General features: G+C 30.3%; 204 protein-coding genes, 7 pseudogenes, 1 riboswitch and 2 other annotated features (2 of these 214 only partly in view). Of the genes and pseudogenes, 15 read left to right on the forward strand and 196 right to left on the reverse strand.

Annotated elements, in window-relative coordinates:
• The 34 genes from HMPREF0391_RS07870 to murJ all read right to left on the reverse strand — a co-directional run.
• On the reverse strand, window positions 1–105 hold the 5' end (the start) of the coding sequence (locus tag HMPREF0391_RS07870) for a bifunctional 4-hydroxy-3-methylbut-2-enyl diphosphate reductase/30S ribosomal protein S1 (RefSeq protein WP_002836502.1). It extends 1,923 nt beyond the left edge of the window; the window shows 105 of its 2,028 coding nt (coding positions 1–105); the start codon lies at window positions 103–105; its stop codon lies off the left edge, out of view.
• On the reverse strand, window positions 105–674 hold the full coding sequence (locus HMPREF0391_RS07875; RefSeq protein ID WP_002836503.1) for a lysophospholipid acyltransferase family protein: 570 nt from the start codon (window positions 672–674) through the stop codon (window positions 105–107). The genes HMPREF0391_RS07870 and HMPREF0391_RS07875 overlap by 1 nt, the downstream gene beginning before the upstream one ends.
• Complete coding sequence (gene cmk, locus HMPREF0391_RS07880; RefSeq protein ID WP_002836504.1) at window positions 664–1,533, reverse strand: (d)CMP kinase; 870 nt, start codon at window positions 1,531–1,533, stop codon at window positions 664–666. The genes HMPREF0391_RS07875 and cmk overlap by 11 nt, the downstream gene beginning before the upstream one ends.
• Window positions 1,530–2,732 carry an NAD(P)/FAD-dependent oxidoreductase gene (locus HMPREF0391_RS07885; RefSeq protein ID WP_002836505.1) on the reverse strand — a complete coding sequence of 401 codons (1,203 nt, stop codon included), beginning with the start codon at window positions 2,730–2,732 and terminating at the stop codon, window positions 1,530–1,532. The genes cmk and HMPREF0391_RS07885 overlap by 4 nt, the downstream gene beginning before the upstream one ends.
• On the reverse strand, window positions 2,732–3,271 hold the full coding sequence (locus HMPREF0391_RS07890; RefSeq protein WP_002836506.1) for a tRNA (mnm(5)s(2)U34)-methyltransferase: 540 nt from the start codon (window positions 3,269–3,271) through the stop codon (window positions 2,732–2,734). Before HMPREF0391_RS07890 ends, HMPREF0391_RS07885 begins: the two co-directional genes overlap by 1 nt.
• Window positions 3,261–3,608: a hypothetical protein gene (locus tag HMPREF0391_RS07895; protein ID WP_002836507.1), complete on the reverse strand. Its 348-nt coding sequence runs from the start codon at window positions 3,606–3,608 to the stop codon at window positions 3,261–3,263. The genes HMPREF0391_RS07890 and HMPREF0391_RS07895 overlap by 11 nt, the downstream gene beginning before the upstream one ends.
• On the reverse strand, window positions 3,583–4,311 hold the full coding sequence (locus tag HMPREF0391_RS07900) for a pseudouridine synthase (protein WP_002836509.1): 729 nt from the start codon (window positions 4,309–4,311) through the stop codon (window positions 3,583–3,585). Before HMPREF0391_RS07900 ends, HMPREF0391_RS07895 begins: the two co-directional genes overlap by 26 nt.
• Complete coding sequence (gene scpB, locus HMPREF0391_RS07905) at window positions 4,298–4,846, reverse strand: SMC-Scp complex subunit ScpB (RefSeq protein WP_002836510.1); 549 nt, start codon at window positions 4,844–4,846, stop codon at window positions 4,298–4,300. The genes HMPREF0391_RS07900 and scpB overlap by 14 nt, the downstream gene beginning before the upstream one ends.
• A 2-nt stretch (window positions 4,847–4,848) precedes the next feature.
• Window positions 4,849–5,556: a segregation and condensation protein A gene (locus tag HMPREF0391_RS07910; RefSeq protein WP_002836512.1), complete on the reverse strand. Its 708-nt coding sequence runs from the start codon at window positions 5,554–5,556 to the stop codon at window positions 4,849–4,851.
• Window positions 5,553–6,161: a site-2 protease family protein gene (locus HMPREF0391_RS07915; RefSeq protein WP_002836514.1), complete on the reverse strand. Its 609-nt coding sequence runs from the start codon at window positions 6,159–6,161 to the stop codon at window positions 5,553–5,555. The genes HMPREF0391_RS07910 and HMPREF0391_RS07915 overlap by 4 nt, the downstream gene beginning before the upstream one ends.
• Entirely contained in the window at window positions 6,155–6,691 is a 537-nt protein-coding gene (locus HMPREF0391_RS07920) for an NUDIX hydrolase (RefSeq protein ID WP_002836516.1), read from the reverse strand. Before HMPREF0391_RS07920 ends, HMPREF0391_RS07915 begins: the two co-directional genes overlap by 7 nt.
• 2 nt (window positions 6,692–6,693) lie before the next feature.
• Window positions 6,694–8,391, reverse strand: a complete 1,698-nt coding sequence (recN, locus tag HMPREF0391_RS07925; RefSeq protein ID WP_002836518.1) for a DNA repair protein RecN — start codon at window positions 8,389–8,391, stop codon at window positions 6,694–6,696.
• Between the two features lie 4 nt (window positions 8,392–8,395).
• Complete coding sequence (locus HMPREF0391_RS07930; protein WP_002836519.1) at window positions 8,396–8,848, reverse strand: arginine repressor; 453 nt, start codon at window positions 8,846–8,848, stop codon at window positions 8,396–8,398.
• A 4-nt stretch (window positions 8,849–8,852) separates the two neighbouring features.
• On the reverse strand, window positions 8,853–9,611 hold the full coding sequence (locus HMPREF0391_RS07935) for a TlyA family RNA methyltransferase (protein WP_035109525.1): 759 nt from the start codon (window positions 9,609–9,611) through the stop codon (window positions 8,853–8,855).
• A 1-nt stretch (window position 9,612) separates the two neighbouring features.
• Window positions 9,613–10,422, reverse strand: coding sequence for a polyprenyl synthetase family protein (locus HMPREF0391_RS07940; RefSeq protein ID WP_035109528.1), 810 nt, complete (start codon window positions 10,420–10,422; stop codon window positions 9,613–9,615).
• Window positions 10,415–10,651 carry an exodeoxyribonuclease VII small subunit gene (gene xseB, locus HMPREF0391_RS07945; RefSeq protein WP_002836523.1) on the reverse strand — a complete coding sequence of 79 codons (237 nt, stop codon included), beginning with the start codon at window positions 10,649–10,651 and terminating at the stop codon, window positions 10,415–10,417. The genes HMPREF0391_RS07940 and xseB overlap by 8 nt, the downstream gene beginning before the upstream one ends.
• Window positions 10,644–11,978, reverse strand: a complete 1,335-nt coding sequence (xseA, locus tag HMPREF0391_RS07950; protein ID WP_002836524.1) for an exodeoxyribonuclease VII large subunit — start codon at window positions 11,976–11,978, stop codon at window positions 10,644–10,646. Before xseA ends, xseB begins: the two co-directional genes overlap by 8 nt.
• Window positions 11,965–12,378 carry a transcription antitermination factor NusB gene (nusB, locus tag HMPREF0391_RS07955; RefSeq protein WP_002836525.1) on the reverse strand — a complete coding sequence of 138 codons (414 nt, stop codon included), beginning with the start codon at window positions 12,376–12,378 and terminating at the stop codon, window positions 11,965–11,967. Before nusB ends, xseA begins: the two co-directional genes overlap by 14 nt.
• A 40-nt stretch (window positions 12,379–12,418) precedes the next feature.
• Entirely contained in the window at window positions 12,419–12,751 is a 333-nt protein-coding gene (locus HMPREF0391_RS07960) for an Asp23/Gls24 family envelope stress response protein (RefSeq protein ID WP_002836527.1), read from the reverse strand.
• Window positions 12,752–12,801: 50 nt separating this feature from the next.
• Entirely contained in the window at window positions 12,802–13,938 is a 1,137-nt protein-coding gene (gene ftsY, locus HMPREF0391_RS07965; RefSeq protein ID WP_002836528.1) for a signal recognition particle-docking protein FtsY, read from the reverse strand.
• Window positions 13,932–17,435, reverse strand: coding sequence for a chromosome segregation protein SMC (smc, locus tag HMPREF0391_RS07970; RefSeq protein WP_002836530.1), 3,504 nt, complete (start codon window positions 17,433–17,435; stop codon window positions 13,932–13,934). The genes ftsY and smc overlap by 7 nt, the downstream gene beginning before the upstream one ends.
• Window positions 17,436–17,437: 2 nt before the next feature.
• Window positions 17,438–18,502 (reverse strand): elongator complex protein 3, encoded by a 1,065-nt coding sequence (locus HMPREF0391_RS07975; RefSeq protein ID WP_002836532.1) that lies wholly within the window; start codon window positions 18,500–18,502, stop codon window positions 17,438–17,440.
• Window positions 18,495–19,211: a ribonuclease III gene (gene rnc, locus HMPREF0391_RS07980; protein ID WP_002836533.1), complete on the reverse strand. Its 717-nt coding sequence runs from the start codon at window positions 19,209–19,211 to the stop codon at window positions 18,495–18,497. Before rnc ends, HMPREF0391_RS07975 begins: the two co-directional genes overlap by 8 nt.
• A gap of 2 nt (window positions 19,212–19,213) precedes the next feature.
• Window positions 19,214–19,450: an acyl carrier protein gene (locus tag HMPREF0391_RS07985; protein ID WP_002836535.1), complete on the reverse strand. Its 237-nt coding sequence runs from the start codon at window positions 19,448–19,450 to the stop codon at window positions 19,214–19,216.
• Window positions 19,443–20,414 carry a phosphate acyltransferase PlsX gene (gene plsX, locus HMPREF0391_RS07990; RefSeq protein WP_002836536.1) on the reverse strand — a complete coding sequence of 324 codons (972 nt, stop codon included), beginning with the start codon at window positions 20,412–20,414 and terminating at the stop codon, window positions 19,443–19,445. Before plsX ends, HMPREF0391_RS07985 begins: the two co-directional genes overlap by 8 nt.
• Window positions 20,415–20,509: 95 nt before the next feature.
• Window positions 20,510–20,698 carry a 50S ribosomal protein L32 gene (gene rpmF, locus HMPREF0391_RS07995; RefSeq protein WP_002836538.1) on the reverse strand — a complete coding sequence of 63 codons (189 nt, stop codon included), beginning with the start codon at window positions 20,696–20,698 and terminating at the stop codon, window positions 20,510–20,512.
• 94 nt (window positions 20,699–20,792) lie between these two features.
• Window positions 20,793–21,974, reverse strand: a complete 1,182-nt coding sequence (locus HMPREF0391_RS08000; RefSeq protein ID WP_002836539.1) for an acetate/propionate family kinase — start codon at window positions 21,972–21,974, stop codon at window positions 20,793–20,795.
• A gap of 9 nt (window positions 21,975–21,983) precedes the next feature.
• A complete protein-coding gene (gene plsY, locus HMPREF0391_RS08005) occupies window positions 21,984–22,580 on the reverse strand; it encodes a glycerol-3-phosphate 1-O-acyltransferase PlsY (protein ID WP_002836540.1) in 597 nt (198 codons plus the stop codon).
• A complete protein-coding gene (der, locus tag HMPREF0391_RS08010) occupies window positions 22,580–23,896 on the reverse strand; it encodes a ribosome biogenesis GTPase Der (protein WP_002836541.1) in 1,317 nt (438 codons plus the stop codon). Before der ends, plsY begins: the two co-directional genes overlap by 1 nt.
• 111 nt (window positions 23,897–24,007) lie before the next feature.
• Window positions 24,008–25,246 carry a serine hydroxymethyltransferase gene (glyA, locus tag HMPREF0391_RS08015; RefSeq protein WP_002836542.1) on the reverse strand — a complete coding sequence of 413 codons (1,239 nt, stop codon included), beginning with the start codon at window positions 25,244–25,246 and terminating at the stop codon, window positions 24,008–24,010.
• A complete protein-coding gene (locus HMPREF0391_RS08020; RefSeq protein WP_002836543.1) occupies window positions 25,239–25,667 on the reverse strand; it encodes a SoxR reducing system RseC family protein in 429 nt (142 codons plus the stop codon). Before HMPREF0391_RS08020 ends, glyA begins: the two co-directional genes overlap by 8 nt.
• Window positions 25,668–25,671: 4 nt before the next feature.
• Complete coding sequence (locus tag HMPREF0391_RS08025; protein ID WP_002836544.1) at window positions 25,672–26,364, reverse strand: tRNA threonylcarbamoyladenosine dehydratase; 693 nt, start codon at window positions 26,362–26,364, stop codon at window positions 25,672–25,674.
• A gap of 1 nt (window position 26,365) precedes the next feature.
• Window positions 26,366–28,132, reverse strand: coding sequence for an aspartate--tRNA ligase (aspS, locus tag HMPREF0391_RS08030; RefSeq protein WP_002836545.1), 1,767 nt, complete (start codon window positions 28,130–28,132; stop codon window positions 26,366–26,368).
• A 37-nt stretch (window positions 28,133–28,169) separates the two neighbouring features.
• Window positions 28,170–28,349 (reverse strand) — a binding site (T-box leader).
• Window positions 28,350–28,389: 40 nt separating this feature from the next.
• Window positions 28,390–29,913 carry a murein biosynthesis integral membrane protein MurJ gene (murJ, locus tag HMPREF0391_RS08035; protein ID WP_002836546.1) on the reverse strand — a complete coding sequence of 508 codons (1,524 nt, stop codon included), beginning with the start codon at window positions 29,911–29,913 and terminating at the stop codon, window positions 28,390–28,392.
• Window positions 29,914–30,009: 96 nt separating this feature from the next.
• Here murJ and HMPREF0391_RS08040 point away from each other — a divergent pair, with 96 nt between their 5' ends.
• On the forward strand, window positions 30,010–31,368 hold the full coding sequence (locus HMPREF0391_RS08040) for a helix-turn-helix domain-containing protein (RefSeq protein ID WP_002836547.1): 1,359 nt from the start codon (window positions 30,010–30,012) through the stop codon (window positions 31,366–31,368).
• Here HMPREF0391_RS08040 and HMPREF0391_RS08045 read toward each other — a convergent pair.
• The 39 genes and pseudogenes from HMPREF0391_RS08045 to hflX all read right to left on the reverse strand — a co-directional run bounded on the left by HMPREF0391_RS08045 (window position 31,365) and on the right by hflX (window position 70,079).
• Window positions 31,365–32,480 carry a tetratricopeptide repeat protein gene (locus tag HMPREF0391_RS08045; RefSeq protein WP_002836548.1) on the reverse strand — a complete coding sequence of 372 codons (1,116 nt, stop codon included), beginning with the start codon at window positions 32,478–32,480 and terminating at the stop codon, window positions 31,365–31,367. The two genes, HMPREF0391_RS08040 and HMPREF0391_RS08045, sit on opposite strands and share 4 nt — an antisense overlap.
• Window positions 32,481–33,137, reverse strand: a complete 657-nt coding sequence (locus HMPREF0391_RS08050; protein ID WP_002836549.1) for a hypothetical protein — start codon at window positions 33,135–33,137, stop codon at window positions 32,481–32,483.
• 8 nt (window positions 33,138–33,145) lie between these two features.
• Complete coding sequence (gene argS / locus HMPREF0391_RS08055) at window positions 33,146–34,840, reverse strand: arginine--tRNA ligase (protein WP_002836550.1); 1,695 nt, start codon at window positions 34,838–34,840, stop codon at window positions 33,146–33,148.
• 10 nt (window positions 34,841–34,850) lie between these two features.
• Window positions 34,851–37,202 carry an endonuclease MutS2 gene (locus HMPREF0391_RS08060; RefSeq protein ID WP_002836551.1) on the reverse strand — a complete coding sequence of 784 codons (2,352 nt, stop codon included), beginning with the start codon at window positions 37,200–37,202 and terminating at the stop codon, window positions 34,851–34,853.
• Window positions 37,203–37,937 carry a U32 family peptidase gene (locus tag HMPREF0391_RS08065; RefSeq protein ID WP_002836553.1) on the reverse strand — a complete coding sequence of 245 codons (735 nt, stop codon included), beginning with the start codon at window positions 37,935–37,937 and terminating at the stop codon, window positions 37,203–37,205.
• A 66-nt stretch (window positions 37,938–38,003) separates the two neighbouring features.
• Window positions 38,004–38,153 (reverse strand): annotated as a pseudogene (locus HMPREF0391_RS09615) (DUF3656 domain-containing U32 family peptidase); the annotation flags it as partial.
• A gap of 45 nt (window positions 38,154–38,198) precedes the next feature.
• The gene (locus tag HMPREF0391_RS08070; RefSeq protein ID WP_002834841.1) at window positions 38,199–39,185 is read right to left on the reverse strand and encodes an IS30 family transposase; all 987 of its coding nucleotides are present in this window, start codon (window positions 39,183–39,185) and stop codon (window positions 38,199–38,201) included.
• 97 nt (window positions 39,186–39,282) lie between these two features.
• The gene (locus HMPREF0391_RS08075) at window positions 39,283–40,455 is read right to left on the reverse strand and encodes a peptidase U32 family protein (RefSeq protein WP_230454524.1); all 1,173 of its coding nucleotides are present in this window, start codon (window positions 40,453–40,455) and stop codon (window positions 39,283–39,285) included.
• Window positions 40,448–41,080, reverse strand: coding sequence for a cell division protein ZapA (locus HMPREF0391_RS08080; protein WP_035109534.1), 633 nt, complete (start codon window positions 41,078–41,080; stop codon window positions 40,448–40,450). Before HMPREF0391_RS08080 ends, HMPREF0391_RS08075 begins: the two co-directional genes overlap by 8 nt.
• A gap of 8 nt (window positions 41,081–41,088) precedes the next feature.
• Window positions 41,089–43,461 (reverse strand): phenylalanine--tRNA ligase subunit beta, encoded by a 2,373-nt coding sequence (gene pheT / locus HMPREF0391_RS08085; RefSeq protein ID WP_002836558.1) that lies wholly within the window; start codon window positions 43,459–43,461, stop codon window positions 41,089–41,091.
• An 8-nt stretch (window positions 43,462–43,469) separates the two neighbouring features.
• Window positions 43,470–44,492 carry a phenylalanine--tRNA ligase subunit alpha gene (gene pheS / locus HMPREF0391_RS08090; protein ID WP_002836559.1) on the reverse strand — a complete coding sequence of 341 codons (1,023 nt, stop codon included), beginning with the start codon at window positions 44,490–44,492 and terminating at the stop codon, window positions 43,470–43,472.
• Window positions 44,493–44,529: 37 nt separating this feature from the next.
• Window positions 44,530–44,717, reverse strand: a binding site (T-box leader).
• A 19-nt stretch (window positions 44,718–44,736) separates the two neighbouring features.
• The gene (locus tag HMPREF0391_RS08095; protein ID WP_002836560.1) at window positions 44,737–45,468 is read right to left on the reverse strand and encodes a TrmH family RNA methyltransferase; all 732 of its coding nucleotides are present in this window, start codon (window positions 45,466–45,468) and stop codon (window positions 44,737–44,739) included.
• Window positions 45,446–46,123 (reverse strand): potassium channel family protein, encoded by a 678-nt coding sequence (locus HMPREF0391_RS08100; protein WP_002836561.1) that lies wholly within the window; start codon window positions 46,121–46,123, stop codon window positions 45,446–45,448. Before HMPREF0391_RS08100 ends, HMPREF0391_RS08095 begins: the two co-directional genes overlap by 23 nt.
• A gap of 9 nt (window positions 46,124–46,132) precedes the next feature.
• Window positions 46,133–47,467 carry a TrkH family potassium uptake protein gene (locus tag HMPREF0391_RS08105; RefSeq protein ID WP_002836562.1) on the reverse strand — a complete coding sequence of 445 codons (1,335 nt, stop codon included), beginning with the start codon at window positions 47,465–47,467 and terminating at the stop codon, window positions 46,133–46,135.
• A gap of 108 nt (window positions 47,468–47,575) precedes the next feature.
• Window positions 47,576–48,586 carry an aspartate--ammonia ligase gene (asnA, locus tag HMPREF0391_RS08110; protein ID WP_002836563.1) on the reverse strand — a complete coding sequence of 337 codons (1,011 nt, stop codon included), beginning with the start codon at window positions 48,584–48,586 and terminating at the stop codon, window positions 47,576–47,578.
• Window positions 48,587–48,710: 124 nt separating this feature from the next.
• Window positions 48,711–49,031, reverse strand: coding sequence for a septation regulator SpoVG (spoVG, locus tag HMPREF0391_RS08115; protein ID WP_035109536.1), 321 nt, complete (start codon window positions 49,029–49,031; stop codon window positions 48,711–48,713).
• Window positions 49,032–49,158: 127 nt separating this feature from the next.
• Complete coding sequence (locus tag HMPREF0391_RS08120; protein ID WP_002836566.1) at window positions 49,159–50,157, reverse strand: glycosyltransferase; 999 nt, start codon at window positions 50,155–50,157, stop codon at window positions 49,159–49,161.
• A 6-nt stretch (window positions 50,158–50,163) separates the two neighbouring features.
• A complete protein-coding gene (locus HMPREF0391_RS08125; protein ID WP_002836568.1) occupies window positions 50,164–50,787 on the reverse strand; it encodes a TVP38/TMEM64 family protein in 624 nt (207 codons plus the stop codon).
• Window positions 50,768–51,922 (reverse strand): glycosyltransferase family 4 protein, encoded by a 1,155-nt coding sequence (locus tag HMPREF0391_RS08130; RefSeq protein WP_002836569.1) that lies wholly within the window; start codon window positions 51,920–51,922, stop codon window positions 50,768–50,770. The genes HMPREF0391_RS08125 and HMPREF0391_RS08130 overlap by 20 nt, the downstream gene beginning before the upstream one ends.
• 112 nt (window positions 51,923–52,034) lie before the next feature.
• Entirely contained in the window at window positions 52,035–52,580 is a 546-nt protein-coding gene (locus HMPREF0391_RS08135; protein WP_002836570.1) for a hemerythrin domain-containing protein, read from the reverse strand.
• A 99-nt stretch (window positions 52,581–52,679) separates the two neighbouring features.
• Window positions 52,680–53,327, reverse strand: a complete 648-nt coding sequence (locus tag HMPREF0391_RS08140) for a redox-sensing transcriptional repressor Rex (protein ID WP_002836571.1) — start codon at window positions 53,325–53,327, stop codon at window positions 52,680–52,682.
• A gap of 121 nt (window positions 53,328–53,448) precedes the next feature.
• Complete coding sequence (locus HMPREF0391_RS08145; protein ID WP_002836572.1) at window positions 53,449–54,915, reverse strand: carbon starvation protein A; 1,467 nt, start codon at window positions 54,913–54,915, stop codon at window positions 53,449–53,451.
• Window positions 54,916–55,107: 192 nt separating this feature from the next.
• On the reverse strand, window positions 55,108–55,926 hold the full coding sequence (gene folK / locus HMPREF0391_RS08150; RefSeq protein WP_002836573.1) for a 2-amino-4-hydroxy-6-hydroxymethyldihydropteridine diphosphokinase: 819 nt from the start codon (window positions 55,924–55,926) through the stop codon (window positions 55,108–55,110).
• On the reverse strand, window positions 55,926–56,741 hold the full coding sequence (gene folP, locus HMPREF0391_RS08155) for a dihydropteroate synthase (protein WP_035109543.1): 816 nt from the start codon (window positions 56,739–56,741) through the stop codon (window positions 55,926–55,928). The genes folK and folP overlap by 1 nt, the downstream gene beginning before the upstream one ends.
• An 11-nt stretch (window positions 56,742–56,752) precedes the next feature.
• Window positions 56,753–57,232, reverse strand: coding sequence for an HD domain-containing protein (locus tag HMPREF0391_RS08160; RefSeq protein ID WP_002836575.1), 480 nt, complete (start codon window positions 57,230–57,232; stop codon window positions 56,753–56,755).
• On the reverse strand, window positions 57,232–57,786 hold the full coding sequence (gene folE / locus HMPREF0391_RS08165) for a GTP cyclohydrolase I FolE (RefSeq protein WP_035109546.1): 555 nt from the start codon (window positions 57,784–57,786) through the stop codon (window positions 57,232–57,234). Before folE ends, HMPREF0391_RS08160 begins: the two co-directional genes overlap by 1 nt.
• Before the next feature lie 103 nt (window positions 57,787–57,889).
• A riboswitch (THF riboswitch) is annotated at window positions 57,890–57,978 on the reverse strand.
• Between the two features lie 29 nt (window positions 57,979–58,007).
• The gene (locus HMPREF0391_RS08170) at window positions 58,008–58,223 is read right to left on the reverse strand and encodes a hypothetical protein (RefSeq protein WP_002836577.1); all 216 of its coding nucleotides are present in this window, start codon (window positions 58,221–58,223) and stop codon (window positions 58,008–58,010) included.
• Complete coding sequence (locus tag HMPREF0391_RS08175; RefSeq protein ID WP_002836578.1) at window positions 58,216–59,334, reverse strand: YcjF family protein; 1,119 nt, start codon at window positions 59,332–59,334, stop codon at window positions 58,216–58,218. The genes HMPREF0391_RS08170 and HMPREF0391_RS08175 overlap by 8 nt, the downstream gene beginning before the upstream one ends.
• Before the next feature lie 105 nt (window positions 59,335–59,439).
• Window positions 59,440–61,059: a chaperonin GroEL gene (gene groL, locus HMPREF0391_RS08180; protein ID WP_002836579.1), complete on the reverse strand. Its 1,620-nt coding sequence runs from the start codon at window positions 61,057–61,059 to the stop codon at window positions 59,440–59,442.
• Window positions 61,060–61,072: 13 nt separating this feature from the next.
• Window positions 61,073–61,357, reverse strand: coding sequence for a co-chaperone GroES (locus HMPREF0391_RS08185; RefSeq protein ID WP_002836581.1), 285 nt, complete (start codon window positions 61,355–61,357; stop codon window positions 61,073–61,075).
• 178 nt (window positions 61,358–61,535) lie between these two features.
• Entirely contained in the window at window positions 61,536–62,420 is an 885-nt protein-coding gene (locus HMPREF0391_RS08190) for a DNA-3-methyladenine glycosylase family protein (protein WP_035109549.1), read from the reverse strand.
• A complete protein-coding gene (locus HMPREF0391_RS08195; RefSeq protein ID WP_035109551.1) occupies window positions 62,420–63,685 on the reverse strand; it encodes a Glu/Leu/Phe/Val family dehydrogenase in 1,266 nt (421 codons plus the stop codon). Before HMPREF0391_RS08195 ends, HMPREF0391_RS08190 begins: the two co-directional genes overlap by 1 nt.
• Before the next feature lie 4 nt (window positions 63,686–63,689).
• Window positions 63,690–65,087, reverse strand: a complete 1,398-nt coding sequence (locus HMPREF0391_RS08200; RefSeq protein ID WP_035109553.1) for a glycine--tRNA ligase — start codon at window positions 65,085–65,087, stop codon at window positions 63,690–63,692.
• 228 nt (window positions 65,088–65,315) lie between these two features.
• Window positions 65,316–65,909, reverse strand: a complete 594-nt coding sequence (locus HMPREF0391_RS08205; RefSeq protein WP_002836585.1) for an SOS response-associated peptidase — start codon at window positions 65,907–65,909, stop codon at window positions 65,316–65,318.
• A 30-nt stretch (window positions 65,910–65,939) separates the two neighbouring features.
• Window positions 65,940–66,686, reverse strand: a complete 747-nt coding sequence (lgt, locus tag HMPREF0391_RS08210; protein WP_002836586.1) for a prolipoprotein diacylglyceryl transferase — start codon at window positions 66,684–66,686, stop codon at window positions 65,940–65,942.
• 2 nt (window positions 66,687–66,688) lie between these two features.
• Entirely contained in the window at window positions 66,689–67,414 is a 726-nt protein-coding gene (locus HMPREF0391_RS08215; RefSeq protein WP_002836587.1) for a YebC/PmpR family DNA-binding transcriptional regulator, read from the reverse strand.
• Window positions 67,415–67,426: 12 nt separating this feature from the next.
• On the reverse strand, window positions 67,427–68,152 hold the full coding sequence (nadE, locus tag HMPREF0391_RS08220) for an NAD(+) synthase (RefSeq protein WP_002836588.1): 726 nt from the start codon (window positions 68,150–68,152) through the stop codon (window positions 67,427–67,429).
• Window positions 68,153–68,191: 39 nt separating this feature from the next.
• Window positions 68,192–68,836, reverse strand: coding sequence for a YigZ family protein (locus HMPREF0391_RS08225; RefSeq protein WP_035109564.1), 645 nt, complete (start codon window positions 68,834–68,836; stop codon window positions 68,192–68,194).
• Entirely contained in the window at window positions 68,823–70,079 is a 1,257-nt protein-coding gene (gene hflX / locus HMPREF0391_RS08230; protein ID WP_035109567.1) for a GTPase HflX, read from the reverse strand. The genes HMPREF0391_RS08225 and hflX overlap by 14 nt, the downstream gene beginning before the upstream one ends.
• A 127-nt stretch (window positions 70,080–70,206) precedes the next feature.
• Between hflX and HMPREF0391_RS08235 the strand changes: the two genes are divergently transcribed.
• Window positions 70,207–73,152, forward strand: coding sequence for a penicillin-binding protein 1A (locus HMPREF0391_RS08235; protein WP_002836591.1), 2,946 nt, complete (start codon window positions 70,207–70,209; stop codon window positions 73,150–73,152).
• Window positions 73,153–73,299: 147 nt separating this feature from the next.
• Here the strand turns inward: HMPREF0391_RS08235 and HMPREF0391_RS08240 are convergent, their stop codons facing one another.
• The 6 genes from HMPREF0391_RS08240 to HMPREF0391_RS09675 are packed head-to-tail and all read right to left on the reverse strand — an operon-like array spanning window position 73,300 to window position 79,413.
• Window positions 73,300–74,007, reverse strand: coding sequence for an HAD family hydrolase (locus tag HMPREF0391_RS08240; protein WP_002836593.1), 708 nt, complete (start codon window positions 74,005–74,007; stop codon window positions 73,300–73,302).
• Entirely contained in the window at window positions 73,997–75,427 is a 1,431-nt protein-coding gene (locus HMPREF0391_RS08245) for a CehA/McbA family metallohydrolase (protein ID WP_002836595.1), read from the reverse strand. Before HMPREF0391_RS08245 ends, HMPREF0391_RS08240 begins: the two co-directional genes overlap by 11 nt.
• Window positions 75,428–75,478: 51 nt before the next feature.
• Complete coding sequence (locus HMPREF0391_RS08250) at window positions 75,479–76,804, reverse strand: ABC transporter substrate-binding protein (RefSeq protein ID WP_002836596.1); 1,326 nt, start codon at window positions 76,802–76,804, stop codon at window positions 75,479–75,481.
• A 17-nt stretch (window positions 76,805–76,821) separates the two neighbouring features.
• On the reverse strand, window positions 76,822–77,649 hold the full coding sequence (locus HMPREF0391_RS08255) for a carbohydrate ABC transporter permease (RefSeq protein WP_002836598.1): 828 nt from the start codon (window positions 77,647–77,649) through the stop codon (window positions 76,822–76,824).
• A gap of 8 nt (window positions 77,650–77,657) precedes the next feature.
• The gene (locus HMPREF0391_RS08260) at window positions 77,658–78,587 is read right to left on the reverse strand and encodes a carbohydrate ABC transporter permease (protein WP_002836600.1); all 930 of its coding nucleotides are present in this window, start codon (window positions 78,585–78,587) and stop codon (window positions 77,658–77,660) included.
• Window position 78,588: 1 nt separating this feature from the next.
• Window positions 78,589–79,413: an ABC transporter ATP-binding protein gene (locus HMPREF0391_RS09675; protein ID WP_080545260.1), complete on the reverse strand. Its 825-nt coding sequence runs from the start codon at window positions 79,411–79,413 to the stop codon at window positions 78,589–78,591.
• 96 nt (window positions 79,414–79,509) lie between these two features.
• Between HMPREF0391_RS09675 and HMPREF0391_RS08270 the strand changes: the two genes are divergently transcribed.
• Window positions 79,510–80,496, forward strand: a complete 987-nt coding sequence (locus HMPREF0391_RS08270) for an IS30 family transposase (protein ID WP_002834841.1) — start codon at window positions 79,510–79,512, stop codon at window positions 80,494–80,496.
• Between the two features lies 1 nt (window position 80,497).
• Here HMPREF0391_RS08270 and HMPREF0391_RS08275 read toward each other — a convergent pair.
• Window positions 80,498–80,776: pseudogene (locus HMPREF0391_RS08275) on the reverse strand (ATP-binding cassette domain-containing protein); the annotation flags it as partial.
• A 209-nt stretch (window positions 80,777–80,985) separates the two neighbouring features.
• On the opposite strand from HMPREF0391_RS08275, the gene HMPREF0391_RS08280 reads away from it, so the two are divergent.
• Complete coding sequence (locus HMPREF0391_RS08280) at window positions 80,986–81,759, forward strand: DeoR/GlpR family DNA-binding transcription regulator (protein WP_002836607.1); 774 nt, start codon at window positions 80,986–80,988, stop codon at window positions 81,757–81,759.
• Between the two features lie 86 nt (window positions 81,760–81,845).
• On the opposite strand, the gene HMPREF0391_RS08285 is transcribed toward HMPREF0391_RS08280, so the two are convergent.
• The 7 genes from HMPREF0391_RS08285 to HMPREF0391_RS08315 form a co-directional block, all read right to left on the reverse strand.
• Window positions 81,846–83,120, reverse strand: coding sequence for a sensor histidine kinase (locus HMPREF0391_RS08285; RefSeq protein WP_002836608.1), 1,275 nt, complete (start codon window positions 83,118–83,120; stop codon window positions 81,846–81,848).
• Window positions 83,120–83,809, reverse strand: coding sequence for a response regulator transcription factor (locus HMPREF0391_RS08290; RefSeq protein ID WP_002836609.1), 690 nt, complete (start codon window positions 83,807–83,809; stop codon window positions 83,120–83,122). The genes HMPREF0391_RS08285 and HMPREF0391_RS08290 overlap by 1 nt, the downstream gene beginning before the upstream one ends.
• A gap of 62 nt (window positions 83,810–83,871) precedes the next feature.
• Entirely contained in the window at window positions 83,872–86,691 is a 2,820-nt protein-coding gene (uvrA, locus tag HMPREF0391_RS08295) for an excinuclease ABC subunit UvrA (protein WP_002836610.1), read from the reverse strand.
• Window positions 86,692–86,700: 9 nt separating this feature from the next.
• Window positions 86,701–88,671 (reverse strand): excinuclease ABC subunit UvrB, encoded by a 1,971-nt coding sequence (gene uvrB, locus HMPREF0391_RS08300; RefSeq protein WP_002836611.1) that lies wholly within the window; start codon window positions 88,669–88,671, stop codon window positions 86,701–86,703.
• A 155-nt stretch (window positions 88,672–88,826) separates the two neighbouring features.
• The gene (locus HMPREF0391_RS08305; RefSeq protein WP_035109571.1) at window positions 88,827–90,077 is read right to left on the reverse strand and encodes a dicarboxylate/amino acid:cation symporter; all 1,251 of its coding nucleotides are present in this window, start codon (window positions 90,075–90,077) and stop codon (window positions 88,827–88,829) included.
• Window positions 90,078–90,345: 268 nt separating this feature from the next.
• Window positions 90,346–91,194 (reverse strand): ATP-binding cassette domain-containing protein, encoded by an 849-nt coding sequence (locus HMPREF0391_RS08310; RefSeq protein WP_002836613.1) that lies wholly within the window; start codon window positions 91,192–91,194, stop codon window positions 90,346–90,348.
• Window positions 91,195–93,618 carry a hypothetical protein gene (locus tag HMPREF0391_RS08315; protein WP_002836614.1) on the reverse strand — a complete coding sequence of 808 codons (2,424 nt, stop codon included), beginning with the start codon at window positions 93,616–93,618 and terminating at the stop codon, window positions 91,195–91,197. It abuts the gene before it with no gap.
• 122 nt (window positions 93,619–93,740) lie between these two features.
• On the opposite strand from HMPREF0391_RS08315, the gene HMPREF0391_RS08320 reads away from it, so the two are divergent.
• On the forward strand, window positions 93,741–94,280 hold the full coding sequence (locus HMPREF0391_RS08320; RefSeq protein WP_002835581.1) for a helix-turn-helix domain-containing protein: 540 nt from the start codon (window positions 93,741–93,743) through the stop codon (window positions 94,278–94,280).
• A gap of 54 nt (window positions 94,281–94,334) precedes the next feature.
• Window positions 94,335–95,138: an IS3 family transposase gene (locus HMPREF0391_RS08325; protein WP_268890128.1), complete on the forward strand. Its 804-nt coding sequence runs from the start codon at window positions 94,335–94,337 to the stop codon at window positions 95,136–95,138.
• 72 nt (window positions 95,139–95,210) lie between these two features.
• Here HMPREF0391_RS08325 and HMPREF0391_RS08330 read toward each other — a convergent pair whose 3' ends face one another.
• The 25 genes and pseudogenes from HMPREF0391_RS08330 to HMPREF0391_RS08450 form a co-directional block, all read right to left on the reverse strand.
• A complete protein-coding gene (locus HMPREF0391_RS08330; protein WP_002836616.1) occupies window positions 95,211–96,770 on the reverse strand; it encodes a cell wall-binding repeat-containing protein in 1,560 nt (519 codons plus the stop codon).
• Window positions 96,771–96,789: 19 nt separating this feature from the next.
• Window positions 96,790–97,542 carry a peptidylprolyl isomerase gene (locus HMPREF0391_RS08335; protein ID WP_002836617.1) on the reverse strand — a complete coding sequence of 251 codons (753 nt, stop codon included), beginning with the start codon at window positions 97,540–97,542 and terminating at the stop codon, window positions 96,790–96,792.
• Window positions 97,523–98,380, reverse strand: a complete 858-nt coding sequence (locus HMPREF0391_RS08340) for a S1 RNA-binding domain-containing protein (RefSeq protein ID WP_002836618.1) — start codon at window positions 98,378–98,380, stop codon at window positions 97,523–97,525. Before HMPREF0391_RS08340 ends, HMPREF0391_RS08335 begins: the two co-directional genes overlap by 20 nt.
• A 12-nt stretch (window positions 98,381–98,392) precedes the next feature.
• The gene (locus HMPREF0391_RS08345; RefSeq protein ID WP_002836619.1) at window positions 98,393–99,283 is read right to left on the reverse strand and encodes a YitT family protein; all 891 of its coding nucleotides are present in this window, start codon (window positions 99,281–99,283) and stop codon (window positions 98,393–98,395) included.
• A 115-nt stretch (window positions 99,284–99,398) separates the two neighbouring features.
• Window positions 99,399–100,205 carry a metal ABC transporter permease gene (locus HMPREF0391_RS08350; protein ID WP_002836620.1) on the reverse strand — a complete coding sequence of 269 codons (807 nt, stop codon included), beginning with the start codon at window positions 100,203–100,205 and terminating at the stop codon, window positions 99,399–99,401.
• Window positions 100,198–100,839 carry a metal ABC transporter ATP-binding protein gene (locus HMPREF0391_RS08355; RefSeq protein ID WP_035109744.1) on the reverse strand — a complete coding sequence of 214 codons (642 nt, stop codon included), beginning with the start codon at window positions 100,837–100,839 and terminating at the stop codon, window positions 100,198–100,200. Before HMPREF0391_RS08355 ends, HMPREF0391_RS08350 begins: the two co-directional genes overlap by 8 nt.
• A 1-nt stretch (window position 100,840) precedes the next feature.
• The gene (locus HMPREF0391_RS08360; RefSeq protein ID WP_035109573.1) at window positions 100,841–101,899 is read right to left on the reverse strand and encodes a metal ABC transporter solute-binding protein, Zn/Mn family; all 1,059 of its coding nucleotides are present in this window, start codon (window positions 101,897–101,899) and stop codon (window positions 100,841–100,843) included.
• Window positions 101,900–102,056: 157 nt separating this feature from the next.
• A complete protein-coding gene (locus HMPREF0391_RS09445; RefSeq protein WP_050760757.1) occupies window positions 102,057–105,665 on the reverse strand; it encodes an Ig-like domain-containing protein in 3,609 nt (1,202 codons plus the stop codon).
• A gap of 371 nt (window positions 105,666–106,036) precedes the next feature.
• Complete coding sequence (locus HMPREF0391_RS08370; RefSeq protein WP_002836624.1) at window positions 106,037–106,603, reverse strand: hypothetical protein; 567 nt, start codon at window positions 106,601–106,603, stop codon at window positions 106,037–106,039.
• A gap of 11 nt (window positions 106,604–106,614) precedes the next feature.
• Entirely contained in the window at window positions 106,615–107,928 is a 1,314-nt protein-coding gene (locus HMPREF0391_RS08375) for a histidine kinase dimerization/phospho-acceptor domain-containing protein (RefSeq protein ID WP_002836625.1), read from the reverse strand.
• On the reverse strand, window positions 107,925–108,581 hold the full coding sequence (locus HMPREF0391_RS08380) for a response regulator transcription factor (protein WP_002836626.1): 657 nt from the start codon (window positions 108,579–108,581) through the stop codon (window positions 107,925–107,927). Before HMPREF0391_RS08380 ends, HMPREF0391_RS08375 begins: the two co-directional genes overlap by 4 nt.
• A 78-nt stretch (window positions 108,582–108,659) precedes the next feature.
• Window positions 108,660–110,036: an ABC transporter permease gene (locus HMPREF0391_RS08385; RefSeq protein ID WP_035109575.1), complete on the reverse strand. Its 1,377-nt coding sequence runs from the start codon at window positions 110,034–110,036 to the stop codon at window positions 108,660–108,662.
• A gap of 10 nt (window positions 110,037–110,046) precedes the next feature.
• Window positions 110,047–110,691 carry an ATP-binding cassette domain-containing protein gene (locus tag HMPREF0391_RS08390; RefSeq protein ID WP_002836630.1) on the reverse strand — a complete coding sequence of 215 codons (645 nt, stop codon included), beginning with the start codon at window positions 110,689–110,691 and terminating at the stop codon, window positions 110,047–110,049.
• Window positions 110,692–110,701: 10 nt separating this feature from the next.
• On the reverse strand, window positions 110,702–111,979 hold the full coding sequence (locus HMPREF0391_RS08395; protein ID WP_002836631.1) for an ABC transporter permease: 1,278 nt from the start codon (window positions 111,977–111,979) through the stop codon (window positions 110,702–110,704).
• Window positions 111,980–112,095: 116 nt separating this feature from the next.
• Window positions 112,096–112,554, reverse strand: a pseudogene (locus HMPREF0391_RS08400) (lysine--tRNA ligase); the annotation flags it as partial.
• 144 nt (window positions 112,555–112,698) lie between these two features.
• A complete protein-coding gene (locus HMPREF0391_RS08405) occupies window positions 112,699–113,934 on the reverse strand; it encodes a tyrosine-type recombinase/integrase (RefSeq protein WP_002836633.1) in 1,236 nt (411 codons plus the stop codon).
• Window positions 113,935–114,011: 77 nt separating this feature from the next.
• Entirely contained in the window at window positions 114,012–114,221 is a 210-nt protein-coding gene (locus tag HMPREF0391_RS08410) for an excisionase (protein WP_035109578.1), read from the reverse strand.
• Window positions 114,222–114,656: 435 nt separating this feature from the next.
• A complete protein-coding gene (locus HMPREF0391_RS08415) occupies window positions 114,657–115,067 on the reverse strand; it encodes a sigma-70 family RNA polymerase sigma factor (protein WP_002836635.1) in 411 nt (136 codons plus the stop codon).
• A gap of 319 nt (window positions 115,068–115,386) precedes the next feature.
• A complete protein-coding gene (locus HMPREF0391_RS08420) occupies window positions 115,387–116,736 on the reverse strand; it encodes an MATE family efflux transporter (RefSeq protein ID WP_002836636.1) in 1,350 nt (449 codons plus the stop codon).
• A 36-nt stretch (window positions 116,737–116,772) separates the two neighbouring features.
• A complete protein-coding gene (locus HMPREF0391_RS08425; protein WP_002836637.1) occupies window positions 116,773–118,506 on the reverse strand; it encodes an ABC transporter ATP-binding protein in 1,734 nt (577 codons plus the stop codon).
• On the reverse strand, window positions 118,503–120,245 hold the full coding sequence (locus tag HMPREF0391_RS08430) for an ABC transporter ATP-binding protein (protein WP_002836638.1): 1,743 nt from the start codon (window positions 120,243–120,245) through the stop codon (window positions 118,503–118,505). Before HMPREF0391_RS08430 ends, HMPREF0391_RS08425 begins: the two co-directional genes overlap by 4 nt.
• 35 nt (window positions 120,246–120,280) lie before the next feature.
• Entirely contained in the window at window positions 120,281–121,672 is a 1,392-nt protein-coding gene (locus HMPREF0391_RS08435) for an ATP-binding cassette domain-containing protein (RefSeq protein ID WP_002836639.1), read from the reverse strand.
• Complete coding sequence (locus tag HMPREF0391_RS08440) at window positions 121,665–122,366, reverse strand: energy-coupling factor transporter transmembrane component T (RefSeq protein WP_002836640.1); 702 nt, start codon at window positions 122,364–122,366, stop codon at window positions 121,665–121,667. Before HMPREF0391_RS08440 ends, HMPREF0391_RS08435 begins: the two co-directional genes overlap by 8 nt.
• Before the next feature lie 24 nt (window positions 122,367–122,390).
• On the reverse strand, window positions 122,391–122,972 hold the full coding sequence (locus HMPREF0391_RS08445) for an MptD family putative ECF transporter S component (protein ID WP_002836642.1): 582 nt from the start codon (window positions 122,970–122,972) through the stop codon (window positions 122,391–122,393).
• Between the two features lie 17 nt (window positions 122,973–122,989).
• Window positions 122,990–123,583 carry a TetR/AcrR family transcriptional regulator gene (locus HMPREF0391_RS08450; protein ID WP_009345225.1) on the reverse strand — a complete coding sequence of 198 codons (594 nt, stop codon included), beginning with the start codon at window positions 123,581–123,583 and terminating at the stop codon, window positions 122,990–122,992.
• 329 nt (window positions 123,584–123,912) lie between these two features.
• Between HMPREF0391_RS08450 and HMPREF0391_RS08455 the strand changes: the two genes are divergently transcribed.
• Entirely contained in the window at window positions 123,913–124,269 is a 357-nt protein-coding gene (locus tag HMPREF0391_RS08455; RefSeq protein WP_016502679.1) for a plasmid mobilization protein, read from the forward strand.
• 1 nt (window position 124,270) lies between these two features.
• On the forward strand, window positions 124,271–125,602 hold the full coding sequence (locus HMPREF0391_RS08460) for a relaxase/mobilization nuclease domain-containing protein (RefSeq protein ID WP_002836646.1): 1,332 nt from the start codon (window positions 124,271–124,273) through the stop codon (window positions 125,600–125,602).
• Window positions 125,603–125,622: 20 nt separating this feature from the next.
• Here HMPREF0391_RS08460 and HMPREF0391_RS08465 read toward each other — a convergent pair whose 3' ends face one another.
• The 47 genes and pseudogenes from HMPREF0391_RS08465 to HMPREF0391_RS08695 form a co-directional block, all read right to left on the reverse strand.
• Complete coding sequence (locus HMPREF0391_RS08465; protein WP_002836648.1) at window positions 125,623–126,120, reverse strand: TIR domain-containing protein; 498 nt, start codon at window positions 126,118–126,120, stop codon at window positions 125,623–125,625.
• Window positions 126,121–127,542, reverse strand: coding sequence for an SIR2 family protein (locus tag HMPREF0391_RS08470; protein ID WP_002836649.1), 1,422 nt, complete (start codon window positions 127,540–127,542; stop codon window positions 126,121–126,123).
• Between the two features lie 34 nt (window positions 127,543–127,576).
• On the reverse strand, window positions 127,577–127,831 hold the full coding sequence (locus tag HMPREF0391_RS09630) for an N-6 DNA methylase (protein WP_227932434.1): 255 nt from the start codon (window positions 127,829–127,831) through the stop codon (window positions 127,577–127,579).
• Between the two features lie 61 nt (window positions 127,832–127,892).
• The gene (locus HMPREF0391_RS08480) at window positions 127,893–128,108 is read right to left on the reverse strand and encodes a helix-turn-helix domain-containing protein (RefSeq protein WP_005399336.1); all 216 of its coding nucleotides are present in this window, start codon (window positions 128,106–128,108) and stop codon (window positions 127,893–127,895) included.
• A gap of 130 nt (window positions 128,109–128,238) precedes the next feature.
• Window positions 128,239–128,901: a hypothetical protein gene (locus HMPREF0391_RS08485; protein ID WP_002836653.1), complete on the reverse strand. Its 663-nt coding sequence runs from the start codon at window positions 128,899–128,901 to the stop codon at window positions 128,239–128,241.
• A gap of 15 nt (window positions 128,902–128,916) precedes the next feature.
• Window positions 128,917–136,587 (reverse strand): helicase-related protein, encoded by a 7,671-nt coding sequence (locus HMPREF0391_RS08490; RefSeq protein ID WP_002836655.1) that lies wholly within the window; start codon window positions 136,585–136,587, stop codon window positions 128,917–128,919.
• An 82-nt stretch (window positions 136,588–136,669) separates the two neighbouring features.
• A complete protein-coding gene (locus HMPREF0391_RS08495) occupies window positions 136,670–138,883 on the reverse strand; it encodes a hypothetical protein (RefSeq protein WP_002836656.1) in 2,214 nt (737 codons plus the stop codon).
• Window positions 138,884–138,918: 35 nt separating this feature from the next.
• Window positions 138,919–139,881 carry a DNA cytosine methyltransferase gene (locus tag HMPREF0391_RS08500; protein ID WP_002836657.1) on the reverse strand — a complete coding sequence of 321 codons (963 nt, stop codon included), beginning with the start codon at window positions 139,879–139,881 and terminating at the stop codon, window positions 138,919–138,921.
• Window positions 139,874–141,595 (reverse strand): DNA topoisomerase 3, encoded by a 1,722-nt coding sequence (locus HMPREF0391_RS08505; protein ID WP_035109583.1) that lies wholly within the window; start codon window positions 141,593–141,595, stop codon window positions 139,874–139,876. Before HMPREF0391_RS08505 ends, HMPREF0391_RS08500 begins: the two co-directional genes overlap by 8 nt.
• A 63-nt stretch (window positions 141,596–141,658) precedes the next feature.
• Window positions 141,659–142,525, reverse strand: a complete 867-nt coding sequence (locus tag HMPREF0391_RS08510; RefSeq protein WP_002836659.1) for a CD1107 family mobile element protein — start codon at window positions 142,523–142,525, stop codon at window positions 141,659–141,661.
• Window positions 142,526–142,539: 14 nt separating this feature from the next.
• Window positions 142,540–144,890 (reverse strand): annotated as a pseudogene (locus HMPREF0391_RS08515) (leucine-rich repeat protein).
• Window positions 144,877–145,116, reverse strand: a complete 240-nt coding sequence (locus HMPREF0391_RS08520) for a hypothetical protein (protein WP_001080402.1) — start codon at window positions 145,114–145,116, stop codon at window positions 144,877–144,879. The pseudogene HMPREF0391_RS08515 and the gene HMPREF0391_RS08520 overlap by 14 nt, the downstream one beginning before the upstream one ends.
• Window positions 145,117–145,130: 14 nt before the next feature.
• Window positions 145,131–146,252, reverse strand: a pseudogene (locus HMPREF0391_RS08525) (C40 family peptidase); the annotation flags it as partial.
• 291 nt (window positions 146,253–146,543) lie between these two features.
• A pseudogene (locus HMPREF0391_RS08530) lies at window positions 146,544–147,760 on the reverse strand (IS256 family transposase).
• 64 nt (window positions 147,761–147,824) lie between these two features.
• A pseudogene (locus tag HMPREF0391_RS08535) lies at window positions 147,825–149,291 on the reverse strand (hypothetical protein); the annotation flags it as partial.
• 7 nt (window positions 149,292–149,298) lie between these two features.
• Window positions 149,299–151,722, reverse strand: coding sequence for a VirB4-like conjugal transfer ATPase, CD1110 family (locus HMPREF0391_RS08540; RefSeq protein WP_002836672.1), 2,424 nt, complete (start codon window positions 151,720–151,722; stop codon window positions 149,299–149,301).
• Entirely contained in the window at window positions 151,613–152,023 is a 411-nt protein-coding gene (locus tag HMPREF0391_RS08545; RefSeq protein WP_002836673.1) for a PrgI family protein, read from the reverse strand. Before HMPREF0391_RS08545 ends, HMPREF0391_RS08540 begins: the two co-directional genes overlap by 110 nt.
• Window position 152,024: 1 nt before the next feature.
• Entirely contained in the window at window positions 152,025–152,315 is a 291-nt protein-coding gene (locus HMPREF0391_RS08550; RefSeq protein ID WP_002836674.1) for a hypothetical protein, read from the reverse strand.
• Window positions 152,316–152,324: 9 nt separating this feature from the next.
• Entirely contained in the window at window positions 152,325–153,188 is an 864-nt protein-coding gene (locus HMPREF0391_RS08555; RefSeq protein ID WP_002836675.1) for a VirB6/TrbL-like conjugal transfer protein, CD1112 family, read from the reverse strand.
• 10 nt (window positions 153,189–153,198) lie between these two features.
• A complete protein-coding gene (locus tag HMPREF0391_RS08560; RefSeq protein ID WP_000394204.1) occupies window positions 153,199–153,414 on the reverse strand; it encodes a Maff2 family mobile element protein in 216 nt (71 codons plus the stop codon).
• A 1-nt stretch (window position 153,415) separates the two neighbouring features.
• Window positions 153,416–153,727, reverse strand: coding sequence for a hypothetical protein (locus HMPREF0391_RS08565; RefSeq protein WP_002836679.1), 312 nt, complete (start codon window positions 153,725–153,727; stop codon window positions 153,416–153,418).
• 190 nt (window positions 153,728–153,917) lie between these two features.
• The gene (locus HMPREF0391_RS08570) at window positions 153,918–154,193 is read right to left on the reverse strand and encodes a hypothetical protein (protein WP_002836680.1); all 276 of its coding nucleotides are present in this window, start codon (window positions 154,191–154,193) and stop codon (window positions 153,918–153,920) included.
• Between the two features lie 18 nt (window positions 154,194–154,211).
• Window positions 154,212–156,008: a VirD4-like conjugal transfer protein, CD1115 family gene (locus tag HMPREF0391_RS08575; protein ID WP_002836681.1), complete on the reverse strand. Its 1,797-nt coding sequence runs from the start codon at window positions 156,006–156,008 to the stop codon at window positions 154,212–154,214.
• On the reverse strand, window positions 156,001–156,735 hold the full coding sequence (locus HMPREF0391_RS08580; protein ID WP_002836682.1) for a phage antirepressor Ant: 735 nt from the start codon (window positions 156,733–156,735) through the stop codon (window positions 156,001–156,003). Before HMPREF0391_RS08580 ends, HMPREF0391_RS08575 begins: the two co-directional genes overlap by 8 nt.
• Complete coding sequence (locus HMPREF0391_RS08585; protein ID WP_000606600.1) at window positions 156,732–157,217, reverse strand: PcfB family protein; 486 nt, start codon at window positions 157,215–157,217, stop codon at window positions 156,732–156,734. Before HMPREF0391_RS08585 ends, HMPREF0391_RS08580 begins: the two co-directional genes overlap by 4 nt.
• Complete coding sequence (locus HMPREF0391_RS08590; protein WP_002836685.1) at window positions 157,210–158,037, reverse strand: ATP-binding protein; 828 nt, start codon at window positions 158,035–158,037, stop codon at window positions 157,210–157,212. The genes HMPREF0391_RS08585 and HMPREF0391_RS08590 overlap by 8 nt, the downstream gene beginning before the upstream one ends.
• On the reverse strand, window positions 158,034–158,807 hold the full coding sequence (locus HMPREF0391_RS08595) for a replication initiator protein A (RefSeq protein WP_002836687.1): 774 nt from the start codon (window positions 158,805–158,807) through the stop codon (window positions 158,034–158,036). The genes HMPREF0391_RS08590 and HMPREF0391_RS08595 overlap by 4 nt, the downstream gene beginning before the upstream one ends.
• 83 nt (window positions 158,808–158,890) lie before the next feature.
• Window positions 158,891–159,172, reverse strand: a complete 282-nt coding sequence (locus tag HMPREF0391_RS08600; protein ID WP_001267200.1) for a CD1845 family protein — start codon at window positions 159,170–159,172, stop codon at window positions 158,891–158,893.
• Between the two features lie 63 nt (window positions 159,173–159,235).
• Window positions 159,236–161,146 (reverse strand): lysine--tRNA ligase, encoded by a 1,911-nt coding sequence (lysS, locus tag HMPREF0391_RS08605; protein WP_002836688.1) that lies wholly within the window; start codon window positions 161,144–161,146, stop codon window positions 159,236–159,238.
• 2 nt (window positions 161,147–161,148) lie between these two features.
• Window positions 161,149–161,628: a transcription elongation factor GreA gene (greA, locus tag HMPREF0391_RS08610; protein WP_002836689.1), complete on the reverse strand. Its 480-nt coding sequence runs from the start codon at window positions 161,626–161,628 to the stop codon at window positions 161,149–161,151.
• An 83-nt stretch (window positions 161,629–161,711) separates the two neighbouring features.
• Window positions 161,712–162,644 carry a tRNA dihydrouridine synthase DusB gene (gene dusB / locus HMPREF0391_RS08615; RefSeq protein WP_002836690.1) on the reverse strand — a complete coding sequence of 311 codons (933 nt, stop codon included), beginning with the start codon at window positions 162,642–162,644 and terminating at the stop codon, window positions 161,712–161,714.
• Entirely contained in the window at window positions 162,637–163,425 is a 789-nt protein-coding gene (locus HMPREF0391_RS08620) for a type III pantothenate kinase (RefSeq protein ID WP_002836691.1), read from the reverse strand. The genes dusB and HMPREF0391_RS08620 overlap by 8 nt, the downstream gene beginning before the upstream one ends.
• Before the next feature lie 5 nt (window positions 163,426–163,430).
• Window positions 163,431–165,029 (reverse strand): CTP synthase, encoded by a 1,599-nt coding sequence (locus HMPREF0391_RS08625; RefSeq protein WP_002836692.1) that lies wholly within the window; start codon window positions 165,027–165,029, stop codon window positions 163,431–163,433.
• A 14-nt stretch (window positions 165,030–165,043) separates the two neighbouring features.
• Window positions 165,044–167,098, reverse strand: coding sequence for a glutamine synthetase III (locus HMPREF0391_RS08630; protein ID WP_002836693.1), 2,055 nt, complete (start codon window positions 167,096–167,098; stop codon window positions 165,044–165,046).
• Between the two features lie 114 nt (window positions 167,099–167,212).
• Window positions 167,213–167,677, reverse strand: a complete 465-nt coding sequence (locus HMPREF0391_RS08635; RefSeq protein WP_002836694.1) for a DUF5673 domain-containing protein — start codon at window positions 167,675–167,677, stop codon at window positions 167,213–167,215.
• Window positions 167,677–169,590: an ATP-dependent zinc metalloprotease FtsH gene (ftsH, locus tag HMPREF0391_RS08640; RefSeq protein ID WP_002836695.1), complete on the reverse strand. Its 1,914-nt coding sequence runs from the start codon at window positions 169,588–169,590 to the stop codon at window positions 167,677–167,679. The genes HMPREF0391_RS08635 and ftsH overlap by 1 nt, the downstream gene beginning before the upstream one ends.
• On the reverse strand, window positions 169,590–170,150 hold the full coding sequence (gene hpt, locus HMPREF0391_RS08645; RefSeq protein WP_002836696.1) for a hypoxanthine phosphoribosyltransferase: 561 nt from the start codon (window positions 170,148–170,150) through the stop codon (window positions 169,590–169,592). The genes ftsH and hpt overlap by 1 nt, the downstream gene beginning before the upstream one ends.
• Window positions 170,140–171,495 (reverse strand): tRNA lysidine(34) synthetase TilS, encoded by a 1,356-nt coding sequence (tilS, locus tag HMPREF0391_RS08650; RefSeq protein WP_002836697.1) that lies wholly within the window; start codon window positions 171,493–171,495, stop codon window positions 170,140–170,142. Before tilS ends, hpt begins: the two co-directional genes overlap by 11 nt.
• A 37-nt stretch (window positions 171,496–171,532) precedes the next feature.
• Window positions 171,533–171,955 (reverse strand): S1 RNA-binding domain-containing protein, encoded by a 423-nt coding sequence (locus HMPREF0391_RS08655; RefSeq protein WP_002836699.1) that lies wholly within the window; start codon window positions 171,953–171,955, stop codon window positions 171,533–171,535.
• A 68-nt stretch (window positions 171,956–172,023) separates the two neighbouring features.
• Complete coding sequence (locus HMPREF0391_RS08660) at window positions 172,024–172,398, reverse strand: FtsB family cell division protein (RefSeq protein WP_002836701.1); 375 nt, start codon at window positions 172,396–172,398, stop codon at window positions 172,024–172,026.
• A gap of 1 nt (window position 172,399) precedes the next feature.
• Window positions 172,400–172,645, reverse strand: coding sequence for an RNA-binding S4 domain-containing protein (locus HMPREF0391_RS08665; RefSeq protein WP_002836702.1), 246 nt, complete (start codon window positions 172,643–172,645; stop codon window positions 172,400–172,402).
• The gene (locus HMPREF0391_RS08670; protein WP_002836704.1) at window positions 172,632–173,522 is read right to left on the reverse strand and encodes an HAD family hydrolase; all 891 of its coding nucleotides are present in this window, start codon (window positions 173,520–173,522) and stop codon (window positions 172,632–172,634) included. The genes HMPREF0391_RS08665 and HMPREF0391_RS08670 overlap by 14 nt, the downstream gene beginning before the upstream one ends.
• Before the next feature lie 34 nt (window positions 173,523–173,556).
• Window positions 173,557–175,314: a pyruvate kinase gene (gene pyk, locus HMPREF0391_RS08675; protein ID WP_002836705.1), complete on the reverse strand. Its 1,758-nt coding sequence runs from the start codon at window positions 175,312–175,314 to the stop codon at window positions 173,557–173,559.
• A 12-nt stretch (window positions 175,315–175,326) separates the two neighbouring features.
• A complete protein-coding gene (gene pfkA, locus HMPREF0391_RS08680) occupies window positions 175,327–176,286 on the reverse strand; it encodes a 6-phosphofructokinase (RefSeq protein ID WP_002836707.1) in 960 nt (319 codons plus the stop codon).
• A gap of 9 nt (window positions 176,287–176,295) precedes the next feature.
• Window positions 176,296–179,781, reverse strand: coding sequence for a DNA polymerase III subunit alpha (locus HMPREF0391_RS08685; RefSeq protein WP_002836709.1), 3,486 nt, complete (start codon window positions 179,779–179,781; stop codon window positions 176,296–176,298).
• A 64-nt stretch (window positions 179,782–179,845) separates the two neighbouring features.
• Window positions 179,846–180,763: a DNA-binding protein WhiA gene (gene whiA, locus HMPREF0391_RS08690; protein WP_002836711.1), complete on the reverse strand. Its 918-nt coding sequence runs from the start codon at window positions 180,761–180,763 to the stop codon at window positions 179,846–179,848.
• Window positions 180,764–180,767: 4 nt separating this feature from the next.
• Window positions 180,768–181,172, reverse strand: coding sequence for an NUDIX hydrolase (locus HMPREF0391_RS08695; protein ID WP_002836712.1), 405 nt, complete (start codon window positions 181,170–181,172; stop codon window positions 180,768–180,770).
• A 163-nt stretch (window positions 181,173–181,335) separates the two neighbouring features.
• Here HMPREF0391_RS08695 and HMPREF0391_RS08700 point away from each other — a divergent pair, with 163 nt between their 5' ends.
• From HMPREF0391_RS08700 to HMPREF0391_RS08715, 4 genes are all read left to right on the forward strand, one after another.
• Entirely contained in the window at window positions 181,336–182,418 is a 1,083-nt protein-coding gene (locus HMPREF0391_RS08700; protein ID WP_002836714.1) for a 5-bromo-4-chloroindolyl phosphate hydrolysis family protein, read from the forward strand.
• The gene (locus tag HMPREF0391_RS08705) at window positions 182,418–183,536 is read left to right on the forward strand and encodes a toxic anion resistance protein (RefSeq protein WP_002836715.1); all 1,119 of its coding nucleotides are present in this window, start codon (window positions 182,418–182,420) and stop codon (window positions 183,534–183,536) included. The genes HMPREF0391_RS08700 and HMPREF0391_RS08705 overlap by 1 nt, the downstream gene beginning before the upstream one ends.
• A 92-nt stretch (window positions 183,537–183,628) precedes the next feature.
• On the forward strand, window positions 183,629–184,909 hold the full coding sequence (locus tag HMPREF0391_RS08710) for a DUF1576 domain-containing protein (protein ID WP_002836717.1): 1,281 nt from the start codon (window positions 183,629–183,631) through the stop codon (window positions 184,907–184,909).
• Entirely contained in the window at window positions 184,902–185,246 is a 345-nt protein-coding gene (locus tag HMPREF0391_RS08715; protein WP_002836718.1) for a hypothetical protein, read from the forward strand. The genes HMPREF0391_RS08710 and HMPREF0391_RS08715 overlap by 8 nt, the downstream gene beginning before the upstream one ends.
• A 290-nt stretch (window positions 185,247–185,536) precedes the next feature.
• Here the strand turns inward: HMPREF0391_RS08715 and HMPREF0391_RS08720 are convergent, their stop codons facing one another.
• The 4 genes from HMPREF0391_RS08720 to HMPREF0391_RS08735 form a co-directional block, all read right to left on the reverse strand.
• Window positions 185,537–186,472, reverse strand: coding sequence for an ABC transporter permease (locus tag HMPREF0391_RS08720; RefSeq protein ID WP_002836720.1), 936 nt, complete (start codon window positions 186,470–186,472; stop codon window positions 185,537–185,539).
• Entirely contained in the window at window positions 186,472–187,572 is a 1,101-nt protein-coding gene (locus HMPREF0391_RS08725) for an ABC transporter permease (RefSeq protein ID WP_002836722.1), read from the reverse strand. Before HMPREF0391_RS08725 ends, HMPREF0391_RS08720 begins: the two co-directional genes overlap by 1 nt.
• Window positions 187,562–189,094, reverse strand: coding sequence for an ABC transporter ATP-binding protein (locus tag HMPREF0391_RS08730; protein ID WP_035109597.1), 1,533 nt, complete (start codon window positions 189,092–189,094; stop codon window positions 187,562–187,564). The genes HMPREF0391_RS08725 and HMPREF0391_RS08730 overlap by 11 nt, the downstream gene beginning before the upstream one ends.
• Window positions 189,095–189,159: 65 nt before the next feature.
• Complete coding sequence (locus HMPREF0391_RS08735) at window positions 189,160–190,236, reverse strand: BMP family lipoprotein (protein WP_035109598.1); 1,077 nt, start codon at window positions 190,234–190,236, stop codon at window positions 189,160–189,162.
• 239 nt (window positions 190,237–190,475) lie between these two features.
• Here HMPREF0391_RS08735 and HMPREF0391_RS08740 point away from each other — a divergent pair, with 239 nt between their 5' ends.
• Window positions 190,476–191,501 (forward strand): NAD(P)/FAD-dependent oxidoreductase, encoded by a 1,026-nt coding sequence (locus HMPREF0391_RS08740; RefSeq protein ID WP_035109600.1) that lies wholly within the window; start codon window positions 190,476–190,478, stop codon window positions 191,499–191,501.
• Between the two features lie 23 nt (window positions 191,502–191,524).
• Here the strand turns inward: HMPREF0391_RS08740 and HMPREF0391_RS08745 are convergent, their stop codons facing one another.
• The 12 genes from HMPREF0391_RS08745 to HMPREF0391_RS08800 form a co-directional block, all read right to left on the reverse strand.
• A complete protein-coding gene (locus HMPREF0391_RS08745; protein WP_002836726.1) occupies window positions 191,525–192,874 on the reverse strand; it encodes a uracil-xanthine permease family protein in 1,350 nt (449 codons plus the stop codon).
• A gap of 120 nt (window positions 192,875–192,994) precedes the next feature.
• Entirely contained in the window at window positions 192,995–193,927 is a 933-nt protein-coding gene (arcC, locus tag HMPREF0391_RS08750; RefSeq protein WP_002836727.1) for a carbamate kinase, read from the reverse strand.
• Window positions 193,928–194,055: 128 nt separating this feature from the next.
• Entirely contained in the window at window positions 194,056–194,394 is a 339-nt protein-coding gene (locus HMPREF0391_RS08755) for a winged helix-turn-helix domain-containing protein (RefSeq protein ID WP_002836728.1), read from the reverse strand.
• Window positions 194,378–195,262, reverse strand: coding sequence for a hypothetical protein (locus HMPREF0391_RS08760; protein WP_002836729.1), 885 nt, complete (start codon window positions 195,260–195,262; stop codon window positions 194,378–194,380). Before HMPREF0391_RS08760 ends, HMPREF0391_RS08755 begins: the two co-directional genes overlap by 17 nt.
• Before the next feature lie 53 nt (window positions 195,263–195,315).
• Complete coding sequence (gene ptsP / locus HMPREF0391_RS08765; protein WP_002836730.1) at window positions 195,316–197,010, reverse strand: phosphoenolpyruvate--protein phosphotransferase; 1,695 nt, start codon at window positions 197,008–197,010, stop codon at window positions 195,316–195,318.
• 59 nt (window positions 197,011–197,069) lie between these two features.
• A complete protein-coding gene (locus HMPREF0391_RS08770; RefSeq protein WP_002836732.1) occupies window positions 197,070–197,330 on the reverse strand; it encodes an HPr family phosphocarrier protein in 261 nt (86 codons plus the stop codon).
• 67 nt (window positions 197,331–197,397) lie between these two features.
• Window positions 197,398–198,405: a LacI family DNA-binding transcriptional regulator gene (locus tag HMPREF0391_RS08775; RefSeq protein WP_002836734.1), complete on the reverse strand. Its 1,008-nt coding sequence runs from the start codon at window positions 198,403–198,405 to the stop codon at window positions 197,398–197,400.
• A complete protein-coding gene (locus HMPREF0391_RS08780) occupies window positions 198,406–199,311 on the reverse strand; it encodes a diacylglycerol/lipid kinase family protein (protein WP_002836735.1) in 906 nt (301 codons plus the stop codon).
• A 158-nt stretch (window positions 199,312–199,469) separates the two neighbouring features.
• Entirely contained in the window at window positions 199,470–199,910 is a 441-nt protein-coding gene (locus tag HMPREF0391_RS08785) for a hypothetical protein (protein ID WP_002836737.1), read from the reverse strand.
• Window positions 199,911–199,917: 7 nt separating this feature from the next.
• Window positions 199,918–200,541 (reverse strand): YtxH domain-containing protein, encoded by a 624-nt coding sequence (locus HMPREF0391_RS08790; RefSeq protein WP_002836739.1) that lies wholly within the window; start codon window positions 200,539–200,541, stop codon window positions 199,918–199,920.
• 90 nt (window positions 200,542–200,631) lie between these two features.
• Window positions 200,632–201,876, reverse strand: coding sequence for a zinc ribbon domain-containing protein (locus tag HMPREF0391_RS08795; protein WP_035109603.1), 1,245 nt, complete (start codon window positions 201,874–201,876; stop codon window positions 200,632–200,634).
• 348 nt (window positions 201,877–202,224) lie between these two features.
• Window positions 202,225–203,046 (reverse strand): RluA family pseudouridine synthase, encoded by an 822-nt coding sequence (locus HMPREF0391_RS08800; protein WP_002836743.1) that lies wholly within the window; start codon window positions 203,044–203,046, stop codon window positions 202,225–202,227.
• A 64-nt stretch (window positions 203,047–203,110) separates the two neighbouring features.
• Here HMPREF0391_RS08800 and HMPREF0391_RS08805 point away from each other — a divergent pair, with 64 nt between their 5' ends.
• Window positions 203,111–203,932, forward strand: a complete 822-nt coding sequence (locus HMPREF0391_RS08805; protein ID WP_002836745.1) for an NAD(+)/NADH kinase — start codon at window positions 203,111–203,113, stop codon at window positions 203,930–203,932.
• 49 nt (window positions 203,933–203,981) lie between these two features.
• Here HMPREF0391_RS08805 and HMPREF0391_RS08810 read toward each other — a convergent pair whose 3' ends face one another.
• The 16 genes from HMPREF0391_RS08810 to HMPREF0391_RS08885 all read right to left on the reverse strand — a co-directional run bounded on the left by HMPREF0391_RS08810 (window position 203,982) and on the right by HMPREF0391_RS08885 (window position 224,546).
• Window positions 203,982–205,400 (reverse strand): peptidoglycan D,D-transpeptidase FtsI family protein, encoded by a 1,419-nt coding sequence (locus tag HMPREF0391_RS08810; RefSeq protein ID WP_002836747.1) that lies wholly within the window; start codon window positions 205,398–205,400, stop codon window positions 203,982–203,984.
• A complete protein-coding gene (locus tag HMPREF0391_RS08815; RefSeq protein ID WP_002836748.1) occupies window positions 205,390–206,724 on the reverse strand; it encodes an FtsW/RodA/SpoVE family cell cycle protein in 1,335 nt (444 codons plus the stop codon). Before HMPREF0391_RS08815 ends, HMPREF0391_RS08810 begins: the two co-directional genes overlap by 11 nt.
• On the reverse strand, window positions 206,714–207,220 hold the full coding sequence (locus tag HMPREF0391_RS08820) for an FHA domain-containing protein (protein ID WP_002837647.1): 507 nt from the start codon (window positions 207,218–207,220) through the stop codon (window positions 206,714–206,716). Before HMPREF0391_RS08820 ends, HMPREF0391_RS08815 begins: the two co-directional genes overlap by 11 nt.
• 88 nt (window positions 207,221–207,308) lie before the next feature.
• Window positions 207,309–207,881: a xanthine phosphoribosyltransferase gene (locus HMPREF0391_RS08825; protein ID WP_002836751.1), complete on the reverse strand. Its 573-nt coding sequence runs from the start codon at window positions 207,879–207,881 to the stop codon at window positions 207,309–207,311.
• A gap of 119 nt (window positions 207,882–208,000) precedes the next feature.
• Window positions 208,001–209,698 (reverse strand): phospho-sugar mutase, encoded by a 1,698-nt coding sequence (locus HMPREF0391_RS08830; RefSeq protein WP_002836752.1) that lies wholly within the window; start codon window positions 209,696–209,698, stop codon window positions 208,001–208,003.
• Window positions 209,699–209,707: 9 nt separating this feature from the next.
• Complete coding sequence (locus HMPREF0391_RS08835; RefSeq protein WP_002836753.1) at window positions 209,708–210,325, reverse strand: hypothetical protein; 618 nt, start codon at window positions 210,323–210,325, stop codon at window positions 209,708–209,710.
• Entirely contained in the window at window positions 210,325–212,133 is a 1,809-nt protein-coding gene (gene pulA, locus HMPREF0391_RS08840; RefSeq protein ID WP_002836755.1) for a type I pullulanase, read from the reverse strand. Before pulA ends, HMPREF0391_RS08835 begins: the two co-directional genes overlap by 1 nt.
• Window positions 212,134–212,142: 9 nt before the next feature.
• Entirely contained in the window at window positions 212,143–214,236 is a 2,094-nt protein-coding gene (locus tag HMPREF0391_RS08845; protein ID WP_002836756.1) for a glycogen/starch/alpha-glucan phosphorylase, read from the reverse strand.
• Window positions 214,233–215,657: a glycogen synthase GlgA gene (gene glgA, locus HMPREF0391_RS08850; protein ID WP_002836757.1), complete on the reverse strand. Its 1,425-nt coding sequence runs from the start codon at window positions 215,655–215,657 to the stop codon at window positions 214,233–214,235. The genes HMPREF0391_RS08845 and glgA overlap by 4 nt, the downstream gene beginning before the upstream one ends.
• A gap of 10 nt (window positions 215,658–215,667) precedes the next feature.
• Window positions 215,668–216,780: a glucose-1-phosphate adenylyltransferase subunit GlgD gene (gene glgD / locus HMPREF0391_RS08855; protein WP_002836758.1), complete on the reverse strand. Its 1,113-nt coding sequence runs from the start codon at window positions 216,778–216,780 to the stop codon at window positions 215,668–215,670.
• Between the two features lie 9 nt (window positions 216,781–216,789).
• Window positions 216,790–217,929 carry a glucose-1-phosphate adenylyltransferase gene (locus HMPREF0391_RS08860; protein ID WP_002836760.1) on the reverse strand — a complete coding sequence of 380 codons (1,140 nt, stop codon included), beginning with the start codon at window positions 217,927–217,929 and terminating at the stop codon, window positions 216,790–216,792.
• 8 nt (window positions 217,930–217,937) lie between these two features.
• The gene (glgB, locus tag HMPREF0391_RS08865; RefSeq protein ID WP_002836761.1) at window positions 217,938–219,842 is read right to left on the reverse strand and encodes a 1,4-alpha-glucan branching protein GlgB; all 1,905 of its coding nucleotides are present in this window, start codon (window positions 219,840–219,842) and stop codon (window positions 217,938–217,940) included.
• 38 nt (window positions 219,843–219,880) lie between these two features.
• Window positions 219,881–221,500, reverse strand: a complete 1,620-nt coding sequence (locus HMPREF0391_RS08870; RefSeq protein ID WP_002836762.1) for an MBL fold metallo-hydrolase RNA specificity domain-containing protein — start codon at window positions 221,498–221,500, stop codon at window positions 219,881–219,883.
• A gap of 81 nt (window positions 221,501–221,581) precedes the next feature.
• Complete coding sequence (locus tag HMPREF0391_RS08875) at window positions 221,582–221,908, reverse strand: YerC/YecD family TrpR-related protein (RefSeq protein ID WP_035109607.1); 327 nt, start codon at window positions 221,906–221,908, stop codon at window positions 221,582–221,584.
• 301 nt (window positions 221,909–222,209) lie between these two features.
• Window positions 222,210–224,069 (reverse strand): translational GTPase TypA, encoded by a 1,860-nt coding sequence (gene typA, locus HMPREF0391_RS08880; RefSeq protein ID WP_002836764.1) that lies wholly within the window; start codon window positions 224,067–224,069, stop codon window positions 222,210–222,212.
• Between the two features lie 90 nt (window positions 224,070–224,159).
• Window positions 224,160–224,546, reverse strand: coding sequence for an ATP-binding protein (locus tag HMPREF0391_RS08885; protein WP_225559831.1), 387 nt, complete (start codon window positions 224,544–224,546; stop codon window positions 224,160–224,162).
• 171 nt (window positions 224,547–224,717) lie between these two features.
• Here HMPREF0391_RS08885 and rd point away from each other — a divergent pair, with 171 nt between their 5' ends.
• On the forward strand, window positions 224,718–224,879 hold the full coding sequence (rd, locus tag HMPREF0391_RS08890; RefSeq protein WP_002836766.1) for a rubredoxin: 162 nt from the start codon (window positions 224,718–224,720) through the stop codon (window positions 224,877–224,879).
• Window positions 224,880–224,988: 109 nt separating this feature from the next.
• Here the strand turns inward: rd and yihA are convergent, their stop codons facing one another.
• The 5 genes from yihA to kdpB all read right to left on the reverse strand — a co-directional run.
• On the reverse strand, window positions 224,989–225,594 hold the full coding sequence (yihA, locus tag HMPREF0391_RS08895) for a ribosome biogenesis GTP-binding protein YihA/YsxC (protein ID WP_035109612.1): 606 nt from the start codon (window positions 225,592–225,594) through the stop codon (window positions 224,989–224,991).
• An 86-nt stretch (window positions 225,595–225,680) separates the two neighbouring features.
• Window positions 225,681–227,609: a DUF4118 domain-containing protein gene (locus HMPREF0391_RS08900; RefSeq protein ID WP_002836768.1), complete on the reverse strand. Its 1,929-nt coding sequence runs from the start codon at window positions 227,607–227,609 to the stop codon at window positions 225,681–225,683.
• Between the two features lies 1 nt (window position 227,610).
• Window positions 227,611–228,330, reverse strand: a complete 720-nt coding sequence (locus tag HMPREF0391_RS08905) for a response regulator transcription factor (RefSeq protein WP_002836769.1) — start codon at window positions 228,328–228,330, stop codon at window positions 227,611–227,613.
• Window positions 228,331–228,440: 110 nt separating this feature from the next.
• The gene (kdpC, locus tag HMPREF0391_RS08910) at window positions 228,441–229,043 is read right to left on the reverse strand and encodes a potassium-transporting ATPase subunit KdpC (protein ID WP_002836770.1); all 603 of its coding nucleotides are present in this window, start codon (window positions 229,041–229,043) and stop codon (window positions 228,441–228,443) included.
• 12 nt (window positions 229,044–229,055) lie between these two features.
• Window positions 229,056–230,686 carry the 3' portion of a potassium-transporting ATPase subunit KdpB gene (gene kdpB, locus HMPREF0391_RS08915; protein ID WP_035109614.1) on the reverse strand. 427 nt of this gene lie beyond the right edge of the window, so 1,631 of the gene's 2,058 nt are visible here — the last part of the coding sequence; its start codon lies off the right edge, out of view; its stop codon occupies window positions 229,056–229,058.

Genomic DNA, 230,686 nt, shown 5'->3' on the forward strand with positions numbered 1-230,686 from the left:
CTGACCCAAAGTATACTTTAACTCTGATGGGTCATTTTCAATTATTTCTATTGCTCTTTTAACTCCATAACAAAACCCTGCATTTTGTTGTACTATTATATTCATCAGTTCACCTTGTAAATATTTTCGTAAATAGCTTTAGTTATTTCTTTGTTTCTCATATCTTTTGAAATATCATCAAAGCTTGATATAGCTATTTTGTCTCTTACAAATACTTCTACTTTTGATCTGAACTTATAATCAGAATTTATGAATACAGGGATAACATCTGCTCCTGCTCTTGACGCAATCATAGCAACTCCTGTTTTCATATTTTCTTCACTTACTGTTTTTACTCTTGTTCCTTCAGGAAATATTCCCAAAACTTCGTTGTCTTTTACAAGCTTGATAGCATCTTTTATCGTTTTTATATTCACGTTATCTCTATCAACAGGAAAAGCTCCAAATTTTTCCAGTAAAAAGCCTAAAAATTTATTTTCAAATAATTCTTTTTTTGCCATAAATCGTATCGGTCTATCAAAAATTATCGCTAATAAAATTGGATCCCATAAATTAATGTGATTGGCACAAATAATTAAAGGAGTTTCAGGTAGATTCGTATTTCCATGAACAACTAATCTGTATCTTATTTTAAATATTATTTTCAATAAAAATCTTGCAAACCTATAAAACATTTCTACCTCTAATTATCTCTATTATTTTTTCAACAACTTCATCAATATTCATATCATCAGAATTGATGAGAATAGCATCTTCTGCTTGTCTCAACGGAGCATATTTTCTGTTCTTATCCTGTTCATCTCTTAATTTGATGTCTTTTAGAATCGTTTCATAAGATGAATCGTCTTTTTGTTCGTCAAATCTTCTTTTTGCTCTTACTTCTGGTGATGCATCCAAATAAAACTTGTAATCAGCGTTCTTTAGTATGTTAGTACCAGCATCTCTTCCGTCAAGAATAATCGCTTTGTCACTCGCAATCTGTCTTTGAATTTCAACTAATTTTTCCCTTACAGAATAATATGTTGAAACCTTTGATGCAGCCATTGATACATCATTAGTTCTTATTTTATCATTCAAGAATTCTCCGTTTACTTTAATTTTGGATAATTCAAATGTTATATCTAAGCTGTTCAATACTTGCATAACTTCTTGTTCGTCTTCCAAATTGACATTTTCTTTCAAACAAAAATAAGCAAGAGAACGATACATTGATCCCGTATCCAAATACTCAATGTTTAATATATCTGAGATCAATTTACATACTGTTGATTTACCAGATCCACTAGGTCCATCTACTGTAACAGAATATACGTCATTATTAATCAATTCAATATACACATTGTCATCGTCATTTTTTCTGAGCATTCTAGATGAAATTAAAATATTTTTATTCGTTTTAATTAATCTATCGTTGAAATTTTCCTTCATAACTTTAGGCGTAGATATCAATAATATATCAAAATTCTTGTCTTTGATATAGTCATTAATATCATCGTAAAATTTTGATTCATTTTCGTATTTGATTTTTTTCATATATTTATCCCCGCTAAATAACCTGTTGAAAAAGCAAATTGTAAGTTAAATCCTCCAGTAAAACCATCAACATCAATAATTTCTCCACAAAAATACAAATCTTTTACAAGTTTAGATTCCATTGTGCTTGGATCAATCTCATTTACATCGACCCCTCCCACACTAATAATTGCATAATCAAGCTTTTCATTTGATACATAAGTAAAATCAAAACTTTTCAAAGTTCTTCTTAAATTATCACGTTCAGATTTTGTTATTTCATTTACCTTTTTATTTGGATTTATATTTGCAGATTTTAAAATTGGGAGTATCAATTTTTTTATCGTTATTTTACTTATGGCATTTTCAATAGTTTTATTTTGATTTTCGCTGAAATCTCTTAAAATCCTATCATCAAGTTTTTGATCTGTCAATCCTGGCTTCAAGTCTATTGATATTTTAATATCTCCATTTTTGTTGCATAAAATACTTGATAAAGTAAGTACCAAAGGACCTGATATTCCTTTTCTTGTAAAAATCATTTCACCTATTTCGTTGAATATCAATTTCTTATTCAAATAACATTTTAATCCGACGTTTTTAAGACTAACACCTTCTAATTCTTCTACATTTTCTTTTAAAATAATTGCACTTAAACCAGGCTTCATTTCATGAATAGTGTGACCTAGCTTAGTTATTTGATTGTAAAGTGATCCATCTGAGCCTGTATTTGGATATGATTTACCACCACAAGCTATGATTACTTTATCGAATGCATATTCATTACTTCTTGTAGTCAGATAAAATTTGGTCGATTTATAGATTTTGTTCACCTTTTCATTTAAGTGTAAGTTTACATTATTATCTTTCAAAATTTTTTCAAATACTTTTATCACATCTGATGATTTATCACTTTGTGGGAAAACTCTATTTCCACGTTCTACTTTTGTTTTAAGACCATTTGAATTAAAAAAATTTATGACTTGTTCGTTAGTAAAGTCATAAAATGGGCTATAACAAAAATATTTATTTGTATTAATATTTTCAATCAAATCTTGTATTTCACAAGAATTGGTAATGTTACATCTTCCTTTTCCGGTAATAAACAACTTCTTACCTATTTTTTCATTATGATCAAAAATATGAATTTCATATTCGTCCTTAATGAAGCTTGCAGCCATTAATCCTGCTGCACCTGCTCCTATTATCGCTACATTCATTATTTAATCCTTTCAATTAAGCAAACAAAAGGGGGATTGTTTATTTGATTTATAAAATCGTATCTAATAACGTTGAATTCTTTTTGGTTTAATTTTTTTAGGAATTCAATTATGTTTATGCTCTCTTCAAATCCTGGCTTATGTCCAGGATAAAAAGTAATTACAATTTGACCTTCTATGTTAAGTACTTTCAAAAGTTTATCTAAAGCTTTAATTACAGTGTCATAATCAGTTGTAATATTTTTATCTCCACCTGGAAGGTATCCTAAATTAAACACTGCAAAATCAATTTTTTCATTAGTATATTTTTCAAAATTTAAATGAGAATCATTAATAACTTTTAAATTATCAATTTTTCTAGCATTATCGATACAACTTTTTTGAACATCAAATCCATAAACTTCTATATTTTCGTTTATAGAAAGCATTTTATATGAATCATTCCCGTTTCCAAATGTCATATCTAAACAAATTTTTGAAGTCGACACTTTTTCTTTCATCAATGATTCGACTAATGTTTTCGTGTTATTATAAATCATTGCAACTTCCTTTAAAAAGTAAATTAAAATCTATCTTACCCTGATTTGAAAAAAATGATTTTACTAACCCATTATTATCATCAAACTCTTCAATACCAAAATCTCTCAAATTCATTCCTATACTTTTTAGGAAAAACAACTTACTAGAATCATCCTCTTCTAATTTAAAATCTGATATATTTGCTATTGTACCTTCTGTCCTAATCAGAGAATATCCTTTTGGTTTTAAGTCGTCAATATATAAAAAGCAAAAATTCCCCACGATTCCTTCCATATTTAGGTTAAATTTTTTTAAAATTTTTTCGTCTTTGTTATTTGCAAGTCTTACTTCTATCATATTTACCTCTTATTAAATCCAAATCTTCATTTTTTAACAGTACGTATTCTCCACTTTTTAAATTATCTTCCATTTTGTAATAACCAATTTGAACTCTTTTTAAATCCAAAACCGGATGATTTATATAATCAAACATTTTTCTGATTTGTCTGTTTCTGCCTTCATAAATAGTTACCATATACTTTGTATTATCTTTTACATTTGCAATAAATTCTATACTTGATTTTTTTAATTTATAGCCGTCTAAGACTATTCCATTTTTTAATTCCTGTATTTTATCTTTAGTTGGTCTCCCTTTGACTAAAACCTCATAAACTTTTTTATGCTCAAATTTAGGATGAGTTAGCTCATAGGTTAACTCACCATCATTCGTTAAAATTAATAATCCATGAGAATCCTTATCCAAACGACCAACTGGATAAACCCTAGTCTTAAATTTAATTAAATCCACAACTTTTTTATCAGCGAATTTATCTTTAACTGTAGAGGTATATCCGATAGGTTTGTTTATAGCAATATATATTTTTTCTTCTTTTTTGCTAATTTTCTTGCCTTCTACTTCAACAATATCACTATCATTTACTTGATATGATAAATCTAGAAGTATTGTCCCATTGACACAAACTTTTGAGTTTTTGATTAGTTCATCGGCCTTTCTTCTAGAACAATATCCACTTTGCGCGATGAACTTATTTATTCTCATTTTCTTTTTCCTTAATAAGTTTTTCTATTTCGTTTAATTTGGGAAGATCTTCCAAAGAATTAATATTGAAATAATACAAAAACTCATCCGTAGTACCATATAATATAGGTTTCCCTATTTTATCAAGTCTTCCGACTTCTTTTATTAGATTTTTTTTGGTTAAAGTGTCAATTGATGAACTAGATTTTACTCCTCTTATTTCATCTATTTCAATTCTGGTTATAGGTTGTTTGTAAGCTATAATCGATAAAACTTCCATTGTGGTATTAGTTAATCTTGTGTTTTTATTTTTCACAAAAATTTCTTTTAAAAATTCGTAGTATTCTTTTTTCGTTTGAATTTGGTAGCTATCGTTGATGCATCTGATTTCCAGAGAAGTGTTTCTATATTCGTATTCTTTAATTAAATCATCGAGCATATTTCTAGTTTCTTTTTTGCCAAGGTTTATGGCTTCAGATATTGAAGAAATATCTAATGGTTCACCCCATAAGAAAAGTAAAGATTCAATTTTATTTCGAATAATTTTATCTTCCATAATTACCTCATTAATATTTCCATATTATCCTCATTTTTTACAACTTTTAATATGTTTGATTTTAATAATTCTAGTAAAGCTAGAAAAACAGATATAACTTCATTTCTATTGCTCTTTTTTGATAAAAAAGATGAAAAACTATATGTTCTATTTTTTTCTACCTTCCACAATATATCTTCAATACAATCTTCAATCTTATATTCTTCTGCTTCAATAATTTCTGTTTCTTCAATTACAATTCTATTATCTTCTCTATTTAATATTTCTAACAAAGTTTCAGATAATAAATTAACATCTGGAACAATCAAATTTTCTTTTTCGGATTGGTAAGCCGACAAATCCTCTTGAATTTTCCTAAAATGCTTCGAAGAGATGTTCTCTAATTCAATCAATTGTTTAGAAATTTCTTTAAATTTTTTATATTCTATTAATCGTTGTTTAATCAAATCTTCATCTATTTGATCATCTTCATCAAAATCATTTTTTGGCAATAATTTTTTTGATTTTATATATAACAAAGTAGAAGCTAAGTAAATGAAATCAGTCAAATCTTTAGTAGAGTGATTTTTCAAATTCTCAACTTCTTCAATGAATTTATTTGTAATTTTCGCTAAATCAACATTTTCTATATCAATTTTTTCTTTTTCAACCAAGTTTAATAAAAGATCCATTGGACCGTTGAATTCTTCAGTTTCAATAATTAAACTCATAGTGTAATTGCTAACCTTAAAAATTTATCTATTATAAATGATGTTATAGGTGTTAAAACTTTACCTAATACACCTGAAAATATTAATATAAGCAATATAAAATAAGTGTATTTTTCATATTTTGCCATAAAATCTAAAAATTTTCCTGGAAAAAATGCAGTTACAACCTTGGAACCATCTAAAGGTGGAACAGGAATTAAGTTAAATACAGCGAAATATACGTTATACACAATAAATAGACTCAAAATTTCTGAAACTACAGGATTTACATGAGAAAATTTAACATATAAAAACGAAAATATTAGTCCTAAAATTAAATTTACTGTAACTCCAGCAATTGAAACCAAGAACATTCCTAAATGTCTTTTTCTAAAATTGTATGAATTAATTGGAACCGGCTTTGCCCAACCAAACTTAAATAAAATCAAACTAATTGCACCTAATGGATCAATATGATCAATAGGATTGAAGCTTAATCTTCCCATATTCTTTGCCGTATTATCGCCCATCCAATATGCAACATAACCGTGAGCGAGTTCATGAAGAACAATTGTTGGTAGCAATACAAATATAATTATAATGTAATGATTTATCGTTTCTAACATTTATTCACATTCCTTAAAAAATATAGAATTCCCATAATTGTTTTACCATCTATAATAGCTCCGTCTTCTATCATTTGGATTAATTTTTCCTGTTCTATAAGTTCTATATTTAAAAATTCATCGTCATCAGCTTCTAGTTCGTCTTTGAATAATTCTTCAGCCAAAAAGAAACTTACTTTTTCATCACTAAAACCTGGAGAAGAATAAGCGTCGAACAGATAAGTTAAATTCTTGCAATTATAACCTATTTCTTCTCTCATTTCTCTTATCGCCGCGTCTTTTGGTGTTTCATTGTGTTCAATTAACCCTGCTGGTAATTCCATTAATTGTTGGTCTATAGCTTTTCTATATTGACTAACAAAAAATAATTTATTATCTTTTACCGCGATTATACACACAGCATTTGCGTGTTCTACAATTTCTCTTTTAGAGTATTTCCTATTAGGAAGTTCAACAGTATCTAATCTAAGGTTTAAAATTCTTCCCTCATATATCATTTCACTCTTTATAGTTTTTTCTTCATAATCCATAATTATCTCCTATCATTTTTTAATTCATTTGCTTGATTGATCATTAATTTTGCTTGTTCAATTGTAGTTTCTGTTATGTTTATTCCACCGATCAATCTCGAAATTTCATTTACCTTTTCTTCAGGAGTTAATACTTTTAAAATTGATTTTGTTTCGTTATTACAATCAATCTTTTCAATTAAAATGTGATTATCGCTCAATGAAGCTATTTGAGGTAAATGACTTATTGAAATCACTTGCTTATCTTTTGATAAATCAATAAGTTTTTCACCTACTACCAATGCCGTCCTACCGCTGATTCCAGTATCAATTTCGTCAAAAATAAGAGTATTGATATCTTCAAAATCTGATATAACTGACTTAAATCCGAGCATAATTCGTGAAATTTCTCCACCAGATGCAATAGATGCCATTGGTTTTAATTCTTGCCCTAAATTTGTTTTAATTAGAAAATCCAATGAATCATAACCTTTTTCATTGAAATCAGAAATTTTTTCAAATTCGACCTGAAAATCAGCGTGTTTCATATTCAAATCTTTTAGATTTTGAACAATCAATTTTTCTAATTTAGAAACAATTTCTTTTCTAATTTTATGAAGTCTATCTGATAATTCAAGCCCTTTCTTCTTTTCTAAATCAATTAATTCCTTGAATTTTCTTTTATTTTCTGTAATTTCATTCAGTTCTTTAAGTCTACGTTCCAAATTTTGTCTAAATGAAATTATATCATCAATAGATTTACCGTATTTTCTCTTTAAATTTGTAATTATTGCTATCTTATTTTCTAAATCATTTAATTTGAACTCATCTTGATAGATGCTTGATGAATATGAACTAATCCTTAAGAACAAGTCGTCCATCTCGTAATAAATCTTATCCAAATCTTGCTTAAAAGAATTCACTTCATTATCAAACTCACAGATTGAGTCCATTTTGCTTAAAACAATATTAAACATAGTGTTGATATCTTGTTCATTGTAGTTTTCATCTGAATACATGTTTAATATTTCACCGATATTATTTTTAATCAAATTAACATTAGATAGTTTATTATACTCATTTTCAAGTTCTTCTTCATCTAAGTTCTCAAGATCTATTTGTGATATTTCTTCAATTTGATAATTTATTATATCGAGTTGTCTATCCTTTTCTTCATTCGAAATATTAAAACTCTTATACGCTTTTTTGTATTCTGCAATATGATTAAGAATTTCTCTTAACTCAGTTTTGATTTTAAAAGTTTCTTCCTTATCAAATGAATCAATTAAATCTAAATAAAAATCCTTATTCAATAGTGATTGAGTTCCATTTTGTCCATGAATGTCAACAAATTTACTCATTAATTCATTTAGTGTGCTAAGCGTGATTGATCTATTGTTTAATTTATTTATGCTTTTTAAATTAGTATCTACAATTCTTGAAATTATTATTACTCCATCTTCAACATCGTATCCCATGTCTTCTAAAAATTTAATTTTAGAATTATCAGTTATTGTAAATGTCGCTTCAACAATAGTTTTTTTTGAAGAATCTCTAATAAAACTTTTGTTAAATCTTTGTCCTAGAAGAAGTTCAAAAGCTTCTATCAAAATTGATTTTCCTGAACCAGTTTCACCAGTTATGATATTAAGTCCATCTGTAAAATCGACATTGATTTTATCAATTATCGCAAAATTTTCTATATAAAGAGAATTTAACATTTTATTACCTGATGATTGATTTGATTTCTGAAACTAATTTTTCCAATCCAGACTTATCTTCAACAGTTATATAAATAGTGTCGTTACCTGTTAGAATTCCTGCTATATTATCTAATTTAGCGTTTGTAATTGCCATACCACATACTGTTGCAGTGTGAGATATTGTTTTGATAATTACCATATCTTCATTATGCTTGATAGTCAACACTGCAGATCTGAAAATCTTATCTAATCTTTCGTTTAATGAATCATGTACAGTGTCAATTATTGCATAATGATATTCGCCTTCTCTAGTTTGGACTTTTGATATTCTTAATTCTTTTATATCTCTAGAAATAGTAGCTTGTGTAGCTCTAACTCCATGAGCTTCTAAATAATCAGAAAGTTCTTCCTGAGTTCTTATTTCATTTTCTTCTATTAAGTCTAGAATTAATCTTTGTCTTGTATATTTTTTCATATTTCTACCTCAATTTATTAAATGCTGTCTCCACAACATCTTTGAATTTTATATTTTTATTATCTAAAGTTGTAATATGGATTAAATACTCTATATTTCCACTCTTACCTTTTATTGGACTATGTGTCATCTCAGAAATATACAATCCTTCATCATTTAGATAATTATTAATATCATTTATTATAGATAAATGTTCCTTTTTATTATTAATTATATGATTTTTTGATTTTAATTCAAACTGTGGCTTTATCAAAAATATCATTTCGCCATTATTTTTTAGCATTTTAGCGGCATTTGGAATAATCATTTTCAATGATATAAAAGATACATCGCATACTATCAAATCAAATTTCGGATACTCATCTACATTAATATTTCGAAAATTTGTATTTTCGAATAATTTAACCCTGCTATCATGTCTAAGTTCGTCAACCATTTGATTATCGCCAACATCAATAGCATAAACTTCCTTTGCATTGTTTTTTAATAAAACCTGAGTAAATCCACCAGTAGATGAGCCTATATCTAAGCACAAATCATGCTTACCTATATTAAATACCTCAAAAGCTTTTAAAAGCTTCAGAGCTCCCCTTCCAACATATTCAGTGTGTTCTTTTACTTCAACTTCATCAGAATTTATCTCAAGTGATGGTTTCTTTACTAAGTTGCCCTTATAATAAACCAATTCATTCTCAATCAGAGATTTTGCTTTTGTTCTAGAAGATGCGAAGTTGTTTTCACACAAATATAAGTCGATTCTCATATCAATATTTCCTGCCCAACAATTTATTTGTAAGTTCAATTAAAGGTTGTGAATTGTCTATATCTTTAATGCATTCTATAGCTCTTTGAGAATACTTATTTGCATCATCAATGCCTTTTTCTTTTCCCAAAATAGTGACATATGTGTTTTTGTTAATTTTTAAATCATTCTCATAATCCATAATGTCATCAATTATTTGAAACGCCATTCCTAGATTAAAAGCATAATCTTCTAGTTTTAATAATGTATTATCGCCAACCCTACTTAAAATTCCAGCAGATACAGTAGATGCTTTAAGTAAATTACATGTTTTTTTATCATAAATTTCAATAATATTTTTTTCAGAAATCTCACTGTCAATATCCAAAAGTTGACCTTTTATCATGCCAAAACAACCTGATTTCTTTACGATATAATTTGCACACTTTGCGTCAAATTCATTTTTAATTGACTCAGATAGTACTTCAAAAGAATAATTTAAAAGTGCATCCCCTACTAAAACCGCTATATCTTCTCCATATTTTTTATGCACTGTTAACTTTCCTCTTCTATATTCGTCATTATCCATACATTCTAAATCATCATGCACCAATGAATAATTGTGAATCAATTCTATAGCAAGAGCGTAATTTAAAGATTCAGTTATTGATTCATTAAACATTTGATAAGTTAACAAAAACAAAAGTGGCCTTAATCTTTTTGCACTATCGTCAACAATTGTGTATCGCATAGCTTCGCCAATTTTATCATCTGAAAATTTTAATTCTTTTAATGAAGTATTTATTAAATTTATAATTTCCTGGCTATTCATTATCATCACTTAAAAGCATGTTTATTTGAAAATCTTCTTCTTTGTTATCTTTGATCAAAGTCATTTTGCCTTCTTGTTCTTTCAAAATAGAACTTAATCTCTTGTGAAGCTTCATACCTTCTTCGTATAATTTTATATTTTCTTCAAGACTTAGCTCTCTGTCTTCCAACTTTTCAACGATGTCACTTAGTCTTTTTAATCCTTCGTCATATTCTCTATATTCATTCATTGAATTTCTCCTTGTTTTGAACGGTTGTATCAAGTTTACCATCTTTCATAATTAAGATAATATTTTCATTTTCCATAACATCATCAACAGAAGAAATACTCTTATTATTCTTTAATACTTTTGCATATCCCTTCTCTAAAATTGTGCTTGGATTCAAATGCAATAGGTTATTTTTATATGAATCTAAAATCAATTCTTTGTAATTAATATTTGAGATCAAATTCTTAATCATTGTTATTCGAATTTTATTTAGTTTTTCTATTTCTAAAGATAATAACTTATCTGGTTTCAATAAACTTAATTTGTGATAAATATTTAATTCTTCATTGTATTTATCTTGTAAATTCTTCCTATAAGCTTTTTTTAAGTTATCCTTCAAAAATTGAAGATTATCCATATGTTCTTTAATAATATTTTTTGGACCTAAAAATTCCAATTGCTTAGCATAATACTCTAATTCTTGATTTTCATCTTCAAATCTTCTTATCAAAATTCTATTAATTTTAGCGTAACTTTCTTGTAAAAAGTACTTTAGTTCATCAAAATCAGCAGTGGCAAGCTCAGCGGCAGCTGTTGGAGTAGACGCTCTTAAATCTGCTACAAAATCAGAAAGCATGAAGTCATTTTCATGACCAACTGCACTAATTATAGGAGTTTTTGCATTGTAAATAGTTTTTAAAAGATTTTCATCATTATATGAATTTAGATCCTCAAAACTTCCGCCGCCTCTTCCTACTATAATAGTATCAAGATTTTGCTCATCCATATATTTAATACCTTTGATAATAGATTCTGCAGATTGTTCACCTTGAACAACACAATGATATATTAAAATATCACAAATAGGATATCTTCTCTTGATTGTTCTGCATATATCGTTCACGGCAGCTCCCGTAGAAGAAGTAATTACCCCTATAGATTTAGGATATTTGGTTATAGATTTTTTTGTTGATTCTGAAAAATAACCCTCTTGTTCAAGCTTTTCTTTTAACTCTAAATACTTTTGAAAAAGATCTCCAGTCCCTGATTTTTTACATTCTTTTACAAGAAGTTGATAAGTGCTTGATCCTTGATATGTTGTTATGCTTCCTCTTAGTTGAACTTTGTCTCCATCTTTTAAGTTAATAGTTTTTGCCAGAGACATTGTTTTGAAAATCATGCAAGAAATCAAAGCTTTTTCATCTTTTAATCTAAAATACACATGTCCTGAAATATTTTTATTAAAATTTGAAATCTCACCTTCAACCCACACGTTTGATAGAATTGGATCCTTCTTCAAAGTGTTTTGAATATAATCAGAGATCTCTTTAACGCTATAAACTTGCATTTTCTTTTCTCTTTAATACAGAGCCTAATATGCCGTTGATAAAACTGTATGATTTTTCTGTAGAATATTCTTTCGCTAATTCAACGGCTTCATTAATAGCAACACTATCTGGAGTGCTTTCCACGTATAGAATTTCGCAAACACCAACTTGTAAAATCGATAAATCTAGTTTGTTAATTCTGTCCAAGTTCCATTGTTTTGTGTTATTTTCTATGATATTTACTATGTCATCAATATGTTCAATAAAATTTAATACTATTTCTTTGAAAAATTCGATATCATTTTTATTAATATTCTGATATTTGCAAAATTCTTCAATTCTTTGTTTATCATAATCTCCGTTCATATTCATTTCATAGATTAATTGCATTGCGCTTTTTCTAGATTGTCTTCTTGACATATTTCCTCCAAGAAAATAACCCTCTGATAAGAGGGTTACTTTAAATACTTATTTTCTCACAAACAACATCTACATTTATGACAACTAACCCAGTCATCATGCCGATATTTTCTTTTATTTTCTTTTGCACCTTATAGCATACATCCTTGATGTTATAATCAGAATCTACTTCAATATGGGCTCTTACATTTACAGCGTTGTCAAGAATTTCAATGATTACTGATTTTTGAGCTCCTTTTTGTATATTTACTTTTTCTGATTGTGGTGTCATAATAGCTTTTACACCTTCAACTTCCATGCAAGCTTCTGCTGCAATAAGGGAAATTATGTCATTAGAGATCTTTACAGATCCATTATTAAATTTATTATCCATGTTATTCCTCCACACACAAATTTTATCAAAAAATGAAAAAAAATTCAATTTTAATTTATTATTGCTTCTATAAATTTTTCTGGTTCAAATTTAACCAAATCATTAACTTGTTCGCCAATTCCTATGAATTTTACTGGAATTCCCAATTCCATTTCTAGTGGAAATATCATTCCACCTTTAGCCGTACCATCTAGTTTTGTAATTATAGCTCCCGTCAAGTCAGTTGCATTCATAAATTCTTTTGCTTGAATAATTGCGTTTTGTCCAGTAGTACCATCTACAATGAGTAAAATTTCTTTTTTAGCTTCTGGATATTCTTTTTCAATAACTCTTTTAATTTTATTCAACTCATTCATTAAATTCTTTTTATTATGAAGCCTTCCTGCTGTATCACAAATTAATATGTCTGCGTTCCTACTTTTCATAGCACTAACTCCATCAAAAACAACACTTGCTGGATCAGATCCTTCCTTATGACTTATAATATCAACTTTAGCTCTGTTTGCCCATTCAGTTAGCTGCTCTATAGCTGCCGCTCTAAAAGTATCGGCTGCAACCATCAAAACTTTTTTGCCATCTTTTTTGAATTTCATGGCTAATTTACCAATTGTAGTAGTTTTTCCAACACCGTTTACACCAACTACTAAAATAATAGTTTTATCATCTACATTTAAATTATTGTCAATTTTATCGTTAATTATATTTTCTTTTAAAATATCAGCCAAAACATTTTTAATTTTACTTGGATCTTGAATGTTATTAAGCTTTACTTTATCTCTCAATTGACCCACAATTTTTAATGTGGTTTCAACTCCTATGTCTGCGGAAATCAAAGTTTCTTCAATTTCTTCGAACAATTCTTCATCTACAGTTCTATAATTAGCTAAAACTTGATCAATCTTATTAGAAATATTGTCACGAGTTTTAAGTAATGAATTCTTTAATTTTTCAAAAAACCCTTCTTTATTTTCTTCTTTATCTTCGTTAATTTCTTCAGATTCTACTGGATATTTTTTGCTATCAGTTACAGAATCTACATTCTTGTCTTCAACGACTTCTTCGCTTTTTTCTATATTTTCATTGGAATGACTAGTTTCTAATTCTTCTTGTTGTAAATCTTCTTCTGTGTTTTTTGTTTCTTCGTCGTCTTTTTTAGACTTAAACTTATCAAAAAACTTATTTAGCATATCTCTCTCCTATCTACATCTAATTTAATCATTTTAGATATTCCATCTTTTTCCATACTTATTCCATATAATATGTTAGCTATTTCCATTGTACTTTTTCTATGTGTAATAATAATGAATTGAGTTTTTTCTTTAAATTTAATTAAATATTCCTTGTATCTCTTAATATTTATTTCATCTAAAGCAGCATCTATTTCGTCTAATATACAAAAAGAAGAAGGTCTTGTCTCAAAAATCGCAAAAAGCAACGCTACCGCTGTCAATGATCTTTCACCACCGGACAATAAGTTTAGACTCTGAAGTTTCTTCCCAGGTGGTTGAGCAGTTATTTCAATTCCAGAACTTAGAACATCATCTTCTGTCAATTTAAGACTTGCGTATCCGCCATTAAAAAGTTGTTTAAAAATTGCAACAAATTTTGTGTTTATTTCTTCAAATTTTTTGGTGAATACTTCTTTCATTTCTCTATTAAGCTTATTAATAGCGCTCATAATATCTTCCCTGGATTCAATCAAATCATTTTTATTTTTAGTCATAAAATCAAATTCTTTTTTAACTGATTCATATTCTTGAATGCTATCTACAGAGAAAGAACCAATATTTCTTAAATCATTGGTAATTTTATTGATTTCTTTTTGACTAATTTTAATATCAGGATTAGATTCTATTGTATCTATATTAATATCATAAAGCTCATTGATATCTATTTTGATATTATTTAACTTCTCTGTTGTATTTAAAGCCTTATCAATTAATGAGTTATTGCTAATTTCTGTTTTTTGAACACTAGCATTTGAATCATAAATTGATTGCTCAATCTTAGATAACTCTGATTTAAATTCATTCATATTGGACTTCATATCTAAAATTTCATTATTTAGCCCAGAAATAATATCATCATAATCAATAGTTTTAGATGTTATATCATTTTTATGGTTTTTGTACTTAGCAATATTTTTATGAATCTCATCAATTTTAACTGAATTAACTTTAAAGTTATCTTCCAAATATTCTTTCCTAATTTTTGCGTCATTTAACTGATTATTAAATATATTTAAATCCCTTTGTACAGAAGAGTATTCGGATTTTAAACTAATCATATTCATTTTGTCCAAATTATATTGTTCTTGTAATTTGTCAATTTCAACACTTAATTCTTTTAAAACACTTTCTAATTCGACAATTTGATTTTTTAAATCAGTTTCTTGTAAATCATTGGCTTCACTTAGTGTCGTACTTGAATTCAACTTATTATCAAAATCACTAATATTAGATTTCAAATATTTAATCTCAAACTGCTTGTCCTTGATGTTGCTATTACAAGAATCCCTTTCAGTTCTTAATCTAATAAGCTTATCTTCTATAATTCCTAAATCGGATTTATTTTTATTAATAGTATCGAAGTTTTCTTCGTATATTTTTTTCAAACTGTTATATTCATTAACACAGTTTTTATATATACTTTCAACAGAATTTAAGCTGTTTTTCGTCGATAGTATTGAGTAATTAGAAGGTTTTTTATATCCACCTACCATTGAACCCCAACTATTAATGATATCCCCATCTAACGTAACTATCCTAAAGCTTTTATATTTCTTACTTACTAAAATCGCATCGTCCATGTTTTGAGTGACAAGGGTTTTCTGTGCAAAATAATCTACAATATCCCTAAATTTTTCATCAGATTTTATAAATTCATTTAAATGACCAAGTACTAATTCATCCTTTACATAATCAAAATTTCGTGGTTTTATTTTATTTAATGGCAAAAAAGTAAGTCTTCCAATCTTGTTTGACTTTAAAAAACTAATTAATTCCTTACCATCATTTTCATTTCTAATAATAATATTTTGAAATGCTGATGACATTATTGCATCTACAGATTTCTCATACTGTTTCTCTACACTGATTAAATCTCCAAGTGTCCCTATTACTTTGTCTTGTAAACTAGGATTTAACTTCTTAAAAAAGTTTTGAACTGTAAAGTTGTATCCTTCGTGATTATCTATTGTATTTTTCAAAAACATATATTTGTTTTTGTTAGTTATCGATTCTTCCTTTAAGTTAGATAATTTGTCTCTTAGATCAAGTAAAGATTTTTCTTTATCATTTATAATTCTAGAAAATTCTGCTTTTTCTTTATTTAAATTATCCAAACTTTTGTCATAATCCTTTATCATTACTTCGAAATTTCGTAATTCTTCTACTAATTGATTTAATTTGAATTCAGATTCTTCTTTTTGCTTTTTTACCTCTGATATTTCCTTCAATCTTTCTTGTTCAATCGCATCACGTGAAGATTTTTCTATAATATGTTGTGTATAAATTGACTGTAATTTATTTAATTCTTCAGACTTTTTATCGCCTAATTGTTTTTTTATATTAAGCTCATCTTCAGAATCATCAATATTCAATTTTTCTAAATTTGAATTTATTTCTTCAAGCTTTTTCTCTGAATTTTTTATTGTATTCTGTAAATGATCAATTTTTGATATTAGATTTTTAATTTCTGATGAATAATTCTCGTTCTCTTTTATTAGTCTCTCTAATTCTGTGTTGCTATTTTTAAGTCTTTCATCATTCAATTGAATATCTGATTCATTTTTTATTTTTTGACTCTTAATATCAGCTAATTTAGAGATTTTTAATTCGGTATCTATATCTATTTTATTAATGTTTTTTAATAAATCATTTCTTTTATTTTCGAAATCTACAAGTTTTGATTTAACGTCAATCAAGCTTTTATCATTATTTTCTTTTTTCTCAATTACATCTCTTAGTGTAATAGAAAGTTTTTCGATATCCAATAAAGCTTTTTGGATTTCCATTTCCTTTAGTTTTTCTTCCAGAACAATTCCTTGTTTAGCCTTTTTACTTTCTTTTTCTAAATATTTTAATCTATCAACTTGAGAAATCAATATATCTTCAATTCTTAGTAAATTCTCATTAGTTTGTTCAAGCTTTTTAACACTTTGCTCTTTAATGTACTTTTGTTTGGAAATTCCAGATGCTTCTTCGAATAATTCCCTTCTATCTTCGCTTTTTGATGACAGAATTTCGTCGATTTTACCTTGACCTATTACAGAATAACCTTCTTTTCCAATTCCTGTATTTAAAAATAATTCCTTTACATCTTTTAGGCGAACTTGATTTTTATTGATGTAATATTCACTTTCACCAGTACGGAAAACTCTTCTCGTTACTGTAATTTCTTGATAATCAATGTCTTTCCATAGGTCATTTTCAAAAGTTATGCAAACTTGTGCAAAGTTAACAGGTTTTTCTTTCTGAGTTCCAGCAAAAATAACATCTTGCATTTTATTTCCACGGAGATTTTTGGCTGACTGTTCACCTAAAACCCATAAAATAGCATCTGAGATATTTGACTTCCCGCTACCATTTGGCCCAACAATTGCTGTTATGGGATTATCAAAATTCAATTTTATTTTATCTTTAAAAGACTTAAAACCTTGTATTTCAACTGATTTTAATCCCACAACTACACCTCTTTTTCGATGTTTTTAAAAATATTTTCTAAATTAATATCAATTTTATTGATATCATCTAACACTACGAAGTTTTTATCTGAATTAGAATATTTTATGGTTTTTAATCGATACTTTTCTTTAAAGTATTTTTTGTTTTCCCCATTATAGCCGACAAAATTATTCAAAATATTTGATTTGGCATGTATTTCAAGTGTTTCAAGATTTTCATTTTTCAAGATATAATCTATAACTTTTCTGTACAAATTATCTTCTACAAGTTGTCTGTAATTTGGATGAATTGCACCCGCAACTACATCTTCGCCTTGTTTTATATTTTCTGTATTTAGGAGACCTAATCTAATAACTGGTATATTAGCATTTATAAATTTCAAATATATTTTGGTACAATTTTCGACCGAATCTTGCAGATTTTCCGGACTATATTTATTTAATTTGGTATAAGTCTCTAGCATAGTATTTTTTATAACCAAAGTTGGATATATCCTGACAAAATCAGGTTGTAACTTGATTAATTCATCTGCAGTATATAAGTCCATCTCTGGCGTTGATTTGTATAAGCCTGTCATCATTTGAAGCCCTAAACTAAATCCCATAGATTTTATTAACTCAGAAGATGTTCTAACGCACTGACTATCGTGACATCTTAAATTTGCATCTAATACACTATCTACCATTGATTGAACACCTAATTCTATAGTTTCTACGTTAAATTCCTTAAGAATATTTAAAATGTGTTCATCAATATAATCAGGTCTTGTAGAAAGTCTAATAGATCTAACTTTATCGTCTTCAATGAATTCATTTGCTATTTTTAAATAGTCTATCATAGCAGTTTCTTCAATTCCTGTAAATGATCCACCATAAAAAGCTATCTGAATATCTTCTTGACTTTTATTAGGAAAATTTGCAAGTTGATTTCTAATTTCATTTCTTATTTCATCTTTTTTAACGACTTCAATATAATTTGTGATTTTGCGTTGATTACAGAAAATACAATCATTTGGACAACCTAAATGAGGAATAAACAATGATACAATGTAATTTTTCTTACTCATTTATTACCCTTAATTTAATCAAGGCGTTTCTAGCAGCATCTTGTTCTGCGTGTTTTTTTGAAGAACCAAATCCAGATCCTATAACTAAGTTACCTTCGTAAACATCTACATAGAATTTCTTGTCGTGATCTGGACCTTCTTCTTTAACAATCTTGTACTTCAATTTATCTCTTGAATTTTTTTGATTATTTTCCTGTAACATAGTCTTATAGTCAATAAAACTAGACTTTGTTTCTATTTCAGCTATGAATAGACTTTTAAACTTATTTTCTACAATTTTAAAAGCCGATTCATAACCAGAATCCAAATATATTGCACCAAAAACTGCTTCGAAAGTGTCAGCAAGTACACTAGGTTTTTCACTGCCACCTGAAATAAATTCACCATGACCCATCATTAAATATTTACCTAATTCTAAATACTTGGCCATATTTGAGAAAGATTTTTCACATACCATTTGACTTCTAATCTTTGTCATAGCACCTTCTTTTAACGAAGATTTACTATTATACAAGAAATCACTAACAATTAGATCCAAGACTGAATCTCCTAAAAATTCTAATCTTTCGTTTGAAATATCTTTATATGATTTATTTTCATTTCCGTATGAGCTATGAAAAAAAGCCAGGTTTAACAGATTAATATCTGTAAACCTGTAATCTAATTTTTCTTCTAGTTCATGTAGTTTTTCAATTCTAGCTTTGTCCACAACTATTTCCCTTGTGCCCTTTCAATTTCATCAACTACATCTTCTACATTTTTTAACTCTGATAACTTTTCGTCATCAAGTTCAATATCAAATTCTTCTTCTACATCCATTACAATTTCCAATAGTCGTACTGAATCTGCTTTAAGATCTTCTACAAATCTTGTTTTTTCATCTATATCGTCTCTATTAAATTCATTTTTCAAGCCTTCAACAACTTTTTCATAAATTTCTTTATTCATTCGCTAACTCCTTTTTTAATTTATCAGTAACATCTTCTTCAACGAATTTTATAAGTGTTAAAATCCCAGACATAATAGCGTCCCTATTAGATGACCCATGAGCTTTAAACACTGGCTTCTTCGTGCCTAAAAATGGTGCAGATCCAACACTGTTATAATCAATACCTGTACTCATTGATTTAATCATAGGAATAATAGATTGTTGAGATTTTTCATCAAGCTTAGATAATTTTGACTTAGCTAAAGTTTTAATAAACTCAACAGAACCTTCTATTGTTTTTAGAAGAATATTTCCTGAAAAACCATCAGTTACCACAACATCAAAATCACCTTTCAAAACATCTCTTGCTTCAACATTACCTTTAAAATACGGATATTTTGATAAATTTTTGTATGTTTCTAATCTTAATGAATCTCCCTTATGTTCTTCAACTCCAATATTTAATAGACCTACTTTGCAATCCTCTTTTCCTAAAATATTTTTAGAATAAACATATCCCATTTTCGCAAATTGTTCTAATAACTCAGAAGTGACATCAACATTAGCTCCAACATCTAATACTACCACATCACCCTTTAAGCTAGGTACTGTAACCATTAAACAAGGTCTAGATACATTATCAAGCCTTTTTGTTATAAGTGTAGCTCCTGTCAATAAAGCGCCAGTAGAGCCTGTCGATAAGAACCCATCGTAATCTTCGTTTAATAAATCAAAACATTTTCTCATACTAGAATCTTTTTTCGATCTTATAGCTTTCGTAGGTGATTCATTATTTTCAATGGTTTCTGTAGCATTTACAAAATCTATTTTGTCTTCAAATCTTTTATTTACAATATTTCTATTTTCTTCTTCATTTCCTACTATCGTCAAGTTAAAATCTTTTCTTTCAAGAGCCATTATAGCTCCTTCTATTAATTCTGATGCTCCTTTATCGGAACCCAAAGTATCTAATAAAATTTTCATACTTCACCTCTAGTATATTCTATCACAATATTGTATGTTATAACATCAAACAAATAAAAAAGCCGCTTAATATTAATTAAACGGCTCTCTTTTCATTAGTTTTGTTCTGAATTATCTACAACTTGTTTTCCATCGTAATACCCACATTCTTTACATACTCTGTGAGGTAATTTTGGAGATCCACAATTAGGACATGTAGTTATAGTAACTCTTGGTAATTTATACGAAGAAGCTCTTCTTTTATCTCTTCTAGTTTTAGAAGTTTTTCTCTTTGGTACTGCCATGCTACACCTCCTTAAGGACTTCAGTCCTTAAAATTTATACAAACAACGTAGTTAATTATAATATAATAATGTTAAGTTGTCAATAAAAATATTATTATTTTGCTAAGTCTAAAGTGTCTCTAGCAATCATTAATTCTTCATTAGTTGGAACAACATAAACTTTAACTTTTGAATCATCAGCTGAGATTAAAGCTTCTTCACGAGTGTTGTTCTTTTCAAGGTCTAATTTAACGCCTAGTTCTTCAAAAGTATCCAAGATATCTTTTCTCATTGAAGAAGAATTTTCTCCAATACCACCAGCGAAGCAAATTGCATCAACATGACCTAATTCAGCCATATATCCACCGATATATCTCTTAACTCTTTCAATAAACATATCAAGTGCTAATTGAGCTCTGTCATTTCCTTTTTTAGCTTCTTCTTCAAGATCTCTAAAGTCAGAGCTAATTCCAGAAACTCCTAATACACCTGATTTTTTATTTAAGATTTGGTTCATTTCATCAGCTGAATATCCTTTTTCATTCATTAAGAATGTCATTACAGTTGGATCCAAATCTCCACTTCTAGTTCCCATTAAAAGTCCTTCCAATGGTGTAAGTCCCATTGATGTATCATAGCATTTTCCGTCTTTAACAGCTGCTATAGATGAACCATTACCTAAGTGAACTGTAATAATATTGATGTCTTCTTTGTCTAATAATTGTTGAGTTCTTAAAGTAATATATCTATGGCTTGTTCCGTGGAAGCCAAATTTTCTTAATCTGTAATCTTCATAGTATTCGTAAGGAATAGCATACATAAATGTTTTAGCTGGCATTGTTTGGTGGAAAGCAGTATCGAATACAGCGATATTTTTCTTTCCTGGAGCTAATTTTTCACATGCTTCAATTCCCATTAAGTTAGCTGGGTTGTGAAGCGGACCAAATTTGATAAATTCTCTGATCTTGTCTTTTACTTTATCGTCAATAATGCAAGATTCTGTTAATTTATCTCCACCGTGTAGCACTCTGTGACCAATAGCAGATACTTCGTCTAAACTCTTGATAACACCATATTTTTCATCTAATAAAGCATCGAAAACATGGTTAATAGCTTCAGTGTGATCTTTCATTGGTTCTTCGACTACTAATTTTTCTCCATTAACTTTATGAGTTAACTTAGAACCTTCAATTCCAATTCTTTCTACTAATCCTTTACATAATACACTTTCATCAGTCATATCAAATAATTGATATTTTAATGAAGAACTACCACAATTGATTACTAATACTTTCATTTTTTCCTCCTAATTTTTACCTAATTTACTTTCTTTTCCATGAATCAATCTATTTATATTGGATCTATGCTTGAATAATGATATTATTCCTAGCAAAATATAAATTAAACCAATGTAAAAGTCTTTTCTAATGTAAATTAATCCATAAATAACAGCTGAAACACATCCTATTATGCTTCCCAATGAAACATATTTAGTTATAAGTACAACTATTAAAAACAATATTAATAAAAACAAAACTTGTAAAGGTTGGGCAAACAATAAAACACCGAAAGATGTCGCAATGCCCTTGCCACCTTTAAAATTATAAATAACTGGTAATATATGTCCTATTACACATAAAAGCCCACATATTAGTATACCTAAACTACCGAAAAATTTAAAGCCCAAATATGCACACAAAAATCCTTTTAAGAAATCAATCAAAAAAGTTGCCAAACCAAGCTTCACTCCATAAACTCTTAAAGCATTGGTTGCGCCTGCATTTTTGCTACCATAATTTCTTATATCCTGTTTATAAATCAGCTTAGAAAGCACAATAGAACCACTTATATTACCTATGAAATAACATACTATTCCAAGGACTATTAAATATAAATAATTCACTATTTTCCCCTAGTCTTAAATTCAAATTGCAAAGGAACACCTTCAAAGCTAAAGTTTTCTCTTAGCTGATTTTCGATATATCTTTGATATGAAAAATGCATCAAATCATTTCTATTTATGAACACCAAAAATTTCGGTGGTCTGGCTTCTATCTGAGTAATATAAAAGATTTTTAAACGAACACCTTTATCTGATGGTGGTGGATTTAATAAAACAGCTTTTGATATTACATCATTCAAAACACCTGTGCTAATTCTCATAGAATAATTATTATCTACTTTTTCGATTTCAGTAAACAACGTATCTATTCTTTTGTTTTCTTTTACACTTATGAACACAATAGGAACATACATAACAAATCCCAATTTAGTACGTATATCTTTTTTGAAATCATTCATAGTGTTAGTTTGTTTTTCAACAAGATCCCATTTATTCACAAGAATTATCATAGCTTTACCTTGATCATGAGCATATCCTAAGATTTTCGTATCCTGTTCGCTAACACCTTCAGTGGCATCTATCATTAGAACGCAAATATCAGACCTATCAATTGCTGATAAAGTTCTAACAACAGAATATCTCTCAACTTCTGTGTCAATCTTTCTTCTTTTTCTTAGACCTGCTGTATCTATGAATATATACTCATTTCCCTTGTAATTAATCTTGGAATCTATGGCATCTCTTGTCGTTCCTGCAATATCTGTAACTATCATTCTTTCTTCGTTTAATAAGTTATTAATCAAAGAACTTTTACCAACATTTGGCTTTCCTATTAGACATACTTTGGTAATATCATCATCAGATTCTGTATTTGAATTATCATCAAATTTTGAAACAACAGCCTCTAATAAATCTCCAAGCCCCATAGAATTTGAAGCACTTATTGGAAATATTTCATAAAATCCTAGATTATAAAAATCATATACATTGTCCTGTTGTTTGATGTGATCGATTTTATTTACAACTAAAATTACGCTTTTTTTAGTTCTTCTAAGCATATCGGCAACTTCCATATCAATTGGAGTGATGCCTTGTTTACCGTCAACCATAAACAAAATAACATCTGCAGTTTCAATAGCAAGTTCTGTTTGTTTTTTAATATTTTTAGTAATGATTTCATTACTTTTTGGTTCCAAACCACCCGTATCTACAACTGTAAAATATTTATTTTGCCACTCAGCTTCCATATACAATCTGTCTCTTGTAACACCTGGATCATCTTGAGTGATGGCGATTCTTTTCTTAATTAATTTATTGAATAATGTAGATTTTCCTACATTAGCTCTTCCTACAATAGCAACAACTGGTTTTGCCATGTTATCACCTCATTTCTCTATAAATGATACCATAAAATGCGTCAAATATACAATATTTCATCAAAAAAATAAAGCTAATACTAAACTATAGTCTAGTATTAGCTTAAAAATTTATCTATTGATTGGGAATTGTTTCATCAATTCTACAACATCTTTTTTGATTTCTTCAGCAGGTCTACGTTTCTTTAATGCGTCTAACATAAATTCTGCTACTTTTGCAGCTTCTGCTTCTTTTAATCCTCTAGTTGTAATAGCTGGTGTACCAATTCTGATACCACTAGTTACAAATGGTGTTTCAGGATCATTTGGAATAGTGTTCTTATTAGTTGTAATATTTACTTCGCTCAATAATGCTTCAGCTTCTTTACCAGTCATATCAAAGCTTCTGCAGTCGATTAATAGTAAGTGGTTATCTGTACCACCAGAAACTAATCTTACATCGTTATCTAAGAATACTTTTTCCATTGCTTTTGCATTCTTCAAAATTTGATGAGTGTATTCTTTAAATTCTGGTTGTAAATCTTCTTTGAAGCAAACTGCTTTTGCTGCGATAATGTGTTCTAATGGGCCACCTTGGAATCCTGGGAACACTGATTTATCTAGTAATTTTTTATGTTCTTCCTTACAAAGGATTGCCCCACCTCTTGGTCCTCTTAATGTTTTGTGTGTAGTTGTAGTTACAAAATCTGCATAAGGAACTGGACTTGGATGATCTCCAGTAGCTACTAACCCAGCAATGTGAGCCATATCTACCATTAAATAAGCGCCAACTTCATCTGCAATTTCTCTAAATTTTTTGAAATCTATAACTCTTGGATATGCAGAAGCACCAGCAACGATTAATTTTGGTTTGTGTTTTAAAGCTAATTCACGAACGTTTTCATAATCGATAGTTTCAGTTTCAGGATCTACACCGTAATCTACGAAATTATAGAATTTACCAGACATATTTACTGGTGATCCGTGAGTTAAGTGTCCACCTTCTGTTAATCTCATACCTAATACTGTATCTCCAGGTTTTAAAACTGCAACATAAACAGCAATATTAGCATTTGCTCCACAGTGAGGTTGAACGTTAGCATGATCTGCATTAAATAATTCTTTTAATCTATCTATAGCTAATTGTTCGATTTTATCAACATGTTCACAACCGCCGTAATATCTTTTACCAGGATATCCTTCAGCATACTTGTTAGTTAATTCAGTACCCATAGTTTCAAGTACTGCTTTTGAAACAAAGTTTTCAGAAGCTATCAATTCGATATGTTCTTCTTGTCTTTTGATTTCATCATTTAGATGTCCAAATACCTCTGGGTCAAAATTCTCTAAATTTTGTCTACAATTATTCATACAAACCTCCAATTATTTTCGTGATATGAACTAAGTCCTTATCAACAAATTTTTTATCTATAAATTTTACAATTATATAGCCAATTGATAATCCTACTAGCCCTATACCAAAAGATGCTAATTCGAAATTTCCTATTTTATTTTCCAAAATAGAATAGGAAGATATAAGAGCAATTAGGAAAAATGTTAAAGGCACTAAATACAACAATGCAGTATATTTAAGCATAGAAGAATCATCACCTGAAATTTGGACTCTATCTCCTACCTTTGCACTTATATAGTTTGCACATTCTATAACTTGTGTTTGATGTTCACAACCTGAACATTTGCTACAACCTTCACCACCACAAGCTCCTTTTCTAGTAATTAGAACAGATGCTTTAGTAGATTCAGTTTTTATAACCATTCCTTCTTTTGCCAAAAAATTACCTCAATTCTTTAATAACATACGATGCAATCATAAGCCCGACACATGAAGGTACAAAGCTTATACTTGCCGGAGCATTTCTTCCATTTGAAGATAGAACTTCTCCTGACCTTTGTTCATCAGACCAAATGCATGTAAGTTTGTCAACGTTTCTTCTTTTTAACTCTTTTCTCATTACTTTAGCCATTGGACAAGTGTGGGTCTTTTTAATATCCGTAATTCTAAAAAGAAAAGGATTTAGTTTCGATCCCGCACCCATAGAACTTATCAACTTAATATCGTTTTTATAACAATACTCAGCCAAATCTAGCTTCGCTGATATTAAATCAATAGCGTCTATAACATAATTATAATCTTTAAGATTAAATAAATCAACAGTAGAATTATCAAACTTTTCCCTAAATTTAATAACTTTGCAATTCGGATTAATTCTGTGAATTCTTTTTTCAAATTCATCTACCTTATAATTTCCAACAGTATCTTCCAAAGCTATAATTTGGCGATTGATGTTTGTTATATCGATAGTATCATAATCTACTATTGCTAATGTTCCTACTCCACATCTAGCCAAAGCTTCTATTACAAAACCTCCAACTCCACCGCAGCCAATAACAGCTACTTTGGAGTTGATGATATTTTCTAGGTCATTTTCACCTATTAGAAGTTTTGTTCTTTCAAATCTTTTATCCATACTAATCTAATTTGATGTGAATTTCTTTAAGTTGTTTCTCGTCAACATTTGATGGAGCACCAGTTAATAAATCTGTAGCAGATTGTGTTTTAGGGAATGCTATAACATCTTTGATATTATCAGTTCCAACTAATAACATCATAAGTCGATCCATACCATACGCTAATCCACCATGTGGAGGTGTTCCATAGTTAAAAGCTTCTACAAAGAAACCAAATTTGTTTTCAATCATTTCTTCAGTTAATTCTAATGCTTCGAACATTTTCTTTTGTAAATCAGAATTGTTAATTCTTATAGAACCTCCACCGATTTCGTCTCCATTACATACAATATCGTAAGCTTTAGCTCTTACTTTTTCCTTGTCAGTTAACAAATATTGAATGTCTTCTTCTTTTGGCATTGTAAATGGGTGATGCATTGCTACAAATCTGTTTTCTTCTTCGTCGAATTCAAATAATGGGAAATCAACTATCCAAACAAATTCGAATGTATCATTGTCAACCAAATTCATATCTCTTGCAATTTTGTTTCTTAATGCACTTAATCCATTAAATACAACATCATTTTTGTCTGCTAGTATAAATATTAAAGCATTTTCGTCTTCTTTTGTAGATTCAATTATCGAATTCATTTCTTCATCAGATAAGAATTTTTTAATTGAAGATTGAATTTCTCCATCGTGAACTCTTATCCAACTTAAACCTTTAGCACCGTATTCTTTTACAAATTTTTCTAATTTGTCGATTTTTTTACGTGAGTATTCACTTTCATAATTCCCAATATTGATACATCTAACGCTTTTGTTTTTATCATTACAACTTGAGAATACTTTGAATTCTGAATCTTTTACTAATTCAGTGATATTTTTCAATTCAAATCCAAATCTCAAATCTGGCTTATCGCATCCATATCTTTCCATAGCTTCTGCGTAAGTCATTCTCTTAATAGGAGTTGGAATATCAATTCCTCTAATTTCTTTGAAAAGTTTTTTAATCAAGCCTTCATTCAATGTCATTACATCTTCTTGATCAACAAAACTCATTTCCATATCCACTTGAGTGAACTCCGGTTGTCTATTTGCTCTCAAATCTTCATCTCTGAAACATTTAACGATTTGGTAGTATCTGTCCATTCCACTAATCATAAGAAGTTGCTTCATTAACTGTGGTGATTGTGGCAGTGCGTAGAAACTGTGTTCATTTACTCTACTTGCAACCAAATAATCTCTAGCTCCTTCTGGAGTTGGCTTTCCTAAAAACGGAGTTTCAATTTCATAAAATCCATTTTCATCTAAATAATCACGAATTAATTTATTAGTTTTGGCTCTTAATTTTAAATTATTTTGTAATTTAGGTTTTCTTAAATCCAAATATCTGTACTTTAACCTAACAGCTTCTTGAGCATTATCATCATCTTTAATGTAAATTGGAGGAACATTCGCTGTATCCAAAACAATTAGTTCATTAGCTATAACTTCAATTTCTCCAGTAGGAATGTTGTTGTTTTTTGATTCTCTTTCTCTAACATCACCTTTTACACATAAAACATACTCGCTTTTAACATCTTTTGCTTTATCGAAAATTTCTTTATTATTGTCTTTTATAGCTATTTGAGTTATTCCTGTATTATCTCTCAAATCTATAAAGATAAGCGATCCTAAATTTCTTTCTTTTTGAACCCATCCCATAAGAATGACTTCTTTGTTTACATCACTTAATCTCAACTCCCCACACATGTGAGTACGTCTAAGATTTCCCATACTATTCATAAAAAACCTCCTAAAATATAAAAAACCCGTCCTTATGATAAGGGACGAGTTAAATCGCGGTACCACCCTAATTAGGTAAACCTCACTTTAATTTATAACGCTATTAAGCGGAAAATTCGACTCAAAAATGTCTGCAATTACTATGAATAATAAGTCACACCAACCCTTATCTCTCTGAAAATCAATCATAATGCGCTCTTTTTATCTTTGTCTTTATAACAAAATTATATTCAAAAAACTTTCAATTGTCAAACCATCTATTTTTTTCTTCTGTTCTTATAAAAAGCGATAATTTCGTTTAGTTCTTCGACCTTAAAAATTAAAATACAACTCAAATAACTAATTCCTGCAACAATTATAGACATCATTAATGATAATGTATTTGAAAATCTAATATTTGTCGTTTTAAATGTAATATAAGCTAAAGCTCCCATTATCAACGATGAAATCAACATCTTAAAAATATTTACAAATGATGATTTTGTAGAGCTAAAATCTCCAATTTTTTTGTGTAATCTCATTATTATCATTATTGCTCCAATTAGATTTGCAAAACTTGTTGCTACTGCTAATCCTACTAAGCCAAAAATTCTTGATAAAATAATATTTCCTATTATATTTATAGCAACCATAATAACAGAATTAATCGTAGGAGTTTTTGTATCATTCATGGCATAAAATGATTTCGACAAAATATCTCTGATAGCAGTCCCTATGATTCCCAAAGCGTAGAAGAACATACAAACTGATGTCATATCAACATCATTCATTGTGAAAGCTCCCCTAAAGAATAGCATCTTAGTAATAGGATAAGATAATACCAAAAGTCCTATTGTCGCTGGGATTACTAAAATACAAATCATAGACATTGATTTCATTATGCTATCTTTCATTTTATTCAAATCATTAGCGATAAAATTTCTAGACAATTCAGGATACACAATTACAGAAATATTTGCTATAACAATACCAGTTACAAATTCAATAAGCCTTGATGCATAATTTAGAATTGGAATACCATTAGCTGAAACTGTAGATGCTATCGACTTATCTACCATAACATTGATTTGATTTACCGATACTCCTAAAATTATCGGAATTGATAAAAGAACAATCATCTTTACATTTTTATCTGAAAAATCTAAAATCTTATGATATTTAAAATTCTTTCTTTTCGTTATAAATATGTAAGGCAAATATTGGAGTGCATTTCCCAATAGCAAACCAATTCCAACTATCATATTATTATCGTATTTATTGGAAATGACAAGAGCAAGTATAATGAAGAAATTCATTATAAAACCTTGTAAATTTTGAACTACAAAATGATTATTCGCATTCAAATATCCCTTGAATACACATGACATTATGGACGGTATCATTGACAATAAAGTCAATCGCATGAATTTTATAGTTAATTCTTTTGTATATCCAGTAAATCCTGGAGCAAAAATTTTAATTACAGATGGTGTAAAAATCTCCAGTATTACTATTAATGCTAATATTATAATAACAACTATATTGTTGATATTTGATGTAAAAATATCGCCTTCTTCCTTTCCCTTTTCGTGTACTATTTTATTGTATATAGGAATAAAAGAAGTTGAAATTCCTGCTGAAAACAAGCTTACTATTGTAATCGGCAGTATTTGTGAAACCAAAAATGCGTTGGCAACCGGCCCATTTGTAGGAAAAAAATATGCCAGTGTAGTTTCTCTTACTAATCCTAAGACTTTTGATAGTAGTGTAATTATCATCAATATAATGGCAGTCTTTTTCATAAGTATCTCCTGTTTATATTTAAAAAATTTGTTGGTTGTGATATTATTTATACTATAGATAATAACACAGGTCTAACGATAATTAAAGGTGATAAGATGAATATAAAGTTATTGGTAAAAAAAATGGATGAGTTGGTTGACTCTTCGGACATAAATATAATAAACGATATCGACAATATATCGTTAAATTGTATTTCCGATCAGAAAAACACACTATCCATAATGGAATATGACAAAAATATTATTTGTCCTAAAAATTCTAATATTCTTTTTTTTAAAGCAGAAGATGAAATCATAGAAAACGAAAATGCAAATATTATTTATTCAAAAGAAGATGATATTTTCAAAGTTTACGAAATTGTGAATGGATTTTTGCGAGAGCATTCCGAGTTCTATAATAGAATTTACAATACAATTTCAAACCGTGAGGCCGTTAATAATTTGCTTTTAATCATAAAAGATTATTTTGATGTAAATGTATGCCTGTTGAACTCAAACAAAAAGTTGTTGCTAAATACATTTGATTTTTCAACTATAAAAAAGATTTATCCGTTGGAAATAAAAAAGAAAAGCTTGAGCAAATTGTACGGATATCTCGCTTTTGAAACTATTGAAGATGAATATGAATTTGAATTCAGAAAAATTTCCAAAATAATTTCAACATATATTTATAACAATGTAAACGGGCTGATAAATTCGAAAGAAGACATATACAGCACCATTAAGAATTTGATTTCTGGAAATATTACAGAAAAAGACGAAGAAAATATCGCAAATATAGGTTGGAAAACAGATGACAATTACGATATTAATGTAATTAAAATCGAAGGTGGTTTATTCAAATACCAAGACATGTTCTCACATGGTAATAGATTTGTTTTGGATTATCCAATGTATATGTATTCTGTATTGCAAGAAGGATACCTTGTGTTATTGACTAATAATAAAATTAAAGATGTTTCGTCAGTAAAGACAAACCTAAACTTTTTTACTGAAAAATACGACTTAAAAAGCATTAAATTATCACTAAAAAACAACCTGTTCAATTTGAAAAAAGCTTATGATTTATCCAGAAGAATTTTAGAAAACAATATAGAATTAACTGAAAACATAAACGATAATTGCTGTAAAATCATCTATGATTTGGTATGCTTGGATTCTGAAATAGAAATATTAGTTCCGGAATTTATCTACAAACTAAAATATGACGATATAAATAACGGGACAGACCTTCTTAGAACATTATACTTTTACCTTGTAGAAGAACGTTCATTAATTAAAGCATCTCAAAGACTGAATGTTCACAGAAACTCCATTGTTTATAGAATAAATAAAATTAATGAATTGGTGGATATTAATTTGGATTGTTACAAAGCAAGAAAAAACATAATAAGCGCTTTGGAAATAATTGACAGATTAGACAACACTCTAAAAATAACAGAAGAAGACATTTAATTGTCTTCTTCTATTTTTTGCAATAATTGCATTGCCATATTAAAAATATCTTCGTGAACATCATCATAAGAAACCAAAGTTGATAATGTATCCTGTGCTTTTGCAACTCTATTTGAGTTTAGTTCAATAACAGCTTTATTGTACAATAAAATTTCATTGTCTTTATGAATTTTGAGTCCACGATTTAAAACTTGAATTGATTTTTCAAAATCATAATCGTTGAAGTAAGCCACAGACATATCATTATACAAATCAACATGATCAAATCCCATATTCTCTGCTTTTTCAAAATATTCTATAGCTTTATTCAAATCATTCAAATTCAAGTAACATTTACCCATTAAATAAACAATTCTAGAAGTCTTTTCAAGTTCTTGGAAAATTTCAAGAGCTTTTTGTGGTTTTGAATTAATTAAATTAGTCGCAAAGTCCAAATCTCTAAGAGGCTTTATATCCTCCATTAAACGTTCAACTTCATTGATGACAATTAATACTCTTTTTTCATCGTAATCGTTAGGACAAGTTGCCATCTTGTGTGTATTTTTTAAGTAATCATAAGCTTTTATATAATTATGATTTAGTAATTCTAAGTTTGCAAGTTCTACATAATTTAAGAAGAAATCAGGAAAATTCGCAACATTTTCATTTAAAACTCTGAAAGCTTCTTCAATAAAAATACTAGAATTAAACTCATCTTCTAACGCCATTAATCTTAAACAGTACGCATAATAATACGCATTATCTGCAATATCCGATTTTAATATATCATTTGTTCTAAAATAAATAACAGCTTGTTTTGGATCTGAAATTTTTTCAACTCCCATAGATATTATCGATTTTTCAATATCAGGGAAAATATTGTACATAATATCTGTGTAGTTTACACAATATTTGAATGTTCTATCGTAAGCTATGTTATAAATCATGCCTTTAATTATTAATTCCAAATCAAAATTTTTGACGAAATCATTGTTCTTGACTCCATCTAGTAAATCTTTTTCTAAAACAGGTAGTGGAATATCTTTGTCAATGTAATCATTTGATTCTAATAAATTCACATAAACCAATTGATTCATAAATTTACTGAAATATTTGTCAATCTTATTAATCATTTATTTCTCCCCCGTTTCTAAAATTCTGTATAAATTAGCCCTATATAACATGAATAACGAAATAAACATCAAAAGTAATCCAAATTTCAAAATCGACACGACTTCATTCGACATTATAAAGTCTTCAAATGTGTAATTCTTCATTATCAAATTATACAAAATTGCAAAAATCATAACATTAGGTATGTTCCATGTTAAGAAATTTTTGAAATTAAATTTTAATGATGTCCAAATTGACTTATAAAATTCTTCGTCAATCATATAAAGTGTCTCAACTAATGGATTAAAAATTAATAACAGAGCAATTACTGCTCCTTCGTATTTTTTTAATAAAAAATACAACAATAATAAAATCCCTCCATTAAATGCAACCTTTAACATTAATTTAGGAATAGTAATCGGTTCAATTTGATAGTTGTCTCGTGTATGAACCGAAATACTAAGCATATTTAAAAGAATACTCAATAGAAATGTAACCAAAACTGCTATTACCACATTCGATATTTCTTTAGATACAGATAATCTAAACAAAATATTATTCGACATATTTAACGATAATTTCATTACAATCATTGATGCAAAAATCAGTGGAAAATATTTAATTGTATGTGCGGTTCTTGTAAAAGAATTTTTGATTATTTCTATAAATGAGTCCATTATTCTCCCTACATTCTAACTGGTGCTTCAATGCCTAACAAGCTCAAAGATAATTTCAAGCATTTGTTAACAGAATAAGTTAAATACAATCTTTGATATTTTAGTTCATCTTCTACAGTGTTGATTGGACAATTTGCATAAAATTTATTGAATAGTTTTGCTAATTCTACTGTATAACGTGTTAAGAAAGAAGGTTCGTATTTTTCAGTAGCATTTAATAAAACTTCTTCAAATTTTGATAAGTGTTTTACAATGTCGATTTCTGTATCGTCAACTAATAAATCAAATTTGCTATTTTCTTTTAATTCAAATTCTCCCTTGTCTAATATAGAACAGCTTCTTGCAAATGTATATTGTGTATATGGTCCAGTTTCTCCATCAAAATTCAAAACTTGATCCCAATCAAACGTATAATCTTTTATTCTATTATTGAATAAATCTTGGAATATTACAGCTCCAACACCAACTTGTTTTGCCACTTCTTCTTTATTTTCAAGATTAGGATTTCTTTCTTCTATGATTGATTTTGTTTTATCAATAGCTCTATTTAAAACATCTTCTAGGAAAATAACTTTACCTTCTCTTGTTTTCATAGATCCATCTTTCATGCTAACCATACCAAAAGAAACATGTTCGCAATCATTCCACCAATCAAATCCCATTTTTTTCAAAACGGCTCTTAATTGTTCAAAATGAAGTTTTTGTTGACTAGCAACAACGTATACATTTTTATAAAAATCGTAAGTTTTTTTACGATACATTGCAGTAGCAATATCTCTTGTTAAGTATGTTGAAGACCCATTTGATTTTTTTATTAAAACAGGTGGCAAGTTTTCATCATCCAAATTGATTATCATTGCACCATCGGATTCTTCTAGCAAATTTTTCTTATCAATTGCTTCTAATGCATCTCCAATAAATTGTGAGTGGAATGATTCACCATTAAAATTGTCAAACTCAACTCCTAGTAAATCATAGACTCTTTGGAATTCTTTTAAAGAAATTTCTCTAAACCATGACCATAATTTTACAGCTGTAGGATCTTTTTTCTCTAATTTATCGAACCAATCACGTGCCTCATCCATATAAGATTCATCTTCTTTTGCAATTTTATTGTATTTTACGTAAAGATTTAAAAGTTCTTTTATTGGATCAGCATTAATTTTATCTTCGTCTCCCCATTTTAAATAAGCTGAAATCATCATACCAAATTGAGTTCCATAATCACCAATGTAATTAACACCTGTTGTATTAAACCCTTGATATTTCATTATATTTCTTATGGCATTTCCTATTACAGTGGAGCGTAAATGTCCAATATGAAATGGCTTTGCTATATTTGTAGAAGAAAAGTCGAACACAACATTTTTTCCAACGCCAATATGACCACTTCCAAAATCATCTTTAACAGCTTCTGTTAGAACACTTTCTACTAATTTCGAATTATCTACAAAAAAGTTTACGTAAGGACCTACATTTGTAATTTTTTTGATATTTTCATTGCTAAATTCTTTTTTAGCTAATTCTTCTGCGATTAAATTAGGTGCTTTTCTAAAAGTTTTTGCTAATTTAAACACTGGAAACGCATAATCTCCCATATCACTGTTTGGTGGAATTTCGATTAAATCTGATATTTCTTTTTCAGTTAGACCAGTGTCAAATCCTAGTATAATTTGTTTTACTTCTTCTTTAAAATTTATCATTTTAATCCCCTTATTTTAAATAAATGAAAGTAGCTCCAAGACCGCCTTCATTATAACCTGCATCTTCAATCTTTTTGATTCTTTTATCACTTCTTAGGTATTCTCTGATACCTTTTCTGAGCATACCAGTTCCTTTTCCGTGAATTATATTCACTTTTTTCAAACCAACAATTACACAGTCATCAATGTATTTGTCAAGTTCGTATATTGCTTCTTCGATATTCTTACCACGCAAATCAATTTCGCTTTTTATATCAGAATTAGCTTTATTTTTTATGATACTTTTAATGCTCTTTGATGATTGAATTACTTCTTGTTCTTTAATTTTCTTCAAGTTCTTAACATTGGCATTTATCTTTAAGATACCCACTTGAACCAATAAATCACCTTTTTTATCAGGTTCAGAAACAATAGTACCTTGTTGGTCAATTCCTAAGATTTCTACCTCATCTCCTAATTGTAGATTTTGTTTCTTAGATGTTTCGTTCAAAAGTTTTTTGCTAGGGCTCTTTTTAATTCTTTTGTTAAATTTACTTTCAACATCATTAGCTACAGTTCTAGCATCAGATTCTTTCTCTAAGAATTTTAATTTATTAATAAGCTCACGCGATTCTTCCTTAGCTTGCATATAAATTTCATTAGCGTTTTCTTTTGCTTCATTAATAATTCTTTCTTTTTCGAGTTTTGTCTTTTCAAGTTCTTTTTCGTATCTGTCACGAAGCTTTAATAAATCTTCTTTAAGCTCTAATTGTCTTCTTTTATCTTCGTCAATTTGTTTCTTTTCAGATTCAATGTCAGATAAAACATCTTCAAAATCTTTGTCTTCTTGAGATAAGATTTCCTTTGCATTATTAATTATATCATCATCAAGACCAAGTCTTCTAGAAATTTCAAAAGCATTTGATTTACCAGGAATTCCAATTCTCAATTTATAAGTTGGTGATAAAGTATTTACATCAAATTCTACTGAACCATTTTTTACGTATTTTTCTGTCAATGCAAATATTTTAAGTTGAGAATAGTGAGTTGTAGCAATTGTTCTTATAGATTTGTCTAAGAAAATTCTCAAAATTGCAATTGCTAGTGCCGCTCCTTCTGTTGGATCTGTTCCTGCACCAAGTTCGTCGAATAACACAAGAGAATTAAATGTAATGTTATTTACAATGTGTACAATGTTTTTCATATGAGCTGAAAAAGTAGACAAAGATTGTTCTATACTTTGTTCATCACCAATATCTGTGAAGATATTGTCGAAAATTGCCACTTCCGAATTTTCATCTACAGGAATTAAAATTCCAGATTGTGCCATTAAAGTTATCAGACCTACTGTTTTAAGTGTTACAGTTTTACCACCTGTGTTAGGACCGGTAATTACCAATGTATTATAATCATCACCAAGATAAATACTTATTGGAACAACTTTTTTCTTGTCCAATAAAGGATGTCTTGCATTTTTGAAATTAAAATATCCATTAGTGTTTAGCTTCGGATTTGTCGCATCAATTTCTATCGCATACTTTGCTTTAGCAAATATAAAATCTAATCTTGATAAAACATCCTGATCCACAAAAATCGAATCTTTGGCATCATAAACTCTATCAGAAATCTCTTTCAAAATTCTAATGATTTCTTCTCTTTCTTCTGCTTCAAGCATTCTCAATTCGTTGTTTAATTCCACAACCTCCATCGGTTCGATGTAGACTGTTTGCCCAGAAGATGAATGGTCGTGTACGATTCCTTTAAAAGATGATTTATGTGAAACTTTTACAGGAATTACGTATCTATCATCTCTCATAGTTACGATATTTTCTTGTAATGCTTGATCATTAGAAGATAAAATACTATTTATTTTATCTCTAATATTTTCTGTTTTTTGCCTTTTAGTTTGTCTAATTCTTGCCAGATTTCTACTGGCATTATCGCTAATCTCATCTTCTGAAATTATTGCATTATTAATAGTTGCAACTAAATCAGGTTCTTCCACCAAAGAATCCATCATTGCCATTATCATAGGGTAATTTTCGTGATTTTCGTCAGATTCTCCAGCGTATCGTTTTATATCATGAACGCTACTTAAGATTTGGCCGATTTTCAACAAAACTTCTGGAACTATGTATCCACCTTTTGATACATGCATTATACTTGCTTTAACATTTATAATCTCATATATCGGAGGATTAGAGAATTTGTAAATCATACTCATTGCTTCATATGTTTCATCTAAACTTTGTCTGATTTCATCCTCTTCAATCATAGGTTCCAATTTATTGGCAATACTTTTCCCCAATTTAGATTTGCAAAGTTTTTCAATTTTATTTTTTATTTCGTCGTATTCAAGTGTGTTTAATGTCTTTTTGTCCATTTATAAAATTCCTTTTTTAAAATGAAATTCATTAGATTTTCCAGTTGCATTTTTGTTTTTTCTAATCGAATATAAGTTAAAATCTATATCATTCTCATCTATCTTAATTCTATCACAAGAATAAATCAAAGAGTAATCATACATCCTTATAACCCTATATTTAGAAAAATCTCCTTCAATATAACAATCATTAAACTTACAAAATTCACAATTTTTCCCATTGCACTTTATTATGCTTGAAAAAGGACAATAAATAGTAACCATATTAATCAAGTTATCTTCAACAACCAATTCATAATTGTAATTTGAATTTTCTACAATTTCTTTAATTTCAGATTTGTTTAATTCAACAGATAAAGTTATTACATTTACTCCCAAATCATTCAAAACTTTTGCTGAGAAAGTATTAAATACATTCATCTGATAGTCACTTACAACAAAATCAGCATTCATATCTCTTGCTATAATGATATCCCCAATGTTATTGATTAAAAGTTTGGATACATTATTTTCTCTGCACCTTTTTATAAACTTATCCGTTTTTTCTTGATTCAAAAATCTTGGAACTCTGACAATATATTGTGATGAGATTTTATCGCTGTAACCATCCACTTCATCTACAAAAACTGTTTTATAACTTGATTTATTAATTCTATTTTTTTCTATCAGATTATCTAAATTTTTCAAATCAACATTTTTTTGTTTTCTATGATTAAAATCAGCTTTTTCTTTCAAATAAAATTCTATGAAATCTCTTCTTATCTGATTTATCTGACTTTTCGATAAAAATAATCCATCATCTAGTATAATCTCCAGCTCAGAAATATTTACTGGATAGTTTCCTGTTTTTAGTACTTGATTACGTATAAATTCGTCATCTATTGGTTTATTTTTTGCCTGATCGCAAATAATATTAGTGTTATATATTAGATCATTTACAAATATTTGAATAGGTTCAGATTTTTTACAGACTAATTGTCAAATCAAATGCAACACCTATGGTAAGAAACCAAAAAGTTCTTCTTTAGGTGTTTTATATTGTATACATTTTCTAGGTCTATTATTCATTAAACTTAAGTTATAATTTAAATCATTAATATTTACTTCCGATAAATCCATACCCTTAGGATAAAACTCCCTTAAAAGTCCATTACTATTTTCATTTGTACCCTTTTGCCATGCACAGTAGGGGTCACAAAAATAAGTTTTACATCCTAACTCTTTTTCTATTTTCTCAAATTCTGAAAATTCTTTACCTCTATCAAAAGTTATTGTTTTCACTAATTCTTTGGGAAAATCTTTTAGTGCATTGATTATTGCAGGTGTTACATTTTCTGATTTTCTATTTTCAACTAGAATTGCTATATAGTATCTAGATTTTCTTTCTGCTAAAGTTACGAAACAGTATCCACTTTTTCTTTTATGATCGAACCTGCCTGATTCTACTGTATCTGCTTCCCAGTGACCTAGCTCTTGCCTTTTGTATATTTCTTTAGGTCTTTTCTTAATAGTTCTGCCTTTATCGTTAAATTTTCCTCTTTTTTCTGCTGGTCTTTTAAATCTTCCTTTTCTTCTCAAATTTTCCATACTGGTTTTTGGCAGTTTTTTTGCGTGTATAAGCCTATATATAGTTGATGTAGATGGTATATGATTAATAGAATTTGTATTTCTATTTGATATTTGTTCAGGTGACCAATGTTCATTAATTTTTATAGTTAAATACTCAATAACATCTTTAGAAAACTTGGTTTTCCTATGACAATCTTTCCTTCTATGACGATATTTGTCATTTGCCTTTATTGGGAAGTATTTAGTGTAACTTCCTCTACTGGATTTTATTTTAGAAGAATTTCTTTTAATTTCTCGAGATATTGTACCAGGTGACCTTTTAAGTGCTTGTGCAATTTTTCTTATACTCATTCCTAAATTTAAAAATTGATAGATACAAGATCTCTCTTCTATGGTAAGATGGTTATAGCTCATAGTTAATCGCTCCTTTTAATATGTTTTGTTTGGTCACTTACATATTAACACAGCTGATTAGCTATGAGTTATTTTATGTTGCACTTGTTATGATAAATTATCTACAAATAAACTTGACTTGTAAATCAAATTCTACATTTTTTTCTTCAGCTGACTCTTCAACTATTTTAATGTGACTAACTCTTTTTACATCGGAATTTTCAAGAGCATCACATATGTTTTTAAATGAAGCTATACTATTTTTCGTATAATTTTCAGTTAATGTCAAAGGAAAAGTATTTTTTCCGTTAGAAAGTATTAGAATATCTTTCTTGAATACATCTTCTGTAAATTTAATTTTTCCTTTTCCTAATACTTTTCCTATTGTGTTACCTTTAATTTGATTTTTCCTACCAAGTTCAACGTAATTGCATCCATTTGTATTGTTGATTAAACCTTTTGTAAATCCACGATTTTTAACTTCGTCTAAATAATAATCGTATTTACCTTTGTCTAATTTTTCTCTGTAAGATTTTACAATAGAGTACACGTATTCCTTGGATTTCATTCTTCCTTCGATTTTCAAACTATCACAGTATTTTGCGATTTCTTCGACATTATCAATAGTACACAAATCTTTTGGACTGAGATAAGACAGCTTTGAATTAATAGTTTCATTATCTAAAATAATCTTATAATCTTTCCTACAAGGTTGAGCACATCTTCCTCTATTTGCACTTCTATCACCATTTAATGAACTCATCAAGCATTGCCCCGATTGGCACACACATAATGATCCATGAATGAAAACTTCTATTTCAATGTCACAGTTTTTCCTAATATTTTTTAATTCTTCTAAATCAGTTTCCCTAGCCAATACTATTCTTTTGAAACCAAGTTCTTTGGCAATTAATGCCCCATTCAAATTGTTAATGTTCATTTGAGTAGATTCATGTAAGTTCAAATCTGGAAATAACTTGTTTACAAGATATGCCAGACCAATATCTTGCACAATTAGTGCATCAATATCGATGTTGTATAATCTGTTTACATAATCAATTGCCTTGTGAATTTCTGATTGTTTTATAAGAGTGTTTAATGTTACATAAACTTTTACGTTTCTTAAATGGCAGTATTTTACAACTTCCTTAACATCTTCTACAGTAAAATTCTCAGCATAAGCTCTTGCGGAAAATTCTTTTGTTCCAAGATAAATCGCATCAGTTCCTGCACGGACACTAGCTTTTACCATGTCCCAATTTCCACAAGGAGCTAATATTTCACTAATCAATGATTTCATCCCTTTGATAATCCATTAAAATATTTTCTAGCTTATTTTTTTCAAACGCTAATTTGTTATATTCGTCTTTTAAATCTTTGTATTTTTGAGATATATCATCATTTTCTGTTTCGTAAAATTCAATTTGCTTTTTCAAATCATCTGTAGTTTTCTTTTCTTGTTTGAGTTTTGTATTTAAATCTGATGCTTTTTGTTCATATTGCACTTTAATTTCATTAGCGTATTTTTCAGCTTTTTCCCTTATATCTTCTTTTTCCTTTTCAGAATTTTCTTTAATTTCATTGTATTGTTTAGTCATTTGTTTTAAGTTTGTTTCTTTAATAACTAAATTTTGATACAATTTTTCGCAATCAGATTTTAATTTAGAATAGTCCATAATAATTGGATCATTCTCTTTTTTGTATTCATTTAATTCAGTTGTTAAATTATCGTGAGTTTCTGCCAAATTCATAAGAGCTAAGATAGTTGCATTCAAAGTCGTTAATTTTGAATTTCTGTTTTTACAATCTGCAATATCTTTGTTTATTTTCTCAACTATCTTATCTGTTTCTTCTTTAGATTTTTCAGTAACAATATTGTAAGTTGAACCTTGAATTACAACTTGTAATTTGTTCATATACATTCCTACTTTCTCAATGTTGCGTTGAATTTTTGTTCTAATGAATTTAATATTTCTTCTTGTATTTTTTCAATAGTTTTGTCTTTTAATGTTTCATCTTTTGATTGATATATAATTCTGTAAGCTAAGCTCTTCTTATCATTATCAACATGTTCACCTTTATATTCATCGAACAAGTAAACATCTTTAATGATACCATTAGAATGGTTTAGAATTTCTTTTTCAATTTCAATACTTTCTAATTCTCTATCTACAACAAGAGCTATATCTCTTTCAATTGAAGGGTATTTGCTAATTGGTGAGTAAATCTTTTTGAAATCCATGTGTTTAATTAATTCTGTAAAATGAATTTCTCCAACATAAACTCTATTATCAAAGTCATAGTTGTCTCTTACTTCATAACTGATTTCACCAAATGTTGCAATCAATTCACCATGTACCAATATATCAGCACATCTACCGCTGTGGTAAGTTTTATTATCTTTGTTTTTTATGATTTCATAATTTTCAATTCCCAATTCGTTAAATAATGCCAAAATCATAGATCTAACATCGTAGAAATCATAATCTCCATACATTCCCAAAGCTAATTTTTTAGTTTCTATTCTTTCGTTTCCGACCAAGTGGAAAGTATTGCCCAATTCATATACGCAAATATCTTTGATTTTATTTTTATAATTCTTAGATAGTATATCCAAAATATTTGGTATAATTGTGGATCTCATCACAGAGAAATCTTCTCCTAGTGGATTGATTAGTTTAATCAATTTATCATCATCCATTTCAACCATCGCTTTAGAATAAGATTTTGGGCTTATGAACGAATAAGACAACACTTCAAAAGTATTCATAGAATACAAAGCTTTTTTAGTATTATCTATAGCAATTCTTTCTTCACTCTTAACCCCTCTCTTTAGTTTTCCGATAAGAGGTTTCGCGCCAATTTTCTCAAATGTGTAAATTCTTCCAACTTCTTCAATTAAATCTTGATAAATCGAAACGTCTTGTCTGTGGAATGGAACTTTAACTTTGATTTTTTCATCGTCTTCTGACACAATTTTAAATTCCAATAATTGTAATATATTTTTAATTTCATCGTTCGAAATATCAGATCCTAATAAATCATTGCATTTTTTGAATGATAGTTCTACATCTTCTAATTTTTCTTCACATGTAATCACATCTATAGAGTTGTTAATCACAGTGGCATTTGTAATATCTTCAATTAATTTACAAACTCTCAATGATGCTAAATCACATAATTGTTGGCTTACACCCTTTTCAAATCTTGTAGAAGCATCAGTTCTTAATGCTAATCTTCGTGATGAAAGTCTAATTGTATCGCTATCAAAACTTGCAGCTTCAATAAGCACATTAGTAGTATTTGATGTTATTTCCGAATCAAAACCACCCATAATTCCAGCAATACCTAATGTGTTTTCACCGTCACAAATTATTATATCATCTGATAATTCACGTTCAACATCGTCTAATGTTGTGAATTTTTGTGAACCAGATTCTTTTACGATAATTTTCTTATCTGCGATTTTATCCAAATCATAGGCGTGAATTGGTTGACCAGTTTCCAACATTACAAAATTTGTAATATCAACTATATTGTTAATAGGTCTAATTCCAGATTGAATAAGTCTATTTTTTAACCATTGTGGACTATCTGCTATTTTTACATTTTTTACAACTCTAGCCACATAACGAGTACACTTGTCAGTTTGAATATCAACAGAATTTACATAATCATTGATATCTTCTTCAAATTTTTTGATTTCTATAGAAGGATATTTGATTTTCTTTCCGAAAGAGGCAGCATATTCTCTTGCCATTCCTAATACGGACAAACAATCTGGTCTGTTCGGAGTGATTTCAAACTCAATTATAGGCTCATTGATTTCAAGTGCATTAGTAACAGTTTCACCCATTTTGTTTTCAGATAAAACAGCAATTCCATCTTTTGAATTTTTGTCTACAACTGAAGTTTCAAATCCCATTTCTTCAAAACTTGTTAACATTCCAGGGCTCATGATTCCTTTAAGATCAGCTTTTTTTAAAACAATGTCTCCAGGAAGAGTTGCCCCTACTTGTGCATAACAAACAAACATATCCTCTTTGATATTTTTTGCACCTGTAACTACTTCGATATCTGAATTTCCAGTATCTAACGTAACTATAGATAATCTATCGGCATTTGGATGCTTATCAATTTTTTTTATTTTAGCTACAATTAATTTGTCGTTTAAATATTTACTTTTATCTATAAGCGATTCAACGTGACTTCCTGTTTCAGAAAGTCTGTCTGTAATAGTTTTTATTGATTCGTCTACATCGACGTAATCTTTTAGCCAATTAATAGGTAATAACATATTTCCTCCTAGAATTGTTCCAAAAATCTCTTATCGTTATCGTACAACAATCTTATATTGTCGATTTTGTGTTTTACCATTGTAATCCTGTCAACTCCCATACCAAATGCAAATCCAGTATAAACTTCAGGATCTATTCCACAATTTCTTAAAACATTTGGATGAACCATTCCACATCCTAAAAGCTCCATGCTCCAACCTGTATCATTGCAACTTGGGCATCCTTCGCCTTTACAATCGAAGCAAGTAACATCTACTTCCATTGAAGGTTCTGTAAATGGAAAATAATGTGGTCTGAATCTAGTTTCTATTTCTTCACCAAATAAGTTTTTGATGAAAATATTGATTGTATCCATTAAGTTAGCCATAGTAACGCCTTTATCTACAACCAATCCTTCAATTTGATGGAACATTGGTGAATGTGTATCATCTACATCATCAAATCTAAAAGTTCTTCCCGCTGAAACCATTCTAATAGGTGGCTTTTGAGCCTTCATAGTTCTGATTTGTACGCTTGATGTGTGTGGTCTAAGTACAGTTTTATCATCCAAATAAAAAGTATCAGATAAAGATCTTGAAGGGTGATATTTTGGTGAATTCAATAAATCGAATGTATTTTCAACTGTATCAATCTCAGGACCATCCACAATATCAAATCCCATTGTTTGGAATAAATTTTCCAATTGGATTATAGTTTCATTAAGTGGATGTCTGTGAGAAATTTCTCTGACACCTCTATTTGCAGTTACATCTATTTCTTCTTCTTTTAATTTTATCTTTTTTTGCTCTTGTTTTAATTGTTCAAATTTATTGGACAACAATTCTTCTATTTCAGATCTAACTTCATTTGCTAATTGTCCCATAATCGGTCTTTCTTCTTTAGAAAGTTTACCCATATTTCTTAGAACAAGTGTCAAATCACCTTTTTTGCCAAGAACTTTTACTCTAATATCTTCTAAAGATTTTAAATCACTGGCATTGTCGATTAAACCGACAGTTTCTTCTTTAATTTTTAAAATTTCTTCTTTCATTATTTTCTCCTTAAACAATAAAAAAATCCCTCATCCCGTATGGGACGAAAGATTGTATTTCCGCGGTACCACCCAATTTATGATAACATCACTCGTAAGTTTAACGCACTCTATACGGCTATATCAGCAACTTCAAAGCGAACCAACAAAATTCGATAAATATGTCACACCAACCCATATCTCTCTGTGTATCTAGTTTTGTATTTTCTTCTTCAACATTTTTAATTATTGTATAATATAACTACTAATTTGTCAATTTTGATAGGTAAAACATACTCAAACTTGCAGCTATTGAAGCATTTAATGATTCTGTAACATTATCCATAGGAATTATCAAAAATTCATCAGCGTATTTTTTAATTTCATCACTAATTCCATTTGCTTCATTTCCAATTATTAGAACATGTTTTTCTTTGTCTTTAATTTCTAGAATACTTTTAGAATTCTTCTCCAATGATGTCTCGTAAATTTTAAATCCATTTGATTTATAATTTTCTAGCACATGTATGCTTTCATATGAAATATTTATTCTAAATAAGCTGCCCATAGCACTTCTAATAGTTTTCAGATTATAAATATCGCAACTATTGTCAGATAAAATAATATTATTATAACCGAACGCTTCAGCACTTCTGATTATTGTTCCCAAATTTCCTGGATCGTTAATGCATTCCAAAAAAAGTATTTTATCTGTATAATTATCTTTTTTTTCAATAAAATCTACTACACAAATTATACCTTCAGGATTATTCATTTCGCTGAGACTGTTGAAAGTTTTTGAATCAAAACAAACACAACCATCAATCAAATCTTCCCCTTCTCTGAGTATGATTTGCTTGATATTTAAATTTGATTTAATCGCTTCTTCATAAAGTTTATAGCCTTCTATTACAAACTCGTTATACTTGTATCTATATTTCTTCTTATAAAGTGATTTTACGTGCTTGTATATTTTATTTGAAGTAGAGGTTATCATCTTTATCACCTGTTTCAGTAATTTTCTCCAAATCTTTATTTGATCCAATTACTATCAAGTAATCTTCAAACTTTACTGTATATTCCGGTGAAGGGTTAATATTCATTTCTCCATTATTCTTAACAGCAACAACATTAATACCGTATTTACTTCTAATTCCGATATCTATGAAGTTCTTTCCTATCCATTCTTTTTTTGGAGTAATCTCTGCAATTGAATAATCATCTGTAAATTCAATATAATCGAAAATTTGATCACTTATCAAACTCTTAGCAAGTCTTACTGCTGAATCATTTTCTGGAATGATTGCCCTATCTGCCCCTACTTTGAGCAAAATATTGCCGTGAAGAGTATCCTTAGCCTTTGTGATTACCTTCTTAACACCTAATTTTTTACAAACTACAGTAGATAGAATCGATGCTTCAAAATTCGAAGATATTGCAACTATTGCCACATCGAAATTCCCAACACCAACTGAACTCAATGAATTTTCTGTCAAATGTTCAATATACACTGCGTGAGTAACAATACGACTCATTTCATCTACAGTATCTTCATTATTATCTATTAATAATACTTCGTGGCCTGTATTGGATAATTCAATAGCACATGCTCTACCAAATCTACCACAGCCAACTACTACAAATTGTTTCATAATTAAAACCTAACCTATTATAATATTTTCATGAGCTTCTTTGTAAGCTTTCTTGTTCTTTGTATTAGACAACGCAAATAGAATAGTTAATGATCCCACTCTACCTATATACATCGTGGAAATTATCAAAATCTTAGAGATAATATTTAAAGTTGGTGTTAAACTTCTTGTTAAACCAACTGTACCAAATGCGCTTACTACTTCGTAAACTACATCTAAATATTTTGCTTTATCTATAACTAAAATTGCAAATGTAACAAAAATTACCCAAACCATAGATAAAGTAATTATAGCTAAAGCTTTTTTTACTTGTGAGAATCTAATTCTACGGTTGAATACTTCTACATCTTCTTGACCTTTAATTTCGCTCAATGCAACAATAATTAACAGTGCAAATGTTGTCGTTTTAATACCTCCTGCAGTTCCTGCTGGAGATCCACCAATAAACATATTCAATATAGACAACACACTTGAACTGTCCAATAATTTTGATTGATCAATTGATGCAAAACCAGCTGTCCTTAAAGTCACAGCTTGAAAAACCGAATTAGATATCTTGTCTGCCAAGCTTAAATTGCCAATTGTTTCTGGATTCAAAAATTCCATTGCTAAAATTAAAACTGATGTTATAGATAACATCAACACAGTTGTTGTAAGTACAATTTTTGAATGTAATGAATATTTCTTAAAATCAAAACCATTGTGCAACACATCAAGTATTACATTAAAACCAATACCACCTATTACTATTAAAAGTCCAATTACTAACAAAATAAAAAAGTTAGTATTTATATCAATTAAAGAATTTGGTCCCAGAATATCAAATCCTGCATTACAAAAAGCTGAAATTGAATGGAAGAAACTATAAAAAATTCCTTTGAAACCATACATTGGTATAAATTTCGTCATCAGTAAAAAAGCACCAATTGTTTCGATAGAAAAAGTAGATATCAGTATATATCTAATTAGTTTTACCATTCCTTGCATATCAATACTATTTGTTTGTTCTTTAATAATTAATCTATCTTTTAAAGTAATTCTTCTTCCCATGACAAGTGCAATTAAAGTTGCAAATGTCATAAAACCTAGTCCGCCCATTTGGATTAAAATGATAATAATTAATTTCCCCAAAACGCTCCAAGCGCTATATGTTGCAACTGTAACAAGACCTGTTACACATACGGCAGATGTTGCTGTAAACAAACAATCAATGTATGGAACCTTTGTTGCATTTTGACTTATAGGTAATGACAATAATAATGATCCTACTATAATCAAAAAAAGGAAACTTAGAATCAACACCAATGGCGGATTGTCTTCTAAATATTTTTTTAAATGTTTCATAAACAAATCATACTACAAAAGAATTTAAAAGTAAAACAAATTATTGAACATTTTACAAAAAAAGAGTTACTTATTTATTCAAATAAATAACTCTTTTGTAAAATACGATTATAATAATTTAATTCCCAATTTATCACATTCTTCTAACATATTTTTAGGCCAAATTGATGATTGAACTTCTCCGATATGAGCTTTTTGTAAGAAGAACATACAAATTCTAGATTGACCAATACCTCCACCTATAGATTGAGGAAGTAAATCATTAAGTAGCATTTGATGATATTCCAAGTTTTTTCTATCATTATTTTGTTTTTTGTCTAATTGATATATCAATCTATCTTTATCTACTCTAATTCCCATAGAGCTTAATTCAAGGCAATTGTCTAAAACAGGATTATAAACTAAAATATCTCCATTTAAACTCCAGTCATCATAATCTGGAGATCTGTCGGAATGAGATTTTCCAGATTTTAATGCATCACCAATTCCAATCAAAAACACTGATCCATATTTTTTTGTAATCAAATTTTCTCTTTCATCTGGAGTATTATTTGGATACATCTCTTCTAATTCTTCAGTAGTTACAAAAGTAATCTCATCTCTAAGTATTTTTTCATAGTCGTCATAAGAATTAACCAACATTGTTTGAGTGTCCAAGAAACATTGATAGATGTTTCTTACCGTATCCTTTAAAAATTCAACATTTCTGTCTTCTTTTGAAATTACTTTTTCCCAATCCCATTGATCTACATATAATGAATGCGTGTTGTCGCAAATTTCTGATGGTCTGATGGCATTCATATCTGTATAAATTCCTTCACCAACTGGAATCTCATAATTTTTCAATGCAATTCTCTTCCATTTTGCAAGTGATTGGACGATTTCCAACCTACTCATCGAACCATCTTCCAAGAATTCAAAACCTACAGGTTTTTCGATACCATTTAAGTTATCGTTAATTCCAGTATTAGCTCTAACAAATAATGGTGCCGAAACTCTAGTCAAATTTAAAGTTTCTGACAACCTATATTGAAAAAAATCTTTGATAATTTTAATTGCTTTTTGTGTTTCTAATAAATCCAAAGAGGACTTGTATCCTTTCGGTACTTGTAATTCCATAAAATTCTCCTTTATTCAAAATTAACCATATTCTATTATTATATCAAACATACGAAATATGTAAAATATTTTTTAATCTGCTTTTACCGCACTAAAAAAAGCACCTTGATAGATGCTTTTTGTACTATTCATTTTCTGCAGTTTCTATATTTTCTTCAGTCACTGGCTCAGTTTCATCAGAAGATTGCTTTTCAAATTCTTCGTTGTATTTATTGATAACTGCTACTTCAATTTTTTCTCTGGCTGGAGAACTAATTGGATGAGCTATGTCACGATATTTATCATTACCGATTTTTCTACTAGGCATAGCCAAGAATAAACCATCTTCACCTTCAATAACTTTGATGTCATGAATTACTATTTCATCATCAAAAGTAACAGAAGCGATAGCTTTTAATCTGTTATCAATATTTAATATTTTAACTCTAACATCTGTAATTTGCATAACCTCACCACCTTGTGTTTTATATATATAATTATACATCTAAAAAAGTCTTTTGTAAATAAATGTAAATATTAAACAAAACATTTATTAATAATATATTTTTGTGAGATTAAGGTATCATTAAACATTAAGCATTATCTAGTTTTAAATATATATTTTTCAGTTTTTCTCCAATTCTCTGAACACTTCGTTCTTTAACATATCTATACGCTTCTTCAACAGTAGAATTTTTGCCATTTATTATATTAACAATTTTATTTTTAAACTCATCATTGGTTTTCGCTTTGATAACTTCTTTACCATCAGTAAACATATCTTCGTAAATTTTAATGTCTCTTACCAAAACTTTTATTTTAGATGCAAAAGCCTCTAATAGTACAATTCCTTCTGTTTCTTCTCTGGTCATAAATAGAAACAAATCACTTCCATGATAACAATCTACCAGTTCCTTTTGATCAACATATCCTGCCATAATTACATTATCTGGTTTGTTTTTTATAGCTTTTTTAATATGAGAAGTCAATAGTTTTGGATTAGTGTGTCCAAACCAGATAAATTTGTATTGAGGGAGCTTTGTAGCAACTTCTATAAAATCATCTAGTCCTTTTCTCTTCATCAAATGTCCAACAGAAATTATAACTTTATCATCATCTTTCAAATTATATTTTTCTCTGAATCTTTTTCTGCTATTTTCATCGCCTTTAAATTTGTCAAGATCTATTCCATTTGATAAGCTGTATATTTTCTTATTAATCCCATATCCTTCGAGTATGTTTTTCGAATATTGTGACGGAGTTATAATAATATCTCCAATGTTGTAGCAACTAATAATCCATTTTTTAAAAAGTCCGCTCAATAAATTTGCTCCACGAAAAGAATTTCTAAAATCTTCCATAGTAGAATGTCCATAATAAATAACTTTCTTCCCTTGCTTCTTTGCTTTTCGACCGAAACTTTTTGATTTTGGCATTATTGTGTTTATATGAACAATATCATAATCGTCATTTTCGTCTGTTGTGTAGTCAATATTATTTAGTTTCAAAGCTTTTTCTTGGTGTTCAATTGCTTGACCAACACCGCTTTGCTTTACTAAATCATAATCACCTTTGTATATCAAAATTTTCATCTATTATTAAATCCTTAATATCAGTTTCTTAAATAATACTTCTAGTCCCAATGAATAAAGCGCTATGGACATAGGCTTTCCTAATATAATTATCCAGAAATACTTTTTGAATTTCATTTTTGTTGTTCCCGCAATGTAGCATAACATATCATCTGGCGCAATCGGAAAAAATATCAAAGCCGCAAATACATTGTCAAACCTATTCTTTTTGGTAAGAATTTTGATGTATTTGTTATATGCTTTTTCTCCAAAAATCGCAACTATCAACGGAGTACCGTATTTTCTGCCAATAAAAAACACAATTATTGAACCTATACAAATACTTACATAGTTGTAGACAAATCCCATCCAAGATCCAAATAAAATTACTCCACCCAGGCAAGTAATTCCACCGGGGATTATCGGGATAATTACTTGCATTATCTGAAATAAAATGAATATCAGAGCAGCTGATTTGCCAAACTGATTCATGAAATCTTGAAACTTATCGATATCTTTAAGTATTCCAGTTTTCCATGCATAAATCATAACGCAAATACTTACTAATATTCCAATTGCATTTAGCACATGGATAATAATTTGAAATTTTCTGTTGTCAGCTTCAAGTATTTTATTTAACAGATTTTGCATGATCTTCAATTACCTTTTTATATATCTGTTCAATTTTATTTGCAAATGAATCTTCTGTATAGTTTGCATCTACTAATTGTTTGCAATTTTTACCCATTTCATCTCTAAGTTTTTCATTGTCCAAAATTTGATTTATATATTCGATAAATTCTTCTTCAGTATCGTAACCATAACCTGTTTTACCATCAATCAAAACACCATCTAAGCAGTCATCATGTCGGCAAATAATTGGTGTTGAACATGCCATTGATTCAATAAATGTCAGTCCTTGAGTTTCAGATGTCGAAGCTGATACGAATACATCTGATTGTGAGTAGAAGTTTCCTACTTTTGAAGAATCAATCATTCCTGTAAATATCAATCTATCTCTTATTTTTGAATTTGAGCAAATGTCTTTTAATTCTGAAAGAAATGGTCCTGCACCTGCAATAATAAACACAATATCATCTCTATCAATGTTTTCAAGATACTGAAGAATTTCGGTGATATTTTTTTCTTTACCAATTCTTCCAAGAAATAATACTATATGCTTATCTTCAGGAATTTTATAGCCACTTCGTATATCAAAATCGTCACATTCAGATAACTTTTTAACATTAATTCCAGTTGGTGCTACATATATATCTTCATGTATATTGTATTCTGTTAGCAAATTATATATTTTATTAGTTGGAACTACTACACCGTCAGTCATTTTTATAATTTGTTTCGTAAATTGTTTTGCAAGTTCCTTGCCAATTTTTTTATTTAAAGAAAAATAATGCGTGTAATCTTCATAAACAGTGTGGTACGTATGCAACAGAGGAATATCCAGATCCTTCGCAATTTTTTTTGCTTGGATAAACATAGTGAATTCTGTTTGTGAATGAACTATATCTGGATTCCAATCCATTATATCTTCGTAAAATCTATTATAAAATAACTTATTCATTCTGGCGTCCGGATAGAATTTTCCAGCTCCTAAAGAACCCATATAATAAATGTCGTCTTCTTGTTTTGAATTAAAACTATCTGAAAAAGTTAAAATCCTAACATCGTGTCCCAATCTATCTAAAGCTTTTTTTAAAGATTCAATAGATGTTACAACTCCATTTATTGTCGGTCTGTATGTATCTGTAGTTATTAATATTTTCATAAAACACCTTCCACCTAAAATTATAACATAAATGAAAGGTGTGTATTTGTTACAATATTATTACATTATATGCAAATAAAAAAAGGAATTAATTACTAATTCCTCTCTTACATTACATATTAAATAATTTTTCAATTTTCTCCATCAAAATATTGTGAACTTCTTTATTTTCTTCTAAAAATTTTATAGTTTCATCTTCAACTTCTTTTAATCTCTCATCCGATAAATTTTTTTTTCCATATGGATACACCACTGTATTTTCTTTTTCAATGTGTTTCTGTAAATGTCTTCTGTATCCCATTAGATTTCCGATTACTTCAACAAAATTTTCATCTGATCTGTCTTTTTCATATTCTTTTATACTTTGACCCAAATCAAAAATAATTCCTCTTGCTATTTCGTGTTCAACTAACATACCATTTAAAACCATAACTTCACCAATTCTACCCAAATCTTCTTGCATCTTCTTAAACAAAATCTCTTCTTCTTTTCTGTGGTGAAATTTATCTGCGTATTCTTTCAAAATATAGATCAATAATTCTACAAATTCAACATTTATATTTTTGTTATTGATAAATTCAATGGACTTTTCTTTCATTAAATCTATTATTTTACTTATATTTTCGTGTTCTTTTTCTAAAACTAAGATACTATCCATATTATCACTCCTTTTATACAACAATTATAATATAAAAACGCAAAAAAAATTGTAACATTCGTTACAATAAAAAACGGCGTTATAAAACGCCGAATATAATTAATTTTTAGTTCCTGGATAATCTGCCAAATTATTCATGTAATATGTTAATGTGTACAAACTTTCATCAAGATGTACATTTTCTAATACAACATTCTTTGGTAATTTCAGATCCAATGAAGCAAAATTCCAAATACCTTTTATGCCACCATCAACTAGCTTATCACAAACATCTTGAGCTACATCTGTAGGTAGGGCAATAACAGCTATTTCTGGTTTCTTTTCTTTTAGATACTCTTCAATTTTATCGATATCTTTGATTTCATAATCTGAAATTTTGGTACCTACTTTTTTACCATGGTCAAATACATCAACAATATTAAAACCTGAAGATTTAAATCCTTTATAATTCATTATGGCTTTTCCAATATTTCCACAACCTAAAATGATTGCCTTATAAGATTTGTTTATTCCCATAATTTTTTCAATTTCTGATTTCAATTCTTCGACATTGTATCCGTATCCTTGTTGACCAAAACCACCGAAATGATTTAAATCTTGTCTAATTTGAGAAGCAGTTAAACCTGTAATGCTGCTCAATTCTTGACTTGATACTCTTATTATTCCCTTTTGCTCGATCATTCCTAAATATCTGTAGTATTTTGGAAGTCTCTTAACAACAGCTAATGATACTCTTGCCCTTGCCATATTATCACTCCATTCATTGTTATTAATATAATTATATCAAAAAAATATTTTAATTTCAATAATTCTGCAATTAATTTGAATAGCAAAAAATCAAGCAGACTTAGCTGCTTGATTTTTTTAATTATCCTATTAATTCAGATTTAGTTTGCCCAATTTTACCTTTTTTAATAACAAATACTGTAAATAAAACTACGAATATGAAACCTACAATATAACTTGCTAGGTATCCATCCATTCCTAATCTTTTGTCAAGTGAAAATCCCAAATCAGCATGTGCAATATAGCTTGAAACTATAAATGCATAAAACATCCCTGGTATCATTGTTATAAAGTAATTTTTCTTATTGATATATAAATATACTGTAATCAACATTAAAGCAAATACAGCAACCAATTGATTAGTAAAACCGAAGTATCTCCATAATAAGTTAAATCCATTTCCATTTGTCTTGGCAAAATAAAGAATCGCGATAGCAAAAACATAAATTAGTAAGCTTAACAAAATTCTATTTTTAACAGATTTTTGACTTATATTGAATTGTTCACCTATCATTAAACGAAGCGATCTAAATGCAGTATCTCCACTTGTAATTGGTAATACAATTACTCCAATAATAGCGAACAAGCCACCAATTTTGCCCATAAAAGTTTTAGAAATTATACCAACCATCAAAGTAGCATTAGTATCCAATGCTGTACCTCTATTGAAAAGTACCATAGCACCAGATGCCCAACACATAGCAATAAGTCCTTCTGCAATCATCATATTGTAGAATGTTGATCTTCCTTCATGCTCATTTTTTACAGTTCTAGAAATAAGTGTAATTTGTGATCCATGAAATCCTGAAAGAATTCCACAAGCAACCGTGATGAAAAATACAGGAATAAAGCTTTGGCCCAAAGGATGCTTACTTAATAAAACTCCTTCAGTAATATTGTGTAAATTAGCTCCACCATCTAAGAAAACTCCACCTAATACACCAATAGCACTGACTATTAAAATAGCACCGAAAATAGGATAAACTCTTCCTATTATCTTATCAATCGGAAAAAGTGTAGCTAATAGATAATAAATCAAAATAATTCCATATACAATCCAAATTATTCCGCCGTTGACATCCATATGCAAAATGTCATTAACAATTAAATCTCCCGGCGTATAAATAAATACTACACCAACTAAAAGCATTAATATCCAAATAATAATATTATAAACTTTATTAGTAGTTTTTCCCATATACTTTCTTATCATTTTTGGAACTTGAGCCCCTTCATTTCTCATAGACATCATTCCTATGAAATAATCATGAGTTGCCCCAGCTAAAACACATCCAATTGGAATAGTTAGAAATGCTATAGGTCCAAATAAAATACCTTGAATAGGTCCTAAAATTGGGCCAGTTCCTGCGATATTTAGAAGTTCAATGAGTTGATTCTTCCATTTTTTCATTTCGACAAAGTCTACACCATCAGCCAGTGATGTTGCAGGTGTTATTCTATCGTCTGGTTGGAATACTTTTTCGCAGTATTTTCCGTAAAAATATCCACCTACGAATAAAATTAATATACCGATTATAAATAAAATCATATTTCCCCCTAATTAAAAATTTACTATGATATTATAATAATATAAAGTCTATTAAATTTCAAAGAAAAATTTTAATTGAAACTTACTCATCACATTTTTATCTTATTTTTTAAGTGATAATTTCAAGTTTTCATTTATTGTATTTTTAAATAAAAAACAACGACTTAAAAATCGTTGTTTTTAAAAAATTTTCTATTTGTTTTCTAATTCATTTAGCAATTGTTCGAGTGTTTTATTTAAGACAGGATGCACAAAAAATTGTGCAAAATCATTTAATGGTTGCAATACGAACTTTCTATCTTGAACATAAGGATGAGGAACTTTCAAATCATCAGTATATATTATTTCGTTATCACAAAATAAGATGTCAATATCTATAGTTCTAGGTCCCCATTTTTCGTGTCTTTCTCTACCAAGATCTAACTCAATTTGTTGAGTTATTTTCAGCAAATCTTCAGGCTCTTCGTATGATTCTATTTCAACGGCACAATTGAGAAAATCTTCCTGATCAGTTTTCCCCCAAGCTTTTGTAGTGTACATTTCAGACACGTTTTTTAATTCAATACTATTTGTGTTTTTCAATCTATCAATAGCAGAATTAACATATTCTTGTTTATCTCCAATGTTGGATCCTATTCCCAAAAAATATCTTCTTTTTTTTCTGTTAATTGTTACTTTAACGGTATCAAGTGGCAGATTAATTGGAGCCCATGGTTTTTTAATTTCTACAGTAAGCTCTTGTACAATTTTGTATTTTTTTAATATGAACTCAACTAATTTATAAGCTACTGTTTCTATTAAATCTATTGATTCTGAACGAAAATAATCGTAAATTTCTTTACTTAAAACTCCATAGTGAATTGAATCTTCCAAATTATTGGAGGTTGCGCCTTTTTTCATATTGTATCCCATCTTCAAAGTAACCAAAAATTTTTGTCCCAATTCTTTTTCAGATTGAAATACTCCATGGTTAGCGTATATTTCTAAATCTTTTACTAAAAGGTAGTCCATTATTTTCCTTCTCTTTTTATAGCCAAAGCCATTCTCATAGCGTCATAACTTTCTTTTACATTGTGAACTCTGAAAATTGAACATCCATTCATTACACCAATAGCAGTTGTTATTGCTGTTCCAAAGTCTCTTTCAGTAGCTACATCTATTCCCATAGCTTTTCCGATAAATCTCTTTCTACTTGTTCCCAATAATACAGGATATCCCAAATCGACAAATTCTTTTATTCTGTTTACTACAGTTAAATCTTTTTCGTAATCTAGCGCAAATCCAACTCCCGGATCCAAAATAATTAATTCTTCTTTTATTCCAGCTTTTTTTGCTAATTCAACTGATTCTAATGTTTCTCTGTTTAAATCCTTCATTAAGTCATTATAATGATTGTTGTCTTTATTATGCATTAATATTACTGGTATATCTAATTTCTTAGCAGTTTGTGCCATCTCTGGATCTGATTTTAATCCCCAAACATCGTTTAAAATATCTGCTCCTTCTTTAACAACTTCTCTCAAAGTATTAGCTTTGTATGTGTCTAAAGAAATTGGAATATCAAAGTTTTCTCTTATTTTTCTAATAATTGGAATAACTCTTTCAAGTTCTTGCTCAGATGACAAAGGAGTAAAGCCTGGTCTTGTGGATTCAGCCCCAATATCAATGATACTAGCTCCTTCGTTTATCATATCTTCAACGTGTTTAACTGCTCTGTCAACATCATTCCATTTCCCACCATCTGAAAAAGAATCTGGTGTGACATTCAAAATTCCCATTATATATGCATCGTTTTTAAAATCAAATTCTTTGTTTCTAATTAACATTTTGTATCCTTTCAATAAATAATTGTTTTATTTTTCTTTTCTTCTGGCCAATTACAAATACTTCTAGCGGGACATCTAAAGCACATCCTCGACAGCTTATCTGCTTTGTAAAAAATCTCTATAAATCTATCGTCATTTTCTTCATTAGTTCTATGATATTTAATAGCACTAATTATTCGTTGCTTGGACTCATCATCAAAATCCAAATCCTTCAAAATTTCTTGAGCAATTTCTTGTGATAATATACTGTGATTAATCCCAGTATCCACTTCGTCAGCTCTTCCCAAATCATGTAAAAGCGCTGTAACATATATTAAATCCTTATCAATATTCAGATTCTCTTCTAAATTAATAATATAGCAAATTCTAGCTACATCCATTAGATGAGAGAAATCGTGTTTACAAAAAACACGAGTTTTCTCATCATCTTCAATTTTATTTATTTTTTCATTAAATAAATTGTGATTAAGGACAATGTCAGTATTTTTCATTATAATCCCATTAATCTGTAAGCTTCGTTTTTCAAATCCAAATCTTCTTCAAAAGCTCCTCTTGCTACAGAAGTCATTGTTGAAGTACCTGGTTTTTTAACGCCTCTCATATTCATACACATGTGTTCAGCTTCAATAGTTACTAAACATCCTTTGCAATTTAAATATTCCATTAATGCATCAGCTATTTCAATGTTTAAACGTTCTTGTAATTGTGGTTTTTTTGAATACACATCAACAGTTCTAGCTAATTTTGATAAACCAGCAACTCTTTTATCAGGAATATAAGCAATATTAACCTTTCCCCAAAATGGTAGTAAGTGATGTTCGCACATTGAATAAAAAGGAATGTCCTTTTCTATTACCATATTGTCATCAACTATCTCAAAAGATTTCGACAAATGCACTTTCGCATCTTGATTTAATCCACTGAAAATTTCTTCGTACATTCTAGCTACTCTTTGAGGTGTTTCCAATAATCCTTCTCTGTTTGGATCTTCACCAATAGCTTCTATTATCATTGACACTGCTTGTTCAATTTTTTCTTTATCCATTAAAATCCCTCTCATTTATAAAAAATATAAGAGCACCCGAGAGTGCTCCACAAAAAAAGCATTATCCTCTGTTTCAAAGATAATGCTCCCACTAATTCATATTATCAGCGGAAGCGGCATTGATATCGCAATAATTTCGTTAATGGGCAACTCCCTATCCCATTACACTAAACGCATCAACCCTACTCTGTAATTATTATTATACCACACTTATGTGTTTTTTAATCTTGATATTTTAATCCATCAAAGTGAAAATAATCAATCATATCGTCATCTTCATAAATTATTATATCAGATGGCTCCCTATTTCTTTCTGCTACATTAAAACAATCTTCTAACTTTGCGTATTCTACAGCTCTACAAGTATTTTGAACTGCAAAATCAAAATTCCCATCTTTGTATTTTTCAATAAAATCTTTTTTTGTTAAATCATTCATCGTCTTTCTTCTTCCTATTCTTCAAATATTCTGTATAAGTTTTTTGCATTAATTTTTCAATTTCAGAAAAATCCATATTAATTCCCAACTTTTCTCTTTTAGCAATATAACTCAAAACTTCTATATAACTCATCGCTAACGCCGTGGTCATTATAGACGCAGTCGCTGCAGATATTAATCCACCAGCTAAGCTACCTACTCCCGGAATAAACTTCAACGCATTCGTTACTATGAATCTTCCCGCAAAAGTAGCTCCTCCAGTTCCACCTATAGCAGCTATGATTGAGGCAACTCTTTGCTTATCCATTGATATTCCAAAAATAGAATTAATGTGAGCTATCATTCCAATTTGCATAGGCACTAATAAAGACGCGTCTGAGAAAGGTATAGGAACAAATCCAATTCCAAAAGCTGTTTTTATATATCTTTTTGCCCAACGTCTTGCCGTTTTTGCTTTTAAATCAATATCGACATGTTGGGCATTAATAAAAGAATTTTTAATTTCCTCATCTAAAAGTTCAAAACTTTTAGTCATCAGTTCTTTCAATCCTTTTTCTTCAATAACCATATCGTTAATTCGGTATGGTTTTGCGAGTATTTCGATAACATCTGCCACATCCAAATTCAAATTCTGAATATAGTCTTTTAATTGTTCAGAATTTTCTCCTAGTGATTGCGTTAATACTATGATTACTGGTGCATATTGTTTTAAAGAATTAATAAGAGCTATTTCAGAATCTTCTATCCTAGATCCATTTGAATTAATACAATAATATATCAAATGAATTTTATCTTTTTCCCCTTGATGTTTTAAATCCTTTAATAAAGTTGTTATTTCTGTTAGGACTTCTCTTTGATTTTGTGAGTTTAGTTCGAGTCCTTGAGTATCGTATAAATTAATAGGAATATTTTCCTTAGTAATTTTTTGCAAATATTTAGTGACAGGCTTTCCTACACCTGTCTCTACCAAATTATCTCTAAACATTCCATTAATTAAAGTCGATTTGCCAACTCCAGTTTTTCCAACCAATAAAATATTGATTGGACTCATTTTTTGTATTTCTTCACTTGTTTTGCCAAGCACTTCATTTATTAAATCGTAATTATTCATTATCTCACCAACTTAATGTATATATACCCGATATTCATTTTCAACTAACATTTTTACTTCATTGCATAAAAAAAGATGAGGAATATATCCTCACCTTTAATTTGTCTACATATATGCGCCAGGACCTGGTTGAGGCATAGCTGGTTCGTCTTCTTTTATAGAAACTACTGCTGCTTCTGTTGTCAATAATAAACTTGCAACAGACGCTGCATTTTGTAATGCAGATAATGTTACTTTTGTTGGATCTACAATACCAGCTTTTAACATATCTACATATTCACCTTTGTATGCATCAAATCCAATTCCTTTGTCTTTGTTTTTAACATTTTCAACTATAACTGATCCGTCGATTCCAGCATTAATTGCGATTTGTTTTACAGGTTCTTCTAAAGCTTTTAGAATTATCTTAACTCCTGTTTTTTCATCGCCTTCAACTTCATCGACAAGTTTTTCAACTTCTTCAAGAACATCCAATAGAACTGTTCCACCACCAGCTACAATTCCTTCTTCAACTGCTGCTCTTGTTGCTGCAAGCGCATCTTCTATTCTCAATTTTCTTTCTTTTAATTCTGTTTCTGTAGCTGCTCCAACTTCAATTACAGCAACTCCACCAGATAATTTTGCTAATCTTTCTTGAAGTTTTTCTCTATCATATTCAGAATCAGTTTCAGGAATCCTGTTTTGGATTTGGTTAATTCTTTCTTCAATCTTAGATTGTTCACCATTTCCATCAACAATAGTTGTCTTGTCTTTTGATACATTAACTTTTCTTGCTCGTCCTAGCATATCAAAAGATGCATCTTTCAATTCGATTCCCAAATCTTCTGTGATTAATTGAGCTCCAGTTAAAATACATATATCTTCAAGCATTTCTTTTCTTCTGTCCCCAAATCCTGGTGCCTTTACAGCTACACAGTTGAATGTTCCTCTGATTTTATTTAAAACTAAAGTTGCTAATGCTTCACCTTCAACATCTTCTGCAATTATAAATAATGGCTTACCTTGTTGAACAACTTGTTCTAATAATGGCAATATATCTTGAATATTTGTAATTTTTCTGTCAGTAACTAAAATGAATGGATCTTCCATTGCTGCTACCATTTTGTCTGAATCAGAAACCATATAAGGAGATACATATCCTCTGTCGAATTCCATACCTTCTACTACATTTAAAGTAGTTCCCATAGATTTTGATTCTTCAACAGTAATTACACCATTATTTCCAACTTTTTCCATTGCTTCTGCAATTAGTTTACCAATAGTTTCATCAGCTGCTGATACGCTACCAACATTTGCTATTTCTTCTTTTGTTGTAACACTGTGACTTCTAGATTTAATAGCTTCCACAGATTTTTCAACAGCTTTTCTGATACCCTTTTGTAAAACAATTGGATTAGCACCAGCTGCTAAGTTTTTCAAACCTTCTCTAATAATCGCTTGTGCTAAAAGTGTTGCAGTAGTTGTACCATCACCTGCTACATCATTTGTTTTAGTAGCAACTTCTTTTACTAATTGTGCACCCATGTTTTCGTATTCATCTTCAAGTTCAATTTCTCTTGCAATTGAAACACCGTCATTTGTAATCAATGGTGCACCATATTCTTTATCCAAAACTACATTACGACCTTTTGGTCCCAATGTAACTTTAACTGTATCTGATAATTTATTAATACCTTCTACCATGCTTTTACGAGCATCATCTGAAAATTTGATTTGTTTTGCCATAAAATTTATCCTCCTATTCTACAACTGCTAGAATATCTTCATATTTAACTAAGATATATTCTGTGTCTTCTAGTTTTATTTCTGTTCCAGCGTATTTTGAGTATATAACTTTATCTCCAACTTTAATGTTGCCTTTCATTTTTTCATCTTCTTCTACTTCAGATCCAATAGCTAAAACTTCTGCATAAACAGGAGCTTCTTTAGCTGAAGATGGGAGAACTATTCCAGAGAATGTTTTTTCTTCTTCTTTTTCTTGTTTTTTTAATACTAATCTATCACCAATAGGTTTTAAATTCATGATATCCTCCTTCAGAATCTTTTGTTAGCACTCTAACCTGTTGAGTGTTAATCCTCTTATATAATAAACCACGTTTTTGTTTAAATCAAACGTATTTATTAGTATTTAAAAGCAAATAACTCAGTTTATTTTGATATTTCTTTTTTTATTTCTATTTTCTATGATGAAATTCTCAAAGTTATTTTCCGATAGTGTTTTCTCTTCCATAGTAGAATAAATATTGCTGTGCATATCCAGCATAATCTCCAAACAAATCGTCAGCGTACTTTGCAATCAAATTTTTATTTGTTTCTTCTTTTATAAACAAATACTCCATAACTCTTTTTATCCACACATCAACCGGAAATGTATTGTGTCTATTGTATGAGAAAAGCATTATACAATCGGCAACTTTAGGTCCTACTCCCGGAAGTTTGATTAATTCTTTTCTTAATTCTTCATTTGATAAATTATCTATTTCAAATATATCAAACTCATTATCTGCAACCATTTTTGCCACATCTACAATTCTTTTATCCCTAAATCCAACGCGACACACTTCTCTCATTTCTTCCACTGGTACTTTTTCTAAATCTTCAGGCTTAGGAAAAGAATACAATTTTCTACCGTTAAATTCGCCCAATAATTTACCGTAATTTTCGCAAATTAAATTTACCGATTTCATAATTCTAGGTATTTGATTGTTTGCTGATATAATAAACGAAATTATTGTAGAGAATTTATCTTGGTTCAATATTCTGATTCCATCACCATATTCTAACGCGTTTTTCAAAGTTTCATTGAAAGATAATTCTTCTTTAATTTTTGAATAATCTGTTTTCAAATCAAAATAATTTTCCCATTTTTTATAGTAATCATCTTCTGTGCAGTTCTTAATATAAACGTAATCTCCAACCAAACTTACATTACAGTACATGTCGCCATCAACAGTTGTGTATGACATATCATCTTCTTTGTACCATCTAAACGCCTGCCCACATTCAAAAATGTGGGTAGGGTTAAAAGATGATTGTTTAATTTTAGTAAGTTTTAATTCATCATTAAATTCTATTTGTGTTTGCATTAATACCATCCGCGTATTTTCATTGTTTCGCTAATTTTTTTGATTGAATGTACATAAGCAGCTTGTCTCAAAGTTATATTAAGCTTTTCGGATAATTCCCAAATTTCATTAAATGATTTATTAATCAAATAATATTCTTTTTCTCTAACTTCTTCCTCAGACCAATAATATCCTGCTTTATTTTGTACCCATTCAAAATAAGATACAGTGACTCCTCCAGAGTTTGCCAAAATATCTGGAACAATAACTACATTTTTTTCATTTAAAATTTCATCTGCATCCTTTGTTATAGGTCCATTTGCACCTTCTACAATGATTTTCGCTTTAATTGAATTAACATTTTCAGTTGTAATTGCATTTTCCAAAGCAGCAGGAATCAAAACATCAACATCAGCTGCGAAAAAATCCTCATTTGAAATTACTTCACATCCTTCAATACTAGCGAAGTCTTTTTCTTTCGTTTGAGAGATTTCATAGCATTCTTCAAAATTGAATCCGTCTTCCTTGTGAATTGCAAATACTCCTCTTTGTTTATTGTATTCCATGATGTAATTGACTTTCATACCATGTTCAAGCACATATTTTAAAGTATAAATACCAACATTGCCTAATCCTTGTAAGGCAACAGTTGTTTCTTCTAATTTTTTATTTAAATTTAGAACTGCTTTTTTTGCGCTTAAAGCTACTGAAAATCCTGTAGCTTCTGTTCTTCCCAAGGAACCTCCAAATTCAATCGGTTTACCAGTGAAAGTTCCGATTTGATTAGTACCAGTTAATTTGTTGTACTCATCAGCCATCCAACTCATAATTTTCCCATTTGTATTAACATCTGGAGCTGGAATATCAAAATCTTCTCCTAAATATTTGTACATTCCATCAACAAATCCTCTAGATAATCTTTCCAATTCACCTTCAGAAAGCTTTGATGGATCTACAATTATTCCACCTTTTCCTCCACCATAAGGTAGGTTTGTTACTTGGCATTTAAAAGTCATCCATATAGATAAAGCTTTAACTTCATCCAAGTTAACATCTTCTCTAAATCTCAATCCACCTTTTGTAGGACCCATTGCATTATTATGTTGTGATCTGTAACCCTTAAACACTTTCATTGAACCATCATCCATTTTCACTGGAATATTTATTTCAATTACTCTGTAAGGATCTTTCAATAATTCATAAACGCTATCGTCTAAATTTAAAATATCACAAGCTTTTTTTATTTGATATCTTGCATTTTCTAACGGATTCAATGTTTCTGTCATATAATTAAAACTCCATTTCTTTATTAACAAATTCTATAATTTCTTCAACTGTCATTCTCTTTTGTTCCATAGTGTCTCTATCTCTGATAGTAACTGTATTATCTTCTAAAGTATCAAAATCTATCGTTACACAATATGGAGTTCCTGCTTCGTCTTCTCTTCTGTATCTCTTACCAATTGAACCAGCATCATCAAAATGAGTCATAAAATTCTTAGCTAATTCGTTATAAATTTCCATTGCTTTATCATTTAATTTTTTAGTTAAAGGAAGAACTGCAACTTTATATGCCGCTAATGCAGGATGAATCTTTAAAACAGTTCTTGTAGAATTGTCTTCTAATTGTTCTTCTTCATAAGCATCGCACAAGAACGATAAAAACATTCTGTCTACACCTACTGATGGTTCTATGCAATATGGAATGTATTTTTCGTTTGTAGATGGGTCCATATATTCTAGCTTTTCTCCAGAACCTTCACTGTGTTTTGACAAATCATAATCAGTTCTATCGGCAATTCCCCATAATTCTCCCCATCCAAATGGGAATAGATATTCAAAGTCTGTTGTAGCTTTTGAGTAGAATGATAGTTCTTCTTGTTCGTGGTCTCTAAGTCTTAAGTTTTCTTCTTTCATTCCCAAATTTAATAAGAATTCTCTACAGAAATTTCTCCAATATTCGAACCATTCCAAATCAGTGCCAGGTTCACAGAAGAATTCTAATTCCATTTGTTCAAATTCTCTTGTTCTAAAAATAAAGTTACCTGGAGTGATTTCGTTTCTGAAAGATTTACCTATTTGACCAATTCCAAAAGGAATTTTCTTTCTTGAAGTTCTTTGAACATTTTTGAAATTCACAAAAATACCTTGTGCAGTTTCAGGTCTCAAATAAATTTCTGATTTGTTATCTTCAGTAACCCCTTGGAAAGTTTTGAACATCAAGTTGAATTTTCTGATATCTGTAAAATTGTGTTTACCACATTCAGGACATTTTATGTCTTCTTTTTCTATAATATCTAACAATTCTTGTTCTGATTTTCCATCTAATCCAGTTATTTCTTCATTTTTTTCATTCATGAAATAATCTTCAATTAATTTATCAGCTCTAAATCTAGATTTACATTCTTTACAGTCGATTAATGGGTCTGAGAATCCACCAACATGACCAGAAACCACCCAAGTTTGAGGATTCATAAGTATAGCAGCATCCAAGCCAACATTGTAAGGACTTTGTTGGATGAATTTTTTCCACCAAGCTCTTTTGATATTATTCTTGATTTCAACACCTAAAGAACCATAGTCCCAAGTATTTGATAATCCTCCATAAATTTCACTACCAGGAAATATTATTCCCCTTGATTTACATAAGCTCACTATTTTTTCCATAGTTTTTTCTTCGTTTTTCATAAAACCCTCCATTTTTTTGAATAATAAAAAATCCCCGAAGTAAAACTTCAGGGACGAAATGTATTTTCCGCGGTTCCACCCTAATTATGATAAAACATCACTCTTAGAATTATTAGCTCCAGACTGCCGTTATAACTTGTTAATTTTCACCATACATTAACTCTCTGTAATTGTTATATTATTTATCCTTCTTCGCTTTTCAATATTCATATAAATTATATCATAAATTTACAAAAATGTTAATTGACTATCCGATAAATTTTCCATATCTAAGTCAATAAAATTTGTCAACAAAAACTCGTGAATTTCTTTGGAATTTTCTCCGTACAAATATGTTTGTTCAAAAGATTGCGGCAATATAATTGGCATTCTAGTATGAATATCAGATATTGATCCTTTAGCCTCTGTAGTGAGCATACTCACATGTCTTATACTGGTTTCTTGACTTTTATATTCTCTGAAAATACCTGCGATAGAAAATATTTTTTGATTCGTAAAAGTTAATCTGTACTTATCTTTGTTTTTCTGATTCCACTCAAAAAATGCAGTAGCAGGAATCAAACATCTTCTGTATTCGAAATCTTCCTTGAAAAACTTTGAAGTATAAATCTTTTCGATTCTAGAATTTATTATAGATTTTTTCATAAAATCAACGTCAATTCCCCACCTCATATAATCAAAATCATCACATAAAGTTAAAATTTGTTGCCCAGGGAATACTTCTGTTTTTGGATTAAATTTTGTGATTTGTTTTTTATTGTATCTTTTTAATAAATCAAGTTTACTTATATTCAGTTCAAATCTAGAACACAAATATATCACCTCTTTTATATTTGTAAAAAGCCAGATGATTTACTTTTCATCTGACTTAACAATTTGCTTTTTATATTTAATTTGTAAAATTATTCCTGCAATTACAATTGCAATACTTACTAATTGACTCACTCTTAATGCTCCAATGTACAAGCTATCAGTTCTGAGTCCTTCTACAAAAAATCTCAATATTCCGTATAAAATCATGTATAAACTTGTTATTTGTCCATCAAATTTCTTCTTGTTTTTAAATATATACACCAATATTAAGAATATAATAAAATCTCCAAGAGATTCGTACAAGAATGTAGGATGAACTTTTACACCATCTATTGTAATTGCCCAAGGAAGATTAGTTGGAGTACCATAAGCTTCCTTATTTATAAAATTACCCCATCTACCAATTGCTTGTCCCAGTGCAATCGCCGGCATAAAAATATCCAGCATTTTCAAAAATTTAAGATTTTTCTTCTTACAAATAACATAACAAGTAATAACTGCGGCAATTATTCCTCCATAAATCGCCAATCCACCGCCGCGAATATCGATGATTTCTCCTAAATTTTTGGAATAATAATCCCATTCAAATATTACATAATAAGCCCTTGCTCCTACAATTGCAATAGGAAGTGCCCAGACTAAAATGTCCAATATGGTATTTTCTGAAATATTTTCTACTTTAGCTAACTTTACAGCTACTACATAGCCTAAAATCACCCCTAAAGTAATCAATATTCCATACCACATTATATCTATTCCAAAAATAGAAAAAGCTACCCTGTCCATTTTTATTCGTTATCCCAGTTATGACTTACTTGTTGAACGTCATCACTATCTTCTAGATTATCGATTAATTTTTCCATTTTATCAACATTAGCTTCGTCGTTGATTTTAACGTAATTTGATGGTTCATAAACCAAATCAGATTTTACGAATTTGTATCCTTTATCCAACAAAGTATCTCTCACTTGTGCAAAATCTTCCATAGCTGTGTTAATTACAAAAATTCCATCATCAGCTTCAAAATCTTCCGCGCCAGCATCTAAACTGTCCATCATTACTTCTTCCTCGTCCAAAGAATCTGCATCGATTAATAACAGACCTTTTCTTTGGAACATAAATGATACAGAACCATTTTGTCCAAGATTTCCGCCGAATTTATCAAAATAATGTCTAACATCTGAAGCAGTTCTATTTCTGTTATCTGTCAAGCATTCAACTATAACAGCCACTCCTTCTGGACCGTATCCTTCATATACAATGTTTTCGTAATTTGCAGAATCTCCGTCTCCACTCGCCTTTTTAATTGCTCTATCGATGTTATCGTTAGGCATATTTTCTGCACGAGCTTTTTCTATAACAGATTTTAAACTAGGATTGTATTCAGGATCAGCTCCACCTTCTCTAACGGCAACAGTTATCGCTCTTGCCATTTTTGTGAATACTTTACCTCTTCTAGCATCTTCACTACCTTTTTTGTTTTTTATTTTGCTCCATTTATTATGTCCTGACATAAAATCACATCCTTAATATTTATTTCTATCGAACTCAAATGATTTCGCAAATTTTCTTTTGTGTTCGCTTTGTCTTATCTTTTTATCAATCAAATCTTTGGATTTAGTTTCAGAATTATTCATCAAATAATTATCTAGTTCTTCGTAAGTGAATCCAAACTCATCTTCATCTGTTTGACCTTCCCACAAACCAGCGCTAGGTTTTTTATTTATAATTATATCTGGAACTCTCAAAACTTTCGCCATTTCGAAAATATCTGTCTTGTACAAATTCAAAAGTGGCATTAAATCAGCTCCACTGTCGCCGTATTTTGTAAAATATCCAGTCATAAATTCAGAACGATTTGATCCAGATAGCACCATATATCCGTTGTTTTGTGCGTAATAGTACAAAGTTATCATTCTAAGTCTTGGCTTAATATTTGATGCAGCCATTTCTACAGAAGTTTTCTCAAAAGTTTGTATCAATGCATCAAAACCACCATTCAGATCGACTTTTTTACAATTCAAATCAATCGCTTCTGCTAATATTCTAGCATCTTCTTCGTCTTTGGGATTGCTTTTTATTGGCATAATCAAACCTAAGGCGTTATCCCCAAAAGCTTTTTTGCACAGACAAGCTAACACAGCACTGTCGATTCCACCGCTAATTCCAAAAACAGCACCTTTTAGATTAGCTGATTCGACTTCTTCTTTTATCCATTTTATTATATCTTCACATAATTTTGCGTAATCCATTTTAATCCACCTTCAAATTTTATCACAATTTACATCATTTTAAAATATTAACTTACCATTTAGTGATGATTGGTAAGTAAATTCAATCATCGTAAACTTTATATTATCGTTGGTCAAATCAATTAATTTGCCTTCTACTTCCTGATATTTGTCTTCATCTAATAAAATATCGAAAACAACTTTGTCTGAGTATTGTTTATCAGCTACGTAAATATCATTATTCATCAGAAAGTTTTCAATACTACCAACATTGGTGTAGTCAAATTCTATCTGAAAATTTCTAAATATTTTCTTGTCTACGATAACCGACTCATTCAAACACTCACTTGAAGCTTTTGTGTATGCTCTGATGAGTCCACCTGCTCCTAGTTTAATTCCGCCGTAGTATCTTGTAACAACTACACAAACATTAGTCAAATCTTCTTTTTTAATTACTTCAAGGATTGGAATACCTGCTGTTTGGGAAGGCTCACCATCATCGTCAAATCTCTGAATTAATTTGTCCTCTCCAATGATATATGCAGAACAATTGTGAGTTGCGTCACTGTATTTTGTTTTTATACTATCCACAAAATCCAAAGCTTCTTCTTCTGATTCCACAAACTTACAATTTCCGATAAATTCTGATTTGTTTATTACAAAAGAAAAAGGTACGCTTTTGTGAATACTTCTATAATTTTTCATATATAAATTCCTCATATTTTTCTATCTCTGATTCAGAAATCTCAACCTTAAGACGTACATCTTCATTATTATATGATACATCTTCACATTTAAAAATTTGTAAAATTGTGTTCAGAACGTCCTGATGATCGTAGTCAAATCTCATTTTAACACATTTGTAATTGCCATATAATTCTTCTTGAATTTTGTACAATAACATTTCGATGTCTTCATCGTTAAAAGCTGATATCTTAACTTTATTTTCCAAATTATACGGGAAAATCACGTTAGGATTTTTATCAGATTTATTAAATACCGTAACCATTGGTTTGTCCAATACTTTTAATTCTTTTAATATATCCATCGTTGTAGTGATTTGATTGTCCAAATCAGAACTTGAAGAATCTAATATAAATAAAATCAAGTCAGAATGTTTCAAATCCAACAACGTTGACTTAAATGCTTCGATTAAATCTGTTGGAATATCTTTAATAAATCCAACGGTATCTATTACAAGGCATTGTTTTTTATTTGGTAATGTACATTTTCTCAAAGTAGTGTCCAGTGTTTTAAATAGTAAATCCTCTGTTTCAAACTCTTCCGTGTACTTATCTTTGTAGAAATTCACCAATTTGTTGGACAAAGTAGACTTACCAGCATTTGTGTATCCAACCATACTCACCATTTTTATATCTGATTTTAGTCTTTGTTTTCTCATGTTTTCTTGACTTTTATCAATACTTTTTAATTCTCGTTTTACATTGTCAATTTTCTTTTGGATAGTTCTTCTATCTACTTCAAGTTTTGTTTCCCCAGGACCCCTAGTTCCAATCCCACCACCAGTTCTGGATAAGTGATCTCTGAATCCAATTAATCTTGGAAGTCTGTATTTGTATTCTGCAAGTTCAACTTGTAGCACACTTTGTTTTGTTTTAGCTCTACTTGCAAATATATCTAAAATTAAATTTGTTTTGTCTACTATTTTAAGTCCAGTTATATCTTCCAAGTTTTTTATATTTGAACCAGATAGTTCTACATTAAATATCAAAGTTGTTACGTCCATTTTTTCTGCAGCATCTTTAATCTCCAGACATTTCCCTTTTCCTATGTAATATTTTGAATCAATAAAGTTTTTTCTAACTTCTGAAATTGCGCAGACTTCACCGCCAGAAGATTCAATCAAACTTTCCATTTCTTTTATATCTTCATCGTTTATTTTTTTGTTTTTAAATTCAAAATAAACTAAAATTGTTTTTTCTTTCATTGTTGCTCCTTTATTTATATTATATAATAATCTTCCTTTAAGTAAAATGTACTTCGTATTTCTAGGAATATATGTTGAATCTACACTTTGTGGTATAATAGTGTATATACATTTTATGGAGGAATTTATGAATAAAGATAAAAATATAATATTGAAATCCATAAAAATTTTAATATTATGTTTGATTTGTATATTTGCATTTGTAGGTGGATTAATCGGAGTAGCTGGAGTTCGAGCTATGCAATTAGCTCCAAAGGTTAATCCCGAAGAAATAAATAATATGATGAATCAAACATCAGAAATTTTGGATCAGGATGGAAATTTAATCGAGAAAATCAAAACCACTGAATATAGAGAGGTTGTTAAATTAGATAAGATACCAAAATACATGATGGATGCTTTCACATCTGTGGAAGATGAAAGATTTTACAAACACAATGGTGTGGATCCTATCGGTATCACATCAGCTATTTTTGATAATTTAAAATCTGGTTCTATGAAACGTGGAGCAAGTACTCTAGCTCAACAATTAGCTCGTAATTTGTACTTAACGAATGAAAGGTCATTTGATAGAAAATTCAAAGAAGCTTATTTGGCAATGGAATTGACAAACTACTTAGGCAGAGAAAAATTATTGGAAACATATATGAATACTGTTTTCTTGGGACAAAATGCTTACGGAGTTCAAGCTGCCGCCGAAATTTACTTCAAAAAAAACATAGATGAATTAACTTTATCAGAATGCGCTACCCTTGCAGGAATCGTGAAGAGTCCTACTAACTTAGCATTATACAAGGCGATTGAACCAGGTCAAGTAAAAGATCAGTCAAAAATCGTCGGAGAAGTTACTTTAAGCGGTGAAACATACAAAGCTGTCTACAATCAACAAACTATCGACAGAAGAGATTACGTTCTTAAAAAAATGCTAGATAACAATAAAATCACAAAAGAAGAATACGACAAAGCTCTTCAAGAAAACATCGCAGCTAATATAAAACCGGGAATTAAAAACGTAGATAACCTGTCCAACTACTATTCAGATATTATCTATGAACAAGTTATTGCAAAACTTATCGAAAAAGGTTACTCACAACAAGAAGCTAAAAGCAAACTAATCAATGGTGGACTAAAGATATATTCATGTGTTGATATGAATATGCAAAGTAATTTGGAAAAATTATACGATAAAAAAGTCGATGATATTATCGCAGATGGTTCATCAGCAAATTTATTAAAATGGTCAAGCGATGACGGCAGAAACATTACAAACGCTTTAAATGAAGTTATTTATTTTAGAAAGAAAAATATAATCAATGACAACGATGAGTTCTTTATTTCACCAGATCAATACACTAAAAACCCAGATGGTTCTGTCACTTTTAATTATTCAAAATCAATTAAAGTAAAACAATATGGAAAATATTTGGATTTGAAAGATTATTACTCAGTAAACGATAGTAATAATTTGGTAACTCATAAAATATCTTCAATCAATATTGGTGGCAAAAATTTGAATACAGATGGTGAAGGTAACATCACAATCTCAAGCCAATATATAAAAGAAAATCCAAATTTAATCAAATACGACAACAATGACAATTTGATTTTTGCTAAGGATTTCTACACTATAAATGAGGATGGAATCAAACAACCACAATCATCAAGTGTGGTTGTCGATAAAACAACTGGACAAATCAAAGCTTTGGTCGGTGGAAGATATTCAGATAATAAAGATACTACTAACAGAGCATCTGATATTCCTAGACAAGTTGGTTCTAGTATGAAACCTTTAGGTGTATATACTCCAGCATTAGACAATGGATATTCCCCTGCATCAGGCTTAGATGATTTACCTCACTACAACGAAAAGCACGAATTATGGCCTCAAAACTGGTATGAAGGTTATGAAGGGCTGGTTTCTCTTAGATATGCTGTAGAAAATTCAATTAACGTTACTGCAGTAAAAGTTTTAGAAGATATTGGAATTGAAAAATCAAAAAGTTATTTAGAAAAATTTGGATTAATTAATGCAAAAAATCCTAAAGCTGATAACTATATTAGTGCTGCTGAAAATACTTCTGAAAATGATGAAAACACATCAGCAATGGCACTTGGTTCATTAACTAAAGGATTTACTCCTGTTGAAATGGCGGGAGCATATAATGCTATTAATAACAGTGGACAATACAGAGAGCCTATTTCATTTACAAAAGTTACTGATAGTTTGGGTAAAGTGATCATAGAAAATCCACAAAAGCAAAACGAAGTTGTAAGTCCTCAAATTGCATACATTATGAGAGACATACTAAGAACATCTACTGACTACAACTATTCCAAATATGCAAGGTTAGACGGTTTTGATATTGGTGGAAAAACAGGTACTACAAACGACTACCAAGATGTTTGGTTTGTTGGAATGAGTCCATATTATACTATTAGTACATGGCTAGGTTTTGACAATCAACAATTAAAAATGACTCAAATTAGCCAGAAAAAAGTTGTACAAATTTGGAGTGCAGTAAATAGATATACTTTAGAAGATAAAATTCCAATTAAATTTGAAGAACCAGATGGAATAGTAAGAGTTAAAGTTGATACTTTAGCAAATAAACTTCCAAGCAAATACAGTTGGAGAGATCCTCGAGGAATTGTAAAAGAAGAAGTCTACAAAGCAGGCACAGAACCAACTGAAGTTTCCGATTTGTATGAATCTAGGAGAATTGACGTTGTAGATGGAAAATTAGCAACGGACAAAACTCCTCCATGGGAATTAGGATGGGGAGTTTTCATAAAAAGAGACCCTCCTTACAAGCCATCAGAACATAACAATATAATTCCAAAAGACTGGAAATATAGTATGCCTGGTTATTCTGACAGAACAATCTTCAATATTTTTAAACCTAAGTACAAAGATGACGAAGACAAGGATGACAAGAACAAAGACGATAAAGAGGACAAAGACGATAAAGATAACGACAAGAAAGACGACGAAAAAGAAAACAATAGAAATAACAGAAATGGCAACAATAGAAAGCGAAACAATAACAATTCATCGGACAATAATGATAACTAACACTCGATTATAAAACTTTATAATCTTTATTCAAAAAACCACCTGATTAGAAAATATTTCCAATCAGGTGGTTTATCTTTTAAAACAAATAGATTTAATCAAAAAATAAGGTAATACTTTTACTTCATTATATTTGGTAACAATTTATTATCGAAGCTTATTATGATTATCTATTACAGATAATATATCGCATGGTGATTTTACAACTACGTCAGCAGAATTCAACAGCATTTTTTCTGTTCCGACACCAGATAAAACACCTATTGAAAGTCCAGCGTGTTTTCCTAATTGCATATCTATGTCAGAGTCACCTACAACTGCAACTTCATTTATATCTAGAGAAAATTTTTTGCAAAAAGCTTGTAACGCTTGTGGATTCGGCTTATTCAAATATCTATCTCCACTCCCTAAGAATTCAATATATTTTTCTAATTTAAGAATTTGAAAGCAAAACCTAGCTTGACGGTAATTATCTGCAGTAATTACACCGATTTTTATGCCATCATTTTTTAATTCATTGAATAATCCATCTAAATCACAGGTCTCCTTAATCATGTTAGAATGACTTTTTAAATATTCAGAAAAAAATTCTTCCATATTTTCATAAATTTCATCATCAGAATTTAAAATATACATACTAATTACTTCAAATAATTCATCCATCGTCCCTGATGCTAGAATACTATTTTCTCTAATTGTCGAATCACTTTTTATTCCGATTTTTTCTCTTATATCTTTTTTTACTTCTTCAGATAATGAATATTCATTGAATAGTTCTTCAACTGCGCATCGCCATATATCTGAAAACTCAATCAACGTACCATCTTTATCAAATATTATCCCTCTAATTTTCATATTTTTTTACCATTAAGTCTTTCCAGTATTTCATACTTTGAGTTTTTTTATCTCGATTAAAGAATATCGGATTAGTAAACCCATACAAATTATCATCTTCGTCAGTTATATCAAGTCTAATCCAATGATATTTTAAATCTATTTCTTGATTCAATTTTGATACTAATCCTTTTTCTTTCAAAATTGTCTTTCCATCGACAATCCAATTATGGTATAGATCGAGATCATGAAATGTTTCGTTAGTTAGTTTGCTTTCTAAGAACACTTTTCCCTCAAAAGAGTTATTTTCTCTATTCAAGCCGTGTGAATTAAGGTCAATAAAATCTTTTCTCGATACTACGACATCTCCTTGTACAAGAGCTTGTTTTAAATCATTCCAAGAATTACTTTTTGAATATAAATATGTTTTTGGATCTCCTAATATAGAAGGATATTTAGAATTTGCATATTTTTCATTTGGTCTTAAATGTGAGTCACTACCTCCTATTCCCACAACCTTGTATCCATCATTCAGTAGACAATTCCATTTGTCTATTGCATCATTAGTTGCATTTATGGATGTTTTATATGTTGGATCATTAATTATTTCCAAGATTTTAACATATTCAAGTGGCAAATCACCTAGCAAAAAATCCCAAGGAGGCATGAATGGATGATTTATTGATACTATAGAGTATTTCTCAGCCTCCTTAATTATCTCTATAAGTGAAGGTTTATTCTCTATCTCAAATATAGAATGTTCTTCAAACGGATTTTTTTCTGAAAACAATAAGTTTATATGACCATAACTTGATGTAATCTCAACACCTGGATATATACATACATCATCAGAATTGGGCCATTTATAATGAAAAATATTATGATCTGTTGGAATAAAAAAATCAAGATTCTGTTTTTTCGCTATATCATTATTCTCTTCTCTTGTCATTTTACCGTCTGAAAATATAGTATGTGTATGAAAATCACCTGCATACCATTTCATTTCATCATATATGGTATTTTCAGATATTTTTGGTCGTTCAATTAAACTTATTTCTTTTAATTTATGATTAAATTCATCCTCTTCTTTTACTAGTATACTTGCTGTATTAGACTCAACCTCTCCATAAATTGCATATTCTATTGTCCATTCACCTTGAAAAGTTTCACTTGATTTTAGTGTTTTGCAACAAGGAGAAGTGTAATCGCTTATTGTAGATATGCATCTTGTTCCATCTTTTGAATTAGTAACAATCTGTCCATACAAATTCTTGTCCGGTCCAAATAAATACATAAATAATAAATTTTTATTGTTTTTCCAACTTATCGATATTGTGATTACATTACATTTTATATTAAAAGTAATTTTATCATATTTTTTTTTGAGATTTGTTTCTAAGAAATTATTCCTATCATTATTAAACAGTAATCTATCTTTCATTAGTTATCTCCAAAAATTATCATATTTCATTCAAATTTCTATTCGAACAATCTATTTATTAATCTTATCTAATGCTTCTTGAGCTACTTTTTGAGCTTCATCCAATGCTTGTTTTGTTGGAATATTTTGTAACTCAATTTTATCTGCTGCAATACTCAAAGCATCAGTAATCTTTCCTTTTGTTGGGTCAACAAATACTGGTGTAGCTTTAAGCGCTTGTTGATATGGTACAACTGCATAAGGATTTTCTTTTGTAAAAGCTTTGTAATCCTCATCCTCCATAGCGCTTTTTCTAACTGGAATGTATCCTGTTTTCATTGACCATTTCGCTGAAATTTTTGGACTAGTAAAGTATGATATCCATTCAAATGCAGCTTGTTGTTGTTCTTTAGAAGCTGCTTGTGGTACAACTAAATAATGTCCACCAGCTTGTGGTTTTCCTGGCTTTCCATTCAATCCTGGTTGAGGACATGATCCGATAATTTTAAAATCCAAATCACCTTTGTCCCCTGAAGATCCTGTATAACTCATAGCTTGTCCGTTCATCACATTATCAATTGTTCTGTACCAGTATTCCCATCCTTGTCCTCCGGATTCAATCTTTGCAGTTTTGTTTTCAAAAATTTGTTTTCTAATAAAATCCCATGATTCAATCCATTCAGGTGAATTTATTGTAACTTTTTTTCCATCTTCACTAAGGATTGATCCTCCATTGCTCAAAGCTATATCGATAAGATTATCAGCACCCCACATTGGAAGATGTCCCCATTTTGTAACACCTTTTTTTTGTATTTCTTTAGATGCATCATATACTTTTTCCCAAGAAGAATAAGCTTCTTCTGGCTTAATGCCCGCTTTATTCAATAAATCTTTCCTATAATACATTACTTGTGTTGTTCCATATGCAGGTATCGCATAAATTTTACCATTAATCTTTGCCGGTTTCATTAGTACATCAAGATAATCAGATTCTGGTGTCTTATCATTCATAAATGTGGATAAATCTACAGCTATTTGTGATTCAGCCATTTCAGAAATCTTACTTCCTATAAAAACTGCTGGTGGTTGTTTAGCAGCTATTGCAGCTTGAACTTTTTGATACGTTTCGTTGTAATCGGCTTGTTGTACCCCTACAACCTTTACTTTATCTTGTGATGCATTAAAATCTGCAATAATTGATTCCATTGTCTGACCTGCAACAGACCCTAATCCATACCAAAATTGAATTTCAACCTTTTCCTTTTTGCTGCTATCTTCTGATGCAACATTAGAACCACTGCTATTTTCATTTTGTGCTTTTTTAGCAGATTCTGAACAACTTGTAAGCATTAATATACCACAAAGTATCATTAATGAAATTTTTCTTAATTTTCTCATTTTTCCCTCCTAATTTTTTATCCTTTTATTCCGCTATCGCTTATTCCTTCAATAAACCACTTCTTTAAAATTAAAAATAAAATTAATAGTGGTAATACTGATATAGTGTTTGCAGCCATCAACATCGGTAAATTCTGTGTGAAATTCCCTTTTGAATTAAAGAAAATATTTAATCCCACACTTATGAGATAATTTTTCTTACTGTTTGTTATTAGAGATGGCCACATATAGTTATTATACATAATAACAAACTGTATCAATGCTGTTGTTAATATTGTAGATTTAGAAAGTGGAACCATAACTTTCCATAATATTTGCCAATTATTTGCTCCATCCATCTCAGCTGCTTCTATCATTTCTTTAGGTACAGAAGAAAAAGTTTGGTAAACCATATATATCGTAAACACACTTACCACATTAGAAATAATAATTCCTGGTATTGTATCAATTAAATTCATCTTTGCAAGGATAACATAACTCGGAACATACGTCGCTGCTGCTGGAAGCATATATGTCAAGAGAATAGATCCAAACAAAATCTTTTTACCTTTGAAATCAAACTTCGATAAACCATATCCCATCAAAATTCCAAGCAATAGTTGTAAAACAACTATTGCAAATGCTGTTATAATACTATTAATTATATAAAGATCGAATGGTGCTTTTTCTAATGCACCTATGAAATTTCTAAAATCTAATACTTCAGGAAACAGGTTTAATGGTTGTTGAATAATTTTATTTGCTGTTTTAAAAGAATTTGTAGCCATCCATAATAGCGGAAAAAAAGCTAATATACTTACAAACGCTAATAATAATAAATTGATTATTTTTTTTATTTTATTCATTTTAGCTCCTATTTTACTAGTTTCTTTTGCATATAGAACATGATACTAGCTAGTATTCCTGTGATAATTACCATTATTATTGCAATAGTTGTAGCTTTGCCCATATTAAATTGTTCAAATGCCATCTGATAAAATAAGTATAATAATGTTCTAGTTGATCCAGCTGGACCTCCTCTAGTTAGTACAGAAATCTGATCATAAGCCTGAATTGAATTTATCAGACTTATGATTCCTAGAAACAATGTCGTTTTTATTGTTAGTGGAAAATAAATATATTTAATTTTTTGGAATGAGTTTGCTCCTTCCAAATTACAAACTTCAAATAAATCTTTTGGTATTTTACTTATTGCATCTGAATAATACAGCATCGCCCATCCAGCTGTTTTCCAAACAGTAACTATCATAACAGCTATAAGAGCATATTTAGAATCCATTAGCCAATTTGGACCATTAATTCCCAAAAATTTTAAACAATAATTAATTAATCCAACACTAGGCCTGAACATCCAACTCCATACAATACTCATTGCAACCATTGGAGTAATCCATGGCGAAAATAAAAATCCTTGAAAAATATCTTTTCCTTTTTTTACTTTCTCGATTATTAGGGCCATTAGAAAACCAATTATTAAAGTCGGGCATACTGTTCCAAAACCAAATAAAATTGTATTCTTTAAAGCTTGCCAAAATTCTGAACTTTTAAGTATCTCTGAATAATTTTTTAAACCAATTATATTAAATTTTGGACTAATATAATCCCAATCGGTAAAACTTATCATAAAAGAAATAATCATTGGAATGAACCAAAAAACCAATAATGGTAATAATGGAATAAGTATATATATTATGAAGTTAGGAACATTCAAACTATTTCTTTTAATATCTTTTATTTTTCTATTATTATCTTGATGCTTTGTTACACTTTTTACATTGTCCATATTAATCCTCCAAAAATAATCTCATTTCTGTTTTTGGATCAAAAAACAATAATTTATTTGCATCAAATACAATGTTTAATTCGTCCTTATCTTTTATATATCTATTAGCATCTGTATTTATAGTAATTTTATTTCCATATAACTCAGCGTGAATATTATAATCAGCACCAAGCAATTCTATTAACTTCACCGGAACTTTAATTCCTGAATCATTATTAGAAATTTTGATGTTCTCGGGTCTAATTCCTAATACAACATCTTTAGCAGAATCTTGGTTAACATCGCATATATAATTACTTGATTCATCATAGAATTTCGCGTCTTCAATTTTCCCTTTTATAAAATTCATCGGTGGAGACCCTAAGAATCCCCCGACGAACATATTATTAGGATTAGAGTAAAGTTCTTCCGGCGTCCCGACTTGTTGAATAATCCCATCTTTTAAGCAAACAATTCGACTTGCCATGGTCATTGCTTCTGTTTGATCATGTGTTACATAAATAACTGTAGAACCTAAATTTTGTTGTAATTCTACTAATTCTTTTCTCATGTGAATTCTTAACTTTGCATCCAAATTTGACAAAGGTTCATCCATTAAAAATATTTCAGATTCTTTTACTATTGCTCTCCCTAATGCAACTCTTTGACGTTGACCACCAGATAACTCAATAGGTTTTCTTTTAAGATAAGGTGTCAAACTTAACATTTCCGCTGTTTTTCGAATGCTCTTATCTCTTGTATTTTTGTCAACACCTCTGATTTTTAAACCAAATCCGATATTGTCATAAACATTTAAATGAGGATATAATGCATAGTTTTGGATAATTTATCATAACAAGTGCAACATAAAATAACTCATAGCTAATCAGCTGTGTTAATATGTAAGTGACCAAACAAAACATATTAAAAGGAGCGATTAACTATGAGCTATAACCATCTTACCATAGAAGAGAGATCTTGTATCTATCAATTTTTAAATTTAGGAATGAGTATAAGAAAAATTGCACAAGCACTTAAAAGGTCACCTGGTACAATATCTCGAGAAATTAAAAGAAATTCTTCTAAAATAAAATCCAGTAGAGGAAGTTACACTAAATACTTCCCAATAAAGGCAAATGACAAATATCGTCATAGAAGGAAAGATTGTCATAGGAAAACCAAGTTTTCTAAAGATGTTATTGAGTATTTAACTATAAAAATTAATGAACATTGGTCACCTGAACAAATATCAAATAGAAATACAAATTCTATTAATCATATACCATCTACATCAACTATATATAGGCTTATACACGCAAAAAAACTGCCAAAAACCAGTATGGAAAATTTGAGAAGAAAAGGAAGATTTAAAAGACCAGCAGAAAAAAGAGGAAAATTTAACGATAAAGGCAGAACTATTAAGAAAAGACCTAAAGAAATATACAAAAGGCAAGAGCTAGGTCACTGGGAAGCAGATACAGTAGAATCAGGCAGGTTCGATCATAAAAGAAAAAGTGGATACTGTTTCGTAACTTTAGCAGAAAGAAAATCTAGATACTATATAGCAATTCTAGTTGAAAATAGAAAATCAGAAAATGTAACACCTGCAATAATCAATGCACTAAAAGATTTTCCCAAAGAATTAGTGAAAACAATAACTTTTGATAGAGGTAAAGAATTTTCAGAATTTGAGAAAATAGAAAAAGAGTTAGGATGTAAAACTTATTTTTGTGACCCCTACTGTGCATGGCAAAAGGGTACAAATGAAAATAGTAATGGACTTTTAAGGGAGTTTTATCCTAAGGGTATGGATTTATCGGAAGTAAATATTAATGATTTAAATTATAACTTAAGTTTAATGAATAATAGACCTAGAAAATGTATACAATATAAAACACCTAAAGAAGAACTTTTTGGTTTCTTACCATAGGTGTTGCATTTGATTTGACAATTAGTCTTTGAAATACCATTGCAGTTCCTCTATCCTTAGGAGCAACATCGTTCATTTTTTTTCCATTAATAAATAAATCACCTTCAGATATATCTTCCAATCCAGCAATCATTCTGAGTGTTGTAGATTTTCCACAACCACTAGGCCCTACAAAAACTATGAACTCTTTATCTTCTATCTCTAAATTAAAGTCGGTAACCGCAGATTTTTTGCTATTTTCATATCTTTTGTAAATATTTCTTAGAGAAATTTTGCTCATTTAACCTCCTTATTATGTGTTTTTCACAATTTTATATTTGTTTTTGTTGTTTTATTTTTGCTTATCTTTGTTTCCTAATCTTATAATAATCTTTAGGTGTTAAAAAATATTAATGTATTCGTAAAATATACGTAAATAAGCTAAAATAAAAACATAAAAATTATTTTTAATATGCTATAATAAAAATGAGGTGAAAATTTTAAAATACTATGCTAAAAAATGATAGATTAAATAAAATATTACAAGATTTAAATAAACATGGTAGCATCACAGTCCAAAATTTATCGAAAAATTTTAATGTTACTCCTGAAACTATACGCCGTGATCTAGAAACATTAGAAAATGAAAATAAATTAAAAAGAGTCTATGGAGGTGCTATTTTAATTGACGAAAACATTCCAGAATTTGATTTGATTACAAGAAAAACAATCAACATTGAAAAAAAAATAAATTTAGCTACTATAACTACTGACTTTGTTAAAGAAGGTTCTATGATAGCTCTAGACGACAGTACGACAAATGTAGAAATATCTAAATCATTAATAAAACAATTTAACAATATCTCATGTATAACGAACTCTCTGTCAATAGCACAAATATTAGCTACTAATCCTTCTATCAAAATATTACTTGCTTCTGGAAGACTTAATAATAAAGATTTATTTACATACGGATTATCAGCAATAAATTTTATCAAAATGTACCATCCTGATATATTTTTTATGAGTGCAAGTGGTATAAATTTGAAACACGGAATTATGGATTATGGATTTGATCAATATGATATAAAAACTACAATGAAGCAGGTCTCCTCAAAAACATTTTGTGTAGCTGATAGTACAAAATTTGGAAATACAGCAACTATTAGAGTTTGTAATTTTAATGAAGTTGATGGAATTATTACCGACCAGAATTTAGATTCTCAAATTAAGGAGAATTTCTCGGAATTAGGAATAAATCTTTTTTATCCGGAAAATAATTAATATTAATTGAAGTTATATAAAAATAATCCCCGCTATAATAAATAAATTAAAGCGGGGTGGCAATGTGGATCATGTAATTTTGTATTCTATTTTACTTTCTTTTTTCTAGTTACTTTAAAATTAATCTCATAAATAAATCTATCGTCATCAATTGATATTTTACTTGTTCCTCCAAGCAATTCTATCAAATTCTTCGCAATGTACAAACCAAGTCCACTACCTTCAGAATGGCGTGACCTTTCCCCTCTTACAAATTGCCCCATCAATTCTTCTGCGCTCACTTCAATCTTATTCTTGGATACATTAGAAAATTTCAGAATAATATTGTCATCGACTACATCACATTCACCGTATACTTTTGTGTTAGGTTTTGAATACTTCACAATGTTACTAAAAATATTTTCGATTACACGAGATAACTTTGCACCATCTGTCATCATCAATACTGTTTTTCTTTTATCACTATATTCAAAATCCAGTCCCAACTTATTGAAATCAGAATCAAATTGACCGTAAACTTGCAATACTAATTCATTCAGCTCTACAACTTCCATTTCAATATCAATATTTCCTGTTCCAGTTTTAGAAGCATAAATCAAATCTATTACCATAGTTTTCAATCTTTTAGCGTTATATTCTAGAATTTCAATATATCTTTTCTTTTCGGCTTCATCTGTTTCATGATTCAGCAAATCCACGTAATTTATAATAGAAGTTAAAGGTGTTTTGATATCATGTGAAATATTTGTAATCAATTCAGTTTTCATTTTTTCTGAATTGATTTTATCTTGCATTGTACTAATAACCGAATCATGTAAATGGTTAATCAAATACACAGAGTCTTTGTAAATTTCGTCGTCAATAAACACATCAATGTCTTTTCCAGAATACATAGCCTCAACTTTTTTGTTAAGCAGTATTTTGCCAAGATTATTGATTAAAATTGATATGTAAATTTTCGCTAAAATTGCACCGATGAATATAATCCCAAACAAATTCCTATTTGTAACCATAATCGTTGCCATAGTATACATTAAAAAAATCAAAGTTAATAATGACTCAACATAAATATTGTAGTATTTTCCTTTGAAATTACTAATGAATTGATATATTAAAAATGCATTCTTTTTCTTTTTGTAAATAGTCCTTACTACCTTGACCATTGAATAGAAAAAAGCAAGCATCGCATATATCAACGTTATGGCAACTGAAAAATTATATACATTAATTATATTTTCAATAAAAAATGATACAGTGAATACAAGAATAAAACCAAAACTAAAATACAGTAGTAAATCTACCAATTGTTTTTCAACATAACCATCGATAGATCTAAAACTTTTCTTTATCCAGTTTATCATTAAATATCCTCTATCTTATATCCCATTCCATACACAGATTTAATCAAATCAGGTCTTCTAGGATTGATTTCAACTTTTTCTCTGAGTCTTGATATGTGGACTGAAACTATTTTTTTTACATCATAAGGAGGAGCTTCCCACACATTTTCATAAATTTCTTCTGATGTGAATACTATTCCCTTGTTTTTCAATAAAAGTAAAATTATTCCGTACTCATAAGGAGTTAACTTTATTTCTTCACCATCAATCAATACTTCTTTTTTGTCGTCGTTGATTGTCAATCTTCCTGCTGAGAACACATTACCATTTAAAGAATTGTCTTTGCTAAGTTCTAATCTTCTCAAACAAGATTTGATTCTAGCCAATAATTCTACAGCATCGAAAGGTTTCGTAATATAATCGTCAGCACCCAAATTCAATCCCATAACCTTATCATTCAGTTCGCTTTTTGCAGACAAAATTATGATTGGCGCGTTAGATACTTCTCTTATTTTTTGAGTTAGTTCTAATCCGTCCATTCCTTCCATCATTATATCTACCAAAAATAAATCTATTTTATTCTTTTCCATTAATTCTAATGCATCGTAACCATTATAAGCCTTCAACACATTGTAATTATCTGTTTTCAAATATATTTCTATGGCTTTTACTATGTCTTTTTCGTCGTCGACAACCATAATATTGTACATAAAAAATCACCTTCTTAACTTTTATTATACACTAAAAATCAGAAGGTGATTATTACAAAAATTTAACGATTCAATTTTGGAACCAAATATTGCCCAGTATATGAATTTTTCTTACTAATTAATTTTTCAGGAGTTCCTTGGAAGATAACTTGTCCTCCACCATTTCCTCCTTCAGGTCCCAAATCGATAATATAATCCGCGACCTTAATAACATCAAGATTGTGTTCAATAACAATAACGGTATTCCCTTGATCCACAAGTCTTTGCAAGACTTCAATTAATTTATCAATATCTGCTGAATGAAGACCCGTAGTTGGTTCATCCAAAATATATACAGTTTTTCCTGTACTTTTTTTAGATAATTCACTGGCAAGTTTTACTCTTTGCGCTTCTCCACCGGATAATTCAGTTGAAGATTGTCCTAATTTAATATATCCCAAACCTACATCTTGTAAAGTTTGCAATTTATTTTTAATTGGCGGAAAATTTCTAAAAAATTCTAACGCTTCATCAATTGTCATATCCAAAACATCGGCGATGTTTTTGCCTTTGTATTTTACTTGCAAAGTTTCTCTGTTATATCTTTTTCCTTTACAAACGTCACATGGAACATAAACGTCTGGTAAAAAGTGCATTTCTACCTTTATAGTTCCATCGCCCTTACAAGCTTCACACCTTCCACCCTTTACGTTAAATGAAAATCTTCCTTTTTGATATCCTCTCATGTTTGCTTCAGGAGTCGATGCAAACAAATCTCTTATCAAATCAAATACTTTTGTATAAGTCGCTGGATTACTTCGTGGCGTTCTACCAATCGGAGATTGATCTATTTGTACAACTTTATCCAAATTTTCAATTCCAGTGGCTGATTTGAATTTACCATTCTTCATCTTCGCATTATTCAAATCTCTGGCTAATTTCTTGTAGACAATTTCGTTGACCAATGAAGATTTGCCAGATCCTGAAACTCCTGTAACACAGTTGAAGCATGAAAGTGCAAATTTCGCATTTATATTCTTTAGGTTATTTTCTTTGCAACCTTTAAATTCTAAATATCCATTTGGTTTTCGTCTTTGTTCCGGAACAGGAATTGCCAATTCGCCAGACAAATACTTCCCTGTAATGGATCTTTTTTCTTTTATAATATCATCAATAGTTCCACAAGCTACGATTTCGCCTCCATGAACACCAGCCCCCGGTCCGATGTCAACAAGATAATCGCATTCTTTCATCGTATCTTCATCGTGTTCAACCACTACCAAAGTATTTCCAATATCCGTTAAGTTTCTAAGCGCTTTAATCAATTTATCATTGTCTCTTTGGTGAAGGCCAATTGAAGGCTCATCTAATACATAGACAACGCCGACCAATGCAGATCCAATTTGTGTTGCCAATCTAATTCTCTGAGATTCTCCACCAGATAAAGTAGAAGCAGATCTATCCAAAGTCAAATAATCAAGCCCAACATCATTCAAAAATTGAAGTCTACTTATAATTTCCTTCAATATTTCGTCTCCAATAAATTTCTTGGACTCTTCCAATTCCAAATCTTTGAACCATTGAAGAGAATCTTTTACAGGCATTTGGCAAATTTCGTAAATATTTTTTTCATTTATGCGAACTGACAAATACTCATCTTTTAATCTAGCTCCATGACAATAATCGCATTCAACGTCAGTCATATACTCACCAATTTTTTGATGCATAGAATCTGTCGTACTTCTATTGTATCTTTCTTCTAAGTTTTTCAAAACTCCTTCAAATTTACCGTTGAATTTTTTTCGTCCAGAAAAATGGCTATCAAAAATAAATGAGAGATTTTTCTTAGATCCATTTAAAATTTCATTTATCATTTTCTTTGGAGCTTCTTTTATTGGTTTGTCCAATGGAAAATCATAAGAATCAGCAATTGCCTTTATTATTTCAAAATAATATCCACCTGGTTTCGAAGATTGATAAGGATCTATTGCACCTTGTAAAATAGATAATTCTTTATTAGGAATGACCAAATCTTCATCAACCTTTTTATGAAAACCAAGTCCATTACAATGCGGACACATCCCAAATGGATTATTGAAAGAAAAATCTCTTGGCTCTAATTCTTGGTAAGAAATATGTCCATCTGGACAACTCATTGATGTACTGTAGGAAATTACATCTTTGCCAATAACATCAACTTTTACATTATTTTCAGATAATCTCAGAGCAGTTTCTATAGAATCTGTTAGCCTTGAATCAATTCCTTCTTTAATTATAATTCTGTCGACAATTACATCAATATCGTGTTTTTTGTTTTTATCAAGTTCTATTTCCTCAGCTAATTCAACTTGCTCACCATCTACAATTGCTCTTATGAAACCATCTTTTCTCAAATTTTGAAGAAGTTTTTTAAATTCACCCTTTTTGCCTTTTACTACAGGACTTAAAATTTGAATTCTGGAACGTTCCTCTAATTCTTTCACACTATCTACAATTTGGTCGACAGTTTGGCTAACAATTTCTTTCCCGCAAACAGGACAATAAGCAGTTCCAACTCTTGCGAAAAGTAGTCTAAAATAATCGTATATTTCTGTAACAGTTCCCACTGTTGAACGTGGGTTGTTGTTAGTTGTTTTTTGGTCTATAGATATCGAAGGCGACAATCCTTCAATGTATTCTACATCTGGTTTATCCATTTGCCCTAAAAATTGGCGTGCGTAAGAACTCAAAGATTCTACATATCTTCGTTGCCCTTCCGCATATATAGTGTCAAATGCCAAAGAAGATTTACCTGACCCACTCAATCCAGTAAACACGACCATTTTATTCCTAGGAATGGTAAGGTCCACATTTTTTAGATTATTCTCCTTAGCACCTTTTATAACAATTTTATCTTTGCTCATTTTGCTCCTTTAGTAAGTGTTTTTCAAATTCCTGATTTGATCTCTAAGTGTAGCAGCTCTCTCGAAATCCAATTCTTCTGCAGCTTTTAACATTTCTGTGTTCAAATTTTCAATAATAACTTCTATTTCGTCCTTTGAAAATTCCGTAACTTTATTAACATCATAACTTTCATTTTCTTCTGCCACGAAAGTATTTTGGATTCTTTTTCTAACAGATTTATTAATAGTAGTTGGAATAATGTTGTGTTCTTCGTTGTATTCTTTTTGTATTTCTCTACGCCTATTAGTTTCTGTGATAGCCACATCCATCGACCTAGTAATCGTATCACCGTACATAATAACGTGACCATTTGAGTTTCTAGCAGCTCTACCAATAGTTTGTATAAGAGAAGTCTCTGAACGTAGGAAACCTTCCTTATCAGCATCCAAAATCGCAATCAAAGAAACTTCTGGTAAATCCAATCCCTCTCTCAAAAGGTTGATACCAACAAGTACATCGTATTTTCCTTCTCTCAAATCTCTGATTATTTCCATTCTTTCAATCGTATCAATATCTGAATGCAAATATGTTACTTTTATATCCAAATCTTCAAGATATCGTGTCAAATCTTCACTCATTTTTTTAGTAAGAGTTGTGATCAGAACACGTTCACCTTTTTCAATAGTTTTATTGATTTCACTAACCAAATCGTCGATTTGTCCCTTTGTAGGACGAACTTCAATTTTTGGATCTAATAATCCTGTAGGTCTGATAATTTGTTCAACTACTTCATTAGTTTTTGCTTTTTCATATTTTCCTGGAGTTGCTGACACATAAATTACTTGATTCATCATCGATTCAAATTCATTAAATCTCAAAGGACGATTGTCCAATGCAGAAGGCAATCTGAAACCATAATCAACCAAGCTAGTTTTTCTGGACCTATCTCCCTCATACATTCCTCCGATTTGTGGAACAGTAACGTGTGATTCGTCAATCATTGTCACGAAATCTTTTGGGAAATAATCGATAAGAGTGTAAGGTCTGCTTCCAGGCTTTCTCTGGGACATATGTCTTGAATAGTTTTCTATTCCAGTACAAAATCCCATTTCTTTTAACATTTCTATATCGTATCTCGTTCTTTGCTCTAATCTTTGAGCTTCCAACAATTTATTGTGATCTTTAAAGTATTTTGATCTATCTTCTAATTCTTCTTCAATAGTTACGATAGCTTTTTCGACTTTTTTCTGAGTCGTTGCATAGTGACTTGCAGGATAAATGGCAACGTGATTTCTTTCTCCGACGATTTCTCCAGTCAAAGCATCAATTTCAGTAATTCTATCTATTTCGTCGCCAAAAAATTCTATCCTTACGCTTTTTTCTCCACTAGATGCTGGGAAAATATCCAAGCTATCTCCTCTTACTCTGAAAGTTCCTCTGGTGAAATTAATGTCATTTCTAACGTATTGAATGTCGATTAATTTTTTCATAACTTCAGTTCTATCTTTTTCCATTCCTGGACGCAAAGATATAACCAAATTTTCATAATCAATAGGATCACCCAAGCCGTAAATACAAGATACAGAAGAAACTATAATTACATCTCTTCTTTCGAATAAACTCATCGTAGCACTGTGGCGAAGCTTGTCTAATTCCTCATTGATACTTGAATCTTTTTCTATATAAGTGTCCGATTGAACAACGTATGCTTCTGGTTGATAATAATCGTAATACGAAACAAAAAATTCAACCGCATTTTCTGGGAAAAATTCCCTAAACTCACTAGCTAACTGATATGCCAAAGTTTTGTTGTGAGCTATAACCAAAGTCGGTCTTTGAACTTTTTGAATAATATTAGCCATAGTAAAAGTTTTACCTGAACCAGTAACTCCTTTTAAAATTTGATGATTTTTTCCATTTTCCAAACCATTTGCAAGTTTATCAATCGCTTGTGGTTGATCACCTGTTGGCTTGAATTTTGAATGTAATTTAAATTCCATAACTCACCCCTTGAACATATGTTTTACTTTAACATTATATATCATCTGTCTGTTTAATTCAATAAACAATAATTCGCATTGATTTTTAAAAAATTTCAAAAAATAAAAATCTTTCAATTAAAAAACTAGGCTCACAGAGCCTAGCCAAAATTTTTTTATAAATCTTCTTCATTTATTACTTTTTCATTGAAACCGTCTTTGTATTCATCGTTCTTTACAATATGTCTGTTGAATATTTTATCGATAGCTACAGAGATTGCAGTATCCCCAGAAATATTCGCAGCAGTTCCAAATGAATCTTGTGTCAAATAAAGTGTAATCAATAATGATGCAAGTTCACCTTCTGATGGAATTCCAACTACTGGCAAAAATGGCAAAGCACTCATAACTGCTCCACCCGGAGCTCCTGGTGCGGCAACCATAGCTATTCCAAGAATTGCCATATATCTTAACATTAGTAAGTAAGAATGATTCATTCCATACATTGTTAATATTGTAAAAGTACAAGCAGTAATTGTAATCATTGAACCTGGCATATGAACCGTAGCTCCCAGTGGAATTACAAAATCTCTGATACTTTTACTTACAGAGTTTTGTTTAGCACATTCCAAGTTGACTGGAATTGTTGCAACAGATGATTGCGTTCCTATAGCTGTCAAATATCCTTTGATTTGATTTTTGATAAGTTTTACAGGATTTTTCTTTGTGTAAATACCACTTATTACAAATAATACTGATACATATATTAAATGAAGTGCAATTACACATAAGAATATCTTCCAGAAAATTGAAAGCACTGCAAATACAGATCCTGTGAATGCCATTTTTGAAAAATTACCAAAAATAAAGAAAGGTAATAACGGTACAATTGCAGTCGATAATACTTTTGTTATTATGTCATTAAATTCTCCAACTAATCCATAACAAAATTCACCTTTGCCTTGTTTCCTTAACCATGAAATTGCAATTCCCATCATAAATGCAAAAATAATCGATGAAGTTACATCAAAAAATGGTTTGATTGGAACCTCAAAAAATGGATCCATTACTATTTTGGTTGAAGCTTGAATCTTAGAAACTTGATCTGGACTTATAAATGCTGGGAAAATATTTGAACTCATAACGTATGATAATGATCCACCAATTAATGTAGATGCATAAGCAATTACAACCGTTACTAATAATAATTTTCCAGCTCCCTCTCCAAGATCAGCAATTCCTTTTGTTACAAAAGCGATAATCATAAGTGGAATAACAAAGTTTAGAAATGCTCCGAACATTGATGAGAATGTTACAGCAGTTTTTACGAACCATTGAGGCATATACAAACCAGCTAAAGTACCTAATCCGATCGCGATTAATAATTTTGGTATTAATCCTAGTTTTTTCTTTTCAGTTTTACTCATTTTCTCCATCACTCCTTATTTTATATTTCTATGTAAAATGCATATTGCATTTTTAAGCCCAAATAATTTTACAATACTATTTGAAAAAGTGCAAGTATTTGATTAGATTTTTAACAAAATTATTTAAAGTTTTTTATATTCTTGGCGATATTTTATTTTGATGGAGTAAATCTAATTGTAAATGTCATAATAATTTATCTTGAAATTGTAAATAGCAAGTATTCTCAATAATAAAAATGAGACTCTCACTTAATGAGTCCCACATATATTAAATTTCGAACAATTCCATGTATCTTTCTTGAGAAGATTTTGTTTTCTTGTCTATACTAAAAATTTCCACATCCAATTGAGATAAAATCTTCAAAATTGATTTAATATTTTCATCTTTTAGAATAATCAAATTATTTTCGTATTCATATCCGTTATTCATCAAAGTTTTTCTGACAAATTCATCATTTGAAGTTGAAAGATTTAAATATTTCACAGATTCTAGTTTTTCTTCTAAGATTTTCTTATCCTTCAAAAACAAAATATCACGACTTATATCATCCAAATCATTCAACCCATGACTTGATATAATAATTCCTACATCGTGTTTAGCAATGTCTTTCAAGAAATTCTTCGTTTTAATAACACTGGTTGGATCCAAACCATTTAGCGGTTCATCTAACAAAACATAATCATTTCCTGGCAAGAATGACATTCCAAGCATCAACTTTTTCTTCATTCCCAGCGAATACTCTCCGACTCTTTTATTTACAAATCCTTCTATTTCAAATTTTTTGCAAATATTATTCACATCATCTGAATTTTTATTATATGCATTCTTGATTAATTCCAAGTAGTCTATCCCTTTCATATTGCCATCAAGGATAGTTTCATCTCTGAAAAAAGTGAGTTTATTGAAGATTTTTTCATCACTGTATTGTTCATCATCAATCAAAATCTTCCCACCGTCTAATTTTATAGAATTAGATATGCTGTTCATCAAAGTCGTTTTACCAGATCCATTTGGTCCAACTAATGCTTTTATTTTTCCTTTTTCGAGGTCAAAATTAACCTTATCTAATATAGTTTTGTCGCCGTATTTCTTTTCTAAATCAATAACTTGTAACATTTATTTCCTCTTTTCTTGAAATTTCTTCTTGCCAATAAAATACAATACTATAGTCCACAAAATAACTGAAATCACTCCAAACGTGAAATTCAAATAGCCATTTTGTTGATGAAATGACACAAATCCATTCGCCACAGCCGAACTATCAATATAAGATAATGGCAAAAAAGCAGGAACAATTTTCACGATATACGGTAATCCTATTGATAGAATCACAATCAACGCAATAATCAAATTGGACATTTTATTGTCTATGAATAGTTTTGTAATGTTTATCATCATTAATATACAAGCACACACTAGTATAGACAATATCACACTCTTGATGATAAATTCCCTGTATCTCATAATTTCTGCGCTGAACATTATATTCGATATCCTCATTGTTGGAAGTGATGAATTACCAATTCCACCAATTATTGTTCCAATTGCAAATATAATTGCCAAAACAATCAAGAATCCTATTATCGTGCTGAAAATACTTGATAATACATTTCGTCTAAAAATAGAATTTTTGTTAATTGGTGTTAGTTTTTGTATTTCTATAATTTTCTTGTTTCTAGATAACAAACTTCCAAATAAACAGGCAGATAATAATGTCACAATCACATTGAATTTTGTGTAGAATAAATCGTACAGCAAATTAATCCCAGATATTCCCTCACTACTTCCATTAAACAAATAAGAAAATATTCTGTCTTTTATTTTCAAATACTTAACTCCATCTTCTGGATTGTAATCCACATTATATATTCCATCGTATAATCTACTAGAAGGAGTCGCCTTCATATTCTTTAATATTTCAAGCTTATCGTACATATATCGTTTTGTGTACATACTCAATGAATCGCTCTTATCCATATATCCACTACTTTGATCAAACCACAAATCTACAGATGTGAATTTGTCTTGATAAAATTTGTAAAATTTATCAGAATCTTTTTCTCTATTGATGTACACTCTGTATTCTTTGATTCCGCCTTCAAATTCTTTTTCGAAATTTTCAAGATTTTGATTAATTTCCGACTCTGTCAAATAAGGATCATTTAAAATCTTCGCCTTATATGATTCTCCAAAAGCTAAGTAATTCTTGTAAACTTGCTCTTCTTCCTCGCGTAATTTATTGTATTTTTCAGTTTTAAAACCTGTAAATAACGAAAACAATCCAACTGAAACCACAATAAACACAACCATTTGCTTGGAAATGATATTAGTTAACACTAATCCCTTTACACTAGTTGTATCAACTTTTCTGTAGGATACTTTTTCTTTTTTCGCTCTATCTTTGACACTGAAACAGCAAACTAAAAGAATTATATCTATCAATAATAAGCACACTATTTGCATCCAAGAAAAATATTTGGTTATGAATAGTGGATTGAATCTGTGATTAAACAATAACAAATCACCAACAAAACCACCTACAACGAATATTGAGAACATAAGCTCCATAATTTTTGATGTGAAAATTTTCTTAACTAATGATAATATCCCAAATACAAAAGTCGAAGATAAAATCAAAGTTATAATTCCTCTCAACAAGATTTCATAAGGTTTCAAATACTCCAACTTCACAAATCCTAAGTTCTGTTTTTCAGTTAAGAATTTGTATCGTTCAAGTACTGATATATGGAAATAATCAAATTTACCAAATCCATCCAAAAATACTGTGCTAATTAACAATAGGAATAATAAAACTGAGACAATATACACAACGTAAATTAATAGACTCATAAGAAATCTATTCTTCGTAATTGAAATATTCTTGAATGGTAACTTCTTCAACACTTCGTCATTTTCCAAGGATATCATTAGAAATATTGCTAAAAAAGCTGCCGGAACTACTCCGAATATAATAGACGATTGCTTAGAAATAATTGCCGCAAAATTCAATTGTTTATATTCATTGATAATTCCATTTGTTTTTGTTGAATTATCAGCATTCCTGTGTTTAATAAAATTAATGTAATCCTCATCTACTTTTATTTTTTTGTATTCAGTGTGAGAATCCAATTCATCTAAAAGTTCTAAAACGTTTTTTTCGTGAGTGTAGATTGATTTAGCATCGTATTTTCTGCTATATTCACCAAATGATGATTTATTCGTATTTGTCGACATAAAATTATCTATCTCGTACAAATTATCGGATAATTTTCCATAATATTTTAATTCTGTATCATATATTTTTTCATTTTCTTCGACGCTTAACTTTGGATTTAATTTTTTGCCACTTCGTTTGTTTTTCAAAAAATACGCAATCAAACTATCCGTGCTGGATTCCATTTCTTTTATTCTATCCAACTCAAAATATGTTGACTTTTGCATTTGTAAAAATATAGTCGCAAAGCACATTATTAACGACAATAATATCACGAAAAAATATGTTTTATTTCTGATTAGTTTTTTATGTAAATATTTTAGCATTGTTTCCTCCTGCGATAACTTTATATATTACAAATATTATACCCAAATTTCAAAAAAAAAAGAAAATCGATGATTTTTGAGCTGAACCCCAAAATCCGGAATACGGATGGAGGGGTTTTTGTATGCCAAAATACACAAAAGAATTTAAAATTAAACTAGTGAAGGAATACTTATCAGGTAATTCGGGTGGTCGAGAAATGGTAGCTAAAAAATATGATATTCCAGATGGAACTTTGAGAAATTGGATAAATAAATATAATTCAGGAGGCTTTGATAACTTATCTAAAAAGTTAAAAAACAATAATTACACTAGTGAATTTAAGCTATCTGTAATACAATATAGGCAAATCAATAATACTTCGCTTAGAGAGACTGCAGAGCATTTCAATCTTGTAAATGTATCTATGGTATACAGATGGGAAAAAGCTTATCAAGAACGTGGTCTATCTGGGCTTGAAGATAACAGAGGAAGGCCTAGAAAAAATATGACTAAATCAAATAAAAAGTCTAAACTAAACACTCCAATAAACGAAAGTGAAAGGGAAGAATTAATAAGACTAAGAGAAGAAAATAGACTTCTCAAAATGAAGATAATATACGAAAAAAAGCTACAAGCCTTGCTACTGGAAGAGGAAGCAGAAGCAAGGAAAAGACAAAGATAATCCTCAAACTACAAAAAGAATATCCAAAAAGCAAGGTAACGTGAATGGATCGAAATCGCTAAGTTACCTAAATCATCCTACTATGAATGGAAGATAAAATTAGAAAATCCAACAGACAAAGACAAAGAAGTTAAAAATGAAATTAAAACCATAGTAGATGAATCAAAAGGTAGATATGGCTACAGAAGAGTAACTATGGTATTAAAAAATAAAGGCTTTAATATCAACCATAAAAGAGTATTAAGAATAATGAGAGAAGAATCCTTGCTATGTACTAAATTCAAAACTAGATCAAGAAAATATTCATCATACAAAGGACAAATAGGAAAAGTAGCAGATAATGTAGTAAGAAGACAATTTAGCGCTACTAAACCAAATCAATTATGGTTAACAGATGTAACAGAATTTAGATTGAGAGGCAAAGAAGAAAAACTCTATCTATCACCAATACTAGACCTATACAACAGCGAAATAATTAGCTATACATTAAGCAATCATCCAACAACTAAATTAACCAATACAATGTTAGAAAAAGCAATAAATAAAACAAAAGATATAAGTAAACTAATAATACACTCAGACCAAGGATTTCATTATCAACATAGTACTTGGACAAATAAGTTAGAAAAATTGAAAATTACACAAAGCATGTCAAGAAAAGGAAATTGTCTAGACAATTCTCCAATGGAGAACTTCTTTGGAATATTGAAACAAGAAATGTATTATGGTGTGGAATTTAAAAGTTATGATGAATTAGTTAATGAGATCGAAAGATATATTAAATGGTACAATGAGGATAGAATTAAAACAAAATTAAACGGAATGTCCCCTGTCATGTACAGATTACATTCCGCTTAAAATATTATTAAATTATTCCGTGTTTACGGGTTCAGGTCATTTTACATCGACTTTCATTTCTTAACTCTAATATTAAATTCCAAATATTTGAACTGCGTAATATCTGTCATAAGTTTGATCAGAATCTTCGTAATATGCTTTTGTAACAAATACTTTTACTTTAACTCTTGTAAAAACTTCTCTTAACATGTTTTCGTTGTGTCCTGGAGAATTCTTCCAGGCTTCCATTGCACCACTTGCAGTGTATGGTCCATTGTAGATGTTTTCTCCATTGATGTTAGAAATATCTGTTACTAGCCCACCTCTTGGTCTAACGTGTTCAAATAAATGAACAATTTCCGTTGCCCTTGTCTTTGCAACTGGTGTTAATGAATTATCTTGTTTCAACTCTTTTAGACCATTTTCTTTTCGATATTGATTCAAAAGTGTTAATATTTCATCTGCCATTTCGTCATCATAATGACCACGTACCATTACAATCGTATCGTCACTGATTTGAACTGGAAATTCTTGTTCATTTTCTAATCCTGGTAATGGTTTTGTACGTTTTATTTTCTTTCCTGGATATTTTGGATCAGTTGTAACAGTTTCGTCTGATTTGTTATCCAAAATCAAATCTTTTACTTTTTCTGATACTGTATTCTTTCCACCGACAATGTACATTTCTTCAAAAGAATTGCTACCAATATATGATTTAACATCACTTGTTATAGAAGATTTTGAAACCAAAAGTATTGGCGCTTTTAGCTTTTGTGAAAGTGGTGCCGCTACCAATGCGTCTACAAACACTTCACCACTAGCAAATATTGCTTTAGTTGGTGCAGTAAAACTTGCGTTTGCGACTCTGACAGATGTCATATATCTGTTAGATCCAAAGATTCTTTGTGGTTTTACATTAGTAATAGCTTTGATTTCTTGAACAACTTTATCAGATACTGTATTTTTTCCACCGACTACAAAAATTTTACCTATATTTCCTTTATAGAAAGATTGCAAATAATCTTTTGTGTCGCTAGAAATTTTGTTTTTTGATACCAATAATATTGGTGCATCGTGTTTTTGTGCCAAAGATGTGGCGTTAATAGCATCTGCAAATACTTCACCACTAGCTACAACCAAGTTTTGTTTTTCAGCATTTTTACTAGCGAACTTTTCAGAAACTATTTTGGCATTAACTGCATATCTGTCATATCCCGCATATCTCACAACTTTGATTTTCAAATCATTTTCTATATGATTTTGAACAGCCTTACTTACAGATTTTTCTCCACCTATAATTATTACTTCATCCAAATCCTTTGATTTTAAAAGTTTTTCAGTGGAAGCGTCTAATTTATCTGAATAAGTGTATAATATCGGGATTTGTCCTTGACTCATAACAGTAGAACTGATATTATCAGGAAATTTTATCGCGGATACAAGCACGACTTTTTTAGAGTTTTGATAATAATCTTCCATTACTTTATTTGCAACGGCAAATCTATCGCGTCCTTCAATCCTATTCATAGTTGATTGTACTTTTGTAGGACTTGCATTATCATCTTGTTCCTTTGCAAATACAGCAGTGCCTGTACTCAACACCATACTAAATGCTAAACATAAAGCTACTATCTTCTTCTTAAGATTATTCATTTAACTTCTCCATTTGTTATTAATAAAATTTTTCGATTTTGTATTCTTTTTGTAATTTGTCTGTAGCATCAATATATGCTTGTTGTTGTTTCAATTGTAATAGTGTTTGTTTCACTTCATTCTTTGCTTCTTCAAAAGATTTTACTTTTCCTTCAGTTTTATCTTTGATATTGATAATGTGATAACCGAATTGTGTTTTAACAGGTCCTACGATATCTCCAATTTCATTTTCAATCAAAGCATTTTCAAATTCTTTAACCATTTGACCTTGTTGGAATGTTCCCAAATCTCCACCTTGTTCTTTTGATGGACAAGTAGAGTATTCTTTAGCTAATTCTGCAAAATCACCATCGTTATCGATTTTTTCTTTGATTTCATTAGCCAAATCTTCAGATTCAACTAAAATATGAGAAGCTGTGAATGTTGGTTGAACCTTGAAATTATCCTTGTGGTTTTCATAATATTCCTTCAAATCTTCATCAGATACTCTAACAGAATTGATTATGTTAGCCATTGCAAAATCCTTCAACAATTCTTCTGATTGTTTTTTGACTTCTTTTACATATATTTCATCTTTATCCAAGCCAGATTTCTTAGCATCAAAGAACAAAAGCTTTCTGTTGATTAATTCATCAGTTAATCTTTTTCTTCCTTCTTCGTTATTGAATTGTGCTCCTCTATAACCTAAAGCTTTAATAAAATTATCAACTTCTGATTGTTTAATTTCTTCACCATTTACTACTGCTAATATTTTATCTTTGTTGTCTTCCATTATTACCTCTCCCTTTACTAGTTAATTTTATTCCGTCTTTATAAAATTGTATCATATTTTCTTTTAATAGTCTTCCAACAGCTCTTTTGAAACTGGATTTTGACATATTAAATACCGATTTAATTCTGTTGGCGTCTGTTTTATCGTTAAAATTAATGAATCCATCAGAGTTTTTAAGTTCTTCCAAAATAACATCAGCATCTGATGAGATATGCTTATATGCAGGTTCAAAAAATGACAAATCCAATTTGCCATCAGACTTAACATCTGTAACTCTACACTTGACCTCTTCTCCAAGGTCCACAACGCCCGTTAATTCGCTTGAAGGAATAAGCCCTTCATATTTATTATCTACAGCTACAAAAGCTCCTAAACCGTCCACTATGTTGTATATAACGCCTTCCACCCAGTCGTTCTTCACATAGCCACTGTCGTTTTTCAATAAATTTTTAATTCTCATAGTAAGTGCCAATCTATTCGACTTATCAATATACAAATACACCAAATATTTTTGGCCTTTTACTAATTTTGAAGTTTGCTCCTTAAACGGCAACAAAATATCCTTGTCTAAGCCACAATCCAAGAAGGCGCCAATTCTCGTAATATCTTTTACTTCAAGTCTTGCAATTTTACCCAATTCAATCTTAGGTTGCTTCTTAGTTGCCATAAGTTTTTTATTATCGTTGTAAATGAATACATCGACAATATCGCCAACTTTTTCTCCAGAAAGTTCGTCTACATTCATTCTAGCAAAATTATTTTCGTTGTCTTTTTTCAACAAAACTTCCGTATTTATCTTATCAATTTTTAAATTCTCTCTTTGTCCTAATTTATACATTTCTTCTCCATTCTAACTCATTCCACCAGGAAGTATTTCAAGTTCTGGATTATCCACTGGATCATAAGTAAATCCTTCACCAACCACTTCACTGACATACGAAATACATACGAATGCCTTAGGATCAATAGATTTTACGTAGTTTTTAATCTTTATATACTCTCCTCTTGAAACAATCGTATTGATAACAAATTTTTCATTATCAGAAAAACCACCAACTGCTTTATAAATTGTGGATCCTCTTGAAATTTGATCTATAATATAAGCATTAATTTCTTTGTACTTATCGCTTGTTATCATCATATTTACTCTTGTATTTAGACCAGCGATAGCCTTGTCAATGACAATTGAGTTGATGCAAATACCAAGCATAGCATACATACCGCTTTTTGTTCCGAAAGTGTACATACCAAGCAACACAACAAAAAAGTCTGCTACAAGCATACATTTACCCACATCAATTGAAAAATATTTTCTGATTATCATCGCGATAATATCCGTACCACCAGTTGATGCTCCTTGGTTGATAACCAAAGCCATACCAGCAGCTGAAATAATAATTCCAAAAATCAAATTAATCAAAATATCATCTGTCAAAGGTTTGAAATTTGGTAGCAAAATTTCAAGTAACGTCGTTGAACTTGCAAAAATAAAAGAACAATATATCGACAAAACTCCAAAGCTTTTTCCCAAAATAATAAACGCTATAATATACAAAATCGTATCCATAATCATAACGAAAATACCCGTTGGAATTTGTGGAACAAAAGCGTTCAAACTCATCGCAATACCAGAAATTCCACCAATAGTTAAATTAAAAGGCATTATAAAAAAGAAAAAACCAAAAGTAAGTATTAATGTTCCCAATGTTAATATTATTATTTTTTTAATCATTTTGTTCATGCTATCGCCTCCTATCCTTTTATTATACTTGTAAAAATTGCAAATTACAACGTTTTATACACCAAAAAACACCACAAAATAAATTAATTCGAAATTCATAATGCAGTGTTTATAGTTAATTATTTTTTCTAAATTTATTTACTATCATCAAAATTATAAGAACTAGAAGCCCTGTCAACACGATTGATCCACCTGGTTTTAATTGAAAATAATAAGACATATTAATTCCGATAATTGTGAACAAAACTCCAAATAGCGACGAATTAATCACAGTTCTTTTAAAAGAATGTGATACCATTATTGCGCAAGACACAGGAATAACCATCAAGCTTGAAACCATAAGTGCACCGACAGTTCTAGACGCAATAGCAACAGTGATAGCTATTAAAAAAGTAAATATTTTATTGATAAGTCCTACGTTAATATTAGACAATCTAGCTCCATCTTCATCGAAAATAATATACACTAATTTTTTGTACAACATCACATAAGTCACAATAACAATAAAACTCACAATAATTACTGTGTACAATTCAATATCCGGAATAGCTACGATAGAACCAAACATAAATGATTGAAAATTCGCAGCACCAGGCACAAAATCGGATAAGATTGCTGCAAGGCCAATACCGCTACTCATGACAATAGCAGTCGACAAATCAGAACTTTTGGCGAAATTTTTTCTGATGATTTCTATACCAAAAGCTTCAATCACGCATACGAAAATCGCCGCTAGAACAGGATTTATTCCGAAAATAAGTCCCAATGCAACTCCGGCCAATGAACTGTGACTTAAAGCATCTCCTACCATGGAGTTTTTCTTGTTAACGACAAAAGTTCCTATCAAAGGAACGATAATTGACACTAATATCCCCACAATAAAAGCTCTTCTCATAAAATCATATGAAAACATCTCAAACATGTTTCACCTCAACAAATTCATTATCCAATCTAAAAATCCTGTTAAAATAATCTTTAGTAAAATCCAACTCATGAGTAACCACCAAAATCGTTATGTTATGATGATTATTCAAATGCTTCAACAAATCAAACAAATTTTCCTTACTTCGTTGATCTAGTCCTGCAGTAGGTTCATCAAAAATCAAAATTTGCGGATCGTTAGCCAATGCCTTTGCAATCATGACCCTTTCTTGCTCACCACCGCTCATCTTATTGTAGTCGTAATATTTCTTATCCTTCATTTCTACAATAGCCAACGCATTTTCGATTTTTTCATTAGCTTTCATATTCTCATCATCACTTACATTCATAGCCACGATTTCCCATGCAGTTATCGGAAAAGAAATACTCTTTTCGTGGTTGTTTTGAGGAACATATCCAAAACTAAAATTTTCCCTTCCTCCAGCAAATTTAATCTCACCACTATCTGCTTTTAAGAAACCTAAAATAAGCTTCAATAACGTAGATTTACCGGAGCCATTAGCTCCGGTTATCCCTACGAAATCTCCCTTTTCGATATTAAAATTTATATCCCTTAATAGCTTTTCGTTTCTATACGAAAAATTCAAATTTTCTACACTAATTATACTATTCATATTATTTTGCTTGTGAGATTGCATCCAAGTTTTTTTCTAACAATGAAAAATAATTATCCTTTCCATCTTCGATATCTTGAGTCTTAGCTTCTATCGTGGATAAACCAGCAGTTTTTGCGTTGATTTCCTTAGCCAAAGAATTTGCAATCTTATCGCTTTCTCCCATTTCATAAAATACTGTATTTATCTTATGTGATTTTGCGAAATTAGTCAATTCTTTCATCTTATTTAAATCAGGTTCTGAATCTGAATTGATACCTTCGATAGGAACTTGATTGATTTCGTAATCTCTTGCCAAATATCCAAATGCTTCATGTGGCACGATAAAATATTTGTCCTTTTGTGGAGCTAATACTTCAGTGTATTTTTTGTCTAAGTCTTCAAACTTTTTATCTAATTCTTTGTAATTTTTTTCATAGAAATCTTTGTTTTCCGAGTCAAATTTTACGATAGCTTCATACACATTCTTCATTTGAATTCTAGCTTGTTTAGGGCTCATCCAAACATGTGGGTCAAATTCACCGTGGTGATGATGTTCATGGTCATGATCGTGTTCTTTTTCTTCGTGATCATGATCGTGACCTTTTTCTTCGTGATCATGATCGTGATCGTGTTCTTCATGGTCGTGATCGTGGTCATGTTCTTCTTCAGCTTTTATCTTGTCAATATTTGTAGATGAATCAATAATTTCCGTGTTTTTCAAACTAGATTTAACATCTTCCAACCAACCTTCCAATCCAAGACCGTTAACAATTAACATCTTCGAATCAGATAAATTTTTAATATCTTGTGCTGTTGGTTCCCAATCATGAACTGTAGCGCCTTTTGGCATAACATTTACCACATCAATTTTATCCTTAGCGATTTCTTTCGCCATATATTCAATCGGATAGAAACTAACATATAATTTCTTTGAATCGGACTTTTCAGTTGATTTGTCATCACTTTTTTCTTTTTGTTCTTGCACCTTTTGATTGTTAACATCATTGTTTTGTCTAGTACATCCAGATGCCACACCAATCATAAGAGCTAACAATAATATCCTATAAATTTTTTTCATAAATCCTCCACATAATAATTTATTAATGCAAATTATTTGCATTATCATTTTAGAACTAATTTTAATTTTTGTCAAGAATATTATAAAATTTGAAAATTTAATAAAAAAAGAAGCAACTCATATGAATTGCTTCCAAAAATTTAACTATATTTATTTATTAGTCTTCTTTTTTTCTTCCAAGAGATAATCCTAGACCGCTAACTATTGATAATGCACCAGCTGCAAGTTTCAATAATTCGTAATCAGCACCTGCTTTTGGTAATTTCTTACTTTGTCTTACTGGTTTGCTTGGTTGGTCTGATTTACTTGGTTGGTCTGATTTACTTGGTTGTTCTGGTTTACTTGGTTGTTCTGGTTTACTTGGTTGTTCTGGTTTGCTTGGTTGTTCAGGAGTAGCTGGTTGTTCTGGAGTAGCTGGTTGTTCTGGAGTACCTGGTTGTTCTGGTTGATCAGGAACAACTGGAGTTGTTGGTTCTTCTGGTTCAACTGGTGTTGGTGGTGTTGATGGTTCAACTGGTGTTGATGGTTCAGATGGTTCAACTGGTGTTGGTGGTGTACTTGGTGTTTCTGTCTTTTCGTAAACATAAGTTATTTCTTGTGTCTTACCTGGTACGAAATTACCTGTTGTTTCTTTTCCATCCTTATCATAACTTGGATTTTCTTTTGGATCTTGAGTCTTCACAAATTTGAAACCGTCTTTTTCCTTCTTACCAGTTGTATAAGTCTTATCTTTTGTTCCACTATTAACTTTACCATCCACTACTTCACGTTTGATTACTTTTCCATCTTTATCTTTTGTGATGTAGATGTGGTGTTCTTGGAACTTACCAGTTTCTTCTGTTGGTGTTGGTGGTGTACTTGGTGTTTCTGTCTTTTCGTAAACATAAGTTATTTCTTGTGTCTTACCTGGTACGAAATTACCTGTTGTTTCTTTTCCATCCTTATCATAACTTGGATTTTCTTTTGGATCTTGAGTCTTCACAAATTTGAAACCGTCTTTTTCCTTCTTACCAGTTGTATAAGTCTTATCTTTTGTACCGCTATCAACTTTGCCATTTACTACTTCACGTTTGATTACTTTTCCATCTTTATCTTTTGTGATGTAGATGTGGTGTTCTTGGAACTTACCAGTTTCTTCTGTTGGTGTTGGTGGTGTACTTGGTGTTTCTGTCTTTTCGTAAACATAAGTTATTTCTTGTGTCTTGCCTGGTACAAAATTACCTGTTGTTTCTTTTCCATCCTTATCATAACTTGGATTTTCTTTTGGATCTTGAGTCTTCACAAATTTGAAACCGTCTTTTTCCTTTTTACCAGTTGTATAAGTCTTATCTTTTGTACCACTATCAACTTTACCATCCACTACTTCACGTTTGATTACTTTTCCATCTTTATCTTTTGTGATGTAGATGTGGTGTTCTTGGAATTTACCAGTATTTTCAGTTGGAGTTGGTTGTTTTTCTTCTTTTTGATAAATATAAGTTACTTCTTGTTTTGTATCAGCAATGTAGGCTGCTTCTTTTAGACTTCCGTCTTCGTTGAATTGTCCACCGTTTTTAGATTCTACTTTTACTAGTTTGTAACCGTCTTTATCAATTTTAGAAGTCTTGTAGTTTTCTTTTTCAGTTCCTTCTTTTACTTCTTTATCATCTCTTGAATCTTCTACAATTGTTCCGTCTAGTTTCTTTGTTTGGTAAATGTGATGTTCTTGGAAGGAGCCTTTCTTTTCTACTGGTCTTTTTTGGTAAACATATTTAACGTGTAGAGTTTTTCCTGCTACAAAATTTGCAGATGTTTCTTTTCCTTCTGTACTAAAGCTAGCTCCATCTGGAGATGTAACTTTTACAAGTGTATATCCCTCTCTTGGTATTTGTTTGGTTGTATAATATTTTGAAGGAACATCTTGTTGCTTGCTTCCGTATACATAATCATCTGTTGTTATAGTTCCATCAGAATTTATAGTTTGATAAATATGGATATCTTCGAAACGTCCAAACTCTTTATTACCTTCACCATATGCTTTTGAACTTGTTGTATAGATTATATTATCCCAGAAGAAATAATCTTCTTTTGATGTAACTCTTTTGCCAGCTCCATCATATGGAGTGTTATCAAAGATTACACGAGTCGCTGCATCTTTAGTAGCATCACTCTTAAACTTACCTTTATATTTAATAACAATTGTTGCATTTTTATCAACTGGTCCTCTTTTGGCCTTACTTAGCATAACATCTTGGTTGTTGTTAATATCTACAATAATTGTGCCATCAACAATTTGTTTAGTATAAACCGTTTTGTTTGTGTCAGGTTCAATCTCTGGTAGTTTGATAAGATTTTCTTTTGTTTCTTCGTTCCATGCAAAACTCATTGGTAGCTTAGATAAGTCTTTTACTACGTATACTTCAACACTATCTAAAACATCTTGGTCAAAAACAACTCCGTCATTTACAACCCCATTTTCACCAGGAAGGTTTTTTATTTGGACAAGTGTGCCCTTTTGTTCTTTATTAAATGGGTTCATGTAAATAATATGGTCATATGTTTCATCTCCTAGACTGACATGAGTTATATCAGAGTAACCATTAGATACAAATTTTTTATTCTTTTGTCCAACATCTGACATATTATAATCTACAGTATAGGTTTTTTCTTGTGTTTTATTGCCTACAGATACGGAAACTTTTTGATCGCTTACTGGTTCTGTTACCTTCTCTTTGTCTATGAATAATGGAAATTCTGATACTATTTTAACATTACCATAGTTTTTAACAAGGTCTGTTAGGGTATATCTCATCAAGCTGTTTTCTTTATCGTAATATGCCTTTCCAACAACTTCTGAACCAATCTTGGCATCTAATGCTTCAGGATTAAAATCAGATACGATACCATTTGGATTTACATTTGGTGATAATTTGATGTCAATTGTGTCACCAGCGACTGCTGTGTCAGGAACGCGGAAATCTACGTGAGCCATAGCTTGGGTATCATATAGTTGATCATTGAAGGTCTTTCCTTTAATATCAGGATCTTCAGCTATTGGCTTGATCATAGTTGCATCTTCATTGTCCAAACCTTTAATAGAAATATTGACATCTGTTACTTCGTTACTGATATCTTTAGGTTCTCTCTTTTCATCAGCAGATGCTGCCACCGCTTCTCGTTTAGTTTCTTCTGAAATTCCAAGTGCATTTGTTTCTTCTGCTGCAGGTGTATTTTCTGCTGCAGGTTTTTTTTCTGCTAATTTCTTATTTAGGAAATCTTCTGCATCAAAGTTAGCATCAGCTAATTTTTGGTTAGCTATTTCTTTTTCGATTCCTGCTATTTCGGCATCAGTAAAACCAGCTTCTTTTAGAGCTTGTTTTTGTGCTTCTGTTAGTGTGAAAGCTTCTTTACCTTCTACAACAGCTTCTTTCTTTTCTTCTGAAGCTTCTTCTTTTTGTGAAGTTGCTTCAGTTTCATCTGTTGCAGTGTTTTCTTTTGTAGTAGCTTCTTCAGTTGCTTTTGCTTTAGTGTTTTTTGCTGCGGTAGTAACTACTTCTTTAGCTTGTTCTTTTTTAGCTTGTTCTTTGTCTTCTTTGTTTTCTTTAATTACATTTTCTGTTGTTACAGCATCAGATTGTGCTGTTGCCGTTGCATCAACATTGCTAGTATTTGTAGTATTAGCGATTGAATTATCTGCTGATACTTGGTTTGCTAACATCATTGGGCTGGCTAATACCCCGAAAGCCAACAAAATCTTAGCTATGTTGTTCTTGTTCTTTTTGTCCATTAAATCCTCCTTGAATGGTACGTTATCCATCAACATATTTTGATTAAATGATTGTCATAAATAAATATTTTTCTCTTTTTTTAATACCGTACAGCTTTAAATTATTATTTATTATTAATCATTCTTATCATTTCTTTAATTATATACCCTACTGCGAAAAAAAATAAACATATTTTTTTAAATATCGTGCCAAATGTTTAGATTTTGAAATATATTTTATTAGTATGATATATTTGGTTTAATAATTAACTTTTATCATTATATAATTAATTTTTTAGCTTTATGAATTATCATTCTTTTATTTGTATTAAATTATTTACATACAAATTAAAAATGCCCACTTGAAAAACAAGTGAGCAATGTATAAATATTTAATTCAAATCTTCATTTATCTCGTCTATTATTTCTTGTGGTGTTTTGTCTTCAAAAAATGATGGATCCATGTGTGTCAGGAAGTGCCATTCGTCTTTTTCGTTTTTTCTGTAGACTATTGCTTCTCCATCTTCTGATCCAAAGTAAGCCCTGTCTACGTCATATCCTTTTTCTTGCAAGTACTTTTTTACTTCGTTGTAGGATTTTTCTCTTGCTTCAATATATGTTTTAACATCTTTGTTAGCTATTACAAAAGCGTCTACTCTCGTAGAACTATCTACTATTCCATTTCCTTTTTCTGAAAGATTCGGAATTTCTTTCCAAAATATTTCCGCTTTTCCTTGTTCTGTAAACATGAATTTGGTCATTGGAATTATATTTCCATTGTATTCCAGTTCAACGTAGTCACCTAATTTTTCAGGAATGATATATTCATATACAAATCCATCTTCTTCGGTAATTTCGTAGCAGTTTGTTTTCTTGATGAATTCTCTTCCTTCTTCAATTGTGTTAAATAGCGCTAATTCTGTTGCTTGTCCATTTTGATTCAATTCTAAAATATACATTTTGTTCTCCTTTATAACTTGATTTTGAATGTTACTTTTTCTTCTTGTGTTTCAATAATTGCATCAATTTTGTAATTGTTAAGCAAGTTTCCAACAATATACAATCCAAGTCCATTGCTGTTCTCTTTGTTCAAATCACAATTCACATCAAATACTTTTGTGGTATCTAATTCACTTGCCTTTTTGCAAGTGTTAATCACTTCAAACCATTCACCATCTGATTTTATGGTTATTAGACCATATTCATCTGTGTATTTTACGGCATTTCCAATTACATTGGAAAGTATGATTTTAAGAGCTGATTTGCCAATAAAAATCTTCTCATTTTTAATCTGATTGTCGATTGTGATATGTTTTTGAGTTGCAATTACTTCCTGCTTATTAATTATATCATTTAATATCGGTAAAATCGTTACATTTTCTTCGTCATTTTTTAAATTTTCAATGGAAGACAATGTAAGTATTTGTGAAATGCTATGTGACAATCCATCAATTATTTTGAGTGATTCGTCGATATACAAATCTCTGTTTTTGTATTTTCCGATATTATATTTCATATTTTCTAAAATTATTTTGAGACTAGCTACAGGGGTTTTGAGTTCGTGTGATGCTCCTCTGAAAAAGTCGTATTTTAGTTTTTCAAGTTTGATAATTTCTTCGTTTTTTGATTCCAAATCGTCAATTGAATGTAACAATGTCGTGTACAAATCATTGATTTGTACTTTTAATTGTCCAATCTCATTAGTAGAGTCCACTTCAAGTCTTGCTTTTTTATCCATAGTCATCATTTTGTCGGTAACTTGTTTTATTTCGTGTATATTATTGTTGATTAACTTAGCGTAAATCAACGAAATGATTGCTGAGAAAAACATAGATATTAAAAGCGAAAATGGGAGAAATCTTAGGCTTAGATTTTTGGCATCTTTTTTCATATCAGCCGTTGATACGAATTGAAGCGATATTTTTTCTCCATTTCTTATAGTAATTTCTCGTTCTTCAATTATAAGTGAATTGTTATCGCTTTTTTTGTCAAAATCAATGATTTCTTTGATTTGTAATCCGTTGTCATTGTTTTTATTTTTAACATAAGCTTTAATGTCGTTATTACTTGAATAGAAATCCAGCGACTGAGTAACATATCCCAGTTCTTTATTTGTTAGTGTCTTGGATATTTCATTTGCTTTTTTATTTATTTCTTGTTTTCTATCTTCCAAATATGTTTTGGGAAATATTAAAAACACCATAAAATGTATGAACAACACAGTGAGCGCTAATGCTGTGAATATTTGCAGGAACATTTTCGGAAATATTTTTAAATTTTTCATTTTCTCTCCAATTTATAGCCGACGTTTCTTATGGTTACTATGCAATCTAATTCTAGCTTTTTACGTAATTCTTTTATGTAAACATCAATTACTCTATCAAATGGTATTTCGTCAGTTTCTTTCCACACACTATCGATTATTTGCATCCTAGTAAGTGCTTGACCTTCATTTTCTATCATATATTTGAGTATTTCTAGTTCTTTGGCATTTACATCAACTTTTTTGCCGTTTATTTTCGCAGTGTAGCTAGTAAAGTTAACTTCGGTATTTTTGTAATTAAATGTTTCATTGTTTCCATAATATTTTTTTATTAATGATTCTATTCTAACTTTGAAAACAGGAAGCGAAAACGGCTTTTCAATGTAGCCATCTGCTAGACTTGTGAAAGCGTTGATTTTGTATTCTTCATCGCTAAACGCAGTCAACATAATCGCTGGAATATCACTCGTTTCTCTGATTTTTTTGAGAACTTCAAGTCCATTTATGTATGGAAGTTGAATATCTAGTATTGCTAAGTTGATTTCGTTGTTTTCAAATATGGATATGGCTTGTTTTCCATCTTCTGCTTGATAAGTTTTATATCCAAACTCAGACAAAAATTCACAAATTCCTTCGCGTATCATTTTGTCATCTTCTACTACAAGTAAGTTCATAATTTATTCCTCTCTTTTATTTTATTATACAATATTTGTTTTAATTACAAAATTATCGGAGCATGTGCCCCGATAATTCTATTTTGTATCTATTAATAAATCTTTTGGATTCTTTCTAAGAATATTCGTTGATGAAATAATCAATGAAACAAGCAACACAATTGTCATAAATATTACTACATATACCAAGGCCTTTGATGAGATGTTAATGTCTAAACTTGTCAATGTCTTATTGAATCCATCTACTTCTGCTCCACTTCCAAGTCCAGTTGAAGCTGATTGCTTGGCGATTTTGTCTGCGATATTCCCTGTTACTTTTTGTAGTATGTTGTTGCCGATTTTATCTCCAGCAAATCTAGCCAAGAAGAATGAACCAATGTAAGCCGGAATAGCAACTAATAATAATTCTGTGACAAATTGTCCGAATATTTTCGCTTTCGACATGCCTATCGACAACAATACTGCAATCTCTTTCTTCCTTGCGTTCATCCATAAGAACAATAATAAAGCTACTACCAATCCTGCAAATGCAAGTGATCCTACAAATAATTTATCGGCTATTGCATATATTCCACTGATTGATTCTTGTAATGCTGGATAATTTGATGAGCTTTTTATTAAATTATATTCTTGCCAATTAATATCAAGTTTGCCTAGGTTTTTCATTACATCTTCAAGTTTTTTGTTCCCTTTAACAAAGAATGTAGCATCTTGATAAACTGCTGTATCTTCAGTGTTGCCGTATACTTTAGCTGCTGTATTTAAATCGGTAATTAATGTGTTTTCATACAATTCTTGTGCGGCGCTCACACCACCGTTATTGTGTCCATCAAATAAACCTTTAATCGTAACTTCTACTGTTTCATTGGCTTGTTTTTCATTATCTGCGTCAAACAAATTGGATTTTAATTTTAATTTGTCGCCTATTTTCAAATTGTTTTTGGCTGCCAAATCTTTGTGCATCAGAATCTTATTCTTATCATCATTTTTCAAATGTTCACCTTGGACCAGTTTGTATGCTCCAGATACAAATTTTGTTTCCTTAGACGATTCATTAACGCCAGTCAACATTACAGTGCTTTTGAAATTTTTCGCACGTTCTGGTGATTGATTAGCCAATGTTTCTTGTGTTTCAATTATATTCAATCCATCCAAATCAGCCACGCTGTTTATTCTTTTTACATAACTTTCAATATCAGGTGACTCTGTAATTTTTTTGATGTCTTGTCCTTTGACATTTCCACCACCTCTTGGTGTTCCTGAATTGACTTGTCTGTTGATTTCCATTGAAAAACTATTGGTAATATTGCCAAATGTTTTTTCAGATGCTTTGTCAGTGGCATCTTTTATTGATAAACTTATCAAACTTAAAGCTGACATCAACATTATTACCACTAGGATTATTATCGATTTGAGGCTTTTTCGTGTTACATAAGCAAATGCGTTTTTTATCATAATTTCCTCCCTAAATATTGTCAACTACTTCTTGTAGTTTTCTATCTTTCAATTCAAGAACAATATCTGCTGCTTTTGCCACTTCTTTACTATGAGTAACAACTATTACGCATTTGTTTCTTTCCATTGCTAGTTTTTTCAATATATCGATAATTTCACCAGCGGTTACATCATCCAAGTTTCCTGTAGGCTCATCTGCCAATATTATCGGAGCTTCTGAAACCAAAGCCCTTGCAATTGCAACTCTTTGTTGTTGTCCACCAGATAGTTTCATAACATTTCTTCTTGTTTGACTTTTATCCAATCCCAGTTCCAATAATATATCTTCTGATGCATTTTTGTTTACTAATCTTATATTTTCAAGTGGTGTCAAATAATCTATTAAGTTATAGTTTTGAAAAACTAATGATATGTTGTTTTTTCTGTGATAACTGTGTCCTTTTTCTTCGATGTTATTATTCTTGAATAAGATTTGACCTGAATCAGGTGAATCTAATCCTGCTAACAACGATAAAAGTGTTGATTTACCAGTTCCTGACTTTCCAATTATTGCGTAGAATTTTCCTTGTTCAAATCCTCTGTTAACTAATGATAAAACTTCCTCATTTGAACTTGAATAACTGTATGATACGTTTTTGATTTCTAAAATATTCATTTTATATCTCCTAACTTATTTGTGATAATATTTGTTTTGGTTTTTTGATTAATATTATTCCGGATGCTATAATCACAGAAACTGCGATTATTAATAAAAGCAATCCGTAGCTTTTGATAAATACTTCTATTTTATCGGATAGTTTTGTAATTAATAAGCTTTTTGCAAATGATGCATTTTCTGATTTGGTTATTCCTGATACTATTTGTTTCATGATAAAACCCCCACTAATGTAGGATAACAGTGCTGCAGGAAAGGATACGAATACAAGCTCCATGATGAATTGCCCTATGATTTTAACTTTACTAACACCTATTGATAAAAGTATTCCTATTTCGTAAATTCTTTCTCTTAACCATAAGATTAAAATCAATGATAAAACTACAAGTCCCGCTATCATGATGGAATAAGTCATCATTTGTATGATGTGCTTTACGCTGTTTATCGAATCAATTGCTTCTTTAAATGCATTGTCATCTTTTTCGATAATGTATTTCGAAGAATTGCCAATTTGGTTTTTGATTTGATTTATTACGTTATCCATTGAATCTGAATTCTGTGTGTAAACAGATATTTTATTAGCGATTTTTTCATTGTCTTTAATATCCAATGAATTTTGAGCTGAGTTATAATTTACAAACATTGAGTTTTCGCTAAAATCAGAAGATAGACCTGTGTATTTTTCTTGTTTTTTTCCTGAAAAAATTCCAACTATCTCATATTGTGTTTCTTTATTTGTGTCTCCATTTCCATTCATATTCATGAACTTTAGACCTATCTTGTCGTGAAGTTTCAGCTTGTTTTTCTTCGCAAATTCTTCATGAACAAGAATCTTATTATCATCTTTTTTATCTAAATTCTTACCTTGTTTTATAGTAAAAACTTTGCTTGTAAATAATTGATTGCGTTTTTGATCTGTCATAGCATTTATTGATACTAAGTTTTTCATATTCGGTGACAAATCTTCGCGCATAACTTTCTGATCACTTTCAACTACATTAGTATTTGTTAAGTTGGCTAATCCTTCATAATGATATGAAACCTCTTTTATATCTTTGATTTGTTTTAATTTGTCAAATTTTTTTATATCAAAATATCCGTTTTTATTTTTTTTCGTTATAGAAATAGAAGAATTTGATGTTTCATATAGTGATTTCTCCAATGTTTTCTGTGATTTCGTTATACTCAAACAAGCATATAAACACGATAAAACAAGTGTTAGAATTATCAGTATTATCAAAGACCTATTTCTTTTTCTTGTTATATAAGCAATCGCATTTTTTATCATAAATATCTCCTTATCTTTGTTACATGTATATGTTACAAAAGTTTTATGAAATGTATATGAAATTCATAGCAATAAAAAAAGACGACAGAATTCAATTCTATCGCCTGATAATTTAATTAATAAATTTTTGATCCTGCTGGAATATTTGAATCTAACATTATAAGATTCAATACTTCTTCTCCTTCATATTCGCAGATTGCAGATAAAAGCATTCCACAAGATTCCTCTCCCATCATTTTTCTTGGTGGTAAGTTTGTTATTGCAAGTAATGTTTTACCTACTAAGTCTTCTGCACTGTAGTAGTTTTTGATTCCTGATAATATGATTCTGTCTTTTCCTGATCCTTCATTCAAAGTGAATTTTAATAATTTCTTGGATTTTGGAACTTCTTCACAAGATTTTACTTTCACAACTCTAAAATCAGATTCTGAGAATTTATCAAAATCTACAAAATCCTCAAATAATGGTTCAACTTTTACTTTTGACAAGTCTAATTTCTTCGCTTTTGTATTGTCTTCACCATCTTTTGAACTGTCAGAAGAATTATTTCCAACTGGTTTCATTGTTGGGAAAATCCCCTCTACTTTAGATAATTGTCTAAATCTCTATAAAAGTCTATTTTATGGTACTTTTCCATTTACGACAATTTGCTAACTCTCTATAAGTGCCTATAGATTTCTAGCAAATTGTCGTAAATTTGTCGTAAGCTGTCGTAAATTCTAAAATATAAATTTCATCGCTTTTTCAAATTCTCCCATCTGTTCTATCTTAAAATCTTCTGTTGCATCTACATATATATCCATTGTTGTACTAATATCAGAATGACCTAGAATAGACTGCATTGCTTTTGTATTTATATTTTGTTCATTAAGCCTTGTAGTAAAGGTGTGTCTGAAAATGTGATTGCTTAAATGTGGAACTAATAGAATATCATTAGAGCTCGATTTATTTTTATCCATTATACTTAAATTGCAATCTCTAACAATTCTTCTTAAAGCTTTATTAAGTGTTCCATTATTGTGAACCTTTCCGAACCTATTTAAAAATACAAAGTCTTTAAATCCATCGATTGAATCACAACATTCGATTCCAAAAGTCTTTTGTAACTCTCTTTCCATAAGAAAAGCATCTTTTACTTTTTGAACCATAGGAATACTTCGCTTACCTGATACTGTCTTCGGTGTATTAATAGCATATCTATTGTTTAATCCTTTACCTTTACTATAATATACCAAAGTCCTATTTACATTTATAAGACCATTATCAAAATCTAGATCGTCCCATTGCAATCCTGTAACTTCTCCAACTCTCATTCCTGTCCAAAGCATAACAATGAATATTGGATACCATTTTTTATATTCATCACTATTAGATAAATATTCTTCAAATAGCACTTGTTCTTCTATTGTCATGGCTTTTTTCTTCAGAGATTCATTTCGATAAGCTACTTTCAATTCCTTCAAAGCATTGTCAGATGGATTAAATCTTATATATTCGTCATCCACTGCTAATTCTAAAACCTGATGTAAGACAGTATGAACACAATCTATGGTAGAAACCATCAATCCCTGATCTTCCTTTAATCTGTTATAAAAACTTCTAACATCAGATCTTTTAATATCAGATAGTTTAATGCGACCAAAAGTCGGTTCGACAAATTGTTGATACATATAGATGTAATTTTTAAAGGTATTATCTTTTAAACCTCTTTTTACCTTTGTCCATAGCTTAAAAGTATCATTTACAGATAAGCTACTTCCTTCGTTGTTGATTCCATCTATAGTATTGCGTAAAATATCTAATTCCTTTTCTCTTAATTCTTTTAGAGTTTTCGCATAGATAGATTTTCTACGACCTATTTTGTCTTGCCACTTAAATTCATAAGTGCCATTTGATCTTTGATATTCACCGTCTTTTAAAACAACCCCTTTACTATCTTTGCGTCTTTTTACCATAAAAATTCTCCTTTTTTGATAAAAGACACGCTATAATTATTATACCGCATTAAGCGTGTTTTATATATAGTTTTAGATTAAATAGAGAACTGTCTATTTAAATATTCTTCCATTAACTTTTTCTTAATAAGACGCTTACTACCATTAAATAATACAAAATCGCAATCATTTTCATCCGTTAATTGTCTAACTTTATCTTGACCAATATTAAAATATTCAGATGCTTCTTTTAATGTTAGAAATGCTTTTTCACAAACACGAACTACTTTTATATTTTCATTAATCATAAATCCTCCAAATAATATATTTAAAATATTTATTTTAATATTTTTAAAGTTTTTTGACATTGACAAGTGCATTGGATTAGCAACATAGGAATCTCACCTCCGCCTCTGTTCAGGATGAGCCGGCTTCAACCTTAGAAGTATCATTATCCTCATTTTCTTCATAGCGAATAGGGTATCCCTCCCTATGTTCAAACTCTTACTTATCGCTCCCTTTCTTCTTCCCTTGCTTTTTGCTTAGCAGTACTTGTTTTACCGAATTATTCAGCAGAAAGATCTTGGCGGATAGGTTATTACGCTCCAAAAATGATTAATGTCTTGTCTTGGTCTATTCAATTGTTAAGGTTCAAATATTATTTAGATTGCTTTTAAAATAGAAAGAGGACAAAACTCCCCTCACTTTATAAAGGAAAATTTGCCCTCTTTGGTAACCAGAAACTATATTTCTTCTATAAATTTCTTTAGTTTTTCTAAAATCTTATCTCGCCTTTTTATTAAAGCAGTATGTGATATATTTTGAGTCTTTGATACTGCACGAAGTGTTTCATCATTGAAATATAATCTTTCAATTATTTCTCGTTCATCCTTATTTAACTTTGACATTGCATTTCTTAGTGCTTCAATCATCATTTGTGTAGCTACAACTTTTTCAACATCAACATTTTTATCTTCTAGATTATCTTCAAAATTCCCATCGTGATTTAGAGACGAAAAAAATAGCAAGTGGTTTTTCTTGTCCACCTGCTCCAAATACTTTTCGTGTTCTTTTTCTCGCCAGTAGACTTTATAAATATCTTCACTGACTTTTACCTTTTGCCCTCTGACATAAAGGTAATACTCTTTTGCCATAAAGTTTCCTCCATTTCTTTTTTGTCTATTTGTTTTTCAGACAAAAAAGGAGGACTCCTGCATCTTGGCATAAGAAGTCCTCTGAAATGAAAGAAATCCGTTCTTTCTTTTACTATATTTAATTGTTTAGACGAGAAAATGTAAAGACAGACAACTACAAGAATTATAGAAAAAAGGAGTATTTTTATTCCATTTCAATTCTACAAGGTAACTTATACACTTGTTCATCTCCCTTTCCCTCCGTTCATTATAGATAAATAGCATCCATACCTACAGCCTCTTTTGATTATTTTCGCTTTTATATCAAATGTCCTTGTATTTATGCTTTGTCTTTTCCCATTTTCCTAAGTCCATTAAGCATTAAAAACAGTCCCAACATAATCATACTAAAATCTACGATAGGTTCTGTCCACCAAACTGCTGACGCTCCAAATGCCTTTGGAAATAGTAATATTGCAGGAATAAATAAAACTAACTGTCTAAGCATTACAATCATGCCTGCTTTTTTTCCATCTCCTATGGATTGGAAAAATGTAAGTGTCATAATCATAATTCCATATAAGATGAATGTTGAATAAAACATCTTAAAGTTTACAACACCAACTTCAATAATCTCCCTTCTCACACTGAATAATGATAGTAATTTTTCTGAACAAAACATTGATGGTATCCATGAAGCAGCTGCAAGAATTGTTGCACCATACATAAAAATCTTCATCGTATCTTTTACTCTTCCGTATTGTTTTGCTCCGAAATTAGCTCCAATAACAGGTTGTAAGCCTTGACTCATACCCCACAGTGGAATAAAGGAAAACATATATAATCGCATTGTAGCAGACATCAAAATTCCCCAATCATCTCCTCCATACGCAAAGGCTTGCTTAAACAAAAATGTTTGCTGTACTGCAAATAAAATTTGCATCATCATTGCTGAACTTCCTATACTGAACATTTCGCTATAAATTGCCTTGTATTTTTGAATTTTATGGATCCCTACAAAAGCACTTTTCTTTGAAAAATAGTGGAATGTCAATATTGCTTGTACAATTTGAGATATTACAGTTGCAATAGCTGCACCTTCAATCGCATATTCACCCATCAACTTCATAAAAATAGGATCTAAAATAATGTTTAATATAGCTCCCGCGCCCATAATCATCATTGATTGCTTTAATGCACCTTCGCCACGCATTGTCATATTTCCCGCTTGAGCAAAATTCACAAATATAGAGCCAAAGAAAACTATTCTTAAATATCTCACACCAAGTTCTTTAATATTTCCTTTAGCTCCTACCAAATCTAAAAAATGAGGTGCAAAAACCAAACCCAATATCGTGATAATTACAGAAAAAAATATTACCCAGTAACAAAAATTCCCGAATATTTTATCTGTCGTTTCTTTATCGCCCTTTCCGATTGCTCTTGATAGTATTGAGGCACTTCCAACGCCAATCAATGCCGATATTCCTCCATTTATAATCGTTAAGGACATAGACACACTAATGGCTGACATAGCATAATCACCAATGAGCCATCCTGCAAACACACCATCCATAAATGGATACAATCCTATGACAATCATCCCGATTATTCCGGGAATTGCCAACTTAAATAACAGTTCTTTAGGACTTTTGGTTAATAGTTGTGTTTTCATATCTTGTTTTCCCATATGACTTCCTCCAGTTGTTTTCAATATTTTTATAACTTATGACAACTGCCACTTTGCTGCCACTTGTCTTGCTTCAACAAATTTTTTGTAGATACCATCAACTTGAATAAGTTCTTCATGTGTACCTTGTTGCGTTATCTTTCCATTAGCCAAGACAAGAATTTGATTTGCATTTTTTATGGTTTTTAGTCTGTGTGCAATCATTATTACAGTTTTATCTCTTGTAAGTTCTTCCATAGCAATCTGTAGTTTATCCTCATTTTCAGGGTCTACATTTGCAGTAGCTTCGTCAAAAATAATAATCGGGGCATTTTTTATCATAGCCCTTGCTATAGATATTCTTTGTCTTTCTCCACCAGATAAACTTGCACCTCCCTCTCCTATAACTGTTTCATATTGTTCAGGAAGTTTCATAATAAATTCATGACAACACGCTTTCTTTGCAGCTTCTATAACTTCCTCATGAGTAGCATCTGGCTTGGCAAACTTTATATTGTTTTCAATAGTGTCTTGAAATAAATAAACATTTTGAAAAACCATACTAATTTGTCTCATTAATGACTCCAATGAATATTCTTTAATATTATGTTTACCTATGCTGATTTCTCCTTTCTCTACATCCCAAAATCTCGCTATCAAATTACAAAATGTAGTTTTTCCAGCTCCTGAAGCTCCAACTATAGCTGTCATTTGTTTTTGTGGTATCTTGACCGAAATATCATCAAGGATTTTTTTGCCTGAATATGAAAACTCTACATTATCAAAAGAAATATCGAAAGTAGTAGGCTTTATGTCTTTTCCATCAATATCCATCTGTGGAAATTCCTCTAACTTCTTTGTTTGTTCAATAGATCCACTAACAACTCTGAGAGAGGTTGTTGCACTTCCTGCCAATTTTATTTGAGAAAAAGCAAGAAAAGAAATTATAATCGTCATAACTGTATTTAAGAATGAAAGTTCTCCATTAATATAAAAGAAAATACCTGCACCTATTATCAAAATGCTAAACAAATCCAAAAGAATATTTTGCAAAATCGTATAAGGTGTAAACAGTTTTTCACAATCAAGATTTATTTTTCTACTATTTTCAATAGCATCTCTGACTTTTTCATCTCCTTTCCCTGTTAAATTGAAGGATTTTATAACAGCCATTCCACCTATTTGTTCTAAAATAGTGTCAACTAATTTTGCCGATGCCACTTGTCTTTTAGGAAGAACATTTCTTGACTTGTTTTCCATTTTTGAAAGAATTAATAAGTACAACAAGCATCCAATTGTAACAATAAGACCGATCCTCCATTCAAAAGCCAAAATCATTATTGTAAAAATTATTGTGTTAATAAAACCAGATAAGGTATTTACCATAACCATTGCCGCAGTATTTTCTACATCTTCCAAAACAGTTGTAGAAATTCCAACGATTTCACCAATATTATTTTCATTAAAGAATCCCATAGGTATTTTTTTGAGCATTTCACCTATTGCAACTCTTTTATTTGCCACCATAAAATAACTTGCATGGCATTGCTGTAACTGTGAATAATAATTTGCAACACTTCTGCCAACTATGCTTATAACAAGAAGTATCAAAGCAATCCATGCAGGTGTCATACTCATATCTTTTTCAACAATAGCTTTAACAATAATGTATATTGCACTGATTTGGAGCATGTGAAAAATTGCAAACAAGAAACTTACCCATATAGAATGGTATACATTTTTCTTCTCATCACCTGAGAAGTCTAAAATTTTCTTTAAGGCACTTATCATTTTATTTCACCATCCTTTACTCCAATATGGGCATTCCACATCTTTTGGTATAACTCAGAATCTTCCATAAGTTCTTCATGCTTACCATGTGAAACAAGCTCTCCATTCTCAATTAAGAATATTTGTTCTGCATCTGTTATAGTTGATAACCTATGAGCAATAATAATCACCGTTTTATCTTTTATAAGCTTTGATAAAGCTTGCTTTATAATCACTTCATTTTCAGGATCTATATATGAAGTAGCTTCATCAAGTATTACAATAGGTGCATTTTTGAGCATTGCTCTTGCAATTGATATTCTTTGTCTTTCTCCACCAGAAACATGGCTCCCACTACTTCCGACAACCGTATCGTAACCATGTTCCATTTTCATAATAAAATCATGACAACCCGATTTCTTAGCAATGTCTTCTACTTCTTTATCACTGGCACTTGGATTGCCCATTCTTATATTCTCCCTAATACTTTCGTTGAACAAAAAATTATCCTGAGAAACAAAGGCGGTCAAACTATATAATTGCTTTAATGGAATTTCCTTAAGATTGTGTCCACCAATATTTATATTTCCTTCCATGCTATCCCAATATCCAGCTATTAATTTTGCTAAAGTTGACTTGCCACTTCCACTTGGTCCAACAAAAGCCACTGTTGTACCTTCTTTTATGTTTAGGGATATTCCATGAAGAATTTCTTTTTCTTCTTCATATCCAAACTTTACATTTTGTAAATCAATATTATATTGCTGGATAGTCACTTCTCTATCAGAATGCTTTTGTTCTTTTCCTTCTAAAATTAAGTTAATAGAATTTGCAATAGTCCCTATCTTAGCAAGACCATCAACAAAATTGATTGTTTCAAGTAAAGGTCCTGCAATACCTAAAGATAGAATAATTACAGATATAAATACTTCTGCACTTAAACTGCCGCTAATGTAGAAATACCAACCAAATGGAAGCACTGTGATCATTGTAGTAGGAGATATGTTTTTAGATAAAGATACAGGTAACTGACAGCTCTTCATCCATTCATAAAAGTATCTTGCATTTGCAATGACTTTATCTTTGTACTTTGCGTACGATCTCTTGTCTTGATTAAATGTTTTTATCACTTCTATTCCATTAACATACTCAATAATTGCAGAATTCATTTCTCGATTTACCTTTACAGATCCTTCATATTGAACAGCATAATTTTTCATTACGAGTCCCATAAAAAGCATCCCCACAGGAATGGATACTAATGATAAAAGAGCCATTCTCCAATCAAGAAATAATAAGTAAATAAATATACTCAAAGAACCTAAGAGATTCGATGTCATTTCAGGCAACAGGTGAGCGAGCGGTTTCTCCATACTTTCAACCTGATCCACTATAATCTGCTTAAAGTTTCCGCTTGGAACAGAGATTATTTCTCCTAACTGCATCTTCGGAAGTTTATCAATCATTCTCAAGCGAATATCTTTCAATACACTAAAAGTCGCTTTATGAGATACAGATAACGCCGTAGAGTATAAAACAGATTTTAAAATATAAGATAACAGACCTATTCCCATCCATAAAAAATAGACCTTGAAATCTGCAATTCCATTTAATAAATAGACTAAAATACGGCTTGCAGCAATGTATGGAACAATTCCGGCAATAACACCGATACTTGCTATAAATACAGATGTTTTTAACTTTGAATGTTCCTTATATGCAAGCTCCCACAATATTACAGCAGGACTTTTTTCTTTCATAATTTAACACCTCCATAATTGTATCCATTTGCATTTTATTTTAGAAATTCATATATTGTACCATCACAGTGTTTTATAAATTCAAAATCGTGTGTAATAATTATAATGAGTTTTCCTTCTCTCTCCATATCGTGTAGGAAATTAATTAATGTATTCATCTGTGGTTTACATAATCCACTTGTAGGCTCATCTAAGATAATAATAGGTTTATTACTAAGCCTTGCTATAGCAATCAACAATCTTTGCTTCTCTCCTCCCGATAAACTTTGAGGATGTTTTTCAAGCTTTGATAATAATCCCATCTTTTCCAACATTTTTTCATTTAGGCTTTTATCTTCACTTACTGTTGATACTTCCGATAATACACTTTCTGTAAAAAGCTGGGAGCTAGGATCTTGCATTACCATAAAAATTTCTTTATTTTGTTTTGTAACTTTTTTTTGATTAACAAATACATCTCCGTGACCTTTTGTAATACCGGTCAATAATTTAATGAAAGTACTTTTCCCTATTCCATTTTTTCCAATGATAAAATTTACTCCCTTATTAAAGGAAATACTAAAGTCAAAAATTTTATTCTTTTCATATTTTTTCTTAAAATTATGACATGATAAATCTCCATTGCTAAAATTATTTTTATCATCCAATAAATTCACTTTATAATATTTATTAATTTCTAAATCACTTTTCTCTATTTTATTAAATGTTCTAAGTTCATATCCTTCTGCAATAGCTTTCAAATTATAATCATTTAAATCTTCTTTTTCGTATAAATTTAAAGACCCATTATCAATAATACATAGCTTATCCATTATATTTTTTAAATAAAATAATCTATGTTCCACAACAATTATTATCTTATTTAATTCTTTTAATTTCACTAAGGCTTCTTTTAACCTTTCTATAGATTCATTATCTAATGATGAAGATGGTTCATCTAATAAAATAATATCATTTTCAGAAATTGCACAAGCTGCAAGTGCTATCATTTGCTTTTCTCCACCAGATAAATCAAATATATTTTTGTCTAATAAGTATTCTATATTTAAGAGTTTTGAGTATTTCTTTATTCTATTGATTATCTCTGACTTGTCAGTATTTCTATTTTCTAGCTGAAAGGCTAACTCCTCAGTGGAATTCATACAGTAAAATTGAGATTTTGGATTTTGAAATACATTTGAAATAATACATGATCTTTCAAATATATTTTTACTAAGTAAATCTAGGCTGTTATATTTTATTTCTCCATTAATATTAGCATCAAGGTATTCAGGTATTACTCCATTAATTGCTTTTAATAGTGTGCTTTTTCCACATCCAGAATGTCCTGTAATAACTGTAATTTCACCAGCTTTACATTCAAAATTTAGATTTTTTAAGATATTTTCATCATCAAAAGATAAATCAAGCTTTCTTATTTTAAGCATATTTTCTACCTCTTATATAAAAAAATAAAACTAAAATAGAAACAAAAAAAATTAAATAGTCAGCAAATGTTAACTTTGCTTCTCTAATATTTGATCTATTTTGATTGACAGCAAGACCCTTAGTTAATGAAGCTACTGTCAATTCATCAGCAGAATTTGATAGGGTCATCAATAGTGGGATTATCCTATATTCAATTAATAAAATAGGATTCTTTAAAAATTTCCTAAAACTTATACCCCTCAAATAAATAGCTTGTTTTATTTGTCTATACTCAATTCTTGTTGCATAAAAATATCTAACCATAACCGCAACAGGAATGGCTATCTGATCAGGACACTTCACCTTTTTTAATGAACAAATTGCTTCTCCTACACTAGTCGTTAAAATTATATAATTTCCCATAACCATAGGTGCAAAAACTCTTTTTATTATAATTATAACTATGTGTATAAGTGATAATATTATAGAATCATTTAATTCCCTAATATTAATTTCTATAATATTCAATATTATAAAAAGTATGATTGATTTAATCCCGGATTTTATATGTCCAGATAAAAATAATAAAAAAGTAGGGAGCATACATATTAATACATAATATATAGGATTTAGGCTTTGAATATTTCCAATTGTCATAATAAAAGAAATAACCATCATTAAAAATAATTTTGCTCTAAAATCTATCCTTATCATATCTAATAACCCGCTCCCTAATTCTTACTTACCAATTTTTGAAAAATGTTTTTTCAAAAACACAATTCCTAAGCTACAACCTACAAAAGCACCAATAAATCCTAAAATAGCCATAACTATTAAAATCCAATCAGGCATAACTTTCATCATTGTGTCAATAAATTCTTGCTTATAACCTTGATTTAAAAGCCCTTGTGCATACTCATTTCTTGAGATGATAATCGGAACATAGTTTCCTAAAGTGCAAAGACTTGAAAAAGAAAATGCTAATCTAGATTTTCCTTTACTGTCATAAGAGCCTGATTTTAATATTATTTCTCCAATAAATCCTGCAATTGCTCCTGTTAAAAGTGCCCATGGACCATGACCCATGATGACATAAGCTAAAGATATTAGCATTGTTTGAATAAAAAGCATTCCTGGCTTCTTAATTTTTGTTGAAAAAAGCATGTTACTAGGTCCAACTAAAATTCCCTGTACTAAGGGAACAATTGGCATCAAAACAGGAACCATAGCTGTAAATGAGCCTATTAGCATAAAAATAAACCCAAGTACTGCAAACAAACCAACATTAATTAAATCTCTAACTTCTAATTTTTTATTCATTTCTGAAACCTCCTTAGTTATCTATTTTTTTCTAAATCTAAAATATAATTTAAAATTGTATCTTTTAGATATTTCCTATTCTCATCATATGAATCTCTTGCATTAAGAACTTGCGAGCTTAATATCATTCCATTTATATAATTTACTAAAAAACCATCTTCAAAAATCTTTGAATCAATTCCTAATTTATTAGATATTGAATCTAATTGATTTACTGTTTCTGTTTTCAAATCTTGAAACATCTTTTCTAAATCTTCATTATATTTTTTTGATTGTAATAAAAGAGAATAAACCTTAGTAATATCTGTATCTGGTAGACACTTATCCACTAAAATTTCACTCATCTGTTCATATTTATCTTGACCTATGTGAGCTTCTAAATAATTATCAATTAAATTATTTCTATACTGATTTCCATCAAGCATTAAATCTTTAAGCATTTCAGCTGTGCTTTTATAATGATGATAGACACCACCTGTGCTCATGCCAACTTCTTTAATCACATCTTCCATTGTTGTATTCTGAAATCCTTTATTCAAAAAACATCTCATTGCTGCATCTCGAATTTCTTTTTTTCTAATTTGACCAACTTTTGTTTCCTTATCTTTCAATAAAATACCTCCAATCATTCAATTATTTTCCGAGGATTCCCTCGGTTTTTATTATATCTTAATTGAAAAATATTTTCAATATCAATCAAATTATAAATTTTGCTCTACTCTACCGTATACTTCTTAATTAATTTATTTAAATGCGGTATAATTAATAAAACTGAATAAACGCTTAACGCTTATAACTTTAATAGCAAGCACAGTAAGTGAGTACCCACTTACGAAAAATTGATGAAGCAGAACCTTTATGGACTGCTTCTTTTTTTATCAATTTTACCTTGTTAGGGAGAACCCTAAGACCCCAATATTTTATGATAAGGAGATATACTATGGATAATAGAAAAAGAAATAATCAACTAAAAATATATTTAACAGATGAAGAAAAAGAAATCTTTGAAAAGAAAATGAAACTTGCAAACTGCAAAACTATGTCCCACTTTCTTAGGAAATGTGTGTTAGAAAAAGAGATTTATGTTGTAGATTTAGAACCATTTAGAAACCTACAATGGCTACTTTCAAATGCAACAAATAATATAAACCAGATTGCAAAAGCTACTAATACAACTGGTGTTATTTACAAAAATGAAATTGAATCAATGAATAAACAGATAGAAAAATTATCAAAAGAAATATGGCAGATCCATTCCCTACTTCTTAATAAATCAAAAGAAAGTTCTGGTGATTAGTATGGCAATTACGAAAATACATCCTATAAAATCAACTCTAAATTTGGCAATAGACTATATAACTAAGAGTGAAAAAACTGATGAAAAAATCTTGGTATCTTCATTCAAATGTCATCCATCTACTGCACACATTCAATTTATGAAAACACGAGAAGACAATGATACTAAAGGTACAGTTTTGGCTAGACATTTAATTCAATCTTTTCTACCAGGAGAGGTTGATCCTATAAAAGCTAATGAAATTGGAATGGAATTATGTAAGAAAATTTTAAAAGAAGATTATGAATTTGTTCTTGCAACTCATATAGATAGATGGCATATCCATAACCATATTATTTTTAATAATGTTAATTATAAGACTGGTAAATGCTACCAATCTAACAAAAAAACTTACCATAAAATCAGGTATCAAAGTGATGAATTGTGTAAAGAAAATAAGCTTTCAGTCATTGATAAATATTATGAAGCTTACAAAAGAAAATATAAAACTTCTGGTAAATCCTGGTATGAATATGACCAAAACAAGAAAGGAAATTCTTGGAAGTCTAAACTGCAATTTGATATAGATAGAATGATTAATAAGTCTAACTCGTGGAAAGAGTTTTTAGAAAATATGAAATCTCTTGATTATGAAATTAAGTTTGGTAAACATATTGCTTTTCGTCATAAAGATAAGCAAAGATTTACAAGAGCAAAGACTATCGGAGAAGATTATACTGAAGATAAAATTAAAGAAAGAATAGATTTAGCTATTATGAACAAAGCTAATCCTATTAAAAAACGTGTAGGAAATGTTATTGATATATCTACTAATGAAAAAGTACAATCCTCTAAAGGTTACGAAGTCTGGGCAAGAAAACATAATATCAAAACAATGGCTGATTCAATAATTAAACTTAGAGAACAAGGAATTAATTCAATTACACAACTTGATGATCTAATAAAAAAATCTGCCGATGATAGACAAGACTTGTTAGATAAAATAAAGAAAGTTGAAAGTGAAATGAAAAGTTTATCCCAAGATATGGAAGATATTAATACTATAAATAAGTATCGTGAAATCTATAAATACCATAAGAAAAATCCTGAAGATAAGCAATTTGCAGACGAGTATTATAGCGAACTTTCCATTTATAAAATAGCCGCAAAAGAAATCTTAGAAAATTATAATAAGCTACCAAAGACAAAAGAAATACTATCCAAACTCGATAAATTGCAAGAAAAAAAGAACACCCTTATGCAAGAGTATTCTTTGAATAAAGAACAATTTTCTGACCTTGTTCAGTATAGGAAAAACTATGAAAATTATTATGGGAAGGAGGTGGAGAGGTAGCTTCTCTCCATCATCATTTATTACAAAGTTGATGGTTTATGTTCTATTCCATACTCAATTAAATCTTCAATATTATCTTTAATATCGCTATAAACATTTTTGCTTGATAAGTATACAGAATCAAAACATTTAACATACTTTGACAGTTTTTCACCTTCTAATGTTAAATAATCAAAAGGATTGTTGCCCTTATCATCTTGCTCTCCCAATGCATTCTCCAACTTGTGGATATAAATTCCAACAATACCTTTGTTTAACTCGTATGCTTTTTTTATTTCATAATTTATCCATTTTCTATTTGCTGTTTTTTCTCCAATCAAAACAACTAAACATGAACGCTTGTTTAGCTGTTCATCAATCCATTCTTTAATTTTACTTTCAGTTTTTTCTTTTACTTCCTCCCAGTCATTATCTGAAAAGGTAGAGCTACTGTCTACTTTCCCCATGTTGCGAACCTGTCCTGCCCTCCAATTATCATTGTCGTAATGAAAGCTAAAAAACACCTGTCTTTTTGCCATTTAAAACTCCTCCTTATTTAATATTTTAACTGCTTGTACTATGTTTTTAATAGACATATCTATATCGCCATTGCTTTGTTTATTTGCCTGTTCAATTGCACTTATTATATGTTTGTCTAAAATTTCTTGAGTTGTTTGTTTAAATATTTCTTTGGCTGCCCCGCCAGTATATTCAATAGGCAAACATACTAATCCATGTTTTTTACATAACTCAAATTCATCCATCACTCCATGTGCAATATCTTCTGTTTTTTTGTTTCCAAAAATGAATATAGCGATGCCACAATTTTCAATCATCTGCTCTCTATTTTCTTTATATAGCTTATCTAAATCAATACCTAATGAACTATTTTGAGGAAAAGGCATAAGCGTTAAAAAATCATTTATTTTGGACTTATGAGTCAAACAATAATCTGCAACTCCATTTAATACAAAATCACCGACACCTTTACCATATCCATTCACAATATGATAACCATTTTTTGATAGTTCAAAAGATAGTTTATGAATAAAATTTTCTCCAGTTTCCTGAGAATAAGTCGAATAGGAGTACGCACTACCCGATATAAATATTGTTTTCCTTCTAAATCTATCAACAAGAGTACTTAATATTTCAGTGATTTCATCATATTTATCTACTAAATATGTAAAAATACCATATCTATTTAGATCTTCAATTTGTAGCTCCTGTCTTGCTTTTTTGTATTCATAATCCTCATCGGTATCTTGGATCCTTTTCATAATACAGTAATGTTTTCTTGTATTCTTTTCATCGAGCAATACCCTCAATCTTCCAATTACATAGTTAAAGTTTGGATCTTCAAAACTAAATCCTAAAAATAGAAATGTCTTGGTAAGCAAATCTCCCTCTAAAACTTCTCTGAATAACTTTCTTTTGTTATATCCAAATTCTTCATAATCACTTCTTGTAAGTACTGCATCTTCAGGAGTTTCTACATCTCCGTGTAGTTTATAAACGATTGCATCAAAATCATGATTTGTGCCTCTTAATTGCTCATCTGTTGTTTTTACATAAGGCTTTTTCATATTATCTTCTAAAGCTTTTTCAATTAACTTATCATAATTAGTCGTCCAAAAAGTGGAAATCGGTAACTGTGATAATAGTTTATGATTATCAGTAGGTTTTAGTAATTGAGAAAATTGCACTTTGATCAAGTCATCTATTGATGTTCTCTTCTTTGAATTAGCATAATACTGAGCTAAGCTAACCAAATCATTTTCTTTTTCAACATTTAACCCAATTTCTTTTGCAGGCTCTCTTAGAAGTTCTTTCCAACTACAAAATCCAGCAGGAATTGATAGTCCCGCTCCAATGAATGCTCCCAATTCATCACTTTTAATGGCTTTTTCAATTTCTCTAATCAAATCTTTTTTAGATACTTCACCTTTAATAATAAACACCTCCCCTTATTTTCTCGGTCCTAAAAACTTATCTTCATTCATTTGAATTTTCCTTTATCCAATATAAATTAGCTTCCAGCAAATTTACAATATCTTCATCTGTTTCATAACATGTTAAATTTATCTTTTTTATAAGTTTACTATCAATAATTCTCTGAATTAGTGCCGCAGAAAGGATTCCAGAGCCAGCTCCTGGATCAAGAATAGATATTTCATCTCTTTTAATATTTAACTCAATTAAAGATGCCATAAATTTTGCTGTTTCTTTACTCGTAAAAAACTGTCCTATTCTTTTTCAAGTTTCTTTAGATGCGATCTTAATATATTCATTTGTCTTATCTAAAACATAATCAATCATTTTCATCTTTAACTAACTCCATAATTTCGCAAAGATTACAATTTAATCCTTCACATATTCTTAACAATACGTCAGTTGTAATATTCTCCCCATTTTTCATTTTATAAAATGTACTTCTACTAATATTTGTTTTTTCCATTAATTCTGTGTTATTTAAATCTAGGTCAATCATTTTTTTAAATAGCTTTTTATAGCTGATTTTTAACATGACTATCTCTCCATTCATGAATTCTGTATCAATTATATTATAGCATAAATCTTCACTTTTTTCATAATATTATTCACTTTTCTAAAACACAAATACAAAAAAATAAAGGCAGTCCGAAGACTGCCGATATTTATCTCTCTGTATCTTTGCTATGGTCTTTCTTAGTTGACTTAGTTTTGTCATCTGTCTTAAAGCTTTTTATTTGCCCTAATATGGACTTTTTATCTTTATCTTTATCTTGACTCTTTACTTGTTCTTTTGATTTTAAGAGCTTAGAGGACAAAATACGGACATTCTTATGTTCCTTTCCGTTGTTATCAATACTTGTTTTTACTTGTCCAAATATTTTAACAAAATCTCCTTGTTTTAGGTTCTCTAAATCTTTTGTCTTATCTCCATAGGCTGAACAATTGGTATAAATTTTATTCCCACCGTCATCTTTTGAAACAATTGAAAAGTTACTTACCTTGAACTTTTCTCCACTAGCATTTTCTCTTTCAAGATTTTCTACTTGACCTGCTATATTACCCACGAGATTTATAAGATCATCTTTTTCTTCAAGTTCATTGGTATTTCCAACAATCTTCCCTTGTTCTTTCATATCATCAATCATATAGTCAAAGTCATCATTTAATAGACCTGTTGTGTCTTTGATCATAAATAAAACATAGACTTCTTCAAGTGCCTTTTCATCAGTAACGCCTTTTTCTATGCTCACAAGTGCTTTTATAAAATCCTTGTAATTATCATTCATCATTTCTTCTAAGTTTTCTCTAATATCTTTGTATTCCATAATTTCCTCCTTGTACTAAATAAGGAGAGCCTTTCGCCCTCCTCTATCTTTCTTGTGCTTTTTCGTTTTTTTCTTGATTTTTATCTTTTCTTCTTCCGATTTGAATTTTGATATTTGTCCCAATATAGATGGTTTCTCTTCCCTTGCCTGAAGATTATCCTCTACATCATAGGTTGATTCAAAGTAATCACTATCTTTAAAATCATTGTCATACCTATCTGGTATTCCATCATTATCAAGATCTTTTGCTAGTGGATCATAGAAGTTTCCATCATCATCTATTTCTAAACCTAGGGCTTGTTTTAAATCTTCTTCATCTACTGATACCAGATCGTCAAAACTTGACATCTTTATGGCTTCAGTCATATCTTTAATAGCTTGTGAATTAGATATATCTTCTTCTACAAAAGATTCTGTTCTAATAGCTACATTATCTACATACTGAGTCCATGTTTTTTCTTCTAAATTTACCTCATATTGAATCGTGTGCTTACCATCAGGTGTTTCTGTATAGGCAAGTCCTATATGGCTTAAATCAGGGTATAATTTGTCAAAGTCTTCATAGCTATTAGATTCTGAGAACTCGTAGTTAGAATAATCAACTATCGCCCTCTTTAAATCTTCTAATAATGGTGATTGGTTTTCTAATTCTTCTACTTCTCCCATATCTAAAAGTTTATTAATTTCAGCTAATCTTAGTGTCTTATCCCTTAACTCATCTGCTTTTTCAAATGGTTTGGTCAATTCTACTTTGGCATTTTCTAAAGATTCTTTATAGTTTTCAAGGTTTTGATTTAATCTTCCAAGCCTTGCAGGCATTTTTTCAATAGCATTATCAAGTCTTGTTATATTGCCATCAGTAGAGTTTGAAAACTCTCCAAAGTATTCTGCTTTTCCTAGGAGTTTAAAAGTATGAGTATTAGTCATAAAGTTATATGAAACTTGTAAGTCTAAATTTCTATATTTACCAATAACCTTGCTATCATTTATCTTTACCTTTTTTATTTCTTCTAATAGCTTCTCTCCAGCTTCTTTCTTATCTAAAATTTTATTTGCACCAAGACTGATTGAAGTGAATTTACTATCTCCTTCTCCTAATTTCTCAACACTTGCAATATCTTCTTTAACTGCTTGTATTTCCATTTCAGTTTTTAAAATACTTTGAGGATAAAATTTATTTACCTTATCTTCAAGCTTATATTTATTAGATTTATAGTTTGCTTCCAGCATTTTTAGCTTTGTAACTTCGTTATCTAAATCCATTTTTTCTTTAATTAGAGGATTGCCAGTGGCTAAAGCCTTAATTTCTGAATAAGATAGACTTGCTTCATCAACATCTTCTGCAACTCTTACTGGAGTTTTTGAAGTCATAATTTGAGAAATGAATTTTTGCTTATTCTCTATCGTCTGCCACAAATAAGAATCAAAGGTATTTTCTGTTACATATCTAAAGATATTGACTTTATCATTTTCATTACCTTGACGAACAATTCTACCACTTCTTTGCTCTAGGTCAGACGGTCTCCATGGGACGTCTAAATCGTGTAAGGCTATTAGTTTATTTTGTACATTTGTACCTGCTCCCATTTTTTGAGTAGAACCTAATAAGACTCTTACTTCTCCTCTTCTTACCTTAGAGAACAATTCATCTTTTTGTTTGTCTGTATCTGCTTCGTGGATAAAGGCTATTTCTTCTTTAGGTATTCCCATATTCACTAGCTTATTTCTAATATCATCATAGATATTAAATTCTCCATCTCCTTTTGGTGTAGACATATCTGAAAATACTAATTGGGTCGATGAATTTTCTTTTGTCTTATCCCAGATTGAAAAGATATTTTTTACACATACATTTACCTTCGAATTAGGATCATCTGGAAGTAGTGGGTTTATTAATCTTTGGTCAAGGGCAAGTTTTTTACCATCATTTGTAATCTTTAGCATGTTATCTTCTGTAGGCTCGACTTGGTTATTTCTAACCGCATCAGCTCTTTCTGAAATAGCTTCTAATATTTCTTTTTGTTCCTCAGTAGGTTTTGTTTTAATAACTTCGAAGTTTGCTTCTGGTACTGGCAAATTTAACATATCTGAAGTCTTTATATCTGCTACTTCTTTAAACATGCTCATCAACTCTGGCAAGTTATAAAACTTTGAAAATCTTGTCTTTTGCCTATAACCAGTGCCTTCTGGAGATAATTCAAAGGTGTTTTCTGTTTCTCCAAAAGTAGAAGCCCAAGCGTCAAAATGTTCTAATCCTCTTGCCTTTAAATCGTCATACTGAAGGTATCTTTGCATGGTATAAAGCTCTGTCATTGAATTTGATATTGGTGTACCAGTAGCAAAAACAACTCCCTTGCCATCTGTCATTTCATCCATATACCTACATTTCATATACATATCCGAAGACTTAAAGGCTTCACTCTGACCGATACCCGCAACATTTCTCATCTTGGTATGCAAAAATAAGTTTTTGTAATTATGAGCTTCGTCTATAAATAACTTATCTACTCCTAGTTCTTCAAAGGTTATTACATCATCTTTTTTAAAGTCATCATTTAGTTTTTCAAGTCTTACCAAGAGTTTCTTCTTTGTCTTTTCCAGTTGTTTTACTGTGAAATTTTCTCCTCTATTTCTTTTGTTCTCATCAATAAAGGAAACTATATCATCTATTTGATCTTGTATATGCCTTACCTGGTATTCCTTAGACATTGGTATTTTTTCAAATTGAGAGTGTCCTATAATAACTGCATCATATTCTCCCGTTGCAATCCTGCCAATAAATCTTTTTCTATTTTTAGGTTGGAAGTCTTTTTTATCGGCCACCATAATATTTGCTGACGGATATAATTGCATAAACTCCCTACCAATTTGAGTAGTTAGATGGTTAGGAACTACAAATAATGATTTACTTGCAAGTCCTAACTTTTTAGATTCCATAGCAGAAGCTACCATTTCAAAAGTTTTTCCTGCTCCTACTACATGGGCAAGTAGTGTATTTCCACCATAAAGAGTCCTAGCTATTGCATTTTTTTGATGTTCTCGAAGTCTAATTTCAGTATTCATTCCATCAAAAGTTAAGTTAGAACCATCAAATTCTCTATTTCTAATTGAATTGAATTTTTCATTATAAATCTTCTCTAGCCTATATCTTCTATCAGGATCTTCAAATATCCAATTCTTAAATTCTTCTTTTATCAGTTCTTGCTTTTGACTTGCTAGCATAGTTTCTTTTTTGTTTAATACAGAAGTCTTAGACCCATCATCATTTATTATTTGGTCAAATACTTTTGTATCTTTTAGATTAAGAGCATTTTCAATCAGCTTATAGGCATTTACTCTACTTGTACCATAAGTCATGTTAGCAAGGTCATTAGTCGAGTCAACACTTTTACCCTCAATATTCCATTCACTTGAGTGTGGCGAGAACCTAACATTTATATTCCACCTATCATAACCTGGTGTTTTTAAAAGGTTAAAAGTAAAGTCTTCTATATCTTTTTGAGGTATCCAGGTTGCTCCTAACCTTACATTTATATCAGAAGCAGTAAGTTCTTCAGGCATAACTTCTTGTAATTTTTCTCTTTGATATTTGAGTTTGCCTAACTCGTTTAATAGTGTATCTTTCTTTTCAGAAGGTGCTAAATCTATTACATTTTCAATTTCTCCGATATATGAATTGAGGTAGCCAATCTTTTCTCTGATATTACCACTTAAATATTCATCAGCCGATACATATGAAAAATGAAATGGATCGTCATTGTCAAAGTTCTCAAAGGGCATTCTGTTATTTATTAGGTCTGTATCCTTAATATCTAAAAATATCTCGCCCTCAAGCTCACCAATTAAGGTGTTCCTATCTTTACTTGTGATAGATTCCATATATTCAAAATCTACATATCCTTTTTGTGAAACTGATAAGACTAAAGCTTCAAGGGAAGTGTCTACATGATCTACTACCTTTGCCTTTGTTATTGTTCTTTTTGAGAATATATCACTCTTAGCTTTGAAATTATCCTCATCATCAAGTATTTCTATTGATGAAACCAAAGGAAAGTTTGAGTCTTCCTTTAAGGCTCTAGTATTTGATAAGGAGTTAATAAAGCCATGTTTCTTTGAAAAGTTATCATAGACTTCATTTAACTTTGCTTGTGACTCTTTTATTTCATCGTCTGAAAAATAGTCCTTTTGTTTTTCTATTACATCTTTTAAAGCATTCATTACATCAAGATAATCTTTTATCTTTTCTTTATTTTTATCTGATATATTCTGCTTGATTAAGACTGAGTTTTCTCTTAGGTAGACCTCTTCATCAATAATAGTGTAAGAAAAATTCTTAACATCATCTGTTGCTGGAAGACTTAATTCTTCATCTTCCAATAGTTCGACCTCTTCATATTTTGAATTTGAAGATATTTCCTTACTTGCAATATCCATTAAGTCTTTTAACTTTTCATCTTCTTTTTCATCACAAGTAATAGTATTGCCAAATCTGCCAGATACTTCTTTCATATTCCCTAATACCATCTGAGGATTATCTACAAAGTATTTATTATAAGTCAAACCCTTTTTATCAGTTGCTAGATGAATCCAATCATCATCTCTTTCTATAACTGAATCTCTCTTTTTCAAGAAAATAATATCTGAAGTAACTTCTGTACCAGCAAGTCCTTTAAATATTGTATTAGGAAGCCTCATAGCTCCTAAAAACTCACATCTTGCATTAATATATTTTCTAACAGATTCATCTTTTTTATCCATAGTTCCAGATGAAGTTATGAAGGCAATAATTCCTCCATTCCTAACCTTATCTATTGACTTTGCAAAAAAATAATCGTGAATCAGAAAGTTATTTCTGTTATATTCACGATCGTTAACTTTAAAATCTCCAAAGGGAACATTTCCTATTACCAAGTCAAAGAAATTATTTGAGAAGTTTGTTTCTTCAAAACCTTTAATTTGAATATTAGCTTCAGGATAAAGTTCTCTTGCTATTCTTCCGCTTAGACTATCTTTTTCTACTCCATAGACTTTAGAGCTTTGTATTTCACTTGGCATACTTCCAATAAAATTACCGACTCCTGCAGATGGTTCAAGGATATTCCCAGTCTTAAAACCCATATCTGTTATGGTCTTATATATTCCATCCATTACCTCTCTAGGTGTATAAAATGATGTTAGAGTAGACTCTTTAGCATTCAAATACTCATCATTTGTTAGATTTTCTTTTAAAATATTTCTTGCTTCAAGCCATTGTCCTCCCTTTTCTTCATCAAAGACATCGGCAAGACCACCCCATCCTAGATAATCAGCAAGATAGGCTTGTTCATACTCTCTTGGACTCCTATTTTCATTTTCAAGTCTTTTGAGCATCTTAATAGCTTTTATATTTTTATCTAGCTTTTCTGATGGTGTTAGGTATTCTGAGTAGATATGATTTTTCAAGTCATAATTTCTAGCAAAACTTAGCCTTTCCTTATTAGGTTCATAGCCTAGATTTTTTAAATCCTCTTTACCCCTCAATAAGTTTTCGGCTGCTTCTCTTGGAACATTGTATCTATCCATCATTTGGTCAATTTCAAGATTGTGGTTATCTATAAAGCTTTCTTGCTCTACTTGTCTTTCAATTTGTTTTTCATGCTCAGATAATTTGTATATCTCATAATTTCCACTATCTAAAAGGTCATCAATCTTTCTACTTTCTTCAAATGTTTCACCTTTATATAAAGGGAATTCTTCCCCATTAACTTCTACCTTAGTTCCAGCTTCAATTAAGTTAATTCCATCAAAGGTATTCTTATCTTCTAAAATAAATTCTTTTCCAACCTTTACTGCTAATTTTTCTGATGTTTGAGTTAGATTTTCAAAGATTTCTTCAAGGTATGAATCGTTTCTATATGGAATTACTTCCGAACCCCTAATCATACCTCCCATATACTCCATATTATCTCTAATGGTTACAGTTTTAAGTCCTCCACTTAGTTCATCAAAATCTGTAATGGTAAAGTCCTTATCTTTATATCTAACCTGATCACCTTTCTTAAACTTAGGCTCTATCTTTTCCTTAACTTCTTCTTGTGAAGCTTTTTCCTCACTTAGTGCAACTTGCTCTTCTAAATATGAAAATTCACGCTCATTAACTTCTTCACCATCTCCAAGGTCAATTCTATAATGTTCGACAATTTCGCCGTCTACATAGTGATCAAAATAGAATTTGAAATATCCGATATAATCATCAGTCATTTCTCCAAATTCATTTTCTCCATGAGTTTGATTATGGTCTTTAATATCAATATCCTTTTGTCTTAGGATATTGATTAAGTCTTTAGTTACTATCTGCCCACTATAATCGGGAACTAATTCGTGATTTTCATTAAATTCTACAATCCAGTAATCTTTTCTATTTTCAGTGTTTTTGCCATCAAAAAAAGAAGCTTCATCAGCTTCCTTTTCTGGACTTATTTCATTTTCTAAGCTTCCACGTATTCCTTGATTGCCATTTTCTTCACTGTTGCCATCAAGTTGTTCATCTGTCCTTGGTATTCCTCTGGATTCCCTCTCATCATTTTCTCTGTCAATCCTTGTGCTTTCATCATCTTGACTTTCTCTCTCTTGATAAAGTCCACTGCCTGATTCTGAATTTCCTTCAGGTGGTTCAAAAGTGTTTTCTCCTCGTACATTTTCTGAAGTTTCTTCCAGTTCTCCATGTCTTCGCTCCCTACCAGGTAAGACAGTCTTAGAACTGCGTATGTTGGATTCGGAAATCTCTCCATAAATTCCAGATCCTTCTCCATCATGTCCAAGGTTTTCTCTTCGATCTTCATTGCTATTTCTTCTGTCGCTTCCATCTGTGAAAACTCGTCCATCTCTACTTCTTGACCTATCATCTCGTCTATATAAATCATCTTGACCTCCTCTATCTTCATTTATATTTTCTATATCTCTATTATAGTCGCCACCGGCCCTTTCTGTCAGCAGCCTAGCTCGATCCATTTCCTTAGATTTTTCTATTGTGCTATCTATAATATCTTCGCTAACTCTTGATATTACAAGACCTATCTGTTCTAAAGAAATTGTATTAATCCTAGAAAAATTATTTTTTAAATTTTCCATATCCATAGGATAGGCTGTATTAAACCTATTAGCTATCGCATAGGATATTGAGTCTCTCATAAACTTTTCAAAACTCAGTCTATCCTCTACATCTATTCTCAAATCAGCAATAGCCAAATTAATATATTCATCTCCATAAATTCGACTTAAAGAAAATATATTTTCGTTTAGTGAATCACTAGCTTCAAATGAAGAATCTCTTATTATTTCTTTTAAAGCCTCGTTATGGTTTTCGTGGTCAAACTGCCATAAGCTAACCTCATTAATATTCCTATCCATTGATGTGGTTTGACTAATATCGAAAATATATGAAATTCTTTGATTTACATCACTTCCAACTAAAATTGGAATACCCTTTTGACCTCTCATAACAACTCGACCAAAATATTTCTTCCACATATCAAATGTCGCACAAGCTCTAGCTTCAGGTTCTTTGTTGTATATACTTAGTTGGCTAGAAAAATCATATTTCTGATTGTTACCTATAACTTTTAAGAGTTTTAAATATTCTTTTTCATCTTGTAAAACTTCATACTTTATTGCTTCTTGTATGTTCTTAAAATCATTTACTTGCATTTCCTACCTCCTTTTTTGAGTAATAAAAAAGACGATAGATTTTAAATAATCTACCGTCTATAATGTAATATAATTAAATGACCTATATTAATTCTTTAAGTTTTCCATATAAGTTCAATAATTCGTTAATATCCATATCCATTATAGGCTCATACATAAAAGAGTTTATATGAATATTTTCTGGAGTCATTATATTAACTTCATTAACTATATTAATTTGTTCTTCATTCGCAATCTGCTTATATGCATCAAATAATACCCTGGTCATATTATTAGTTTTATCTACATGATTCAGAAATTCCGCTTTATCTCCTGTTTTCAAATTATTTTTCACTTTCCAATTTAGCATACCATTATAATTATTAATTTTATCTAACATTATTTCCTCAGCTTTAAGTCTACAAGCCATTGATAATAAAACTTTATGCTCGAGCAAATTTAAGTTACTAGTTAAGTTTTCAGTAGTTTCATAAAGCTTTTCTATAACCAGATCATCCTCTTTAAACTCACTTGGTATATCAAATCTCCCTATATATTCTTTATATACTTTCCCTAAAGTTTTAAAATTAATAGTTCCTGAATTTTCTTTTTTGTGTAGTAAATTAGTTAATAGCTCATAATCGCTATCATAATAATTTGAATCATTAACAGATTTATCAAAACTATATTCAATTAGATTCCTAACAAATGGTATAAGTGCAAATAAGGAATATTTATCTGGTTTAGTTTTCCATGTTATAAAAGGTTGTTTTTGATATTTCTCTTCTATCAAATTTAAATCTTGTTTGTTTTCAACGATAAATCTAGATGTACGAGGTACATTTAGTCTAGAAGAAATTGTTCTATAAAAATCAAAATTATGAGATAAAATTATCATTCTAAAATTATCAATTGTTGCCATTTCATACAAATATTCTACAATAGCATACTTATTTTTATAATCAAAAGAATCTGCTATATCGTCTACTATAAATAGGACTTCATTGCTTTCTTTTTTTATTTTTTCTATGTCAAATATTATATTTAACAAATATAAAGATCTTTTCTCTCCTTGACTTAACACGTCTAATTTTTCTAAATTTGATCTATCTAAACTTGCTTGATTTTCACCCTTTTCAAATATAAACTCCACACGTGGTAGGTTTTCTCCTATTATCGCTCCCTTTAAATTTGATATTTTCATCTTATATGGAACAGTGAACCTATCTTCAAATATTTCTAAAGAACGATTCCACAATGTATTGTCTATATTGAGATTTTTAATATTCTCCTCTAATTCTTTATATATCTCTAATAAATCATCAAAAGATTTCTTTTCTTTCTTTATATATGAAGTCCATAATTCTTTTTTTAAATTATCTAAATTTTCTATTTTCAAAAACTCTATTAGTTCAGGATTGTTTTCTATTGTATCTCTTAATAATATGCCTTTTGTATCACTTAGTAACTTTTCTATCTGTTGAAATTCTGGAATATCTTTAATTTTCCCCTCTATTTCATATATTTTCTCTTGTAGTTCATCATTATTACCAATTACTATGCTATTATTTAAATTAAGTTTATTATCTCTTACAAAAAAATTATCTGAATCTAAATTTTTTGCAACATTCTTCAATTTTGGAAATGTGAATTGACCTTTTTCAAAAAAAGTATAACTACTGTATATAGTTTCAGCAGCTTCACAAAACTCTTTTATTTTATTTTGAAAACTACTGTCTTTTATTTTTTTAATTACACTATCATCAAAAATTGTAGAGTATTTAACATTAGGTAAATACGTTTTATTTTCAGCTTCACATAATTCTTTCAAGCTTAATAAAAAACTTTTTTCACTTAAATTCATGTCAGAAACTACTGTAGGCTCTAATTCATAAATTTTTCTTCCTTGTTGTGTTTTTTCAATTTTTAATCCTGAATATTGCACTAACTTTTTTAAAAAATTATTTTTTTGCTTTAATAAAGTTGTGATAGATTTTTTTGTTTTTTCGTCTACTAATAAATCTGCTACACTACTAGATTCATAATAATTCTCAAAGCTTTTTATTACAAACACTTGCTCTTTTCTTATATCTTGTCCATCTATGCTCACATTAACTTCTGCTTTTATATCGAATATTTCATCACGTATTTCGTCAGCTTTACCATCTTGAATTTTCTTAAAAGTTTTTGCAAAAGAAGTTTTCATCAATCCATTTTTTGCATATACTGTAATCACATTTGTATTTGTAAAATCAAATTCATGGTTAAACTCATCTATTCCATAACAATTCTTTAATTTACATTCTAGAATATCCATATCATATCCTCCTGTCTTTTATTTTATTATATCATTCACAATAATAAGTTTGCACTAACATGCATTATTGAACTAATAATGCACATTAAAACATCAACCACAATAGAATTGCCGGCCTGCTTATATAGTTTGCTTGAAGTGCAATTTTTTCTTCTTGAATGCACTTCCTCTAATTTGTCTATATCACTATCATCAAAACCCATGAGTCTTAGGCATTCTCTTTCTGTTAAATACCTATACCTACCATTTCCAATATCTATTATTCCAGAATTAGGTACTCTCATTTGTTTTGTAGAAATAGTATAAGAAAAATCTTTAATCACTTTGAGTCGCCCTCTAAAACTGTTATCTATGCTTTTATTTAAAAATTTCAGCATATAGGGTTGGGTCATTGTATAAAGTTCACTTACATCCTTTTCTAAAAATTCACTTAGTGGTCTAGTTTCTTTCCTCTCCAATTTATTAAAAGAAAAGTTATTTGCTCCTAGACATGAAACAACAAATATCCTCTCCCTTTTTTGAGGTATCCCAAAGTCCATTGCATTTAAAATTTCATACTTACTTTCATATCCAAGGTCTTCTAACTCCTTTAGATAAATAAACAAGGAGTCCCTCATATTTCTATCAAGGACTCCTTTTACATTTTCCCAAATTATCCATTTAGGTTTATCTTTCATTTCTTTGATTATTCTAATTGTTTCAAATAGTAAGCTTGATCTAGTTCCTGAATTCTTTACTCCTCCTTGCTTTTTCCCTATTCTTGAAAAGTCTTGGCAAGGACTTCCATGCATAATTAAGTCTATCTTCTCATTAGGAGCTTTATATCCTACTACTGATTTTGGCTTATAAGCCTCTCCATAAAGTGCGTTGTATGATTTAACACAAGCCTTATCTATTTCTACATAATCAACTACTTCATAAGATATCTTTAAATTAATAAAAGCCTTTCTAATAGCACCTATGCCACCGAAAAGCTCCAATATTTTTACCTTATTCATTTAGATTATTCTTGTACCTATCTACAAGCTCCCTTATACTATCTTCTATTTCTCTTAAAAAGTCTTCTTTATCTACTTCACCAGAGCTAATCTTTGCAAGTTTCATTTCCCATTCAGATGTTGTTTTAGCTGACTTAAACTTATCCTCTACAATTGATACAAGTCTATTGCCTTTTTCTGTTACAAGTAGATTTTTCTTATCTCTTCTTATAAGGTCCTTATGGATAAGATTTTCAATAATTCCTGCTCTTGTAGCTGGTGTTCCTAAGCCTTTTCTCTCCACTTCTATATCTTTATCCAGTGATTCAATCCCTGCATTCTCCATAGCCTTTAAAAGTGTATCTTCATTATAATGACTTGGAGCTTTTGTAAATTTCTCCGATATATTTTTAGAAGTTAGCTTAATTTTATCTCCAGTCTTTACATCTGGTAATTCATTTTCTTGCTTTTCTTTTCCATAAGCCTTTAGATACTTGGTATAACCTTCATCGATTATAGTCTTTCCACTTGCATTGAAGTTAAATTTATCATATTCATATCTGATTTTTCTACTAGATTCCTTTAAGTTATCCGAACATGAAGCAAGTAGTTTATCCTTAATTAGATTATAGACTTTGCTTTCTTTATCAGATAAATCTTTAACTTTTCCAATACCTGATATAGTAGGAATAATCGCATAGTGGTCTGTAACCTTAGATGAATTAAAAATAGACTTAAAGTTTGATTCGTTGATTTTAAAACCTTCTTCAAGTCCTTCTAATAATTCTTTCATAGTAGTAACCATATCATCGGTTAAATACCTGCTATCTGTTCTTGGGTATGTGATTAGCTTTTTTTCATACAGACCTTGTGCCATATTTAAAGTGTCATTTGCTGAATATCCAAAATATTTATTTGCTTCTCTCTGTAAGGTAGTGAGATCATAAGGCTTATCTGGTTTTGTGCTTATTTCTTTATCCTCTACCTCTGTAATAACTATTTCATCTTCTATCAAGTTTAAAAGTTGCTCTGCCACTTCGATTTTATCAATCCTATCTGATACAAGTTTCAATCCTTTATAAGATAGGTCAACTGTATAATATTTTTGCTTCTTAAATAGATTTATTTCACTATCCCTTTTAGCTATTAAATATAGAGTTGGTGTTTGTACTCTACCAACTGAATATGTTTCCTTGTAAATGCAAGAATAAAGCCTACTTAAATTCATTCCTACCAGCCAATCAGAGGTAGCTCTTGCACTTGCCGATCCATATAAGTCTTCAAATTTTTCTCCGTCTTTAAGATTTCTAAAACCATCTTCAATAGCTTTGTTTTCCATTGAAGATATCCAAAGTCTTTGAATTTTCTTCTTACATTTAGCTTGATTATATACAAGCCTAAAAATAAGTTCTCCCTCTCTTCCAGCATCACAAGCATTTATAACTGTGTCGATATTCTTATCGTTTAAAAGTTTCTTTAAAACTCCATATTGTTTTTTAGTGCTTTTAGATACTTCATAAATATATTCTTCTGGAATTATAGGAAGATTTTCTATTGTCCATTTCTTCCATTTTTCGTCGTGTCTTTCTGGACTTGCCATTTGAATTAAATGACCGACACACCAAGAAACAATGTATCCATTCCCCTCATAATATCCGTTTTTTCTTGTTCTTGCTCCAATTACTTTTGCAATTGTAACTGCTACGCTTGGCTTTTCTGCTATTACTAATTTCATTAATACCTCCATAAATAAAAAAAGAGCGAAAGATTTCTCTCTCGCTCAAACTTTTAAAAATTATTATAATAGTTCATCTTCATCGTCTTCATCTAAAGATTCTTCATTACTTTCTTCATTGTCAGATTCATCTTCTGACTCACTAATATAATCCTTATCATCTTCTTCAAAGTCTTCCAACATTTTATCTTCCTTAGCTTTGACTACCTTAAAATAGTATCCTGCTCCTATAACTCCTCCAATTACAAGTGCAATAATTAGAAATGAACCTATTCCACTTTTCTTTTCTTCTTTTACTGGAACAGTCTTAGGTTCTTCTTTTTTTACTTCTTCTTTCTTAGGCTCTTCAACCTTTATAGTATTTTTGTCTTCTGATTCAATCATATTAAGTAGGTCTTTCTCTCCTACTTCTGTCAATAGCCTTACATTATCTTGATTTGATGAGTGATCCACTATTAGGTGCATAGTTTTTCCACTTTTAGTTTGAAATGTTAAAAATTGTCTCACATCTACTGGATTTTCTTTATCTTTTTCTGTATCTCCACTTGGTGTTATATCTTTTCCATTCCTATCTACATTTTCAATTACTGAACCTCTTGCCTTATTTTCTTGTGTCGCAAGATTATTTACTGCCTTTGTATTACCACCTTTTACAAGTGGGGTTTTCTTTGGAGGATTATTTGAAGGCTTATTTGCTTCACTTGTATTTCCTGGTATTCTTGGAACATCTTGATAAGGAATTTCTTCTTTTGACGGTGTAAAAACATCATCTTTCAACATTTTTTCAAATTCTTCTTTTTGTGGTTCATAGATTGATTCGTTTTGACTTTCTATTTGCCCTTCATTTGTCATTGCAAATGTAGTTGCTGGTACTGTAAATGTAAAAAGGAGTAACGCTATGGCTACTCCTCGTTTAATACTCTTATTCATTTTTCTATCCTTTCTTATTTTACATTTTTAAATACATAGACTGCTTTTCTAGCATTGTCCCATTCTATTGTTTGGTTTTTACCATCTTTAATATCTCCATTACTTGCTCCAAAAGCTTTAGCAATGTTTGAAATTGAAGCATGGATTCTTCCATTTATAATAACTGGCTTAACATCTGAATTGTAGACTTTACCATCTGAATCTTTCATAACACCAGTATCAATATTTAGTCTTAATGTCTTTTTAGCTAGGATATTATTCTCTTTATTGGAGAAAATAGCTTCACGAGTAGAGTTGTCATACTCAACATTAAAACCTAGAGTATAAGCGATATATCTTACTGGAATCATAGTTCTTCCTTGATCCACATAAGTTTTTACATCCATATAGACTGTTGTCTTACCATCTTTGTTGATAATGTTATAAAAGTTTTTGTCAACTTGGAAAACTGCAAATTCTTTTTCATCTTTAACTTGTTTTTTGTATTGTTGTTCCTCTTGCTTTTTCATCTTGTTAAGATCAAATTGATTTAGGATGTTCTTGTCATCAGCTTTCAAAAGTTCATCCCACTTCTTATCTTGAGATTTCTTATCTTCTTTCTTTTCTTTGTTTTCTTTTTGGAGTTTTAGAAGTTCATCTAATTTTTTAGATAGGTCTTGGTTTAGATTTTTATCTTTTTCATCTTTAGCTTGTTTCTCAAGTTCTTCTTTTGCTTTTTTATTTGCTTCCTCGATTAACTTCTTTGCTTCTTCGATTTTCTTATCTAATTCTTCTTTTAGCTTTTTAATTTCTTCTTCAGAAGCTTTTTGTTTTTCTTCTAGTACTTTAATCTTATCTTCTAATTCTTTTTTTGTATTTTCAGAAGATACTTTTAAACTATCAATAGCCTTTTGAAGCTCTTCAATTTTCTTACAGCATTCTGACTTAGAATTTTCTGTCTCTTTCTTTTTAGACTCTAAGTCTCTTATCTTAGCATCTTTTTCATCAAGAGCTTTTTCTAAGTCCTTAATTCTATTATCTTTATCTTCAATTTCTTTAGTCTTCTTTGCAAGTTCCCCTTCTAAAGACTCAAGCTTTTCTTGCATTTCTTTGATTTTATTTTCGTTTTTATCTGTCTTTTCTTTCTCAGCTTCTAACTCCCATTTTGTAGATGAATAATCTTCTTTTAGTTTTGCATTTTCATTTGTAATCTTTTTAATTCATCTTTAAGCTGAGTAATTTCTGCTATTAGTTCATCATTGTTAGAATTTTTAAGTTCCTCAATTTCTTTATTCAATTGAGCAATCTTATTATCTTTATCTCTAATTTCTTCTTCTAGCTTAGCTTTTTCTTGTTTTAGTTTCTCTCCATTATCTTTGCAAGATTCTAACTTTTCCTTTAATTCATCTATCTTTGTTTGGTCTTCTTGTTTCTTATCATTTAAGTCTTTGATCTGATTTTCCAAGTCCTTAATATTTTTAGTTAAATCATCAATCTTATTGTCCTTTTCATCAATATCTTGCCCTGTTAAATCTGTTTGAGTATCAATGGAATATTTATTTGGATTGTATATAGTCATCTTTCCTTGATACAAATCATTGTTATAATCAAATTCAAGTTCTACACTATCTACGTTCTTATCAAAGACAAACTCTCCATTTTCAAACCTTAATCCATTAGGAATAGATTTGAATCCTTGATTTCCGTTGAAACCAAAATGATTTTCGTAAAATGGATTTTGTTTTGGTCTATACTCAACTTCTTGATTATGGAATACTCCCTTACTGTTAATGTTTGGATTGCCTAAAACTTTTACAGTGTGTAGTTTATTTCTTGAAAAAGCATACTGTTCAATTGTCTTCACAGACTTCGGTATAGTTATTTCTTGAAGGTTATTTCTTTCAAAAGCATTATGTTCAATATTTACCAAAGTATTAGGTAAAGTTACTTCTCTAAGTCCACAATTGAAAAATGCTAAACCACCAAGATAAGTTAGACTATTTGATAGTTTTACTTCATCTATACTTGCTTCGTAAAAGGCAGCATAACCTAAATGCTTAACAGAATCAGGAATAATTACTTTATCCCAATGTTTGCCACGCCCAAATTCTCTTTTATATCTAAGTTCATCGTTTGAATGACTTAAAGAATAATTTCCATTTATAGACTTCGTTCCTTCAGGAAATACTAGAATATTTGTCTTTTCTTTCTTTTCTAAGCCCTTATCACTAAAAGCGATTATATTTCCCTCAGAGGAATACATAAAATCATCTTCCGTCCAAGTAACATCAGACTTTGCAAATGCACTTGTATGCACAGTTGATGTTAAAACTAATAAAAGAGCCATAAAAAAGGCTCTTAGTCTGTTCGTATTAAATTTCTTCATTATGAATGTTCTCCTTTTCTTTTAATTTCTCTTCTCTTTTTCTATCATTGATTTTCTCCATTAATTCTTCCAAGCTAATATTGTTCCTCCTAAGAGTTACAATTATTTCTTCATTTTCAACCTGTATTTCTTCATCGCAAATTTCCTTGTATTTTGCATTTAAATCTTTCAATTTCTCTTCTATTTTTTTCTTTTTGTTTCTAATACTTATAAGCTTCCTGTTCACATAATATCTCCCTTCTATCTAGGTCTTCCAAAACCATAAAAGTGTGATTTCCAATATTTTGAATTTATTGATGTGTATTGAATTGGATCTCATGCGTGAATCATCATTCCATTACCTGCGTATATTCCTACGTGAGATATTGGTGTTCCACTGTTATATGTTGAATGGAAAAATATAATATCTCCAGGTTGAGCTTCACTTGGACTGACTGGGTTACAATAGTCTTTGTATATTCTCCATGCAGTTGTTCTTGGCATTCTCTTTACACCAGACTTTGTAAATGACCAACATACAAAACCTGAGCAGTCAAAGTTAGATGGTCCACTTGCTCCAAACACATATCTTTTGCCTATATGTTTTTCTGCTTCATTAAATAAGGCTTTGGCAGTAGCTGAATCAAAAGCAAGACCAGGATTTCCAAAGTTTGGATTATCTACTATTTCTCCTAAGTCCCCATTACCTGATCCAAAAACATCTCCCATATTTCCCTTAGCTTCAAGAAGAGCTTCATAATGAACTACATTGTCTGGATAATCTTTAAATATTTCCCTAACAACTTCATCCATTTCTCTTTTCTTTAAAGTTACAATTAACTTTTTATATTCGTACTCTTCTTTTTCATAGCTAGTATAGGGATTACCACGACTATCATATCTAGTTCTTTCTACTGTTCTTGTTCTAATTTCGATTTCTTCCTTAAAATCAAGCTTATACATTTTATCGAAAAGCTCTTTTAAAATTCCTTTTACTTCAGATGCTGATTTTACTTCACCACATCTTGAAGTTATATAGGATAAAAGTTCATGGGTATTATGACCAATTTCTCCATCTTTATTTATAATATATTCGTCATATCCAGGATGACTTGTTTTTACACTTTCGATTTGTGATTGTAGGTCATACTCCATTGATGAAAATTCTTGATTAACTTCACTTAGAACTGTATCTTGTGATAGGTATGTTGTTGTCATTACTGAGTTAACAGAGTTACTTAATCCACTCATACCAACACTTCCACCACCAATCATGATTGATAGCATAAGACCTAGTCCTATTACTAGAAATAGAACCATCTTACTTTTTCTTACGATTAGCTCTTTAGAAGCCTTACCTAAACTTAAAATAGCTTTTTTAAGGGTATGTGAAAAGTTTTGTGTATCAGCTCCTCCTGATAGGTTGTGAGCTGATATTTTTTTGATTTTTAAAAAATATACTTTTATTACTAAAATCTGAAAGTTCAGATATTTGTAACCTAATTTTGGCACAATTAAACTAAAAGGTCAAGATTTTTCTAAAAATCTCCCTTTTTGCCTAATTGTATTTCTTAAAAATTTGAAGATTTCTGTCAAGAGCTGGTCGTCAGACCAGGGCTATACCTTTACTCTTGATTGAATGATTCAAATTTTTTATTATCTTTATGGCAAAATTTAGATTCTGCCTTCAAAAAATATTGATAGTTGTGACAATATTTGATCCCATCCTCTTATTCTACTCGTCCATTTACTTGAAGCATCTACCATCGCTAGATACAAGCTTTTTTGTAGGGCGTAGTCACTTGGAAATATTGTTTTGTTTTTTGTTACTTTTCTAAGTTGTCTATTAAAGTTTTCTATGCTATTTGTTGTATATATTAGTTTTCTTATTCCTTCTGGATATTTGAAATATGTTGATAATTCAGCCCAGTTATTTCTCCATGAATTTACACACATTGGGTATTTTTTGCCCCATTTTTCTTCAAATATATCTAGATTACTTAGTGCTAGTTCTTCGTTGATGCTTTGTATACTGTTTTTAAGTCTTTCATTAGCTCTTTTATATCTCTATATGATACGAATTTTGTTGAATTTCTTATTTGATGAATTATGCATTTTTGAATTTCTGTTTTTGGATATACACTTTCTATTGCTTGGCTAAATCCTGATAAATTATCTGTTGAGACTATTAATATATCTTCTAATCCTCGTTCTTTTAATTGATTTAATACCAATAGCCAGTATTTACTTTGATTCATTTTCCTCCTACCCACATTCCAAGTATTTCTTTGTATCCTTCTGTATTGTATCCTAGTGGCTATATATACTGCTTTTTTTACTACTATGTTATTTTCTCTTACATGATAGTGTATTGCATCTAAAAATACAAATGGATATACTTTTTCTAATGGTCTATTTTGCCATTCTTCAATAGTTGGTAGTATTTTATTTGTTATTTTGCTTACCATGGATTCTGATATTCCAAATCCATAGATTTCTTTTATGTGTGTTGATATGTCTCTTGTTGTCATTCCTTTTGCATACATAGATATTATTTGGTTTTCTATGTTTGATATGTCTTTTTGATATTTTTTCAATGCTTGTGGCTCAAAGGATCCTTCTCTGTCTCGTGGGATGTTTAGGTCTATGTTTCCGTATGATGATTTAACTGTTTTTTTACTTGATCCATTTCTTGTGTTTAATGACAGTGGTTTTTCACCATATTCATAATCTAGATGTTCATCTAACTCTGCTTTTAACATTTGTTCCATTGTGTCTCCTAGAAGATCTTTCAAAGCTTCTTGTAAATCTTGTACTGTTTCTGGTTGATATTCTTCAATTAACATCTTGGATATTTTGTTGAGTCTAGTTTCTGGTCTTTTTCTTGGCATTTTAAAATCCTCCTGATTACTATTATATCAGGAGGATTCTATACACAAACTATTTCACAGTCTCTTTTTTAACTCTATCTACCAGTCTTGTTTCGTGCTTTTTAGCTATCATGCTTTTCATTTGTTTTCTTTGGTAAAACTTCTTAAATCTATTTTTCTTTATATAGGAGTCTGACTTTTTTAAATCTTCCAAGCCACTTTTAAACTCCAACTTGCTTTTTCTATTTCTTATTTTCTTATCAAGTGTAGATAGCTTTTTTAATGACTTTTTCTTTTTGTCTAACTTATACTTCCTTATTCCATGCTGAAGTTTAGAGCTTACATTAGCGGCCTTTTCTCCAGATTCTACACCAGTATTATCAGATCCTGAACTTAAATAATCTCTCACTAACTCTGATGACTTAGCTCCAGATAATAAAACCCCAGAAGATAGACTTCCTTTAGTTTTATTCTTTAAAATATTATCCTTTAGCTTGCTTTTAGACTTTTCAAGCTCTCCAATCTTTTTATCTGATATAAAGTCTTTAACATCTTGTGCCTTCTTAGAATCTTTCGGTGTAACTTTCTTAGATTCATTTTTTAAGTCATCGATTTTCTTTCGAGTAAATTTATCACTTTCATAATTTTTTCTCTTGTAGTAAGTCTTCTTTTTATTAACTTTCTTTTGTTCTGAAGGTTTAAGGCTTGTTTCTTTTTCATCTTTTATAAATTCTTGATTATTGTCTTTAAACTCAGGATTATCAAAAGTTTTATCTGTATCAACTTCGTTTAGCTTATTTTCTTTATCTTTTTCTTTAGAAATTTTCTCCTTATCTCTAAACTTCTTTTCTTGATAAAGTTTCTGTTTTCGCTTTTTATCGATATTAGCATTACTGTCGTTCTTGCTCACTTCATCTTTAACAAGCTTATCTTTTCTATATATTCTCTTGCTTTTCTCTGCTTCGATAGGTTTATCTTCACTTGTCTGGATTCGCTTAGACTCTTTCTCGTTGATTTTGTCTTGGAATTTATCCTTACTATGGATAAGTTTATCCTCATAATTTTTAAGAACTTTTCTTTTACTTGATGCCTTCTTATTGCTTATTGGTTGAGCGTTAGCTGAAATATCATCTGTTGTTAATTTATTAGAATTAATATTTCTACTGTTTTCACTATCAAAATTTACTTTTTTGAAGTCTACATCTAAGTCTTCATCAAGTTTAATGCTTTCATCTGTCCTTATTTCAAGATTAGTTTGTTTTGTTTCTTCAACCTTATCCTTATTATCTAAAACTTCTTTTCTGATTCTTTCCTTGTTTTTAGACTTCTGAAAATCTTTTAGTTTATCTTGTTTTTGATCTTTAGCTAATACATTCTCATGAATAAGTTTAGATTCTTTTTCTGAAATTTTATCTCCGAACCTATCCTTATTCTTAATAATCTTATTGGTATAATCATCTGAATGAACAAGTTTACTATCCATATTCTTTTCAGGAGCGTCCCTATTTCGTATAATTTTCTTTTGAAAATCTTTTTTTAATTTTTTATCCATATCACACCTACTTAGCTTCTTCTGGTTTTGTTGTCATTAGCTTATATAGCATGGTGTCTTTAGGGAATTTATCTATAAATGGAACAATAGTATTTCCGAAGAATAAGAGTCCTTCACCTGCATTTGAATTAGTAATATAGTTTAACTGATAAGGCGATATTTTTAATTTCTTAGCAAGAATATCTCTATCCCCAGATGCTTGATTTAACATTAGAACAAAGTCTGTATTGTCAAAGATATTTTCAATTTCCTGACTTGTTAAAAGGTCTTTTACGTTTTGAGTTATGCCTGTTGGAATACCTCCCCATTTTCTAAATCTTTTCCAGATTTCTACTGAATATGAAGCAGTTTGTGGATCTTTTAATAAAAGGTGGAACTCATCTATATAGTATCTTGTAGACTTGCTTCCTCTATTTAGGGAAACCTTGTTCCAAACTTGGTCTTGAATTACAAGCATACCTATTTTTTTAAGTTGTGTTCCTAGCTCTTTTATATCAAAACAGAGCAGTTGCCTATTTAGGTCAACATTTGACCTATTATTAAATACATTAAGACTTCCCTTAACATAAATTTCCATTTCTGTTGCGAGCTTCCTACCGACTCCCTCTTCTTGAGATAGGAGCATATCGTATAAATCTCCTAATATCGGCATATTTTCTGGTTTTGGGTCTTCAAAATATTTTTGATATATCTTTGGTAAGCACCTATCTATAACTGATTTTTCTGCAGCAGTAAGACCAGATCCTCCTACTACAAGTTCAAGCATAGACATTATGAAATTTGCCTTATCCTTTAAAGGTGCGTCCCCATCTCCATAGTTCATATTTATATCTAGTGGATTTAGATAGTCCTTTGACTTTGCTGAAACTTTAATAACTTCTCCATTAAATTGTTTTACAAGGTTTGAATACTCGCCCTCAGGATCACAAATAATTACATCATCATCTGTGACAAGAATTGCATTTGCCATCTCTCTCTTTGCCGAGAAAGATTTACCAGAACCTGGTGTTCCTAATATTAGTCCATTAGGGTTCTTTAGTTTCTTCCTATCTGCCATAATCAAGTTTTGACTAAGGGCATTTAAGCCATAATACAAGGAATTTGCCGAATCAATAAATAGCTCTTCTGTTGTAAAAGGCATAAATACTGCCGTTGATGACGAAGTTAAAAATCTTTTTATTTCGACTTGATTAACTCCTAAAGTTAAGACAGAAACAAGTCCTTGTTCTTGTTGATGAGATAATCTTTTTACCTGACAATTATGTCTGTTAGCAATTGATGAAATTTGAGCAATGGTATTTTCTAATTTTTGATTAGTCCTAGCAAAATTCATCATTACTATGGTAACTACAAAGAGCCTTTCATCTCTATTTTGTAAGTCAGATAACATGGACTTAACATCAGCCCCAAAAGTATTTATATCTGATGGAATAATATCCATATCATACCCAGCACGAACTGCTTTCTTTTGTTCTTCAATTTTCATTCTATCCAGGTCTGTGTTTTTTCTCTTAATGAGTTTAATGGCTTCTGCTTGTTCAACTACATCTATATGAAAAGCTACATAAATATTGTCATCAATATCTAAAAACTCAGATAACATTCTGTCTGATAACTCACTTGCAAGTATTTGAAAATGACTTACTGCTCCAATATATTTGCCAAACTTAAAATTATTTGCTGGTACAAAATTAAAGATATTGGGAGTTATATGTGATTTTGTAGACTCTTTTTTCTTCAAATCTTTATATGAAAAATCAAAGTTTTTGTCTGGATTTAACATATCGTGAACAAGTCTTAATCTTTCTTCGCCATCAAGACTTTCTGCTCTTACCCCCATAGATTTAAAGTTAGATAAAATATCTACTTCAAGTCTATTTAACTTTGCTCTTGCTTGCTCTAGATTATCGGCTTCTGTTGTAAAGGTTATATACTTCATCTTTTTAAGTCCGTTATTGCCCTTTGCAAGTTGAAGCTTTAACATTTCCCTAAACTCTTTTCTTACATCGTCATAGAAGTCTCCTTTATCAGCAATTTTAATTGCATCTTGTAGGTCTCTATTTCTTCCTAATTGATTTACATATGAAAGTTCAATGTGGACACTTGGATCAAAAGAATTTAAAAAGTTGGCAAATTGGTTAAAGATTAAATCTCTATCTTCTTCCAATGCCAACTGGTAATTTATATCTTGAAATGAAATTGTCTTTGAATAATTTTTTTCATCTAACTGGCAAATGCCCTCTGGTAACATTCTTATATATGGAATAGTATCCTCAACTGTAAATCTCTTTTTCTCTTTCTTTAAAAGTACACTTAGAAGACTATTTGTCGGATCTTTCTTTGTTTTTAGCCTTCTTACTTCCTTTCGGTCTTTTTTTAATTGTTTTTCCCTTAGATTTAAGTCGCTGATTTGCTTTTTTCTTTGCTTCAAGGTATGCCTCCTTTCTTATTCTCTTAGTTGGTTGATAAAACTTATGAAGATAGAAAAATTTAAAATATTTTTCAAAAGTTAAGGTGTCTTTTTCATATAAGGTTATAAAAAAGATTGGCAGGGTTACTATTAGCATTACAATGATTGAAACATCATTAGGTAGATATTTCTTCATAAATAAATAGGTTGGTATGCCAATTAGTCCTGCCACAGAAAAACCTATAAGTTGTCTTTTAGTTAAGTTAAAGGCAACCTTTGTTTTAATCTTGTCCAAATCTTTTGGTATTGGTACATACGCCATTTTAATCTCCCTCTACTTCTTTTTTGGAAAGTTCAAGTATATGGTCATAATTAGATGTTGTTTCTTCTTCTAGGTAGCTAATTCTTTCTTCTAATTCTTCTTGTTTTTCTTCATTTCTGTCATTGTATTCTCCTTGATACATAACAAATTCATTATGACATCTTCCGAGTCTATTTAATCTTTTCTTTAAGTTTCTAATTTCTTCATTTCTTTTCTTCTCTTTTAAGATTTCATAAGTTCCTCCCAATAAAATTCCAAGTCCCAATAAAGCACAATTTTTCTTTTTTAACATTTATTCCTCCTAGTGCGTATTCATAATACTTTTTGCAACTGTTCCACTCTTAAACATCATAAGTCCAAGTAGTAGAGCATATCCTAATATACTAAACAAGCTTGCGTGAATATCTGTAATCTGTACCGTCCTTATTAAAACGGTGTAAATACCTAAACATACCATCAAAAACAAACCTTGTAGTCCCAAGGCAAAAAGTCCCTTGATATAATTTGTTCCAATCTGACCCCATTCTTTATTTCCCATAGTCGCAAATGGTATGGATGATACTGATGAGTAGACATATATTTCAAACATACGCCCATATACTATTAAGGTAATAGTTAAAGATATACATTGAATTGCAATCCTTACAAGGCTTGTTTCAACTAATATCATCATTAATGCACCAACATCTTTTTCTTTTAATGTATCAACCATTGCAACTATTTGATCTCCTGAAACAGTGGCAGAAGTAGTGATTACCCCTGCCGCTTTGTTTACAAGATTTTGTGCCACATCAAAGACTGCCATTGAAAATTCAAAGGCATGGCTTGCAAGGTAGACTGCTATAAACATCTTTATAATGTATTTGAAAAACTCAAAAGTATCTGTATCATGCATATTATTTTTTTGCATAACCATATTTATGAGTTCAATACATAATACTGCTGTTATAATAAGACCTGCTATTGGAACAATCACATTATCATTAATGTTTTTTATGAAGTTATATACTTCTCCATTCCAACCCATTGGTGTTTTCCCAACATCAGTTGCAATAACTCCTACCTTGTCATTTATATCTAAGAACATGGACTCAAGATTTGCTTTGATACCTCCGAGTAGCATATCCTTAAAAAATTCAGTTAGCTTGTCAAAGATACCAAACATAGACTTTCTCCTAATTTAAAGCATTTGCAAGTAGTGGAATTAATTTGATACCGATTAGTACAATTCCCCCACCAGCCATAAGCTGCTTAATACCTTGAGATTTGGCACCAGGGTTATCATTACCATAACCTTCCATCAAGTTAATAACTCCCCATGCTCCTAAACCTGCACCAATTGCAGTTACAAGTGTTTTTAAAACTCCAACTCCAGCTGTAAAAAATTCCATATTATTCCTCCTCGTTTTCTTTCTTATTTTCTATTTTGTTTAGTGATTTAACTATAAAATTCTTGTAGACCTTATCTCCTTTTTTATTTTCTTTGAAATATCCAAAGACATGGATTAGATCTCCTTTTTCAAATTCTTTTGCAATTTCTACCTTTTCTCCATATACTGAGCAATTTGTATATTCCTTGCCCTTTCCATAATTTTTTACAAGAGCAAAATTTGCTACTTGAACATTTTCTCCATCTTTTTCAAATTCTGAAAATTCAGCTTCCTTAACTAAATTTGCATTAATATTTATCATTTCTCTATCCATTAATTTCTTCTCCTTAATCCATAAATTTCAATTAAAAAAGCGACTGAACTTATATTTCAATCGCTAAATGTCTTATATATTAAATTGTTTTAAGTGGGACTTCTTATCCTTACCATTTTTACCTCCTAATTTTGAGTATAAAAAAAGGAGATAGAGTTTTTAATTTCTATCGCCTATTAATACCTTATTTCTAGTCTTCTAAAATTGATACTTCAAGGTCTATTGCTTTAAATGTAACAGTTATTCCTACTTCTTCTTTTACTGTTTTTTCAAATAGCTCAGCTATATCATATGGAGACATATCATATATATCTTCATACCATTCATTGCTTTCATCGTACATTGCCTCACATATTGCTTCAATATAATTTTTCTTATCCCTTGTGAGTTCTGTATCACTTTCTAGAATAAACTGCTCACCGTTTATATTTAATATAATTAAAGATGATTTTCTATTTTCACACATTTTGCTTTCTCCATAAACTCAAATGTTTAACCTATTTATTTTATAACTTGATTTTAACTTTACCTTATCTCTATTTTTCAAATACTCCTCTACATCAAACAAGTTTCTCTTATCATAATCTTCCAATAACTTGTAATTCTTATGCTTTGTAATATCAAATTTATCAGATAAGAAAGGTCTTACTCCTCTTAACTGATAAATACACTTACCGCCATCCATTACAGTTATTTCATCTTGACTCATAAGTTCCTTGCCAGTTTTTTGGTAATTTAGACCAAAAGATTTTTGATTGGATCTTGTTTCTGATGTGTTATATAGGTCTATGGTTTCTTTTCCTAAGGTTTCAGATAATTCTTTTACTGTTGTTTTTTCTTTTCCTCCTAAAAAGAGTGTAGAGTCGCAGTTACCAACTATTGTATCTGCATGGTCTTTATAGATTGCTTTTAATTGAGATTGTGCTTGCAGTATTATGCTTGCCGATATTTCTCTTGAACGAATTGTTGCAATCAATTTTTCAAATTTAGGAATTAATCCTATATTTGCAAACTCATCAAGTAGACACCTAACATGAACTGGAAGTCTTCCACCATACACATCATCTGCCTTATCACATAGAAGATTAAATAGTTGAGAATACATTATTGAAACTACAAAGTTAAAGGTATCATCTGTATCTGATATTATTACGAATAAAGCAGTTTTTCTATCTCCAATTTTATCAAGCTCTAATTCATCTTCGCTCATTAGTTCTCTAAGCTCTCTTATATCAAAAGGTGCAAGTCTTGCTCCACAAGATATTAGAATTGACTTGGCAGTTTTTCCTGCTGCCAGCTTATATTTCTTGTATTGCTTAACTGCAAAATGACTTGGATCTTTCTTTTCAAGAGCTTCAAAAAGCCTATCAATTGGGTTCATATAGGTTTCGTCATCTTCTCTAACCTCACTTGCGTCAATCATATCTAAGAGTGTTTTAAAATTCTTTTCTTCTTCAGGTGCTTCATAATAAATATACCCAATAAGAGCAGTGTAATATAACTTTTCAGCCTTTACCCAAAAATCTTCTCCTGCCTTTTCTCCATCTCCCTTGGTGTTAGCAATTATGGTTTGGACAAGCTTTAAAATATCTTTTTCACTTCTCAAGTATGCAAAGGGATTGTATTTCATAGATTTTTTAAAGTTTATTGTGTTTAATATCTTTATGTCGTAACCATTTTCATAAAGCATTTTTCCACATTCTAACACAAGTGTGCCTTTAGGGTCTGTTACTACATAGGAAGAATGCATTTGCATTAGATTTGGCTTTACATAAAATCTCGTTTTACCTGATCCAGAACCACCTATTACTAATACATTTTTATTTCTGGCATATTTAGGGTTTTTAGGTCTTGAGTTCATTGTTAGTCTTTCGGTATTAGTTATGAGAACATTGTTTTCAAACTTAGGGTCAATATATGGAGCAATATCCTTACTTTCTCCCCATCTTGCAGATCCATATTCCTTGCCTTGCCTATATTTCTTTTTGTTTTTACCTTTGCTGTAAACAATTAACTTAACAAGACCAGCAACTGAAATACCTACTAACAAGTCCCTTGGATTAAGGCTTGGTATATAAGATAAAGTTCCTATATCAGAAATTCCCACCATTATTTTATCAATAATATCTCCTCCTACATAAGAATTGATGTGCTTAGAAAAGATATTTCCAATGTAGAAGAATGATAGATAGGGAATGTTTGATAATATAAATTTCTTTGGGTTGTCTATTTTAATTAGGTTTTTAATATCAGAAAGAATGGCTTCTAATATCTTATTCATCGTAGAAACCTTCACTATCTAATAAAATTAGTAGGTAGTGTCTTCCCTTTGGTGTTATTAATGTTTGTATTCCTACAAGTGTACCTAGTGGATCAATCCATTCTTTTACTTCAAAATATCCCTTGTTCTTATCTGCATAAGGTAAGAGTTTCTTTTTCTTATCTCTGTAAATTAATCCCTTATCCATTAGAAAACTTATAAATTGATTTTGTGGTATTCCTAACTCTTTGGCAGTATTTCTAAAGTTTGTAAGTAGGTTATAATCTACTAATTTGTCATAATAATCTGCCTTTGGTCTTAATTCTTCAATTTCTTCTTCTCTTTCAGCAATAATTCTATTGGCTACAAGAATTGCATCTGCAAGTAGATCTTCATTAGTTTTCTTTTCTTGCCCTACTATATATCCTCCGTTTTTTCTAATACTTGGTAAGACTTCTCTAGTTACCCAAGCTTTGAATATTTTTGCTTGTGGTAGTTTTGATGAGAGGATAAGTGAATACAATCCTGATTCGTTAATTATTGAAATATTCTGTATTCCTCCAGGGGTGTTCCATTTCGTTACACCCTTATCTTCCTCATCTACATGGTCATAAACAGCTTTCCTCGGATTGACATAACCTAACATAGTTGCTACTTCATTTGCTATAAAGAAAAACTCACCGTCTTTTTCTATAACAGTGAGTTTCCCAAAATTCTTATTTTCAAATGTTTTTAAATTACTTATCATAAGCTTTGCTCCTTATGTTTATTTTTAACTTTATCTTTGCTAATGGTATCCTTAGCCATATCTTTAAACTTATTTATAGTCTTCGTTATTGAATCTTTTCTATCGGCCTTTCTTTCAGAAGCCTTAACTGCTTTTTTAAAGGCATGTTCCATTACCTTTATATCCTTAGATTGAAAAAACACAGAGTGGTTGCCAGTTTCCTTATCTTTCATAACAGAAAACTTCACTCCGTGTTTATTTAAAATTTTCTTTAGTTCTTTTAACTCAGGATCTTTTAGATTAATTTCTTCTAACTGTCCCTTTTTAACCATATCTTTTAGCTTTACTTCTTCTCCATTATTTTTTATTACATTTTTCAAGCCTCCTTGTTCTTCTATTTGCTTGTGAACTTTCTTTAAGGCATCAAGAATTGCTTTACTTGTTGCTTTTGCAAGCCTTACTTCAAGATTAAGACTCGACCTAGATACTTCTTCATTAATCATCTATTCCACCTCCATATAAAAGTAACTCTTTGTATTTTCTTAACTTCTCTTGATGGATTTTTCTTCTAAAATCTTCTCCCGTAACTTTAACTGGTATTGTCATTTCAAGTATTCTTGAATATATCCTCTGATACTCAAGTTCAATATTAGGATTTTGAATAATTTCCAATGATAAGTTTGTAGTAAAAATTGTCGGCCTACCCTTTAAGTATCTTGCGTTTATAATGTTATATACTTGCTCTCTTGCATAAGATGTATCCCTTTCAATTCCAAGATCATCTAATATTAACAACGGAATATTAGATAGGTTACTTATAATTTCATTTGAATCTAGCTTAAATGCTGATTTTTGTATTTGATTTATAACCTGAGATAAATTCAAAATCTTAACTCTAACTTGTGTTCTTTCGATTAATTCATTTGCTATTGCACAAGCAAGGTAAGTTTTCCCACTACCAACATCTCCATAAAATAAAAGTCCAACATTGTCTTCCTTCATTTGCTCAAAACTTTTGGCATAATTATAGGCAACCTTATAGGCTTGACCTTTTTCATTTAGGAATTTCTCAAAAGTATATTGGTGTTGGAGCGGCGATGAAAAACAATCTCTTTTCAATGACGATATTTTCATCAGTCTTTCTCTTTCTTCATTTTCCTTATCTCTTTTTATTTCACATTCACATTTAATTATGGGAATAAACTTTGTAAAGCCAAGGTCAACTAATTCTCCATCTACTCTTTTACCACATACCTTGCAATAGATATGCCCATTTCTTTCAATATCATTTTCTCTTAATACAAAATTTTTTAAGTTCTTCATAAACTCTCTCCTATATCGTAATTCATTTTCCTTGTTGAATTGTCATTAATGTTTTTTGCCTGATCATTAAGATACCAATTAATTATCGTTGCCTTGTGGTCTTGATACTCTCTGTTATTTGCTTTCATATATGACGACAATCTATCAATGTATTCATTAATTCTGCTTCCTAACTCATTTGCTAAGTCCTTGTATTCTTCATCAGTCAAAAATATATTTTTATATATTCCATAAGGCTTTTGCCCATTACTAAAATCATTATTTCTTAACTCATTATTACTAATATTGTTATAGTTACCTTCCGATTTTCGAAAATCTTGACTTTCGATATTCGAATCTCTTGAATTTCGATTATCGAACTTCTGGAATTTTGTTTTTCGAACTTCTTGATTTTTTAATTCCATATTAGTAAATATGCTCATAAAGTCTTTAACATAGATTCTATTAGGCTTTCCAAGTCCTTGTCTTTTCTTTTCAATCAGTCCTATTCCTGATTTAATATCAAGCTCAGCTATTAATTTATTTGCTTTTTCACTTGCACAATTAAATTGATCTTTTATACTTTCAATTGTGTAGTAAATAAAAACTTTTCCATCTTCATCTATCCAGCCATTTTTATATGAAAGACCCATTCGATTAAGCATATATGAATACAAAACTTTAGCTTCAATAGAAATGCTCTCAAAAATCTCATCTTCCATCAATACCATAGGTAACCTAATGAAGTTATACATCTCAGATTGCCTATTATAAAAATAATCAAAATTCATTCCTACCTCCTCTCTTTAAAATAAAAAAAGACGACAGAATTATTGCTTTCTATCGTCTACGGTTGTCTTATATTTATTTTTCTTCAAATTGATTTTATTGTATAGTTTAATAATTCTAATAATCCAATAACATATATACCTAATTTAGGTAATCCAAATGGACTAAATAAAAATGCTAATATTAGTGCTTCAATTACAATTTGCTTGTCTCCTTGAAAAATGCTAGCTATTCCAATTATAAAAATCAAAGTAGAAACTACGCTTAACAACGCAGTACTCAAACTTAATATGAAGGTTAAAAAAGCTATGAGCAAACTCAACACTAATCTTATCGGTAATAAAATTATTCTAATTATCCATCTCATACATACTCCTAAAAATTAAACTGGGATTCATAACAAACCCCAGTTTCATAATTAGCGTGTCCTTTAATATAATTTTGATCCTGCTGGAATATTATCATCCAGCATTATTAAGTTAAGTTTTTCTTCACCGTCATACTCACAAATTGCAGATATAATCATACCTTCTGAGTCGATTCCCATCATCTTACGAGGAGGAAGATTACAAATTGCAAGTAGTGTCTTTCCAATTAAGCTCTCTGCGCTGTAATATTCCTTAATACCAGATAAAATAACTCTTTCTTTTTCAGAACCATCATCTAATGTAAATTTCAAAAGTTTTTTTGACTTAGGAACTTCTTCGCAGTTTTTAACCTTTACAACTCTAAAATCAGATTTTGAGAAAGTTTCAAAGTCTACCATATCTTCAAATAATGGTTCAACTTTCACTTTTGAAAGGTCAATTTCTTCTGTCGTAAGTTTGTCGTAAGTTTCGTAAGTTTCTTTTGACAAACCCCCATTTTCTGCCTTTTCTAAGCCTATTGGCTTCATTGTTGGGAACAACATAATATCTCTGATTGATTCGTTGTTAGTCAACATCATTATAAGTCTGTCGACACCAATTCCCAATCCGCCTGTTGGTGGAAGTCCTACTTCCAATGCGTTCAAGAAATCATAATCCATCATTTGAGCTTCGTCGTCACCATTTTCTCTGGCTTCAACTTGTTTCAAGAATCTTTCTTTTTGGTCAATTGGGTTGTTCAATTCACTAAATGCGTTTGCGATTTCTTTTGTGCATACAAATGCTTCAAATCTGTGTGTGTATCTTTCATCATCTGGATTTCTCTTAGCCAATGGACTTACTTCAACTGGATGACCCAATACAAATGTTGGTTGAATTAATTTTTCTTCGCAGAAATGTTCGAAGCATTCGTTAATAACTTCGCCACGTGACATATTTTCTTTTATGTCGACATTGTTTGCTTTGGCAACTTCACGTGCTTGTTCATCAGTTTCGATTTCATCGAAGTTGATGTCTGCGTATTCTTTTATTGCATCAACCATTGTGATTCTTTTCCATGGTGGTGTGAAGTCTATTTCTGTTTCGCCAAATTGTGCTTTCATAGAACCATTAACTTTTTCACAAACAAATGCAACTAATTGTTCTGTGATGTCCATCATATCATTGTAATCAGCATAGGCTTGGTACAATTCTATTGCCGTATATTCTGGGTTGTGAGTGTGATCCATTCCTTCATTTCTGAACATTCTACCCATTTCATAAACTTTATCAAATCCACCTACGATTAATCTCTTTAGGTATAATTCATTTGCGATACGTAAATACATATCGATATCCAAAGTGTTATGGTGAGTGATAAAAGGTCTAGCATTTGCTCCACCAGCGATTGTGTTCAAGATTGGAGTATCAACTTCCAAGAATCCTCTTGTATCCAAGAATTCTCTGATCGCTGAAATAATTCTAGATCTCTTAACAAAAGTATCTTTGATTTCTGGATTCATAATTAAATCCACATATCTTTGTCTGTATCTCAAATCTGGATCTTTTAATCCGTGCCATTTTTCAGGTAAAATTTGCAATGATTTAGATAAAAGTACTACAGATTTTGTTCTAATGGATACTTCCCCACTGTGTGTTTTGAATATTGTTCCTTCAACACCAACGATATCTCCAATATCCATATTTTTTACTTTTGCGTAGTTTTCTTCGCCTAATTCATTTACTTTATTAAATAATTGTATTCTGCCAACAGAATCTTGTAAGTCCATGAAGTTAACTTTTCCATGTCCTCTTTTACTCATAATTCTTCCGGCTATTTTAACTTCTTTTCCGTCAAATTCGTCAAAGTTATCTACGATTTCTTTTGTATTATTAGCATTGTCAAATTTTTCATGAACGTATGGGTTTTCATTTGCATCTAATAATTCTTGTAACTTTTGTCTACGAATTTGTAGCATTTCGTTTAAGTTTTCCATTATTATCCTTTCTTTACAGTTAATACCTTTAATTCTACGATTCCACCTGGTGTTTCAACTGTAGTAGTGTCACCAACTTTTAGGTTTAACAGAGCTTTTCCAGTTGGAGATTCGTTTGAAATTCTACCTGCAAAAGGATCAGATTCTGCTGTTCCCACTATTTTATAAGTCATTTCTTTGTTTGACTTTAAGTTTTTGTAAGTTACTGTTGATCCAACTGTCACAACGTCTTTTTGATTTTCATCATCTTGAATTACTTTTGCATATAGTAGCAAGTTTTCAAGATAGTTAATTCTTTCTTCTACTTGCGCTTGTTCATTTTTAGCTTCATCATATTCTGCATTTTCAGAAAGGTCGCCAAATCCTCTGGCAACTTTGATTTTCTCAGCTATTTCTGTTCTGCGAGTAGTCTTTAAAAACTCAAGTTCTTCTTTGTGTTGATCTAATCCTTCTTGAGTTAATAAAAATTCTTTATCTGCCATAATCTATTCTCCTTATTTTAACCATATATTCTAAAATTATATAACAAAAGGCATAATTGTCAAGTTTTTAGTATATGATTAAACTATTCGTTTTTAAATTCATCTAGTATTTTGAATATTTCATTAAGATCTGTTAATTGATTGATTTCGTTCTTAACTTTATTAGAATTTCTAAATCCTTTCAGATACCATTGAATGTGTTTTCTCATTTCTAAAATCGCACGTTTTTCTTCATAAAATTCCAATTTCAATTGCATGTGTTTTTTGATTGTGTCGATAACTTCTTCTTTAGTTTTGATTTCGTCATCACTAAAAATAAATGGATTTTGCATTGCACCTCTTGCCAACAAAACTCCATCACAATTTGAATATTCCATATTTTTTCTGATGTCTTCTTTTGTAAAACAATCTCCATTGCCAAATACTGGAATGTCTACATTTTCAACTAATCTTTTAATGTGTGCCCAATCAGCCTCTCCTGAATAAAACATTTTTCTAGTTCTAGCGTGAAGGGTAATATAATCCACTTTCAATCTCTCACAAATTTGTCCAAGTTGCATATAATTCATGGAATTTTCATCAATTCCAAGTCTGAATTTTACAGAAACTGGCAAATCAGTGTTGTTCTTACAAGCTCTGATAACATCTTCTGCTAAGTTCAAATCTCCCATTAATGCTGAGCCATCACCATTTTTGAAAATTTTCGGTGCAGGACATCCCATATTTATATCTATTGATTTGAAATTGTAATTTTCAGTCAGAAATCTGGTAGCATAGGCAATGATTTCTGGTTCGTGTCCAAATATTTGAACAGATGTGTTGTTCTCTCTTGAATCTGTATCTAAAAGTTTTTTTGTTTTCTTATCATCATAGTAAAGTGCTTTGGCACTTATCATTTCTGTAAAGCACAGTCCCGCTCCCAATTCTCCACAGATTATTCGAAATGGAATATCTGTAACTCCAGCTAATGGTGCCAAAAACAAATTACTATTTAAGTTCAATTTTTCTTTAATCATTTCTGTTTAAATCGTTAATAATTTTTAAGCCGTCCAAAGTAATTAGTTTGTCAATAATTGTAATGTACTTGGATTGTTTTGCAATCAAATACGAAAAACCACCCGTTGCAATTATTGTAACTTCGTCTTTTGTTTTGTGTCTTTCTTCTAGGATTTTCTCGATTATATAATCTATTAATCCGATAAATCCGAATACAACTCCCGATTGCATACTTTTTACGGTACTATCTCCAATGACTTTATCTGGCATTTCTATTTCAATCTTTGGTAGTTTTGCAGTCTTCATAAATAATGCTTCTGAAGAAATTGCAATCCCTGGAGCTATTGCTCCTCCCAAATATTCTTTATTTTCAGAAATATAATCAAAAGTTATCGCCGTTCCAATATCTACAATAATCACTGGAGTAGAATATTTTTTACAAGCACTTACTGCGTTAATAATTCTGTCTACACCGACTTCTTTTGGACTAGCATATTTATTAACTATTCCCGTCTTTATATTTTCATCTACTATTAGTGGTTCAATTCCCAAATATTTTTTTACTGCTTTTGGTATAGTTGGCATTAGATTTGGTACGACTGAACCAATAATAGCTTCTTTTATATCAGATTTTTTAATATTTGAATATTCCAAAGCTTGTCTAAGTGTTAGAGCGTATTCATCACTAGTTTTTCTCAAGTCTGTGGATATTCTCCATTCAAAAATCAACTCATCATCTTTGAAAATACCCAATACAATATTAGTATTTCCAATATCTATTACAAGTAAAATATCTTCCACCTTCTTTATTTGTTTTCAATGGATGCTTTAATGAATCCGTCGAATAGAGGATGAATCTTGTTAGGTCTTGATTTGAATTCTGGGTGGAATTGGCAACCTAAGAAGAATTTATTTTGTGGTATTTCAAGCATTTCTACCAAATTGTATTGGTCATTAATTCCTGAGAATACGACATTGTTTTGTTCAAATTGTTCTCTGTAGTCGTTGTTGAATTCGTATCTGTGTCTGTGTCTTTCTTGAATGAATTCGTCACCGTACAATTCTTTTGCCAATGATTTATCCTTCAAATGACATTCATAATTACCAAGTCTTAATGTTCCACCTATATCTTCAATATCTCTTTGTTCTTTCATTAAACTTATTACAGGATTTTTACAATCAGCAACAACTTCTGCTGTATTAGCATCAGCTAAACCAAGTATATTTCTAGCAATATCAATTGCTGCAATTTGCATTCCCAAACAAATTCCGAAATATGGCATATTGTTTTCACGACAGTATTTTGAAGTTTCGACCATTCCTTCCATGCCTCTTCCACCAAATCCACCTGGGACGATAATACCATTTAATCCTTCGAATGATTCTTTGATATTGTCTTTGTTTAATTCTTCGGAATTAATCCAACGAATGTTTACTTTGTGATTGTTTGCATATCCAGCATCTATCAATGCTTGTTCTACAGAAAGATAAGCATCGTGAAGTTCTGTGTATTTTCCAACTAAACCTATGTTTACAGTCTCAGTTGCTTTTCTGTAGTTTTCAATCATTTTTCTCCATTTTCCATCTTCTTCGCCTTTGGATTTAAGTTTCATTTTTCTCATGATATATTTATCCAAATTTTGTTCTTGGAATTTCAACGGAACTTCATAAATGAAATCAACGTTGAATGATTGAATAATAGCTTCAACTGGAACGTCGCAGAATAATGAGATTTTTTCTTTTAATTCATCTGTAACTATTCCTTCACTTCTAAGGATTATTACATTTGTTTTAATTCCCAAACTCATCAATTCTTTGTAAGAATGTTGTGTAGGTTTTGTTTTTAGTTCATTGCTTCCTGGAATTGTTGGAACTAAAGTTGTATGAATGAATAATACGTCTTCTTTTTCGTTTTCAGCGTGGATTTGTCTGATTGCTTCTAAGAATGGCAATGATTCTATATCTCCAACAGTTCCACCTATTTCAGTTATAACAATATCTGCTTGAGATTCTTCAGCTGCTTTGTACACTGCTTTTTTTATTTCATCAGTAATATGTGGAATAACTTGTACGGTTTTACCGTTATAATCTCCACGTCTTTCTTTTTTGATAACGTCGTTGTAAACTTTTCCTGTAGTAATGTTAGATCTTTGAGTTAATTCTTCATTGATAAATCTTTCATAATGGCCTAAGTCTAGGTCAGTTTCTGCTCCGTCTTTTGTTACAAAAACTTCTCCATGTTGATAAGGACTCATAGTACCTGGGTCAATGTTCAAGTACGGGTCAAATTTTTGCATAAATACAGAAATTCCTCTGTCTTTTAGCATTCTACCAATACTTGCACCGCTAATTCCCTTACCTATACCAGAGACAACTCCTCCAGTAATAAAAATAAATTTACTCATTACTCCTCCTATAATTATATTAATGATGAATATATGTCTTGAATATCACACAAACTATAATTTTCTTTGTAGACGAATTTTTCAAGACTGTCGTGTACTTCTCTGATTTCTTCAATTAATGGACTAATTTCATATTGGAAATATTTAGCCTTTTCGTATTTAGATTCAAAATCAGATTTGTGTATCATTTCTTCCAAATTATTTCTCTTGTCGATAATTTCATTCAAGCCATTTTTCAATTTTTCTTGTGTAGAATCCAAGCTATTAATGCCACATTTTTCAATTAAATTGCTGTTTTGAATAAGTTGTTTTGAGAAAGCATTAATAACGAATTTATCCAACATATAAATCAAAGTCTTAGCTTCAATTTCATGAGTTGTTATTACATCTTCCAATCCAACATCGTAGATTGCGTGTAATTCTTCCTCACTTAGTATACCACAAAAATCCTTGATAGATTCTTCTGAAATTAAGGAATACAAAGAATCAAAATAATGAACTAAATCCAACAAACCTCTCTTCTTCGCTTCTTCTCTCCAAAGTTCTGTGTAGTTGTCTTGTCTGTATAAAATATGTTTGTGATTTTTCAAAATATCGACAACTTCTGATTTTATAAATTGTTCAATATTTTCATTTTGAGATTTGCATTTTTCGTAAACTCTTTTGATTGCATTTGCATACATTGTGTTCAAAACAATGTTCACATCACTTGCACTGTTTGAAGAACCTAACATTCTAAATTCAAATTTATTTCCACTGAAGGCAAATGGACTTGTTCTATTTCTGTCTGTCATATTTGGTGGAATGTAATCAAATCTATTTATTGAAAATTCAGGATAATTTCTGACAATTTCTTGTTCATTCATAAGTGAGTTAAATGTTTCTTCGATATCTTGTCCCAAATCCATAGAAATTATTGATGGTGGAGCTTCATCTCCTCCTAATCTATAATCGTTGGATGTAGTGGATGATGCCGATCTTAAAAGCGCTTGTGATTTGTCTACAGCTTCTATCAAACAAGCTATGAATATCAAAAACACAAGGTCATTTTCCATGTCAGCTTCTGGTGAGAATACATTCCTACCGTGATTTGTAACTAAAGAATAATTGTTGTGTTTACCGGATCCATTTACACCTTTGAATGGTTTTTCGTGCAATAAGCAAACTAAATGATGTTTTCTCGCAGTAGTTTTAAGTATTTCCATAACTAAATGGTTATCATCTACGGAAATATTCGCATTTTCAAAAAGAATCGCTACTTCGAATTGGTTTGGAGCAACTTCGTTGTGTTCTGTCTTTGCGTATATTCCAAGCCTGAATAATTTTTCGTCAACATCTTTGTAGAATGCTTCAACTCTTTGTGGAATTGAACCGAAATAATGGTCAGTAAGTTCTTGTGATTTTGGTGCTTGCGCTCCTAAAAGAGTTCTTCCTGTGTTAATCAAATCAATACGTTGTTTGTAGGCATTTTCATCTATTAAGAAGAATTCTTGTTCTAACCCGATTTTGACTTTCATTCTGTAGCAGTGTTCATCAGAAATTTCATTGTAAAGTTTTGTAGCGTAATCTGACAAATAATCCAAGCTTTTAAGTAGTGGCAATTTTTTGTCTAGTGTAGTCCCATCATAAGATACAAAAATTGATGGTATATACATTATGTTGTCTACTATAAAAGTGTTAGATGTACAGTCCCAATAAGTATAACCTCTTGCTTCAAATGTTGATCTGATTGATCCTGTAGGAAATGATGAAGCATCTGGTTCTCCTTTAATTAATTCTTTTGCTGAAAATCTATTAATTGGAGTATTATCGTCTCCTCTATCCAAAAATGAATCGTGTTTTTTTGCTGTTAATCCATTTAACGGTTGAAACCAATGACAAAAATGAGTGGCTCCTCTTTCAATCGCCCATTTTTTCATCGCATGCGCAATTATTTCTGCTGTTTCAATATCAAGTAAGTCTTCTTTTCTAACTGCATTTTTCCATTTTTGATAAATCGGAAATGGTAATGAATCTTTCATTTGTTTTTTATCAAAAGTGTCAATCCCAAAAATTTTGTTTGTATCCATAATTCCTCCATGTATTAAAATAAAAAAAATTGGCAATCAAAGAAAGCCAATTTATGAAAAACAAAAATAGTTGTTTTTTTATTATATTTAATCACAGTTTTGTTGTCAAGTATTTTATTGTTTTTTCTTATTCTTTTTTATGATTACTTGCATTTCAGAAGCATCACTTGGATTGATAGGAATAAGTTTATTAGTAGCTTTGGAATTTTTCAAAGTTAATTCCAAAAATCTCTTGTCTTTGGAATATTTCCATTGTTTAATATCTTCATATTCAGCCAAAAATCCATTGAAATAAATTCCTTTATCTGTGAATGAGATTTTTTCAAATGTTAAATAAATGAATATAACACCAAGTAGTATATAAATTAATGGGAACCATGTTTTTTGTTGATAAAGATATAGTAATCCCAATATTACGATTGAGTATGATGCAACCATCATCAACACTCTTTTTCTTTGGTTAAAGTTTTTGATAACTCTACCAATATTTTTTTTGACTTTGTATACATTGTACATTTGCTTTAATCCAAAAAGCAAAATCAAAATATACATCACATTAATAATATTTTGTGCGTTCATTATTTCTCCTGATTATCTATGTTGTTTTCTATTTCTTCGTCTTTTTTTCTGACGTCAACTAATTCTTTAGGTTCATTTTCGTGAATTTTAGTCTTAGTGTATTTGTCAAATATAGCTTCGAATTCTTCTTGTCCAATAGTCTCTTTTTCCAAAAGTCTGTTTGCCAAAGCATGCAACAAATCGATGTTTTCATTTAGAATATTCAAAGCTTTATTGTATGCTTCGTCGATTAGTTCTCTCATTTCAGAATCAATTTCATAAGCAATCTTGTCAGAATATTGTTTGTTCTTACCAAGCTCTTCACCTAAAAATACTTCAGCGTCATCTCCACCGTACATCATAGGTCCCAATCTCTTACTCATACCGTATTTTGTTACCATTGCATGTGCGATTTTCGTTGCTCTTTCAATGTCGTTACTTGCTCCAGTGGAAATATCGTCAAGCACAACTTCTTCTGCTGCACGTCCACCTAGTAACGAAATCAATTTGTGTTGCATTTGTCTTTTAGTCATAAACTTCGCATCTTCTTGTGGAAGATATGCTGTAAATCCTCCAGCTCTTCCCCTAGGAATAATTGTAATCATGTGAACTTTGTCATTATCTTCCAAAAATCCAGATACTATCGCATGTCCAGATTCATGATAAGCAGTAAGCACACGTTCTTTTTCGATTACAACTTGTGATTTCTTTTCCGGACCTGCAACAACTTTTATGGATGCTTCTTTGAATACTTCATTTGAAATTTCTGCTTCATTATCTCTTGCTGCAAGAAGTGCCGCTTCATTGCACAAGTTTTCCAAATCAGCTGGAGAAAAACCTGTAGTTGTTTTTGCAATATTTTCCAAATCCACATCTGCTTTAAGTTTTTTGTTTTTAGTGTGAACTTTTAATATTTCTAATCTTTCTCTAACGTCCGGAAGTCCTACATAAATAGTTCTGTCGAATCTTCCAGGTCTCAATAATGCCTTGTCCAAAATATCAGGTCTATTAGTAGCGCTCATTACAATTACGCCCTCATTTTTTCCAAAACCATCCATTTCAACTAATAATTGATTCAACGTTTGTTCTCTTTCGTCATGGCCACCGCCAAGTCCTGCTCCTCTTTTTCTACCTACTGCATCAATTTCGTCGATGAAAATGATGCAAGGAGCGTTTTTCTTAGCTTGTTCAAACAAATCACGAACTCTTGATGCACCGACACCAACAAACATTTCGACAAAATCAGAACCAGAAATACTGAAAAATGGAACCTTAGCTTCTCCTGCAACTGCTCTTGATAAATATGTTTTACCTGTTCCTGGAGGACCTACTAACAAAACTCCCTTAGGAATTCTCGCGCCAATATCGATATACTTAGAAGGATTTTTCAGAAAATCTACTATTTCCATCAATTCTTCTTTTTCTTCTTTTAATCCCGCTACATCGGCAAACACAACTTTTTCTTTGGAATCTTGGTTGAGTTTTGCTTTTGATTTTCCAAAATTCATCGCCTTAGAGTTTCCAGAGTTTTGTGTTTGATTCATAAACATAAACCAAATTATTCCAAGTCCAACTATAATTAATATCGTTGGCATTATATCCACATACCATGGTTTGCCAGGATCTTTTTCCGTCTTCAAGACTATCTTATTATTTTCAACAGATTCTTTCAGATAATTATTATAAAAAACTTCCCACATTTCTGATGGCATATACATTCTGAAAGGAGTGCCCTTGCTATCTTTTAGTACGCCTTTTATATCGTTTCCTCTTGCCACAATTTCTTTAACATTATCTTTCTTGACGTTTACAATCATTTCATTGACAGTAAAATATTTTGTGCTCAATGTATTGTTTTGAGTCATAGTCACGAAAAAAGCTATTAAAATAATTGGAACAAGGTAAATCGCTAAACTTTTAGTTACCTTTTTCATTAAATCTCCTTTTCATAAAAAGATTTTTTCAATACGCAAATATCTTCAATATTTCTAAATTGTTGAGCAAAATCCAATCCGTAACCAACTATAAACTCATTTGGCACAGTGAATCCTTTGAATTGAACCTCAACTTCATTAGTTCTTCTTTCAGGTTTGTCAAGAAGAGTTGCTATTTTAACCGATTTTGCTTTTCTATCCATCAAGTTTCGAACTAAGTAATTTAATGTGCGGCCACTGTCCACAATATCTTCAACTATAAGGATATTTTTTCCGGCAATATCTTCTTCTAAATCTTTGATGATTCTTACAGTTCCACTAGATTCTGAAGAATGTCCATAACTTGATACTGCCATGAAATCTATTCCAACTTCAAGGTCTATATTTAATGCTAAATTACTCATAAACATCGCTGCACCTCTTAGAATACCAACTACAATAAGCTCTCCCTTATCTTTGTATTCTTCAGTGATTTCTTTTCCTAATTCTTCAATTCTTTTGTCGATTTCTGATTTTGTTATTAATACCTTTTCGACTGCATCACATAAATTACTTTTCATAAGTCACCTCTATAACTAAAACTTCTTTACTGTTAGAATTTTTCATGTACAAATTTGATCTTTTCAACGACAAAATAGCATACACATTTTCTTCATCGCTCAAAATAGGATAATTATCGCGTTCAATCTGTAAAACTTTATTATCAATAAATACATCTTTAATTTTCTTTGTAAATCCTTTTAATTTGATTCTATCTCCATTTTTTCTTTTTCTTAAAATAAGATTATGCGATAGAATTTCAGAATCAAACACCATTTTATTTCTTGAAGGTTTTACATTAGTATCTTTTGTTAAGTAGCTATTAATCTTGAAGTCTCCAAAATTAATTTTCCCAAGTTCAAATTTTACACTTTGACTTTTTTTATTGTTTAGATTTTTCCTAATTATTACTTTATCATAACTTTTGAAAAAACTGTAGTCTTTAAATACATATTCGCTACCATTTTTTAAATCAAATAATTCTATAATATCGTCTATATATACCATTCTAATGTCTTGGTTAGAACCATTTAATTCAATTAAAAGTTTTCTGATTATGTTTCTTTTAACAGATGTTTTTTCTTTTCTGAACAAATCAACATATATAGAATATTCACTGTATTTTTGATTGACTAATTTTTCGTATTTTAATATCGTAACATCGTCAATTATTTCTTTGGAATCTTTTAAAATATTTATAGTTCTATATATGGATTCATTTATAGAACAGTTGAAGTTTTCTTGAATATAAGGCAACATTTCAAGTCGAATCTTATTTCTTTGGACATCAGCCACGAAATTTGTCTCATCAGTTACATATTCAATATTATTTTCATCAAGATAAGTAAGGATTTCACTTTTTGATACATCCAATAGTGGTCTTATTATATCTTTGTTTCGATATTGTATTCCACACAATCCATCAATTCCACTTCCCCTAAATAAATGTAAGAAGAAAGTCTCCACTTGATCGTCCAAATGATGAGCTACAGCAATCTTATTAAGTTTTTCTGATTCCAAGATTTCGTTGAAGCAATTATATCTTAAAATTCTACCGCTGTCCTCCAAACTTATAGAATTATCTAGGGAAAATTGTTTCATATCTACTTTTTTCGAAAAAAATTGTATATTTTTTTCTTCGGATATTTCCCTTGAAAAATTTTCATCCCTAATTGCTGTATCTCTGTATGAATGATTAATGTGGCATGTTTTTATTTCAAAATCCAAATCATCTTTTAGTTGATATAAAACATTGAACAAAAACACTGAATCTGCTCCACCTGATAATCCTATCAAAATTTTATCGTTTTTTTCTATTAAATTTTCTCTTATAATAGTGTTTTTTATTTTGCGTATCAAATCCATACTAATAAAAAAGCCGCATTAAACTGCGGCGTTACTCCTAATTATACTTTTTTTTCTTTGAAAACTTTTTATTTTCTCTTTGTCTGATGGAATCTAATCTTTCATTGCTTTCTTTCATAAATTTTGAAAGTAAATCATCAAAAGTTGATTCTTTAGAAGATTCTTTGTTTGAATTCTTATCATCATCTGAATAAGTTTTCTTAGAAAATTCTTTTTTGTGTTCTTTTTTCGGAAGACATTCCTTTATTGAAAAGCTAACCTTATTATCTTCAATGCTCATAACTTTGCATTTAACTACATCATTAACTTTTAACACATCTTCAACTTTTTCTATGTAGTCATTAGAAATTTGTGAAATATGAACCAAACCTTTGGTTCCATCTTCGCATTCTACAAATGCACCAAATTTAGTAACACCTGTTACTTTACCTTCAACAATATCGCCCACTGATATAGACATACGCAATATCTTCCTCCTAATATAATACTATATACCAGTATATACTACTAAAAAAACGGTGTCAATAATTATTTATCAGACTCCTTATCGAAAGTTGGTGATGGAGTGAAGTTAGTATCTTTTTTTGGTTTTTCCTTTTCATCCTTGATCAAAACTTCATTAGGTTTTACCATTCCTAATTTCTCCCTAGCGTATTTTTCAATCAATTGAGGATTGTCCAAATTTTTGGAATCGTCAGATAATTTTACTATTTCTTTTTCAAGTTCAGCTTTCTTTGTTTGTTGTTCCAACTTAACATTATTTATGTTTCTGATTTGAATTTGTTGCTTAAAAATTGTAAATAACAAAGTAACACAAGCAAAAATAGTTATCGCTGAAACAATTATTCTAAATTTATTAACGTTTTTTCTTCTTTTTCTTATCTGATTTTCCCTGGCATTCATTTTAATCTCCTAAAGTTTCAAACATTTTATCTGCATCGTCTTTCTTAGGATTATCTATTAATTCTGTAACCTTTGCCTTCAAAACCGATTGAGCAAAACTTATTTCAATTATATCTCCAACTTTTACGTTGTCTCCAGGTTTAGCGATTTTTTCGTTGATTTTCACTCTTTGGGATTCACAAGCAGTCTTGGCTACAGTTCTTCTTTTTATAATCCTTGAATTTTTTAAAAATTTATCTAATCTCATCTATTTCCTTATTTTCTATTTCTTCTAGTATTAATTTATAATCCAAATCTGATTCTACATTCTTATATATTATTTTATCATGTTTTTTAATGATTGCAGACTTCATTTTATCATTTCGATATAAACAATAAATATCACAATCTTCTATATCATCATTAAACGAATCTCTGTCGATAAAAAACATCGCTTTTACAAATTCCTTTGACTTTCTTTTGATTTTGTAAACGCCATTTTTTTCTTTTTCAAATTTTTCCAATATAAGTTTAATATCTTGCAAATTATCGACAATAAAATCAGCTTTGTCTTGTTTAAAATTAAATCTATCTTCCCTTCTGGCAATTACTGTCAATCCTGCGTTTTTCGCAGATTCAATACCGTAATCTGAATCTTCAATTGCAACTGCATCCTGTGGCCTTACTCCTAAAATCTCACATGTCTTAATGTAAATTTCAGGATTTGGCTTTGATTCTACAAAATCTTCACCACTAATTATCGCATCAAATTCATCTTTAATATCTAATTCATCTAAAACAATGTTAATAGTGTTTTTTGGTGATGAAGATGCTAATGCAAGTTTGAAGTTTTTTCGTTTTAGCTCTTTTAGTAATGGATAGAAACCATCCATTACTATAGAACTGTAGTTTATTTTATCACCTTCGATGTATTTTTTCATCAAACTATATACTTCTTCAGGTTTTCTGTGAAGTTTTGATTCTAAAAATTCATCAGTTTTTTGTTGACTTAAACCAGCAAGAGAAAACAAATTTTCTTCAGATATTTCGACGTCAAAATCTTCAAGTACTTTTTTGAAAAAATCAATATAAACTACTTCGCTATCGATTATTACGCCGTCCATATCAAAAATTACAGCTTTCATTTTCTACCTCTAAGTTTATTGTACCACATTACTGTTATAAAATCTTGGCTGCTCCGCGATAAACTAACCCAGCTATTGGATCAATAGTCAAGATTTCTTGATCTTTGATTTTACTTACAGCATCTTCACATCCTACAATCGTTGGAATTCCCAAATGCAGACCAACTATTGCAGCAGGTGATGTTAGTCCACCTTCTTCTACAATAATTGCAGAAGCTTTTTGAATGTATGGAACGAATTCTCTTTCCAAACTGTACAATACAATTGCATTGCCATCTTCAAATTTAGAAGCCAAATCTTCTACTCCTTTGGCAACTCTTGCTTTTGCAGTGACAGATTTTTTACCAATTCCTGTTCCTTCAATCAAAATATCTCCAATTGTGTGAACTTTTAATAAGTTTGTAGTTCCAGAAACTCCAACCGGAAGTCCCGCAGTAATTATAATTAAATCTCCTTCGTGAACCAAATCTTTTTTAATTCCTGCAGAAATAGATCTATCGATTACTTCATCAGTATTTTCGCTCAATTCACTAAGAACTGGATGAACCCCCCAAATCAAGGATAGTTTTCTCATTACTCCTTCTGATGTAGTTGCTGCAACTATTGGAGATAATGGACGATATTTCGAAACATTTCTAGCTGTTGAACCAGAAGTTGTAGCAACTACAATTGCATTTGCTCCAAGTTGTTCACTAATACTTCTAGTTGCAATACTTATTGCATTCGTAGTTGTAATGTCCAACCATTTCAATCTTTTGTTTGCAGCTTCTTTAAATTCTTCAGAATTTTCAGTATTAATTGCTATATCGTTCATTACTTTTACAGCATTTACTGGATAATTCCCTGCTGCTGTCTCTCCAGAAAGCATAACCGCATCGCTACCGTCCAAAATAGCATTCGCTACATCTGTAACTTCTGCCCTTGTTGGTCTTGGATTTCTAATCATAGAGTCCAACATTTGTGTAGCAGTAATAACTGGTTTTCCAGCTAATGAAGTTTTCTTGATTATTTCTTTTTGAACTATAGGCATGATTTCAGTTTGGATTTCTACGCCTAAATCTCCTCTTGCAACCATTATTCCGTCAGAAGTGTTGATTATTTCGTCCAAATTATCCACGCCTTCTTGTGATTCAATTTTAGAAATTATTTTTATGTCGTTTCCGTTATTTTCTTCTAAAATTTTTCTTATATCTAATACGTCTTGTGATTTTCTGATAAAAGATGCAGCTATATAATCAATTCCATTTTCAATTTCAAATTTTATATCTGAAATATCTTTTTCAGTGATTGCTGGTAATTTTACTTTTGAATTAGGAATATTGACTCCTTTTTTGCTCTTCAAAATACCGTAGTTGTTGACTTTGCAAATCACATCTGTATCTTTGATTTCTACAACTTCTAATTCAACTAATCCATCATCTATCAATACTTTTTTCCCGATATCCAAATCATCTGGAAGTCCTTTGTAGCTCACAGAGCAGATATTTTGATCTCCAGTTACATCTCTTGTAGTTAATGTGAATTGATCACCAATTGAAAGTTGAACTTGATCAACTCCAAAATCTCCCAATCTAATTTCGGGACCTTTTGTATCCAACATTATAGCTATTGGCATATCCAATTCTTCTCTTGCTTGTTTTATGTTTTTTATTCTTTGTAAATGTTCTTCATGACTTCCATGTGAAAAGTTCAACCTACACACGTTCATTCCACTTTGCATCAATGTTTTTAAAGTCTCCACAGAGTCTGATGCGGGACCTATAGTACAGACTATTTTAGTTTTCTTTAGCATATTTACTCCTCTCTATATTGAGATTTCCTTAGATATTTCATACAAATCTTCTCTGAATTTTCTTTTTGTTGCTACTGCTTCATCTATTGGCACTGTGATTATCTTGTTATCTTTCATAGCAATTGCTAATCCTGTTTTTTCTTCCATGATTAATTTTACTGCCAAATTTCCCATCTGAGTTGCCATTAATCTATCAAAAGTACAAGGTGTACCTCCACGTTGAACGTGACCTAATATTGTAACTTTCGTTTCAACGCCTGTTTTTTCTTCAATCATATTTTTAATATCGTAAGCTCCACCTACTCCTTCAGCAAGCATAATTAAATGATGTAGTTTTCCCCTTTTCCTTCCTCGTTCGATTTTTTCTGTAACTTCATCTATATTTAATTCTACTTCAGGAACTAGGATTGATTCCGCTCCCGATGCTACTCCTGAGTATAATGCAATATCTCCACAGTTTCTTCCCATAACTTCGATTATGTTTGCTCGACCATGGCTTGAGGATGTATCTCTTAACTTCGATATAGCATCACTTACAGTTTCAACAGCCGTAAAAAATCCAATTGTATAATCAGTGTATCCCATGTCATTATCAATCGTACAAGGAATTCCGATCGTGGAGATTCCTATTTTACTAAGTGCACTTGCCCCTTTGAATGAACCATCTCCACCTAGAACGACAAGTCCATCTATTCCAAAATCTTTTAAGATTTGGGCGCCTTTTTTTTGACCTTCTTCTGTTTTAAATTCATTACACCTTGCTGAACCTAAGATAGTTCCGCCTCTGTGAATAATATCTGCAACGGACGACACATTCATCTCGTAAATATTTCCGTTCATAAGTCCGTCATATCCAGACCTTATTCCCATTACTCTTATTCCATTGTATATACAAGTTCTAGCTATTGAACGAATACACGCATTCATGCCTGGTGCATCGCCACCACTTGTTAGTATTGCTATTGTTTTCATATTTACCCTCTATTTTAAAACTACATTTTCTCTTCCTAGTAATGAAACTAATTCATCGATAGTATTATCTTCACAAGAAATTCTAAATTCATTGCCTAGCAAGTAGTTTTGTTTTTTTTCTTCAAAAAATATATTTGATTGAGTATTCCCTTTGCTATTAAGTAGTATTGGTTTGACCTTATCCAAGATATAACTTGGCATATTTTTTGTAATTCGTAAAAATAGTTTTGGTTCTGTTTCATCTAGTTTTTCAACGCTTGAAATAGATTTTATACTTTGAATGTTATCTACCAAAATTTTTGGATCTTCTCCTTCAATAATATTAAGTCTACCGGTTACAATTAAAATCTCATCCTCATTTAAAATATCGGAATATTGTTCGTACTTTTGTGGAAAAACTATTAACTCCATAGTTCCATACAAATCCTCAAATTTCACAAATTCCATTATTTTTTGGTTTTTTGTAAATTTTTTATTAATTGATTCAACAATTCCTACGACTTTGACTCTTTTCCCGTCGAAGTTTTTTTCATTGTAGGCATCATCTTCCAAATCTCCTGTAGAAAAATTAGAATATTTTCCTATAATATTTGAATACGCCCTTAAAGGATGGTCTGATAAATATATACCCAATACTTCTTTTTCCATTCTCAAAAGTTCTGATTTGTCGAACTCTTCTCTTCTAGTGAAATCGTCACGATCATCGTCAGCGTTTGACTCAAACATATCAAACAAATTAGATTGACCTGGAACGTTGTTTTTTAATCCCGACTGAACTGAGTCAATGATGGATTGGTATTGAAGCATTAGTGTCGCTCTAGTTTCCCCTAGAGATGTAAATGCTCCAGCTTTTATTAACGATTCAATAGATCTTTTATTTATGGCTGATTTGTCCTTTGCGTAAATTCTTTCTACAAAATCTCTGAAACTTTTGAATTTACCATTTTCATTTCTTGAAATAATTGTCTGATCGATTAAGTTCGTTCCTACATTTTTTATAGCTTTCAATCCATAAATTATAGAATTATCTTTAACATCAAACTTATCCAGACTGTAATTGATATCAGGTGCCTCAATTTTTATGTCAAGTCTTCTTGCTTCTTCAATATACAATGAAAGTTGTGAAGTATTACCCATAACTGAAGATATAAGCGCAGCTAAGAATTCGACTGGATAATAATATTTTAGCCAAGCAGTTCTCATTGCAACTAATGAATAAGCTGCAGAGTGAGATTTGTTGAAGGCATACTTTGCAAAATCTATCATTAAGTCGTAGATTTTATTTGCAACATCTTCTTCAACACCTCTTCTAATTGCTCCCTCAATCAGAATATTGCCATCTTCATCTTCTTTTCCAAAGATAAATTCTTTCCTACCATCTTCCATTACTTTCATTTTTTTCTTACTCATCGCACGTCTCAAATTGTCCGCTTCGCCCAAGCTAAATCCCGCAATTTTTTGTACAATTTGCATAACTTGTTCTTGGTAGACAATCGTACCATAAGTAGGTTTCAAAATATCTTCAAGTAATGGAGATAAATATTCAACATCTTCTTCGTTGTGTTTGTTGTGAATATAAGTTGGAATTTCATTCATTGGACCAGGTCTAAACAAAGCATTAGCAGCTATCAAATCATCAAATTTAGTTGGTTTCAACTCTTTTAAAAAGTTTCTCATGCCTTGAGATTCAAATTGAAATATTCCCAAAGTTTGTGCAACAGTAAACATCGACAAAACTTTCGGATCATTTTCGTCCATATCTTCAAAACTTACATCTATGTCTTTATTTTTCTTGATATATTTCATGCAGTCACTTATTACAGTTAAAGTTCTAAGACCCAAAAAGTCCATCTTCAACAGACCAAGTTCCTCAAGTTCTGTCATATTGAACTGTGTAATTACTGCATCTTTGTTAATTGCCAACGGAACGTATTCCATAATTGGAAGCTTGGAAATAACCACACCTGCAGCATGAGTTGATGTGTGACGTGGCATTCCTTCAACTCTTCGTGCAACGTCTACTAGTTTTTTTACATCACGGTTTTCTTCATAAGCTTTTCTAAATTCTGGAGAAATCTCAAGAGATTTGTCTATATTAATATTCAAAAGATTAGGAACTTTCTTAGCCGTGTCGTCTACAGTTTTAAAATCCATAGCAAGAACTCTTCCGACATCTCTAATCGCATTTCTAGCTGCCATAGTTCCAAATGTTACAATCTGAGCAACCTTATCTTCGCCGTACTTATTTACGACGTAATCTATTACCTCTTCTCTTCTTTCATAACAAAAATCTATATCTATATCTGGCATAGAAACACGTTCAGGGTTCAAAAATCTTTCGAAAATTAAATTGTAATCTAGTGGATTGATATCTGTAATTTCTAAGCAATAACTTATAATACTTCCCGCCGCAGAACCACGTCCAGGTCCAACGGGAATATCTTGTGATTTTGCAAATCTAATAAAATCCCAAACGATTAAAAAGTAATCGACATACCCCATCTTTTCAATTACAGATAGTTCATATTCGCATCTTTCTTTCGCTTCTTCTAATCTGTCATCATTTGCAAATCTTTTTTCTAATCCATCAAAGACGAGTTTTTTCAGATAGCTACTGTTTGTAAAGCCATCTGGAATCGCAAAATAAGGCAGATGAAGATTACCAAATTCAAGTTCTACGTTACACATTTCTGCAATTTTTTTAGTGTTTTCAATTGCTTCCGGATAATCTTTGAACAAATCTCTCATTTGTTCTTCACTTCTTAAGAAAAATTCTCCTGGAATGTAGCTCATTTTATTTTCTTCTTCAATAGTTTTTCCCGTTTGAAGACAGATCAAAATATTGTGTATTTTATAATCTTCTTTTTCAATATAATGAACATCATTAGTACACACAAGACCAATGTCTAATTCATTTGCTATTTTCGGAATATTTTCCATAACAACCATATCTTCTCGTGACGAATGGTTTTGTAATTCTAAGTAAAAATCTTCTCCGTAAATATCTTTTAATTCCTTTGCGACATCTTTTGCCTTGTCGTATCCATATCTAATCAGAGATTCTTGTACTTCTCCTTTCAAACACGCAGACAAAGCAATAATTCCCTCAGAATATTTTCTCAAAGTATCCTTGTCCACTCTTGGTTTATAATAAAAGCCTTCAACATATCCAAGAGACACGATTTTCATCAAATTAGAATAACCCGTTTGATTCTTGGCTAAAAGAACTAAATGATTGTAGAATTTATTTTCTGGATTTTTGATTTTATGATCCTTATTAGTAGTGTAGATTTCACAACCAATAATAGGTTTTATATTTCTTTTTTTGCATTCCTTATAAAACTTTACTGTTCCAAACATACTACCGTGATCAGTAATAGCGATGGATTTCATTTGTAATTCTTCAACTTTATCCAAAAGTTTTTCGATTGGAGAAAATCCATCTAGTAAACTGTATTCTGTATGAACATGTAAATGCGTAAACGTATCTATCATTTCAAACTCCTTTAGCCTTATTTTATAATAAGTTAGCTTATTTTAAAAGAAAAATTGCTGACAATTATAAATCATCAGCAATTTTTTTTAGTTTATTAAGTCTGTAACTAACTCCAGATTTTGAAATCTTGGGAGTCATCATTTCTCCTAATTCTTTTAGTGAAACATCTGGGTTTTCTATTCTGGCATAAGCTAGTTCCAACAATAATGGGTCTAGCGATTCAAGACCAATCGTGTTTTCAATTTTTTCAATAATAAGCTTTTGTTTCAAAGCAGCATCCACAGTTTTATTCAAATTTGCCGTTTCAAAATTAAATCTTCGGTTTACATTATTTTTGATATCCTTGAATGCTCTGACATTTTCAAGTTTTAAGACGCTATTATAAGCCTTTGTTAAGCTCAAAAAATCAGAAATGGCTTCAGCTTCTTTTATATACAATACATAATTTTCATTTCTCTCAAAAATAGAGGATTTTATTCCAAAATTATGAAGCAAATCTTTTACTTGGCTACCAACATTTTCTTGCTTGAAAATCATCTCTAAATGATACATTTTTGATGGGTCGTAACAGAAACCTGTCCCCAAAAAAGCTCCTTGTAGAAAACTAATTTTTTTAATATTAGAGTTGATGATTTCTTCATCAATTCCTAAATCAAAGTCAAATGGACTTGTTGAAGTATGCGTATCTTCACAAAATTGTTTCGATATCTTGTCATCAATCAATATTTCGTAGATGTTTTTCTTTCTAAGATTGTTGTTGTGAATAACTTTCATATCACATTCATAATTGTAAAGTTTTTTCAAATTAGAAAATATTAATCTTGCAACTGGATTACTTTCTGTCTTTAAAGTAATCTTTACACCCAATGAATTGTAATTTAAAGTTCCGATTGTCTTAGTAAAAGCTGATAGCATTGCCAAAACGTCGTAATCATCAAGATTACTTATTATTTCAGTTTTAATATCAGATGAAAAGCTCATATCTTTACCTTTTTTCTATAAATGATTTAGCTGTTTTTATCATATTTTTTTCTGCGCTATGACGCACATATCTCAAAGCTTTGTCAAGATTCATAAAATCTCCTTCTGCAAAGCCTTCTTCTCTTTGTGGGATAATATTATTATCTTTCGTTACCATATAAAAATAGTGAACTGTTTTAAGAACTTTTGTGCCGTCCATGTGTCTGTATTTGTATTTTACATATCCAATATACTTAACAATCTCAGCTCTTAGTCCCGATTCTTCAAAAACTTCTCTAATTGCAGTTTCTTCTAAACTTTCTCCTTTCTCTACCCTACCTTTAGGAAGAACCCATTCACCACGGAACTTTTTAAGCACAGCAACATTACCATTATTGATAACAACCCCACCTGCACTTATTTCTTCCATATATCCTCCTGTATTTTATTTTGAAAATCTAATACTATTATAAACTGAATTGAAAATATTTAAAAGTCAAAGCAAAATTTAAAAAATAATTTGAATTTTTGTAAAATAAATTCATTTAATTTTAACTACTATATATGGTACAATAGTATTAGGAAGGTGTGAAATGAAGAAAAACAAATTAGAAGAATATATAGATAGCGCTATAAGTGACAATGATTTTTCAAAAGTTGGTGAAATTATAGAAAAATCAATTGATATGGCATTGGATTTATCAAAAAACGGTCTAAATGTCGTTATGAATACATTTAATATAAAACCAAAACCTAAACAACAAAATTACTTAGCAAATAAAGACCCAAAATTAGTAACCCAAAAAAAGATTAATCCAAAAAACTATTTTGCATTAAGAAACATAAGTTATGCTATAGGTGCTATGACTTTGTTTGGTTCAACCGTATCGCTTAATCATGACTTTGCTGATATGGTTGCTGGAGTTATGACAGCTCTGGGATTTGGTTTTGTGGGATTTTTGTCACACATACACGCATCAAAATTACAACGATTTTTAAGATACAAAACAGAAATTGCAGACAACAAAATTTTGAGCGTAGAAGATTTTGCATCAGCCGTTAATCTACCAGTGGAAAAATGCAGCAAGGAGCTAATTTATTTCATAAACAAAAGATACTTCCCACAAGCTCGTGTCGTGGAGAATGGTCATTTGTTTTTATTGGATAGGACAAGCTACGATGCTTACAAAGCTCATTATTTAGATGAAAGCAAATCAGAAGAAAACCAAAAAGAGATTGAATCTAACAGAGATATTACTAATTATATAACGATAACTGAAAATTTAATCACATCTATTAAGGATTTTGATTTCAAACAAGATGTCATTAAATTAAAAGATTTGTTAGTGTCGATAAATAATCAAATTCAAAACGACAATTCTGATGTCAATGGTCTTAACAAATTCGTGGATTACTACACGCCAACTGCTATAAATTTGGTGAAAAACTACATTCAATTTGAGAACGAAAAGAACGATATAATAAGTGTAGAAAAATCGAAAAACGATATTAAAAATGCTATTCAAAATATCAATAAAGCTTTTTCAAAGTTATTAACTGATTTATATAGCGATGATATTTTGAATATTAACTCAGAAATAGAAGTTATGAATACTTTGTTGTCACAAGATGGATTGATTGAGAAAAATACTATGTTTAAGAGAGGTGCTGAATAATGGAAGATAAACCTATAAAATTGACTTTAGATGTAGAAGAACCTACGCTTGATGAAGTAAAAGAAGATGAAGTTTTTTACCCTGAATTTGAACAAAAAGTTAACCTTACTCCTGAGGAGCAAAAAACAGTTGATGAATTTGTTAAACAAATTGATTTATCTAATTCCAACATAGTTTTACAATACGGAGTTGGTGCACAAAAGAAAATTGCTAGTTTCTCTGAAAAAACATTAAATTCAGTAAAGACAAAAGATTTGGGAGAAGTTGGAAATCTTTTATCTTCCGTAGTTACAGAATTAAAATCATTTGATGAAACTGAAGATAAAGGTGTGTTTGGATTTTTCAAAAAAGGTGCCAATAAAATTACTGCATTGAGAGCAAACTACGAAAAGGCTGAAAAAAATGTAGATGAAATTTCAAAAATTTTAGAAAATCATCAAATAACATTGATGAAAGATATTTCATTATTAGACCAAATGTACAAGCTAAACGAACAATACTTCAAGGAATTGAGTATGTACATTCTTGCTGGACAAAAGAAATTAGATCAAGTAAGAAATGAAGAACTTCCTAATATGCTCAAAGAAGCTGAAAATTCTCCTAACTCAATCACTGCACAAAAAGCAAATGATTTGAGAGATTTAGCTACCAGATTTGAAAAGAAACTTCACGATCTTGAACTTACAAGAATGGTAAGTTTACAAATGGCTCCACAAATAAGAATGGTTCAATCTTCAAATGCTGTCATGGTTGAAAAAATTCAATCCACAATAGTCAATACAATTCCAATTTGGAAAAACCAAATGGTTTTATCATTAGGCGTTTACCATAACTCTCAAGCTGCAGAAGCTCAAAAGAAAGTTACTGATTTGACTAATGATTTGTTACGTAAAAACGCTGACACATTGAAGATGAGCACTATTGAAACTGCAAAAGCAACTGAAAGAGGAATCGTCGATGTGGAAACAATTAGACACACAAACGAACAACTCATCAGTGCATTAGATGAAGTCCGTAATATTCAAATCGAAGGTCATGAAAATAGACTTAAAGCAAAACAAGAATTAATGGCAATGGAACAAGAATTAAAAAACAGACTATTAAATAAGCCTAATTAATTTTTATGGAGTGATATATTATTATCGCTCCTTTTTTGTTGAAAATTGTACTTCTTTATAATAAAATATACTAAATTATAAATGGAGGTCTTATGAAAGAGAAAGAAAAAGTTTTTCACTCAAATGGAATTTATAAACTTCTTTACACATTAGCTGTACTTTTGATGGCAGTAGCGTTTTTGTTTAATTCTCCCACAGAAATTTTTAACGGTTTGATAACTATAATTAAAAGTCCTTGTACTTTAATTACTGACTATATGTATTTGGCAAACATTGGAGCTGCGTTTTTTAATGCCGGTTTAATTTGTTTATTGTCAACTCTTCTATCACATAATTTTAAGGTTGTTATTTCCGGTCCAGGAGTTGCGGCTATCTTCACGATGACTGGGTTTGCTTTTTTCGGCAAAAATATTTTCAACACAATTCCAATAACTATTGGAGTGTTGATATATGCAAAAATAGAAAACACGTCAAGAGCATCCGTCATACTTCCTGCATTATTTGGGAGTGCATTGGGACCTTTAATTAGTGAAATAGCATTCAATTCTAGCCTATCCCCTGTGCATTCGATAATAATAAGTTATCTTGTTGGAATAAGTATAGGAATGATAATGGTACCACTTTCGGGAACTTTTCTTAGATTTCATCAAGGTTATAACTTATACAATATGGGATTTACTGCAGGAATTGTAGGAATGCTTTATGTAGGAATTCTAAGAATGTTTAATGTAACCATTAAATCTGTGAATTTGGTATACCCTGTCAATGATATCAGAATAATAATATTTTTGTATTTGCTATTTATTTCAATATTTTTATTGGGATTTGTAAAAAACAATTTGTCCTTTCATGGATATGAAAACATAATGTACAATTCCGGTAGGTTGGCGACGGATTTTATATCGCTTGATGGTTTATATCAAACTATGATTAATATGGGCATTATGGGGCTAATAGCGACGACCTACATCATTATTGTAGGTGGCAATATAAGCGGTCCAATTATCGGCGGTATTTTTACCGTGACAGGTTTTTCTGCATTTGGTAAACACCCAAAAAACACTATCCCTATTTTAATTGGTGTATTCCTAGCATCTATTTTAAATACAGTTAATCCTCTATCTACATCAAGTCTTTTAGCTGCTTTGTTTGGAACTACTCTTGCTCCAATCGCTGGTGAGTTTGGCTTCTTCAGAGGTGTTTTAGCAGGATTCTTGCACATGGCTATGGTTCTAAACATAGGAGTAGTTCATGGCGGAGTTAATTTGTACAACAATGGATTTTCAGGAGGATTTGTCGCTGGTATTTTGGTTCCAGTATTTAGTGAAATGGATAATTTCTTAATGAGAGTGAGGTTAAAAAACGATGATTAGTAACGAAGAGAAAAAAGCAAAATTAATCGTGTCAGAAATTTTAAGTTATTTTTTCATGTACGACACAAAAAGTATAAGAATTGATTCGGAATTCAAAGACGATAAATTGATAATTATTGCCGAAGGAATGCCAACAAAAACACCACAACATCTTGAAGATATGAAAAGACTTATAAATGTAAACAGATCTCCTCAAATCGAAGATTATTATGCAAATTTGTTGGGATGGGAATCAGATTATAACGATATAAATCTTCTTGGCTCTATGGTTGACTCTGGAATAATTTCTTACGATGGAAAAATCTTGAGCTTTTATGTGGAGCGACATTTGATTTAGATTGAATTTTAAAAAGGTAGTGTGAAATCTCACACTACCTTTTATATTGCTTTCCTCTTTACATAAAGTAAACAAACCCTCATACACGAATATCTAGACTACATAAATTGTTGATTTCTAAATTCCAAAATCCTAAAATCGCAAACTCGCTTAGCGCTCAAACAGTGCGATTTTAAACGGATTATTCAATTTGAAATCAAATCAATTTTTTTCGTATGATATTCTAAGTATGAGGGTTTATAACTTTAAAAGATTTCATTTACTAAAATTTAATCGCTTTAATTGCTCTATTAAAGTGCTATATCGTCTTTCAAATAAGGAATTCCATCTGCTGTAGGTGCTTTTGTTTTTCCACCAAATAGTATCAATACTATTAATGTTGCAACATAAGGAATCATTGATATTAATTCTGATGGTATCGGAAGATTTGTTCCTCCCAAGACAACTGATAATGATTGAGCGAATCCGAAGAATAACGCTGCTAACATAACACCTTGTGGAGTCCATTTACCAAATATTACTGTAACCAAAGCTATGAAACCTTGACCAGCAACTAATGCAGGGAAGAATGAAGATACAAGTGAAATAGACATTGTGGCTCCACCTAAACCAGCCATAAATCCGGAGAATAAAACAGCCATGTATCTAACGAAAAATACATTTATATTCAAAGTTTCTGCTGCTTTTGGATGTTCACCAACTGCAATCAATCTCATTCCCCATTTTGTTTTGTACATAAATATATAAATCAAACACACTAAAACAAATACCAAATAAACTGTAGCAGGTAATGAAATTACGTTAGCTAAGAATTTATTTTGAATTCCGTCAAATAATACTGGAATTTTGTATTGTGGTTCAATTGGTTTTGTTTGAGTTGCTCCATCGAAAAATATTCTGGAAACAAATAGTGCAACACCAGGTCCTAAATAGTTTATAGCAATTGCAGAAATAGTTTGATCTCCTGCAAATGTAATGGATACTACTGCGTGAATTAAGGCAAATACCATTCCGCTTAATCCACCGCACAAAAACGCTAACCAAGGATTATGAGTATAATATCCTACAGTGGCTGCGATTAATGCACCAATTGTCATCATACCTTCAAGTCCGATGTTTGTAACTCCAGACTTTTCAGAAATCATACCACCTAATCCAGCGTATAAAATAGGAGTCGCATTTATTAATGTATTACCTATTACTAATCCTAAAAGTACTAAGTTCATTATTTGCCTCCTTTGCTTTTAAATCTAGATTTAATTATTCTGAACATCAATGGAATTGCTGTGAACAAAATGATTGTTCCCATTATGATGTTAATCATTTCAGTTGGTGCGTGTAAAACTCTTTGAACATTTGCCCCACTGTATTTCAATCCACCGAAAAATAATCCAGAGAAAATACAACCTATTGGGTTATTATTTGCAAGTAAACTTACTGCAAGTCCATCAAATCCAAAGTTTTCCATACTAGATAATGCAGAAATTGTGTATCTGTATCCTAAAACTTGAGTGATTCCACCAAGTGAACACACTGCCCCACTTATAGCCATAGATAAAGTCAATTTTTTATTTACATCAATTCCACCATATTTTGCTGCATCTTGATTAAGACCTACAGCCTTCAATTCATATCCTAAGTTTGTTTTCTTCAAAATATACCATAATAAAATTGCTGCTATAATTGCTAGTATTAATCCCAAATGTATTGGAGCTTTGAAGAAGTTGTCGATTGCTTTTGGAAGTCCTTTTACATTTTGCATCAATGTAATTTTCGCAGTTTCTTGAACTTCGTGAGTTCCCATTGAGTTCGGTGCTTTGAATTTTGGATAATTTGCAACCATATTGTTAAAATAAAAAGCTATCCAGTTAAGCATTATCGTTGATATAACTTCATGTATGCCAAATTTAGCTTTCAAAAATCCAGCCAATGCTCCAAAAGCTGCCCCAGCTAACATTCCCATAATTATTACTACAGGTACATGAATAAATGCTGGTAAGTGAAGATTATATCCCAATAAAAATGCAACCATTGTACCAACTATATATTGACCTTCTGCACCGATGTTAAATAATCCTGTTTTAAAAGCGAATGCAACGCCAAGACCTGTAAATATAATTGGAATAGCATTTACAATTGTCCAACCAACATTTTTAGGTCTTTTAAATATTCCTTCAAGCATTAGCTTGTATGCTTCTAGTGGATTATAACCTGCTAATACTAAAGCCAACGCTCCAACCAATAAACCTATAATGATAGATAACAGCATGAAGAATAGCTTGTTGTACTTTGTGAATATTGAAATTTTTTCATTGTTATTTTTCATCTACAACACCTCCAGCCATTAATCTACCAAGTTCCATTTCATTAGTTTCTTTTGCTGGTTTTTCTCCAACAATTTTACCATCAAAAATAACTGCTATATTATCTGACAAATCCATTATTTCATCTAATTCAAATGAAACTAGCAATACAGCTTTGTTTTTGTTTCTTTGATCCACTAAATATTTGTGAATAAATTCTATTGCCCCAACATCCAATCCTCTAGTTGGTTGAGCTGCTATTAACAGGTCAGGATCATTGGAAATTTCTCTGGCGATAATTACTTTTTGTTGGTTACCACCTGATAAATTTTTTGTTTTTTGATGATAATCATTAGGTCTGATATCGAATTTTTCGATTAATTGTTTTGCATTGTCATTAATAGCATCAAAATCTAACTTTAACCCTTTACTAAAAGGTTTCTTTTTAACATTTTCCAAAATTAAATTGTCAGCGATAGAATAATCCAATATAAGTCCGTGTTTTTGTCTATCTTCTGGAATTGTATTCATACCTGAATCTATAATTTCTCTTGGAGTATGATTTGTAATGTCTTTTCCTTTTAATGTTACTGTTCCTGATTCTATTTTTCTTAGACCAGTAATTGCTTCAATTAATTCCGATTGTCCATTACCATCTACACCAGCAACTCCAACAATTTCTCCTCTTCTAACTTGAAGATTCAATTTCTTTACAACGTCAATGTTTCTGGAGTCTTTTACAACTAAATCTTTAATATCTAAGACAACTTCGCCTGGTTCTTGGTCTTGTTTTTCAACATTAAATCTTACATCACGACCAACCATTTTTTCTGCTAAGATGTTTTCGTCGATTTCTTTTACATTTAACTTATCGATAAATTTACCACGTCTAATTACAGTACAGTAATCAGCCATAGCTTTGATTTCAGATAATTTGTGCGTAATTATTATTATAGATTTTCCTAATTCTGTAAGATTTTTTACTATTTTTATAAAATCATCTATCTCTTGTGGAGTTAAAACCGCAGTCGGCTCGTCAAATATCAAAATATCTGCTCCACGATACAAACATTTTAAGATTTCTACTCTTTGTTGCATTCCTACTGAAATATCAGCAACTTTTGCTTCTGGATCAATCATCAAACCGTATTTTTCAGACAATTCTTTTACAGCATCGATGGATTTTTTATTATCTAGAATTCCGCCTTTACTTGTTATTTCTTTTCCTAAAACAATATTTTGGTAAACTGTAAATGGCTCTATAAGCATAAAGTGTTGATGCACCATTCCTATACCAGTTTGTATTGCTAATTTAGGAGTCATTTGATCAAAAGTTTTTCCTTTTACTGTAACACTTCCCGATGTAGGTTCATACAACCCATAAAGTATATTCATTAGAGTTGTCTTCCCAGCTCCGTTTTCACCTAACAAAGCATGAACCTCTCCTTCATGGAGCGTGAAATTTACATTATCAAGTACTTTATTGCTGCCAAAAGATTTTGATATGTCTTTTAAATCTACAACAATGTTTTTTTCATCGTTCATGTTTTTCCCTTTCATCTTTAAAAACAGTTATAAAAACAGGGATTTTTCAATCCCTGTTCTCAACCTTATTTATCAAATCCGAATTCTGTAAATTCTTTTTCGTTTTGTGGAACTTTGATTTTTCCTTCTTTGATGTCATTCTTTAAGCTTTCCACTTTGTCTTTAACTTCTTGTGCTACTAAATCATTTTTAGCATAAGCAATATCTACAGCATCTCCATCTTTTAATGAATAAGTTACTGTGCTCCCACCTTCAAACTTACCATCTTTAAGATCTTTTGAGATTTTTTGAACAGCAACGTTAACGCCTTTTACTGTAGAAACTAACATGTTTTTCGGAGCATCAGCTGATTGATCCCTGTCAACTCCTATAACGTATTTGTTATTGTCGATAGCAGCTTGAATAACACCATAACCTGTACCACCTGCTGCATGGAATATAACATCTACGCCTTTTTGATACATTAAGTTAGCGATTGATTTACCTTTATCTGGTGCAGCATAACTATCTGCATATTGTGATTGGAATTCAATTGGTTGTTTCTTTTGTCTTTCAGCTTCTTTAACTCCGGCTTTGAATCCGTATTCAAATCTGTCGATTACATCACTCTTCATACCACCAACAAAACCAACTTTGTTTGTTTTAGTAGTCATACCAGCAATGTATCCAACTAAGAATGAGTTTTCGTTATCTGCGAATAAAACCCCAATCATGTTTGGTCTTTTTTCTACGTTTGCATTGTCGATTATTGCGTATTTTTGGTCAGTGTTTTCTTTAGCTGCACCATCTGTTGCTTTAAACAATGCATAGCCAATTGTAAATATTACATCACTTTCATCATCCAAAGCAGTTTCCATATTTGGAGCATATTCTGCTTCTTTGTGTGATTCGATATATCTGTAATCCAACCATCCTTCTTTTTTTGCATTTTCAAATCCTTCATATGCAGATTGGTTGAAAGATTTATCGTTAATTCCACCTTGGTCAGTAACCATAGTTACTTTTACTTTTTCTTTCTTTTCATTTGTATCTGATGATTTTCCATTATCAGATGAATCTTTGCCAGCACCACCACATGCAGTAGCAAAAACCATGCTTAAACAAAGAAATAAAGCAATTATTTTTTTGTAAACTTTTGACATAATGTCCTCCTTAAATTTTTGTAATAACATTTGCTTACAATTAAAAAACTTAATAATAATTTATCGATTTTCAATTGATAACGTAAACGTTGTTATCGTGTAAATATAGATACCTTCTATACAATATAATATTAGCAATTATTAACAATATTGTCAAACGAAGAATGAATTTAACACTGCTTTACTTTTCTGGTATGATATATATAATTATAAATAAAAAATTTACTGAAGGAGACAAAATGAAGCATTTAGTTTTGGGTGGCTGCGGTCACGGGCATATTTTTGTAATCAAAAATATAAAAGAAAAATATCCAGATATTAAAATAACTGTTATAACAGACAATGAATACCAGTATTATTCTGGTATGTATACTGGTTTTTTGGAAGGAGTATACACTCATGATGAGATATGCTTTGATGTAAGAAAAGTTTGCGAAAAATACGGAGCAGATTTGATTTTCGATAAAATCGTAAAAATCGACGATGAAAGTAAAAAAGTTATAGCAAAAAATCACACAGTAAAATACGATTATTTGAGTATTAATTTAGGAGCGACTCAAAAAACTATTGGAACTGGAGAAAATGTAATAAATTCCAAACCTATCAATACAATTATCGATTTAAAAGAAAAAATCAAACACACTGATAAAAATATACTTATATTAGGAGCCGGTGCAAGTGGATTGGAATTAGCTTTTGTGCTCAAAACTATCTATCCTGATAAGAATATATCCATAGTAACAAGAGGCAGTGTGAATATGGAAGGATTCAGCGACAAAGCTAATGAAAAAGCCAGAAAGTTATTAAAGGAAAAGGGTATAAAAGTTTACGAAAACAAAAATGTATCTTCTATTGATGAAATTGATATTGATTTTGATAAATTGATTATGTGTATTGGTTCTAGCGGTGTGAACGTTGATTTTGGAAATCTAAATACTACTGATAAAAACTTCTTGATTTCCGATGAATACATGAGAATTTCTGACAAAATATTTGCCGTTGGGGATTGTGTTAGTATCGACAAATACCCTAATTTACCAAAAGCTGGAGTGTACGCTATAAGGCAATCTCCAATTTTGATGAAAAATATTGCACATACATTGAACGATGAAGAATTGGAATCTTATGTTCCAGACACTGACCCTATGCAAATTTTATATTGTGGAAATGAAAAAGCACTATTATACTACAAAGGATTCACATGGTATTCACACCTTTCATTCGTACTAAAAAGGTACATTGATAAAAAATATATGAAATATTAAAATCCCTCTTGCGAGGGATTTTTTTAGTCTATTTCTTTTCTTTCTTTTTCTTCTTGTTCTAATGTTTTTTCTGGAATAATAATATTCAAGAAAAATACTATTAAAGTTGCAACGACTACAGGTGATGCTGTGAACACCATTCTAAACCATTGTGGGAAATATCTTACAGCGTTTGGACCAACTTGTGTGATTCCCATACCAAGTGCAACTCCCAATCCAACAATAGTTGTATTTCTTACGCTCATTTCGCTTGACGTTATAAGTTTCATACCACTCATAGCTATTTGTGCAAATACTGATATAGTTGCCCCACCAATTACTGCTTGTGGAACTGAAAGCATCAATGCTCCAAATTTTGGAATTAGTCCACAGACAAATACCATACTAGCAGTAATCAACAAAACTTTTCTTGCAATTACTTTTGTCATTGAAACAATTCCTACGTTTTGTGAATAAGTCGCAGTTGGAAGTGCTCCGATAAATGCACCAATAACACTTACAATACCATTTGCCTTGATACCACCAGATAACTCTACATCTGTAGGTTCACGATCCATTCCTCCAATGGTAGTACTAGTTAAATCACCAACTGCTTGAACAGAATTTACAATGTACATAATTGACATAGTCAAGATAGCATCCAAATGGAATTGGAATTTGAATGGATAAATTTGTGGAAGCATAAACCAAGACGCACTAACAACATTGTCAAATTTAACCATGCCTAAAAATAATGATATTATGTATCCTACAATAATTCCTACCAAAATAGCTGCTAATTTTATGTAACCTTTCATAAACATATTACAAAACAAAACAACGCACAAAGTTATGATTGCCACAACCCAGTTTCTGATTTCGCCTTGCATAGGTCCATTTCCACCTGACATATAATTTACAGCAACTGAATACAAACTAAGCCCAATAGTTAATACAACCGTTCCTGACACAATCGGTGGGAAAAACTTCCTAATTTTTCCAATAAACATTCCCGTGAATATCGCTACAATACCACCAATCAACTGTGACGCATACACAGCACCTATTCCGTATTGCTTACCAATTGATAATAAAACTGGAATATAAGCAAAACTAACTCCCATGATTACTGGTAATTTTGCACCAAATTTTAAAACTGGATACAATTGCAATAATGTCGCTATTGCAGCAATAAACATTCCTGCTTGAATCAAATAAATTGCTTGAGCATCTGTAATTGCATGTTCACTTGATTTCAAAGCACTCGCCAAGACTATTGATGGCAACGCATTACCCACAATCATAGCCAATAAGTGTTGCATTGCTATTGGAAATGATTTAAGCATGGAAGGATTACCATAATAATCAAATAATGAATTCGAATTCTTTTCCATATACACTCTCCTTTTAATTTCATTAAAGTATATTCTATATTAAATTCAAAATAATTTAAAGAGCAATAAAAAAATACTTCCAAAAACATCAAATCAATTTTTGTTTTGGAAGTACTATTATTATTTTACAAATCTAGTTCCTGTTAAACCATTGATTCCTTCTTTTGCTTTTTCCAAAGAAGTTATCAAAGCAATTTTACCTTCACCTGATTGGATAAAATTCAAACAAGCCTTAACCTTAGGAAGCATAGATCCTTCTGCAAATTGTTTTTCTTCTATTAACTTTTGAGCTCTTGATAAATTTAATTCATCCAAACCTTCTTCATTTTCTGTTCCGTAATTAATACATACTTTTTCTACTGCAGTTAAAATGATTAACAAATCTGCATCAGAAATTTCAGCTAATTTTTCTGAAGTGAAATCCTTATCTATAACAGCTCCTATACCTTCTAATTGTCCATCATTTTCTACTACAGGAATTCCTCCGCCGCCACCAGCGATAACTATGAAATCTTTCTTAATCAAAGTATTGATTTCTTCTTTTTCAATTATATCAATTGGTTTTGGAGATGGAACAACTCTTCTATATCCTCTGTTTGCATCTTCTTTGAAAGTATATCCACTTTCAGCAGCAAGTTTTTCAGATTCTTCTTTTGAATAGAATAATCCCACTGGTTTTGTTGGATTAGCAAAAGCTTCATCATCCTTATCTACTTTAACTTGTGTAATTATTGTAGACACTGCGTTTTTCATGTTTCTTTTTGATAATTCGTTTTTTATAGCCTTTTGTAAATGGTATCCTATGTATCCTTGACTCATAGCAACACATTCTGCAAATGGCATGTTAGAAATTTGTGGATTAGAATTATGAGCAGTTTCCATAGCTAAATTAATCATACCAACTTGTGGACCATTTCCATGGCAAACGATAACTTCGTTGCCATCTTCAACCAAATCAACTATAGATACAGCGGTTTTTCTAACAGCTTTGATTTGTTCTTCAGGTGAATTTCCGAGAGCGTTTCCACCTAATGCTAAAACTACTTTCTTCATTTTAACTCCTTTTATAAATTGAAAATAGTATCCAAATATAAAATCCCAATGCTAAACATTGAGATTTTAATTATTAAGACACTTCGATAAATATATATTACACTGATTTTATAAAAAATACAAGTGTTTTAAAAAGTTTTTGTAATTTTTTCTGTTAAATTATTGCTAGTTCTGGTAAAATTTGACATAGCTTTTTCATATTCCAAGATTAATCTTTGACCAGCTTCAGTTAACGTTGAACCACCGCCGTTGGCTCCTCCGATTTCAGTATCCACAAACTTCTCACCATAAATTTTTTCGCTATTTTTTATGATATTAAAAGCTTTACTGTAACTCATCTTTAGATTTTTTGAAGCCTTGTTCAAAGATTTTGTCTTGTCGATTTCTTTTAGAAGAAGATAATTACCTTTTCCGAAAAATTTCTTACCATTGTCATCTTCAAACCAAAACTTACAATTTACCTTCATCGCTAAGCTCCTTTATTTTTTCCTCAGTTTCCTTAATCCACACAGGAATTATACAATCAAAATCATTGTAAATTTTTAATATTCTATCAAATTCTCCTGTCAAATCAACCTCATTTTCTCCATTTAATTTTGGTTCTAGGATGTCCAGTATAGTGTATATTGCGAGAATTCTGTAAAATAATCTAGGAATTTTCCCATTAAAATAAGATTTTAATAAGGAATAGTAGAAAATCCTATTTTTCTCATCTACTTCGTTAATTTTCCTAAATTCAAAGAAAGAGTCGGCCATATAACTTACATTCTTCGATACAAAATTCAAATTATTATCATCAGCAAAGATAGAGCATAAATTATCAAATAAATAAATATTGCTCAACTTTCTAGATTCAATTAAATATCTATTATTTTCAATGTAATCAAAAACAATATAATCCTTATCTCCTCTGAAGTTAGTCATTGAATAATTGTATATAAGATTATTGATTTTATAGTTAAAAATCTTCGCCCAAGTAGTATCATCGTTGATTTGACTATTTTCGTGAAGTTTTCTGAGAACTTTTCCTATTTCACTTCCAAGTTGTATTTGTTTTTCAGTAGAGATTTGATCTGTAAGATTTTGAATAAATTTTTTAATCACAAAAGTGTGACCATTTTCATATCCACTATCTTCAATCTTTGCAAACTTGTCATTTAATTCATACAACAAATAATTATTTTGTTTGTTGTAGTTCAAAAAAGACTCCAAATCCCCTTCATATATTTCAACAATATATTTACCAGAATCTGTATTTACAATGTATTTATCCTCTTGTAAATCACAATCGTAAATATCTTTATCTTTAAAAAATTGTAAATCTTTGATTTCCATATAATCACCAATACAATTTTATCATTAAATATCAGAATTTTAAAACAAAAAATTTATTCAGATATTTTCCTTTCAATTTCTGAAGTTTTTTTCATTTGTAAAATTTCATCTGCGTAAATTTTAGCTTCTTCAAATGAATTGTTAGCGATAACATCCTTGATTTTTGGAATTGACGCTGCTGGGGCAGAAAATTCATCTAATCCCATACCTAAAAGAAGCTTCGTCGCTTTGGTATCTCCTGCAAATCCTCCACACATTCCAGTCCATTTTCCATGTTTGTGGCTAACATCGATAACTTTTTTGATAGCTCTTAGAACTGCTGGGTTGTATGTGTTATAAAGGTTTGAAATTTTTTCGTTTCCCCTATCACTTGCCAATATATATTGAGTCAAATCATTAGTTCCAATGCTAAAGAAATCAACATATTCTATTAAATCTTCAGCGACAATAACACTAGCTGGAGTTTCAATCATGATACCAACCTCGATATTTTCATCGAAATCAATATTTGCATCTTTCAATTCTTTTTTATTATTTTCAATTATTTCGAGAGCTTTTTCCATTTCTTCTACTGAAATAACCATAGGAAGCATAATTCTTATTTTTCCAAACGCAGAAGCTCTCAAAATCGCTTTGATTTGAGCATCAAAAACATCGTTCATATCAAAACAAAATCTCAAAGCTCTCCAACCCAAAAACGGATTATCTTCTTTAGGAAACTTGTAGTAAGGAAGTTCTTTGTCGCCGCCAATATCTAAAGTTCTGATAATTACTGATTTCCCATCTAAAATTTCGACTACTTTTTTATAAGATTCAAATTGTTCATCTTCAGTTGGAAAATTATCATTATACATATACAAAAATTCTGTTCTAAATAAACCAACGCCTTCTGCACCAGATTCCAAGCCTTTTTCTAAATCTTCGATGTTTCCGATATTCGTCATAACATCAATATCTCTTCCATCTTTAGTAATAGCTTTGTTATATCTGTTTTTTTGGAGTCTTGATTTTTCATCATCTAATTCAGATTTTTTCTTTTTGTATTCTAAAAGAGTTTCTTGATCAGGATCTATGATACAGATTCCTTTAAATGAATCTATAATAACTGTTTGAGAATCCTTGACGTTTTCGGTAATATCTTTCATACCAACAAGACAAGCAATGCCTAAGGTTTGCGCAATAATTGAAGTATGTGCAGTTTTTCCTCCCAAGTCCATCAAAAATCCAACAACATTATCTTTATCAATTATTGATGTTTCGTAAGGAGTTAATTCTTTTGAAACCAAGATAGTATTTGGTTCTAATGAGTCGAGTTTTTGGTTTTCAATTCCTTTAATCTTGTACAATAATTGTTGGCCAATATCTTTGTAATCGGATGCTCTTTCTCTCATGTATTCATTATCCAGTGACTCCATCATAACAACCATTTCATCTATCGTATCTGTTAGTGCTTTGTCGCTTGAATAATGTTCGTTAATTTTTGAAATCACACTTTCTGATAAAAAAGGATCATCCAACATACTCAAATGAGCTTCTATTACTTGTTTTTGTGTATCATTGTCAACTTTTGTTTCAGATAATATTGTTTTGTAATCATTCAAAGCTTTTTCAAATTTATCAACGTGAAGCTTTATTTCTTCATCGGAAATTTTTTCGGTACTTATTTTAACTTTCTGTTTTTTCATAAGTTTAACTTTACCAATTGCTATCTGCTCACTTGCAATAATACCTTTTTTAATTAAACTCATAATACCTCCTCATAAACTAAAGCCGCCACAAAAGTGACGGCTATAAATTCTTAATTTAATTAATCTTCCAAATTTTCTATAAATTCAACTAGTTTTTTTAAGTTTTCTTCTTCGTTTTCGCCATCTAATCTAACAGTAACTTCAGTATCTTGAGAAATACCTAAAGCCATAACGTTGAAAATAGATTTTGCGTTAGCTGTTTTACCATCTTTAATAAGTTCAACTTTACCATCAAAATTTTTTACAAATTGTACCAAAGATGCAGCTGGACGAGCATGCAAACCAGTTTCGTTTTTAACTATAACATTTTGTTCTACCATAATAATAATCCTCCTATGACTACTTTATTTATATCCTATTAATTGATTTTTTAAACAGGAAAATATTTTAATTGATATCTTTTACGGATTCTCTCTTCATTATTTGAGAACCCAATATTGCCTTTTCGTTGATAATTTTATTTTCTTTCAAAACCTTTACTAAAGTTCTCATTGATACAGCACCTATGTCATAATAAGGTTCTTGAACTGTAGTAAGAGTAGGTCTGTAAATACTTGTCATTGGTATATCGCCAAATCCAGATACTGAAATATCATCTGGAACTTTCTTGTTATTATCATAGCAATAATTTATAAATCCAATTGCTTGTGCATCTTCACTAAAACTTACGCAAGTTATGTCTTTCGAATCTTTCATTTCGAAAATCTTATCCCCTGCTTCGTAACCATCTTTTACTGAAACTCCTTCTGATGAGATTTCAAATTTTTCTAATTTCAAGTCATCACAAGCTTGTCTGTAACCTTTAAGTTTTTCTTGACCAATTTCAGTGTCTTGATTTTCTTTTACGAATAAAATTTTCTTATGACCTAAATCATAAATATGATTAATCATATTTATCATAGCTTCTTTGTAGTCGATTTGTACTGTGTGCACGTCTTTTATATTCCAGAATTTGTCTAATTGAATATAAGGAACAGTTTGATCTTTCAACTTGAATATAACCTCTGGTTCAATGTCTTCAGAAATCAAAATTATCCCTTCAACTTGCTTTGTAAACATGAAGTCTATAATTTTCTTTTCTTGTTCCAAATCGCCGTATGTAGACGACAATAGTATATCGTATTTGTACATTCTTCCAATTTCTTCAGCACCTCTTACAATTTGTGCCATGTATGGAATACCGATATCCTTAACTACTACGCCTATTAAATTGGATCTTTTCATTACTAAAGATCTTGCCAATTCGTTTGGTTTGAAGTCAAGTTTTTCAATTGCGTCTAAAACTTTTCTACGTGCTTCTGGACTTACAGGCTTGGAATCATTCATAACTCTAGATACTGTAGAAATTGAAACTCCAGCAAGTTTTGCTACGTCTTTAATTGTTGGTGATGACATTTAATCGCTCCTTACTAAAATATTTATTGGTTTATTATTAATCTCAACTTTCACTGGTAAATTTCCACCATATTCTCCATCCACATCTCCTGGAACTGTTTGATTAGATTCAATGGTTAAAGTATCAGTTTGAAAATATAATACATCTTCAGAGTAAATATGCTTTGAACTAAAAGCATCTATTAAAATCTGAGCAACTTCTTTAAGACGGGAATGCTTAATAATCAAAACGTCTAACTTTTGATCGTCAATTTTGGCTTGTGGGCAAATATTTTCAAAACCACCTACAGTATTTGAATTCGAAATAATCATAATAGGAGATTTTACTTCCAAATAATCATCCTTTGTTTTAATCTTCAATTCCATAGGCTGATTTAATGTGTTAGGAAGTTCTTTCAACCCCTCTACAATATACGCCAGTCTACCAAAAATCGCTTTTTGAGCTTTATCAGTAACATAACTAACAGACGCTATATTTCCAACTGCAAAAACGTTGATGAAATACCTGTGTGAGTCTTCATTGCTAACTTTTCCGACGTCACTTTTAATTATTTTCCCAGTTTTAATCATTCTATATAATTTGTAAGGTGTTGATGGCAAGTTTAAGTAAGTTGCGAAATCGTTTACTGTACCTGTGGAGTAAATCGTAATTGGAATATCGCTTTCGCTGTCGCAAATTCCGTGAACAACTTCGTTAACCGTTCCATCTCCGCCTGAAATAACTATCAAATCCCAATCATCAGAAGATGTGTTTAACGCCTCATTGTATGCGTCATTCTTGCCTTTAGTTTTGAAAAGCTGAACGACAAAATTATCCTCAATTAGATAATTAATCAATTTTGTTAAATCTCTTGCGTGTGTTTGACTTCCAGATGAAGGATTTGAGATAATTTTTATTCTTTTCATTCTATCCCATCTTTCCTTAATAGCATACCAAAAAATTAATTGTTTTTCAATAGGATTTTAACAATTTCTACAATTGTTTTCATAAATTATAAAAAATTTTAAAGATTTACAATAAGCCAATCAGAAATTTTCCGATTGGCTTATAAAATCTTATTTAATTATCTTTTAGCTAAACTTTTTACGAAATTAATAATATCTCTTGCAGAACCAACATAGTCTGTAGAGTTCAAAAATCCGTATTTTATATTAGTTGCAGTATCCGTTACTGATTCAGCAACATAATCTACAGTATTAGATACGTTGCTTGAAACAGATTCTACATGTGATAAAGTGTTACTTACATTATTTGTAATATTTCTTACATCTGGAGAAACATCGCCTATTAATCTGTCGGCTTTATTAGTTATACCAGTTACATTATCTAGTATTTGTGGTACTTCGCCAATTGATCTATCGATATCCTTTTTGTTATCAGCTAAAACAGCTTTTACGCTTTTGATTAAGTCTGTAAGTTTGAAGAAAAATACGATTAAAGCAATTAAGAATCCAGATAAACAAATATATAATATTATTTTAAATATATATAAAGCATCTACCATTTCTTACCTACTTTTTGATTTCTTTTTTAACTTCTTTTGCTTCTTCTTTTGCAGTGTCAGCAGTTTTCTTTGCTTGTTTTTTTCCTTCTTCGACAGTTTTTTCTGCACCGTCTTTTGCTTCTTCTGCTACTTTTTTAGCTGATTCGCCAACTTTTTCTGCAGATTCTTTTACTTGGTCTTTAGTGTCTTTAACATCTTCTTTGATTTCTTTTCCGTCTTTTTTAACTACTTCTTTAAGATCTTCGCCAAGAACTCCCAAATCATTTTTTACTTCGTCAAATTGATCAGAAACTCTGTTTAATTCTGTCATTCCTCTATCTTGGAAATCTTGATATTTGTCTTTAACACTGTCTGTTACATTGTCAGCAGTTAATTTTACAGTATCTACTGCATCGTTAAAGTTATTTACTGCTGTTTTCTTTGTTTCTTCTGCAAATTTTTTGATATCTTTTCTAGTTTCTTCACCTGATTTAGGTGCTAATAATAATCCTGCTGCCAAACCTAATGAAGCACCAATAACTGTACCTAAAGTAATTTTAGCTTCGTCTTCATATTTGCGTTTAGCAATTTCCCATTTGATTTGTCTTTCCTTTTCTCTTCTTTTATGTTCTAAATAATCCATTAAACTCATAATAACATCTCCTTAAATAAATTTTCTTATGATTATTGTATACCCTCTAATTTCATATCTCAAACATTATTAGTGAATTATTTATGAAGTTTAATCTTTCAGATACAATCTAACCCAGGTTTCCCAGCCAACAGTTTGTTTTGGTGATTTCAATAAACCATTTTTCCCTTTGGCAACCATTCTTACAAAATCTTGGTCTTCCGTTAAATTCTTTCTCCCTTTTTCATTAAACTTATCAGTAGTAAGTCCAGTGTTTTTGTCATTTACAAATACAAGGCAATCATCATCTATTGTTTTTCTGATTTCGTAATTCTTCTCACCACTTGTTACATCAAAATCAGGCAATGTTTTATTAATATCTACAATATCCCAATTAATCGCACTATTCTTTGAGAAGAAAGATAAATCATAATTTTGTCTCAAAGTTAAATCATTAGATTCTATTAACAAAATTTTCTTTCCTGGAAATGCGTATTCCGAAGCATTTTCTAAGCTCAACTTTGCATTTTCTGGATTTTCTATCGTTACCTTTATAGGATCAATCAAAATTTTATATCCGTCGTTTTCCTTTACCATTTTTAATGGGTTAGTACTTTTATAAGATTTATCCGATTTTAAGTTTGCTTCATCATCTTCTAACCATTTTAATATAGTAGCTTGATACTCAGGGTTAGAATTTATTTCGTTGATAAATTCTTCCGCATCTTTGTTTCTGAATGGTACAGATTGATTTGATGATTTTACAATACTCATCATTTGTTCTGAGGATTTAGTTTGAACTGATTGAATGAACTTACCTTTTACAGATTCAGCTGTAATAGTCTTTTCAGCTAGATTTTCTTGGAACATAGGTTTTATATATTTAACACCAAATACAATACCAATTAATAAAGCCACACCAATAACTGAAAGAATAATTTTCTTAAATATCGATGATTTTTCATCATCCTCATAATCATAATAATCGTAGTAATCATCATAATCTTTGCTTGTTTCTTGGAATGCTTTTTCTCTTTCTTTTTTTAATGATTCTGACTCAATATCCACTACATTTAATCTGTCAGTTGTATCTTGATTAGAGCCATTATCTATCTTAGAATAATTCTTCTCATTATCAGTCGAACTATCTTCTTCTTTTTTTATAAAACCAAGATCGTGATTTTGAGTTTCGTTTCTAAATTTAGAAGCCTCTAACAAAAAATCCTCAAATGTCTTTCCTTCAGAAGAAAAATCATCATCTTTTGAAAAATCATGACCACAAACTCTACAAAATCTATCATCAACGCCAACAAATGAATTACAATTTGGGCATTTTTTTAAATTAGAATCTTTCATAATATCACTCACCTTATCTATCATATATTATACATTCTCATACTACTTTAGTGAATAGATAATCTCAAATTAAACACATAAGAAAAAAGCATGAGATTTTGTCCCATGCTAATAAGCGAAATCGCTTTTATTTACAAAATATCCTCAGAAGACCCTAATCAATTAATGACCTTCAGTATGTGAAGGTGGGTTGACTGTCTCAAACATCTGACATCCCTTCAAAGAGGGCTCGTCATCAATTATCGAACGTCCGTCATCCCTTATAGTGTGTGTCGGTTTAATTTTTCAGGGTGCCTCTTCTGAGGTTAATTTAATTATACTACAACATAAAAGTGTTTTCAAGTGAGATTATTTTTTCAAAAAATTATTAAATCTTTGAGGAAAATCTGTCGCAATAATATGCTCATTCCCTTTCATATCTACAAAGTCTATTTCATTTGCGTGAAGCATTTGAGAAAATCCTTCAATTTTTTCTCCATACAAACTATCTGCTACTATTGGACAGTTAATATATTCCATGCTTACTCTTATTTGATGAGTTCTTCCCGTCAAAAGCTTTAAACTAACCAAGGAATAATCCCCGTAACTTTTGATATTTTTCAAAATAGTAACACTTTTTTTACCATTTTCATCAATTTCTGTTTTAATACAATCGCGTATTAAATTTAATTCTATCTTTTGATTTTTAGGATTTCCTTCTACGATTGCTAAGTATTTTTTCTCAAACGAAGTTTTTTGATAATACGCTTGAGCTATTTTATTTTTAGCAACCATTACAACTCCTGATGTGTCTTGGTCCAATCTATTGATAAATCTAACTTTTTGATTAATATTTCTTTGCTCAAATAAATAAGACACAAAATTCGCTAAGCTTTCTTCTCCATCTGTATTCATCGTGAGTTTGTCAGGTTTATTTAATACAAAAATATCATCATCTTCATACAAAACTTCAATGTCTAAGTTTATTGGTTCGTAATTATTTTCCTCATCTTTAAGATCGATAGTTACTTTGTCACCTGGTTTTAACTTAGAGTTTCTCTTTGCATGTTTTCCATTTATCAAAATGTCATCTTTGTAAATACTGAGAAATAAATTTTTGGAAATGTGATTTACTTTCAAAAATTCATCTAACCTTATTTTTTTATCTATATCAAAACTAATTTGTTTCATTGTTTAAATCTCCAGTTATTTGGTATAATAAAATTATATCAAATATTAGGAGCTTTTAGTATAAATGAACAAAAACAGCAAAATTATAAATATATATGTAAACGATAACCAAAAATCACTTGAAACAGCTTTAATTGTCAAAGAAAAATTAGAACAAAAAGGATTCAAACCTACTTTCGATTTTGATGAGAATGCGCTGATTAATCTTTGTATCGGTGGAGATGGAGCATTTCTTAGAGCAGTTCACAAATATGAATTTTCAACTATTCCTTTTGTCGGAATAAATACTGGACACTTAGGCTTTTATCAAGAAATTCTAATCCCTAACATAGACAAATTCATTTCAGATTTAATTAACGAGAATTACGGAATCGAAAAAATCTCCTTACTTGAATCTAAAACAGCGATCAGAAATAGCAGCAAAACTTATACACACAAAGCACTGAACGAATTCGTAGTAAAAAGTGATGACTCATCAATTGTATATTTGGATGTATACATCGATGATAACCACTTAGAGTCCTTTGCTGGAGATGGAATAATAGTATCCACGCCTTCTGGATCAACTGCGTACAATTTCTCAGCTGGTGGATCTGTATTGTATCACGGGCTGGATGGTTTTCAAGTGACACCTCTTGCACCAATTAATTCAAAAGCATACCGTTCGCTTTTAAATTCTCTTGTTGTTCCATCAAAAAGTAACGTTACATTGTATTTTAGAGATCACAACTTTGACAGAAAAAGTTCCATAGTTCTAGCTGATGGATTGAACAGAAGTTATGATAATGTAGATTATGTAAACTTTACTTATTCAGATCAATATATCAATAAATTAGTTTTCTTAAAAGACTGGTATTGGTTAAATATCAAAGACAAATTCTTATAAGCAATAAAAAACATGGATTGCAATGAATCATCGCCATCCATGTTTTGTTTTATTTTTCTAATCCCAACTCATTAATTGCTGCGTTGAGCATTTTTGAAGCTATAGGTCCTGCAGTTTTTACACCATAAGAGTTATCATCTTCCAAAATAACTGCTATCGCAAATTTTGGTTTTTTTGCCGGTGCAGCAGCGACAAACCAAGCATGTGTACTTGTTTTATCTTTAATTTCTGCTGTACCTGATTTTGCGATTACAGAAGTACTAACATTAAGTGTATCGTAACTTTCTGCAGTAGATCTCAAATAATCTTTTAAGGTTACCATATTCTTCTTATTGCCAACTTCAGACAATAATTCTGGCTTAGTTTCTTTAATTACTTTTCCTTCTGAATCTATTATTTGACTAACCAAGTAAGGTTTCAACATTTGTCCATCATTTGCTACAGCGCTCATTGCCATAGCCATGTTCAATGGAGTTACCAAAGTTTCTCCTTGTCCAAAACTTGTCGTTGCAATATCTGCATCACTTTTTGTTTTTGTATATCCATTAACGCTTACTGCTACTGGCAAATCAAAAGGAATTTTCTTGCCAAGCATAAATTTTGAAGCGTTATCTTCCAAAATTTTGTTCCCCAATTTTACACCTTGCGATGCAAAATAAACATTTGATGATTTCTCAAGAGCTTTTCTCAAATCCGTCTCTCCAAAAACAGCACCATTATTATTGGAAATAGTGTATTTGTTAAACTCAATTGTACCAGTATTATCTTCTACAACTTTGTCAACTTTGTCTTCATTTTCTAATATTGCATTACCAGTAATTATTTTAAAAACCGATCCTGGAGTATACATTCCTTGCGTTGCACGATTTAATAATGGAGATGTCTCTCTATTCAAAAGTTCTTGCCATTGTGATGAAACTTCGTTTGGATTATATGAAGGGAAAGTTGCCATTACATAAACTTCACCAGTTGTCGGATTCATCATTACAATTGAACCTTTTTTGCCGTCTAATAAATTGTAGGCAAGTTTTTGTAAAGTGGAATTTGTCGTCAAAACAAGATCGTTACCTTTATTGTTTGAGCTTACTATATTTCTCAATTGCGATAAAGGAGTGTCCTTGTTAATGTTTAACAATTCTTTCATATATGATTTTTCAAGACCAGCTGTACCGTAGGTTTTTGAATTGTATCCAGTTATATTTCCATAAATATCTGCATAATCAAAAAATCTATAATTTTTCCCAGATGAATCTTTCTTCGTTTCTACCAAAACATTTTTATCTCTATCATAGATTGTTCCACGTTCAACTTTATCTTCATCTACCCACAATCTTTTGTTGTATTCATTGTTTGCAATTTTGTCAGCTTTTACTATTTGAAAATAAGTCAAATACAAAACCAACAACACAAACAAAGTCATCAAGAAAGATAAAACCACAATAATTCTTTTGTTCATTTTATTTTGCATAAATATCTTCCTCTCCTTGATCAGTTGAACAGAATTGTAAAATCGCAAGGCAAATAAATGACATCGCCATTGAAGTTCCACCGTAACTTACAAATGGTATAGTAATTCCTGTCAAAGGAACCAACTTCATAACACCACCAAACATAACAAGCCCTTGAATTGCAAAAATTACAGAAATTCCAAGCGCTACAATCTTGTAGAATTTATTTGATTGATACAACGAAATTTTCATTCCCCTGTAAATCAAAATCAAGAACAACATTATTACACCCATTCCTGTGAAAGTTCCCATTTCTTCGCAAATCGCAGCGAAAATAAAATCGCTTGTGACTACAGGAACTACATCCGGTCTTCCTAATCCAAGACCCGTTCCAAAAAATCCTCCACTCGCAATCGCAAACAAAGCTTGTGTGATTTGATAACCTATTCCATCGATATTCTTCCATGGATCAAGCCATGTAGACACCCTTATTCTTATATGAGAAAAAAGCATATACGCAGCCACCGCCCCGACAATCGCTATGAATAAATTTAATAAAATTAATCTGATGTCTTCTTGATTTACAATTTGGTAAACTAAGAATAATCCGTAAAAAATCATTGCAGTTCCCAAATCTTTTTGCAAGAAAAACATTCCTATAAATAAATAAACAACTATCATCAAGAAATATCTTTTGATTACAGGTAGATATTTTTTGTATTTTTGCGCTGACTTTATATTTATCTTATCTAACAAATCAGTGTTGTAATCATAACTAGCAAGGAAAAATACATACAATATTTTCGTAATTTCAGACGGTTGGAAACCAACCCCGAATATGCTAATCCAGTTTCTAGCTCCGTATTTATCTTCAGCGAGAACTAGTGTCATTAGAAACATCACAACACAACCTATTAAATAAAGTGCCGTGAATTTGTACCATTTTTTGTAGCTTTTTAAAATAAAAAATGTTCCAAAAAACAATAGTATCCCAATGGTAAACCACATTATTTGCTTCAATCCTTCATAAGGGTTAAGCCTGTAAATCACGATTACACCAATACTAAAAAGCATACAAGCGATTTGTAATATATATCCATCACCTTTAGTGATTTTTGTTACGTATTTATTTGCAAAAAACATTAAAATTGTAGCAAACAAAAAGTAAGCTAAAGCTTTCGGATCTAATCCTTTTTCATTTGATCCCAAAGCTAGAAAAAAACCAAATATGTTAAACAGTAATATCAAATAAACCGGTTTAATCATCTTACTATTTACACGCATTGGTTTTAAGTTATCGATAAATTCTTTAAATCTGCTATTTTTCTTACGTTTAGTTTGCATCTTTGTCACCATTTACAAACATAAATTCAATTTGTCCGATATCTATCAAATCTTTGTCGTTCAATCTTGCAGAATTAATCAATTTATTTCCATTCAAAAAAGTTCCATTAGCAGAGTTCAAATCCTCTATATAATAATTATTTTTTTCTTTATATATACGTGCATGTCTCTTCGATATAAACCTATCTTTTAATGCAACTTGATTGCTGTCGTCTCTTCCTATAGTAGCAGTTCTTCCTATAAAATAATGCTCTTGTATTTTAAAAGGCAAATTCTCTTTTCTATTAATTAGTTTTAAATAAGTATTTGAACTGTAATTCATATTGTTTGTTCCTTTTATGTCCAAATAAATCATCTTGATTATGTTGAAAATAAAATAGTAAATTATTATTACAAACAAATATTTAAAAAACATAGAAATTAAATTATATAATTTTAAATTTGGAGTAATTTGTATAGAAAAGAATGCGTCCAATATGTCAATAATGTATTTCATAGGCTCCATCCTTTCTCATTTTTATCCTAATATAATATATCATATTTTGGACTTAAAAAATGAATAATAAAGTTACAATTTGTCAAAATTAATCCTCAAATATAACAGAATCGTCGGTGAATCCTTTAATTCTTGCCAATGATTCTATTGTATAACCTTGTTGTCTTAAATTGTCTCCACCTTTTTGAAAAACTTTTTCGATTAAAATTCCAATTCCTTCAACAGTTGCATTTGCTTGTGAACAAATGTCAATCAAACCTTCCAACGCTTTACCATTTGCAAGGAAGTCATCAATCAATAAAACATGATCATTTTCATTTAAGTACTCTTTTGAAACCATTACTTCGTAGCTTCTATTTTTAGTAAAACTAAACACTTCTGTTCTGTAGCAGTTGTTTCCCAAAGTTTTTGAACTTGTTTTTTTGGCAAAAACAACCGGGCAATTAAATCTAATTCCACAAGCATACGCAATTGCTATTCCGCTAACTTCAATCGTAAGTATTTTGTTTATTTTTTTATCCTTAAATTTTTCGTAAAATTCATTTGCCAAATCTTCAAAAAGAACAGGATCAATCATGTGATTAATGAACCTGTCTACCTTAAGTATATTACCTGGTAATACTTGACCATCTTTCATTATTCTCTCTTCAAGTTTTCTCATATTTCTCTCCTAGAATTTAATATAGTATATTATACATACAATATCAAAAAATCTCAATATTTGCCAATTTAAAAAATATCACTTACCCCAAAAATATAAGAGCAAGTGATATCTTAAAATTATTTAACATTCATCATTTTTTCTTTTGCTATTTTTTCAATATCCAAAACTTTTTGTTCTGCTTTTTCTTTTGAATCTGCAACAGAATAAATATATAATTTTATTTTTGGCTCAGTTCCAGAAGGTCTTAATGCATACCATGATCCATCGTCGTAGTAATATTTTAAAACATTTGATCTTGGAGTTCCAAAATCTTTGTAATTTACATCATAGTCTTTTGTTTCAACTAATTTTGTAGAACCAATTTCATGAATTGGGCTGTGTCTGAATTCTTCCATAATTCTTCCGATCTTTTCTTGACCATCCAATCCTTCTAATACTACTGAAGATAGTGAGTTTTCATGATAACCAAATTCTTCATACAAATCATCTAAAACGTCAATCAAAGTCTTTCCTTGTTTCTTATAATAAGCTAACATTTCTGAAATCATCATTGAAGAACTTACCGCATCCTTATCTCTTACAAATGTACCGTAAGAATAACCAATACTTTCTTCATATCCGAATACCCAAGATTTTTCGCCAGTTTTTTCGTATTCATTCGCTTTTCCACAAACATTTTTAAATCCAGTTAATGTTTCTATCATTTCAACGCCATATTTTTTAGCAATTTTAGCCGATAAATCTCCTGTTACGATTGATTTTACAACTACAGGATTTTCTGGCAAATCGTGTTTTTCGTATCTTTGACTCAAAATATAGTTTGTCAATAATGCTCCGATTTTATTTCCATCTAAGAAGACATATTCACCATCACTTAAAACTTCAACAGCAGTTCTATCAGCGTCTGGGTCAGTTGCCAATAACAAATCAGCTCCAACTTCTTTACCTAAATTGATAGCATATTCAAACGCTTCTGGATTTTCAGGATTTGGATAAGGAACAGTCGTAAAATCACTGTCTGGATTTTCTTGTTCTTTTACTACGTAGACATTTTTAAATCCTCTGACATCTAAGATATGTCTTACAAATCTATTTCCAGTCCCATTCAATGGAGTGTAAACTATTTTTACATCTTTATCAATATTGTCGTCATTAATTGTAAGGCTAAGCACATCTTCAAAGTAATCTTTGTCCAAATTTTCACCAAAATATTCTATTTTCTCTTCAGCTATTAATTTTTCAAAATCTCCTATCTTCACTTCAGTAAAACTTTCGATTTTGTCCAAATTATTCAAAATTTCATTAGCCTTATCTTCAAGAATTTGACTACCTTCTTCCCAATAAGCCTTGTATCCATTGTATTCTTTCGGATTGTGAGAAGCTGTAATCATAATCCCTGAAATACAATTAAATTTTCTTATGGAATAAGACAACATAGGTGTTGGTCTAATATCGTCAGACAAATAAACTTTTATTCCATTAGAAGCTAATACATTTGCTGATATTTCCGCAAATTCTTTGGAGAATTTTCTGACATCGTAGCTAATGCTTACGCCTCTTTTCAAAGCTTCTTCGCCGTAGTGTTTTATAGTATCAGCAAGTGCTTGTGTTGTTTTCATTATATTGTACTTGTTCATTCTATTTGTACCTGCACCGATTTTTCCTCTCAAACCTGCAGTACCAAATTCTAATGATTTATAAAATCTATCTTTTATTTCTTCATTATTATCTTTTATTGACATCAATTCGTCTCTTGTTTCTTGGTCATAAGACTCATCATTCAACCATTCATTGTATACTTTTAAATAATCCATAAAATCCTCCTATTGATAATAAATTAATCCTTTATACAAAGACTTTTCCTTAAACCATTTTTCTAAATCATACACTCTCTTTGTTCCCCAGTTTGAGCATTCAATTTTCCAACTATCATCGTAATAAATCGCAGTTATCGTAACCCAATGAAATTTAACATCAGGATTTTTGTGATTTAAAGTCAACATCAAAACTGGATAACCATTTGCTATTGCACCGATAATATATGTCACTATGTTTCTGATTTTCCAAGTAAAATTGTAGTTTTGTGTCACCAAACTCATTCCGTTTTTCTTGGCATACTTTCGAATACCACTGTTCATTGGAAACAAAAATGGCACGCCGTATATTTTGGGCTTAACAAATGTAGATAGCTTGTCAGCAAATTTTATATAATCAGTCTTGGTTATCGGACTGTCTATAAAATTTTCAGGAACTAACTTAGCATATTCTTTTTTTGTATTTGCAATGTAGATTAAAAAATTGGTGATAGCAATTACTGAACAACCTTTTTTCGTGAGATAGTTTGAATGCAAAACATCCTCAAACCATTGTTGATCTCCACCAAAAAAACCTTCAATATTCAAAATTCTATCTACATCTTTGAGTTCATATCTAGTATCCATTATTTCTCCATACTTATTGAATATACCCCGCTTTTTCTCTCATCAATCAAAATCACATTGTCGTTTACTTGTGTCTCAATTATTTTGTCATCAAAAATCTTCGTGCAATTTACGAAATTTTTAAAATAATCGCTCAAATCAAATTCGAATTTTTCTCCCGAATTTATAAAAACAAGCAAGAATCCCCTATCATTTTTAATACTGAAACAAATACAAAAAGCATTTACATAGTAAAATTTGAGTTTGTGTCTAACTTCATTCTCATCTTTCAAATTAAATTCTGGATGTGTTTTTCTAAATTCAATCAGCGATTTTACATATTGGAATACTTCGTTGTTATAATTCTTCAATTTCCAATCCACTGCATTAACATGAAGCGGCAGATTATAAGTATTTTTAAACATCAATTTACTTCTCAAGAATTCATTTCCACAATGAAAAAAAGGTATCCCTTGACTTAGCATTATCAAATCAAAACAAAGTTTTGTAGATGTTACGATATCCGTATTTGTTTTAAGCAATTTATCTTGAAGTATTAAATTATCGTGTGAATTAAAATAGTTAATAGTTTCATTAGGATTTTTGCAAAATCCACGCCTATTTTCATCATAGTCAATCGATCCACAAATTCCTGTTTCCAAGCTAATTTTATCTACATTTTTTTGAACAAAACCTGTAGAATTATCATCGTTATCACCTTTAATGGCATTCCTGAAAAAAGGATTGAATAAAGCATAATCTTTTCCTTTTTGACTACCAAAAGTGGTTCTTTTGTTTTTCGATAATGGAGATTCATCTGCCGCCCAAGGTTCTCCGTATATAATCACATTTTCATCGTGTTTTCTAAGTTCACTTACGATTTTATCGGTTGTTTCTGAATCTATTAAAGCCATTAAATCAAACCTGAAACCGTCAATGTGGAATTCTTTTTGAAAATACAATAAGCTATCGATAACAAATTTTCTCACAAATTCATCTTCGGTATTTAATTCATTGCCAACTCCAGATCCATTCGTGAATTCTCCATTATTATCACGTCTATAAAATTGTGGATAAATCAAATTAAATGGATGATCTTTGTTTCTAAAAGTGTGATTGTATACAACATCCATAATCACCCCAATATTATTTTCATGCAAAGTTTTAATCATTTTCTTGAATTCAATAATTCGGTTTTTAGGATTATCTGGTTCTGTAGCAAAGCTACCTTCAATACAGTTGTAATTCTCAGGATTGTATCCCCAATTGTAATTATCTTCAGAAAATTTTTCTGAATTTCTCTCATCAACGCCTACAAAATCAAACACAGGCATCAAATGAACATGTGTTATCCCCAAATCTTTCAAATGATTTATTCCTGAAACATCATTTTCTTCTACCAATCCTAAAAATTTCCCACGAAAATTTTCATCAACTTTACTAGAAATATCTGAAGAATAATCTTTTATGGACAATTCATAGATTATAGCTTCATTTCTGTTTGCTATTTTGTATTGTTCATCAGCAAAACCTTCTGGATTTGTGGAATTCAAATCTACGACACATGATTTTAAGCTATTAATTGATGAAGCTTTGCAAAATGGATCTACAATTTCAAACTCATCATCAAGTTGATACTTGTAATAAATTCCATCCAAATCTCCTTCAACCTTGACTTCAAAATACCCATCACTTTTTTTCATATCAATGGATTTGTATCTGACATCATCGAAATTTTCGTACAATAATAACTTGACATTAGTTATTTGCGGAGCATAAATCTTAAAAACTGTATATTCTTTGTTGTAATTAAACCCTAACTCATACATTTATAACTCCTAAACATCTTTCAGATAATTAATCCCAAATTTTTTGGATAGTTCTATATTTTTAATCATTAAATTATTCCACGAATTTTCATTCAAATACGATTTTTGAATTTTTTCATTAACTTCCACAAAATTATCAAAAGAATTCATAACATTAAAACTATCATTGTATTTAAGAATCAAATTATAAATCTCATAAAATTCATTTATGATTTTTTTGTTTTCTAATAATTCAATATTTTTTAGTAAAAAATTCATACATCTGGATTCTGTATTTAATAAACGTTCTTCATCAAACTTGAATACTCCAATATCTTTTAATTGTCCCATTTTTTCAAAAACACTAGAATCACTTGTCAAAATAATCGAACCGTTATTCATAAATGCATAAGGATATGTGTTTGAAATATCGAAGTTTTTGTAAGGTATATAGTTGAAAACATCACAAGCTTTGGCGAAATCTGGCACTTGATCTAGCATAATATTTTCGACAAACACTAATTTTATTTTTTCTTGAATTAGCTTATCCGAATTAATTACCTTAGACAAACCAAGACACAAACTTATTGTTTTCTTGCAAAACAAGTAATCAAACGAACTCATTCCTCCGATAAAAAATGTCGTAGGAGTAATTATCGTATTTACATTATCTTTTAGTTTTAAGTACAAATACAAAATATAAAAAACATTCAGAATTTGTCTCTTACCTTCGTGAAAGTCTGATAATTGCATATTGAAAATACTCTTATCGTTGATATTTTTTAAGTTGTACTTATCGACAAGTTTTTTCTTGTATTTTAGTTTGCTATAATACAAATCATGATATTCGATTTTATTTCTGAATAAATCGTCGTTAAAACCGTAAGTTTGTATCACAATTTTATCTTCAATATTTTTATCAATAACCACATGTTCGCTTTTCAATAAATGTTTCTTCTGATATTCAGACCCAACTATTATAGAATGCGTTACAAAAGCTATAAGATTAAAACAGTCTAGGAAATTGTCTTTAATAATTTCCGGATATCCATTTTTCAGTGCATTTTCATTTATCAACTTAATAATATTTTTAATGCTATCAAACTGATACAAGTAACTCAGATCCATTAATTCAAATGATTCTCTGTGTAAATTGATGTTAAAATACTTGAAAATGTTATTAGATTTTTCTAAAGCTTTTTCGAAATCATATCCTTCATCCATTAGTTTTTGTAAAAACGTGATTATTAACAAAGCGACATTTGTTTCAACGATATTAATTTGAATATGGTCTTTGATTTTATCTGTATTTTTAAAAAATTTTATTTCGTCATTAAATATGTCTTCAACTATTGAATCCGCAAGAAATTTTTGTTGCAAGAATTTAATATACTTGCCGAATTCATCGATTTCTGGTGTGTAAACAAATTGGCGAATTGAGTCCAATTTGTTTTCCTCAGAATAAATATCCTCAATTCTTCCACGAATAAAATTTTCGTAGTTAAGATTTGGATTAGCTTTTGGTGAAAATAATCTAATGAAATTCGTATTTCCATTTATATAGGGAATATCGTAAATTTGTGATTTAATTTTATTATTGTCTAATTCTATATCGTATTTGCTAGATCTTTTAAAAACTACACTTGTTTTTGGTTCATGGAATACAGTCTCAATCTGATTTTCATCGACTATTTGTTGCTTAAACTGTGAATTTTTGTAAAAAATCGAATACACTTTACAAAACTGTCCTTGTTTTGAGATTTTCTCAAACAAATCTACTGAGAATCTTCCTATATAACTTTGTCCCAAGTGCAAATCATTGTTCATATTTACAACATTGTCATATTTATCCTGTAATATTTTTTGCAATGGAGTTTTTAAATTGAGTTTTTCAATATAATCGTCAAACAAATTTTCTACCATTAATTCAAATGACACAATGTATGTTCTGGAAGATTTGTCGGCAAAGGTATTTGTGGATTGTCCAGAAATAATTTCTTTAATGACTTCATTTAATGCTAATCTAATTTCATAGACATTCGCATCTTGAAGATCGACCAATGAATTATACGATAATTTGATTTGCAATAATTTCCTTAGTCGATCTTCTGAAATATCAATCATTTAATGATCTCCTCATAAAGTTCGATATATTCTTTTGCAGATTTTTCCCAATCATTTTTGGAATTCATAGCATTTTCTTGAATTATTTTGAAATCATCATTGTAATAAAAAGATATTGCACGTCTCAATGTGTACAAGAAATCATGCGCGTTGATATTTGTAAAAGAGAATCCATTTCCTTCTTTGCTAAATTCGTTAAATGATTGAACAGTATCCCTCAATCCTCCAGTTTCACGCACTACTGGTATAGTTCCATATCTCATAGCAATTAATTGGGATATACCACAAGGTTCAAATATTGAAGGCATCATCAAGAAATCTGCTCCTGCATAAATCTTGTGTGATTCTTCATTGTTATAATAAATATTTGCTTTTAATTTATCTGGGAATTTCCATTCATAGTATTTGAACATTTCTTCATAAGAATAATCGCCTGTTCCCAAAATTATCACTTGTACATCTTCTGTAGTCAAAAACTCATCCATAATGTATCTAACAAGTTCTAATCCTTTATTTTCAACCAATCTAGTTACCATTGCAAATATAGGCACATCTTTTTCTTCCAAACTGTACATTCTTTGTAATGCTTTTTTGTTGACAGATTTGTCCTTAATATTTTTCAATGAGTAATTTTTGAATAAATATTTGTCTGTTTCTGGATTCCAAATAGTTGTATCAATTCCATTTGTGATTCCAGATATTTTGTAATGATACTGCCTAATAACTCCATCCAATCCTTCTCCGAAGAATGAGTATTTAATTTCATCAGCATAAGTTTTAGAAACAGTTGTTACTTTATCGCTGAAAACTATAGCACCTTTCATGAAGTTGATTGCATCGTAGAATTTCAATGCATCTTCAGAAAAATACATCGGTGATAAATCAGTTTGTCGAAGTGAATTTGAACTGAACACACCTTGATACTTTAGGTTGTGAATTGTAAAAACAGTTTTGATAGATTCGTAGAATGGATCACCTTTTGCAAAATCTCTTGCATAAACATTGACCATGGCTGTGTGCCAATCATTGGAATGAATAATGTCGCAATCAAAATCGATATATCTTAATAATTGGACACATGCTTTAGAGAAAAATACAAATCTTTCGCAATCGTCATTTTCTCCATACACATTATCTCTGTTGAAATAATCTTCATTATCTAAAAAATAAAACTCGACACCTCTGTGAATGTATTTGAAAACACCGACATAATGATGTTTAAAATCCAAATCTACATAAAAGCTTCCTTCAAATTCAAATTTATTTCTGTATTCCTCATTTATCAATTTGTACAAAGGGATGACCACTTTCACATCATGACCTTGTTTTTTCATTTCAAGTGGAAGTGTCCCTGCTACATCTGCAAGTCCACCAGTTTTTATAAACGGATCAGCCTCTGCTGCACAATATAATATCTTCATTTACATTCCCCTATTTATCTTCTAATATTGCATTCTTTTTTAATTCATATGGATAATTTGGATTACCAACTGCAGTTACATTTTCCTTTATCAAGACTCCTTTATCAGTAATCGTGTTTACAACTACTGCATTCTTTTCTATTACCGTTCTTTCGAAAATAACAGAGTTTTTGATAACAGAGCCCTCTTGAATTTCTACGCCTCTAAAAATAATTGAATTTTCAACTTTACCATCTATTTTGACTCCGTTTGCTATCAATGAATTCTTAACGCAAGCAGAGTCACCGTATAATGCTGACGGTTCGTCTTTTGATTTTGTTAATAATAATCCATTTTTGAAAAATACATTGTTGTAAATATCAGTATTTAATAATTTCAAATTTGCATCGTAAAATTGTGTCAAATTTCTGATTACTTCAACATATCCATCAATCATGTACACACCGATTTTTAATTTATCCAAATTAGAAATAATAACATCGATTAATTCATTAGAATTAGAATTTTTAGCTGCATCGTGAATCAAATTCAAGAAAACTTCTTTTTTCATGTAACCAATGTTTGTCATTAAATTAAATTCATCATCAATTCCTTGATTCGTTCCTATACTGATTAGATTGCCTTCATCATCCAAGTTTAATCTGGTTTCTCCGATGAATAATCCCGTTGCATTATCCATTTTTTTGCAAAACAATAATATGTCCAAATCTTCTTCGATAAATCTATCGTGAGAAACGGAAAAATCTTCTCTGAAAATAACCATTGGATCGTAGAAATACAACTCATCTTCTTTTGATCTCAAATAAAAATCCCTAGTTTCGTTGTAAGCGACGATTTCCTTACCAGCATTTTCAAAAGTTGGAGGAAATATAACAAGTCCATTTCTTCTTCTATTTAATTCATAACTTTCGCCATTTCCCAAGTGATCTAGAGTAGACCTCATAATTTTTCCGCCATACAAAACAACATTTGAAAACTCATTATTCGCAAAGTTACTCAAAGCAATATCTATGATTCTGTATCTTGCCCCATAAGGAAGCATATATTCTGGTCTGGAATCAGTTAGATATCCAAAATCTTGTCTACTTTTTCCACCGTATATAATTCCAATACAATTTTGCATAATTTCCTCCTAACACTCTTCAATTCCATCTTCACTAACCAAGAAGATTTTGTCGGAGTCCTTTTCACCAATCACTTGGTTTTCTTCAATGGTCATGGATTCTGCAACTACACAGTTGTAAAGTTTTGCACCTTTCTTTATAACAGTATCGCTTAAAATAACAGAATCATGAACTTCTGCATTCTTTTCCACAGTTATTGATGAAAACAAAACTGAATTATTCACATTTCCGTAAATCAAACAATTTTCATTGATTAAAGATTTTTTCACTTCTGCAACTTCATCAACATAATGTGGTGGGAGATTTCTGTTTTTCGTGTAAATTCTCCAACTAGTATCGTACAAGTCCAGCCTATTGTCAGGATTTAATAAATCCAAATTAGCTTGCCAGTAACTTCTTACAGTTCCCACATCTTTCCAGTAGCCATCAAATTTCCATGCAAAAACATTTAAACCGTCATTTATAATCTTAGGAATTATATTCATTCCGAAATCGTGTTTGGAATTCTTATCTTCATTGTCTTCAATCAAATATTTTTTCAAAGTGTGCCAGTTGAAAATATATATTCCCATAGAAGCCAAATTGCTTTTAGGGTTTTTTGGTTTTTCTTCAAATTCAACGATTTTTCCATCTTCATCGGTATTCATAATACCGAATCTACTAGCTTCGCTCCAATCTACCTCCATTACTGCAATTGTAAGCTCACTATTCTTTTCTTTGTGATATTTTAAAATCTTGTTGTAATCCATTTTATAAATATGGTCACCAGATAAAATCACAACATATTCCGCGTCCAATTCATCTAAGTAATTCATATTTTCGTAAATAGAATTAGCTGTACCTTCATACCAATTACCACCACTTTCTGTAGCAAACGGCGATAAAATTCTCAAACCACCAGAATTTCTGGATAAATCCCAGCTAGATCCATTACCTAAATGTGAATTTAATTTGAATGGTTTATATTGTGTTAAAATTCCAACATCTCTTATATCTGAATTTGCTGCATTACTCAAAGCAAAATCAATAATTCGATATTTTCCACCAAATGACACTGCTGGTTTTGCAACATTTTTTGTCAATGCCTTTAGTCTTGAACCTTGTCCTCCCGCTAAAAGCATTGCGACAACTCTATTTCGTGCCTTCATAAATCCTCCTACTTTTTATTGATATTTCTAAGTTTATTTTGTTTTATAAACATCGCAGAAAATGGTTCTATATCAACTGTTATAGAAAATTTTCTGTCGTTGTGTTCTATGTTTTTCGAATAATATGGTTTATTCCTTTGTAAATTTCCACCGTATTTCTTCATTGAAGAATTAAGTACAACTGAATACAGTGCGTAATCATCCACACCTACTGGATATTTCTCTCTTTTTACAGGTGTGAAATTAAAAATACAAATTATTTTCTCATTTTTGGAATTTATTCTTTCAAAAATTATCAAAGATTCATTTGCGTTGTTCACATCTTCCCATTGAAAACCCGAATAACTTGTATCCATATCATAGAATTCATCATTATCAATATAAAATTTATTTAAATCTTTCATAAAATGTTTTAATTTTTGATGCTTTTCGTATTCCAAAACTTCCCACGTTACTTCTTTGTATTCATTCCATTCATCAAATTGGCCAATGTCATTACCCATAAACAAAAGTTTTTTTCCAGGATGAGCAAACATAAAAGAATACAAAAGTCTTATTTGATCGAATTTTTCATCGTAAGTTCCAGGCATTTTACCAATCATTGAGTTTTTCATGTGAACTACTTCATCGTGACTAAATGGGAGAATGTAATTTTCATTAAAGGCATACATTATCGAAAAAGTTAATAAATTATGATGGTCTTTCCTAAAAATAGGATCCATCTTCATGTATTTGATTATGTCATTCATCCAACCCATATTCCACTTAAAATCAAAACCAAGTCCGTTTTCTTCTACTGATTTCGTAACATTTGGCCATGAAGTTGATTCTTCTGCAATTACAAAAGCACTTGGAAATTCTTGTTTAATTGTTTGATTTAATTTTTTAATAAATTCTATAGCTTCCTTGTTTTCGTAGCTGCCATCTTCGTTTCTGATATCTTTTCCAGCAAAATTCAAATATATCATATAAGCAACTGCATCAACCCTAAGTCCATCCGAATGGTAGTATTTGAACCAAAATAATGCAGAAGATATAAGAAAATTCACCACTTCTTTTTTTGAAAAGTCAAAGTTCAGTGTTCCCCATTGATCATTATCAGCTAAGTATTGGTCTGATTTTTCAAATAAATTACTTCCGTCAAATTTTCTAAGTCCAAAATCATCTCTACAAAAATGAGCCGGAACCCAATCCATGATAACTCCAATATCATTCTGGTGTAATTTGTCAATCAAATACATCAAATCTTTTGGACAACCAAATCTAGAAGTAGCTGCAAAAAATCCCGTAAGTTGATATCCCCATGATCCATCGAAAGGATGCTCCATTAAAGGCATAAATTCAACATGTGTGTAATTCATTTCTTTAAGATAATCCACCAGCTCATCTGCTAACTGAATGTAAGACAAATAATTCTCACCGTATTTTCTCCATGAAGAAAGATTTATCTCATAAATACTCATAGGACTGTGGAATCTATCTGTTTTTTCTCTTTTTTTGAGCCATTTTTTGTCATTCCATGTATAACCTTCAATGTCATAAACTTTACTTGCTGTTTTTGGTCTCAATTCGCTATGAAATGCAAATGGATCCGCCTTGTATAAAACTTCTGAATCTTGTGTAACTATTCTGTACTTATATGAATCAAAGATTTTAACATCTCTGAGACAAATCTCCCAAATTTCTCCATCGTGTAATTTTTGAAGTGGAAGTGAATAATCGTCCCAATCATTGAAATCTCCAACCAAATTTACATGTTTGGCATTAGGTGCCCACACCAAAAATCTGGTGTAGGTTCCTAAATCATCTGAGTAAATATGAGATCCCAAAAATTTATACAAATTATTATTGTTTCCTTCATGAAACAAGTAAACATCTGTTTCATTATTTCCCTGATAAAAATACTTTTCCATATTTTCTCCCAGTTATTTAAATATCCTTATATACAGACTTATTCTCCAGTTATCATATTTATTGTCATGATTTTATTCTTCAAGTCTAAAATTTGATTGTTAAGTTGGTTGTATTCCTCAGAGTCCATATTTTTATGGTCGAACAATTCTTTGTTTTCATACAATCGGTCAATTTTTTTCTTTATTTTTTCTAATTCTTCATACAAATCATTGTTTTCACGGTTTGTAGATATTTCTTGTTCGATATTGTAATTTCCTGCATCAAATTCTTCTGTTGAATAAATTTCTGGGATAACAGCCTCAATATTATACTTTTCTTTTAACAAATTAGATAAAGTTTCTGCTCCTTCATTTTCACCATGAGTTATGAAAATTTTCTTAGGCTTTACTTTCATATTGTCTACAAAATCCATAAGATTGTTTTGATCGGCATGTCCTGAAAATCCGCCCAAATTATATATTTCAGCGTTCACTTTTATTGTTTCACCAAAAAGTTTAACTTCATCTATACCATCCAACAAAATCCTTCCAAGTGAGCCTTCTGCTTGATATCCAACAAAAACAACGGCATTTTTTTCATCCCACAAGTTGTGCTTCAAATGGTGTCGAACACGCCCAGCTGTCGCCATCCCGCTAGAAGAAATGATTACTCTTGGGAATTTTACATTATTAAGCATTTTTGATTCGTCGATATTTTTTACATAATGCAAGTTTTCGAATTCGAATACATTATCTCCACTCGAAATATAGTCCTTTGCTTTTTGATTAAACAAATCAGTATTTTTCATAAATGCTTTTGTCGCTTCAAGTGCCATCGGACTGTCTACATATACTGGGACTTTCTTTTCATAATGATCTTTTATTTGATAATCATAATAACTGTTTAGTTCATAAATAATTTCCTGAGTTCTTCCAACCGCAAAGCTAGGAATGATTACAGTTCCACCTCTTGATGAAACTTTTTCAATTATCTCTATTAAAGAATGTACACTTTCTTTGTAAGGTTCATGAATTCTATTACCATAAGTAGATTCCATAACTAAATAATCGCAGCCAGATAAAACTTCTGGATTGTTTAAAATCGGATTATTTGAAGTTCCTATATCTCCAGAGAATATAATTTTAGTAGTTTTTCCATTTTCAGTGATAAATATTTCAAGACTTGATGATCCAAGCATGTGACCTGCATCTCTGAACACAACTCTTATGTCTTCGTTTATTTTTACAACCTCATCATAGAAACGTCCTTTAAATAATGAAATACAACTCATGGCATCAATCGTAGTGTATAAAGGAGTCAGAAGTGTTTTGCCAGATCTTTGTCTTTTTCTATTTTCCCATTCTACATCACTCTCTTGAATCTTCGCACTATCCATCAACATTATTTCTGCCAAATCTTTTGTAGCTTTTGTACAATAAATTGGTTTTCTGAATCCATTTTTATATAAAAGAGGAATTCTTCCAGTATGATCAATATGTGCATGAGTCAAAAGCATAAATTCTACTTCATTAAAATCTATATCGTCATGGTTTTTTTGTTCCAACTCTTTGCTACCTTGGAATAATCCGCAATCAACCATAAATTTATGTTTTTCAGTTTCCACAAGATAACAAGAACCCGTTACCTCTTGTGCTGCTCCTAAAAATGTAATTTTCATTAAATCACCCCTTATTTACTATATACCCAAAATGTTATGTGATAGTAAAATATCCGCAAATTAAAGTTTGCGGATAATAAATTATTTTTGTTTTCTTTTCCTTTTTTCTTCTAAATTTTTTGCTATCAAATTATCTAAAACTAATTCATAGCCCTGAGCTCCGTTTTGCAAAGACCTATTAACTCTACTAATGGTAGCAGTAGATGCACCAGTATCCTTTTCAATTTCGCTATAGGTTTTTCTTATTTTAAGTAGTTTTGCTACCTCTAATCTTTGAGAAATTGAATTAAGTTCTCTCATTGTGCAAACGTCTTCAAAAAAACGTTGCAATTCATCTCTACCCTTCAACATCATAATTGCATCAAAAAACTCATTTAATGTCTTATCTTTGATATTAATTTCTGCCATAATCTTACTCCTTAAATTTTTTTGGGTAACCTTTACCCAGCAATAAAATATAATATAATGCATTTGATAATTTAAGTATACACGCTTTTTTCTACTAAAGCAAATGTTTTTTTTAATTAAATTTCTAATACATATCCTTAGACTAATTAAATCAAAAAAATATGATACTTTATATTTTTATATACATTGTATACCCATTAATGTTAGTGTTTATTCTCGATAAATTGATTTTATTGTTAATTTTATTTTAAAATTTTAAATCAAAAAAGGGAACTTATCAACTGATAAATTCCCGCTAAAATTATTTAGTATATTTTTTTGATTTGTATCTTAATTGAGTATCCAAAATTTTCTTTCTCAATCTCAAATGATGAGGAGTAATTTCAATTAATTCGTCTTCTTCAACAAATTCCATCATTTCTTCCAAACTCATGATTTTTGGAGGAGATAGTTTTAATGCTTCATCTGCTGCAGAAGATCTAATATTTGTTTGAGCTTTTTTCTTACAAATATTTACTTCAATATCTAATCCTTTAGCATTAGATCCGACTACCATTCCTTCATAAACTTCATCTTGAGGTTGTACGAATAAAATTCCCCTGTCTTGTGCTGCATTTAATCCATAAGCTGTAGCAACTCCTGTATCAAATGAAATCAATGAACCTAATTGACGTTTTGGAATTTCGCCTTTATATGGCTCATATCCTTTAAGTTCTGTGTTGATAACTCCATTACCCTTTGTATCACTTAAAAACTCTTGACGATATCCAATAAGGCCTCTAGAAGGTATTTCAAAAGTAAGTCTTGTGTACCCGCTAGAAGTGTTTGAAATATCTTGCAATTCACCTTTTCTTGTTCCCAATTTTTCAATTACAGTACCGACAAATCCTTCTTCGACATCAATTGTAACTATTTCAATTGGTTCAAGAACTTTTCCATTTTCATCTTTTTTGAACAAAACTTCTGGTTTTGAAACTTGGAATTCAAATCCTTCACGTCTCATATTTTCTATCAAAACAGATAAGTGAAGTTCACCTCTACCACTAACTCTAAAAGTATCTGTAGAATCAGTATCTTCAACTTTTAAACTTACATCTGTTTCTAGTTCTTTGTACAATCTAGCACGAACTTGTCTACTTGTTACAAATTTTCCGTCTCTTCCAGCGAATGGAGAATTGTTAACTGAGAAATTCATTGCCAATGTAGGACTCGAAATACTTACAAATTCAATAGGCTCACAGTCTTCTTCATTTGCTAATGTATCTCCGATTTCTATTCCTTCTACACCAGTCAATGCTACGATAGAACCGAACTTGGATTCATTAACTTCAACCCTATTTAATCCATCGAATTCGTAAATCTTAGTTACTTTAATCTTCTTTTTCTTGTCTGGATTATTGTAATTTACTATATAACAACTATCATTGACTTTTACTTTACCTTGTTCAATCTTACCAATACCAATTCTACCAACGTAATCGTTAAAATCAGTTGTAGAAATCAAAAGCTTGAACGGTGCATCTTCTTCTCCTTCTGGAGCTGGAATGTAGTCAATAATTTTGTCCAATAAGGCAGTCATATCTTCTGGTCTTTCTTCCAAATCGTCAGTTGCAAATCCTTCCCTTGCAGAAGCAAATACAAATGGAGAATCCAAATAAGATTCATCTGCATCTAATTGTATAAATAAATCCAAAATTTCATCTACTACTTCATCTACCCTAGCTTCTTTTCTGTCAATCTTATTGATACAAATAATTGTAGGTAAATTTAATTCAAAAGCTTTTTTCAATACAAATTTTGTTTGTGGCATAGGTCCTTCAAACGCATCTACTACCAACACAACTCCACTTGTCATTTTCAATACACGTTCTACTTCTCCTCCAAAGTCAGCGTGACCTGGAGTATCTATAATATTAATTTTATGATTTTTGTAGTCAATTGCAGTGTTTTTAGAAAGTATAGTAATTCCTCTTTCACGTTCTATATCATTACTATCCATTACACGTTCTTGTACATCTTGGTTTTCTCTAAAAATACCACTTGTTTTTAATAACCCATCTACCAAAGTTGTCTTGCCATGGTCAACATGGGCAATAATTGCTACGTTTCTTACATCTTCTCTTTTCAAAATTCCACTTCCCTCTAATTTGTGACACTTCATTATATCATAAATTGAAAAAAATAAAAGAAAAATTTGTGTAAAATCACATTTAGTAATTTTTTGCAATAAAACAAGCTATTAGATCACTAATTAATTAGGTCTCACTAATAGCTTTGCTTCAACACAATTTTCTTTAATTTTTAATTCGTCAGCTAATTTACTTACTATAAATAATCCTCTACCTCTGACATAAATATCATTATTAAAATAACTGTTCGAACAATAATCAATCCCTGTCCCTTCATCCTGAACGCATATTTTTATCGAATCATCGTTCAATTTTATTTTGAAAGTTATTTTCTTATTTATATCAAACTGGTTACCATGTTCTAGTCCATTAAAAATCAATTCATTAGTTATTAATCTTATATCATAAAGTAATTCTTCGTCTGGTACAACTTTTCTTAATAGTCTGAGCATAGTATGAATATTTTTAGTAGCAATTGTCCTATCGCTGACAAATTGCCTCTTAAACATATACATATTATCACCCAATATTTATATACCCATATGTTCAATAAATTTAACAACTTATCATTAAATATTTAATTTATCAATAAAACCAGAAAAATGATTAGAATTTTTTACAGTGGGTATATATAGTTTGTACCTGATAACAGGTAATTATCTTAAAGGGGGAAATTAAACATGAAAAAATATGTATGTGACGTATGCGGATATATTTATGATCCAGCTGAAGGAGATCCAGACGCAGGTGTTCAACCACAAACAGCTTTTGAAGATTTAGCTGAAGATTGGGTTTGCCCAATTTGTGGCGCTGGAAAAGACGACTTCTCAGTTGTTGAATAATCCAACAAAATTATATGATTGGCAATAATAATTCATACTTGACATAAAATTATTGTCACACACAAAATATTTAAAAACAAAACCCCAATTACTTGGGGTTTACTTACTTTTATTCTTCAATTCCACTACCGTATTTGAGAATCATTTCAAGCTGTTCCATAACAGCTTTTTTATTTGTCTTAGAAGTTGAACTGTATTCGTAGATGAGGTTATCATCATCTATGTTGAGTTCTTTTTTTATTATGTTCAAGTTCTTCTTAATAATTGTTTTACCAATTTTATCTAATTTTGTAGCAATTACAAACCCACAAAATCCGCTTTGAATAATCCAATTGTACATTTCCTTGTCTTGAACAGTTGGCTTGTGTCTAATATCCACAATCAAAAATACTTCGTATAAATTTCTTCTATTATTTAAATAAGTTTCTATAACTTGTGCCCATTTTTTCTTTTCAGATTTTGATGTTTGCGCATACCCATATCCTGGCAAATCCACCAATCTAAACTCATTATTTGCATTGTAAAAATTTACCGTACGCGTTTTTCCTGGTTTAGATGAAGTTCTTGCCAAATTTTTTCTATCCAAAATAGAATTAATAAAAGATGACTTACCTACGTTACTTCTTCCACAAAAAGCAATTTCTGGCAAAGATTCATCTGGATATTGTTCTTTTAAAAACGCGATTTTCTCCAAATCAGAATTAATTATTCTCATGTTCACCTCCATATAGTGTATAATTGATTATATCAAAACTTTAAAAATTTTCATAAATCCTTATATAACGGTATTAATTTATTATTTTATAATGCTTTGAGATTAAAAGTAAATATTGCTCCTTTGGGCTTATTGTCTTCAACTTTTATTGACCCGCCATGTGCTTCTACTATGATCTTACATAGATATAACCCTAAACCTATACTTCTTTTATTGTCAGATATTTTATCATTGGATGTATAAAATTTTCGAAATATTTTTTCCTTATCATTATCTCTTATACCATTTCCATCATCACAAATTTGTATTATTGTATTTTCGTCCTTTTTAAAAGCTTTAATCAGAATATTTGATCCTTCATCTGTATATTTTATAGCATTATCTACCAAGTTTATGATTACTTGAATAATTAGCCTTACGTCCATGTTTGCCATCAAATATTCATCTTCAATATCAACATTTATATTGTGTTTTCTTTTATCTCTATTTATATGCTTTAAAGCTTCATCAATTACTTCTTCAACAATTTGTGGTTCAATTTTTAGCTTCATCCTTCCTTCTTCTACTCTAGTAATAGATAGTATGTTTTCTATCAGATTTAACAGCCATTGAGAATCATCATAAATATCTTGAAACAGTTCTAATTTCATTGATTCAGTCAAGTTTTTATAATTATTTAGCAATATATCCGAATCCCCACAAATAGTAGTTAAAGGTGTTCTCAAATCATGTGATATAGATCGTAATAGATTGGTCTTAAATTGCTCATCTTTTATTTTCAAGTTTGCTCTATTCTTATCCTCAATCACTTTTTCCTTCTCAAGTGCTAGTGACATATCTCCTAGAATAGCTAATAAGATTTTGTTTTCAACCGAATCTAACCTGTCCTTATATAAATATATACCAATTATTCCATAAACATTTGTATTATTTCTTATAGTATAATACAGATATTTAGCCTCTGGTAAATATCTGGTAGTAGCCCCAGCATTACTATTGTGTAAATAAGCCCATTCTACTATTTCCTTTTCTTCTTCCGGATCCGAAATTTCATTATCCTTTACAGAATTATAACAAAATTTTAATGGCTTTTGAATTTCATTATCTAATATATCATAATATTTAATATTTCTTTTTAATAGATTCGATAACTGATTACATCCTGTTTCAATTATTTCAGATTTCGTTATTTTAGATTGTAACATCTGATTTGTCTCTAATAATAACTTAGTAATGTATATCATATTAGATGAATTTTCTGCACTTTTTTTTATACGACTAGCTAATTTACTCGTCAAAAATGAGACTATCAATAAAACTAAAAATGTTATTATATAATTTTTATTATAAAAAGAAAAACTCAAAGTTGGCTCAGTAAAACAAAAATTAAAAGCTAAAACACAAATTATCGATGCCGTCATACTTAAAATTTCATTATACGTTATAAGCGCTATAAAAAACACTCCTAATATATATATCATTATAATATTTGATTCACCAAATTTATAAAAATAAAATACATAACCAGCTAATGTGCATAAAATCAATATAAATAAACTAATAAATACATCTCGAATGATGTTTTTATTAGTTTCAAATCGTTTAATTGAAAAATCCTCGTAAAAAGGAACGATATGAATGTCTATATCCTCAATCTTTTCAATCACTTCATCACAGATGCTTTTATTTAATATAAAAAAATTCCTCTGGTTGTTGTTTCTCCCCAGAACAATTTTTTTTACTCTGTATAACTTTGCAAAATTAACTATTTGAGCCGCAATATCATCATCATAAATTATTTCAATCATGGCTCCGATACTTTCAGCTAAATCTAAGTTTTGTTGTAAAAATCCTTTTTCTTGTTTTTTTTGGTAATCATTTCTATCGCAAACATATAATGCAATAAGCCTTGCGTTTTCTTTACTAGCTATTTCGTTGGCTTTCTTTATTACCAAGCTATTTGACTTTGCATCAGATATACAAACTAATATTGAATCTTTAGCTTTTTCAATCATATTATTTCTCCGAATCTGACTTATTAACCCTTATCATTTTATATCCTACGCCTATATGAGTTTGAATATACTTCTCACAAGATACTTTTTCTATTTTTTTCCTAAGAGAAGTCATATAAACTCTTAATGAAGATAAATCAGAATCTAAATAATTCACCCAAATAGTTTTTAAAATATATTGATGAGTAAGAACTTTACCTATATTTTTGGATAGTAAACATAATAAACTGTATTCAATTGGCATTAAATGGATTTCTTCTCCTTTAACAAACACACTTCTTGAAGGATAATCAATTTTTATATCACCATTCTCAAATGTTACATTATTATCTATTCTATTATTTTCAGAATAATTTAAACGCCTTATCGTAGAGCGAACTCTAGCCAATAATTCCTCAACATTAAATGGTTTAGTTAAAAAATCATCAGCTCCTGCATCTAATGCTTCTATTTTATCTTCGTCGTTACTCCTCGCACTTATTACAATAATCGGAGTAGTTGAAAACTCTCTGAATTTTTTAATAAGATCAATTCCGTCAATATCAGGTAACCCTAAATCTACAAAAACTATATCGTATTTGTTCGTAGTAAATAACAATAGTGCTTCACTACCATTTACAGCTAAATCATAATTAAATCTATTTATTTTTAAAGTATTAGAAATTAGATTTCTAACTGCTCTGTCATCTTCTATTATTAATATTCTTGTGTTGTCATTCATTTCTCACCCCTCTATATTATACAATATCTATTTAATTTAGAATTAATAAAACTAGGTCTCTGACAAAATTTTCTATATGTGGGACCTAGTTTTATATCATATACCTATAATTATTTTTTCAACTCTTTAATCAAGTCAATATTTAGTTCAAGTACATTCACTGTGTTTTCTCCAAAAATACCAAATAGTTTATAGTTAGTATTCTTTTTAATTAATTCTTCAATAACTTTTTTAGATAATCCAGTGTTTTTTTCTATTCTGTCAACTTGAATATTTGCAGCTTTTATAGATATATGTGGATCTAGACCAGATGCTGATTGTGTTATTATATCTTCTGGAATATCAGATTTTTTTATTGATGGATTTTCAAGTAATAATTTATTAATATCTTGGCTAATTCTTTGCTTTAATTCTGGGTTACTTACAGCTAAATTTTCACTACCAGAAGATATTGCTTCATGTTTATTTCCTGTAAATACATTATAATTAACTGCAGATGGTCTACAATGAAATAACCTAGGATCTGTAAATTCTTGACCTATTAACTTTGAGCCTACAACTTTATTATTGTAACTTACTAAACTTCCATTAGCTTGTTTGGAAAAAATGAGTTGACTTATTCCTGTAAGAAAGAAAGGATAAATAACTCCACACAAAACAAACATAAATAACGATACAATAAAAGCTTTTTTAATTTTTTTCAAAAACTTCATTAATTTCTCCTTTTAAACCCCAAGTAAAGTTAACAATGGGCTAACCAAAATATCTATTATTTTTATTCCAATGAACGGACAAATTATTCCTCCTAAACCATATATAAGCATATTCTTACCTAACATTTTTGATGCTGACATAGGTTCATATTTTACCCCTCTCATGGCTAAAGGTATTAAACAAGGAATAATTATGGCATTAAATATCAATGCTGATATAATTGCACTTGATGGTGTACTCAATGACATAATATTTAATACTTTCATTTTTGGAATTGCTACTGTAAAAATCGCTGGTATTATTGCAAAATATTTGGCTATATCATTTGAAATAGAAAATGTCGTTAATGATCCTCTAGTTATCAGTAATTGCTTTCCTATTTCTATAACTTCCAAAATTTTTGTTGGATTTGAATCCAAATCTACCATATTAGCAGCTTCTTTTGCAGAAGTTGTTCCACTATTCATTGCTATCCCAACATCTGCTTGAGCCAATGCTGGAGCATCATTTGTGCCATCTCCCGTCATTGCTACAATCTTACCTAGCGATTGTTCTTTTTTTATAGCTTCTATCTTATCTTCAGGTTTACATTCTGCAATATACCCATCGACGCCAGCTTCTGCCGCTATTGTCGCAGCTGTTAATGGATTGTCTCCAGTACACATTATAGTTTTAATACCTATTTTTCTTAATCGTTCAAATCTTTCCCTTAAACCTGGTTTTACAGTGTCTTTTAAATAGATAATGCCGTAGATTACATTATCAACACAAACAACCAATGGGGTTCCACCCAATTTAGATATGCCACTAATTTTTGTTTCTAAATCCCCTGGAATTTTTCCCCCTTTATCTCTTATTAATTTAATTATGGCATCTCCTGAACCTTTTCGAATTGAAGTTCCATTTTTTAGATCTACACCACTCATCTTACTTGACGCTGTAAATTCCACAAATGATGCATCATTGTAGTCATCAAAAATAACTTTTGATCCTAATTTTCTTGCCAATTCTACTGTTGATTTACCTTCAGGTGTATCATCTTTTAGAGATGCAATACAAGAGTAATCAATAAGATCTGACTTATGGATGCCATCTAAATTTATAAAATCACTAGCCAGCCTATTTCCAAAAGTTATAGTTCCTGTTTTATCCAAAATCATTGTGTCAACATCTCCGCATGATTCAACAGCTTTTCCTGACATTGCTATTATATTGAATCTAGTTACACGATCCATTCCAGCAATTCCTATAGCGCTCAATAGTGCCCCTATAGTTGTAGGTATCAAGCAGACTAATAAAGCAATTAAAGTTGATACTGATACTTTAACATTAGCATAAACAGCTATTGGATATAGAGTTATTATTACAATAATAAAAATTATAGTTAGAGAAACTAGCAGAGTGTTAAGTGCTATTTCATTAGGAGTTTTTTGTCTTGATGCTCCTTCTACAAGAGATATCATCTTATCCAAGAAAGACTCTCCTGGTTCAGAAGTAATTTTCACTTTTATCCAGTCAGAAACTACCAAAGTTCCACCTGTAACTGAACAGAAATCTCCCCCACTTTCCTTTGTAACAGGAGCAGATTCACCAGTAATAGCGGATTCATCTATGCTTGCAATTCCTTCTATTATTTCGCCGT

Source organism: Finegoldia magna ATCC 53516 (assembly GCF_000159695.1).
Classification (GTDB): Bacteria; Bacillota; Clostridia; order Tissierellales; family Peptoniphilaceae; genus Finegoldia; species Finegoldia magna_F.

Excerpts from the sequence above, each read along its gene's own strand:
- HMPREF0391_RS07875 (WP_002836503.1), bottom strand. The coding sequence starts at position 674 with ATGTTTTATAGGTTTGCAAGATTTTTATTGAAAATAATATTTAAAATA.
- cmk (WP_002836504.1), bottom strand. The coding sequence starts at position 1,533 with ATGAAAAAAATCAAATACGAAAATGAATCAAAATTTTACGATGATATT.
- HMPREF0391_RS07885 (WP_002836505.1), bottom strand. The coding sequence starts at position 2,732 with ATGAATGTAGCGATAATAGGAGCAGGTGCAGCAGGATTAATGGCTGCA.
- HMPREF0391_RS07890 (WP_002836506.1), bottom strand. The coding sequence starts at position 3,271 with ATGATTTATAATAACACGAAAACATTAGTCGAATCATTGATGAAAGAA.
- HMPREF0391_RS07895 (WP_002836507.1), bottom strand. The coding sequence starts at position 3,608 with ATGATAGAAGTAAGACTTGCAAATAACAAAGACGAAAAAATTTTAAAA.
- HMPREF0391_RS07900 (WP_002836509.1), bottom strand. The coding sequence starts at position 4,311 with ATGAGAATAAATAAGTTCATCGCGCAAAGTGGATATTGTTCTAGAAGA.
- scpB (WP_002836510.1), bottom strand. The coding sequence starts at position 4,846 with ATGGAAGATAAAATTATTCGAAATAAAATTGAATCTTTACTTTTCTTA.
- HMPREF0391_RS07910 (WP_002836512.1), bottom strand. The coding sequence starts at position 5,556 with ATGAGTTTAATTATTGAAACTGAAGAATTCAACGGTCCAATGGATCTT.
- HMPREF0391_RS07915 (WP_002836514.1), bottom strand. The coding sequence starts at position 6,161 with ATGTTAGAAACGATAAATCATTACATTATAATTATATTTGTATTGCTA.
- HMPREF0391_RS07920 (WP_002836516.1), bottom strand. The coding sequence starts at position 6,691 with ATGGATTATGAAGAAAAAACTATAAAGAGTGAAATGATATATGAGGGA.
- recN (WP_002836518.1), bottom strand. The coding sequence starts at position 8,391 with ATGTTAAATTCTCTTTATATAGAAAATTTTGCGATAATTGATAAAATC.
- HMPREF0391_RS07930 (WP_002836519.1), bottom strand. The coding sequence starts at position 8,848 with ATGAAAAAATATACAAGACAAAGATTAATTCTAGACTTAATAGAAGAA.
- HMPREF0391_RS07935 (WP_035109525.1), bottom strand. The coding sequence starts at position 9,611 with ATGAGAATCGACTTATATTTGTGTGAAAACAACTTCGCATCTTCTAGA.
- HMPREF0391_RS07940 (WP_035109528.1), bottom strand. The coding sequence starts at position 10,422 with ATGAATAGCCAGGAAATTATAAATTTAATAAATACTTCATTAAAAGAA.
- xseB (WP_002836523.1), bottom strand. The coding sequence starts at position 10,651 with ATGAATGAATATAGAGAATATGACGAAGGATTAAAAAGACTAAGTGAC.
- xseA (WP_002836524.1), bottom strand. The coding sequence starts at position 11,978 with ATGCAAGTTTATAGCGTTAAAGAGATCTCTGATTATATTCAAAACACT.
- nusB (WP_002836525.1), bottom strand. The coding sequence starts at position 12,378 with ATGTCAAGAAGACAATCTAGAAAAAGCGCAATGCAATTAATCTATGAA.
- HMPREF0391_RS07960 (WP_002836527.1), bottom strand. The coding sequence starts at position 12,751 with ATGGATAATAAATTTAATAATGGATCTGTAAAGATCTCTAATGACATA.
- ftsY (WP_002836528.1), bottom strand. The coding sequence starts at position 13,938 with ATGCTAAATAAGTTTTTTGATAAGTTTAAGTCTAAAAAAGACGACGAA.
- HMPREF0391_RS07975 (WP_002836532.1), bottom strand. The coding sequence starts at position 18,502 with ATGAGTAAGAAAAATTACATTGTATCATTGTTTATTCCTCATTTAGGT.
- HMPREF0391_RS07985 (WP_002836535.1), bottom strand. The coding sequence starts at position 19,450 with ATGAATAAAGAAATTTATGAAAAAGTTGTTGAAGGCTTGAAAAATGAA.
- plsX (WP_002836536.1), bottom strand. The coding sequence starts at position 20,414 with ATGAAAATTTTATTAGATACTTTGGGTTCCGATAAAGGAGCATCAGAA.
- rpmF (WP_002836538.1), bottom strand. The coding sequence starts at position 20,698 with ATGGCAGTACCAAAGAGAAAAACTTCTAAAACTAGAAGAGATAAAAGA.
- HMPREF0391_RS08000 (WP_002836539.1), bottom strand. The coding sequence starts at position 21,974 with ATGAAAGTATTAGTAATCAATTGTGGTAGTTCTTCATTAAAATATCAA.
- der (WP_002836541.1), bottom strand. The coding sequence starts at position 23,896 with ATGGCAAAACCAGTTGTTGCTATTGTAGGAAGAGCTAATGTAGGAAAA.
- glyA (WP_002836542.1), bottom strand. The coding sequence starts at position 25,246 with ATGAATAATTGTAGACAAAATTTAGAGAATTTTGACCCAGAGGTATTT.
- HMPREF0391_RS08025 (WP_002836544.1), bottom strand. The coding sequence starts at position 26,364 with ATGGATAAAAGATTTGAAAGAACAAAACTTCTAATAGGTGAAAATGAC.
- aspS (WP_002836545.1), bottom strand. The coding sequence starts at position 28,132 with ATGAATAGTATGGGAAATCTTAGACGTACTCACATGTGTGGGGAGTTG.
- murJ (WP_002836546.1), bottom strand. The coding sequence starts at position 29,913 with ATGAAAAAGACTGCCATTATATTGATGATAATTACACTACTATCAAAA.
- HMPREF0391_RS08040 (WP_002836547.1), top strand. The coding sequence starts at position 30,010 with ATGAATATAAAGTTATTGGTAAAAAAAATGGATGAGTTGGTTGACTCT.
- HMPREF0391_RS08045 (WP_002836548.1), bottom strand. The coding sequence starts at position 32,480 with ATGATTAATAAGATTGACAAATATTTCAGTAAATTTATGAATCAATTG.
- HMPREF0391_RS08050 (WP_002836549.1), bottom strand. The coding sequence starts at position 33,137 with ATGGACTCATTTATAGAAATAATCAAAAATTCTTTTACAAGAACCGCA.
- argS (WP_002836550.1), bottom strand. The coding sequence starts at position 34,840 with ATGATAAATTTTAAAGAAGAAGTAAAACAAATTATACTAGGATTTGAC.
- HMPREF0391_RS08060 (WP_002836551.1), bottom strand. The coding sequence starts at position 37,202 with ATGGACAAAAAGACATTAAACACACTTGAATACGACGAAATAAAAAAT.
- HMPREF0391_RS08070 (WP_002834841.1), bottom strand. The coding sequence starts at position 39,185 with ATGAGCTATAACCATCTTACCATAGAAGAGAGATCTTGTATCTATCAA.
- HMPREF0391_RS08080 (WP_035109534.1), bottom strand. The coding sequence starts at position 41,080 with ATGAACAAATTACAAGTTGTAATTCAAGGTTCAACTTACAATATTGTT.
- pheT (WP_002836558.1), bottom strand. The coding sequence starts at position 43,461 with ATGTTATTACCTATTAATTGGCTAAAAGATTACGTCGATGTAGACGAA.
- pheS (WP_002836559.1), bottom strand. The coding sequence starts at position 44,492 with ATGAAAGAAGAAATTTTAAAAATTAAAGAAGAAACTGTCGGTTTAATC.
- HMPREF0391_RS08095 (WP_002836560.1), bottom strand. The coding sequence starts at position 45,468 with ATGATAACCTCTACTTCAAATAAAATATACAAGCACGTAAAATCACTT.
- HMPREF0391_RS08100 (WP_002836561.1), bottom strand. The coding sequence starts at position 46,123 with ATGAAACAATTTGTAGTAGTTGGCTGTGGTAGATTTGGTAGAGCATGT.
- HMPREF0391_RS08105 (WP_002836562.1), bottom strand. The coding sequence starts at position 47,467 with ATGAAACATTTAAAAAAATATTTAGAAGACAATCCGCCATTGGTGTTG.
- asnA (WP_002836563.1), bottom strand. The coding sequence starts at position 48,586 with ATGGAATTACAAGTACCGAAAGGATACAAGTCCTCTTTGGATTTATTA.
- spoVG (WP_035109536.1), bottom strand. The coding sequence starts at position 49,031 with ATGCAAATTACAGATGTTAGAGTTAAAATATTAAATATTGATAACAGA.
- HMPREF0391_RS08120 (WP_002836566.1), bottom strand. The coding sequence starts at position 50,157 with ATGAAAATTTTGATATACAAAGGTGATTATGATTTAGTAAAGCAAAGC.
- HMPREF0391_RS08125 (WP_002836568.1), bottom strand. The coding sequence starts at position 50,787 with ATGCAAAATCTGTTAAATAAAATACTTGAAGCTGACAACAGAAAATTT.
- HMPREF0391_RS08130 (WP_002836569.1), bottom strand. The coding sequence starts at position 51,922 with ATGAAAATATTAATAACTACAGATACATACAGACCGACAATAAATGGA.
- HMPREF0391_RS08135 (WP_002836570.1), bottom strand. The coding sequence starts at position 52,580 with ATGGATAGTATCTTAGTTTTAGAAAAAGAACACGAAAATATAAGTAAA.
- HMPREF0391_RS08140 (WP_002836571.1), bottom strand. The coding sequence starts at position 53,327 with ATGGCAAGGGCAAGAGTATCATTAGCTGTTGTTAAGAGACTTCCAAAA.
- HMPREF0391_RS08145 (WP_002836572.1), bottom strand. The coding sequence starts at position 54,915 with ATGATTTTATTTATAATCGGTATATTAATTTTATTCGTAGGTGGATAT.
- folK (WP_002836573.1), bottom strand. The coding sequence starts at position 55,926 with ATGGACTACCTTTTAGTAAAAGATTTAGAAATATACGCTAACCATGGA.
- folP (WP_035109543.1), bottom strand. The coding sequence starts at position 56,741 with ATGTTAATTAGAAACAAAGAATTTGATTTTAAAAACGATGCATATATA.
- HMPREF0391_RS08160 (WP_002836575.1), bottom strand. The coding sequence starts at position 57,232 with ATGAAAAATACTGACATTGTCCTTAATCACAATTTATTTAATGAAAAA.
- folE (WP_035109546.1), bottom strand. The coding sequence starts at position 57,786 with ATGGATAAAGAAAAAATTGAACAAGCAGTGTCAATGATAATAGAAGCT.
- HMPREF0391_RS08170 (WP_002836577.1), bottom strand. The coding sequence starts at position 58,223 with ATGAATGATTTAACAAAAAAAGATTTTATTGAAAAATACAAAGATGGG.
- HMPREF0391_RS08175 (WP_002836578.1), bottom strand. The coding sequence starts at position 59,334 with ATGAATAATTACGATTTAATAAATGAAGTGCTTGGCAAAACAAGTGAA.
- groL (WP_002836579.1), bottom strand. The coding sequence starts at position 61,059 with ATGGCAAAACAAATCAAATTTTCAGATGATGCTCGTAAAAGCATGGTA.
- HMPREF0391_RS08185 (WP_002836581.1), bottom strand. The coding sequence starts at position 61,357 with ATGAATTTAAAACCTATTGGTGATAGATTAGTATTAAAAAAACAAGAA.
- HMPREF0391_RS08190 (WP_035109549.1), bottom strand. The coding sequence starts at position 62,420 with ATGCAAACACAAATAGAATTTAATGATGAATTAAAACTTACTAAAATT.
- HMPREF0391_RS08195 (WP_035109551.1), bottom strand. The coding sequence starts at position 63,685 with ATGACAGAAACATTGAATCCGTTAGAAAATGCAAGATATCAAATAAAA.
- HMPREF0391_RS08200 (WP_035109553.1), bottom strand. The coding sequence starts at position 65,087 with ATGAAAAACGAAGAAAAAACTATGGAAAAAATAGTGAGCTTATGTAAA.
- lgt (WP_002836586.1), bottom strand. The coding sequence starts at position 66,686 with ATGGACAGGGTAGCTTTTTCTATTTTTGGAATAGATATAATGTGGTAT.
- HMPREF0391_RS08215 (WP_002836587.1), bottom strand. The coding sequence starts at position 67,414 with ATGTCAGGACATAATAAATGGAGCAAAATAAAAAACAAAAAAGGTAGT.
- nadE (WP_002836588.1), bottom strand. The coding sequence starts at position 68,152 with ATGGATTACGCAAAATTATGTGAAGATATAATAAAATGGATAAAAGAA.
- HMPREF0391_RS08225 (WP_035109564.1), bottom strand. The coding sequence starts at position 68,836 with ATGAAAAATTATAGAAGTATTCACAAAAGCGTACCTTTTTCTTTTGTA.
- hflX (WP_035109567.1), bottom strand. The coding sequence starts at position 70,079 with ATGAAAGAAAAAACAATTTTAGTTTATTTTGAATTTAAAAACAAAAAA.
- HMPREF0391_RS08235 (WP_002836591.1), top strand. The coding sequence starts at position 70,207 with ATGAATAAAGATAAAAATATAATATTGAAATCCATAAAAATTTTAATA.
- HMPREF0391_RS08240 (WP_002836593.1), bottom strand. The coding sequence starts at position 74,007 with ATGAAAATTAGAGGGATAATATTTGATAAAGATGGTACGTTGATTGAG.
- HMPREF0391_RS08245 (WP_002836595.1), bottom strand. The coding sequence starts at position 75,427 with ATGAAAGATAGATTACTGTTTAATAATGATAGGAATAATTTCTTAGAA.
- HMPREF0391_RS08250 (WP_002836596.1), bottom strand. The coding sequence starts at position 76,804 with ATGAGAAAATTAAGAAAAATTTCATTAATGATACTTTGTGGTATATTA.
- HMPREF0391_RS08255 (WP_002836598.1), bottom strand. The coding sequence starts at position 77,649 with ATGAATAAAATAAAAAAAATAATCAATTTATTATTATTAGCGTTTGTA.
- HMPREF0391_RS08260 (WP_002836600.1), bottom strand. The coding sequence starts at position 78,587 with ATGGACAATGTAAAAAGTGTAACAAAGCATCAAGATAATAATAGAAAA.
- HMPREF0391_RS08270 (WP_002834841.1), top strand. The coding sequence starts at position 79,510 with ATGAGCTATAACCATCTTACCATAGAAGAGAGATCTTGTATCTATCAA.
- HMPREF0391_RS08280 (WP_002836607.1), top strand. The coding sequence starts at position 80,986 with ATGCTAAAAAATGATAGATTAAATAAAATATTACAAGATTTAAATAAA.
- HMPREF0391_RS08285 (WP_002836608.1), bottom strand. The coding sequence starts at position 83,120 with ATGATAAACTGGATAAAGAAAAGTTTTAGATCTATCGATGGTTATGTT.
- HMPREF0391_RS08290 (WP_002836609.1), bottom strand. The coding sequence starts at position 83,809 with ATGTACAATATTATGGTTGTCGACGACGAAAAAGACATAGTAAAAGCC.
- uvrA (WP_002836610.1), bottom strand. The coding sequence starts at position 86,691 with ATGAGCAAAGATAAAATTGTTATAAAAGGTGCTAAGGAGAATAATCTA.
- uvrB (WP_002836611.1), bottom strand. The coding sequence starts at position 88,671 with ATGGAATTTAAATTACATTCAAAATTCAAGCCAACAGGTGATCAACCA.
- HMPREF0391_RS08305 (WP_035109571.1), bottom strand. The coding sequence starts at position 90,077 with ATGAGTAAAACTGAAAAGAAAAAACTAGGATTAATACCAAAATTATTA.
- HMPREF0391_RS08310 (WP_002836613.1), bottom strand. The coding sequence starts at position 91,194 with ATGTTACAAGTTATTGATTTAGAAAAGAAATACGGCGACAAAACTATA.
- HMPREF0391_RS08315 (WP_002836614.1), bottom strand. The coding sequence starts at position 93,618 with ATGCTAAAATATTTACATAAAAAACTAATCAGAAATAAAACATATTTT.
- HMPREF0391_RS08320 (WP_002835581.1), top strand. The coding sequence starts at position 93,741 with ATGCCAAAATACACAAAAGAATTTAAAATTAAACTAGTGAAGGAATAC.
- HMPREF0391_RS08330 (WP_002836616.1), bottom strand. The coding sequence starts at position 96,770 with ATGAATAATCTTAAGAAGAAGATAGTAGCTTTATGTTTAGCATTTAGT.
- HMPREF0391_RS08335 (WP_002836617.1), bottom strand. The coding sequence starts at position 97,542 with ATGGAAGACAACAAAGATAAAATATTAGCAGTAGTAAATGGTGAAGAA.
- HMPREF0391_RS08340 (WP_002836618.1), bottom strand. The coding sequence starts at position 98,380 with ATGTATAAATTAGGACAAAGAGAGAATTTAAAAATTGATAAGATAAAT.
- HMPREF0391_RS08345 (WP_002836619.1), bottom strand. The coding sequence starts at position 99,283 with ATGAACAAAATGATTAAAAAAATAATAATATTAACATTGGGAACATTA.
- HMPREF0391_RS08350 (WP_002836620.1), bottom strand. The coding sequence starts at position 100,205 with ATGTTTGAGATGTTTTCATATGATTTTATGAGAAGAGCTTTTATTGTG.
- HMPREF0391_RS08355 (WP_035109744.1), bottom strand. The coding sequence starts at position 100,839 with ATGAATAGTATAATTAGTGTAGAAAATTTGAATTTTTCGTATAGAAAC.
- HMPREF0391_RS08360 (WP_035109573.1), bottom strand. The coding sequence starts at position 101,899 with ATGAAAAAAATTTATAGGATATTATTGTTAGCTCTTATGATTGGTGTG.
- HMPREF0391_RS09445 (WP_050760757.1), bottom strand. The coding sequence starts at position 105,665 with ATGGACAAAAAGAACAAGAACAACATAGCTAAGATTTTGTTGGCTTTC.
- HMPREF0391_RS08370 (WP_002836624.1), bottom strand. The coding sequence starts at position 106,603 with ATGTATATTTTAGAATTGAATCAAAATGGACAAGCAACAGAATTAGCG.
- HMPREF0391_RS08375 (WP_002836625.1), bottom strand. The coding sequence starts at position 107,928 with ATGAAAAATTTAAAAATATTTCCGAAAATGTTCCTGCAAATATTCACA.
- HMPREF0391_RS08380 (WP_002836626.1), bottom strand. The coding sequence starts at position 108,581 with ATGAACTTACTTGTAGTAGAAGATGACAAAATGATACGCGAAGGAATT.
- HMPREF0391_RS08385 (WP_035109575.1), bottom strand. The coding sequence starts at position 110,036 with ATGATAAAAAACGCATTTGCTTATGTAACACGAAAAAGCCTCAAATCG.
- HMPREF0391_RS08390 (WP_002836630.1), bottom strand. The coding sequence starts at position 110,691 with ATGAATATTTTAGAAATCAAAAACGTATCATACAGTTATTCAAGTTCA.
- HMPREF0391_RS08395 (WP_002836631.1), bottom strand. The coding sequence starts at position 111,979 with ATGATAAAAAATGCGATTGCTTATATAACAAGAAAAAGAAATAGGTCT.
- HMPREF0391_RS08405 (WP_002836633.1), bottom strand. The coding sequence starts at position 113,934 with ATGGTAAAAAGACGCAAAGATAGTAAAGGGGTTGTTTTAAAAGACGGT.
- HMPREF0391_RS08410 (WP_035109578.1), bottom strand. The coding sequence starts at position 114,221 with ATGATTAATGAAAATATAAAAGTAGTTCGTGTTTGTGAAAAAGCATTT.
- HMPREF0391_RS08415 (WP_002836635.1), bottom strand. The coding sequence starts at position 115,067 with ATGGCAAAAGAGTATTACCTTTATGTCAGAGGGCAAAAGGTAAAAGTC.
- HMPREF0391_RS08420 (WP_002836636.1), bottom strand. The coding sequence starts at position 116,736 with ATGGGAAAACAAGATATGAAAACACAACTATTAACCAAAAGTCCTAAA.
- HMPREF0391_RS08425 (WP_002836637.1), bottom strand. The coding sequence starts at position 118,506 with ATGATAAGTGCCTTAAAGAAAATTTTAGACTTCTCAGGTGATGAGAAG.
- HMPREF0391_RS08430 (WP_002836638.1), bottom strand. The coding sequence starts at position 120,245 with ATGAAAGAAAAAAGTCCTGCTGTAATATTGTGGGAGCTTGCATATAAG.
- HMPREF0391_RS08435 (WP_002836639.1), bottom strand. The coding sequence starts at position 121,672 with ATGCTTAAAATAAGAAAGCTTGATTTATCTTTTGATGATGAAAATATC.
- HMPREF0391_RS08440 (WP_002836640.1), bottom strand. The coding sequence starts at position 122,366 with ATGATAAGGATAGATTTTAGAGCAAAATTATTTTTAATGATGGTTATT.
- HMPREF0391_RS08445 (WP_002836642.1), bottom strand. The coding sequence starts at position 122,972 with ATGAATAAAAAATTAGAAGTTAGAGATTTAATTAATGTTGGTTTGTTT.
- HMPREF0391_RS08455 (WP_016502679.1), top strand. The coding sequence starts at position 123,913 with ATGGATAATAGAAAAAGAAATAATCAACTAAAAATATATTTAACAGAT.
- HMPREF0391_RS08460 (WP_002836646.1), top strand. The coding sequence starts at position 124,271 with ATGGCAATTACGAAAATACATCCTATAAAATCAACTCTAAATTTGGCA.
- HMPREF0391_RS08465 (WP_002836648.1), bottom strand. The coding sequence starts at position 126,120 with ATGGCAAAAAGACAGGTGTTTTTTAGCTTTCATTACGACAATGATAAT.
- HMPREF0391_RS08480 (WP_005399336.1), bottom strand. The coding sequence starts at position 128,108 with ATGTTAAAAATCAGCTATAAAAAGCTATTTAAAAAAATGATTGACCTA.
- HMPREF0391_RS08485 (WP_002836653.1), bottom strand. The coding sequence starts at position 128,901 with ATGGAATACAAAGATATTAGAGAAAACTTAGAAGAAATGATGAATGAT.
- HMPREF0391_RS08490 (WP_002836655.1), bottom strand. The coding sequence starts at position 136,587 with ATGCAAGTAAATGATTTTAAGAACATACAAGAAGCAATAAAGTATGAA.
- HMPREF0391_RS08495 (WP_002836656.1), bottom strand. The coding sequence starts at position 138,883 with ATGGATATTCTAGAATGTAAATTAAAGAATTGTTATGGAATAGATGAG.
- HMPREF0391_RS08500 (WP_002836657.1), bottom strand. The coding sequence starts at position 139,881 with ATGAATAAGGTAAAAATATTGGAGCTTTTCGGTGGCATAGGTGCTATT.
- HMPREF0391_RS08505 (WP_035109583.1), bottom strand. The coding sequence starts at position 141,595 with ATGAAATTAGTAATAGCAGAAAAGCCAAGCGTAGCAGTTACAATTGCA.
- HMPREF0391_RS08510 (WP_002836659.1), bottom strand. The coding sequence starts at position 142,525 with ATGAATAAGAGTATTAAACGAGGAGTAGCCATAGCGTTACTCCTTTTT.
- HMPREF0391_RS08545 (WP_002836673.1), bottom strand. The coding sequence starts at position 152,023 with ATGGCGTATGTACCAATACCAAAAGATTTGGACAAGATTAAAACAAAG.
- HMPREF0391_RS08550 (WP_002836674.1), bottom strand. The coding sequence starts at position 152,315 with ATGTTAAAAAAGAAAAATTGTGCTTTATTGGGACTTGGAATTTTATTG.
- HMPREF0391_RS08555 (WP_002836675.1), bottom strand. The coding sequence starts at position 153,188 with ATGTTTGGTATCTTTGACAAGCTAACTGAATTTTTTAAGGATATGCTA.
- HMPREF0391_RS08560 (WP_000394204.1), bottom strand. The coding sequence starts at position 153,414 with ATGGAATTTTTTACAGCTGGAGTTGGAGTTTTAAAAACACTTGTAACT.
- HMPREF0391_RS08565 (WP_002836679.1), bottom strand. The coding sequence starts at position 153,727 with ATGGATAGAGAAATGATAAATATTAATGCAAATTTAGTTAAGGAAGCT.
- HMPREF0391_RS08570 (WP_002836680.1), bottom strand. The coding sequence starts at position 154,193 with ATGTGTGAAAATAGAAAATCATCTTTAATTATATTAAATATAAACGGT.
- HMPREF0391_RS08575 (WP_002836681.1), bottom strand. The coding sequence starts at position 156,008 with ATGAATAAGATATTAGAAGCCATTCTTTCTGATATTAAAAACCTAATT.
- HMPREF0391_RS08580 (WP_002836682.1), bottom strand. The coding sequence starts at position 156,735 with ATGATAAGTAATTTAAAAACATTTGAAAATAAGAATTTTGGGAAACTC.
- HMPREF0391_RS08585 (WP_000606600.1), bottom strand. The coding sequence starts at position 157,217 with ATGATTAATGAAGAAGTATCTAGGTCGAGTCTTAATCTTGAAGTAAGG.
- HMPREF0391_RS08590 (WP_002836685.1), bottom strand. The coding sequence starts at position 158,037 with ATGAAGAACTTAAAAAATTTTGTATTAAGAGAAAATGATATTGAAAGA.
- HMPREF0391_RS08595 (WP_002836687.1), bottom strand. The coding sequence starts at position 158,807 with ATGAATTTTGATTATTTTTATAATAGGCAATCTGAGATGTATAACTTC.
- HMPREF0391_RS08600 (WP_001267200.1), bottom strand. The coding sequence starts at position 159,172 with ATGAGATGGATAATTAGAATAATTTTATTACCGATAAGATTAGTGTTG.
- lysS (WP_002836688.1), bottom strand. The coding sequence starts at position 161,146 with ATGGAAAACTTAAACGAAATGCTACAAATTCGTAGACAAAAGTTACAA.
- greA (WP_002836689.1), bottom strand. The coding sequence starts at position 161,628 with ATGGCAGATAAAGAATTTTTATTAACTCAAGAAGGATTAGATCAACAC.
- dusB (WP_002836690.1), bottom strand. The coding sequence starts at position 162,644 with ATGATTAAAGAAAAATTGAACTTAAATAGTAATTTGTTTTTGGCACCA.
- HMPREF0391_RS08625 (WP_002836692.1), bottom strand. The coding sequence starts at position 165,029 with ATGAGTAAATTTATTTTTATTACTGGAGGAGTTGTCTCTGGTATAGGT.
- HMPREF0391_RS08630 (WP_002836693.1), bottom strand. The coding sequence starts at position 167,098 with ATGGATACAAACAAAATTTTTGGGATTGACACTTTTGATAAAAAACAA.
- HMPREF0391_RS08635 (WP_002836694.1), bottom strand. The coding sequence starts at position 167,677 with ATGAACGCACAAAATATTATTAATGTGATGTATATTTTGATTTTGCTT.
- ftsH (WP_002836695.1), bottom strand. The coding sequence starts at position 169,590 with ATGAAAAAGGTAACTAAAAGTTTAGCGATTTACCTTGTTCCAATTATT.
- hpt (WP_002836696.1), bottom strand. The coding sequence starts at position 170,150 with ATGAAAAGTAATTTATGTGATGCAGTCGAAAAGGTATTAATAACAAAA.
- tilS (WP_002836697.1), bottom strand. The coding sequence starts at position 171,495 with ATGGATTTGATACGCAAAATAAAAAACACTATTATAAGAGAAAATTTA.
- HMPREF0391_RS08655 (WP_002836699.1), bottom strand. The coding sequence starts at position 171,955 with ATGTCTATATCAGTGGGCGATATTGTTGAAGGTAAAGTAACAGGTGTT.
- HMPREF0391_RS08660 (WP_002836701.1), bottom strand. The coding sequence starts at position 172,398 with ATGAATGCCAGGGAAAATCAGATAAGAAAAAGAAGAAAAAACGTTAAT.
- HMPREF0391_RS08665 (WP_002836702.1), bottom strand. The coding sequence starts at position 172,645 with ATGAGATTAGATAAATTTTTAAAAAATTCAAGGATTATAAAAAGAAGA.
- HMPREF0391_RS08670 (WP_002836704.1), bottom strand. The coding sequence starts at position 173,522 with ATGAAAGCTGTAATTTTTGATATGGACGGCGTAATAATCGATAGCGAA.
- pyk (WP_002836705.1), bottom strand. The coding sequence starts at position 175,314 with ATGCTAAAGAAAACTAAAATAGTCTGTACTATAGGTCCCGCATCAGAC.
- pfkA (WP_002836707.1), bottom strand. The coding sequence starts at position 176,286 with ATGAAAACAATAGCAATACTAACAAGTGGTGGCGATGCACCAGGCATG.
- HMPREF0391_RS08685 (WP_002836709.1), bottom strand. The coding sequence starts at position 179,781 with ATGATAGATACGTTTACGCATTTACATGTTCATACAGAATACAGTTTA.
- whiA (WP_002836711.1), bottom strand. The coding sequence starts at position 180,763 with ATGAGCTTTTCATCTGATATTAAAACTGAAATAATAAGTAATCTTGAT.
- HMPREF0391_RS08695 (WP_002836712.1), bottom strand. The coding sequence starts at position 181,172 with ATGGAAGAAATAAGTGCAGGTGGGGTTGTTATCAATAATGGTAATGTT.
- HMPREF0391_RS08700 (WP_002836714.1), top strand. The coding sequence starts at position 181,336 with ATGAAGAAAAACAAATTAGAAGAATATATAGATAGCGCTATAAGTGAC.
- HMPREF0391_RS08705 (WP_002836715.1), top strand. The coding sequence starts at position 182,418 with ATGGAAGATAAACCTATAAAATTGACTTTAGATGTAGAAGAACCTACG.
- HMPREF0391_RS08710 (WP_002836717.1), top strand. The coding sequence starts at position 183,629 with ATGAAAGAGAAAGAAAAAGTTTTTCACTCAAATGGAATTTATAAACTT.
- HMPREF0391_RS08715 (WP_002836718.1), top strand. The coding sequence starts at position 184,902 with ATGATTAGTAACGAAGAGAAAAAAGCAAAATTAATCGTGTCAGAAATT.
- HMPREF0391_RS08720 (WP_002836720.1), bottom strand. The coding sequence starts at position 186,472 with ATGAACTTAGTACTTTTAGGATTAGTAATAGGTAATACATTAATAAAT.
- HMPREF0391_RS08725 (WP_002836722.1), bottom strand. The coding sequence starts at position 187,572 with ATGAAAAATAACAATGAAAAAATTTCAATATTCACAAAGTACAACAAG.
- HMPREF0391_RS08730 (WP_035109597.1), bottom strand. The coding sequence starts at position 189,094 with ATGAACGATGAAAAAAACATTGTTGTAGATTTAAAAGACATATCAAAA.
- HMPREF0391_RS08735 (WP_035109598.1), bottom strand. The coding sequence starts at position 190,236 with ATGTCAAAAGTTTACAAAAAAATAATTGCTTTATTTCTTTGTTTAAGC.
- HMPREF0391_RS08740 (WP_035109600.1), top strand. The coding sequence starts at position 190,476 with ATGAAGCATTTAGTTTTGGGTGGCTGCGGTCACGGGCATATTTTTGTA.
- HMPREF0391_RS08745 (WP_002836726.1), bottom strand. The coding sequence starts at position 192,874 with ATGGAAAAGAATTCGAATTCATTATTTGATTATTATGGTAATCCTTCC.
- arcC (WP_002836727.1), bottom strand. The coding sequence starts at position 193,927 with ATGAAGAAAGTAGTTTTAGCATTAGGTGGAAACGCTCTCGGAAATTCA.
- HMPREF0391_RS08755 (WP_002836728.1), bottom strand. The coding sequence starts at position 194,394 with ATGAAGGTAAATTGTAAGTTTTGGTTTGAAGATGACAATGGTAAGAAA.
- HMPREF0391_RS08760 (WP_002836729.1), bottom strand. The coding sequence starts at position 195,262 with ATGGAAATCAAAGATTTACAATTTTTTAAAGATAAAGATATTTACGAT.
- ptsP (WP_002836730.1), bottom strand. The coding sequence starts at position 197,010 with ATGAGTTTAATTAAAAAAGGTATTATTGCAAGTGAGCAGATAGCAATT.
- HMPREF0391_RS08770 (WP_002836732.1), bottom strand. The coding sequence starts at position 197,330 with ATGGTAGAACAAAATGTTATAGTTAAAAACGAAACTGGTTTGCATGCT.
- HMPREF0391_RS08775 (WP_002836734.1), bottom strand. The coding sequence starts at position 198,405 with ATGTCATCACCAACAATTAAAGACGTAGCAAAACTTGCTGGAGTTTCA.
- HMPREF0391_RS08780 (WP_002836735.1), bottom strand. The coding sequence starts at position 199,311 with ATGAAAAGAATAAAAATTATCTCAAATCCTTCATCTGGAAGTCAAACA.
- HMPREF0391_RS08785 (WP_002836737.1), bottom strand. The coding sequence starts at position 199,910 with ATGGTAGATGCTTTATATATATTTAAAATAATATTATATATTTGTTTA.
- HMPREF0391_RS08790 (WP_002836739.1), bottom strand. The coding sequence starts at position 200,541 with ATGAGTTTAATGGATTATTTAGAACATAAAAGAAGAGAAAAGGAAAGA.
- HMPREF0391_RS08795 (WP_035109603.1), bottom strand. The coding sequence starts at position 201,876 with ATGAAAGATTCTAATTTAAAAAAATGCCCAAATTGTAATTCATTTGTT.
- HMPREF0391_RS08800 (WP_002836743.1), bottom strand. The coding sequence starts at position 203,046 with ATGAAACAAATTAGTTTTGATATAGATAAAAAAATAAGGTTAGATGAA.
- HMPREF0391_RS08805 (WP_002836745.1), top strand. The coding sequence starts at position 203,111 with ATGAACAAAAACAGCAAAATTATAAATATATATGTAAACGATAACCAA.
- HMPREF0391_RS08810 (WP_002836747.1), bottom strand. The coding sequence starts at position 205,400 with ATGCAAAATAAAATGAACAAAAGAATTATTGTGGTTTTATCTTTCTTG.
- HMPREF0391_RS08815 (WP_002836748.1), bottom strand. The coding sequence starts at position 206,724 with ATGCAAACTAAACGTAAGAAAAATAGCAGATTTAAAGAATTTATCGAT.
- HMPREF0391_RS08820 (WP_002837647.1), bottom strand. The coding sequence starts at position 207,220 with ATGAAATACATTATTGACATATTGGACGCATTCTTTTCTATACAAATT.
- HMPREF0391_RS08825 (WP_002836751.1), bottom strand. The coding sequence starts at position 207,881 with ATGAGAAAACTTGAAGAGAGAATAATGAAAGATGGTCAAGTATTACCA.
- HMPREF0391_RS08830 (WP_002836752.1), bottom strand. The coding sequence starts at position 209,698 with ATGGATTATTTAAAAGTATACAATGAATGGTTGAATGATGAGTCTTAT.
- HMPREF0391_RS08835 (WP_002836753.1), bottom strand. The coding sequence starts at position 210,325 with ATGGATACTAGATATGAACTCAAAGATGTAGATAGAATTTTGAATATT.
- pulA (WP_002836755.1), bottom strand. The coding sequence starts at position 212,133 with ATGTATGAGTTAGGGTTTAATTACAACAAAGAATATACAGTTTTTAAG.
- HMPREF0391_RS08845 (WP_002836756.1), bottom strand. The coding sequence starts at position 214,236 with ATGATTGATATTTCAGAAGATCGACTAAGGAAATTATTGCAAATCAAA.
- glgA (WP_002836757.1), bottom strand. The coding sequence starts at position 215,657 with ATGAAGATATTATATTGTGCAGCAGAGGCTGATCCGTTTATAAAAACT.
- glgD (WP_002836758.1), bottom strand. The coding sequence starts at position 216,780 with ATGCAAAATTGTATTGGAATTATATACGGTGGAAAAAGTAGACAAGAT.
- HMPREF0391_RS08860 (WP_002836760.1), bottom strand. The coding sequence starts at position 217,929 with ATGAAGGCACGAAATAGAGTTGTCGCAATGCTTTTAGCGGGAGGACAA.
- glgB (WP_002836761.1), bottom strand. The coding sequence starts at position 219,842 with ATGGAAAAGTATTTTTATCAGGGAAATAATGAAACAGATGTTTACTTG.
- HMPREF0391_RS08870 (WP_002836762.1), bottom strand. The coding sequence starts at position 221,500 with ATGAAAATTACATTTTTAGGAGCAGCACAAGAGGTAACGGGTTCTTGT.
- HMPREF0391_RS08875 (WP_035109607.1), bottom strand. The coding sequence starts at position 221,908 with ATGGCAGAAATTAATATCAAAGATAAGACATTAAATGAGTTTTTTGAT.
- typA (WP_002836764.1), bottom strand. The coding sequence starts at position 224,069 with ATGAAGTGTCACAAATTAGAGGGAAGTGGAATTTTGAAAAGAGAAGAT.
- HMPREF0391_RS08885 (WP_225559831.1), bottom strand. The coding sequence starts at position 224,546 with ATGTTTAAGAGGCAATTTGTCAGCGATAGGACAATTGCTACTAAAAAT.
- rd (WP_002836766.1), top strand. The coding sequence starts at position 224,718 with ATGAAAAAATATGTATGTGACGTATGCGGATATATTTATGATCCAGCT.
- yihA (WP_035109612.1), bottom strand. The coding sequence starts at position 225,594 with ATGAGAATAATTAATTCTGATTTGGAGAAAATCGCGTTTTTAAAAGAA.
- HMPREF0391_RS08900 (WP_002836768.1), bottom strand. The coding sequence starts at position 227,609 with ATGATTGAAAAAGCTAAAGATTCAATATTAGTTTGTATATCTGATGCA.
- HMPREF0391_RS08905 (WP_002836769.1), bottom strand. The coding sequence starts at position 228,330 with ATGAATGACAACACAAGAATATTAATAATAGAAGATGACAGAGCAGTT.
- kdpC (WP_002836770.1), bottom strand. The coding sequence starts at position 229,043 with ATGAAGTTTTTGAAAAAAATTAAAAAAGCTTTTATTGTATCGTTATTT.